The sequence below is a fragment of the Psychroserpens burtonensis DSM 12212 genome (genome assembly GCF_000425305.1).
In the GTDB taxonomy this organism is placed as follows: domain Bacteria; phylum Bacteroidota; class Bacteroidia; order Flavobacteriales; family Flavobacteriaceae; genus Psychroserpens; species Psychroserpens burtonensis.
In genome coordinates this window covers 60,919-281,850 of sequence record NZ_KE384346.1, presented here as the reverse complement: position 1 = coordinate 281,850, position 220,932 = coordinate 60,919, and the positions used below count along the sequence as shown (strand labels likewise).

Sequence of the window (220,932 nt, the reverse complement as noted above, 5' to 3'; positions counted from 1 at the left end):
ATCAAAAAATGAATGAACGGCTTACAAATTTTGACTCATCTTGGATTAAGACAATAACATTTGACAATGGAAAGGAGTTTGCTCGGCATGGTGAAATAGCAAAAGACGTGAATGTCAAAGCATACTTCACAAGACCATATACCTCTCAAGATAAGGGAACTGTCGAAAACAGAATAGGTGTAATAAGAAGATTTTTTCCAAAGAAAACAGACCTTAGAGAAGTCTCAGCTAAGAGAATAAAAGAAGTAGAAAAATTACTAAATTACAGACCAATTAGAAAGTTTAATTATAATAACCCTATTGAAGTCCTAAATAATAAGTGTGTTGCACTTATGGGTTGAACTCAGCAAATCCTAAAACAGAAATTAAACAGATTACAATAAAAATGTCTTATCTCATAGCTTCAAAGTTACCGTAAGATATTTTTGGGGCACACCCTTTTAAAAATAAAAACGATTCGTAATTTACACCTTAAAAGTACTCTGAAGATATACTCTGGATAAAATGTACACATATAATAATGTTTTGCGAAGTAAATAAATGTATTGAGACTCATCACAATTCTTTGGTTATAAAAACTGTCGTTCAATTAAAACATAATGAGGTACTAGGAGATGGATTAGAAACGATGGAGATAGCAATAAAATTATATGAAGCACATTAAAAATAGATAACAAAAAAAAAGCCTAACTATAAAAGTTAGGCTAGAAGTCGGGGTGGCAGGATTCGAACCTGCGGCCTCCACGTCCCAAACGTGGCGCGATAACCGGGCTACGCTACACCCCGAATTGGTTATACTTTAAATTACTAATAACATTTGCGGAGAGACAGGGATTCGAACCCTGGGTACCTATTTCTAAGTACGACGATTTAGCAAACCGTTCCTTTCGGCCACTCAGGCACCTCTCCGTTAAATTTATGAACTTAGCATTCTATCTCAAATGCGGTTGCAAAGGTAACTTATCATTATAAAGAACACAACAATTTTTAATTTATTTTTTGAATATTATTCAGGATATTCAATTCTTAAATGAAATATGTTTGCCAACTTCGTTTTCAGTACTTTCTTGATAGATTGTATCTCCTTAAATGTGATATTAGCGTTTAAAAATTGACCGTCTTCCATTTGTTTATCTATAATAGTTTCTACGAACTTATCTATCTTAGTACTGGTAGGCTCTTTTAAACTTTTCGATGCTGCTTCTACGCTATCACACATCATTAATATAGCTGTTTCCTTACTATATGGTTGTGGTCCTGGATATCTAAAATCATCTTGATTGGTATCCTCAATTAAATCTTTTTCCTTTCTATAGAAATAATAAACTAAACTCGTTCCATGATGGGTTCTTATAAAATCAATTACGCGATCTGGTAAATTATTTTTTTTGGCGATCTCTATGCCATCTAAAACATGATCAATGATAATCTTCGCACTTTCGCGCGGTGATAATTCATCGTGAGGATTAATCCCTGTTGCTTGGTTCTCTGTGAAATAAGTTGGATTTTTCATTTTCCCCACATCATGATACAAAGCTCCTACTCTAATCAACATGGCGTTTGCTCCAACTTCATTTGCAGACGCTTCAGCTAAATTAGCAACATTTAATGAATGATGAAATGTGCCTGGCGCCTTATTAGAAAGTTCTTTTAAAAGCTTTGTATTCGTATCAGAAAGCTCTAATAGTGACACATCAGAGACTAGACCAAATACTTTCTCATAGATATATATTAATGGTTGCACAAACAAGGTAGCAAGTCCACATAAAACAAATAACCCAAAAGTAGATGGGTCTAAATTTGATATATCGCCTTCTTGTATCACGAAAAAAGCAAAATAGGCAATGATATAAATCAGAGTGATTTGACCTACAGAAATAAACAAATTTGCTCGTTTATATAATTCCGAAACCGTTAATATGGTCACAATACCTGCTATTATTTGGAGAAACATATATTCATAGCTATTAGGCACAATAAACCCTAATAAAAGCACTGTCAAAACATGAGCAAACAAACCTAAACGCGCATCAAAAAACGCTTTCAAAACTAATGGAAGAATACATAATGGCACTACATAAACATATATTGAATTATAATTGATGACCAATGTCGTCAACAAAATCATGAGTAGAATGTTGAAAAAGATAAAAGTAACTTTAGTATTATCAAGAAATACTTCCATTCTATATTTCCGAAGAAATAATAAAAGCATTAATAATGCTAAGGACACAAGCAATGAATAAGCAAATATGATAAGGTTATAGTTAGACTCATTCCAAACTTGTGATTCATATTCTGTTTCGAGTGATTTTAAAACATCGTACTTATTACCCTCAACAATTTCTCCTTTAGAGATAATGAGTGTTCCTTTTTCAATACTACCTCTAACACTTGATATACTTTCAAGTTTTTCATCTAAAGCATTTTGTGTTAGTGACAAATTGAGTTTTAAATTCGGTTTAATGATATCAAAGAAAACAGATACAAATGCAGCTTCAAATTTCGATAATCCATTAATATTCAACTCATTCTCAATGACAATTCTAAAGCCATCTAATTTAGTAAGATTAGAGAATTGTGTTTCTCCATACTGGGTTTGATCGTCTAATAAAATAATAGTCGTACTCGCAGAATAGTCATAATCTTCGTCTAAAACTCCAAATTCATAAATGGCATTGATGGCCGATTCTCCAGCATTAAATAAATTTATGTTGTTGGCAACAATGCTATCGGCAAATGAGGATTTAAATTTCTCAGAATACAAATCAATAACATTTGATTGGACCGATTTATCGATATCGAAATACACAGCACTACTCTCTGATACCTCGATTTGTTCTTGTTCAATTTCTTCTGAAGATTTTTTTATCGCAAAATCAAAAGGTGCAAGGAGACTTTCAGATTGCCACGGCTTGCCCTTATCAAAATCATATCTAAATTTTCCGCTCTTCGGAAATAAATAAACAATCAAAAACGTCGTACTAAAGAACAAAAGCACTTTATACAAAAGTGCGTGATTACGATACCATTTATTAATTAAATCATTCATTTTAAAAAAATTTAAGCATTCGAAGTAAACAAAATGCTTTCAAGTAGAGAGCTTCCGATTTCAAAAGTAAGAAAATATAATAGAACTGATGTTATTGGTTCTAAGCTACTCATTAATTAAAAAATGTTTAATTTTACGACTTGAAATTAAACAAGATTTAAAATGAGTAGAGAGGTCGTTATCGTATCAACTGCAAGAACTCCAATTGGAAGTTTTTTAGGGTCATTATCAACAATTCCTGCACCAAGACTTGGTGCTATAGCTATTAAAGGTGCTTTAGATAAAATAAATCTAAATCCAGACTTAGTTGAAGAGGTATTAATGGGCAATGTCGTACAAGCTGGAACTGGTCAAGCTCCTGCTCGACAAGCAGCAATTTATGCTGGTATACCTAATACTGTACCTTGTACAACAATTAATAAAGTTTGTGCTTCTGGTATGAAAGCGGTTATGCAAGCTGCACAATCTATTGCCCTAGGTGATACTGATATTGTTGTCGCTGGAGGGATGGAAAATATGAGTTTGATTCCTCACTATTTACATGCAAGATCTGCTACCAAATTTGGACCAGCAACTTTAATTGACGGGATGCAAAAAGACGGATTAGTAGATGCCTACGATCAAAATGCAATGGGTGTTTGCGCAGACGCTTGTGCTACAGAATATAAATTCTCGAGAGAAGATCAAGATAATTTTGCTATTCAATCTTATAAACGTTCTGCGGCCGCTTGGGAAGCTGGAAAATATGACGATGAAGTTGTCCCTGTAGAAGTACCACAACGTCGCGGTGAACCAGTTTTTGTAACTAAAGATGAAGAATACAGCAATGTAAAATTAGATAAGATTCCAGGACTAAGGCCTGCTTTCTCAAAAGACGGTACAGTTACAGCTGCTAATGCATCTACAATAAATGATGGTGCTGGAGCGATGGTTTTAATGAGTAGAGAAAAGGCAGAAGCCTTAGGCTTAACTCCTCTAGCAACAATAAAAGGTTTCGCAGATGCTGCTCATGATCCAAAATGGTTCACAACAGCACCAGCAAAGGCATTACCTAAAGCTCTAAAAAAAGCAGGAGTATCTTTAAGTGATGTAGACTATTTTGAATTTAATGAAGCATTCTCAATAGTTGGTTTAGCTAATATGAAAATTCTTGGATTAAATGATAGCAATGTTAATGTTAATGGTGGCGCAGTTTCTTTAGGTCATCCACTAGGATGCTCTGGCGTTAGAATCATTATTACCTTGTTAAGCGTTCTTCAACAAAATAATGCAAAAATTGGAGCCGCTGCTATTTGCAATGGTGGTGGTGGAGCTTCTGCAGTTATAATTGAACGTAATTAACATAATGTAATGCTATACGGAATTTGTAATCTGAGCATTGTACCTCTTAGAATTGAACCCAGTGATTCAACAGAGCTTGTGTCACAAGTGCTTTATGGTGAAATTTTCAAAGTTTTAGAGCACCGTAAATCTTGGAGCAAAATTCGATTAGCTTATGATAAATATGAAGGCTGGATAGATAACAAACAGTTTTTAGATATTAATGAAAACGACTACAAGACTATTAAATGTCAAGATCATAAATTGTCTTTAGATTTAATTGAATTCATTCAGGATACTGACGATAAATTATATACAATTCCTATAGGTTCTTCCTTAAATGGACTTGAACTATTACAGCATACTTTTGACGGTAGCTCGATACGTTCAAAACAAAAGAAATCAAATCTTATAACTACAGCATTTACGTATTTAAATGCACCCTATCTTTGGGGAGGAAAAACGCCTTTTGGTATAGATTGTTCTGGTTTTACACAAATGGTCTATAAATTAAATGGCTACTCCATTTTAAGAGATGCCTCTCAGCAAGCTACCCAAGGCCAAGCATTAAGTTTTATTGAAGAAAGTGAGCCTGGAGATTTAGCTTTTTTTGATAACGCAGAAGGAAACATCATTCATGTTGGTATCATTATGGAAGATAATTATATCATTCATGCACATGGAAAAGTTAGGATTGACAGGTTAGATCACTCCGGGATTTATAATGCAGATAGAAAAATTCACACTCATAAATTAAGAGTGATTAAAAAAATCATATAAAAAAAAGCGATTAGAATTTCTAATCGCTTTTTTAATAAAGTTACTATTTTTAGTTAATTCCCAGCTTGTAGAGTTTCCAATTTAGCCTTCATTTCCTTGTACTTATCCGTTTGCCCACTACCTCTATAAATATTCATTAAGGTTTGAACTGCCTGAACATCATTTGGCTTCAACTTTAGAGTCGTCTCAAGATAAGGAATTGCAGACTCAAGTATCTCAGTTCTTTTCACTCTTAACTCATCATAACGCTTATTATCTTTACTTGAATTACCAAGAGAATTCATTTCTTCAACGATTGAACCTTCTTCAGATAAAATTAAAACAGCGATATTATTATAGGCATCTGTATATGATGGATCTAATGCAATTGCTTTTTCATAATAGGTCATCGCATCCTCTTTCTGTCCAGCTTCTGCAGCAATAACTCCTAAGTTATATCGTAACTCAGCATTTTCAGGATCTTTTAAAGTAGCCTCTTCCATAAGCTCCTTAAAACGATCTTTATTTCCCATTTTTAATTGGACATTCGCTTCAGAAATCAACAACCCCAAATCATCAGGATTTTGGGCTCTAGCCAACTTCATTGCTTCTATAGCTTTTTCATCATTACCCTGGCTTATATGAATTAATGCTATGTTTTTTACAATTTCAGCAGATTTAGATTCTGTTTCCTTATCCTTAGCTGTAATATGCGTTCCCGCTCTTACAGATAAGTCTCTTAACGAACCATTATCAAAAGTTTCAACGACTCCAGTCTCCTTATTAACAGCTGTAAACTCCATAACGACACCTTTATACTTTAAGTCTCTAAGCTCTTCATAGAATTTTAAAGATGCTGTATAATCTTGTCCTGTAACTGCAGTAGATGCTGCATAATACAAGTAAGTTGTATCAATAGGTGACATGCGGTAAGCTTTATCAAAACCTGCAGATGAAGACGCATAATCTTTACTTTGCAAAGCTGCATTAGCTTTCGTTAAAAAGTTATTGAGCATTTGATCTTTTAAGTCTTCAATAGTTGAACCATATTTCCCTTTGGAAGATCCTTCAACTTTTTGAACCATATTGAAACTCTCAATTGCCTGATCCATATCTGTATCAGAACCTGCACCATTAGCATATAATGCCTGGCCTTTTAAAAAATAAAATTTAGCTTTTAATTTGTCATCTGCATTAGCTATTAAAGATTCAGCAGATTGAATTGCAGATTTAGCATCTGCAAAATTACCTGATTTAATCGCTTTTCCTGCTGTTTTAAGTTCACTCTTTTGTGCAAAAGAAAGTGTACTTACCAACAGTGCAAGTGCAACTATAAATTGTTTTTTCATTATTAGTTATTTTAGGGTTTATTTATTCTTCTTCGTTAGAATCAAGAGTTGTGCCATTTTCATTCTCATCTTGAATGTCCATGTTTTCATCCTCTGTTTCTTCATCAGTTTCTTCAACCTCATCTTCCTTCATCACTTTAGCTACTGCTGCGATTGAATCATTTCCTTTTAAGTTAATGAGTTTTACGCCTTGTGTCGCTCTACCCATAACACGTAAATCTGCAACTGCCATTCTAATAGCTATTCCTGATCTATTTATAATCATTAAATCATCCTCATCGGTTACAGATTTAATAGCTACTAAATGACCCGTTTTTTCAGTCACAGAAATTGTTTTAACACCTTTACCTCCGCGATTAGTAATTCTATAGATCGCTTCTCCATCTTCTGGATCATCGATATAGCTTCGTTTTCCGTAGCCTTTTTCAGAAACAACTAAGACAGATTCTTCTTGAGGGTTTTCAATAGCAATCATACCAATAACTTCATCAGTATCACTAGCTAATCTAATCCCTCTAACACCAGAAGCATTTCGCCCCATTGGTCTTGTTTTCTGTTCTTCAAAACGAATAGCTTTACCAGATTTTAAAGCGAGCATCACCTGACTATTTCCTGTAGTTAACTTTGCTTCTAGTAACTCATCTCCTGCTTTAATGGTAATAGCGTTAATACCATTAGCACGAGGTCTAGAATACTGCTCTAACGATGTTTTCTTTACTTGTCCTTTTTTAGTCGCCATAATAACATAGTGACTATTGATATACGCTTCATCTTTTAAATCTTGAGTGCAGATAAAAGCCATTACTTTATCGTCTTGTTCAATATTGATTAAATTTTGAATTGCTCTACCTTTTGAAGTCTTGCTTCCTTCTGGAATTTCATAAACACGCATCCAGAAACATTTCCCTTTTTGAGTGAAAAACAACATGTATTGGTGATTCGTACCCACAAATAAATGTTCTAAGAAATCTTCATTACGAGTGGTTGATGCCTTTTGACCAACGCCTCCTCTATGTTGTGTTTTGTATTCTGTAAGTGAGGTTCTTTTAATATAACCAGCATGAGAAATCGTAATGACGACTTGCTCATCAGGAATCATATCTTCAATACTTAAATCACCACCAGCATATTCAATGACCGAACGACGTTCATCACCATATTTTTCTTTAATGAGATGCAGTTCTTCTTTGATGATTTCATAACGACGCTCTTTTTTATCAAGAATATCTTTTAAATCCTCAATGGTTTGCATCAACTCGTTATACTCATTACGTAATTTGTCTTGTTCTAGACCTGTAAGCTGACGTAGTCGCATTTCTACGATGGCTTTAGCTTGTATTTCTGACAATTCAAAACGCTCAATTAATTTAGCTTTTGCTTCATCGGCATTTGATGATGCTCGAATGAGCGCAATCACTTCATCAATATTATCTGAAGCTATAATTAAACCTTCTAAGATATGTGCTCTTTCTTCTGCTTTACGCAATTCGTATTTGGTTCGTCTAACAACAACTTCATGTCTATGCTCAACGAAATAATGAATCATTTCTTTTAGATTCAATAGCTGCGGGCGACCCTTAACTAATGCAATATTATTAACACTAAATGACGACTGTAATGCTGTAAATTTATACAACATGTTCAGCACTATATTTGGAATTGAGTCACGTTTTAAAACGTAAACAATACGCATACCATTTCTATCAGATTCATCTCTAATAAGAGTGATCCCTTCAATTTTTTTATCATTAACTAAGTCGGCCGTTTTTTTAATCATGTCTGCCTTATTGACTTGATAAGGAATTTCGGTCACAATAATACTTTCTTTTCCGTGTACTTCTTCTATTCTTGCTTTACCACGAATGACAATACGCCCACGTCCTGTCTTAAAAGCTTCACGAACACCATCATATCCATAGATAGTTCCACCTGTTGGAAAATCTGGCGCTTTAATATGTGTTATTAATTCATCTATCTCTATATCATTGTTCTCAATATATGCGATCGTACCATCTATAACTTCAGACAAATTATGTGGAGGCATATTTGTTGCCATACCTACTGCAATACCAGAAGCACCATTGATAAGAAGTCCAGGAACTCTTGTAGGAAGCACTGTTGGCTCTTGAAGCGTATCATCAAAATTTAATTTATGATCAACCGTCTCTTTATCAATATCTGCCAACATTTCTTCAGATATCTTCTTCATTCTAGCCTCTGTATAACGCATTGCTGCTGGACTGTCACCATCTATAGAACCAAAGTTTCCTTGCCCATCTACAAGCATGTATCGCAAACTCCATTCTTGAGCCATACGAACCATAGCGTCATAAACAGATGTATCACCATGTGGATGGTACTTACCTAAGACTTCACCGACAATTCTTGCTGATTTTTTATGAGCAGTATTTGACCTAACACCAAGTTCATGCATTCCATAAAGTACACGTCTGTGAACTGGTTTTAAACCATCTCTCACATCTGGTAATGCACGTGACACAATGACCGACATTGAATAATCAATGTACGCAGATTTCATTTCATCCTCAATGTTGATAGGGATCAATTTCTCTCCTTCTTCCATATATAATTTAAATTAGATTTTTGTAGGTTTTCAAATCAGGCTAAGATAACAATTCCCACAGTGTTTATGCGACTTATTTGATTGAAATTTAGAACTATTTATTAACAAAATTTTATATAATTTTTAATAAGTCTTTTGTTAAAAACTTTGAATTTTTAAAGATTTTTCACTCTATTAGTAGCAACGCTATATTTAAGGTATAATTTTTGCCCATTTGTATATAGATTTTATTATTTTTAAAGCAGAAAGAGATTACTATGGATGATAATTTTTCCCCAAGAGTTAAAGATGTAATTGCGTATAGCAAAGAAGAAGCATTACGATTAGGTCACGATTTTATAGGTACAGAGCATTTAATGTTAGGCCTGCTTCGTGATGGTAATGGCAAAGCTATAGATATATTAAATGCGCTGGACGCAGACCTAAATCACTTACGACGAAAGGTTGAAATTTTAAGTCCGGCAAATCCTAATATTACAGTATCTTCAAATGAAAAGAAGAACCTACATCTTACAAGACAAGCAGAGCGTGCTTTAAAAACCACGTTCTTAGAAGCGAAGTTATTTCAAAGTACGTCTATAAATACCGCACACTTGTTATTGTGTATTTTGAGAAATGAAAATGACCCAACTACTAAACTTTTAAATAAGTTAAAAATAGATTACGATAATGTAAAAGAACAATTCAAATTTATGATTACTAACGATGATGATTATTTAGAACTTCCTAAGGCTGAGTCATTCTCAGATGATGAACCTAATCAGGAAGATGACTCCAAAGAAAATCCTTTTGGACAGCCCACTGGTAAATCAGCAAAAAAATCTAAGACACCTGTTTTAGATAACTTTGGTAGAGATCTTACCGTAATGGCCGAAGAAGGAAAACTCGACCCTGTTGTTGGACGAGAAAAAGAAATACAACGTGTCTCACAAATTTTGAGTCGACGTAAAAAGAATAACCCTTTATTAATTGGAGAACCAGGTGTTGGTAAATCTGCAATTGCCGAAGGTTTAGCACTTAGAATTATAAAAAGAAAAGTATCTAGGACACTCTTTAATAAACGAGTAGTGACTTTAGATTTAGCCAGTTTAGTTGCCGGCACAAAATACAGAGGTCAATTTGAAGAGCGTATGAAAGCCGTCATGAATGAATTAGAGAAGAATGATGACATCATTCTCTTTATTGATGAAATCCATACGATCGTTGGTGCTGGTGGTGCTACTGGTAGCTTAGATGCCTCAAACATGTTTAAACCTGCACTTGCCAGAGGAGAAATACAATGTATTGGAGCGACTACTCTAGATGAATACAGACAATACATAGAAAAAGATGGCGCCTTAGAAAGACGTTTTCAAAAAGTCATTGTAGAACCAACAACTGTTGAAGAAACTATAGAGATCTTAAATAATATTAAAGGTAAATATGAAGAGCATCACAATGTTGATTATACAGATGAAGCTATTGAAGCTTGTGTAAAACTCACCAATAGATACATGACAGAGCGTTTTTTACCAGACAAAGCCATTGATGCTTTAGATGAAGCTGGCTCTCGCGTTCATATTACTAACATTGAGGTTCCTAAACAAATACTTGATCTAGAAAATAAACTAGAAGAAGTAAAGGAAACAAAAAACACAGTTGTCAAAAAACAAAAATACGAAGAAGCAGCAAAATTAAGAGATGATGAAAAACGCCTCGAAAAAGAATTGGCGATAGCTCAAGAAAAGTGGGAAGAAGATACTAAACAACATAGAGAAATTGTATCTGAAGACAATGTCGCAGACGTTGTGTCTATGATGACTGGTATTCCTGTAAATAGAATTGCGCAAACCGAAAGCAACAAACTCGTTCAATTGCCAGAACTCATTAAGGGAAAAGTTATAGGACAAGACGCGGCTGTTTCAAAGGTTGTTAAGGCCATTCAACGTAATCGTGCAGGGCTTAAAGATCCAAATAAGCCAATTGGTTCATTTATATTTTTAGGACAAACAGGCGTTGGTAAAACGCAATTAGCAAAAGTATTAGCCCGTGAGCTTTTTGATAGTGAAGACGCATTGATTAGAATCGACATGAGTGAATACATGGAGAAATTTGCTATTTCTAGATTAGTTGGTGCACCTCCAGGATATGTAGGTTATGAAGAAGGTGGTCAGTTAACAGAGAAAGTACGTCGTAAGCCTTATGCTGTAATTCTTTTAGATGAAATTGAAAAAGCCCATCCAGATGTCTTTAATATGTTATTGCAAGTTTTAGATGATGGCTATTTAACCGATAGTCTTGGTCGTAAAATTGATTTTAGAAATACAATCATTATCATGACCTCTAATATTGGAGCCAGAAAACTTAAAGACTTTGGTCAAGGCGTTGGTTTTGGTACGTCTGCAAAAACTGCTCAAGCCAGTGATAATTCAAAAAGCATTATTGAAAATGCACTTAAAAAAGCATTCGCTCCTGAGTTTTTAAACAGGATTGATGACGTCATGGTTTTTAATGCTTTAGAAAGAAAAGATATCAATAAAATTATTGATATTGAATTGGCAATTCTTATTAAGAGAATTAGAGATTTAGGCTATGAACTTAACCTTAGTGATAAGGCTAAAGATTATATCGCAGATAAGGGGTTTGACAAAGAGTACGGTGCTAGACCTTTAAAAAGAGCGATTCAAAAGTATATTGAAGATGCCCTTGCTGAAGAGATCATTAACTCGCAATTACAAGAAGGAGATACCATTCATATGGATTTAGATGCTAAAGCTGATGAATTGACTATCAAAATAGTAAAGTCTGCCAAAGAGACTAAATCTTAAAATAGTAGTCTTAGAACACAAGAGCCTCTTTAAATAAAGAGGCTCTTTTATTGTTTCATACTTTTTGAATGCTTAAATTGAGACTATGACAGAGCGCTTACGATTAGATTTTTGTGAAGTACATATTTTTGATAACTACATGATTGTTGTCATGGATGCAGGGGTTCATATAACCTTAAAAGAGAATTTAATATTAACCAACACTGCCTTTACTTATTTTAAGAATAAACCCTTTGTTTATATCACGCATAGAATTAACTCTTACTCTGTAGATCCAGCAATCTATAAAGAAACCTCTAAAATTAAAAATCTCCTTGGGTTTTGTGTCGTCTCTCAAAATTTCATGGCCAAAAGCACTGCACAAATTGAGAAATTGTTCTTAGATAAACCCTTTGAGATTTTTGACACACTTCCAGAAGCAATTGCTTGGACTAAAGAACTCCTTAAGTAAATTTTATTTTCTTCGGAAATCCAAACACTAAACAAAATTCACCTTTATTTTAAATGTCTTACTTATCTATTTTATAGATCATATGGATATGCAGAAAGCGTACTTCTTATTAAGTAAGTAAATTAATTATTGCGTTAGGCCCATTTCAGTATAAAAAATAGAAACAAGAAAAAAAAGGAAGTTCTATATGTGCGCTTTGCTATATAACCCTTGAGAAGGTCTCTAATTATTTTTATACCTACTACTATTGACCAGCATCAAAAGTCATTCGAGGAATAAGCACCTGGACTAGAAGTTCACTTTATAAAGAATATGTGATTTGAGTAATTAGATAAACTCTCCATGACTTTTAATATATAATTAGTAGTCATTACTCGTGCTCAAAAACCCTGAAACAAATTTTATGTACTTCGGAAATTTTACAACTCACCCACATTTTGTATTTGATTCATTTCTATAGCTTATTCATTTCTATGTTTTATGAGGAACTGTTAAACCTACAACACTCATCCATCTCTAGGATTAATTTGTAATACAAGGCACATTTCAGACAAAAAAAAGGGCACAAAAAAAAGGCAGCTATAACTAGCTGCCTTTAATATATACCCTTAGGGACTATCCCTAATTATTATGTATCAATTACTTTTTACCAGAAGATACAATCTTCTTAGTAACCGTACCTTGACTCGTCGTTAACTTCACATAGAACATTTGGCTTGAGTATCTAGATAAATCAAATGTTGATGAACCGTTAGATCCTGTAACATAATTCTTGTTAGTGTCACTGAAGACTTGTAAGCCTTTAGTATCAAATAACTCGATAGTTACATTAGTTTCAAATTCAAATGAGTAAGCAATGTTTACAACATTATCAAATGGTACTGGATACGCAGTAAAGTCGATTTTAACATCTTCTTCAACTACTTGAGCTTGTCTCCACGATGCAAAACCACAGTTTACATTTACATTAAATGAAAATCCTGAAACAGAATTATCACTATCGAATACAACATGTACTGATGCTCCTTGAGTCGTAACAAATGATTGAGATAAATCTCCACTTAATTCAGCAATTAGTGGTGCACTGTCATCAAGACCGTCATAAACATAGATAAAATCATAGTCATCTTCAGTTTCTCCACTAAAATCAAGAAGTAATGGATCTCCTGTACTAGACGTATAAGTCCATGTTAAAAATTCATAGTTAGAATACTCAACTACTTCTACAGTTTCACCTGGTCCATCACAATCAACTATTACAACACCATTACCACATTCTACATTCACATTAAACGAGAACCCAGAAACAACATTATCACTATCGAATACTATGAATAATGAGTCGCCAGTTGAAGTTACCATTGTTTCTGATAAGCTTCCACTAAACACACCTAATAAAGGTGCCGCATCATCAAGACCATCATAAACATAGATAAAATCATAGCCAGCTTCAGTGTCTCCACTAAAATCAAGAGCTAATGGATCTCCTGTACTAGACGTATAAGTCCATGTTAACAATTCATTGTTAGAATACTGAACTACTTCTACAGTTTCACCTGGTCCTTCACAATCAACTATTACAACACCATTACCACATTCTACATTCACATTAAACGAGAACCCAGAAACAACATTATCACTATCGAATACTATGAATAATGAGTCGCCAGTTGAAGTTACCATTGTTTCTGATAAGCTTCCACTAAACACACCTAATAAAGGTGCCGCATCGTCAAGACCATCATAAACATAGATAAAATCATAGCCAGCTTCAGTGTCTCCACTAAAATCAAGAGCTAATGGATCTCCTGTACTAGACGTATAAGTCCATGTTAACAATTCATTGTTAGAATACTGAACTACTTCTACAGTTTCACCTGGTCCTTCACAATCCACGATTGTAGCAGGCTCAACAACTTCACAAGATACACTTAACATGTACTCACCAGATGATGGTGATCCTCCAAAGAATGTATATCCTGTAACGTAAAGGTAGTAATCTACACCTACCTCAGATTGGAAAAACACTTCTGATTGTGTATTCACAAATGATGCGTCATCGTTTCCAGTAATACATCCTAGATCATTACAGACTCCTGAAAACACAGCTAATTTAGTGTCAAAATCTGATCCAAAAGTATCAGCAACAACATTAAGGATGTCACCTGTACCTTCCAATACATACCATACTCCTGGTGAACCAGAAAAATTAGATTCTGCACAATTAAATGAGCCTTCATTACTTGCATACTCAGTTGATCCCATAATAGAATCACCACATGCAATTGGTGTTGCATCAACACAATCATCATTTTCTGGAGTAAGAACTACAGTCCAATTGTACACAACATCACAAGTCGAAGTATTATCACAACCATCACTAGCTGTGAATGTGCGCACTAATGTGAAGTCTTCAGTAGTAAGAGTATCTTCATTAATCACAGAAGTTAAAACATCTGTATAATCTTGAGTTTCACCATCAGCCTGACAGTTATCAGTGTAAGTTGCCTTATCAGCAAATGCTATTGGAGCTTCAGCTACAAGACCAAAGTCTTGCCCTTCTGGACACGCAACTACTGGTGCTGTATCGTCAATGATGATAAATGTACATAAGAAAGGTTCAGATACGTTTTCACAGTTGTCTTCAACCTCAAATGTTACTGTCAATGTTGTAGAACAGTCACCTGCATCTACACCTTTATCAATAACTCTAAATGTTAATTCATCAATTCCTGCGCAGTTATCATAAAAACATGGTACTAAAGAACCGTTCATTTGTGCAACAGAAATTCCTGCTACAGTCCAAGAGTTGTCTCCAGCTGATATTTCATCTCCAATGTTTAATGATATTGAAGCCTCTTGTGGGCAAACTGCACCATCTTCAGTGCTAATTGTCATTGTCTCATTATCACACTCACCCGTTGGTACAGGAGCAGAAGTGTCACCACCCATGTAGTTCACTTTTATGATGTCTGATTTGTTTCCACAAGCATCTTCAGCGATATATTCAAATACTCTAATCCACTCACAGTCTGTACCGTAAACTTTCTCGATCTTAGTAACAGTTACATCACTACAGTTATCATAGTAAAGTAAAGCGATATCTTCTTCAGAAGGCTCTTCTAAATCAGAATCAATACATAAGTTCAATGAATTTGCATCCATTGGTATTTCACCTTCTAATACTGGAGCCATGTTATCAGCACCACTATTTACGATTACTATATTAGCTGCATAGTTTTCACAAGCATCTACTACAGTATATTCATAAGTTGCAGTCCAACTACAATCATCACCAGTAATTACTGGCTCTAAAGGAGTTATTATTACAGTCCCACAGTTATCTGTATAAGCTTCTTGAATAGCATCTAGTGACGGTGCACCAGGATTTTCACTTAAACACTGTAAACCTGTACTACCTTCTGGCAATGTTCCTGTTAATAAAGGTGCAGATTGATCTCCACCGTTGTAGAATACTTTTACTGGATTAGCAAAGTTTCCACAATCATCTTGGATTTCATATCTGTACATTACTGCCCAGCTACAATCATCTTCCTGAGGAGCAGATTGTGTTTTAGTAACATTTACGTTACCACAGTTGTCTGTAAATAAAGCAGCTATTTCAGCTTCAGTTGGTCCTTCTGGACGTGTATCAAAACACAAGTCTAAATTAGACGCTCCTTGAGGTAACTCTCCAGTTAATACTGGTGCAGTTTCATCAATAACAGTAATTGTTTGTTTAGCTGTAATTGTTCTTCCACAATCATCTGTAAACGTAAAGTCTACTTCAAAAGTTCCACAGCTTCCTTCGAAAGCTTGAGCTTCACCTTGAACAGATCCAGAAATTTCACAAGCTTCAGTTCCACCATTAGTATATGATAAGAATTCTGGCTCATAAGTTGCTAAATCCTCACATGGTATAGACGCATTCATAATATGACTAAATGTAGCCATTGGTGCTGGTAATACTGTAATCGTTTGACTAGCATTACTTGTTCTACCACAATCATCTGTATACGTCCAATTTACCGTAATTGATCCACCACACTCTGTATAATTTGGTGTAGCTTCTCCTTCAACAATACCTGCTATTAAACATGCTTCAGTTGAAGCTCCGTTTGTATAACTTAAAGCATCTGCTTCAAATGAATTTGCGTCTTCACATGAAATTGTCATGTCTTCTACCTCATCAAACTCAGCCATTGGTGCTGGTTCAACGGTAATCGTTTTCTTAGCTGTAATTGTTCTATCACAAGCATCAGTATACGTCCAGTCTACGAAAAGTGTTCCTCCACATTCTGTGTAATCTCCACTTAATTGACCTAGTACTGATCCTTCTATTAAACATACCTCATTTGAACCTCCATTCGAATCACCAAAAGGGTTTGATGTATATGCATTTGTATAATATAAATAGCCTGCTTCAAATGATCCTGCTTCGTCACATGATATTGTCATGTCCATTACGCCATTAAATACTGCAGCTGGTGCTGGATTAACTGTAACAGTCTTACGAGCTGTGATTGTTCTTTCACAAGCATCAGTAAACGTATAATCGACATAAAGTGTTCCTCCACATTCTGTGTAATCTCCACTTAATTGACCTAGTACTGATCCTGAAATTTCACATACCTCATTTGAAGCTTCGTTTGTATACCCTAATGAATCTGCTGTAAAGAATCCAGCTACGTCACATGATATTGTCATGTCGTCTACCTCATCAAATACTGCAACTGGTGCTGCTAAAACGGTAATCGTTTTCTTAGCTGTAATTGTTCTTTCACAAGCATCAGTGTATGTCCAATCTATATAAAGTGTTCCTCCACATTCTGAGTATTCTCCACTTAACTCTCCTAAAACAGTACCTTCAATTATACATGCTTCGTTTGAAGCTCCATTTGTATAATCTAATGAACCTGCTTCAAATGATCCTGCTTCGTCACATGAAATTGTCATGTCATCTACATCGTCAAATGTTGCAGCTGGTGCTGGTTCAACGGTAATCGTTTGACTAGCATTGATTGGTCTACCACACTCATCTGTATAGGTCCAATCTACGAAAAGTGTTCCTCCACATTCTGTGTAATCTCCACTTAATTCTCCTTCAACAGTACCTGCAATTAAACATAATTCATTTGAAGCTCCATTTGAATAACTCAAAGGGCTTGCTGTAAATGATCCTGCTTCTTCACATGAAATTGTCATGTCTTGTACTTCATCAAAAGATGCAACTAATGCTGGTTCAACGGTAATTGTTTTCTTAGCTGTAATTGTTCTATCACAATCATCAGTATAGGTCCAATCTACGAAAAGTGTTCCTCCACATTCTGTGTAATCTCCACTTAATTGACCTGGTACTGATCCTGAAATTTCACATGCTCCGTTTGAAGCTCCGTTTGTATAACCTAAAGAAGTTACTATATATTGATTAGCTAAGTCACAAGTTATTGAAATATCTTCAACATCATTAAAGACAGCAACTGTTGCTGGCTCTACTGTAATCGTTTGGCTAGCTTCAATTGTTCTTTCACAATCATCAGTATACGTATAGTTCACTGTAAGAGTTCCTCCACATTCTGTGTAAGATCCACTTAAGTCTCCTTCAACTTCTCCTTCAATTAAACATGCTCCATTTAAAGCTCCGTTTGTATAACCTAAAACACCTGCTTCAAATGTTCCCGCTTCTTCACATGAAATTGTCATGCCTTCTACATCGTAAAATGTTGCTACTGGTGCTGGGTTAACTTTAATTTGTTGTTTAGCTGTAATTGTTCTACCACAATCATCAGTATACGTCCAGTCTATAAATAGTAATCCTCCACACTCTGAGTATTCACCACTTAATACTCCTTCAACAGTACCTGATATTAAACATGCCTCATTTAAAGCTCCGTTTGTAAAACTTAATGAACCTGCTTCAATTAATCCTGCTTCTTCACATGAAACTGTCATGTGTTCTACATCGTTAAATGCTGCTACTGGTGCTGGCAATACTGTAATTGTTTTCTTAGCTGTAATTGTTCTTTCACAATTATCAGTGTATGTCCAGTCTACGAAAAGTGTTCCTCCACATTCTGTGTAAGTTCCACTTAATTCTCCTTCAACTGTACCTGTAATTACACAAGCTTCATTTGAAGCTCCGTTTGTATACCCTAATAAACCTGCTTCAAATGATCCCGCTTCGTCACATGAGATTGTCATGTCTTCTACGTCGTCAAATGCTGCAGCTGGTGCTGGCAATACTGTAATTGCTTTCTTAGCTGTAATTGTTCTTTCACAATTATCAGTATATGTCCAGTCTACGAAAAGTGTTCCTCCACATTCTGTATAAGTTCCACTTAATTCTCCTTCAACTGTACCTGCAATTAAACAAGCTTCATTTGAAGCTCCGTTTGTATAACTTAATGAACCTGCTGTAAATGATCCTGCTTCTTCACATGAGATTGTCATGTCTTCTACGTCGTCAAAAGATGCAGCTGGTGCTGACTCAACAGTAATAGTTTGTGTAGTCTCTATTGTTCTACCACAATCATCACTGTACGTCCAATTTACGAAAAGTGTTCCTCCACATTCTGTGTAAGTTCCACTTAATTCTCCATCAACTGTACCTGCAATTAAACATAATTCATTTGAAGCTCCGTTTGTATAACTTAATGAACCTGCTTCAAATGATCCTGCTTCTTCACATGAAATTGTCATGTCTTCTACATCGTCAAATTGTGCTGCTGGTGCTGGTAAAACTGTGATTGTTTTCTTAGCTGTAATTGTTCTTTCACAATTATCAGTGTATGTCCAGTCTACGAAAAGTGTTCCTCCACATTCTGTATAAGATCCACTTAATTCTCCTGCAACTTCTCCTTCAATTAAACATGCTTCATTTGAAGCTCCGTTTTGATAACTTAATGAATCAGCTGTATATTGATTTGCTAAGTCACAAGTAATTGTGATATCTTCTATTGGATCAAATGCTGCCATTGGTGCTGGATCAACTATAATAGTAAATGGTCCTGCACTTAATGGACGATCACAAGAATCAACACCATCATAAGACACAGTTATTGTACCACCACATTCGGTATAGTCGATGTTTACATCTGCTTCAATAGAACCAGAAACTGCACATGCTCCTTGAGCAACTCCATTACTATATGTCGCGTCAGGTGCAGAAAAACCTGCAACATCCTCACATGATATATTAGTTGGGAATACTCCTGTCGTTAAAGTAGACTCTGGAGTAGGCAGTACTGTTATAGTTTGAATTTCAGAAACTGATCTACCACAATCATCTGTAGCCGTATAAGTTCTAACAACTACACCACCTAAACATGACCCATTTAAACCACTTGTATCATCAGTAGCAAGAGGAATAACGTTCGAAGAACAATTATCTGTAGCAAAAACTTCACCTTTAGCTGGTAAAGGAATTTCATCAATACAATTAACTGTAATATCTTCAGGAACTCCTGTAATTACAGGTGCATCCATATCTCCTCCAATGTATGTTATAACAATTGACTCAGCAAAATTTAAGCAATCATCTTGAATAGTATAAGTATATGTTGCTAACCATTTACAATCAGTTCCTTTAGATTGTTCGTCTTTAGTAACATTTACAGTTCCGCAGTTATCAAAAAATAATGCAGCAATATCTTCTACTGTTGGTCCTTGAGCTTTTTCAGAAAAACATAAATTTAAACCTGTCTCTCCTGTTGGAATACTTGCTCCTTTATTAAGTTGAGGCGCTTCAGTATCTCCACCACTATAAGAAATATCTAAATCAGCTAACATGTTTCCACATGTATCTGCTATCGTATACTTATATAGCACAGACCACTCACAGTCACTACCAGATGGCGTACCAGATTTATTAACAACAACATCGCCGCAGTTATCTGAATACAAAGCTGCAATACTTGCTGCTGAAGGCCCCATTGGAATGTTATCAAAACACACATTCAGGTTTTGTGCTCCCGCAGGAACAACTGCACCTTCATTTAGCACTGGTGTAGAAATATCACCACCATTATAGCTAATTTTGATTTGCTCTTCGAATTCTCCACACTTAATATCATAAGTGTACTCAACATTCCAAGCGCAGTCATTTCCATCCATAAAAGTAGACTTAACTACTTCTGCTGGAATGTCTCCACATTGATTAAGGTAAAGATTTGCAACATCTGCCTCGGAAGGTCCAGGAGGTGCATCATTTAAACATCGGTTAAAGAAAGTACTTCTTTCCGATTCTTGGGCGAACATCGAATTTACATTAAACGCGAAAAGCATGAAAAAGGCAAGAGCCTTCATGCTTGTACTTCGTTTAGTCATAAAATCAATGCTACAACACGATAAATTCGTGATAGATTGCCAAATTTTGGCGCGTCCACCACTTTGGGTAAAATTGCTCATAAACATAACATTTGGTTTTAAATTAAATTATTTTAACATTTATATTGACAATACACGTATTGCCAGCAAAAACATAAATACGAGATTTATGCATAAGCTTAAAATTAGATTTTGACGAACTGAACAAACAGAACATCAAATAGAATGAAACCATTCTAAATCAATAAATGCTAATAATCAATTGTTGTGCTATCAAACAATTTTTGGGTAAGAATAACAGATTAATTTGCTATTATGTTAAGCTGTTATAAAGTAAAAAAAGAACATTTCTCCTCTTACTATGAATCAAAAATAAAGTATAATATACTGAAGTCCAAATAAATTTATTCTTTTTTTTAACATTAAACCGTTAAACAATTTTTTTTACCTTTAATCGAAAAGTATGTTATTATCGATGCAAAAATCGCCGATAAAATGTACTGTTTTTTCCATAAGTTTATAAAAAACTTTGTCTTCAGTGACAAATGGAACCTCAGATCTGTAACTTTCTAAAAAAGAATTTATTAAATCTGAAGACCTTAATGGTTTTCTAAAATAAAGCGCTTGTGAAGCGTTTAATAATTCAATTGCCAAAATACGTTCCACATTATTGACGATACTAAAACACTGGGTCGCGGCATTTGCTCCCATACTCACATGATCCTCTTGACCATTGCTCGATACAATACTATCAACACTCGCAGGAGTAGCCAACTGCTTATTAGCACTCACGATACTTGCTGCCGTATATTGCGGAATCATAAAACCAGAATTCAATCCTGGGTTATCAACCAAGAACAAAGGCAAGCCTCTTAACCCAGATACTAATTGATAGGTACGTCTTTCAGAAATATTACCAAGCTCTGCCATTGAAATTTTTAAATAATCTAAAGCCAACGCTAAAGGTTGACCGTGAAAATTTCCGCCTGAAATAATCTCATCATCTCCAACGAAAATATTTGGATTATCTGTGACCGAATTTATTTCAGTTTTAAATGTTTTATGCACAAAATCTAAAGTGTCTTTTGTTGCACCATGCACTTGAGGTATACATCTAAATGAATATGGATCTTGAACATGAGCCTTATGCTGATTAATCAATTCACTGCCTTCAAGGAACCCTCTAACTCTTTTTGCAGTGTTAACTTGACCTTTATGAGGCCTAACGAGATGAACTAATTCATTAAATGGCTCAATTCTGCCATCAAAAGCATCTAAAGAAATACTTCCTATTAAGTCTGCGAAATAGGAAAGCTTATGCGATTTTATAAGCAAGTAAATTCCGTAGGCACTCATAAATTGAGTTCCGTTTAACAATGCAAGACCTTCTTTTGATTGTAATTCTATAGATTCCCAATTAAATTTTGATAAGATGTCTTTTGACTCGTACACCTTATCCTTATATAGGACTTCACCTTTAGCAATCAACGGTAAAGCTAAATGTGCTAATGGTGCCAAGTCTCCAGAGGCACCTAAAGAACCTTGAGTATAAATAATTGGCAAAATATCATTGTTAAAAAAATCAATGAGGCGTTGAACTGTTTTTAATTGAACTCCACTATGACCATAACTTAATGATTGCACCTTAAGCAACAACATAAGTTTTACAACTTGTTCAGGAACGCGCTCACCAATACCACAGGCATGAGACATCACTAAGTTTTCCTGTAATTTTGTAAGCTTATCTTTAGAGATTTTCACATCGCAGAGAGAACCAAACCCTGTATTAATTCCATAAATGGGCTGATCTGCATTTTTTATTTTATTATCTAAATAGCTGCGACATGCTTCTATTTTTTTTATAGCTTCTTTGGATAACTCTATTTTCTTATTCTGAAAAAGGATATCATTAACGGTTGAAAGTTCTAAAATTTCCGAAGAAATAAAATGCGTTGTTTTCATAGTTAGGTTTTACGACTTCAAACTTGAGAATAACATCTCTACTTTGCAACATAATGTTAATAATTAATAAAAGATGACTTAAAAAAAATGATAAACTGTATTTTTGAATCACTAAAATAATAAAAAATATGAAAAGATTAATTGTTGCTTTAATAGCGCTGTCAGTTTTTACTTGTCAGCAAGAAAAAAAAATAGACTATGCTGTTATTTCTGGAAAAATAGAAAATTCTAAAGTTAAAAACGCAATTGTTAGTAATGCTGATTTTAAAGCAGAAATAGCGATTAACGACGATGGTACATTTACTGATACGCTTCGTATTCCTGAAAACGGATTTTACACAATGGCAATAGGTAGAGAATTCACAGCCATACATATAGGATTTGCAGACAATCTTAACGTAACACTTGACGCTAAGAAATTTGACGAAACTATTACGTATACTGGCGAAGGCGCTATTAAAAACAATTATTTAGCTGCAAAAACTTTAGGTAATGGAAAAGCTACAGCCAATGCAGTTGAATTTTACTCCATGGATGAAGATGATTTTAAAACTAAATTATCTGAAATTGAAACAGAAAATGAAGCGCTTTTAAATGGTTTGACTAATGCTGATGAAGCTTTCATTTCTGCAGAAAAACAGAATATCATCTATGATAAGTATCTAATGATTAATAACTATTCTCAAAGACATGGTTATTATACTAAAAAGGAAGATTTTGAAGTATCGGAAAGTTTTATTCCAACAGCATTAAAAGAGATGACATTTGATGATTCAAAAGCATACAAATCTTCTAGTTCATATAAGGATATGGCTTTTGACAAAGTATTGACAGTTCTATTTGAAGGTTTAGGTGATGATATTTCATCAGTTTCTCCAGAAGATTTACAAGGCGTTTCGAATATTAAGATTCCTGCATTAAAAAATGATGTTATCGATTATGTATCAAGTTTCTTAGTATCACCTAATAATGAAAACATGGAAGCAGTCTATAATTTCTTTATTGAGAACAGCACTAAGGAGGACACTAAAAAGAAACTTACAGACACTTTTGATAAAAATAAAAATCTAGTAAAAGGCAAACCTTCTCCTCAGTTTGTGAATTATGAAAATCATAAAGGTGGTGCATTATCTCTCAACGATTTAAAAGGAAAATATGTATATGTGGATGTTTGGGCAACTTGGTGTGGTCCATGCATTAGAGAAATACCGTCTCTAAAAGATGTTGAGAAAAAATTCCACAACGAAAATATAGAATTTGTAAGCACCTCAATTGACCAATCTAAAGACCATGATAAATGGGTAAGTATGGTTCAAGATAAAGACTTGGGTGGTCTACAATTAATGGCAGATAAGGATTGGAATTCTAAGTTTGTAAGAGACTACGCCATTCAAGGTATTCCAAGATTTATTTTAATAGATCCAAATGGAAATATTGTAAGCGCAGATGCACCAAGACCATCAGACCCTAAATTAGTAGAGTTATTGGAAAAAGAACTCAAGATACAACCTTAATAAATTTATAAATAGCAAAAACACCACTTCAGTTGAAGTGGTGTTTGTTTTTAAACATGTTATTATTGAGTGTTTTTAATCGTCAGGTTGTGCCTCTTCAACTTGTGGCTGCTCAGGTTGACTAAATAAATCGATATAGGCTTCCCCTAAAGTTTCAATAATATGACTCGCTATAAGACTCTGATAGCCTAAATTTTCAATGGCAATATCTGCAGCTTTACCATGAAGATACACTCCAAAAATAGCTGCATTTAAGGGGCTGTATCCTTGTGATAGCAAACCTGTAATGACACCTGTTAAAACATCGCCAGTTCCAGCGGTTGCCATTCCAGGATTCCCTGTTGTATTCACAAAATATTTATCGTCAAAAACAGTAATTGTATTTGCGCCCTTGATGACTAAAATTACGGTATACTTTTTAGAGAACTGTTTTGCTTTTTCAAGCTTATCAAAATCGTCTTGCCACGTCCCTATTAAACGTTCTAATTCTTTGGGATGTGGTGTTAAAACTGACTTCTCAGGAAGTAGTTTTAAGAGTGTTTTTTTCTTTGATAAGATATTAAGCCCGTCGGCATCCATAACTAATGGTGTTTTATTTGTTTTTAGAAATTTCTCTAGAGCAGAGACCGTTTCAGTTGCTGTTCCCATTCCAATTCCTAGTCCAATGACAGTAGGCTCTATGTCAAATTCTATCTCAGAAATCACAGCGTCATTTTGATTGGTAATCACCATCCCTTCAGGGAATGCGGTTTGCAAAATTTGATATCCGCTTTTTGGCACATAAGAGGTCACCAATCCAGCACCAATAGACAATGCGGCGCGGCTTGCTAAAACAACTGCACCTATTTTACCATAGCTACCTCCAATTATTAAACTGTGACCATAATCTCCTTTATGAGCAAATTTCTCCCTGGGTTTATACATAGGTACCACCTCATTTTTCCCTATTAATTCGCTCTCCGTTTCTGTGGCAAGCAAAAATGTTCTATCAATACCAATATCAATAACTTCCCATTGTGTAGAAAATTTAGCAGTTTCTGGTAAAAAAAATATCAATTTTGGCGACTGAAAACTAAGCGTATAGTTGGCCCACACAACTCCATTTTCATCTTCAATTGCTTTATCTGTGTAAACCCCAGAAGGAACATCAATAGCTAAAGTAAATGCTTCACTTTTTTTAAAGTGAACAAACAATGATTTTACCCAATCCTTTACTGGCCTGTTTAAACCAATTCCAAAGACGGCATCCACTATAATATCATCCTTGTGGATCTCAGGAAAATCAGACTCGCAAGCGAGCATATCTGGCCACTTTTTAGTCGTCTGTTTTATCAAATCATAATTAACTAAAAAATCTTTGGTTCGTTTGTCACTGCAGTTCACCACATATGTTTTTACATTGTAACCGTGGGTAATTAACTGTCTTGCGACTACCAACCCATCACCTCCATTATTTCCAATCCCACAAAAGACATGAATAGGCACTTGAGCGCCTTGCATTCTAATATGAAGCCAATTGAATATTTGAATTCCAGCATACTCCATCAATTCTGTTGACGTAATACTTTGGTTTTTTGCTGTAAGCTGATCTCCTTCGTAAATTTGTTCTTTTGAAAATATCTTCATATTTACTGTATAATAATGATTATAAATTCGTCATTTATACTAGTAAAAATGACGAATTATTGAATAGATTCCTTTTAAAGTGAAAAATGTGCAAAACATCTTTCAAAATTTTTTTATTCCTGTAAAAATAATACATTTGATATGTATAGGCTTAAAAAAATGACAAACCTAAATCCAAATATTTTTGAAATTTTCATCTCTTTGTCTAGTGGAATGACGTTTGGTATGATCACCCAAAGGGGGTTTTAGCGATATGTCTTCAATAACCTCCTAGGTTACAAAAAAGATTTAAATAAACAAAATTCACATTTAAACATCTAAAAATGAATGTTTTAAAATTTGGCGGAACTTCTGTAGGATCTGCAAAAAACATAAATAAAGTCATTTCGATTCTCGACAATTATTCGCAAAATAATCGTGTAATTTGTGTGGTTTCTGCAATTGGAGGAATTACAGATAAGTTATTAAAAGCCGCTGACATGGCTCAGAGAAAAAACCGAGATTATATCTTAGAATATGAAGCTATTGCAGAAAAACATCATTCGATTTTATTAGAATTAATTCCTTCGGGAAATGAAACAATTTCAACGCCTTTAAGTAACAAATTACAAGATCTTAGAAGTCTCTTGGACGGCATATTTTTAATCAATGAGTTATCTCCAAAAACATCTGATAAATTGGTCAGTTTTGGAGAATTGCTATCGGCTTTCATTATTGCCGAAACGATGAAAAACAGAGGTCTAGATTGCATACGAAAAAACAGTCAGGAATTGATGGTAACAAATTCTAATTTCACCAAGGCAGAAGTCCAGTATCAACAGACTAATACTAACATAAAAAGTTACTTTTCCGAAGCAAAAGAGCAAATCACTATTCTCCCAGGGTTTATTTCAAAATCAACAAATGGAGAATTAACTACTTTAGGTCGAGGAGGTTCTGATTTCACAGCAGCTATAGTCGCTGCAGCTTTAAAAGTCAATTCTCTTGAAATCTGGACAGATGTAAGTGGGATGTATACAACCAATCCAAAACTAGTAAAACAAGCATTTCCTATTGAAAATTTATCCTATCAGGAAGCGATGGAATTATCTCATTTTGGCGCCAAAGTTTTATATCCTCCAACCGTACAACCTGTTTTGAATTTAAACATTCCAATTCATATAAAAAACACATTAAAACCTAACGCTATTGGCACGAAGATTTCAAATGATTTTATCGATAATTCGGCAACTCCTGTTAAGGGAATTTCTAATATTGATAATATTGCATTGTTAACACTTCAAGGTAACGGAATGGTTGGAATTCCAGGATTTTCAAAACGCCTCTTTGAATCCTTAGCACAGGAGATGATTAATATCATTTTTATTACTCAAGCCTCATCAGAACATTCTATTTGTTTTGGAATTGACACCAAAGATTCTCAACTAGCAAAATCAGCTATTGACTGTGTGTTTGAAAATGAAATTTCATTACATAAAATTGACCCTATACTTATCGAAACTGGCTTATCAATTATTGCGCTTGTGGGTGACAAAATGAAGAGTCATCAAGGCATCAGCGGTAAAATGTTCAGGACTTTAGGAAAAAATAATATTAATATAAGAGCCATCGCACAAGGCGCTTCAGAACGAAATATATCAACAGTGATAGTAGAAAAAGATGTCAAAAAAGCTTTAAACGCGCTACATGAGCGATTTTTTGAAGACAAAAACAAACAACTCAATGTATTCATTACAGGTGTTGGAAATGTAGGAGAACGCCTTGTTGAACAAATAAAGCAACAAAGAAAGTATTTGAAAGAGCAATTAAAAATCAATTTAAAAGTAGTTGGATTATCCAATTCTAGAACCATGATTTTTAATGATGACGGACTCTCATTAAAAGATTGGAAAACAGAATTACAAACTGGAGAAAAAGCAACATTAAATGGTTTTTTGGAGCGTGCAAAAGACTTTAATTTACGCAACAGCATATTCGTAGACGTCACTGCCAATGAAGATATTTCAAAATTATACGGCGCTTATTTAAAACACAGTATTGCTGTTGTTGCTTGTAATAAAATAGCATGCTCAAGTAGCTTTGAAAAGTATAGAGAACTTAAAGAATTATCACTTAAATACAACGCACCATTTTTATTCGAAACAAACGTTGGTGCGGGATTACCTGTTATTGATACGCTTAATAATTTAATTGCTTCTGGAGACACAATCACCTCTATACAAGCTGTTTTATCTGGTAGTTTAAATTTTGTCTTCAATAATTTTGATGATACAACGAAGTTTCATGATGTCGTTAAACAAGCTCAAAAAGAAGGCTACACAGAACCCGATCCAAGAATTGATTTAAGTGGTGTTGATGTCGCTAGAAAAATTCTAATTTTAGCGCGTGAAAGCGGAACAGAAATGAACCTCGAAGACATAGAAAACGATTCGTTTTTGACTCCAGCTAATTTAGAGAGCAACTCTGTTGATGATTTTTATAAAACATTGATTGATGATGAAGCGCATTTTCAGAAGTTATACGCTTCAGCAAAAGCGAATGATTGTCAGTTAAAATATGTGGCAGCATTCAATGATGGAAAAGCAAAAGTTGGACTAAAAGAAATCCCTCAAGGACATCCTTTTTTCAACCTTGAAGGCAAAGATAATATCGTCATGTTTTACACACAACGTTACCCAGAACAGCCTATGATAATCAAAGGTGCTGGTGCTGGTGCTGATGTTACTGCTTCAGGATTATTTGCAGATATTATTAGAACAGGTAATAAGTAGGTGATTTTCAGTATTCAGTTTGCAGTTTGCAATGCTTACTCGAATGGAAACAAAGAAGTAAATAGTTTTCGGTCCCAGTATGCAGTGCTTACTCGGACGGGAATAAAAATAAATACGTTTTCTTCGGAAAAACAGAAACTAAACGAGTTCGCAATTGCGGAAAATAATATATGAACGAGATAAAAATTTTCTCTCCAGCAACAGTTGCCAATGTCTCTTGCGGATTCGATGTTCTCGGGTTTTGCCTAGACACTATTGGCGATGAAATGGTCATTAGAAAAACCGATAAAAAAGGCATTCATATCACTAGAATTGAAGGTTACGATTTACCCTTTGAAGCCGAAAACAATGTGGCTGGGGTTTCTGCATTAGCATTATTTGAAGATGCACAACCAGATTACGGATTTGAAATCGAAATCTACAAAAACATAAAACCAGGAAGTGGTATTGGCAGTAGTTCAGCTAGTGCTGTTGGTAGTGTTTTTGGGATGAACGAACTTCTAGGACAACCTTATAACAAAACACAACTCACCAACTTTGCTATGAAAGGCGAAGCTCTGGCGAGTCAATGTGAGCATGCAGATAATATTGCTCCTGCTATTTTTGGCGGTTTCACATTAGTTAAGTCTGTTGCACCTCTTGAGGTGTTGCAATTACCAACACCAAAAGATCTATTTGCAGTGATTATTCATCCTCAAATTGAAGTAAAGACGTCAGAGTCTAGAGCAATTCTTCCCAAGCAGATCCCATTACAAGATGCCATTACCCAATGGTCAAATGTTGGGAGCTTGGTGCACGCCTTGCACACCAGTGATTATAAATTATTAAGTAGATCATTGACAGATGTTGTGGTAGAACCTCATCGCAGTAAACTGATTCCACACTTTGATGTGATTAGACAAACTGCACTTGACAATGGCGCTTTAGGTTGTGGGATTTCAGGATCTGGACCCTCAATTTTTAATTTATGCTACGGACATAGGAATGCTAAAAGTGTAGCTAAAGCCATTAAAAAGGTGTACTCTAAAACTGGGATTCCGTTTGTAGTTTACGTGTCGAAGATTAATACGGAAGGGGTTAAGATTATTGGCTAAAAGGACCAAATACGGATGACCGAAAACCGAATTACTCAGATGGAAAAAGTGGACGGAAGAGAGAAAAAAATAATGACCAATAACAGGCGGTGAAGCTAGACAGAATTAGATTTTTAATGAGACAATAAAACAACTGACATTATGAATACATTCAAGTTTGAAAAATTGATTATTTGACAAAAAATAATGGATTTAGCAGAAGTCGTGACCTGTTTATTTAAAGCAAAACGATCAAGTTATATTAAAATCGAGCGTTTCGATTCATTTTATTTACAATCCCATTCACTAATGAATATGATGATTGCCTTTAGAAAAAAATTAAAATAAAAATCCGAAACTTAAAATCGAAGCACAATTTAAGCTTCGGTCTTCAGTCTTCGGTCTTACAATTATGAATTACTATAGTCTTAATAGAAAAGCACCAGATACGAATTTCGAAAACGCAGTTATCAAAGGACTTGCGCCAGATAGAGGTTTATATTTTCCGAGGGAAATAAAGCCGTTACCTGTCTCATTTTTTGAAGATATTGATAGTAAATCGTATCCTGAAATTGCCTTTGAAGCGATTAAACAATTTGTAAGTCCAGAAATTCCAGAAGACATTTTAAAAACGATTGTTGAAGAGACGTTGTCGTTTGATTTTCCAGTTGTGAAACTGGATGATAAGATCTCAACATTGGAGTTATTTCATGGACCAACGATGGCTTTTAAGGATGTTGGCGCTCGTTTTATGGCTCGATGTTTAGCTTATTTTAATAAAAATAACACCAATGAAGTGACGGTTTTAGTTGCTACTTCTGGAGATACAGGAGGTGCTGTTGCCAATGGGTTTCTAGGAGTTAAAGGTGTGAATGTTGTAATATTATATCCTTCTGGGAAAGTGAGTGATATTCAAGAAAAACAACTAACAACGCTTGGTCAAAATATTACTGCTTTAGAAGTTGATGGTGTGTTTGACGATTGTCAAGACATGGTTAAAAGAGCATTTTTAGATGCCCAATTGACTAGTAAAATGCAATTAACATCTGCTAATTCTATCAACGTGGCGCGTTGGTTACCACAACTCTTCTATTTCATGTTTGCTTATAAGCAATTGCACAATCAACATGATGCCATTGTGTTTTCTATTCCTAGTGGTAACTTCGGAAATATCTGCGCAGGAATGGTAGCGCAACAATTAGGATTACCGGTCAAACATTTTATCGCCTCTAATAATGCAAATAATGTAGTTACAGAATATTTAGAAACAGAACATTACAATCCCAAACCATCTGTACCCACCATTAGTAATGCTATGGATGTTGGAAACCCAAGTAATTTTATACGCATTCAAGAGATTTACAATAATGACTTTGAGCGCTTACAAGCCAATTTATCTTCTTTTAGTTATACAGACGATGAGACAAAAACAGCACTTCTAGAGATTTACGAACGCTATAATTACGTTTCAGATCCTCATGGCGCTATTGGTTACTTAGGCTGTAAAGATCATTTGAAGACCAACCCAAATGCACACTGTGTATTTTTAGAAACAGCGCATCCAACTAAGTTTTTAGATGTAGTTGAAGACGTAATTAAAACTACAGTTGCTTTACCACCTCAAATTGAAGCGGTAATGGGTAAAGAGAAAGTCGCTTTACAGATTTCAGATTATGAAGGATTGAAGGCCTTTTTGTTGGGTACAATTTAGAAAGACACAATTACGTTAGCCTTACTACAATAACAAATACAACCAGATGAATCCAACAATCTCAAAATGTATGCTTAGCGCTTTACTCCTATCGTCTTTGTACTCATGTGATAGATCATCTTGTGAAACAGACAATCCTGTCTTTCTAAATAACGGGGTTCTCAGCAAAGTATATCAAAGAGAAGTGGTTCATCAAATTGAAATCGTTGGAGAAGATAATCTTAGATTTTGGTTATCAGATTATGTAGAAAAAGACCAAAAGCATTATTTGGTGTTTTATGTGCAAAATGATAATTTATGCGCTCAAGCTGTGATGCACATTGATCATGAAGATAAAACTTTCTCAGAAATTGTGAACACGAAAGGCAAAGGTCGTTTTAATGCTGAATTTAAAGGCGTTTCTTTTGATGTTTCTCAAGATGATAATGACAACCTTTTGATTCGTTATACTGGATGTGAGTCTATAATTGACTAGCTTTGACTAGTTAAATTGTGGCCTATTTATGAAAAAACTTTACTTATTTACAATAGTCTTATGCTCCTCATTATTTAGTTTTTCACAAGATTTAGAGATTGGTGTTAAACTAATAGAAAACAATACAGTTAAAAAAGTCACGTCATCAAAATCAGTATTATTTGTAATTGAAGATGACACACACTACATTCATTTTTATTTGGATTTAGCCAGAAAGATAAAGCGAAAGCTAAGAAAATCTACTAGTGCCGTTGACTTTAATTATGAGATGTCATCTGAATTTAAACCTTTTGAATTTGATTTAAAAAGAATCCCAAACAAGAAATATGACAAATTAAATTATGATATTGTTTGTTTTCTTGAAACCTCAAACATGAAAAATTTTGATGCGACCAAAGAAAGGGAACGCGTTATTATATTTGATTTAGATTTAAATATATCGGAAAGCTCAACAAATAAAACAATAGAAATAGCTAAACTGCATATTGCTGCAAATAACTTTATTGCAGACCATAATAAAGAAGCTGCACATTTAATTTCAGAGATTATAATTCAATAACTCTTGTTTATGGTTGTAAAAAAAGTCAATTTAATTAAACTGATTAGACCCAAGGACATTACCCGAAATTTAAGAAATGAAATATAAAAGAAAATATTTCGGCCGTTGTTGGTGTTTTCCACCAACAAATATCGGTAAAAAACACCAATATAAGCAGTGGAGACAGAATTACTGAATGTGTTAATTTAACCAATGTTGTTTCTCTAACTCCATAGAGATCCCTGCCTTCGTAGCAATTCCTAATCCAAATCGGGCAATTCCAACCCATTCAAAACACTCTTCTTTGTCATCAACTTTTCAATTTCCGAAGAGGTGCGAGGCGCTTCCGCAGATAAATTTATGGGTCCGTTTTCTGTAATCAAAATATCATCTTCAATACGTACAGCAATACCATGCCATTTTGGGTCACAATCGCTCCCCATTGGGATGTAAATTCCTGGTTCTACCGTAATCACCATATTAGCTTGTAACTGTCCATACGTTCCTGGATCATGAACATCTAAACCAATGTGATGCGATGTACCGTGAGGGAAATATTGTCTCGCATCTGTTGCGTTTTTCGCAATCCCTAAATCAATTAAACCTTGATACACCACTGCTCGTGCTGCAGCATCTGGAGACTGCATCGTATTGCCAATAACGGTTGCTTTTATACCCGCTTCTTGGGCGTCATAGACAATATCATAAATAGCTTTTTGCGCGTCACTAAATTTCCCGTTTGCAGGAATTGTTCGCGTCACATCTGCTGTATAGCCATGATACTCTGCACCTAAATCCATAAGGACAAGATCATTTTCTACTTTCATTTTAGAATTCTCGATGTAATGCAGCACGCAACCATTATTCCCTGCACCAACAATACTTGGATAGCCTTCATATTCGCTTCCGTATTTTTTGTAGATATATTCATGAACACCTTGCACTTCGATTTCAGACATTCCTGGATGCATCGCTTTCATAATTTCACGTTGTCCCATGGCAGAAATCCGTACTGCTTTTTTAAGTAACACCAACTCATCGGTAGTTTTTATTTCTCGTAATCCTGCCATTAACCGTGACAAGGTTCTAGTATCTGTTTTTACAGTTTCTGCTTCCATATTAGCATTAGCCTCCACTTCAATAACCTCCGTTTTATTTTCAATCGTATAATTATTAATAAGTTTTATTTGCGTTTTAAACGACTGCACCAAATCATATAGGTCGGCTTCATCTCTCGTATCTCTATAATCATCTCTAAAATCTTCGTACATCACTTTGTCAAAAGAAGCGAAATCGATATTAGAATCTAAAAATTCATTGCCATTGTAGGCATTATCAAATCCTAGCTCTGCCTTTGCACCTTCAGTTCCCAATCTGCGACCTGTCCACTGTTCTGCCTGAGTATTTCGTTGTTGCACATAAAGTTTTTCATTAATGCTACTTCCTTCGGAAGTGTACTGACTTTCAGAGAAAACCACTAAAACAGCATGAGGCTCCTTATAACCAGTGAGGTAATAAAAGTTAGGATCTTGATGATAGACATATTCGACATCATTGGCACGATTACGAACTGGGTTTGCAAAAAATACAGCAACACTATTGGCTGGCATATTTGCACGTAGAGCATCACGTCGCTCTTTATGGAATTCTTTACTTAGATAATCTTCTGGTGTTCCGTTTTGGGCCCTACTTAAGAAGGAAAAAATCAGTGTAATAAGTATTGTAAATAAAAGTCTCATGAGGTTCAGTTTTTAAACATTTAAAATTAATGATTATCTCCTTATTCTTAAAAAATTATTTTAATATTAACATATTTATAATCTGTTTTTATGCCGAAGCACAGTCTAAAGAACAAATATTTTTCGATACATTTGTGGTTCAATTCTTTAATAAAACAATTAACAAAGCGTTTTCCATTTTACGGAAACCTAAACTACTTTTTTGATGAAAAATACAGCCTTAACAGCAACTCACGAAGCGCTTGGTGCCAAAATGGTGCCTTTTGCAGGATATAATATGCCAGTACAATATGATGGTATCAATGTAGAACACGAAGCGGTACGAACTGGTGTTGGCGTATTTGATGTATCGCATATGGGAGAGTTTTTAATTGAAGGTCCTCATGCGTTAGATTTAATTCAAAAAGTAGGCAGTAATGATGCGTCAAAATTAACAATTGGCAAAGCGCAATATAGCTGTTTACCTAATGATGATGGCGGCATTGTAGATGATCTCCTCATTTATAAAATTAAGGAAGAAAGCTATCTACTGGTTGTTAATGCTAGTAATATTGAAAAAGACTGGAACTGGATTTCTTCTAAAAATGATGTTGGTGCAAGGATGCGCGATTTAAGCGAAGACTATTCGTTACTAGCCATTCAAGGCCCTAAGGCGGTTGAAGCCATGCAAAGCTTATCAAGCCATAACCTTGCAGAGATTAAATTTTACAACTTTGTAGTTGGAGACTTTGCGGGTATTGAGAATGTGATTATTTCGGCGACTGGCTATACCGGAAGTGGCGGATTTGAAATCTACTGCAAGAACAATGAAGTACAGCAAATTTGGGATAAAGTAACTGAGGCTGGTGCAAAACCTATTGGATTAGCTGCTCGTGATACACTGCGTTTAGAAATGGGTTTTTGTCTCTACGGAAATGATATCAACGACACCACCTCACCTATTGAAGCGGGTTTAGGCTGGATTACAAAGTTCTCAAAAAAGTTTATAAACTCTGAAGCTTTAGAAGATCAAAAACGCCGTGGACCAGAACGTAAATTAGTGGCGTTTGAAATAGATGAACGTGGCATACCACGTCAAGGTTATGATATTGTTGATTCTAGCGGAAAAACGATTGGTAACGTAACATCGGGAACCATGTCTCCAAGTTTGGGTAAAGGTATTGGCATGGGTTATGTACCGACAATTTTAACAGCGGTTGGCACCAAATTACATATTCAAATTCGTAAAAACACAGTTCCAGCAACTGTGATTAAATTACCTTTTTATAAGGGCTAAAATATTCTAATAAAAACTCGTCGTACATTTTGATAACAATTAAACTTAATAGTCACAAAACTTTATTTTTTTCCTTTCCAGAAATTTTGGAACTAGAGAATAAAATAAGGATTTTGGAGATAATACTTTTAAAATTTAGGCACTATTGTCAAAATCTGACCAAACTACGCAATGGGTTTAAATTAGATTGAAGACAGATTTAATGAAGGAATATTCGAGCAAACATCGCATCTTAATTTTAGGTGCTAGCGGATTTATAGGTAATGCCATTTACAAAGAGCTTTTGGGTTACTTTAGGACGTTTGGCACGTACCGTATTCCGAAAAAAATATTTGAAGACAACCATCAGTTTTTTCAATATAATGTTGAAGAAGATGATGTTTATGAGGTTTTAAAAGCGACAAAGCCTACTATTATCATTTCTTGTTTACGTGGCGAATTCAGAGCACAAACCATCGCTCATCAACATATTGCCGAATATCTTGTAGAACACAATTGCAAACTCATTTTCTTATCCTCTGCAAATGTATTTGATGCGTACAGTAAATATCCTAGCTATGAATTGGATAAAACCTTGAGCGGAAGCATCTATGGTCATTTTAAAATTAAGATTGAAAACATGTTACTACGTCTTCCGAAGAAAAAAGTAGCGATCGTAAGATTACCCATGGTTTTGGGTTCTCAATCACCACGACTAAAAGAATTAAAGCAGCATTTACAAAATAAAACTGCGATTGAAATTTTCCCGAATATCATAATGAATGTGACCACAGACTCAAAATTGACGCAACAAATTCATTACATTATCAACCAAGATAAATATGGAATTTTTCATTTGGGAAGCACAGATTTAGTGCATCATGATGATTATTTTAAAGATATTGTTGAACAAATTACATCAAAAAACGAGGTGCTTTACAAACATGTGTACACCACCAATGAGGATCGTTATTTAGCAGTTTTACCAAAATTCAACAAACTCCCAAAACATTTAGAAATCACAAGTACAGAGGTGCTTGAAGACCTAACGAAATAAAACTTTACGATAAAAAACAATGTGTTTGTCTTTTTTAATAATTTGAAAGCTCAATAACTTTTATTTTACAGTAAAAATACGTTACTTTTAAGTAAAAAATAAAGTTATGGGTTTATTAACAGATGAAAATATAGAAAAACGATTACTTCGCTTCCCTGATTGGGAACATAGAAATAATACATTATACGCAGAGTTTGAATTTGATAATTTTAAAGATTGCTTTAGTGCAATGAGTAGAATTGCGTTTGAATGTGAAGCTCAAGGTCACCATCCAGACTGGACAAATGTTTACAATATGCTTAAAATCTCATTATCTACACATGACGAAAACGGTGTTACAGAAAAAGACTTTAAACTAGCAGATGCTATTGAAGCCATCGTAGAGGTTGAAGAGTAGGCACGAATCCTTAGTTATTATTTCATTCTAGAGTGCGCACTATATAAACATTTATGCTAAAAAGTTCATATTTTGTTTTACTGTTGTCTTTAGTTTCTTTTTTTGGCTACGGTCAAAACAACGGGTTGTTTTGTGACCAAATCATAGCACTGAAAAGAACTATTAAGATCAACCATTACCAACCAAAAGTTGTTGATGATAGTTTATCCACGCACGTTTTTGATTTGTTTTTAAACAGTTTGGATGAAGACAAACGCTTGTTTACAAAAAGTGATGTAGCTCAATTTGAACATGATCGGTTCACATTAGATGACTATATCAATACAGGGAGTTGTGAGTTTATCAACAACTATACAACCATCCTATCTGCACGTCTTGAAGACACTAAACGTGTAATTTCTAATATAGAAACCGAAGATTTTGACTATACAGGAAAAGATACTCTGATATTCAAACCAGAAACTACCTTTAAATATTTTAACAATGATGAAGCACTAAAAAACTACTGGAGTAAACGTTTACGCTATAATATTTTATACACACTTGTTGAAAATGATTCGGTATTAGAACATATTAAAAATGACTTCAAAGCTCTTGAAAGCGCTTTAAAACCTAAGGTAATTCAAAAAGAATTATGCAAACTCGAAGAGCTCAAAAATAGATTAGGAAGCGTTGATAATTTTGTGAAGGAAGCCTTTTTAAATGCTTATTTACACTATCAAGATCCTAATTCCTCTTTTTTTAATGCTTCGGAAAAAGAAATGTTTGTAAACGCCCTGTCCAATGATCAATTATCTTTCGGAATAATTACTTCAAAAAATGATGATGGCGATATTATTATTGTTCACATCACTCCTGGAAGTGCCGCTTTTAATAATGTAGATATTGAAGTTAATGATGTGATTAAATCACTATCAACAAACATGAAAACTTTGGAAACCTATTGTGTTTCTGACGAAGATGTGTTAGCATTTACAAGTGACCAAAACCATAATACCATAACGTTTAAAATTAAAAAGCAAAACGGGACACTTCAAAACATTGAGCTCACAAAAACCAAGACAAAAACAGAAGAAAACACAGTCTTTGGTTATATTATAGAAGACAAATCTAAAGTTGGTTATATTAGTATTCCTAGTTTTTATTCGGATTTAGAATCACCTAACGGGTTAGGTTTAGCGAATGATGTCGCTAAAGAATTATACAAGCTTCAAAAAGAAAACATTGCAGGCTTAATTCTTGATTTACGATTTAATGGCGGTGGTTCCATGAAAGAAGCTGCAGATCTTTCTGGCATGTTTATTAATAGAGGACCACTCTCTATTTTGAGATACTCAAATGGCGAGACCTACACTATTAACGATATGAATAGAGGTGCTTTATTCACAAAACCCATAGTTGTTTTGGTTAATAATTATAGTGCATCAGCATCTGAGTTTTTTGCTGCATCTATGCAAGATTATAATCGCGCTGTAATGATTGGCTCTGCAACACATGGCAAAGCCTCTGCCCAAGTAATTATCCCTATAGACACGAATGAAGCTTTAGGGTTTTCTAAAATGACTGTAGAGAAATTTTATCGCGTTACGGGCAAAAGCCACCAAGCACAAGGAGTCATTCCAGATATTATATTACCAAATCTTTATGATGGTTTTAATACTCAAGAAGAGTTTATAGCATATGCACTTAAAAATGATTCTATTGCTGGTATTCAAAATTTTCCAAAACTCAAGAAACTCCCTATTGAGCAATTAAAGAAAAAAAGCTTATCACGTATCGATAATGATGCTACTTTTAATGCTCTTAAACGTCTGAATAAATTAATTATAAAAAACTATTTTGAACTAGACACTGAGTATCCATTGACTTTAGACAATGTCTATAGCGAAATGATAAGGTATAAAAACCAATGGAACACAATCAATACACCTCTTGAAAATCATAGTGCAAGATTTACAGTTAAAAATACAGAATACACCAAGGAAATCATCAGTTATAATGACGACAAAAAAACAATTAATCAAGCCATTTTAAAGGATATTAAAACCGATATTTATATTGAAGAATCGCAACGTGTTCTTCAAAATTTATTAAATTTAATGCCGCAAAATTAAGTTTGAAACTTAGATTTATAAAATATTCTGAATATGTCGAGTCTGAAAAACAATTATTGCCAAATCCTAAAAATCCTGAATTAAGACAAAAAATGTATCAAGATTAGTTTACTTTGAACTTTATATTGTGATTCTATCGAAATTTCGATAATTTTGAATCTAATTAAAATCACATAAACACAACAGCAATGGGAAGAGCTTTTGAATTTCGTAAAGCAAGAAAAATGAAACGATGGTCTGCAATGAGCAAAGCCTTTACTCGTATTGGTAAAGACATTGTTATGGCAGTAAAAGAAGGCGGTCCAGATCCCGATGCTAACTCTCGATTGCGTGCAGTAATCCAAAATGCCAAGTCTGTTAACATGCCTAAAGTAAATGTTGAGCGTGCTATCAAAAAAGCAAGCGAAAAAGGTCAAGGCGATTACAAAGAAGTCATTTTTGAAGGTTATGCACCTCATGGTATTGCTGTTTTGGTAGAAACTGCAACCGATAATAATACCAGAACGGTTGCTAATGTTCGCAGCTATTTTAGCAAATGTGATGGCAGTTTAGGCACCTCAGGCTCTGTTGTATTTATGTTTGATCGTACTTGTAATTTTAGAATTAATGCTGAAGGTTTAGATCCTGAAGAATTAGAACTAGAATTTATAGATTTTGGTGCAGAGGAAGTCTTTGCAGATGACGACGGGATTTTAATTTACGCACCTTTTGAAAGCTTTGGCGCTATCCAAGCAGAATTAGAGTCTAGAGATATAGAAATACTCTCTAGTGGCTTTGAACGCATTCCACAAGTCACAAAAGCAGTATCCGCAGAAGAGGCTCAAGATATAGAGAAACTTCTCGAAAAATTAGAGGAAGATGATGATGTGCAAGACGTGTATCATACGATGGAAGAAAATACGGAGTAGTTAATTAATTAAAGAGACATTACTATTCATGTTCAAGCATGAATAGTAAAACTAAAAATTATGCCTTTATTAGCGCTTTTCAACAACAAACAATCTATAAAAAATTAAAATTAAAACTTTAAAAAAAACTATTGATGAAAAACACCAACAGTGGCGCAATGACAACTATGTAAGGTTAATCATTCAACCCATATCAAATTAAGCGAAGTTGAAGCACTCTGCCTTTGTTGGTGTTGTCCACCAACAAACAATCTATAAAAAATCAAAATTAAAACTTTTAAAAAAACTGTTGGTGAAAAACACCAACAGTGGCGCAATGACAACTATGTAAGGTTGATCATTCAACCCATATCAAATTAAGCGAAGTTGAAGTAACACTTTCGTCATTCCTTCGAAGTCAGAAACCTAATATTCTAATCTGTAACTCCTAGATTCCTGCCTTCGCAGGAATAACAGAACTAAGAATTCTTAGCCTCAATCCACTTGCTCATGTACTTTGTGCTTTGCAACGTATGGTGCTGTAACAACTGTCCTATAAAATTTTGTTGTCTGTGTGCTTTTATAGTATCTACCAAAGACAATAATCGATCTTCAAACTTACCCTCAAAATGAATTTTAGAAAATTGCTGTTCTAAAATCTTAAAGCCTAAAGCTTGTTGTTGGCTCCAAGTAAAAGTATCTGTATATAAAGCGACAGAATGACTAATAAACTCTTCAGGAGTATCACCAATAAAGTCTTGCTTAATATCCTTAACAATCCCTTCTAATCCAACAGAAGTTGACACAAATGGCGTCCCGTTTTGCATGGCATCAAAAAGTTTACCTTTTAATCCTGCTCCAAAGCGAATGGGTGCTAAAAGCACTTTGGATTGTTGCATGACTTCATTGACATCTTCTGTAAACCCCCTGATTAAAAAACCCTCTTTTTCGTTATGTAACTGATTCACTTTTTGTGACGCATACGATCCATAATTGTGTAATTGCGCATTTGGCAATAGCGCTCTAATCCCTTTCCAAATGGTGTCTTTTAAATAGAGTAAAGCATTATAATTGGGTTCATGACGAAAATTACCAATGGATATAAAATGTTGTCTATTTTCAAAACTCGGAAGTTCTTGTTTTTTTACTTCGGAAATTGGAGCAACAAGAAAAGGCAGATATTGCAGTAAAGAACTGTCTATTTTAAACGTATCTTGGAGTAAACCCATTTCTGCAGTAGAAATAATCAAACTCAAGTCACAACGATAGATACTTGCAATTTCTCGTTTGGTAGTAGTCTCGTTAAACAAATTATCATGAGTAACCTCAACATTGTCCTTAAGGGCCTGCTGTCTGGTGCGTCGTAAAAAATGCAAATCTTCTGTATCAAGGATTTTTATCGCATTAGGACATTGCCCAGAAACGCGCCAACCAAACTGCTCTTCACTCATAAACCGATCAAAGATCACGATATCTGGATTGTATTTTAAAATAAAATCGTCAAAACTAGAATGGTTGAGTTCTATAGTAACTTTTTCAACTCCTATTGATGATAAGTCAAATGCATTGTCGCTTTTAGCGCAAGCACTAGCAAAAGCTATTTGATACTGTTGAGATTGAAAAAACGAAATTAACTGCATCATTCTACTTCCCGCAGCAGAGCTTCTAGGCTCCGGCCATACGAACCCGATGATTAATAATTTTTTATTCATTCAACATTATAAAATTTAAATACTCAAATTTAAAATTTTAAAAACATATGAGAAAGCTCTACTTTAAGTCCGCACTATATTTTGCTCTCACTTCTTTTCCCCAGGTAACCACTGCGGTAATTTGCTCATCTGTAAGATTAGCATCACCATGAATATATGTATATGATTTTAAAGGCATTTCTTTTTCTTCAACCTCTTCGATCAACTCATCCATTTTATGATCTTTTTTCTTCAGGCTGTAACTCTCCCAAGCAGATGCATTAAAATGTTTTTTTCCGTCTTCCACGTGATCTGCTAACCAATAGTTCACAGGTGTTATTTTGTTGTACCATGGATATTTTGTCACATTACTATGACAATCAAAACAGGTGTTTTCTAAGATATTTTTAACGTCACTCGGCGGATTAGTTTCTGCAATAAATGCATCTATAGTTGTGATATCACCTTCATTCCTTTCTGGTCCAAAAAATTGCATGATAATAAACACAACAAGTAAAACGACTAGGATTTTTTTAACAGTTTTCATTTTTTTAAATTTAGGTAATTTAGAAGCGTTAAAAATAAGTAAATCAAATTGACTACAAAAGAACTTTATGAAGAATTAAAGGATGTAAATCACTCACAAGAAAAACGATTGCATTTTGCCAATATGGTGCTTACCAAAAAGGAATTGATTCCGAAGTTACAACCCTTTTATTTATGGTTGATGATAAAATTTCATGTCGGGCCCCTTACTCTTTTGAGTTTCTATGTGGTAAATATCTTGACGCTAGCGTCCCCTATTTAGATGATTTTACTAAAAATACACGTCGTGTTCATCTAGATTCCGAAGTGAGACCTGTTGCAAAAGTATGTGAGTATTTGACTATCGTTTAGTATTCAAAACAGGATTATATATTAAAGACTGTATTACTTCCCAAGCATAAATAAAAAATTATAGAAGCGTGTTTGGATTGGATGATAAACGACGAAAAAAACGCAACTTAAGTCTATTCTATGACTACGCATTTTCTTTTAGGATGTTATTATGAGTGGATTCATATAGAATTAGTCTTGATTTTAGAGCGCGACTTCCAAAAGCAAAGTCACGGTTTTAAGGCAAGGGCAAAACAAATTTTACGAAAAGTGAAATCTAAAAAATAGCAGTTCCACCCACATTAATCGAGAATCAAATGTTATCTTTAGCGCTTCAAAAAAAAAAAACACAATGTCAATATCATCACTTAATGCCATCTCTCCTATTGATGGTCGTTATAGAAGTAAAGTTAGCAATCTTGCACCTTATTTTTCTGAAGAAGCACTTATAAAGTATCGTGTTTTAGTAGAAATTGAATATTTCATTGCGCTTTGTGAAGCGGACCTACCGCAATTAGCAGATATTGACCCCTCAGTTTTTGAAGATTTAAGAGCTATTTACAGCTCTTTTTCTTCGGAAGATGCGCAAGCTATAAAAGATATTGAAGCGATTACAAACCATGATGTAAAAGCCGTTGAATATTTTATAAAAGAGAAATTTAACACCTTAGACTTATCTAAATACAAAGAGTTTATTCACTTTGGATTAACCTCTCAAGACATCAATAACACAGCCATACCAATGAGCATCAAAGATGCTGTGAATGACGTGTATGTGCCTGAATACTTCGAAGTTCTAAATAAACTTAAAGCCCTTGCAGAAGACTGGAAAGACATTCCAATGTTAGCAAGAACACATGGTCAACCTGCTTCTCCTACGCGATTAGGAAAAGAGATCCAAGTTTTTGTAGTGCGTTTGGAAGAGCAGTTTAATTTATTAAATGACGTTCCAAGTGCTGCAAAGTTTGGTGGTGCCACAGGTAATTTCAATGCACATAAAGTCGCGTATCCAAATATGGATTGGAAGGCTTTTGGAACTAAATTTGTGCAAGAGAAACTAGGCTTACAACACTCATTCCCAACAACTCAAATTGAACATTACGACCATATGGCTGCTTTGTTTGATGCTCTAAAACGTATCAATACCATCCTTATTGATTTAGATCGCGATGTTTGGACCTATGTGTCTATGGACTATTTTAAACAAAAAATTACAGAAGGAGAAGTTGGAAGTAGCGCAATGCCACATAAAGTGAATCCTATTGATTTTGAAAACTCAGAAGGTAATTTAGGCATCGCCAATGCTATTTTTGAGCACTTATCTGCAAAACTACCTGTTTCTAGATTGCAACGTGACTTGACCGATAGTACTGTGCTTAGAAATGTTGGTGTCCCTTTTGGACATACAATCATTGGATTTAAATCTACAGTAAAAGGATTAAACAAATTATTGCTTAACGAACCTAAGTTTGCTCAAGATTTAGAGAATAATTGGGCTGTAGTTGCGGAAGCAATCCAAACAATCTTAAGACGTGAAGCGTATCCTAATCCTTACGAAGCTCTAAAAGGCTTAACACGAACTAATGAAACAATTAACAAGAAATCTATATCAGAGTTTATTGATACCTTAGCTGTTTCCGAAGCTATAAAAACGGAATTAAAAGCTATTAGCCCGAGCAACTATACAGGGATATAATCTATAATACATGCCAACTAGAAACACATTGACACTTTTATTCTCTGCACTAATTTTTGCAGGTTTCTTAGTCGCTGGTATTTTGGGTGTTCTGGATTACTTGATAGTAAAAGCCCTATTGTTCTCGGCGTTAATACTATTGGCTGTTTATTTGATTAGTATTGCCTTTAAAAACACAGAGACTAAGTAAGAATTAGATCATTAATTTATTATTTCTGATTAAGACACGCATAAAAAAACCACTTCCAGTGGTCAGACGTGAAGTGGCTATTAACATTTAAATCAATGCCATGCATGGCTTTAAATTACTTGTAAAGAGGTATGATACCTTTATTTAAAGAAATTTGAAAACTTATCTAACTGCGAATTTTCAATATCTGACTCCCGCAATACAGCAGCCAATTGTGCGATTTTATTAAAATTCATATCGTCTCCTAGTACTCTTATAACTCCAAATCCTGAAGTATTAGAATTTCCGAAGAGAATAAACTCGTCGATGCGATCTCCATCTCCTGTGCATTTAATAACAAATTTTCCATCTGTAGAATTTCCGCCACGCATCAATTCTTCATACTTAGCGTCTTTTAAGATACTCTGCACTTTAGCATATTCAATGTCCATTTGTTCCTTATTGCTTTCATCTAAAACAAAAGCAATCAAGCTTAATTTTTCAATAGACTCATAGGCTTCCAATTGTTCTTCGGTAAGTGACTCCTCATCTATTTGCAACATACTAACTGGCACATCTAATGATGTAAACCCTGGTGCTAATTCATTGTCTACGTAAAACGTTTGCAATGTTTGATCTTGGTTGCAACTTTGTAAAGTCACAACCAAAATAAACAAATTGATTATAATTTTGATTGATGTATTCATGATTTTATATCTATTGTTTTCAATGGCCACATGTTGTTCGCTATTAGTCACCTTTTGATTGACAACGCTTTCAACATGCTCGTTTTGTAATTAGTTCTTTTTACCAACTTTCTCTAAATTCTTACCTCCTGGTACATTCATCGTGCTAGTGATTTTAGAGATTTCTCTTAAATCGATATCACCTGTAATGGACACTACCACAGTTTCAAATTCACGTTTTTCACCGTTAATTTCTATTTTTGAATCTTTGGTTAATTCTTTCAAACCACTAATAAGCATGAACAATTCTTTAACATGGTTCTCATCTTTTCCTTCTTTTACATAGAATTTTACAGTTTGATCACCATCCTTAAAACGCATCAATTCAGATAGATTTGCTTTATTCACGTGGCTCTCTGCATCTGATTTCATATTTGCAGAAATAGCAGAGTCACCTGTACTTAAAATCTTAACACTTTGGATTTTCTTAGCCATTTCCATAAATTTTTGCGCATCTGGATCATCTAAATCTATGTCTATACTTGCAATCATGCTAAACATTTTTGAATTGATAACTCCAGAGCTGACACCTTTCATATCTTCATACTTGTCAAACATACTTTGTCCAAAAGAGACTGAGCTTATTAAAGCTAGTGCGACTATTAATATTACTTTTTTACTCACGTTTTTCTTATTGATTACGTATTCGTTAAAATTTTTCATAATTGTAGTTTTAAATTAAGGCTTTACTTGTTTTGTTTTTTCTTTTTTGATTTAAACATTTTATTTGTTGCTTCTGAAAACTCAGAAACGTGTTCGAATTTACCTACACCTTGCGATAACTTGTTAGACATTAATCCAAAAGCTGCCATGTTACTCTCGCCTTGATCAAATTTTGAACCTACGAGACTAAAAACTTCTACTGCTTGGTCATAATCTTTTTGCTCTTGCATAGTTAATTCACTATATGTCTTTTTATTATCACCAAATTGGGTGGTGAAAATCCCTAACGAGAGTACTAATAACGCTGCGACAGAAATCCATTGATAGATATTACTCTTTTTAGTTTTTAATGGAACGTCCTTTGTATATAAATCCTCTTGTTTTGTTGTGCTAAAGTATTGAAACATTACTCTGTACGACTCTAAATGCGGTACAACGTCATCTTGAGTAAAATAGGCTTTGAGCTTCTGCTCTTCTTTAATGGTGGTCTCACCATTGTCATACTTTTCCAGTAATTTTTCTATACTATTGAATACCATAGCGATGTGTCTTTGTTAATTTTTCTCTAATCGTTTTTCTAGCTCTTGATAAAGCGACTCTAATTGCTGTAGGATTCATATCTACTACTTTTGCAATCTCATCAAAGTCATACTCTTCTATGTCTCTAAGCTGTAATATTATTTTTTGTTGTTCAGGTAATTCTTCAATTATTTTTGACACCCAATCTACACTATCTCTAGCTTCTACTTGTTTTTCTAATGAGGTATTATTCTCTTCGTAATTACTATGAACTATTTTCAAATTCTGTGCCTGTTTGGATTTTAATCTGTCTAAACAAAAATTCTTTGTCATGGTCATCGCAAAAGCTTCAATATTTCTATACTCCTTTATTTTTTGGCTATTATTCCACAATTTCATTAAAATCTCTTGTGTTGCATCTTCCGCTTCTTCACGAGAAACTAGAAGTCTTTTTGCTAAACGATAGACTTTATCCTTAAAAGGCAATACCAATTTTGTAAAATCAGTTTGTGTCATTAGTGGGTTGTTAGTTAAAAAACAAATGATTAATTCTGCTTCTTATTATTACGACGAGCATGTTTCGATTTTGTTACAGGATATTTTTTAATTTACAATAATGTAAGTAAATTTAGAGTTTACTAGATTACAGTATTATTACAAGTTAAAAAGGAAAATTAACCTAAAATTCCAGAATAAAGTAAGATTACGCTATGATCTCTTTTTTCTTCGGAAATTTTAAAACACAAAACTACACATGAAACTATTAAAAATTAGTTTACTACTCATTTTGACCTTGTCATTGACAAGTTGTTTTGATGATAGAGATGATAATGCTATTGCTGCCAGTGAGATTAATGATTTTGTTTGGAAAGGTATGAATGCATGGTATCTTTATAAAGGTGAGATTCCAGATTTGGCAAATGATCGCTTTTCATCTAATGAAGATTATGGTAATTATTTGAATGATTTTTCTGATCCATTAGATTTATTTGAAAGTGTAATTTTTCAAAGAGAAACAGTAGACCGTTTTAGTGTAATAAGAGATGATTATATTGCATTCGAGCAACTTTTAGCAGGAACTTCAAAAAGCAACGGACTAGAATTCAATCTTTATCTTGAGCCTGGAAGCGATACAGAAGTTTTTGGAATTATTAGATTAGTACTCAATAATAGTATCGCTAGCAATTTAGGATTACAGCGTGGTCAAGTTTTTGATGCCGTCAATAGTACGCCATTAAATGTCAACAATTTAAATGAGTTACTAGGTCAAGACTCCTATACTTTAAATTTTGGAACGTATAATGACAACGGTACAGATACCGTAGAAGATGATACCATTACATCAACTACAAATAGTCAAGCGCTTACCAAAGAGACCTATACAGAAAATCCAGTGCATCAAACGACTATCATTGATGTGGACGGAGAAAATGTTGGGTATCTCGTTTATAATGGATTTAATAGAAATTTTGACAATCAACTTAATGAGGCCTTTTCAGAGTTACAGGCCAGTAATGTACAGCATTTAGTATTAGATTTAAGATATAATCCCGGAGGATCGGTACTCACGGCATCCTATTTAGGAAGCATGATTACTGGACAATTTACAGGAGATGTATATTCTAAATTGGTCTATAATAGCGGGTTGCAAGAGCTTAATAGTAATTTTGACTTTGTGAGTAGCTTTAATGGCAACACCATTAATAGTCTTAACCTAAACAAAGTATATGTATTGACGACGAGTCGCTCTGCATCTGCAAGCGAATTAGTTATAAATAGTTTAAGTGCTTACATTGATGTAGTTCAAATTGGAGATTTTACAACAGGTAAAACCCAAGCATCAATTACCATCTATGATTCGCCAGATTTTTCCTCAAGTGAAATAAACCCGAATCATACTTATGCCATGCAACCGTTAGTTGCTAATTCCATAAATGTCAATGATGTAGCAGTTCCAGGAACTGGATTAGCTCCAAACATTACATTAATTGAATCTCCAAGAAACTTTGGAACCTTAGGTGATATTAACGAACCACTTCTAGCTGCAGCAATTGCAGATATTCAAGGTTTAGGACGTTTTAGTCAACAGCGCATAGATTTTAGAGTAATACAAACAGATCTTAACATTAAACCTCTTGAAGAAGGCATGTATATAGATACAGACGATGTGATTCTAAACCGATTAAATTTAAAATAATATTAATTTTAAAATAAAAAAAGCCACTCATTAGAGTGGCTTTTTTATTAAAACTCAAATAAGCTATCACTAACTCACTTGTCGCTCTAGAGCTAAATAATGAGTCGTTTCATCAGTCTTTAAAGGAAAAATCTTAACCTCACATTTGTATGGTGAACCGTCTTTTTTATAATTGGTGATTATTTCTGAGAATGACTTGTCTTCACTAAGCTTCTCTCTTATTCTTTTTTTAGAGGTAAGAGATGTTTCTGCACCTTGCAATATGCGCGGTGTTCTATGTAAGACCTCTTTTTTGAAATAACCTGTCATCTCAGTAAAGCCACCGTTCACCCAAACTATACGCTGTTCGTGATCTGTTAATAGTAATGCTTCAAATTCATTCTGTTTGAAAATAGATTGTATATCGTTATGCCAACGATATTTCTCACCTAAATGAACCACTTTTAATATATCTTGCTCACGCTGGGCGAATTGTAATTGCTTAATGAAATTATTACTGTGAAAATCCCAACTCATCAATGGCATTACATAATTAATTTTACCCTCAACCTGATCTGCAATAGCATTGTAATCATCTTGATTTAATGATGTTAGATATAAATCTAACGCCATCATATTTTTAAGGTTATATTTCATTATATTTTTTTTGATGCTGTTACTTTGTGCGAAATTATTAAAATGATATTTAATTAAAGTAAATTCCGCCAGGAATAATATTTACTGTCGCAGATGCTTCTAATATATTAGAAGACAAATTGTAAGCCGACAATGTTCCGTTACTCGTAAAATCTGCTGCATCAACGCCATATAATACTGAGTTATTAACTGTCATTCCGTAGAAATTCAATCCTGTTAACTCCGCGTTAGGTGGTAAACTAGTTGCGCTACTAGACATTTTAAAAACGCTTCCAGCTATATAGTAATATAAAGTACCATTATCTAGTGCTAAGTGATTTGGGTGTTCCGTTGAAGCAAAATCTATAGAAGTGACACTGTTATCGCTTGTATTAATTTTTGATAATTTTCCAGCAGTTTCGTCTCCCGTAAAAGCAGGTTTTCCGGCTGCTAGTACCCATAAATTTCCTGAGCTATCTAATTGCATAGAATTCGGGACATCTCCAACAAGAATTGTAGCAGTTACATTGTTAGAAGTCGCGTCTACGACAGATACGATATTGTTTTGACTAAATCCACCTTGATGAGCAACGTACAATGTATTTCCGTTGGCTATAATTTCTTCAGGACCTTCTTCAACAGGAATAGTTTGACTGTCTAACGTGTTGTTAGCTAAATTTATTATAGCTAAATAATCATCTGTAGCTACTGATCCATCTCCCCAATTAGTAACATAGCCTTTACCATTTGCGAATGCAATAAATCTAGGATTATTTAATCCGGTATTGATAGTTGCGACAGATTCAAAAGTATAACGATTTACAACTTCAATAGCATTAGAAACATTTAATACGATATATGCTAAATTACCATTAAATCCAATACTCTGAGCAGTATCACCCAAAGGATTAGAATTTACTGCACTGTAAATGTTGTTTTCTACTGTTTGTAAATCATAAGACACAAACGAAACAGACGCATTTCCTTGTCCGAAGTTACCTTCATGGGAGATTAAAATTCCATTTTCAAATGGTGCTGTTTCATTATCTATAATTGAAATAGTTGCAGAATTGGTATTTGAAATTAAATCCAAACTTCCATCAACAGTTTCTATAGTTATAATTATGGTTTCATCAGCCTCAAGTTCAGCATCATCAATAATAGCAATCGGCAAATCAACTGATGATTCACCTGCAAGCATAATTAAAGATCCAGATACGACTCCATAATCTGATCCTACTTCTGCTGTTCCTGAAACAGAGTATGTAATTACTATATCAGAGGTAAAAGTTTGGGTTGATACCATAGTAAAGATTGCATTTGCTGCTGCCTCATCATAATTATCCTGTCCTGCCTGAATACTTACTTCTGAAACAGAAATACTATTATCATCGTCATCGCTACAAGATGTAAATACTAAGCCTAATATAAAGGCTACTAAAATTATTTTGTTAAGTTTCATTTTTAAAATTTAAGTGTTAAATTGGTAGTAAAATTTCTATTTGGCATTGGTCGCAATGCTACGTTTTCGTAATAGGTGTTATATATATTATTTATTCTGAAATTGGCCTCATACTCCAATTTACCCGTGGTATTAAAATTATAGGAGACTCCTAAATTACCAATATCAAAACCCTCTAGGGTATTACCGATAATTTCGACTTCTCCGTTATATAGGTGCTGATAAAAAGCAGTAAAAGCTTTGTAATTGTAAGCTAAAGACACATTTGCTTTATGCAGTGGCACATAAAACAAACGTTGCTTTTTTTCTACATCTTCAGTCTCTGTGTAGGAGTAGGCACTTGAAAAATTTAATGTATGTTTATTGAAGGTTTTTATGACGCCAATTTCGGCTTCTAGTCCGTAATGTTTTGCATTGGCAACGTTTACTGGATTCCAGTAACCCGATGTGCTATTTGGTCGCCATTGGATTAAATCTGATGTTTTTATATAGTAGGTATTGAGTTTTAAGGTAACCTCTTTATGAGCAAACTCATGACCTACATCTACTTGATATGATTCTTCTGGATTTAAATCCAAATTGCCACCAGGATTCCAATACAAGTCATTAAATGTTGGAATTCTAAAGTTTCTAGAGGCATTAAATTTAAGAGCGTACCATTTTAAAAACTGGTAACTCGCATCACCAGAAAATACTAAAGGACTTTCAAAATCTGAAATCACATCCTGACGCACATTCAAATTGTATTGTAGCTTTTTTGTTGGTCTATGATTCAAAATTGCAGTTGCAGAAAAGGTATTTCGATTTGGGTTTGCAAAACTATTTCCATTTGCTGTGATATGGCTAGCATCTGAAATAACACTTAGCACTAAACGTTTAGAAAACTCGTGTTTATAGTGGTATTTTACTAAAAACGTATTCACTTTACCTTCAGAAAAATTAGTATCTAAACTCTTATTCTCAAAATATTTGAACTGCTCCAGTAAATGAACTGCTTTGAATATGGACGTGTACTTATTTCCAATACGCGTCCAATCTAGCATACTGCGAAACTCTTGAGTTTCGTATTTACTATTGGAAGGCGCTAATAAGGTTGCTGAAAACTCACGATCACTTCTGAAATTTTGATGGTATAATTTAAGGACGTCTTTATCAGATATAATATATCCCAGATTAAGATTCAAATCTAAATTATCAAATGCACCATTTTCGTTTCTGCGATCGGTCCCTAAAAAGGGGTAATCATTTTCAGAACTGACATAAGCTGCACCAATAGTTGCTGACCACTTCCCATTTCCGAAGGATCCATTATAATTAATATTTTGTGTATCAAAACTCCCAAAAGCAACTTGTACATGGTTGTCAAAATGAGTTTTGAAATCTAAATCATTAGATAAGTGAACCGTACCACCAATTGCTCCACTGCCATATTGCACACTTCCGCCTCCACTTCTAATACTTATATTATCGTAATTAGCAGAAGATATCGTATTGAAATCAACTTGACCATTGAGCTGAGAGTTGATGTTAATTCCATTCCAAATCACAGCAGTTTGTGATGCGTTAGTTCCTCTAAAAGAAGCCGAAGACACCATCCCATAGCCATTTTCTTTAAAGTAAATATTAGAGTTAAATCTGAGTACATCTGTAAGTGAGGTTCTGTTTTTTCTCAAAATAGAATCGCCCAATACAGTCAACTTGTAGCCTTTAGCATATTGTTTTAACTTGACATCACTCAACACCACGGCATCCAACTTTTGAATGGAATCCAAAGTTGATTGTGACCAAGACAAACTGCAAAAAAGCAGTAAAAAATAAAATAGAATTATGTGTTTCATACCTCAAAGACTTTTCTCCCGAAAGTCATTTTTGATTAAGAAATCTGGCAGGTCTCCTGACTTTTTTTTTATTGCTTCACCTTCCCAGTATAAACCAGTGGTATTGAAGAAAACAATAACTCTTTTATGAGACACCCAGTCAATCTGGGCATAAAACTTACAGTTGCGGGAACAGTTCTGGACTTGAAAATTATTTTCTCACCAGATTCCCTTTTAATTGACAACGTCCTTTTAGACTTGTTTTGTGACCTATAAAAGTTCTTAAAACAAAATTCTTGCGACTAAGTCAAACCAAAATTCAAAGCAAAAGTAAACATTTTGTTTAATGATTGACTCATAACTTTAAATAATATTACTTTTGAAATATTAAAACTTTAGAAATTGAGATATACGTTCATTTTTATTGCCATCCTCCTATTTTCTTGCAAAGAAAACAAGAGAATTAATTTAGATTTATCTGAATTCGACATCCCGGACTTGAACCGTTATGCCGACGGATTTTCAATTGAAAAAAAATCAAATTATGAGTTACTGTTTATAAAAAACCCTTGGCCTAAGAGTGAAAAAGAATTTAAGTATGTATTAATTTCTGCCGAAGAAGCTGCTAAAACATCCTTCTTGAAAGATGAGTATGATGGCATCATCATTACACCTATTCAAAAAATAGTTACAACATCTACAACTCATATTGCTGCATTAGAGCTTTTAGGTGTTGAGCAAACCTTAGTTGGGTTTCCTGGCACCGATTATGTGTCTTCAAAAAAAACAAGACTGCGAATAGACAATGGTGACGTTAGAGAATTAGGGAAAAACGAAGGTATTAATACTGAAGTTTTATTAGAATTACGTCCAGACCTTGTCGTCGCTTTTGGAGTTGATGGTACAAATAAAAGTATGGAGACTATTCAAAAAGCTAGAATACCTGTAATTTATAATGGTGATTGGGTTGAAAAATCACCTTTAGCCAAAGCAGAATGGATCAAGTTCTTTGGAGTACTGTATAACAAAGAAAAAGAAGCTGATTCTATTTTTAATCATATAGAAAGTGATTATCTAGAAGCTAAAAAAATTGCCTTAAATGCAGCCTCAAGACCAACAGTATTATGCGGAGCTATGTATAAAGATGTTTGGTATTTACCTAATGGAACAAGTGCAGAAGCTCAATTTTTAAATGATGCAAATGCCAATTATTTATGGAGCGAGACTAAAGAAACAGGCAGTATTGCCTTAAGTTTTGAAGCTGTTTTTGACAAAGCTCAAAGGACCGATTTATGGTTGAGTCCATCCTATTATCCTAGCTACGAGGCTTTAGAGAAATCTAATGTTCATTATACCCAGTTTAGTGCATTTCAAGATAAAAAGATTTTTACATTTGCTAACACTACTGGTGAAACTGGAGGTGTTACCTATTATGAATTGGGAATGGCAAGACCAGATTTAGTACTTAAGGATATGATAAAAATTTGTCATCCAGAATTGTTGCAAGATTACGAAACGACGTTTTTTAAGCCTTTGAATTAATTATTAGACTAGACCTCACAGCTTTTTGAAACCTGTGAGGTCTTTATAAAACATGACAACAAAACATACTTATTCATTTATCCTTTTGGCACTGCTATTAATGTTATGCTTTGTTGTGAATATTAGTTTAGGTTCTGTGAGTATTCCATTTACAGAGGTATTCTATAGTGTTCTTGGACATTCAGAGAATGAATCTTGGCAATATATTATTCAGGATTATAGAGTGCCTAAAGCATTTACAGCCATTTTGGTTGGTTCTGGTTTAGGGATTTCAGGATTATTGATGCAAACCTTATTTCGCAACCCGTTAGCTGGACCTTTCGTTTTAGGGATTAGCTCTGGAGCCAGTTTAGGCGTAGCCTTAGTTATTTTAGGTTCTGGATTATTTGGAGGTGTTTTTGCGAGTATATTGATATCAAAATGGAGTATTGTTATTGCAGCGAGTTTAGGAAGTTTTCTTGTTTTGTTGGCTGTGTTGCTTGTATCTTCTAAAGTAAGAGATACGATGGCTATTTTAATTATTGGATTAATGTTTGGTAGCATTACAGCGGCAATAGTAAGTGTTCTCGCCTACTTTAGTTCTGCAGAACAATTACAACAATATATATTTTGGGGCTTTGGAAGTTTGGGCAACCTCTCTTGGAATGAACTATTTATTTTCTTTTTGATTTATCTCCTTGGCCTCCTATTAGCTCTTTTTTCTATAAAAGCATTAAACACATTTTTACTTGGAGAAAACTATGCTAAAAGTTTAGGGTTAAACGTTAAAAAAAGCAGGTTCATTATCATCATCGCTACAAGTTTATTAGCGGGAACCATTACTGCTTTTGCAGGACCAATTGCTTTTATTGGATTAGCAATTCCGCATATGACCAGACAAATTTTTAATACGTCCAATCATAAAATATTATTACCGGCAGTATTTTTATTTGGTGCCATCGCAATGCTAATTTGTGATAGTATTGCACAGTTACCATCAAGTGATTATACATTACCAATTAATGCAATTACATCCTTAATTGGCGCTCCTGTAGTAGTTTGGTTATTGGTAAGACAACGTAAAATGGTGTTTTAAATGACAGAAAGCAACACACATAACATCCTAAAAACTAAGAACCTTTCTATTGGTTACCAAACCAAAAAAGCAGCAACTGTTATCACAGACAACATCAACCTTGAATTGAAAAAAGGAGAACTCATTGGTCTTGTTGGAGCAAATGGCATTGGAAAATCTACACTATTAAGAACCTTGAGTACGATTCAAAAGCCTCTAGAAGGTCTCATAGCAATAAACAATATTCCTCTTGAAAATTATACTGCTTTAGAATTAGCTAAAACAATGAGTTTGGTATTGACAGAGCAACTCATGTCTAAAAATCTTTCAGTTGAAGAACTCGTTGCTTTGGGTCGTCAGCCTTATACCAATTGGGTTGGCAATTTATCTGAGGTAGATATTTCCGCAGTGCATAAAGCCATAGACCAAACTAATCTTTCAGACTTAAAGCACCGCAAATGTTTTGAATTAAGTGATGGACAGCTTCAAAAAGCAATGATTGCAAGGGCTTTAGCTCAAGATACAGATTTGATTATTCTAGATGAACCAACAACACATCTGGATATGTATCATAAAGCCTATATTTTAAAATTATTACAGCGATTAGCAAAAGACACGAATAAAACGATTCTATTTTCATCGCATGAGATCGATTTAGCTATTCAATTATGTGACACCATCATTGTCATGACTAATGACAAAGTTGTGTCAGATTCACCATGTCATTTGATAGAACAAGGTATTTTTGAAACCTTATTCCCTAACGATTTGATTGGTTTTGATCAAAAGACGGGAAGCTTTAGAGTTAAAAAATGACAATTAACGTTCTTAATCTTACTATTTTAGACTACATTTAAAATATTAAAAATCAGATTTTAAAAAAATTTCAATCCCCACTTTTTTATAAACCGTTTTTAATCTTAACGAATTCTTCAAAATCATTAAGAGATGAAATTACTTAAAGTGACATGTATAGTCTTAGTCTTATTTGTTTTTTCATGTAAAGACAATACTCCGCAACCAAACCCAGCATTTGCATCACTCGATTTAAAAAGAGGAGAGATTTTACTTTGTGGTACTCCTCAATTTGGACATGTCAGTTTTGCCATAGATTGTAATAGTAATCGTAGAGAATTAGTGGAAGCAAAAACATATATAAAACGAGCTATATAATATTTAAACAATAGATTATGAAATCAAGAGCAAACATTATTTTATCAGGTATTATAGTAGCAGTGCTGGTTTATTTTACATTTCATAAACCTTTTAAAGAAACACCACCGCCAGCGCCTAGACTAGCAATGAATTTTATAAAATGTACATCTGCAAAATTTTTATTAGAAGATGTTGATACTACAAAACAGATTTCGCCACTTTTTGACAATCTTGGAAATCTTCATTTTTCAATTAGCACTAAAAACCAAAGAGCTCAAGCTTTTTTTGATCAAGGCTTAAAATTATCATACGCCTTTAACCATGCTGAAGCGCATCGTTCGTTTATGGAGGCGTCGCGATTAGATCCCAGTGCAGCAATGACCTATTGGGGACAAGCCTTTACTCTAGGACCAAATATAAACGACCCACTTCCCCTTGAAGAACGCAAAATTAAAATTAATGAGGCACTAGCTAAAGCACTACAATTGTCATCAAAATCAAGTTTGAAAGAACAAGCACTCATAGCTGCGTTATCTGCTAGATATAGTGAAGATTTAACAGCAGATATTGCCGAATTGAATATGAACTATATGCATGCCATGGCTAAAACCATAGAGAAATTCCCAGATGATGCTAATGTTCAAATTTTGTATGCTGCATCCGTTATGAATACTGTTCCTTGGAATTATTGGGATAGTGACGGAAATCCGTCACCAAACATTAAAGAAGCAAAAGCTGCTCTTGAGAAAGCCATGTTGCTTGAACCAGAAAATCCTGGTGGACATCACTATTATATTCACATGGTAGAACTTCCTTATCCAGACATAGGCGTTGAAAGTGCTGACAAATTAGCTTCTCTAATGCCTGGAGCTGGACATATTGTACACATGCCATCTCACATATATATTAGAGTTGGACGATATAAAGATGCCGTTATTACGAACCAGAAAGCAATTTTAGCTGACGAGGATTACATCTCTCAATGTTTTGCTCAAGGACTCTATCCGCTTGGTTACTACCCACATAACATTCACTTTTTATGGTCCTCAGCGAGCTTATTAGGCGCTAGTGACATTGCGATTGATGCTGCAAAAAAAACAGCAGAAAAAGTACCAGTTGGCGAATTTTTAGAAATGACCTTTTTACAAGATTTTGCATCTACACCAATGTTAGCATATACTAGATTTGGTAAATGGAATGAAATTTTAACCATTCCAGCTCCTAATTCAAAAATTAAGCATCTCAATCTTATGCGCCATTATGCAAGGGGAATTGCTTTTATAAGAAAAGGTAATATCAACGAAGCTCAAGAAGAATTAGATGCTATAGAGATTCTTAAAAATGATCCAGAATTAGAAACCTTAATAGCTACGGCAAATAATGATTCAATTCATGCAGCTAATATAGCCTTTGAAGTCGTTTCTGGAGAATTAGAAGCTTTGAAAGGAAATTTACCAAAAGCCATAGAACATCTCGAGAAAGCAGTAGTCTTTGAAGATGGATTAACGTACACAGAACCTGCTGCATGGCATATTCCTACTAGACAAAACCTAGGATCTATATTATTAGATACTGAGAATTACGAAGCTGCCGAAAAAATTTACCGAGAAGACTTAGATATACTTAGACAAAATGGATGGTCTCTAATGGGGTTATATAAGAGTCTTTTGGCTCAAGGAAAAAACGAAGAAGCAATTATTATTAAAAGAGAGTTTGATAACGCTTGGCAAGATGCAGATATAGATATAGACGATTCCGTACTTTAAAAACTATGGTAATCCGTTTTTTATAAACTCTTATAATTTAATTATATGTCCCTATTAAAAGATAATAGATTTACAGCTATACTCATCATAACCTTGCTGTTATTGGTGTTTTACTTTTCTTATTCGTATCTATTTCCAACTAATACATTACCAATTTACAATCCTTCAAATTTTAATCCAGAATTGGTAGACAAACACCTTCAAAACAAAACCCAAAATCATAGGGTTTCAGATTTTGAACTCATCAATCAAAACGGACAAGTCATCACTCAAGACAATTACAAGGATAAAATTTATGTTACAGATTTCTTTTTCACACGTTGTGGGAGTATTTGTCCTATAATGACGGATAATATGACGAAAATTCAAGAGGAATTTATAGACAACGATGATATCATGTTTCTATCCTTGTCTGTTACTCCTAAAATAGATAGTGTTTCGGTACTTAAGGAATATGCAACAAACAAAGGTGTTATTGATTCGAAATGGAATATCACTACAGGTGACAAAAAACATATTTATGAATTAGCCCGTCAAAGTTATTTTGCAGTTGTTGAGCAAGGTGACGGTGGCCTACAAGATTTTATTCACACGCCTAATTTTATATTGATAGATAAAGAGAAACAGATTCGTGGTATTTATGATGGTACAAAAGATCAAGACATCAAGCGTTTAATTAGTGAGATTTATGTTTTAGAAAATTAGACATATCTTTTTATTACAATCCTAAATCTTTCGACAAATCATTTATCTTTGAAAAAATTTCTATTCTCTCTATGAACGACAGCCTTATTCTCATTTTAGCGATACTTGTTTCCACAGCGATTGGTGCCTATTTAGGTATGCTTTTTATTAAACTGAAAAGTAAAAGTGAACAGAGTACTTTAGAAGAACGCAACTCTAATTTGGCTCAACAATTACAAGAGTTGAAAACTTTTCATCAAACTGAAAATGAAAAACAAGATTCTTACTTCAATACCAAGTTGGGAGAACTTTCTGAAACTATTTCAAAAACAGAACACGAACGCGAGGAGATTAGAAAAGAAAAAGACCGTTTAAATAAAGATCTAGCAAGACGTAATGCTGAATATGAAAACCTTCAAGAACACAACTTAAAACGTGATGAGGAAATTGAAATCCGTCAAGAACAATTAAGAAAAGATTTTGAGATTTTAGCTACTAAAATTTTAGATGAAAAGTCTGAAAAATTCACCCTTCAGAATAAAGAAAACATAAAAAATATATTGAATCCTTTACAGGAAAAAATTCAAATTTTCGAGAAAAAAGTAGATGATACCCAGAAGGAAAGTATTAGCATGCACTCTGCTTTAAAAGAACAGTTGCTAGGCTTAAAAGACCTCAACCAACAAATGACAAAAGAAGCTACTAATTTAACTAGAGCTTTAAAAGGGGACAGTAAAATGCAAGGTAATTGGGGAGAGCTAGTACTGGAACGTGTCCTTGAAAAATCTGGATTAGAAAAAGATAGAGAATATTTTGTGCAACAAAACTTCACCAGAGAAGACGGCACAAGAGTGTTACCAGATATTGTTTTGCACTTACCAGACAACAAAAAAATGATTATTGACAGTAAAGTATCTCTAACCGATTACGAACGCTATGTTAATGCAGAAGATGATGAACGAGAGGTTTTCCTAAAAGCACACATCAATTCTATTAGAAGGCACGTAGACCAACTGTCCGAAAAAAAATACGAAGACTTATACGATATAGAGAGTCCAGATTTTGTATTACTTTTTATCCCAATAGAACCTGCTTTTGCAGTCGCTATTAATGCAGATAACTCGATATATAATAAAGCATTTGAGAAAAATATTGTCATCGTTACACCATCTACCCTTCTAGCAACTTTAAGAACCGTTGATAGCATGTGGAATAATGAAAAGCAACAACAAAATGCGATAGAAATTGCCAGACAAGCTGGAGCATTGTATGATAAATTTGAAGGTTTAGTTAAAGATTTAACAGGTGTTGGAAAAAAGATTGATGATGCTAAAAAAGATTATTCTTCTGCGATGAATAAATTAGTTGAAGGAAAAGGAAACCTTATAACGAGTGTTGAAAAAATTAAAAAATTAGGAGCTAAAGCCAAAAAATCATTACCAGAAGCTATCATAAAAAGAGCCAATAATGATGATGATGATGATGACGACATAGAATAATATCTAAATCTCAAAAAAGAGCTCTCCGAAAAAAACGAAACATTATGAAAAAATTTTTAGGTGCACTTAGCATAGGAGTAATTGCAGCTCTTGGTATCTATTATGCTATCATTTATTTTGTACCCTATAGTGAAGGATATCGCTCTGGGGAATTAATAAAATTTAGCAGCAAAGGACTACTCGTAAAAACTTGGGAAGGAGAAATGAGTCAAGGAATATCTGGAGCTCAAATTTTCTCATTTTCAGTTTTAGACAAAAATGGCGAGGTTATAGAAAATTTAAAAAAGTTTCAAGGGCAATATGTTAAACTCACCTATATTGAGCGTTTAGGCACATTCTTTTGGCTAGGTGATACCAAATATTTCATCACTGAAGTCGAGCAAGAATCATCTCCACATTTTAGAAATTAAAGCTCATGACTTATAAAACGATAGACTCTTCAAGAATTAGCATTTCAGAATTAATGCAACCATCACACTCTAATTTTGGCGGTAAAATTCATGGTGGTTATATTTTAAACCTAATGGATCAAATTGCATTTGCTTGTGCGTCTAAACATTCAAAAACGTATTGTGTCACAGCATCTGTTGATACCGTTGATTTTTTAAATCCCATAGAAATTGGAGAGCTCGTTACCATGAAAGCTTCTATAAATTACGTTGGTCGCACCTCTATGGTTGTTGGGATTCGCGTAGAATCTGAAAACATAAGAACTGGAATAATAAAGCACTGCAACTCGTCATATTTTACAATGGTTGCTAAAGATGATGATGGCAATTCTACTGAAGTTCCTGGATTAATTGTTAATGATAAAAGCGAAGTCAAACGTTTTTTAAAAGCGATTAAACGAATCGACACCAAACGTTCCAGACAAATAGAATTTGACAGTGCCGATTTTTCACATATTGATTACCTTGATGACTTAAGTACATACCGCGTGAAAATTGAACTACCAGATCATTAAAAGTGAATTCTTAATACCGCGTTTGGTGTGATCCCTAATGAACTCTGCATCGTTTCGCTTACAGAGTTATCATTAATTCTGTAAAAATTATTAATTTGATTGTTTTTATTTAAAACGTTCCAGACCGAAATACCTAAATCTGCTTTCGTATTTTCCCAAAGTCCAATGGCATATACTGCAGAAATATCAACTCGCAAATAATCTTGTAAATTACTAGAATTAGTTGCTTCAAAATTAATAGCATTATCACTGATGTCATTACCGGAAACTGGTTGCGTTATTGGTCGTCCAGAGTGCCAATTCAATCCTGCAGAAAGTTTCAAGTCTTCAAGAGTATAATTAGCTCCCAAAGTAATCGCATGCGTCATATCAAAATTATTAGGCATCGTTTGTTCTGGTAAAGCATTAAAAGTATACTCACTTTTTAAGTAAGAATAACTCAACCAAGTTGTGAACTTTTTGATCTGTTTTCTCAAAATGAAATCTAGACCTAAAGCATCATAATTACCACTGGTTTTTATAAATTCATATTGATTTTGAAACCCTTGACTTTGAGTCGTTATCCCCTTTACATATTTATAATACGTATCTGCACTTAGCAGCCAACCGTTTTTACTAAAACTTAACCCTAAAGACACTTGCTTACTGCGAATAACTGGAATATCTTCATTATTAGATAATTGCCATCGTCGCTTTTCTATACCTAAAAAATCATTCTGAAAATTAATAACTTGAGAGGTGCTTTGATGTTTAAACTCTCCTAAGACCTCAAATGAGAAATTATTAAGAAACTGATAGGTAAAGGAAAATCTGGGTTCAAGAATGTGCTTTTTAAACTTATCTAAATAATTATAACGTAAGCCAAAAGTTAAACTTGTTTTCTTATTTAACGAGTTATAATTTAATTGTGAAAATAAACCATGAGTTCTTAAAACTTCAGAAATCAAAGATCTAAAACGAGGGTTATCCACATCATCTAAATTTGTGATTTTAGTCTCCACAAAATGATAACCATTCAAAAACTGCAGCTGCTCATTCATCTTATAATTAGCAATAAACTTTACACTTGTTTCGGATACTACATTTTCTTGTTGAAACCTTTGTTGATCAACTAAATTAGCATTAATAGCTTTTAATTCATAATCAGTCTCATAGGCTTCAAAAGTCGTTTGCAAAGTCTCATTCCACACTCTTTTATAATGTAACGCACCAGCAATACTATTTTGACTTAAACTACTTTGACGAGACCTTTCGGTTTCATCAATTAAGGAATTTTCATTGAATCGCAATTGGTTATTTGCAGTTAAAAAATTGACTTGCAATTGGTCCTTATTAGAAATATTATAAATCCAACGCAGAGACGTATCATAGAAATCAAATTCTTGATCAGAGTTCACTATATCATTGGCGTTAGTTTCAACTTCAGTATCTTGAGCTATACGTTCAAAAAAATTGGTATATGTTGGCGTTTCAGCAAAATCACTAATTGATTTTCGAACAGCGACCTGTACTGAGGATTTTTCACTCAAAGGAATATCTGCAAAACCATTCGCATCAATAAAATTCAAACCTACACTACCTTTAAACGTCTCATTAATTTTAGAACTTGTCTCCATAGCGATTGTTCCCGAAACACCATCTGTGAGCTTCGTATCTGTTCCATTTTTAAGTACACTAACACGCTGAGTGATTTGAGGATTAAACATAGAAATCAAACCAAAGAAATGGCCAGATTGATACATTTTAATGCCGTCCCATAGTATGAGGTTTTGATCATGAGTACCACCTCTAATATTAATATCTGATACTGTTTCATTGATACTTTGAATTCCTGGAAATGCTTGTACTGCTTGTAATACATCTGTTTCTATTAAACCTGGAAGAATATCAAATTGCTTAAAATCAATTTTATAAGAACCATTATTTAATTTATTAATTCCTTTAACAATATACTGAGACAATACGATTTGAGATAATTGCTGTAAATCAAAAGTATTGTCCCTTATACCCACCAAAATAAAAGTACCGTCCAAATCTTGGAATGAAAATGTGGTATTCATTTCGAGATAAGACAACACTTCATTTAGAGTTAAGTTTTTAGAAGGAGGAATAATCTTAATACCTTCAAGTGTCTCTTGAGCATAATTAAACTGAATCCTATATTGACTCTGTAAAGTAGTAAGCAACTGCGTTAATGGCAGTTCAGATTGAGTCTTCTGAGCATATATTTCAAAAGAAAAGATTAAAAAAAAGAACGATAAAAAATATAGTTTATTTTTTACTGCCATAGATCACAACGTCATTTGAAGCATTCATTTTATAAGCTAAATCCATAGGTTGCGTAATAGATATCAATGCATTTTCAATATTATCATGCATAAAACCTCCTGTAAACAAACGCTCAGTATCTACATCTTTTACAAAAATTTCAATATCATATTGACGTTCTAACTCAGATAAGACTGTTTTATAAGGAAGTGCCTTAAATGTGCTATTATTAGATACCCACTTTGGTTTTAAAATCATAATATGATCTTGAGAGAACAAACTATCTAAAATTCTAAATGTATATCCAGCCAAAAGCTTCTTTGTATGAGTACCCGAAGTGACACTAACAATACCTTCAAAGCATTGTACTTCAAAATAGCTGTCACGTTGCTTAACATTAAACGCTGTACCAACAACAGCAACGCTACCTCGAGATGTAATTACATCAAACTTTTTACCCTTAGCCACTTTAAAATAAGCCTCTCCACTAAGGTTTAAACTTCTATTGTTCTTCCAATCTCTAGTACTGAATTCTATTTTTGAATCGGCATTTAAAGTTACTTTAGATTGATCTGGAAGTTCTATGGTTGTTTTTTGGCTAGCAAGTGTTTTCACTTGTGTGACATTGTTATTGAAAAAAGTAAAATACACACCTAAAGTAATAACTAAAATACTTGCGACTCTAAGCATAGGCTTAAACCAATCTAATCTTCTCGCCGTTTCATTTTTAGTTTCATAAGCCGATTTAAAATCGTTGAAAGATTTGGGCTCAGAAAAATTTGAAGCCTTGAATTGCTGGCCTCCATCAATGACTGCTTGATAGAATAAAAAATCTTCCCCGTGCTCGAATAGTTTTTTTTCATTAGGGGTTAACTCATCATTTAACCATTTTTTGATTTGGTCTTCTTTATCCATAAATAAATGTTCTCTCTATATAACAACTCAACTTTTAAAACTCCTGATTATTTTATTTTAAACCCTTCTAATTCTTTTTTAAAAACACCAAATGCGGTATAAATGCGGTATTCGACAACTTTTTTAGTCACTCCCAAAAAATCAGCTATCTCACTATGACTCTTTCCTTCTGCCTTGTTCAATAAGAAAGCAACCCGCTGTTCTTCTTTTAAACTTTCAAGTACTTTTTTGTAACGTTCAAAAAATTGCTGGTGCTCTAAAAGAAACTCTGGTGTTTCATTAGTATGGGATTGTGGTATGACTCTTTGATAATTGAGTACCACTTTGTGGTGCTTAATATCATTGAGCACCATATTACTTGCTACAGTAAATAGAAACGATTTCGCTTTACTCAAGGTCACTTTTTTACAGTTAACCCATAGTTTAATGAATGCATCTTGTACTTTATCTTTAGGATTAAATTGTTCACCATATTTATAGTACAAGAAATTATGAACATCTTTTGAATACGTATTATATACGTGCTCGAAAACTTTGGCTTCGCATATATTTTCGTTTAGATCTTTCGGCAAGTTGACGGTTTTAGATTCTAAAGGTAGAAAAATATTTATTTTTTATTCAGGAGTTTTAAAAGTTGAGTTGTTATATATAAAATAGCATTAGAAATATACAAATGCAAAATCATGAAAACAACGACTAAAACAACTCTAATTTTACTTTTTTTATTAGTGCTGTTTTTTACTTCTTGTAGATCTGAGGAGACGGAATTTATTGAAACACCTCCCGAGGACCTTATACAAAACAACTCAGTAGTCGCGAGCCTTATACAACGCACCGCAGCTAATGATGGTTCTAATGACAACATTTTAGATTTTGCTAATTGTTTTAATATCAAACTACCTATAAATGTTAAAGCAAATTCAATTCCGGTCAATATAAATAGTACCAATGATTATTATTTAGTAGAATCCATTTTTGATGAAGACTATGATGACACTGATGTTGTAGAGATTACGTTCCCTATTACTATAGTGAATTCAGATTTTTCAGAAGTAATCATCAATGATTTGGAAGAACTAACGGCAAGAGCTAATAGTTGTAATGGTGAGAACATAAGTGACGATGATATAGAATGTATTGATTTTATATATCCATTTTCTGCTTCAAAATTCAATCTCGATAATGAATTATTGTCTTCGGAAACGTTCACTAATGACTATGAATTGTATAGTTTCATTGAAGGAATAAACACAAATGATATCACGAGTATAAATTTCCCTATATCTGTATTAATAGCAAACGGTGAATCCTTACAAATTAATTCACTTACCGAACTTGAAACAACGATAGAGAATGAACAAAACACTTGTGATGAAGATGATGATTTTGATTATAACGATGACGATTGTGACCATTGTACTCAAGAATTAGTAATAAATCTCCTTACTGGATGTCAAAACTGGTATGTCGATAAAACAAGACAAAACAGTTTTAATTATGATGCTATTTATGATGGTTATGATTTTAACTTTTATATAGACGGTACAGTAAGCGCTTTCTGGAATTCTACATCTGCAACTGGAACATGGTCTACTACTGGTACAGCAAATAATATTTTAGTACTCATAAATATACCTGCACTTCAATACTGTAATAATAACTGGAGGCTTCAAGAAATTAATACTAGTAGCTTGACAAAAATTGATTTAAGGATTGGTGACGAAGACCGATTACGATATAGAAATACTTGCGATTAAAACCATTTTAATTATTAAAATAGTTTGAAAAACAACACAGGTTGAAAAAGAAAAAAAAGGGAATTAATTAGTTCGTTGTTGTTCTTAATTGCGTTTACAATGAACTGCTTTAACACTAAAAGTTGAAGCAGTTTATTACCCAAAACAAAAAAGCCATTGCAAATGGCATAAATTTTAATCATTAAATAAACAAAACATCATGAAAACAAATTACTTTTTAAAAGCAGTCTTCACACTACTATTTACATCTTTCTTAGGGCAGCATGTAAATGCGCAACAATTTAAATTATTAGTAGTTGATCCCACTGCAGACACAGTAACCATCAAAAATTTTGGTACTACAACAGAAAATATTGGAACCTATAGACTATGTTCTTTATTTGGGTATCGCACATTGTCCACTCAGACAACCTTAGTTAGCGGTTCATTTAACCTTAATCCTAATGCAGAAGTAACCGTATCTATTCCAAATTACTTAAACGATACTGCAGCAGATTTAGGGCTGTATCTACCAACAGGTAACTTTGGTGTTGCAGCCAATATGTTAGATTTCACACAGTGGGGAAGTTCTCCAAATGGACGCGAAAGTGTAGCCGTTTCTAAAGGGATTTGGACTGCAGGAACTTTTATAAACGTTGCTGCTCCATATGAGTTTAATGGCACAGTGACAGACTTTGGAGTAAACTTCTGGGACACACTACTAAGTATTGACGAGTTAGATACATCTTCAAGTTTTAATGTATATCCAAACCCAACAAATTCGATATTACATATTGAATTAAATGATAGTCCAACTAATGTAACATATGAAATTTTTGATATTCTCGGTAAACAAATAATTTCTGAAATATTAGAATCTGGGAACTCATCTAAAATTGATGTTTCTGCCTGGAACAGTGGCTTATATCTCATTAAAATCTCTAATGGTGATCAAACTGAAACAAAACGCTTTGTGAAGCAATAATTGTAATTATAAAGTCAAATATACTAGTCGTATTTGACTTTATATTTTGGAATAAAAGGCCATGAAAAAAATAATTAAATTTTCCTCATATATCTTAATCTCACTATTTTTCATCCAATGCTCAGATGATGAAAGCAATTCTATAGGAAACCAAATACAAACAGTATCTGATATTGATGGAAACATTTACAATACAATAGTGATAGGAAACCAAACATGGATGGTTGAAAATTTAAAAACGACAACCTATAGTGACGGAACACCAATAACAGAATACACCTTTGAAGAATTTGGAAATGATTGGAATATGGATAATCAAACAGTACCGCTTTTTCAATGGGCAGATACATCAGACTTAAGTAATGCTATAGAAGAAGATTTACCTTTTGACTATTATGGCACCCTCTATAACGAGGCAGCTATTAAATCAGGTAAATTAGCACCAACGGGTTGGAAGATCCCAAGTGAACAAGATTTTATAGAATTAAAAAACTATGTATCAGCAAACGGTTTTATGAACAATGAAGACACAGCATTAAAATCTATCTCTGGCTGGAGTGATTTTTTTGGAAACGGTACAGATGACTTTGGTTTTAATACCTTACCTAATGGTTATTGCACTAATTTAGGCAGTGCTGCTGGTGCAGGAGCCATATGTAATCTCGCTTCGTCGACAACTAATAATTTTGATCAAACAAGAAAAGTTTTGAGTATCAATAAAGATACAATGGATTTCTTCGGTAATTCAATCTTATTAGGTTCTGGAATACGTTGTTTAAAAAACTAAGCTAAACGCGACTATTAGCTATCCAATTAATAAAAGTTTTCTTTTCTGACATAGGCTTGATTATACAACGTACGGAGTTCTTACTAAAGTTGTTATATTTTACATTTAAATGCTTAGAACTCTAGTCTTAAAATTTCCGAAGACATTGAAATATGCTTTGAATTTGAATTCTAACTAAAATAAAAGCCCATCAATTTATCGTTGATAGGCTTTTATATAGAATTTTGATTATTATTGTTTTACAAAACGTTTTGTAAGTGTCTTTTTGTTTGTTGAAATTCGAACAAGGTATACTCCTGAGTTCCATTTTGAAACATCAATCTGAGATGACAAACCATTTAATTTTTTAGAGAATATTTTCTTACCTAAAATATCATATACGATTATATCTGTGCGATCAAAGTTTTGAGACAAGTTAATATTTAGCTTTGATATTGCTGGATTTGGAGAAATCTCAAATTCGTTTTTTGAGGTAAACTCTTGTGTACTTAATGTTGTAGATGCAGTAATATTATCTAAATTAATAGTTGCAACTACAGTATCTGGATTAGTCCATGTAGGTGTATCACTACTTAAAATTCTCATTGTATTAACAGCAGCTAAAGCATCACTTATAGATACAGCACCAGATCCTCCTACTGCAGTAAAATTTGAAGCAGAAATAGGTATGATGATAGATTGCCAACCAGAACCTGCCACAATATTAACAGCATTAGTAGTACAAATACGTTTCCCATTGGGTCCTTGAAATGCGACTCTTAAATTTAAATCATTTGTTAACACTCTAACATCAAATTTAATAGCAACGATACCTTCACTTGTAAAGTTTGAAGACCATTGTATTGCCGCATTAAATACAATCATTTTACTACCTGCTCCACCTGTTTCTGGAGGAGTTGAAGTATATGTTAGGTAATTGTCATCTACGCCATCTGGTCCCTCTGTAGCAACATTTACAGGTGGTGAAGCCGCTCCGCTTGGATTTCCAATAATCCAATCTTGAGTTGTACCATCTTCAAAATCATCCACCTGATTAGCAGAAACCTGTGATAGTGCCGCAGCAGATATTAATAAGCATGTTAAAAAAAGTAATATTGTTTTCATAGTCTCTTATTTTCTATTGAAATCTATTATGATACTATAAAAAGTATAGCAAAAATGATTCCAAATTATCAATATTTTCAGTCTTACTAAAATTAGCATCAAAAAATTAATGGTAATATTCAGTTCTTTAGAAGTCATTTTCGCTAAACACAGACAAATAAAAAAGCCACAAACATTTGTTTGTGACTCTCTTTATAAAATATAATATCTTAATAAACTATTGCTTTACAAAACGCTTCATTAAAACTGTCTTTTCCGAAGAGATTTTGATAATATACAAACCGCTATTCCAATGAGAAATATCAAAATTAGTTGCTATTGCATTTACTTTTCTGTTCAAAACTTTTTTACCTAAAACGTCATAAATTTCAACAACTACATTGTTATTTAGTGATCCTAAATCTAGAGTAAAGCTGTTTCTAGCAGGATTAGGAGATATTGAAAAACTAGTAATATTAGAACTAGAAACACTCAGTGTTCCTTCTGGAACTACTGAAACACTCCCATACATAAGAGTCTCATGTGGAGCACATATAAAATTACTAGTTCCAACTATCGTAAAAGTATAAGCGTAAGTGTATCCAGTAGGAAAAGTATCAAACTCTCCGCCTGGTGTTCCAAAACTCTCAACCGATTCACCGTCACTCTTGACATTATGTCCTCCACTCAACCAATCCCAAACAACAGTATCACCCACTTCTATAACAATATTTGTATCAAACATTGCTCCACTAGGGAAATTTGGATCAGATGGTGGTACAGAGAAAAAATCCCATGGGATTGTTATTGTTTCAGTTTGAGAAAACCCAAATGTGAAGGTTAACAAGCATATCGATAACAGTAAAATTTTTTTCATAATAATAGACGACTTATATTGTTTTGCTAAATTAGTAAATAAAAAAGTTTATTGACGAGTCGTTTATCGAATAAATAGGTTATTTACTCAAATACATTTTACGTCTAGAGTATAAATTATAAAATTCATCATCTTTTAAATTATCAATAAATAGGATACTTTCTCCTGTACTTTTCATTTCTGGACCTAGCTGCTTGTTCACATTTGGGAATTTATTAAACGAAAATACTGGCTGCTTGATTGCATAACCCTCTAGATGTGGTTTAAAATCAAAGTCGGTTACTTTCTTTTCACCTAACATGACTTTCGTGGCATAATTCACATAAGGTTCTCCATAAGCTTTCGCAATAAAAGGCACTGTTCGTGATGCTCTAGGATTAGCTTCAATGATATAAACCATGTCATCTTTTACGGCAAACTGAATGTTAATTAACCCAACAGTATTCAATGCTAAGGCAATTTTCTTGGTGTGGTCTTTAATTTGCTGCATTACAAACTCGCCTAAATTAAAAGGAGGTAGTGTCGCATTACTATCGCCTGAATGTATTCCACAAGGTTCAATATGCTCCATAATACCAATAATATAGATATTTTCTCCATCGCAAATAGCATCTGCTTCGGCTTCAATGGCACCATCTAGATAATGATCTAAAAGCAATTGATTTCCTGGCATTCTTCTCAATAAGTCCACAACATGCTCTTCAAGTTCTTGCTTATTGATGACAATTTTCATCCCTTGACCTCCAAGAACATAAGATGGTCTTACTAAAATTGGAAAATCTAGTACATCTGCAATTGCTGCGGCTTCATCTGCTGTCGTAGCAATATCAAATTCAGGATAAGGAATATTATTTTCTTTTAAAAGATTAGAAAACAAGCCTCTATCTTCAGCTAAATTCAAGGATTGGTATGTAGTCCCTATAATTTTTATTCCGTAACGATCTAATTTTTCAGCTAATTTCAAAGCAGTTTGACCTCCTAATTGAACAATGACACCTTCTGGCTTTTCATGACGAATAATATCATAAATATGCTCCCAGAATACAGGTTCAAAATACAATTTATCTGCAATGTCAAAATCTGTAGAAACAGTTTCAGGATTACAGTTAATCATAATAGTTTCGTAGCCACACTCTGCAGCTGCTAAAACACCATGAACACAACAATAGTCAAATTCAATTCCTTGTCCTATTCGATTTGGTCCAGATCCTAAAACAATAATTTTCTTTTTATCTGAGACAACACTTTCATTTGCCGAAAACTTTTCACCTTCAGAAGTTTCTACCTCATTTTCAAACGTAGAGTAATAATATGGTGTTTGCGCTTTAAATTCCGCAGCACACGTATCAACCAATTTGTACACACGGTTGATATTTAATTCATCACGTTTATTATAGACTTGACTTTCTAGGCACTTAAGCATATGAGCAATTTGTCTATCACCATATCCCTTTTGCTTTGCTTCTAATAATAAATCGCGTCCAATGGTATCAATTGTAAATGTAGAAATCTCTTTCTCCAATTGATGTAGTTCCTCATATTGCTTTAAGAACCACATATCAATTTTAGTGATTTCATGGATTCTACTTAATGGAATTCCCATTTGAATGGCATCATAAATAGCAAATACACGATCCCAACTTGCAAATGTAAGTTTATCTATAATTTGCTGATAATCTTTATATCCTTTACCATCTGCTCCTAAACCATTACGTTTTATTTCAAGTGATTGAGTCGCTTTATGGAGTGCTTCCTGAAATGAACGTCCAATCGCCATCACCTCTCCTACAGATTTCATTTGTAATCCTAAAGTTCTATCTGAACCTTCGAATTTATCAAAATTCCAACGTGGTATTTTAACAACCACATAATCTAAAGTAGGCTCAAATAATGCAGATGTTGAACCTGTAATTTGATTATTTAATTCATCTAGAGTATAACCTATTGCTAATTTTGCAGCTATTTTTGCAATTGGATAACCCGTTGCTTTACTCGCTAATGCTGAAGAACGCGATACACGCGGATTAATCTCAATAGCTATAATGTCTTCTTTTTCATCTGGACTGACAGCAAACTGCACATTACAACCTCCTGCAAAATCACCAATACTACGCATCATATGAATAGCCATATCACGCATTTTTTGAAATGTTTTATCAGACAATGTCATTGCTGGAGCTACTGTTATCGAATCTCCTGTATGAATTCCCATCGGATCCATATTTTCTATTGTACAAATAATAACAACATTATCATTAGAATCACGTAATAACTCTAATTCATATTCTTTCCAACCAATTAAAGCCTTATCGATCATGACTTCATGTATTGGAGACACTTCCAAGCCACGTGTCAATAATTCATCAAAATCTTCTTCTTTATAAACAATCGCTGCGCCATCACCTCCCAAGGTAAAAGAGGCTCTAATGACCAATGGAAAGCCAAATTCTTGGGCGATCTCTTTTCCTTTTAGATAAGAATTAGCTGTTGCTTGAGGTGCCATTCCAATCCCAATTTTCAGCATTAACTCTCTAAACTTCTCTCTATTTTCTGTGATATTAATAGCATCAATATCTACACCTATAATCGCAACCCCAAAATCTTCCCAAATTCCTTTTTCATCTGCCTCAATACAAAGATTTAATGCCGTTTGACCACCCATTGTTGGTAACACTGCATCAATTTGAGGATGCTCTTTTAATATCTTAATGATAGATCTTGTTGTTAATGGTAACAGATAAACATGGTCTGCCATGGTTGGATCTGTCATTATAGTTGCCGGATTAGAATTGATTAGAATGGTTTCAATTCCGTCCTCACGAAGTGAGCGAAGCGCTTGCGTTCCAGAATAATCAAACTCACAAGCTTGACCAATAATGATTGGCCCTGAACCAATGATTAGGATAGATTTTAAATTGTCGTTCTTTGGCATTTTTGTGTTTTTATAAATTCAAAAATAGATAACATATGGATACAAAAAAAGGCCTTACACCTAAGTAACGCCTTTAATATATTAACAATTGTTAATCATTATCTTTTATGTCTAGTTTCAGATGATACAGACAATTTCTTTCTTCCTTTAGCTCTTCTACGTGCTAAAACTTTTCTTCCGTTTACAGAAGCCATTCTTTCCCTAAATCCGTGCTTATTTCTTCTTTTTCTTTTTGACGGTTGAAACGTTCTTTTTGGCATTGTCGTATATTTTTAAAAAACTTAAATTCTTTTTTCTAGTTTTGAACTATTCTCAAAACTGCGTGCAAATATACAAAGAGTTTTTACTTTGCCAAATCTAAATTTAGAATTATTTTCTATTATTTATATCCTCTTATTTCCTAGCTACAAATTGACAAAAAATTAGTTTCTTTGTGAATTGAAAATTTATAATACGAATGAAGGCGGTTTTTACAAAAATTTTAGTTGTTTTTTTTGTCACAATAAGTCTAATAAACGCTCAAAACAACTTAGCCTATAACCTTAAAGTTGGTGATCAATTTAAAGTAAAGCAAGTGGCTAACCAAGACATTGTTCAGGATATGAACGGACAAAAACATATAATGAAAAATTTACTAGAAGGTGATTTTTCATTTGTTGTTGAAGACGTCAACGATAGCTTATATGGATTAAAGTTTAAGTTTGATCGCTTCAAAATGTTGTCATCATCAAATCGTATAGGTGAAATTATGTCTATAAATACAAATGATACGGTTACAGACGACGATATTGAAGGAAAAATTTTCTCACAGTTAGTATCTGTAAATTTAACAATGACAATGTATAAAAATGGTAAAATCAAATCTATTGAAGGATCTGATGAACTAATTTCTAAAATGGTGAATGCTGTTGGAGCTTTAGATGAGCTTACGAAAGAAGTTATGAGAGAGTCCATGAAAGGAGAGTTCAGCAACGAAAGTCTGGCTATGAGCTTTGAGCAAATGACTTATATTTACCCAAATGAAACTATAGCAATTGGAGATACATGGAAAAATAATTTTGAAGGTGAATTATCTTCAAAAAACACATGGACTTTAAACAGCATAACACACGATGGCGTTAACATAACTGGAGAAAGTAGTGTTATCTTCAAAAACACAGATGCGGATGTCGAAATGAATCTCAATGGTGATATGTCATCCAATCTAACAACATCACCAGAAACTGGTTTTGTAAAAACGATGACTACCTCCTCAACAGTTAAGGGCAATTCAATCATGCACAACATGGATGATTTAGAAGTACCCACTACAATTATATCTAACGTTACATATAAAACAGAAAAGCATGTTCAATAAAAATATCAAACTAGTCATCGCTGGATTAATTATAGCATATGCCATTTATCAGTTTACCGAAGGTAATATTGGCAATGGTATTATGTATATCTTAATATCTTTTATTTTCATTTTCTTATACTTTAAGAATGAATTTATTCTACTCGCTTTTTTAAAGCTTAGAAAACAAGATTTTGAAGGTGCTAAAAATTGGTTAAATAAAATCAAAAACCCACCGGGAGCTCTTGTTAAAAAACAAGAAGGTTATTATAATTATCTCCATGGTGTTATGGTTTCTCAATCTAATATGAATGATGCCGAAAGATATTTCAAAAAAGCACTAGACCTTGGTCTTTCTATGGATCATGATGTTGCCATGGCGAAATTAAATCTGGCTGGTATTGCTTTTAGTAAACGAAGAGCTATTGAAGCTAAACAACTTTTAAATGAAGCTCAAAAACTAGACAAACGAGGCATTTTAACAGAGCAGATTAAAATGATGAAAGATGGGATGAAAAAATCTCAAGGACCAAAGCAGCATTACGGTAATCGTAATATGAGAGGACGTTAATACTCATTAACTAGCGTCTTTCATCGATTTATTGTTCAATAGGTATTCCGTTCTCTAGTAAATCTAGTCTTTAAACGAATATTTAAGGTCTAAAGCACTGATATCCCTAAATTTGTAGAAAATAAATTACAAATATTTAGACGTGAAGATATCCATAACCATAATTCTGCTAGTTTGTATGTTTCAAGCTTTTCCTCAAGAGCAAAAAACGTACTTTGATTCTCAAATAGTAAAATATTTGAGAGCCTACAAAGCTAAGTCTGAAATTGCGATACAAAATGGTGATAAGGAAGAAGCTAAATCTCTTTTTGATTCCCTTTTTGAGAATCATTTAAAATTTAGTTACGTTAGAGATATCTCTCTGAATAAAGTTAGAGGAGGCACCTTAAAAACGTCGTCTTTGGACAAACCTTTCCTTTTGATTACCAAATCATCATGGGAACTAATTAAACAAGAAGAAATTAATGAAATTAATAGAATGTCTAAAATGTATAAAGGGCAACTAGATATCATTATTTTATTTTGGGATTCTAAAACAAAAGCAAAAGCGCATTCTAAAGATTATAATTCTAACGTTACTGTAACTTATATAGATGAACGTGATAATAATGCCAACCATATTATCAAACCATTTAAACATTCTTTTGGAGCACCGGCTTGTTTCTTTATTTCCGAAGAAAAACAACTTTTGAAAATTGATAAAAAATTCACTATTCCAAACTCCTACAACAGATCTGAAGTAGCGTTTAGTGCTATACATGAGAAAATTAAATGGATGCTTTTTAATGATAAACCAAATAATACTGACGTCATAACTACGCTACAGTAATTATAGTAATGGAGCCCAAAGTCTACTTAATGACTCTTGAAGTTTACAATATTTAGAGCGTTCCTTCCAATATTCATATTTTAGCGTTTCGCAATCTTCCAAGTCCTCTAAGAATATAGACTTCAATTTTTTGCATTTTTCGTTGTGGTAAATTAGCGCATTAATTTCAAAATTGATATTAAAACTACGGTTATCCATATTACAGGTACCAATCGTACCAAATATATCATCAACAACCATGGTCTTAGCATGTATAAAGCCTCTTTTATATAAATACACCTTCACACCTGCCTCAAGTAAAGGCTCTAAATAGGACGCTGTAGCACGCTGTGCAACCCAAGAATCTGACTCTTTAGGAATAATAAGCCTAACGTCTAAACCGACTCTCGCAGCAATTTGTAATGCGGTTACAATTTGATCATTAGGTATAAAATAAGGTGTAGTGAGATAAATATACTCTTCGGCATTATTAATTGCTGTTAGAATAGCTTCCATTATATTCGCCCAGTCTGTATCTGGACCACTGGCTGCAATTTGAACGGGAATTTCTTGATCACATTCTATCTCTGGAAAATATATTTTCTTAATTTCTATTTCTTCTTCTGTAACAAAGTCCCAAGTAGTCAGAAAGTGAAACTGTAAAACTTTTACCGCTTCGCCATAAATTCTTAAGTGGGTATCTCTCCAATACGTTGAAGAATCTTCATAATTAACATAACTATCAGAAATATTAATCCCACCAACATAACCTATTTCTCCGTCAATAATAGCTATTTTTCTATGGTTTCTATAATTTGATTTTCCTGTAAGACTTGAAAACCAAACTGGCATAAATGCACGATGTTCTATACCACTCTCATTAATCTTACGTTTCATTTTTGAAGAGATACAACTTCCTACATCATCGTAAGTCATTTTAACTTCTAGGCCATCTTTTGCCTTAGCACAGAGTATATCTAAAAATTGTGTCCCTATTTTATCATCTTTTATGACATAGTATTCGATATGAATAAAATTTTTAGCATCCTTTAAATCTTGAAATAAACGTTCAAATTTTATTTTGCCATTAACAAGAATATCAATATCATTTCTAAGCGTTAATGGTGATTTCTCACTAGCCTTTAAAAGTTTGACTAATTTTATTTTTTCATCTAAAACAGCATTTAATTCATCAAAGTCTTGCTCCTTAATCCTGAGATTTTTTCCAACAGATTTTATAACACTTCTATTAGAAATATCCTTCCTATTAAACAGTTTAGTTTTTCTGTACTCTTGACCAAACATGTAGTAGACGAATAAGCCAAAAAAAGGAACAAAAACCAAAACCATTATATAAGATAACGTTTTTGTTGGATCTACATTTTTAAGAAGAATAGTAATAATAGCAGTTAGCGCTAGCAAATAATTGATAACAATTGCAATAACCCATGTATGATTTGTTAAATAATCAAGCATCTATGGTTTAATAGAATAATTACCTTTTTCAGGGATTTCGATTACATATTTTTTTCTTGATGAATTGTTAAGCTTTGGTTCTCTCAACCAAGGATTATGAATCTTTAATATTTTATAATTAATACCGTATCGTTGCGCAAACTTTGTAAAATCTGTCACTGCTGTATCTACCTCTACTTTATATGTTGGGATTGTTTTATATAAATCTTTAGAAGTAAAGTTGAAACCATATTTTTTTGGATGAGTTAAAATCTCTTTTAATGCTACTATTCTAAATAAATAGCGTCCTGTTTCTTCTCCTAACAATAAATCGTAATAAGCATTTACGTCTTGTTCTCTTAAGCGATTTGAAACTCCAGCATTTCCAGCATTGTATGCTGCAGCTGCCAATGTCCAAGAACCTAAATTCTCTTTTGACTTTAATAAGTATTTACAAGCTACCTCAGTTGCCATTTCTAAGTGGTAGCGTTCATCTACATTACTATTAACTTCTAATCCATTTTCACGACCCGTTGCAGGCATAATTTGCCAAACACCTCTTGCGCCAGCCGGAGAGACTGCATTTGTTAATCCACTTTCTATAACAGCTAAGTATTTAAAATCATCTGGTATGCCATTTTTCTTCAGTATTGGCTCAATTATTGGAAAATACTTTTCGGCACGCTTAAACATCAGTAGACCGTTAGATTGCCAATATGTATTCACTAAGAGCTCTCTATCCATACGCTCTAAAATATCTGGATCTTGCAAAGGCATTGCCTCTCCTGCAAAGTTCAAATTATCTGGCACAGACAAAGCATATACATTATAATCGTTAATCATTCTTGTCGTTTCAACAACATCGTTATCTGAGCCTGCTTTGTCAGACTGACCTACTTTATCAGACTGGATTGCAAAAATAAATAGCCCAGAAACACATACTAAACCTATGGCTGCTAAAATATTTTTTATAATTTTCATAATTCTATTTTTTATAAATGTATAAAAATTTGTGTTCGCCTAAGAGTTATTGTAATATTAGTTTTGGTAAATTTTCGTTAAACCATTTGTACTTGTTTATGACCATGATATGAGACCCTCCCTTGATCACAATAACATCTCCAGTGCATGAATTTGGAAATACTGCATCCTTATCTCCATGAATATAAATAGCATCTTTATTAGGCTTCTCTTGATCCCATTCTATGACATTTTCTATAGCCCAATCTAAATATTGCTTATTACTAACCGATAGATATTTTTTATATAATTCAATACGTTTAATAATTGTTTCTCCAAAAGCGTATTTTGCTAAAACATCTATATTAGACACCAATTGAGTTGGTAATATTTTATACGCTTTAGTATATTTCATCACTTTCATTCGCTTTGGTAATTCATGCATTGATTTTACACTTGAGACTACGAACAGTTTTTTTAAAACTAAATATTTACTCATTTCTTGAACTAAGATTCCACCAAAAGAAACACCTAATAACACCACATTATCATGCTCAATATTTAAAATCATTCGCTTTGCATAAGATTCAAGAGTTTCCTTTTTATCAGGAATCATCCACTCCAACCAATGGATCTTAAATTGATCTTCTGGCAATTTAATATGTTCAAATATGATAGGATTGGCAGCCAGTCCTGGCATGAGATACACATGTATAATTTCTTGTTGCATAAGCCTATAAATTAACGACAACTCATATCTATGATATTTTTCGTAAATTTGCATTACAAAACTATACAAAAGTATAGTTCTACCCTACCAACCATTGAATTAAATATAAATTATTATGATTGATGCTGCTGAATTAACAGACAATGACTTCTTACGACAGTTTGAAATTAAAGTAGACGGTGGACTTGCTAAAATTGAATACTCCCTTCAAGACCGAAAAATCTTTTTAACAAAGCTAATTATTCCAGATACTGTGACTGATGAGGCTTTTGAAGAAGAGTTTCTCACTTTAGTTTTTGAAAACATTGCAGAACGCAATATTAGTGTAGTCCCTACAAGTCCTGAAATTGCAAAATTTATAAGGAGACACAGAAAATACAAAAAAATGCTTCCTGTAGGGATTAGAATATAAGTCATAAAAAAAACCGAAACTTTTAAGTTTCGGTTTTTTTATCTATTTGAATTATCTATTGTCTAGCATAGACTAAGGTAATATCTTCTGCAGTGGACAAACCATTTTCGTCTGCAACATCGATTTCTCCTTCTAGCACAAAAGACAACGCATTACCACTTACTGTGCCTTGAAGTAGATCGCCTTTATCATTAAAAATTATAGTATTTCCGTTCTTAGTATACGTCAAAGAAAAACTATAAATATCTTCTTCACAATCCACTAAAAATGTAAACTCATCTGTTGTACCTACAACCAATCCAATTTCAAGATCAATAAAAGATGTGTTATTTGAAACTACAGTGTTATTAGATCCAAAAACTAAAGTTTCATTCTCTAAACAATCAACCTCATCTAACAAATTAACACTAGCATTACCATCGTTATTTAGATCATAAGCTGTTGACGAATTGAAAGCTGTTAACTTCCAAGTACCAGAAAGCATGTCATTAGAACCTGAATTATCATCGTCACTAGTACATGATGTTAAAAACAATAATACTATAGTAATTAAGGATGCAATTAATAATTTTCTCATTTTATTTTTTAAGAGGGTTTTTTAAAAATCATGCAAATCTAATTGAAGATTTAAACTACACAAATTTTATTTTAGTTCTTCAGAAATAAAACGTTGTAAGGCTATTTTTTGACGGTGAAATAAAATTTCCGAAGTAAATAAGATCTGTAATTATATGACTCTATAAGTCATTTAACTATAATTTAGTATAAGTTAAAACTAAATCTTTTGTTTCAATAATTTGAGAAAAATCTACGTTATAGATTTTAATATCTTCAACTAACACGATGTTAAACGAATCATTAATTACTGTAAATTCTTTATCATTAAATTGAAATGTATTACTATTGATTTGACTGAAGCTAGTAGCAAAACTAATAATACCCTCTGAGCATTCAATATTAAAAGTGTACGTGTTATCTACTTCTGATTTAGATATTTGTAGAGTAGGATTGTATGTTTCATTTGAAGATACAACTCCAGTAGTTTCAAACTTTAAAACTTCGTTATCATCACAATCAATCTCATTTAGTAAGTTCAGATTACTCCATCCATCCTTATTAATATCATGTGCAGTTCCAATACTGTAATTTATTAATTTCCATTCACCAATGACTTGTGATTGGTTCTCAACTTCTTCTTTAGCACATGAGTTTAGCAATACCAAGCAGATTGTAAGTATGAGAGACACTTTTTGAAACATAATAGAATATTGATTTGGAATTTAAAAGTAGTTGAAATTCTATTTGTATTTAAATAAATTAGATGAAATTGACATATATCTCGATAACTTAACAATTTGGTTAAACGTAAGTAACTGAAAGACTTTAAACATTTCAGAATAAAAAATAAAAGAAGTTCTTTTTAAATGTATTGATATAAAAAAATCCGAAGATATAATCTTCGGATTTTAGAATTATAAATTTTATAAACTACTGTTTGGTATAGGTAAATGTCAAATCTTCCTCCAACACCACTTCAAAATCTTCATCAACGATCTCATATCCTTCAGGAATAACAAAATTAAATGTATTTCCACTAACTGTACCTACAACAGTAAACATGTCTTCATCAACAATAGTTACTGTATTTCCGCTTACAGTATAAGTCATTGCATAAATATCTTCTTCAATAAAACAATTGATACTGTATGTGAATTCATCTGTAGTTCCAACGACAAGTTCTGCTTCAACTTCTAAAAAAGAGTTAGAAATTATACTACCAATACCACTAGCACCAAAAACGAGACTATCATCCAAGTAACAATCAGACTCTACTAAAAGGTCGTTTGAAGAATTACCATCATTGTTAATATCAAGACTAGACTGAGTGAGTAAAGAAGTTAATTTCCATGTACCCGCAACATCTGCATTTGTGTTCCCATTTCCTCCATCGTCATCACTAGAACAAGCTGTTGTTAAAACTAATCCTGTTAAAACAAATAGGCTAAGAAATAATTTTTTCATAATAAATTGAGTTTTGTTATTAAGCCACAAATATAAAATAAGAAATATACTATGCAAAAATCTATCTCACTAATTCGCTAACAAACTCAAACCGCACCAAGCCATCATCATCAATGTCGGTGAGTTCAACTGTTTGAAGGGTATTCACTAATTCTGGATTCCAAGGTGATTTCACTTTTACATAATTTTCTGTAAAACCTTGAATATAACCTTCCTTGTTTTCACCTTCAAAAAGTACTGTTCTCGAGCTTCCTATTTGACTCTCATAAAATGCACGTCTCTTTTTTACCGAAAGTCCTCTCAACATCTTACTGCGTTTAGCTCTTACCTTTTTAGACACGACACCTTCAAGAGAAGCCGCAACAGTATGATCTCGTTCTGAATATGTAAACACATGCAAATATGAGATCTCTAATTCATTAAGGAAGTTATACGTTTCTAAAAATAAGTCGTCTGTTTCTCCTGGAAAACCTACTATGACATCTACACCAATACAAGCATGAGGCATCACCTCTTTAATCCTTGAGACTCGTTCTACATACAATTCTTTCATGTAGCGACGACGCATTAGTTTTAGGATTTCATTATTTCCACTTTGCAGAGGGATATGAAAATGAGGCACAAACGCTTTACTTTTTGAAACAAACTCTATCGTTTCATTTTTAAGTAAATTAGGCTCAATTGATGAAATTCTTAAACGTTCTATACCTTCAACTTTATCTAGAGCTTTAACCAGTTCATAAAATGTGTGCCCGTGTTTTTTATTACCAAATTCGCCCTTACCATAATCACCAATATTAACGCCTGTGAGTACGATTTCCTTAATATTTTTTGCTGAAATCGCTCTCGCATTCTCAAGGACATTCTCCAAGGTATCGCTTCTAGAAACACCTCTAGCTAAAGGGATTGTGCAATATGTGCATTTATAATCACAACCGTCTTGTACTTTTAAAAAAGCACGTGTACGATCTCCAATCGAATAACTACCAACATAAAAATTAGCATCTTCTATTTCACAACTATGCACTTCTCCCATATCATTTTTTGAGAGGTCATTAAGATAGTCTGTAATTTTAAATTTTTCTGTTGCACCAAGAACTAAATCGACACCATCAACATCTGCCAGTTCTTGTGGTTTTAATTGTGCGTAGCAACCCACTGCTGCTACAAAGGCTTCTGGATTGACCTTTTGCGCTTGTTTTACAATCGATTTAAAACGTTTATCTGCATTCTCAGTGACAGAGCATGTATTGATTACATAAATATCTGCTTTCTCTTTAAAGTCTACACGTTCAAAACCTTCCGAAGAAAAATCTCGTGCAATCGTAGAGGTTTCAGAAAAGTTGAGCTTGCAACCCAACGTGTAAAATGCAACTTTTTTATCCATTAAATCAATTTAGAGTTTCTATGGCACAGAAATCTATTTATATTTACTTGTTTCTAACTTAGAGTGGGTAAACTTACGCATTACTTAAAGATTTCACAATCTATTGGCCTTCTCTGCGTTTAAAAATCAATAATTTATAGATTTATGACCCAAGCAGAAGCTAGACTAAAAGAAGTTATTTCTTTTCTAAAAAACAAAGATATCGTACTTGGATATCGCAAACTCATGGATTATGTGATTGATACTCAAGATTTGGATTTGTATCGAGAGGTTATTACTTAGTACTATTACAGTTGGAGTGCTGGCATTAATAATTTCTCTAATTTCTGCATTAATATTCTTCATTGTAGGAGGGAAAGATGATATAGCCGTGTACGCTATCACCTACTTCACACTAGCGTTAGCTACTCTCATTATATAGATACCGATTTTCTTCTATAAGCGTATCAAAAAATTGATCGTCGCTATTTGCCTAAACATTTCAATCATTGGATTTTCGTTTTATATCTTCGGAATTATAGGTACAATTACAATGCATCAAAAAGATGCTTGTCGAGAGGATTTAAAATATTATAACAACGATTACAACTGTAACACATTGATAGATCTTTTTGAATTTGGATGGAGTTGGATATTACTCTTCTTCTCGATAATTTTCATCTTCTTCTACACTAAAATCACTAAAAATTGGAAGGTTTTACCTGAAAGTAAATAAAACAAAACCTGTAAAACTGTGTATACCCTGTTATTTGTAAATCAATTATAAAACCTCTAAACTGTGATATAAAAAAAGTGTGCTTTAATACATAAAGCACACTTTTAAAAATATTTTAATGCAAGGTGTTTTAGCTCTTAGTAATACGTTTAGAAATCGTACCATCATTGGTAGAGATTCTTAAAATATAAATTCCAGCTTGTAATTGAGACACATCCAGACGGTCTTTATTACTAGATTTTAAAACTAACTTACCCGTAATATCATATAGTTCTGTAGTAAAATCAGATATTGAAGCAGGAAAGTTGATAGAAATATAATTCGTAGCTGGATTAGGCGCTACAGAAATTGCATCTAAAGTAAAAGAATCAACACTCAATGTGCTTCCAACAATATTCATTACATATTGGTTAGCTGCCTGGCCTATATCTGCTGTAGGTGTAGGTGTAGCAAAACCACAACCAACACTTACCAAGTAACTTATGCCATTTTCACCAGCAGTATTATATCCCGGGAAATAAGTTTCTCCAACATTAGTACCTCCATCAGCTGCTGAAACTTCTAAGGCTACTATTGAACCAGCAGGAATAGTTGCAGTTAAGGGTACAGAAATCAAAGTTAAATCGTCTATAGCAGCAGATACGTGCGTTGCAGTACCTATTAATGTTAATGTTGCAGTAGTTAAATCTTCTGAAGTTGCTGTATAAAGGTTCACAGTAATCAATTTACTATCATCTGCAGCACCTTGACCATACTCAACAGAGGTTACACCAAAATCTTCTGTAATACCAAACACACTCATTGTGTAGGATCTTAAAAAAGCATTATCACGGTACTCTCCTGTTCCTGTTGGTGGGGCACTCCAACAAGCAACACCACTTTCTGTTACACTAACAGGATCCACCGACTGTGAGATTACAACTTGCGCCTGAATAGACACAGTAAATAAAACAGTCAATAAAATTAAAACGTAGTTTTTTTTCATAATTTTAAATTTTTTTAGATTAATTAATAGAACTTAAAGGTATAAAAATCATTTTTAATTATCCGTATGAAATTTAAAGTCTTTTTATTTGCTCTCATTATTTCTAGTTGTTCCCAACAAAAAGAGACTTATAACGATGTTTTTAGATATAATGAGCACAAAAATATAGGCTCACTTGATCCTGCGTTTGCAAAAGACAATTCAGACATTTGGGCCATTAATCAATTATTTAATGGGTTGGTTCAAATGGATGAAAATCTAAATGTACAACCTTGTATTGCTAAGAATTGGACGATCTCAGAAGATGCTCTCACCTATTCTTTTTCATTGAGACAAGATGTTAATTTTCATAAACATAGGCTCTTCGGAAAGGACTCAACACGAACAGTGAAAGCGAGTGATTTTGAATACAGTCTCAATCGTCTGCTGGATAAAACAATAGCATCTCCAGGACGTTGGACACTTAGTAAAGTGGAGGCTTTTAAAGCTCTCAATGATAGCTTATTACAAATCAAACTAAAACAACCGTTTCCTGCATTTCTAGGGTTATTGACCATGAAATATTGCTCGGTTGTACCCAAAGAAATTGTAGATCATTATCAAAGTGATTTTAGATCTCATCCTATTGGTACTGGACCATTTAAATTTAAACGATGGGAAGAAAACTTAAAGCTTGTTTTCCGAAGAAATAACAACTATTTTGAAACGGATAACTTAGGTAGCGCATTACCCTATCTTGAAGCTGTAGCCATTACTTTTTTACCAGATAAGCAAAGTGAGTTTTTACAATTTGCCCAAGGCAATATTGATTTTGTATCTGGATTAGATGCATCATACAAAGACGAAATTCTAACTGCAACAGGACAACTTCGTGAACAGTATACTAAGGATGTTAATATGATTAGAGGTCCTTACCTTAACACAGAGTATTTGGCATTTTTTATGGATTCTAAAGTATCAGAAATGCAGTCAAAACTATTACGACAAGCCATTAATTATGGGTTTGATAAGCAAAAAATGATGACTTATTTGCGAAATGGTATTGGAATTCCAGCTTATGGAGGTTTTATCCCAAAGGGGCTTCCAGGTCACAATGAATCTATAGGTTTTACATTTCAACCTGACAAAGCAAAACAATTAGTGCAACAATTTAAAACAGAAACTGGGATTTCAAATCCTGAAATTACGATAACGACAACAAGCAACTATTTGAGTTTTTGTGAATACATTCAACGCGAACTTCAAAAAATTGGGATTACTGTAAATGTAGATGTGATTCCTGCTGCGACTCTAAAAGATGCGAAAGCTAACGGTAAATTAGATATGTTTAGAGCGAGTTGGGTAGCCGATTATCCTGATGCTGAAAATTATTTATCACTATATTCAAGTAAGAACTTCGCACCAAATGGTCCTAATTACACACATTTTAAAAGTGATCAATTTGATGCTTGGTACCAAGAAGCATTTACGATCACAGATACCAAAAAACGTGAAGCACTCTATACTAAAATGGATAGTTTAGTAATGTCATCTGCACCTGTCGTCCCCTTGTTTTACGATGAAGTTGTGCGATTCACACGAAAAAGCGTAAATGGTTTAGGTATTAATCCTATCAATTTATTGGATTTAAAACGTGTTAAGAAAGAGCAATAGCTATCAACTCACAATGCTTTTTTTTCATTTACAACACCGATTACAATAAGATACTGAGCAATTGAATATAAAAGCATCGTTAAGACATCTTGGTTATCAAACGTTTTATAAAACACACTCAATACTGCAGATGTATGAGACATTAAAAGAAATACCATACCTATAATAACCACGTAATAACTGTTCTTTGTGACTGCACTCTTTCTTAATAATGCAAATTGAATTGTTAAAAGTGTTACAAATAAAAAGATAAAAATAGGGATCAGCAAATCACCTAAATTATCTAGAGTAAGCTGTAAAATCACAAACATATAAATAAGATACAGAGCCAATATCGGTAAGAGCCTAATGAAATCAAAATCTCGATTATTAGCAAATCTTAAAATATAAAAAATATTACCTAGTATAAAAAAAACACTGACCAGAATAAGCATAATAGCCTCATTTCTAAACAACACTGCGATATTAGCGAATAAGAACCACGAAAGAGCGATAACCATAAAAGTAAACTTCCAAGGTCGAGCCGATTTATCATTATAGATATAAAAAACTATTAATAATAATGCCATAACTGGCATTGTAACTAGTCGCCAAAGCTCATTACGACCCCAAACAATTAAAAATAAATCTAATAGAAGTAAACTGAAATAAACTAAAGAAAATTTTAAAGTGCTGTTAAAAAAACGCTTCATTAACGTTGTGAATTTAAATAGTTAATTAAAAACACAAATTATTCTAATACAAAATAATAAATATCATCATCACCTTTACCTTTTGGACGTCTAGACGAGAAGTAGCCTTTAGTTCCATCCTCATTTATGATATAGCAAAAATCATCGCTTCTGCTATTAATTGGTTGTTGTAAATTTTTTGGTTCTTCAGTTTCTGGATCAGCATTAAGATCATAACTATAAATATCTAATCCGCCAACTCCTCCAACACGATCTGAAGAAAAGTAAAGGATATTATCTTTGCTCACAAAAGGAAACATATCCTTCCTAGGAGAATTAATTTTTTTACCTAAATTTTCTACCTTACCGTACTCGCCGTTTCCTAAAATTTTTACTTTAAATAAATCAGTTTGACCATGAGCTCCATCTGCATTTGAAGTAAAATACATTGTAGAACCATCAGGACTTAAAGTGGCATGACCATAGTTGTAATTAGGTTTACAAAACGGTAATGGTTCAAAATTAGTCCAACCGCGTCCTTCTATATATTCTCCTCTTTGGATATTTAAATTAATTGATTTTAATTTTCTTTTATAGGATTTACCACGCTTCATGAAATTCGTAGTAATATACATGTATTTGCCATCATTACTAAAACCTGCACTAGAGGTATTAAACACAAATTTTTCAGACTTATTAAACTGCTCTGGATTGATGATTTCTCCATCGTCTGTCATTTCAGCTTCAAACATGGTAAAAATCAATCGCTTGTCTTGATCCCGTCTTGCTTTATTTCTGTTATCGAGCATATAAGACGTATAATAAACCTTGTTTCCTTTGTAGAATATAACTCCGTATTGACTTTTATCGTCGTTAATCTCTAAATTTTTAATCGTATAGGTTTGGGAAAACCCGAAATTTAGTGTCAATACTAAAATGATACTGCAAATAAACTTCATATTTTTAATATTTAAGATTAACTTTTTCTCCATTTTTTTGTCTCTTCAAAGACGTGTTCTAAAATGCTTTTATCTACTTCAGTAAAGTCTATACTTCTACGCTTCATAACGACTTCGGCTACTTCAAACGCTTTTTTAGTCAAATATGTTGTAAAGCCTGAATGCCCTCCCCACGAAAAACTTGGAATGAAATTTCTAGGAAATCCGCTTCCGAAGATATTAGTACTAACTCCAACAACTGTGCCTGTATTAAACATCGTATTTATACCACACTTACTGTGATCTCCCATAATAAGGCCGCAAAATTGTAAGCCTGTTTTTGCAAAACCTTCGGTCTCGTAATCCCAAAGTCTTACTTCTGCATAATTATTTTTTAAATTAGAATTATTAGTATCTGCACCCAGGTTACACCATTCTCCTATAACCGAATTCCCTAAAAACCCATCATGACCTTTATTAGAATAACCAAAAATAACAGAGTTATTTACCTCACCTCCAACTTTACTATGAGGCCCAATAGTCGTTGGTCCATATATTTTAGCTCCCAATTTCACAGTCGCATGCTCGCAAAGAGCAAAAGGACCTCTAATTAAGCTCCCTTCCATCACCTCTGCATCTTTTCCAATATAAATGGGACCAGAGCTAGCATTTAAGGTTACAAATTCTAGTTTTGCGCCTTCTTCTATAAAGATATGTTCTGCTCCAAGAACATTACAAGAATTAGGGATGGGTTGAGATTGCCTGCCTTCTGTAAGCAAATCAAAATCGGCTTGTATAGCGTCTCCATTAGTCACAAAAATATCCCAAGAATGTTCTATTTTTAATATCGTCTCGTTATAAGCAATGGCTTCATAGTTTTCAAGATTGATATTGTTCTGAGGGTCTGTTGTATAAAAGGCAATCATATCTTCTCCTGAAAACACAGCTTGATTCTCTTTTAATACTTTAATACTTTCAACTAATTTCTTATTAGGCAAGACAGATGCATTAATCATTACATTTTCATCCATCGCCACCATAGGATACTTTTCAGATAAATAGTCTTCTGTAATAGTCGTAATGGTGCCACCTAAATGCATCTCCCATTTTTCTCTAATAGTAAGAATGCCTACTCTAAGATCTGCAACGGGTCTTGTAAATGTAAAGGGCAACAGATTGTTACGTGATGGACCATCAAAAAGAATGTAATTCATATCAAAGGTTGAAGTTATAATTAGAAGCTAAATACAATTATTCAACTTTTAATTTGGATTATATATCAAAAGTAAATTAATTATAGAAAACAAAAAAGCCTTCGAGAAAAATCTTGAAGGCTTTGTAATTATAATAACTCTAAGTTTATTTACTAAACTTAGCGTATTTAGTTTTGAATTTATCAATACGACCTGCAGTATCTACTAATTTAGATTTACCGGTGTAAAATGGGTGAGATGTTCTAGAAATTTCCAATTTGACTACTGGATACTCAACACCATCAACGTCAATTGTTTCACTAGTCTCAGCAGTAGATTTAGTTAAGAACACGTCTTCATTAGACATATCTTTGAAAGCTACTAATCTATAATTTTCTGGATGTATTCCTTTTCTCATCTCTTTATTCTTTAAAATTCCTTACTATTTTGGAGGTGCAAATTTAAGTAATTTTTGTAAATTACCAAGAAATTAATTCTTTTTTCTTTGGAAAAAAAATGTAACAATCTCAAACAAATATATACTAACTAAATACATTAACTAAACTATCACCTTTTATTATGGAAAAATCATTAAAATCAACCGCTATTAATTATGGTATTTATCTTGGATGTGGATTAGTAATTTACACCGTACTTGGGTATATCATTGATATTGAATTACTGGTAAATTTTTGGATAAATCTATTAATTCTTCCCCTTGTAATAATAATTATCGGAGTAATTTCTAGTGCAAAAGCAAGAAACCTATTAGGAGGCTTTATTAATTTTAAGCAAGCATTTACAGCTTATTTTATTCCTGTAGCTCTTGGTATCATAATAAGTACTCTTGTATCTGTTGTTCTATTTAATTATATTGATCCAGATTCTGCAGAGTACCTAAAAGAATTAACCATGAAGAAGTCTATTGCATTTATGGAAAACATGGGAGCTCCTCAGGCAGAGATTAATAAAGCCATAGAAACAATGGAAAGCCAAGACTCATATGCTATTGGTACTCAATTGAGATCATTGGCACAGGGTTTACTCTTTTTTACAGTCATAGGACTTTTGGTTGGTCTAATAATGAAAAAGAAAGACCCAAACTTAGCTTAAATAAAATCCCTATTTTTGAACTGTAAAATTTTGAAACTTATTAGATGGATATATCAGTAGTCATTCCACTACTTAACGAACAAGACTCATTAACAGAATTACACGATTGGATAGCAAAAGTCATGCAGTCCAATAGTTTTTCTTATGAAATCATTTTTATAGATGATGGTAGTACAGATGATTCTTGGGCAACCATAATGGCACTATCTAAAAAAGATGAGAGTGTTAAAGGTATTAGATTTATCAAAAACTTTGGTAAGTCCCAAGCGCTACATGCTGGTTTTGCCAAAGCAGAAGGTGTTGTTATTATCACTATGGATGCTGATCTACAAGATAATCCTGAAGAAATCCCAGAACTCTATAACATGATTGTTGTAGATAAATTTGATTTGGTATCTGGATGGAAAAAGAAACGTTATGACTCTGTAATTTCTAAAAACTTGCCTTCTAAATTATTCAATTGGGCAGCACGACGAACATCAGGAGTAAAACTGAATGATTTTAATTGCGGTCTCAAAGCATACAATATCAATGTCGTTAAAAACATAGATGTTAATGGGGAAATGCATCGCTATATTCCCGTGCTTGCTAAAAATGCGGGTTTCACAAAAATTGGAGAGAAAGTCGTCAAGCATCAAGCTAGAAAATATGGTGAAACGAAATTTGGAATGGATCGCTTTGTAAATGGTTTTTTAGATTTAATAACCATTTGGTTTTTATCTCGTTTTGGAAAACGACCAATGCACTTATTTGGCGCTTTAGGTGTGATCATGTTTGCTATTGGATTCGTATTTGCCGTGTATCTAGGTTTAGATAAATTATTCTTAAATACAAATGGACGACTCATTACAGAACGCCCACAATTCTATATCGCTTTAACCACAATGGTTTTAGGGTCTCAGTTTTTTATTGCCGGTTTTCTAGGTGAACTTATTCTTCGCTCCAAACGCGATAGCAGTCGCTATTTAATCAAACAGGAACTTAACTTTTAAGCTACCCCATCAATTAAAATTTATTAAACGATTCACAATTATTGAATTACGTATTTTTACATTATAAATTTAGGATATGACACATATTGAACCTCAACTCTTAGAACGCGTAAATACATGGTTAACGCCAACTTTTGACCAAGAGACTCAAAACCACATAAAAGATTTAATGGCCAATAACCCAACTGATCTCAAAGAGAGTTTTTATAAAAATCTCGAATTTGGAACCGGAGGAATGCGAGGTATTATGGGAATTGGCACTAACCGAATCAATAAATACACACTAGGAAAAAACACCCAAGGATTGAGTAATTATATGAAAACTCAATTTCCTTCAGAACCTTTAAAAGTGGCAATCGCTTACGATTGTAGACACAATAGTAAAACATTAGCAAAAGTAGTCGCAGATGTGTTTTCTGCTAACGGAATTCAGGTCTATCTATTCGAAGATTTACGTGCAACTCCAGAATTATCATTTGCTGTAAAGCATTTAAATTGTCACTGCGGAATTGTATTAACAGCTTCTCACAATCCTCCAGAATACAATGGCTACAAGGTATACTGGCAAGATGGTGGACAATTAGTACCACCAGAAGATGCAGAAATTATAACAGAAATAAATAGATTAGCTTACAATGAGATAAAATTTGAAGCTAATGATGATAAGATTGAATATATTGGTAAAGCTGTTGATGATGTTTTTATTACTGAGTCTGTTAAAAACGGAAGTTTTGACACCTCATCAGAAGCTAGAGAAAATCTAAATATTGTTTTCACCTCACTACACGGGACATCTATTACAGTCGTTCCAGAAACATTAGAACGAGCAGGTTACACCAATGTTCATCTTGTTGAAGAGCAACGGGAACCTAATGGTAATTTCCCTACCGTTGTTTCTCCAAACCCAGAAGAGCCTGAAGCTTTAAGAATGGCTATAGAATTAGCAGCTAAGGTTGATGGTGATATTGTTATCGGTACAGATCCAGATTGTGATCGTTTGGGTGTTGCCGTTCGTAATTTAGAAAATCATTTAGTGATTCTCAACGGAAATCAAACCATGCTTTTAATGACTGATTTTCTTTTAAAACAATGGAAAAATTCTAATAAAATCAATGGTAATCAGTTTTTAGGTTCAACCATAGTTTCTACGCCAATGATGTCTGTTCTGGCAGAAGCTTATAACGTAGAGTGTAAAATTGGTTTGACCGGTTTTAAATGGATTGCTAAAATGATAAAAGATTTCCCTACCATGGATTTTATTGGTGGTGGAGAAGAAAGCTTTGGATTTATGGTTGGTGACTTTGTTAGAGATAAAGATGCTGTAACCTCGACCCTATTAGCCTGCGAAATTGCTGCTCAAGCAAAAGCAAAGAATACAACCATGTATGAGACTTTAATAGATTTATATGTAGCTCATGGCTTTTACAAAGAACGCTTAGTATCTATCACTAAAAAAGGAATTGAAGGCGCCAACGACATCAAACAAATGATGATTGATGCTCGCGAGAACCCTTTAACCTCCCTTAATGGATCTAAAGTGGTTAGAGTTGAAGATTATCAATTATCTATCGTAAAAGATTTGATTAATGAGAAATCAAGCAAAATTGATATTCCAAAATCTAATGTTTTAATTTATTATACTGAAGACGGAAGCAAAATAGCATTGCGACCAAGTGGCACAGAACCAAAAATAAAGTTTTATATAAGCGTTAATACAAAATTAGATACTGTAGCTGCTTTTAAAACTACGGAACAACTATTGGAAAACAGAATTGACGACATACTAAAGGATATGAAACTTAATTAATGGACTATATAAAAAAGCTTTCTAAATTTATAGTACCCTATAAACGATACGCGATACTAAACATTATTTGCAATGTGTTTTATGCGCTGTTTAGCACATTGGCTATGCTATCGCTTATGCCAATGATAAATGTATTATTTGGAGAGAGTGAAAAGGTTTATAAAAAACCAATTTACAAAGGCTTAGAAGAACTGAAAGACTACGCAGAAAATTCTCTAAACTATTTCGTGACCACCACCACAGATGTTCATGGGCCTCAACGTGCGTTACTATATATGATAATTCTTATTATTAGTTTATTTCTTCTAAAGAATCTATTTAATTATTTAGCATTATTTTTTATCACATTTTTAAGAAATGGAGTCCTTAGAGATTTAAGAGATAACATTTATGAAAAGGTTATTACATTACCTATTTCATATTATTCTGAAAAGAAAAAAGGTGATATTATCGCTAGAATCTCTGGAGATGTTAACGAAGTAAAAAATTCAATGCTATCTGTTCTAGAGCTTATCGTAAAAGAACCTTTAACCATACTTTTTGCGGTTGTAACTATGTTTTTTTTATCAGTAAAATTGACAATTTTCGTTTTCGTATTCATTCCTGTAGCAGGATTTATTATATCCCGAATTGGTAAAAGCTTGAAAAGAAAATCTGATAAAGTTCAAAAGGAACAAGGCGTTTTCCTATCAACTTTAGAAGAAACCTTAGGAGGACTTAAAGTGATAAAAGGCTTTAATTCTGAAAAACGCTTCCTAGGTAAATTTCAAGAATCTACAAATCGCTTTTTTGACTTTTCAAATACATTAATGAATCGACAAAATTTAGCATCACCCACAAGCGAGTTTCTTGGCATTGCAACTATAGCAGCTCTTCTTTGGTATGGAGGAAATATGGTTATGGTTGAGCAAACGTTAACTGGCGGTTCATTTATAGCGTATATGGCATTATCCTATCAAATACTGACACCCGCAAAAGCTATAAGTAAAGCAAGCTACCAGGTAAAAGCAGGAAATGCTGCGGCAGAGCGTGTTCTAGAAATTTTAGATACTACGAGTAGTTTAGACGATAAACCAGACGCCATTGTGAAACCTGATTTTACTTCGGAAATAAGCATCAATAACATCTCATTTAAGTATGAAGATGATTTAGTCCTTAAAAACTTTTCTATAAAAGTCCCTAAAGGAAAAAGCGTTGCACTTGTTGGACAATCTGGAAGCGGGAAATCTACGATTGCAAATCTCGTTACTCGTTTTTATGATGTCAATGAAGGTCATATCTCTATTGATGACCAAGATATAAGAACCATAACAAAACATTCATTACGTAATTTAATGGGACTGGTTACACAAGATTCTATACTATTTAATGATACAGTAAAAAACAATATTCTTTTAGGAAAAGAAAATGCTACAGATGAAGAGGTCATAGCTGCCTTAAAAATAGCCAATGCTTGGGAGTTTGTTAAAGACCTCCCTAAAGGAATTGAAACCAATATTGGTGATGCTGGCGGGAAATTGTCTGGCGGACAAAAACAACGTCTCAGTATAGCGAGAGCTGTTTTAAAGAATCCACCCATTATGATTCTAGATGAAGCAACCTCAGCATTAGACACAGAAAGTGAACGTTTAGTGCAAGAAGCTTTAGAGAATATGATGAAAAACAGAACGTCAATTATTATTGCGCATCGTTTATCAACTATTCAAAATGCAGATGAAATTATTGTAATGCATAAAGGAGAAATTGCAGAACAAGGTACTCACAATGAGCTTATTGCTAAAAATGGTGTTTATAAAAAGTTAGTAGGTATGCAAAGTTTTGAATAACTTAAATTCCTGAACCTAGTTACCGATAAGTATTACATGATAAACAAAGAAAAGGATGCTCCGTTAGGTGGCATCCTTTTCTGTTCTATTACCATCATTTGGGGACAATAGTAATAGTTAAGTAGGTAAGGCTGAGACAAACATAAATAAAATAAATGGACAAAACAAGAAAAAAGCGTATTTCGTCGTAATTAATTTACACTTTATCGATGTTTTTATATTTAAATTATTGATTATCAACACTTTAAATAATGTATTTTTTTTCATTAAACTTTCTGTAAATTCATAGGTCTAAAGTAAAACTCCTTTTATTGGATAACGAACATCATTTTATACAACGACTTACACACCCAGCTTCAAAAGAGGCAGCCTATAAAGAGCTATTATCATTGTATAAGGAGCGTCTATACTGGCATATTAGACATATAGTTAAATATCATGACGATGCAGATGATGTGCTCCAAAACACATTTATCAAGGTTTATAAGAATATTGATAATTTTAAAGGAAATAGTAAATTGTTTTCATGGATGTACCGAATTGCTTCTAATGAATCCATAACACACCTCAACAAAAACGCTAAGCGACTACATATCAATAATGAAGAAACCCAAGAGTATTTGATTAATAATTTAAAAGCAGATGTGTATTTTGAAGGCGATGATATCCAATTAAAATTACAGCAAGCCATTGCCAAATTACCAGAAAAGCAACAACTGGTTTTTAATATGAGATACTTTCAAGACATCAAATACAAAGACCTATCAGACATTTTAGAAACAAGCGAAGGTGCGCTTAAAGCCTCGTATCATATTGCTGTAAAAAAAATTGAAGCTTATTTAACCCAAGATTAAACCAATTACAGACTTTTAAGTCTTATACACATGAAAGAGAAAGAATTATATACCATTAAAACTTCAGGGTTTAAAGTGCCTAAAGATTACTTTTCACAAGTTGAAGAGCAAATTCTTAGTGAGGTACAATTAAAGAGTACCGTTGATGTCTCTGGCTTTGATGTTCCAGATTCTTATTTTGAATCTTTGGAGAACAAAATCTTTCTAAAATTAGAAGAGGAACAGGACGTAAAAGTCATACCTTTATTTAGTTGGAAAAAAGTAATGTATGTTTCTGCAATAGCAGCGTGTTTGGTTCTAATGTTTAATGTGTTTTATAACGCTTCGGAAACTATAACTTTTGATTCTTTAGAAACCGCCTCTATTGAAAACTACTTAGAGCAAGAAGATTACACAAGCTATGAATTAGCGTCCCTTTTAACCGAAGACGAACTTAACATTAACAATTTTACAGATACTGAAATTTCAGAAGAATCTCTCGAAGATTACCTGTTTGATCAATCTAATATTGAAGATTTAATACTACAATAATTATTATGAAAAAAATCACTTTAACACTCCTATTCATTGCCATCACAGTGAGTGCTTTTTCCCAAGGAAAAGAAAAAAGGGAACGCATAAAATCCTTAAAAATAGCTTTCATTACTGAAAAATTAGCGCTAACCGAAACTGAGGCCCAAAAGTTCTGGCCAATCTATAATGCACATGAAACCAATATTAAGGCCTTACGACAAGACTCACGTCAAAATCGAAAAGATGCAGATATAGAATCTATGAGTGAAGCAGACGCGAAATCTATGATTGATAAGATGCTCATTTTAGAACAGAAAAAACTGGAATTAAGAAAACAATTTACAACCGATTTAATAACCGTTATTCCTGCGAAAAAAGTGATTCTACTCAAAATCTCTGAGGACGAATTCAATAGACGTATGTTTAATGAAATGAGAAAACGAAAAGGCAAGCGAAAAGAATAATAGAGCTACTCTCTAAACGATAACTTAGCAATGCGTTTATTTCCTGCTGCGTACGCCACACTATCATTTAAAAACCTGATGGTATAAAAACCTTCGTCACTTAAATGCGTCCAAGAGGCTCCAGCACTACTGGAGTAATCAATACCATTAAAACCCACAGCGACCAATTCTTTTGCATTTGAATTTGGCACATATTGCACACAACTTCTATAACCTGGAGATTGGTTTGGAGCAGCAAGCTGCCATGTTTTACCACCATCTCGTGTTCTTATTTTATTTGCGCTACTATCTGCTGCTTTTGTATAATCGCCTCCAATAGCAAAACCATTGTTCTCATCATAAAAATCTAGGGAATACATTCCTGTAGTTTCTAAACCCTGTACAATTGGTGTCTCATAAACTTCCCACGTTTTACCTTTATCTGGAGAATACATTATTCTACTTGCTTTTCCTCCTGTTGCGACCCAAGTCTTGTCTCCAACAATTGCAATATTAGAATCACTTGCCGCAAAAGCTGCTTCCCCTTCTTTTGCTTTTGGCAAATTATCACATGACAATTTTGTCCAAGTTCTTCCGCCATCACGTGTGATGATGACACTCATACAATCATCTGTTGGGTCACCAATGGCAATGCCTTCATCGTCATTCCAAAACTCCATAGAATCGTAAAATGCTTTTGGGTGATTTTCTTGATAGACAATTGGCCAACTTTCCTCTTCTGAAACCTTAATCACAATAGCAGGAGAACCAATCCCCATAGCAAAAGTGCTTTTTTTTGTTTTTGCTACAGATCTAAAATTTGGAATAGAATCTTTATTAAAATTAAACGTATGAAAAATTCGAGCTACTAACTCTTCCTTATGATTCAAATCTATATCTATGAATCTATCTTCATGAATATAGCCAAAATCTCCCTTTGATGAAGCAAAAACCCCAACTCCATCTTTATCAACTTCTAAAGCTCTAACATTCAAAGTAGAATCTTGAAGTATTATTTCAATCTCAACTTTTGAAAAACGTTTCCCAACTGGTTCATAAATAAATTTATTAGCTCTAAACAATCCGCAGCTTCCTAAACCTATAATTAATAATGGACCTAATATTAAAACCAAAATTCTTTTCATAACATCTAATTTGAAGTATGTCCTTAAAAATAGAAAAGCTTCATGACATAATCATGAAGCTTCTCAAAAAATCAACATTAAACTATCAATCAATCTTTCGTTGTAGAGTTTTTACATCTGCTATTAATTGCTGAACTGCGGTTTTATTTAAGCCATTATAAATTCCTCTTATATGTCTGTTTTGATCTATGAGTACAAAGTTTTCGGTATGAAGAAAATCTTCATCTGTTTTATCAAGTCCTAAATCATCTTCTGCGAAATAAGATTGTCTCCCTAAGTCATAAATTTGTTTTCTATCTCCCGTTACTAAATGCCATTTACTATTAATGATGCCTTTATTCTCTGCATATTGTTTTAGGGTTGGTACAGAATCGGTTTCTGGAGTAACAGAGTGTGACAGCAACAAAATCTCGTCATCATCTAAAAATTCATCCTGAAGCACTTTCATATTGGCTGTCATTTTTGGGCAAATGCCTGAACAGGTTGTAAAGAAAAAATCTGCAACGTAGATTTTGTTTTCAAATGTTTTTTCTGATACTGTTTCTCCTAATTGATTAGTTAAATTAAAAGATGGGATTGTATGAAAACTTTTTAAGTTCTCATCGTCTCCATCCAACCAATTTGGCGTAAATGTTGCCTCAGCATAATACGGTAACGCATCTACTCTACTTGTCTTTTCTTGTGTTTTAGTTTCTTTACATCCAACAATCGTAAAAAACAACAAGCAACTAAATATACTATTAATTTTGTACAATTTCATCTTCTAATTGAAAGCAAAGACTGGCACGTTTTAATCCAAAAATTCGTTCGTTTTTTGCTTCGTAGTTATTATATATTTTTCCGTTATCTCTCCAAGCTTTTTGCAAGCCTTCTTCTTTACCATTAACGATGGTCATTTGTTTAAACAGATTTCCAGATTTATACCATTGTAATTGGATTCCGTTAACGATGCCATTATTGTAGTTTGCTTCGGAACGTAATTTTCCATCTTTCCACCAGGATTTTGCTGTGCCTTCTTGAAGTCCGTTATTATAATTTGCTTCAAAACTTAATGTTCCGTCAGGAAACCATTTTTTGTATAGTCCATGACGTTTTCCATTTTTATGCTCAATTGTTTCAGCCTTTACAATTTCAGAATAAAACACCTCTGAAACACCAGTAAAGGGTTGATTGTTATAATACATCAACCCTAAATTTGGTTTTAACTCTAACTCACTCTTATTAATTGTAATATAATCTGTCGTACCTTCTGCAGCTTCTGCAAACGCCATAGGTTTCTGTGCTTCCTTTTGACAGGAAACAATAATCAACAGACTTAGGCATAAAGCTGTTTTACTGAATATTACTTGGAGTTCCTTGATAGTCACCTGGGAATAAAATATAATATTGGTTTAAATATAATTCGTTTTGAATGTGGTAGTGATATTCTGATGCACCATCACTATGTTGTGTTGTACTTGTGTGACCTCCAGATGCATCTAAATCACTTGGATAATCGTTTGTTGAGTTACATTTCCTTCCGTAGATAAAAAACCCATCAGCGATAATTCCGATTAATTTATCGTCATCGTTAGACCAAGCTTTCGTTTCTAAATGGTAGTGGTAACTCTGTGGTCCTGTGTGTGCTGCTGTATAATCTAATGAACCCACTGCATTGTCTAAAGGTATGTTTGGACCTTCTTCGTCATTATAAATCATTGACCCAGAAATTGCAATACCTATTGGACCAAGTCCTGTTGAAGTTGAGCTAGAGGCTAATGCAGGATTTCCAGATACAGTTAAAGAGTAAGACCCATTAAAATCGTCTATATTTCCTGGAGCCATTTGTGCATAAGATGTCACTGTTGGTTCTACAAATAAAGGATGATTCTCTGCAGCTGCTGGTGTAACTAGCGTATTTCCCATTGGATCAACAGCTGAACGCTCTGTAGTATTTGACCAATAAGGTGATGTATGATTTGGCAAACCATTACTTTCTATTACAACATTAGAACCACTTAACATGATATCTGTGTTATCTGCATCAAACTCTGCAAATGCTAAGTGCAAGGTTGCTGGTGTAGTTTCAGTATCTGTTGTAATGCTGAAAGAGGCTGTTGAAGTTCCTCCATTTCCATCTGAAGCTACAATAGATCCAGAATATGAAGTAGAATTGGTTAAACCAGAAAAGGTATAATTTTGAGTTGATAAATTAGTAGCTAATTCTGATCCATCTAAGTTTACAGTATACGTTACTATATCTCCATCATCATCTGTTGCTTGTGTCCAGTTTATTGTTGCTCCTGAGGTTGACGTTGAACTCACTGCAACTGTAAATGTCGAAGGTGCTTGATTTTCTCCATCTCCATCTCCATTTCCAGAATCATCATTACTTGAACAAGCCCAAAACACTGTGGATACTGATAGGATTACTAATAGAATTTTAAAATAGTTTTTCATTGATTACTTATTAATTAGTTATTGTTATATGTATAGATGCGGTTTTAAAATAAAACTTGTGACTTATTCATATTCTTCTTAAAAAAAGCTTCGCAATCTCTCATTAAGCTTTAAAACCAACCAATCAAATTTTATTTCTTTTTCGTTCTTTACGTTCTGGTTTTGGAGCATCTTCCAATTCCTTTTTTGTAATATAGCCATCTTCATTAGTATCAATTTCTGTAAAATTATCTTTTAAAGGCCCCTTAACTTCTGCTTTTGAAAGTTGACCATCTTCGTTTTTATCCATTTCTTTTAATAATTGCTTAAACGTTGGTGGTTCTTTTATTTCTTGTCGGTCTTGAGATTGTCCGAAGGAATAATTTGACATAAATAATGCTATCCCAAATACTAATACTACCGTTTTTAATGTGTTACTTTTCATCTTTTTAAATTTTAATGTTATCTACTTTTAGATGTCATATCATTAAAGAACTTGTGGCAACCCTTGTTAAATAAAACACAAAAAAAAGACCTTCAAAAAATGAAGGTCTTTTTAGCTTTAATAAAAAATATTTCTATTATTCGGGTTTTCGAGGCATTTCAGGTCCTCGATTATCAAATTTACGCGCGTTTTTAATAATGGCACTAAACTCTTCTTTCTGTTGTTCATTACACAACTCGTACATGCGTCGTAATCTAGAAAATAATTCTTTCTCCTTTAGTTGTTCCTTTTCAGAAATTACAGTAATTAGGCTATCAATTGTAGACTGGTTTATGGACGTTGCAGTAATTTTCTTAAACAATTCATTTTTAACCGATTTTACATCATCGCCAATATCTCTCATATTATGATGATGTGTTGTTTCCAATGCTTTAAACTGTTGTAATTGGTTGTCGTTAAAACCTAACTCTTTTGCAATAAAATCACTAGATTCTTTTGGGCTCTTGTGATCTGGTCTTCCTATATAATTAAATAAAAAAAAACCGTTCATCATGATTAGAACTATAAGTAAGAGGTATAAGGTGTTATTTTTTTTCATGGCAATTAATTAAATAATGAAGTTTCAGATTCTATAGTTAATCCATAATCTGAAGCAAAACTAGACATTGATTCGTTATAATTTGTAGTTTTTATTTCTCTTACTGCATAGACGTTGAAAAATAAAACACAAACCAAAGTTGCTAATTGAATTTTTGGTGTAAACCAGCTCCAAACGTTTGTTTTCACTTCGCGTTCAGCAAACAAACGTTGCATTGTCTTGTCTTTAAAAAACGGAGATATATGAGTTTCATTGATAGTGTCTGCACTATTTAAAACCAAATCAATTTTATCCTGTATGTTACTATTTGTTTCCATTGTATTATATTAGATGTGAAAATTTCACAAAACTTGTCCTAATTGTCATTTTTATAAAAATTTTCTAATAAACGTTGTAAATTCTTTTTAGCTCGAAACATTAACGATTCCACAGAAGAGACACTTTTTTCGATGATTTCGCTAATTTCTTGATAATTCTTACCATCTACCTTATGTAATGTGAATACTATTTTTTGGGCTTCAGGTAATTGATTAATAGCATAAAAAAGAGTTTCACTAGTTTCCTTATTCTCTAAAACTATCCCAGGATGACTCATTTCAGTAAAATACTTAGTTTTATCAATTTCAAAATTATATCCCGAAAGCGATTGTAAAAATGCAAATCTCTTTTTTGTATTTCGCTTTCTAATAAACTCTAAACATTTATTGGTAGTGATCTTATATATCCAAGTTGATAGTCTAGACTGACCTTTAAAATTACAAATAGAATTAAATACCTCCACAAAAACCTCTTGAGCTATATCTTCTGCATCTTCTCTATTAGGAACAAAGGATATACATGTAGCAAATACTTTTTGCTGAAAATCATCTAAAAGCTTATTATAGGAAGCCCTGGTTTGATTTTTTAATTGCGTTATAAATTCAGTTTCTGACAAAAACAGGTGGTTAAATATTACATAATAAGGTTTAGATGCTATCCAAAAATAAAACTTGTGTGAAATTTGAATTTATTTTCAGAAGATAACAATTTTTAGAGTCTTTTATATATCAACTTTTAATGTACCTTTGCATGCCTAATTTTTTTATAATGCGTTTACACAGAAATTTATGCTTTGCAGTCATCGACGGATTAACATTAATCCTTAACGAAGGCAAATATGCAGACAAAGTAATTCAACAACTCCTTAAGCGTGACAAGCGTTGGGGAAGTCGCGATCGCGGTTTTGTTGCAGAGACCGTTTATGATATTGTAAGATGGAAACGTTTATATACAGAAATTGCAGAAGTCAAAGCGCCTTATGACAGAGAGAATATTTGGCGAATATTTGCAGTTTGGGCAACGTTAAGAGGCATAAAATTACCAGACTGGAGTTATTTTGAAAATACGCCTTCAAGAAAAATAAAAGGCCGTTTTGATGAACTCTCTAAAACTCGAAAATTTAAAGAATCCATACCAGATTGGTTAGATGAATTAGGTGTAAAAGAATTAGGAGAATCTGTTTGGACTAAAGAAATTACAGCTTTAAACGAACAAGCAGATGTTATTTTAAGAGTAAATACCCTTAATACAACAAAAGATAAATTACAGTCGCTTTTATTTGATGATGGTATTGATACAGAAAGTATCAAAGGTTATCCAAATGCGCTTAAACTTAAAGAAAGAGCGAATGTCTTTCAAACTGAATCTTTTAAAAATGGTTTCTTTGAAGTACAAGATGCATCGTCACAATTAGTAGCAGAATTTCTAGATGTAAAGCCTGGAATGAGAGTCGTTGATACTTGTGCTGGTGCTGGTGGAAAAGCACTTCACCTGGCGTCGTTAATGGAAAACAAAGGTCAAGTTATCGCTTTAGATATTTATGCTCATAAATTAAATGAGCTTAAACGAAGAGCAAAACGCAATGGTGCCTGGAATATAGAAACACGACCAATAGAATCTACTAAAGTTATAAAAAAACTATATGATAAAGCAGATCGTGTTTTAATTGACGCCCCTTGCTCTGGCCTAGGTGTCTTACGACGAAATCCTGATGCTAAATGGAAATTACAACCAGAATTTATTGAAAACATTAAGGCTACACAACAAGAGATTTTACAACAATACTCTAGAATCGTAAGAGATGGTGGAAAAATGGTTTATGCTACATGCTCAATTCTCCCCTCAGAAAACAAAGAGCAAGTTGATAAATTTTTAACATCTGATTCAGGAAAAGATTTTACCTTTGTAAAAGATAAAAGCATTTTGTCACATAAAACGGGATACGATGGATTTTACATGGCTTTATTAGAAAAGAAAATACTTAAATAAAATAATACCCAATATATGAAACAATTTTACACATTATTATTTGCTTTTATAACCTCATTTGCTTTTGCACAATTAACACCTCCAACAGATTTACAATCTTATTATGGAAGTCAAGTAAACACTACAGGTCTTGCACTAAAAAGCGAACTCATTGATTTAACAATAGACAATCATGTTAATTTTTTAACCTATAGCCAAGTATGGGTGGCTTCTAGAATTACAGACGTAGATCCAGATAATTCAGATAACGTCATTTTACTTTATGGATATAATGATACTGATGGAAATGTAACGACAGACCGTTCTAGAGGTAAATTTGACAATGGTGGTGATGTTGGTGATTGGAACAGAGAACATGTGTACCCAAGATCTTTAGCAAACCCAAGTCTTGTTACAAATCCACCTGGCCCAGGAACTGACGCTTTGATGCTCAGACCTAGTGATGTCCAAAGAAATGGTGCAAGAGGTAATCAGAGATTTGCAGATAAAAGCTCAGGTCAATATCCTAATGGAGAGTCCGGAGATGCAAATGGTGGATGGTATCCTGGAGATGAATGGAAAGGTGATTGTGCACGTATCATAATGTATATGTATTTACACTACGGTACTCAATGTCTGCCATCTAATGTTGGTATTGGAAGTAACGCTTCTACTCCTGATGATATGATCGACTTGTTTTTAGAATGGAACGCTGAAGATCCAGTTTCAGATATAGAAATCACACGTAATGACTGGCATGGAGATGCAAGTAATGGAAGTCTTGCGCAAGGAAATAGAAATCCATTTATTGATAATCCTTATTTAGCAACTGTAATTTGGGGAGGACCAAATGCTCAAGACAGGTGGGAAAATCTTTCTGTAACAGACTTCGAACAAGTAACACTTAAGATGTATCCAAATCCAGCAAATGGAAATGAAGTAACTATCATTTCTAATCAAGAATTAGCTGCAGAAGTTTACGATATCTTAGGTAAGAGAGTAAAAGTTCAAAATATAACTGCAAATCAAAAGAAATTAAATGTCTCTGGATTAGCAAAAGGCATCTATATTGTAAGACTTAGTTCTGAAAACGGAATTATCACTAAAAAGCTTATCAAGCAATAACATATAATTACGTATTAAAAGAGCGCTTCTAATCACTGAAATTATCTCAGTTTAGAAGCGCTCTTTTTTTGGTTAATAAAACGTGAATAACTCTAAATTTTCAATACTAATAACCCGTTAGAATATAGCTAAAAAGTGTAAATTTGGAAATTCAGAAAACACAACTAAATACGATATAATGATTCATTTCTTCGGAAACCAAAACAGTAAAGTATTTGCTGTTCAAGCAACAAAAGAATTATCAGCACAAACCATAGCTAAGTTGACGTGGTTATTTGGCAACCAACCAAAACTAGAACAAGCATCTCTCGATGCTTTTTTTGTTGGCCCACGTGCAGCGATGATTACACCTTGGAGTACAAATGCTGTTGAAATTACACAAAACATGGGTGTTATAGGCATTATTCGTATTGAGGAGTTTAAAAACTGCAAGGAGAACTTTGATGGTTTTGACCCAATGATTTCTGAACCATATAACGGTTTAAATCAAGCGTCATTTACAATTGACATCCAACCAGAAAGCATACTTAATATTGAAAATATCTCAGCTTATAATCAACAAGAAGGATTAGCTTTAAATGATGAAGAAATAGAATACCTTGAAGGTGTTTCAAAAAAGATTGGCAGACCTTTAACCGATTCTGAAGTTTTTGGATTCTCCCAAGTCAATTCTGAGCACTGTCGTCATAAAATATTTAATGGCACTTTTGTTATTGATGGAGAAGAGCAAACGACTTCCTTGTTCCAAATGATAAAAGAAACATCTAAGCAATTTCCTAATGATATTGTTTCTGCATACAAAGATAATGTTGCTTTTATTAAAGGCCCAAAAGTGGAACAATTTGCTCCTAAAACAGCAGATAAGCCAGACTTTTATCAAACAGAAGATTTCAATTCGGTAATCTCTATCAAAGCCGAAACACATAACTTCCCAACTACAGTAGAACCCTTTAATGGCGCTGCAACTGGAGCTGGAGGAGAAATTAGAGATAGACTTGCTGGCGGCAAAGGCTCTTTACCATTAGCAGGAACAGCAGTGTATATGACTTCCTATTCACGTTTGGAAGAAAAGAGACCTTGGGAACAAAAGTTTGAAGCTAGAGACTGGCTATACCAAACTCCCGTTGATATTTTAATAAAAGCATCAAATGGAGCATCCGATTTTGGAAATAAATTTGGACAACCTTTAATTACAGGTTCTGTATTAACTTTTGAGCATAATGAAAACCCCTCTTCAAGCTCCTCAAAACCTAGAAAACTGGGTTATGATAAAGTGATTATGCAAGCCGGTGGAATTGGTTACGCAAAAGCAGAACAAGCTTTAAAAGACACACCTAAAAAAGGAGATAAAATCGTAATTCTTGGTGGAGAAAACTATAGAATTGGAATGGGTGGAGCTGCAGTTTCATCGGCAGACACAGGAGAATTTGCTTCAGGAATTGAATTAAATGCGGTGCAACGTTCTAACCCGGAAATGCAAAAACGTGCTGCAAATGCGATTCGTGGAATGGTAGAAAGTGAAGAAAACTTTATTGTCTCTATTCACGATCATGGTGCTGGAGGTCATTTAAATTGTTTATCAGAATTAGTAGAAGATACAGGTGGTAAAATCGATTTAGATAAATTACCTATTGGAGACCCAACGTTGTCGGCAAAAGAAATTATTGGTAATGAATCTCAAGAAAGGATGGGATTAGTAATTGCTAAAAAACATATAAATACCTTACAAAAAATTGCTGAGCGTGAGCGTTCGCCAATGTATACCGTTGGCGAGGTCACAGGAAACAATCGATTTACTTTTGAGTCAAAATCTAAAGGTGACAAACCTATGGATTTAGCTTTAGAAGATATGTTTGGATCTTCTCCTAAAACAGTTTTAAACGATAGCACAATCATAAGAAAATATAAAAACCCAAGATATAAGACTAAGAATTTACAAATCTATTTAGAGCAAGTCTTACAGTTAGAAGCTGTAGCATGTAAAGATTGGCTAACGAATAAGGTAGACAGATGTGTAGGTGGCAAAGTTGCTAAACAACAATGTGTTGGCCCTTTGCAGATTCCCTTAAATAATGTTGGTGTCATGGCCCTAGATTATAACGGAAAAGAAGGTATTGCAACAGCCATTGGTCACTCTCCTATTTCTGGTTTAATTCATCCAGAGGCAGGAAGCAGAAATTCAATTACAGAGTCTTTAACAAATATTATCTGGGCTCCTTTAAAAGATAATTTAGCATCTATTTCTTTATCTGCAAATTGGATGTGGCCTTGTAAAAACGAAGGGGAAGATGCGCGTTTATACAAAGCTGTAAAGGCCATTTCTGAGTTTGCTATTGATTTAGGAATCAATGTTCCAACTGGAAAAGATTCGTTGTCAATGAAGCAAAAATATCCTGATGGTGAAGTCATTTCTCCAGGAACCGTTATTATTTCGGCTGCAGCAAATTGCAATGACATCTCTAAAGTTATAGAACCTGTTTTAAAACTAAACGGAGGAAACATATACTATATTAATATTTCGCAAGATGATTTTAAATTAGGAGGAAGCTCTTTTAACCAAACCTTAAATACGATTGGAAATGAAGCTCCAGATGTCAAAAATGCTAACTTCTTAAAGAATACTTTTAATACAATTCAAAATCTAATTAAAGCAGATAAAATTTCTGCGGGTCATGATGTTGCCTCTGGCGGATTAATTACCACACTATTAGAAATGTGTTTTGCTGACAAAAATTTAGGAGCAGATTTTGATATTTCAAGTTTAAACGAAAAAGACTCTATAAACGTATTATTTGCAGAAAATGCAGGAATTGTTTTTCAAGCAGATAGCATGGTAGAAACAATTTTATTAGAAAACGATATTGAGTTTTTCAATATAGGATCTGTAAATAATTCAGAAACAGTAACCATCAAAAATAATGAAGATGCCTTCAGTTTTGATGTTTCTGAAATGAGAGATATTTGGTATAGAACATCTTTCTTATTAGATCAAAAACAAACTGCCAACGGTTTAGCAAAAAACAGGTTTGATAATTACAAGAAGCAACCTTTGCAATATACGTTTCCAAAACATTTCACAGGTAAACTTCCTGTCTATTCAAACACATCCCAAAAGCCAAAAGCGGCAATCATTAGGGAAAAAGGTTCAAATTCTGAACGTGAAATGGCAAATGCTATGTATTTAGCTGGTTTTGATGTAAAAGATGTTCATATGACAGATTTAATTTCTGGTCGTGAAACGTTAGAAGACATCAAGTTTGTTGGCGCTGTTGGCGGCTTTTCTAACTCAGATGTTTTGGGTTCTGCAAAAGGTTGGGCAGGCGCTTTTAAATACAATGCAAAAGCAAAAAAAGCTTTAAAAAACTTCTTTAAAAGAGAAGACACGTTATCTGTCGGAATTTGTAACGGCGCTCAATTATGGATGGAATTAGATTTAATTAATCCAAAACATAAAGTCCATGGAAAATTGATCCATAACGATTCTAAAAAACATGAATCTTCATTTACTTCTGTTAGAATTCAAGACAACAATTCAGTAATGTTATCAAGTTTAGCAGGAACGGAATTGGGTGTTTGGATTTCTCATGGAGAAGGAAAATTCAACTTACCAGAATCTGAAGAAAACTACAACATTGTTGCCAAATACAGCTATGAAGGGTATCCAAATAACCCAAATGGATCTGACTTTAACACAGCAATGCTATCTGACAAAACCGGAAGGCATTTAGTGACAATGCCACATATTGAGCGTTCAACGTTTCAATGGAACTGGGCAAATTATCCAGAAAACAGAAAAGATGAGATCTCCCCTTGGTTAGAAGCTTTTGTAAATGCTAGACTTTGGATTGAGAATAAAAACGTCTAGTTAATGGAGTTAAAGTTATGGCTGAATGCACATATTTAGCTCATTTTCTCTGCATTAATCAACAAAAAATACGGTCTTAAATAAAAGAGAAATACCACACGCAGATACGACTATTAGTGGTCAATTTTTTATATAGTCATTTGAAAATCCCCATTTATTCCTTATTTTGCATACCTACTAGCAATAACATATGAAAGAAGTAACACGCCTTTTTGATTTTCCTTATTATCAATTAAAACATAAACCAAACGATAAAGCGCTGGTTACTAAGTATGATGGCAAATGGGAAGCCATATCTACAAAAGAATATTTAGATAAATCGAATACGATAAGTAGAGCATTGTTGCGATTAGGCATTCAAAAAGATGATAAAATTGCAGTTATTTCTACAACAAATAGAACCGAATGGAATATTATGGATATTGGTATACTTCAAACGGGAGCTCAAAATATTCCAATTTATCCAACCATTTGTGCAGAAGACTATGAGTATGTTTTAAACCATAGCGAAAGTATATATTGCTTCGTTTCAGATGCAGAAGTATTAGAAAAGGTAAGGAAAGTTCAAGCAAATACAAGAATCAAAGAGGTCTATTCATTTAATCATATTGAAGGTTGCAAGCACTATTCAGAATTATTTGAATTAGGAAAAGATGAAAGTAATCAACAAGAAGTCGAAGCATGTAAAGATGCTGTAAAACCCCAAGACCTAGCCACTATAATTTATACCTCTGGAACTACTGGGAGGCCAAAAGGTGTGATGCTCTCTCACTGGAATATTACTAGTAATGCTTTGGACAGTTCACCGAGAGTACCTTTGGTAGAAGGAGAAAATCGTGTATTGAGTTTTTTACCAATATGCCATATTTTTGAACGCGTCTTAATCTACGTCTACCAATATGCAGGAACATCTATTTATTATGCTGAAGGCATTGACAAAATAGGTGATAATGCTAAAGAGATAAAACCAAATTTAATGAGTGTTGTGCCTCGATTACTAGAAAAAGTTTTCGATAAAATAATGCTTAAAGGTGAAGAACTATCAGGTATTAAAAAAGCACTTTTCTTTTGGTCTGTAAGCCTAGGAGAGCGCTGGGAACCTTATGGTGCCAATGGCGCTTGGTATGAATTTCAGCTCAAAATAGCCAACAAACTTATTTTTAGTAAATGGCGAGAAGCCTTAGGAGGAGAATTGGGAACAATGGTCTCGGGAAGTGCGGCACTTCAACCAAGATTAGCCCGCATTTTTGGAGCTGCCAATATGCAGGTTATGGAAGGCTACGGATTGACAGAAACCTCTCCTGTAGTTTCTGTAGGTTTATATAAAGACAACATGTATAAAGTAGGTTGTGTAGGCAAACCAATAGACAATGTAGAAGTTAAAATAGCAGATGATGGAGAAGTCTTAATAAAAGGACCAAATGTGATGCTCGGCTACTACAAAGATCCTGAAAAAACAGCAAGCGTTATGACTGGCGACTATTTTCATTCGGGAGACAAAGGTGAAATTGACGCTGATGGCTTTTTAAAAATCACAGGTCGTAAAAAAGAAATGTTCAAAACATCTGGAGGTAAATACGTAATTCCCCCTCTTTTAGAAAATGATATGAAACAATCCCTGTTCATAGAGCAGATTATGGTTGTAGGTGAAGGTGAAAAAATGCCAGCTGCTTTAGTACAACCAAATTTTGATTTTATACGAGATTGGATTTCCCTTAAAAAGCATGATATTGGTACATCTAATGCTGAAATAGCAAGCTCCGATATTGTTATTAACCGCATTCAAAAAGAAATAGATAAATACAATAAGAACTTTGGTAAATGGGAACAAATCAAACGTTTTGAGCTCACGCCAGACATTTGGTCTATAGATGACGGACAATTAACGCCTACAATGAAAATGAAACGCGAGATTATAAAAGGCATTTATCAAGACCTCTATGATAAAATTTATCGCGTATAGTTGAACCTTTCCTGTTTCTTCGGAAACATCCTATATTAGATTATTAGGTCTACAATATAAAAATTTAGGCAGACATAATTTTTTCTTAAATACTATGCATGCATAGTATTTTTTAGTATATTTGAATTTCAATATTCAAATTATGAAGGATAAAACTATTGACTATGTACTCAGAACTACTTGGTTAGCGGTCAATAAAATGTACAATGAAGAAGCGTCACAATTTGATACGACCATGGCAACTGGTTTTGCTTTATTGAGCATAGACCCAGAGAATGGCACACCCTCAACATCCCTAGGTCCTAAAATGGGAATGGAAGCTACTAGTCTTTCTAGAACTTTAAAAACCATGCAAGAAAAAGGTCTCATTATTAGAAAACCTAATCCAGAAGATGGTCGCGGTGTTCTCATTTTTTTAACCGATTTTGGAAGAGAAAAAAGAGAATATTCAAAAGAAAAAGTTTTAACTTTTAACGAAACGATAAAAGCAAATGTGTCTTCAGAAGCAATACAACATTTTTATAAAGTTTCCGAAGTCATCAATAATATGATTTCCAACAAACAGATATACAACCAAAAAGAACACATTTTAAAATAAGATGAGCAAACGTAGAATAAAAAAAATAGCCATTATTGGTTCGGGAATTATGGGAAGCGGCATCGCTTGCCACTTTGCTAATATAGGTGTTGATGTTTTATTATTAGACATCGTACCTAGAGAGCTTAGCGCTAAAGAAGAAGCCCAAGGCTTAACTTTAGAAGATAAAGTTGTTAGAGATAGATTAGTAAATGATGCGCTTACTGCATCCATTAAATCTAAGCCTGCACCACTCTATCATCCTTCTTTCGCAAATCGTATTACTACAGGAAACTTAGAAGACGATATTGCTAAAGTAAAAGATGTAGATTGGATCATGGAAGTTGTTGTTGAACGACTAGATATCAAACAACAAGTTTTTGAAAAGCTTGAAAAACATAGAACTCCAGGAACTTTGATTACATCAAACACCTCTGGGATTCCTATTAAATTCATGAGCGAAGGACGAAGTGAAGATTTCCAAAAGCATTTCTGCGGAACGCACTTTTTTAATCCTGCGCGTTACTTAAAATTATTTGAAATAATACCTGGACCAAAAACAGATGCAGATGTATTAGATTTCTTAAATGAATATGGAGAAAAATTCTTAGGAAAAACTTCTGTAGTGGCTAAAGATACGCCTGCATTTATTGGAAACCGTATTGGTATTTTCAGTATCCAAAGCTTATTTCATGCCGTCAAAGATTTAGATTTAACGATTGAAGACGTTGATAAGTTATCAGGCCCTGTTATTGGTCGTCCAAAGTCTGCAACTTTTAGAACTGTAGATGTTGTTGGATTGGATACTTTGGTTCATGTTGCAAACGGAATTAGAGAAAACTGTCCGAAAGACGAACGTTTAGAGTTGTTTGAATTACCAGATTTCGTCAATACCATGATGGAACATAAATGGTTAGGAAGTAAAACCGGACAAGGATTCTACAAAAAAGTTAGAAACGACGATGGTTCTTCTGAAATTTTATCACTAGACTTAAATTCTCTTAAATATAGACCCTCTAAAAAAGCAAAATTCGCAACTTTAGAATTAACAAAAACGATTGATAAAGTCGTAGACCGTTTTAAAATATTAGTAAAAGGTAGAGATAAAGCAGGTGAATTCTACAGAAAGAGCTTCGCCGCATTATTTGCTTATGTTTCAAATAGAATTCCAGAAATCACTGACGATTTATATAAGATTGATGATGCTATGAAGGCAGGATTTGGTTGGGAACATGGTCCTTTCCAAATTTGGGATGCTATTGGAGTTGAAAAAGGAATCGAAATGATGAAAGCAGAAGATTTAGAACCTAATGCTTGGGTCCATGAGATGCTAGCTTCAGGAAGCGATAACTTCTACTCCGTAAAAAATGGAGCAACGTATGCCTATGACATTCCGAAGAAAACACAAGAAAAAATTCCTGGACAAGACAGCTTTATCATATTAGATAATATTAGAAAAACAACTGAAGTCTTTAAAAACTCAGGGGTTGTTGTTGAAGACTTAGGTGATGGAATCCTTAACGTAGAATTCCAATCTAAAATGAATACCATTGGAGGCGATGTACTTGCAGGATTAAATAAAGCAATTGATATTGCTGAAAAAGATTTCGCAGGATTAGTTGTTGGTAACCAAGCTGCAAACTTCTCTGTTGGCGCAAATATAGGCATGATTTTCATGATGGCTGCCGAACAAGAATATGATGAGCTTAATATGGCAATCAAATATTTTCAAGATAGTATGATGCGTATGCGCTACTCTTCTATTCCAACCGTCGCTGCTCCTCACGGAATGGCACTTGGTGGTGGATGTGAATTATCTATGCACGCAGATAAAGTGGTTGCAGCAGCGGAAACTTATATTGGACTTGTAGAGTTTGGTGTTGGTGTGATTCCTGGTGGTGGAGGCTCTAAAGAAATGGCTTTAAGAGCATCAGATACATTTAAAAAAGGGGATGTACAATTAAACACACTTCAAGAGTATTTCTTAACTATCGGAATGGCTAAAGTAGCAACGTCTGCTTATGAAGCATTCGATTTAGGAATCCTTCAAAAAGGAAAAGATGTTGTCGTTGTAAATAAAGACCGCCAAATCGCAGTTGCAAAACAACATGCTGTGCTAATGGCCAATATGGGTTATACACAACCTGTTCACAGAAAAGATGTTCTTGTATTAGGGAAGCAAGCATTAGGCATGTTCATGGTCGGTACAGATTCTATGAAAGACTCTAAATACATTAGTGAGCACGATATGAAGATTGCTAACAAACTAGCTTACGTTATGGCTGGTGGTGATTTGTCTGAGCCAACTTTAGTAAGCGAGCAATATTTATTAGACTTAGAGCGTGAAGCTTTCCTTTCGCTTTGTACAGAACGTAAAACTTTGGAAAGAATTCAGCATATGTTAACCAAAGGTAAACCTTTAAGAAACTAAGAAAATGAAAACAGCATATATAGTAAAAGCATATAGAACAGCAGTTGGTAAAGCACCAAAAGGTGTGTTCCGTTTTAAAAGAACAGATGAATTGGCCGCCGAAACCATCAAATATATGATGAAGGAATTACCAAATTTAGACCCAAAACGTATTGATGATGTTATTGTTGGTAACGCAATGCCAGAAGGTCCACAAGGACTAAACATGGCACGTTTAATTTCTTTAATGGGATTAGAAATTGTTGATGTTCCTGGTGTAACAGTTAACCGCTTTTGCTCATCTGGAGTAGAAACTATTGGTATGGCAACTGCAAAAATTCAAGCTGGAATGGCAGATTGTATTATCGCTGGTGGTGCAGAAAGCATGAGTAGCGTTCCTATGACAGGTTTTAAACCAGAATTAAATTATGATGCCATTGTAAAAAATGGTCATGAAGATTATTATTGGGGAATGGGAAATACTGCGGAGGCAGTTGCTAACCAATTTAAAATCTCTCGTGAAGATCAGGATGAATTTGCATACCATTCACATATGAAAGCATTACGAGCTTTAAAAGAGGATCGTTTTCAAGATCAAATTGTGCCTATTACTGTTGATGAAACTTATGTGGATTCAAATGGTAAAAAAGCAACAAGATCATACATAGTAAATAAAGATGAAGGTCCTCGTGCTGGAACTAGTAAAGAAGCTTTAGCTAAATTACGAGCTGTATTTGCAGCTGGTGGAAGCGTTACTGCTGGTAACTCTTCACAAATGAGTGATGGTGCTGCATTTGTTATGGTCATGAGTGAAGCTATGGTTAAAGAGTTAAATCTTGAGCCAATAGCGCGTTTAGTCAACTACGCAGCTGCGGGAGTTGAGCCTCGCATTATGGGAATTGGACCAGTAAAAGCAATTCCGAAAGCATTACGACAAGCCGGTTTAAAACAAGATGATCTATCTCTTATCGAATTGAATGAAGCATTCGCTTCTCAGTCATTAGCTGTTATTCGTGAGTTGAACTTAAATCCAGATATTATTAATGTAAATGGTGGGGCTATTGCATTAGGTCATCCTTTAGGTTGTACTGGAGCAAAACTCTCTGTACAATTATTTGATGAAATGCGTAAGCAGAACATGCAAGGTAAATATGGTGCCGTAACCATGTGTGTTGGCACTGGACAAGGTGCTTGTGGAGTATTTGAATTTCTTTCTTAAGGATCAAGACGAAAAGAACCAAGACAAGACTAAAGAGATTAAGAAAATAGGACTATGGATAATTTCAAGAAATTAAAGATTTAGAATAAAAGTGTGGAACTGGTTTCTGAGTCATATAAAATAACGCGAAGCTTTCCGAAGTTTGAAACTCATGGATTGATGAGCCAAATGAATAGAGGTGGAGTTTCTATCCCTTCAAGTATTTAAGAAGGTACCAGTAAAAAGCACAAATAAACATTTTGCTACTTATTTGGAGCATAGTTTAAGTTCAGCTTTTGAATGGGAAACACAATTAAATGTAACATTTAATCAAGAATATCTTTCAGAAGAAAAATTTAACAAATTAGAAGACAAAATAAAACAAATACAAAAGATGATCTCAAGTTTCAAATCTGGACTTAAATAGTCTTGATTCTTGGTTCTAAAAACCTTAAAATCTATTAAAAAAATGGAAGCAACTCAAGAAAAAGAATTATTAAGAGGTGGTCAATTCCTTGTTAAGGAAACAGATTGCCAAGACGTATTTACTCCTGAAGATTTTTCAGAAGAACAAAAGATGATGAAAGAATCTGTAATGGAATTTAATGATCGTGAAATTATTCCTCATAAAGCACGTTTTGAAGCTAAAGATTATGCTTTAACCGAAGAGGTTATGCGTAAAGCTGGTGATATGGGCTTTTTAAGTGTTTCTGTTCCTGAAGCTTATGGCGGAATGGGAATGGGATTCGTATCTACGGTATTAACATGTGATTATATTTCATCAGGAACGGGTTCATTTAGTACCGCTTTCGGTGCACATACAGGTATTGGTACGTTACCAATCACTTTATACGGCACAGACGAACAAAAACAAAAATATATACCAAAATTAGCGACGGGAGAGTGGTTTGGAGCCTATTGCTTAACTGAACCTGGAGCAGGATCTGATGCTAATTCTGGTAAAACCACTGCCGAATTATCTACAGATGGAAAATCTTACAAAATCAACGGACAAAAAATGTGGATATCAAATGCAGGTTTCTGTAGTTTGATGATCGTTTTTGCGCGTATTGAAAAGGATAAAAACATTACTGGTTTCATCGTAGAATATAATAAAGAGCAACCTAATGGAATTACCTTAGGAGAAGAAGAACACAAATTAGGAATCCGAGCGAGTTCTACGCGTCAGGTTTTCTTTAACGATTGTGTTGTACCTGCTGAAAACATGTTAGCTGGTCGTGGCGAAGGTTTCAAAATTGCGATGAACGCACTTAACGTTGGTCGTATTAAATTGGCTGCTGCTTGTTTAGATTCGCAACGTCGTATTTTGACATATGCCGTTAAATATGCTAATGAGCGCAAACAGTTTAATACACCTATTGCCGATTTTGGAGCTATTAAAGTAAAACTAGCTGAAATGGCAGCAAGTGCTTATGCTGGTGAATCTGCAACCTATAGAGCTTCTAAAAATATTGAAGATAGAATTGCTTTGCGAGAAGCCCAAGGAAATACGCATCAAGAAGCAGAACTTAAAGGTGTAGAAGAATATGCCATTGAATGTTCTATCCTAAAAGTAGCTGTATCTGAAGACGTACAAAATTGTGCAGATGAAGGTATACAGATATTTGGAGGTATGGGATTTTCTGAAGAAACACCTATGGAATCTGCATGGAGAGATGCTCGTATTGCTCGTATCTATGAAGGTACTAATGAAATTAACAGAATGTTATCTGTTGGTATGTTAGTAAAGAAAGCGATGAAAGGTCACGTTGATTTATTGGGTCCTGCTTCAAAAGTACAGGAAGAATTAATGGGTATTCCTTCGTTTGAAACTCCAGATTACTCTGAGTTATTTTCCGAAGAAAAAGAAATGATTAAGAAGTTAAAAAAGACCTTCTTGATGGTTGCAGGTGGAGCTGTTCAAAAATATGGTCCTCAATTAGAAGATCACCAACAATTACTAATTGCAGCTGCAGATATCTTAATTGAAATATATATGGCAGAATCTGCAATTTTAAGAACAGAAAAAAATGTGAAGCGATTTGGTGAAGATGCACAATCTGCCCAAATAGCTATGGCCAAATTGTATTTATATCATGCTGTAGATATCGTTGAAGAAAAAGGGAAAGAAAGTATTATTTCTTTTGCTGAAGGTGATGAACAACGTATGATGTTGATGGGATTAAAGCGTTTCACTAAATATCAAAACTATCCAGATATTGTTGATTTACGTATAGAAATCGCAGAAAAAGTTAAAGCAGAAAACAAATATTGTTTTTAATCTAACTTTAGTTGAATATCAGAAAGCCAATTCATTAAGTTGAATTGGCTTTTTTTATTTAGTATATTTAAACAATTAATTAACGCTCTCAAATGAAACAGTATTTCTCACTTCTATTTATTCTCTCTTACAGTTTAAGTTTTGCCCAACCCAATACCGAAGTTTTCTTATATGATATAGAAACCAGCACTTCTAAAATTGAGCTTAAAAATGGTAAAAACCTATCAAATAATGAAGGTTATGACAATCAGCCGTCTTTTTTAGATGATCGTTATATTGTATTTGCCTCCACTAGAAATAATCAAACAGATATCGCTAAATACGATATACGATACGATTCGAAATCTTGGCTTAATTTTTCGGAAGGAGGTGAATATACCCCTTTAAAAATTCCGAAGAAAAACGAAATTTCAGCAGTACGATTAGATACAGATGGGAAACAACGTTTATACACTTACAATATGAGTAATGGCAGCTCTACTGAGCTTATACAAGATTTAGTTGTTGCGTATTACACTTGGTTTGATGAAACCACAGTTATATCTGCAGTAATTGAAGATGATAATTTAAACTTATATGTGAACAATTTACAAGACAATACAAGTCGAAAATACGTAACAAATGTAGGACGCTCATTTCATAGGATTCCAAATTCTAATCTCATAAGTTTTATTGCTAAAGAGGATGAAAAAAAATGGCAAATAAAGTCTCTAAACCCAAAAACAGGAGCCACTACAATTATTGCAAATACGATGACAGATGTTGAAGATATTTGCTGGTTGAATGATAAAACAATGCTCTGCGGAAAAGATAGCGTATTATATAAATTAACGTTAAAGAAAGATAACGATTGGAAACAAGTCGCCGATTTGTCTTCCGAAGGAATTACAAAAATCACGCGTCTAGCTACTAATACAGAGTCTAATAAATTATTAGTTACTGCTGATCTTTCTATACTATCAGATCCAACTGAAACCCAACAAGGTTCTATCGTAAATCAAACTACAGAATCTGAGGAATCTACTACCGAGAGTACAATAGAAGCTTCGCAGGTCGAGGCTATAATTCAAAGAAATCTTGATGCATACAACGCTAGAAATATAGATGCGTTTATGAAAGACTATACAGATGACGTTAAATTATACGAATATCCTAGCACTTTGCAAACCGAAGGCAAAGATGCCATGAGAAAAAATTACAAAGACTGGTTTGATCGCACCACAGATTTAAGGGCTTTCGTAAAAAAACGAATTGTTATTGGAAATAAAGTTATTGATGAAGAGCAAGTTACTGCTAACGGTAAGATTTTTAATGCTGTTGCTATCTATGAAATAGAGAACGGTAAAATAACTAAAGTGACATTTATTCAATAATGTAACAATTCAATATGTTTATAAAAGCATCAATACATACACCTCATCTACTTGCTGTCCCTACGCTTTAAAACCAACCGCTATGCGACTATATTGAAATATATACTAATTATGATTTAAAAGACCTCGAAAATCATCTGAATTACAGGATGTTCAGATGAGATAGAGAAGGAAAGCAGACGCATTAGAAGAACGCATCGCTGAACTCCAAACTTAACTTTATACAAACAAAACACGACTCTTAAATACACTTTATATGCTCTAAGAACACTCAGGATAAGATATTAATGATGATTGTGAAATAGGCTAATGCCATTTTAATAAATATGACAAACACATCCACCTAAGACCAGGTAAACGTTTCAAACCCGGAATAAAAAATTGACCAATATCACATTAAAATGTGATAGACCAACATCATGGATTGTATTAACTTTAAGCCAATTAAAATCTATGTCTTAAATGGTGTTTTTACAAAGCTCATATACTATCTAAATTTTAATTTTACTTGTAACAACCTATTGCCAAATAGTTTAAAATAGATTTATTAGGGCATTAGTTAAAACGTTTAAACGATGCAACTGACCACAATATTAAAAAAAGAAATTCTAAACAACTATGATACATGGTTGGATAGCTATTTAAATGGGGATGTTACCACTTATGATTCTTATTTTGATGACGCCTATCATTTTATAGGTTCTACAAACAATGAGGAATTTCTAAACCGAAAAGATACGACCAAATTTTTTAAAGCTACGGCTGAACAGTTTTCAGGTAAGACAGATCTTAGAAACGAGACCACTACCCTAGAGTTATTCGGTGAACTCGTTTTTATAACCCATGTATTTGATGCCTGGTTTTTAAATGGTAACGATTGGACGTATTATGCACGATTTCGGTTTTCATCCGTATTAAAGAAAAAAAAAGACGGCTGGAAATTTATATACCAACATTTTTCGATAGCAGATTCTAAAACAGACGAAGGAGAAACTATAGGTTTCGATAAAGTAAATCTAGAAAACCAAGAATTAAGAGAAGCTATAAAACGTAGAACTTTTGAGCTGGAGAAAAAAAATAGAGAACTAGAAGTCGAAGGCGCTTTAGAACGGATTAGAGCACAAGCTGTTGCTATGCAAAAATCTTCAGACTTGCTAGACATTGTGGTCACCATGCGAAACGAGTTTATCAAACTAGGACACGAAGCACACTATTTCTGGCACATGATGTGGCTACCTGAAACCTATGAAAAAGCCATGACTTCTGGTGATGGTAGTAAAATTGGTTTTGTAATGGAGTTACCAAGACATCTGCATGGTGATATTCCGCAATTGGCAAAATGGGAAAAAAGCAAGACTCCTACAGTTGTCCATGCCATGACGACTAAAAAAGCCATTGACTATGTTAATAAAATGGTCGCACTTGGTGATTTTCAAAATATAGACCCTCAAGCACCTACGGAAGACGACATCAAGCACATTGGTGGCCTTACCTTTATTATGGCAAGAACTTCTCATGGAGAAATAGGGTATAGCTTACCAGGAGTCGTAAAAAACCCACCAAAAGAAGACTTAGAACTACTAGAACGTTTTGCAGATGCCTTTGATTTGGCACATCGTCGATTTTTAGATTTACAAAAAGCTGAAAAACAGGCAAGGGAAGTTGAAATAGAACTCGCTTTAGAAAAAGTACGAAGTCGTACTATGGGTATGCAACGCAGTGAGGAACTAAAAGAGGTTATTCTTGAAGTAAACAAGAAATTACAGGATTTAGGCATTTCCATGGTGCAAAGAGCAACTGCAATATTCACATTTGAAGATGGAAATAAAGATTACAAACAATGGGTTGCATCACCAGAATACAATTCAATAATAAGTTTTCTCACCCCTTATATTGACCACCCTATTCAGAATGATATTTGGAATGCACGCCAAAACGGAATAGAGTTCTATGCCAAAAATTACTCCGCAGAAGAAAAGAATTCACTCTTCAACTATTTATTTAATCTGCCAGCCTTAAAAGACATGCCAGAGGAGGAAAAAATAAGAGCGCTACAATTTAAATATTACGATATTTCAATAGCTTTTAAAAAGAATGCGGCAATCTTAGTGGTCAGTCATTCTGGGGTTCCCTTAAGCGAAGCTGAAAATACAATTGTAAAAAGACTGGCAAAAGTTTTTGAACAAACCTATACGCGCTTTTTAGACCTGCAAAAAGCAGAAAAACAAGCAAGAGAATCAGAAATTGAATTGGCATTAGAACGTGTTCGTGCACGAACTATGGCAATGCAACATAGTGATGAATTGCAAGAAGCATCATTCCTATTAGACCAACAAGTAAGAAGCTTAGGTATAAAAACTTGGGGTTGTGCTTTTAATATTTATGGAGATAAAGAATCTACAGAATGGTTTGGAAATGAAGCAGGTGTTCTTCCCACATATACGGTTCCTAGAGCAGGCATATTTAAAGAGTATTACCAGAAAGGTCAGAAAGGTCAATCACTTATTATAAAAGAGTTTTCTGGTAAAGCGTGTGTAGATCATTACGAATATATGAGCTCACTTCCTGTTATTGGCGATGTATTAAAGAATTTAAAGAAAACAAATAAGGGGTACCCAACCTATCAATTAGACCATGTCGTTTATTTTAAATACGGGTACTTATTATTTATTACACAAGAGCATGTTCCCAAAGCACACGATATTTTTAAACGCTTTGCTAAGGTTTTTGAGCAGACCTACACGCGTTTCCTCGATCTTCAAAAAGCGGAAGCACAAGCTAGAGAATCAGAAATTGAACTCGCCTTAGAACGTGTTAGAGCCAGCACCATGGCCATGCAGCATAGTGATGAATTAAGCGATGCTGCTACAGATGTATTTAAGCAAATTCAACTTTTAGGAATACATTCTTGGAGTATTGGGTTCAACATTTTTAGTAACAACCACAAAACCATTACCCAATGGGTAAGTAGTGGAGACGGTCGTCCTATTCGTCCTTTTGAGACCCCTGCTACAGAAGATGTGTTTAGCCAATTTACAGACGCGGCTAAAAGAGGAGACTCAGTTTATGTAGTGGAAAGCGGTGGTGAAGAATTGGCCGCTACTTATAAATACATAAGTTCCTTACCTGGTGTGGATGAACTAATGCAAGAATTAAAAGAAACAGGCATAGAACTTCCTACATTCCAAGTTTTTAATCTTGCCTTTTTTAAACAAGGGTACCTTATGTTCATCACTGATGAACAGGTACCTCAGGCGCAAAGTATCTTCAAAAGATTTGCTAAAGTTTTTGAACAAACCTACACACGCTTCCTCGACCTTCAAAAGGCTGAAGCCCAAGCCAGAGAAGCACAGATTGAAGCGGCTTTAGAAAAAGTGCGTTCCAGAAGTATGGCTATGCGTACTAGTGAAGAATTACTAGATGTCATTACTGTGGTATCTGAACAATTACAACACTTAGAATTTAAATTCATACATGTAAGTTTCGCAAATAATGATCTTGGGCTAGACTATAAGTTTTGGACAGCTTCTAAGGGAAGGCCAAAGCCAATGCGATTTAATGTCCCTTATTTGAATCTTACCGTATTCAATAATTTAAGAAATGCTCAAGAAAAATCGTTACCCTTTTGTACAGATATTCTAAGTAAAAAAGAACACAACCAATGGCATAAACATTTACTCAAACATGCTGAATCTAATGTGTTTTCAAAAAAAGACAACGAATTTATAATGAGTAGAGGAATGGCGCGATCTATTGCCATCAATCCCAATATCCTATTAATTCTTGCAAATTTTGCATCAATTCCTTATTCTCAAGAAGAAAACAAAATTATTGAACGATTTGGGCAGGTTTTCGACCAAGCATATACCCGTTTTCTCGACCTCGAAAAAGCAGAAGCACAAGCCAGAGAAGCTCAAATTGAAATGGCTTTAGAAAAAGTACGTTCTAGAACCATGGCGATGCAACATAGTGATGAGTTACACCAAGCCGCTAAAGTCCTGTTTTCTGAGATACAAGCCTTAGGAATTCCTTCATGGAGTTGTGGTTATAATCTTTTAAGTGATGATAATACTACAGCGCAAAGTTGGATGAGCACTATGGGTAATATGCAAGAAGTTTTTACACTTGAGTTTAAAAAAGAATCTTCCTTTAAAGAAATGTATGCGTTTTTTGAAAGTGACGATTCCTTTCTAGTTCAAGAGTTGGGAGACAAAACTTTAGAAAGCCACTATGCTTATATGCGAACGATCCCGAGTTTAGGTCCAGCTTTTGAAGAAATTAAACGGACAGGAATTCCACTGCCTCGCTATCAAATCAACCATTTGTGCAAGTTTAATAAAGGCTATCTTCTTTTTATTACGTATGAGAAAATCCCCGAAGCTTATGATGTTTTTAAACGCTTTACCACTGTTTTTGAACAAACTTACACCCGTTTTAATGATTTAAAATTGGCAGAAGCCAACACCGAAAAAGCAAAACACGATTTACTGAAATTACAAGCTGCTAAAAAAAGTGCTGAAGATGCTCTATCAGAATTACAGACGACTCAAAACCAATTAATCCAATCTGAAAAAATGGCCAGTTTAGGAGAGTTAACAGCTGGAATAGCTCATGAAATTCAGAATCCATTGAACTTTGTCAATAACTTCTCTGAAGTCAGTAAAGAGTTATTAGACGAAATGCTGGAAGAAATAGAGAACGGCGATATGGAAGAAGTGAAGGCTATTATGACTGATGTGATTCAAAATTTGGAAAAAATAAATCATCATGGTAAACGTGCTGATGGCATTGTAAAAGGAATGCTGCAACATAGTCGTACGAGTTCTGCCGAAAAAGAACTAAGCGATATCAATACATTAGCAGACGAATATCTGAGATTAGCGTATCATGGCCTTCGTGCAAAAGACAAATCATTTAATGCGAACTTAGAAACAGATTATGATGAAAACATTGGTCTTATAAATATCATTCCCCAGGATCTTGGACGCGTTATTTTAAATTTGATAACCAACGCCTTCTACGCTGTAAACGAAAAGAAAATGGCGACTGGAAAAGACCTTTCAAATTTTGAAAACCTGAAAAGTCTAGTCAATTATGAACCAACTGTTTGGGTCTTTACAAAGCAACTAAAAGACAACGTAATAATATCAGTTCGAGATAATGGTAATGGCATTCCGAAGCCTATTTTAGAAAAAATATTTCAACCCTTTTTTACCACAAAACCCACAGGACAAGGTACGGGTCTTGGCTTAAGCATGAGCTACGATATTATTACTAAAGGTCATGGTGGGGAACTGAAAGTAGAAACTAAAGAAGGAGAGGGAACCACTTTTATAATATGCATCCCCATTTAAAACTAAAGCCAGGAAACGCGCATGTTCAAAATTATAATACTTATGGGAATGATTATTAGCGTACAGCATGCCTTTAGTGAGCGAAGTCGAGGCATGACCGTTAAATCACAATAAAAATAAACGCATGAAAACAGAGACAGACATCGTAAAACTGCAACAAGAGCTGAAGTCACTAAAGCGTTCTCAAGAGGTAGAAATTGCTTTAGAGCATGTCCGTGCTGCCTCTATGGCTATGCATAAAAGTTCAGATTTACATACCGTGGTCACAGAAGTTTTTGTTAACCTAGAACAGCTTGGCGTTGAAGCCAATTCTGCATTACTTTTAGAGCGGATTGATGATAAAAAATATATGCATTTTTGGGTTGCTGCCAACGGACAGGTTTATCCTAGAATAGTGAATTTACCATCGGTTGATAACACTTTTTTTACGAGGTTCTATAAAGCAAGAACTCAGCTTGAAGATTTTTTCACTCACATCCAATCAAAATCTGAGAAAGATGAAATGTTTCGGCATTACTTCAAAAACTCTAGCCATACCGATGTCCCCCTAAAGCGGCAAGAATTTATTCTATCCACGGCTGGTGCATCACGATCAGTGGTATTGTTTGAGCATACTGCACTCATTGTAATGCGTTATAACAGCCTTGCCTATACCTCAGAAGAAAATGAGATCATAAAACGCATGGGGTCTGTTTTTCAGCAATCTTATAAGAGGTATCTCGACCTTCAAAAAGCAGAAGCACAAACCAGAGAAGCACAGATTGAAGGGGCTTTGGAGCGTTTGCGAAGCCGATCTATGGCCATGCATAAAAGTGAGGAATTGGTCGAAGTGGTTAAGGTTTTAGACATAGAAGTTGTTGCATTAGGCATAGATACGCATGGAAGTCAGATCGTCACAGATTTAACTGGCTGGAAGTTAGATGGTGGGTGTTACTCTTGGTTTGCCAATAAGGAACTAGGATATATGGAGAAATTTTACATTCCATTTATAGACTGCCCAATTACTTCAAAGGTCATTGATGCTTTTGAAAAGGGCATTGAATTTTATACAGAACAGATTTCAAAGGCAGATAAAGACCGCTTTTTTAAACGCTTATATACCTATTCAGATTTAAAAAGGATACCCGTAGAACGGCAAGACTTTATGTTTAGCACTCCTGGATTGTCGAGAGCTTTAGCCTTAAGCAGTAATTCTGTTTTGATATTTCAAAGACTAAATAATTCAAAGTTTACAGAAGAAGAAGCAGCGATATTCAAACGCTTCGGTACTGTTTTTAATCAAACTTACACCCGCTTCCTGGATCTTCAAAAATCTGAAGCACAGGCTAGAGAAGCTCAGATTGAAACAAGCTTAGAACGTGTGCGTGCGCGCAGTATGGGTATGCACGAAAGTGAACAGCTTATTGAGGTTATTAGTTTACTCAATCATGAGCTGAAAAACCTTGGTGTCAATCATTCTAGCGCAGTTCTCATCACAGATTTTGATATTGAGAACCCTCAAGATGGAATGACCTTATGGTCTGCTGCATCAGGTGGCCCCTATTCAAAGATTCATATGCCTTCATTTAAACATATTGCAAACGACAACTATTTTAAAGCGAGAAGAGAAAATAAATCCTATTATTCAGATTATTATTCAAAAAAAGAAAAGGACAGCTATTTCCGATTTATCTTTAAGCATATCGATGATTCCAAAATCGCAAAAGAACGAAAAAAGCTAATATTTGATGCAAAAGGTTGGTCTCGTGCTTGTGTTCCTATGGAAAACTCTGGACTGTCTATTAATCGCTATAGTGATGCGCTTTTTTCTAACGAAGACCTCAAATTAATTCGACGTTTTGGCAATGTCTTTGAGCAGGCTTACACTCGCTTTCTCGACCTTCAAAAAGCAGAAGCACAAACAAGAGAAGCACAGATTGAAGGGGCTTTAGAGAAAGTCCGGTCACGTTCCTTAGCAATGCACAAACCAGATGAATTGCAGGAAGTGATTGCTGTCGTTGCTGAAAAATTGCAAGAATTAGGCGTTATACTCGATGCAGGTGGAGCCATTATTTGCACCTATTTTCCAGACAACAAAGATGTGATCCATTGGATTTCTGCACCAGACTTTTCTCATTCTGGCAGTTATTTTATTCCTTATTTTGATGATAAGACTTTCAATGAGGCTTGGGATTCTAAGAACAGTGGTGAACTTTATTTCAGTCAAGCTTATCCTCAAGAAGACAAAAATAAATTCTTTGAATACGCTTTTGAACATAGCGACTATAGGAACTTTCCAGATGAATTCAAGCAACTCATTCTTCAATCGACAGACTACACACTCTCATTTGCTTGGCAAAAAAATTCAGCCATTCTTATCCCTTCGCATTCTGGAATTGTACCCTCAGAGCGTGATGCTGAAATCATAAAACGTTTTGCAAAAGTCTTTGAACAAGCTTACATCCGTTTTATGGATTTACAAAAAGCAGAGGCGCAAGCTAGAAAAGCGCAAGTAGAGTCTGCTCTTGAGCGTGTAAGATCTCAAGCAATGGCGATGCACAGCTCAGATGATTTGTCTGATGCCATTAAGACATTTTACAATGAATTTGTAAACTTAAGTGCTGTCCCAGTATTACGATTAGGGGTGTCATTACTTAAAAAAGATTCTCACATCTGTGAGGTAACCACCATTAGCAGAACAGTTAATATGGAATTGCAAGAGGCACGAGGTACATTGGACTTTTCTAAGAACCCTTTTTTGAAACAAGGGTATAAGCATTGGCTATCTCAAAACGATTATCTTCTCACTTTAAAAGGCGCAAAATTAAAGGCCTACTTCCAACATGTTAATACACAATTATCGGTCCCCGAATTTTCAAAAAATGCGGTTCAGTATATTTATTTTCAGATGTTTACCGAAGGATCATTTTACGTAGCTACCGAAACTAAATTAGAAGAAACGGAGTTGAATGTCTATAAAAAATTCACGTCAGTACTTAGTCTTACTTATAAACGCTACAAAGATTTAATTGATGCAGAAGCTCGTGAAAAAGAAGCTCTAAAACAATCGTCATTAGATCGCGTAAGAGCAGAAATAGCGTCGATGCGAAACACTAAAGATTTAGAACGTATTACACCTTTAGTTTGGAAAGAATTAAAAACATTGGGTGTGCCATTTTTTAGGTGTGGCATTTTCATCATTCGGGAAGACGAACAAATGGTTCATGCTTATTTGTCATCTCCTTCTGGAGATTCACTAGCAGCTTTACACATCGGTTTCGATGACACTGAAGTAGCTATAATACAACCAGCTCTGACTAACTGGAGGCTTCAAAAAGATTATAAAGAAACATGGAATCAGAGTGAATTTATTAAAAACTCGAAAACATTCATGAAATATGGTGAGATTGAAAGTGTTCAAAAATATCAAGCTGGAGAAACACCTCCTGAAAAACTGGTATTACAGCTCGTACCATTTAAACAAGGCATGTTATATGTAGGCAATTCTGAACCACTCATTGAGGAACATATTGATCTCATAAAGACTCTTGCACAAGCTTTTTCCATAGCGTATTCTAGATATGAAGATTTCATCCAATTAGAGCTTGCTAAAGTGAGTGTAGAAAATGCCTTGTCAGAATTACAGACCACCCAAACCCAATTGATTCAATCTGAAAAAATGGCAAGTCTTGGTGAACTGACTGCTGGCATAGCACACGAGATTCAAAATCCATTAAACTTTGTTAATAATTTTTCAGAAGTCAGTAAAGAACTCTTAGACGAAATGCTAGAGGCAATCGAAAATGGAGATATGGAGGAAGTGCACGCTATTATGGCTGATGTCATTCAGAATTTAGAAAAAATAAACCACCATGGCAAACGTGCGGATGCTATTGTAAAAGGGATGTTGCAACACAGTCGCGCTAGTGGAGATAAAAAAGAAGCGACCGACATTAACAAATTGGCCGATGAATATTTGCGTTTGGCTTATCATGGCTTAAGAGCCAAAGACAAAGCATTTAATGCAAATATAAAAACTGACTTTGATGAGTCTGTTGGCAAGATAGATGTGATTCCGCAAGACATAGGACGCGTTATTTTAAATTTGATTACGAATGCTTTCTACGCCGTAAACGAAAAGAAAATGGCGATTGGAAAAAACGGTTTAGATCATGGAGACCTGAAAGGATTAACAACCTATGAACCTACCGTTATAGTTTCCACAAAGTTGTTGGACCCCCCTTTAGAAGCCGGGGGCGAGCGCAAAGGCAATGCTGTGCAGATTTCAATAAAAGACAATGGCAATGGTGTGCCAGATAAAATTAAGGAAAAAATATTCCAACCCTTTTTTACCACCAAACCCACAGGGCAAGGCACAGGTTTGGGATTGAGCATGAGCTATGACATCGTTACTAAAGGTCATGGTGGAGAATTGACTGTGGAAACTATAGAAAATGAGGGCCTTTCAGATAGCAATAGCGGCAGACAGGCAGGAACAACGTTTAGCATCATCTTACCAATTAACACTATTTAGTATGAAAAAAATTAGTTTTATTTTACTTTTTTGCCTTACTACTTTTTACAGTAGGGCTCAAATAAAGAATTCAGACAGTTTAAAACTGGTTATGGAAAGCTATAAAAAAAAGGATACAATTCAAGTTCAGAATATCTTTAAATACGCTTACGGTTTTATTGATAAAGAACCTGCAAAAGCCAATCAGTATTTTTCAAAAGCGATGCAACTGGCAAAAGAGATTAATTATAAAGAAGGTATTATAGATATACTTTTAGGGCAAGCCGCAATTGAAGGTCGTTTAGAAAAATATGATGCTGAAGTTGCAAATATACTGCAAGCGTTGGAAGTTGCAGAAATTAACCGTCTTACCAAAACCTATTATTATTTACATTACCAACTTTCTGAAGGATACAGAATGATGGGTGATAACGAACGTACGCGTTATCATGCAGAAAAGGCATTATCTATAGCCGAATCTGAAAGAAATGATGAAAAAATAGCGAAGACTGGCTTATTGTTAGGAAGTTCTTATATGATAAATGGACAATGGGATAAAGCCGAGCCTTTATTCGACAGCGCCAAAAAAATTGCCATCAAATTAAATGATAAAGATTTAGAAACAAGGGTGAACTCAAGAATGGCTTATCAATTTATTACAAAAAAAGATTACGTTGCTGCTATCGTGATTTATAGGGAAGATCTATTGTATTATAAAAAAATAGATTTTAAGCCTATGATTGCTTACGATTATGTTCTAATGTCGAACGCTTTTACTCAACTCAATAAAAAAGACAGTGCATATCACTATGCTAATAAAGCATTAAAAACGGCGGAAGATAACAATCTTATCAAAGAATTAAGAGACGCATACAGGGCCTTGTTTAAAAGTCGAAAAAAATTCGGCCAATATAAAGAAGCTTTGCAATATAGGATGATTTATGATTCACTCAATCAAAATGCACGTACTGCAGCCTCAGGGAAAATTGCCGAGAAGGCACGAATGGAAATAGAACAATCTCAAAAAGACTTAGCAACTAAAACTGAATTATTACAACGAGAAAAGAAGATTGCCGAAGAAAGAAATCTGATGTACAGCATCATCGTAGTAATTTCACTGATATTGATTTTCTTGTTTTGGAACAACAGGCAAAAACAAAAGGCTAAACGAAAAATTGAAGAAGCGTTTGCAAAGCTTAAAGAAACTCAAGCACAATTAATCCAATCCGAAAAAATGGCATCTTTAGGAGAATTAACTGCCGGAATTGCGCATGAGATCCAAAACCCCTTAAACTTTGTCAATAATTTCTCTGAGGTAAACAAAGAATTACTTACCGAAATGAAAGAGGAATTAGAAAAAGGAAATTTAGAAGATGTAAAAGCAATTGCCGATGATGTGATCAGTAATGAAGAAAAAATCAACCACCACGGCAAACGTGCTGATGCTATTGTAAAAGGGATGTTGCAACACAGTCGCGCCAGTTCCGCAGAAAAGGAACCTACCGATATCAATAAACTGGCAGACGAGTATTTGCGTTTGGCGTATCATGGCCTGCGTGCCAAGGACAAAGCTTTTAATGCGGAACTGGTAACCGATTTTGATGAATCTATTAGCAAGATTGATGTGATTCCGCAAGACATAGGACGCGTTATTTTAAATTTAATTACGAATGCTTTTTATGCAACGAACGAGCGTAAAAAAACTTCAGAAGACTCAGCCTTTAAACCAACAGTTTCTATAGCTACAAAAATGATGGACAACCATTTAGGGACCGGGGGCGAGCGCAAAGGCAATGCTGTACAAATTTCAGTAAAAGATAACGGCAACGGAATCCCTAAAGACATTGTAGACAAGATATTTCAACCCTTTTTCACCACCAAACCCACAGGCTCTGGTACTGGGCTAGGGTTGAGTTTGAGCTATGATATTATTAAAACACATGGCGGCGAGATAGCAGTTGAAAGTACTGCAAGTAAAGGAACTACTTTCACTATAATATTACCAATCAATCAAGAAATATGAAACATCCATAACTATATCATGATACCAAGGGAATGATTAAATGGATGTACCACCTGCCGGTAGGGAGGTGTGACCGATAAAAAACACTAGATATAAACATATGAAACAGCTTATTATAATATACTTAGTATTGAGTTCTTTCCTGTGCCTGTCACAGGAGGATAAAATTTACTTTAAGGAATATGGGGTAAAAGAAGGTTTACCCGAAGAAGTGGCCTTCAACTTTATTGAGGATGACCAAGGTTTTATTTGGGTTGCTACACAGAATGGATTAGTCAAATTCAATGGCTATGATATGCAGCTATTTGGGCTAAACCATGAGCAAGGCAAAGCGAATAGCCTTCAAAACAGAAATTTAAATGGCGGGCTTTTGAAAGATAAGAAGGGTAAGCTATGGATCGGAAGTGTTGCTTTAAATTCAGGTCTTTCATCCTATGATCCGCAGACCAAACATTTTACTAACATTTTGTACCTTCCTGACGCAACGCGCTTACCATTTCCCGATGTTAGATTGCATTTAGTGGATCAGAAAAATGACATTTGGTTCTCCAGCTTTTCTAGGGATTTGGATACCGCTGTGCTTTGCCGGTATGATCAACGCACCCATATCATCAGTCAGTATCCACAAAAAACTAATAGTTGGGTTTTTAATGAACTCATCAGTAATGGGCGTATTGTATCAAATGCCGCAGACAATTCTATTTGGATACTAGATGAAACATCCTCGAGCATTAAAAAATATGATCCTGTAACGGACTCGTTTCAGACAAAATTTGAGCCTGAAGATACCATAGATGGTACGGTTTTACCTGCTGAATTCATAAGAATAGGGATGTCCGAAAAGTTTTTGGTAGTGACAACTCAATCGGCCGCTTACTTGATTGACATTATGAGTGAAAAAATAGCGAAGATTATTGAATTTAAAACAGACTTAGAAAATAGTGAGCCTTTGTGCTTTTTGGATAAAAAAAATCTACTGTGGTGTACTTCTGGCAAGTATTTGACCATTCACAATTTGAATACTGATGAGCAGACAGAATTAATTTATGGTGAAGGTGCTTTAGAACAGATAAGTAGCACAGGCTTAAAGTACCCACTACTACAAACCAATGCCGACATCTACTTCATGGATCTTAATACAGCTAATCAATTCGTTTGGAAGTATCATTATGAAACTGCTGAGTTTACCATTTACAACGATCGCTTTAATGCCAGGGAGAATCCTAAAGTGCTAAAATATTGGCCGTCTAGGATGAAGATAGATTTTTCAGGCACTAAATGGTTGGGCACACGACCCAACTTGTACAAAGAGGACCTCAAGAAAATAAAATCCGTCACACATTTTGGAAAAGAGCAACTTAAAATTGATTCGCTCAATACACCATTTGAGGATCGTAAAAAAAGGCTCTGGATCAGCTTCTCAGGCGGAGTGATGCTAAAGGATGCAAATGCTAAAGAATTTCAGATTTTCTTATTCCAAAAGAACCAATTTCCCTTCAAGAACCCACGGGAATTCATAGAAGACCATCAAGGAAATATTTGGGTAGGCTCAAGTAATGGATTTGCCAAATATGATGAATTTTCCAAATCTTTCACCCCTTTCCAGAAGGGTGCGGAAATGAATATGATAAGGTACGATCCGCTGAGAAAGCATATTTGGGTATTGAAAGAAAATGGCATTGAAGCTGTTGGACTTGATGGGAAGACGCTTTATGAATTGGATCGCAACATAACAAAAGGATTTAACGCCGATTCATTTTTTCAAGATTCAAATGGCAATGGCTGGTTTGGAGATAGTGATGATAACGATTTTGGAATCATTAAACTTCTACCTAACGATAGTATTGTTCAATACAATAGGATTCCAAACGATGAATCCTCATTGTCTAGCAACGAGATCTTAACTATTACTGAAGATCGCGTGGGTACTATCTGGATCGCTACAGATGGAGGCTTACATACATATAGAAACGACAAAATTGAGAGGATTCGTACTGGAGAATCATTTTCAGGCAATTGGGCTATTGGCCAGGATAACACCATGTGGCTCACCACCTATAGTGGAACGGGACTCGTAAATGTTAATCCCGAATTCAATACAACAACCAATTATGGTCAGGATAAAGGCCTACTTCACAACGATATAAGCACAAGAAATTATCGAAACGATAACCAATTAACTTCTGATGCTGAAGGGAGATTGTATCTCACCACCCAGAGGGGACTATCTGTATTTGATCCGAAGACCAAAGTATTTACAAATTTCAAAGAAGAAGATGGTGTTTTGTTGGGGTCAAGATCTAATAGAACCGTAGCCCTTTTTAATGGTGAGGTTTGGATTTTAGGGGACGAAGGTATTAATAGCATCGATCCCAAAGCACTTTTTGAAGAAAAGAACAGCATTCCACCCAAAGTTTGGATTACAGATATGACCATTATGGATAGCAGCTACGCTGCGCCTGATGGAGACATCTTTACCAAGGCTATAGACTTCACTGATGAGATAGAAATAGCCTACTGGCAAAAGAATTTGACATTTGAGTTTGTCGCCTTGCACTACTTAAGACCAGAGGACAACCAATATTCCTGGATGCTCGAAGGCTATGATGAGCAATGGACTCAGCCCTCACTCAACCGCACTGCTTCATATACCAATCTTTCTCCGGGTACTTATACGTTTAGAGTGAAAGGATCTAACGCTGACGGCATTTGGAATGAGGAAGGGGCTACAATGAAAATCACCATTCACCCACCCTACTGGCAAACAGCCTATGCCTATTGCATTTACTTTTTGGCCTTTTGTGGTCTGGGATTCTTGGCTTTTCGGGTTCAAAAAGAACGCATACTTAAGAAAGAACAAGACCGCTCCCGCGACCGGGAACTTGCTCAATCAAAGGAAGTTGAGAAAGCTTATACAACATTAAAATCGACTCAGTCCCAACTCATTCAATCCGAAAAAATGGCAAGTTTAGGCGAGTTAACCGCTGGTATTGCACACGAGATCCAAAACCCGTTAAATTTTGTCAATAACTTTTCTGAAGTAAGCAATGAGCTTATAGATGAAATGAACGAGGAATTAGATAAGGGCGAGATTGAAGAGGCGAAACACATTTCAAAAGACATTAAACAAAATCTAGAAAAAATAACCCACCACGGCAAACGAGCAGATGCCATTGTAAAAGGAATGCTCCAACACAGCCGAAGCAGCAGTGGAACAAAAGAACCCACAGACATCAATAAACTTGCAGATGAGTATCTTCGTCTAGCTTATCACGGTCTGCGTGCCAAGGACAAAAATTTTAATGCAGATATGAAAACTTATTTTGATGAATCTATTAGCAAGATAGATGTGATTCCCCAAGACATAGGACGCGTTATTTTAAATTTGATTACGAATGCTTTCTACGCCGTAAACGAAAAGAAAATGGCGATTGAAAAAAACGATTTAGATCATGGAAATCTGAAAGGGTTAACAACCTATGAACCTACCGTTATAGTTTCCACAAAGTTGTTGGACACCCCTGTAGGGGCTATGGGCGAGCGCAAAGGCCATGCTGTGAAGATTTCAATAAAAGACAATGGTAATGGCATGCCAGACGGCATTAAAGATAAAATATTTCAACCGTTCTTTACCACCAAACCCACAGGACAAGGCACAGGTTTGGGATTGAGCATGAGTTATGATATTATTACTAAAGGTCATGGAGGCCAGCTAAGCGTGGAGACCGAGGAAAACGCAGGAACAACATTCATCATACAAATACCTTACAATAACTAACGATTATGATAAAACACATCTTGTTTTTACTACTATGGATGCCTTTGGGATTAATGGGGCAATCGAGTGCTATTCAATTATTAGATAAAAGCCTTAACGAAGGCTGGACAACCTTAGATGAAGGTTGGACTTATAACAAAGGAGATGATTTGTATTGGGCGCAACCCAGTTATGATGACAAGCTATGGAAACCTGTGGTTGCACAAACCAATGGTAATATCAATTGGGTGGACAATAGCGCTATTGCAGGAAAAAATGAAATAGTTTGGTTTAGAAAAAAGATAAAAATAGAGGCGTCATTTAAAGAATCTATAATTTTTACTGTGAGCGAGTTGGGCGCATCAGAAATCTATCTCGACGGAAAACTGCTCAACAATTTTGGTGAGCCGAGCAATCCAGATAGCGCTCACAAAAAGGCTTGGGATGATATCTTTGTACTTCCGCTGGTACCAGGTAAGGAGCAACTGCTCGCTATACGTTATACAACAGGCAATTGGGATTTCCCTATATATAATGGTTCTCATGAGATTGGCTTCCGGCTAACAACCTTATCTGTTTTAAATAGCCCTGACGTTTCTCTAAATAATAGACTCGCTCTAACGAAAGTAGGGCAGAAATATTTTGATATCAGCTTGGGCGCTACGTCGCTTATTTCCATTTTGTTTTTTACATTATTTTTGTTTTTTCCCAAGGAAAAAATTAATGGCTTCTTTGCGCTCTCTACATTTTTTCTTTCATTATTCTTAATTTCCCGTTCCCTGGAATCCTCTATGGTTTCAAATACGTTTTGGCTAAATGTTTTTACATTTATTGCTATGTGTATTGGACTATTATTAATGCTATTTTGTATATACCGTATTTTTAACCGCAGTTTAGGCTTTTGGTTTTGGACGCTTTGTTTGTTGTTTTTCTTAGAATTGGTATCTGACGTAGTGTATCCAATTTCATATTTCGCCTTTGTACTATTATTATACCAGTTTGCCATCATCATACTTAGTATTCGTGCCCTTAAAACAAATGGCGTAGCTGCCCGCATATTCATAAGCTGCATGGGTTTAATTTTTATCTACTTTATTTCGAACGTTATTCTTCAGGCATTTGGAGTTGATACAACAACATCCGATGTTTATTTTTCTGGTCTTTCGTTTATGCTATTACCTTTAAGTATTGCTATTTATTTAGGGTATAATTTTAGCCAACGCAGTAAATCTTTGGCCTCACAATTAGTAGAGGTAAAAAGACTATCTACTGAAAACACTAGAATACTTTCTGAACAAAAAAATACGCTTGAGAAAGAAGTAACCCTGCGCACCAAAGAATTGAATACCTCTTTAGAAAACCTAAAGGCTACTCAAAGTCAATTGATTCAATCTGAGAAAATGGCAAGTTTAGGAGAACTCACGGCTGGGATTGCACATGAGATTCAAAATCCGTTAAACTTTGTCAATAATTTTTCTGAAGTAAGTAGTGAACTCCTTGATGAAATGAACGAAGAACTCGATAAAGGTGATATTGAAGAAGCTAAGACGATTTCCATAGATATTAAACAAAATCTAGAAAAAATTACACACCACGGCAAACGTGCAGATTCTATTGTAAAAGGGATGCTGCAGCACAGCCAAAACAGCAATGGCAAAAAAGAACCCACCAACATCAATGCGCTAGCTGATGAATATTTACGATTAGCTTATCATGGCTTACGAGCAAAGGATAAATCCTTTAATGCAGACATGAAAACTGATTTTGATGACCGTATTAAAACAATCACGATCATCCCTCAAGATATCGGGCGGGTGGTTTTAAATCTGGTCACCAATGCTTTTTATGCCGTGAATGAGAAAGGTATCGCTGCAAAAGCTTCGGGAGATATAGCCTACAAACCTCTTGTTTCTATCGCTACTAAAAAGAAAAATAATACTGTAGAAATTACGGTCACCGATAACGGCAACGGCATGCCAGACGGTATTAAGAAAAAAATATTCCAACCCTTCTTCACCACCAAACCGACAGGTCAAGGCACAGGTTTAGGCTTAAGTATGAGCTACGATATTGTGACTAAAGGACATGGTGGCGAATTGACTGTAGAAACAAAAGAAGGAGAAGGCACCAAATTTAACATTGAATTACCTATTTAACACCAATTCGTATTTTAAAGAAAAACAAATGACACGAGCCTGTTTAAAATTTTATTATCAAACAAAATGATTAATTGCGAACTACATATGTCCTTATAAATCAATAGATATAAACTTATGAAATCATTCTTAAATTATTACCTATTTTTAATACTTGGATTTTTATCCACAGTACAAGCACAACAAAACCAAGTGTATTTTGAAAAACACGACGTCATTACAGGTTTGCCCGAAAGCTCGGTTATAGCTATGGTAGAAGATGATCTTGGCTACATTTGGATGGGCACACAAAACGGATTGGTGCGCTATGATGGTTACGACTATAAAATCTACCAACTAGGCACCAAAGAAACAAACTTAGACCCAATTACGAGCGTTCGCAGTATCTTTTTGGACAACAATAATACCGTATGGGTAAGTACAGGTAGCAATGGACTGTTTAAATACAATCGTGCTACTGATACCTTTACCCAATTTATATATCCTGAAAAGGAACTTTCAATTTCATATACCATATATACACAAGACAAGGCAGGGAATTTATGGGGAACCGCTACTAACGATTATCAAGAATTCTACCTATGGAAATTAGACCCTAAAGGCGATTTTGAGTTTTTTGGTAAACAATTTAAAAATGCAAACCATGTCGATGCATCACACATCTATTCGGCTTTTACCTCACAGTCAGGAACGGTATGGTTTGGGACGAGCAATGGCTTTTATAGCTATCAAGGAACGGACACACCATTAAAAGGCTATGCTACTTCAAAGGATTCCAACCAAACGTTGGATGTTGGTTTTATCTATGAAGCACCATCAGAAAAAGACATCTTATGGATGATTGATATCAAAGAAAATAAAATGCTTCGTTTTGATACAAAAACAGAACGTATTACAAAGTTTCAACCCAAACCAGAACGTTTAACAGTCCCTTCTATTGACCAAAATACTTTAATAGGTATAAACAGTTTTAATCAGAATGGAATCTATGAGGACAAAAGCAAACAGTTATGGTTTGCTGGTTATGATGGTATGGTGCGATTCAACCGGAAAACAGAAACCATGGACTATTTTAAAACTGGGTTTGATACTAACAGAGCTGCTTTCCAAAAATGGTTATACGATATAAAAGAAACCAAGGAAGGTAATTTATGGTTATCCTCTAATGATGGATTGGTTTATTTCAATTCTAAAACAACACAATTTGAAAGCTACGTTCCCGATGCCGAACGGCCAGGCTCTGTTTTTAAAAATGAGGATTTACGTGTTAAAATGGTGGACCATACCAACACCTTATGGGTCGGTTTTAGTTGGGCCGGAGCCAATAAAAGCAACGCTAAAAAAAGCAGCTTTAATATTTACAAACACGATCCAAAACAAGACAATAGTTATCCAAAAGAAGGGTGCACACCTGCCTCTGGCACAAAAGGCTACTTGTGGTTTAGTAACGAAAATACCATTTACAAATGGCAACCAAACAGTGATACATTTATAAAAACATTTACTGCTAATGAAGGCGAGAGATATAGTGGTAAAGGACACGTGACCAAAGCCGGCAATCTTTACATCGCTACGAACAAAAATTTAGTGTTTTATGAGCTTAAAACTGGGAGGAAAGAAACCTATTCTACCGAAAACAAAGTTGAAAATGGCCATCTAAATCAACCCACCGAAGATGAAAATGGCACCATTTGGTTGGAAGCATCAACCGATAAAGGCATCTTTTCGTTCGATCCAAAAACTAAAAAATTTAAACACTATCCATATCGAGACAATCAAGAAAAAAGCACCCCAGAAAATACAGGTGCTTTAGATGATGATCGCGTTTTGACAACCTATGTAGACCAACAACACAATTTTTGGGTAGGTACAAACCACGGAAGCTTAAACTTATACAATTCCCTAAATGATAATTTTATAACATATACAGACACAAATGATCCGGCTATGAGTTGTATCACCTCTATTTATGAAGACACTTCCGGTCGGCTTTGGGTGGGTACCTATCAAGGGGGACTATTCGAATTTGACCGTAAGAATGGCAAATGGACACGACAGCTTAATGAAGGTTCTGGGCTATTATTCAATACAGTAAAGAGCATCCAAGAAGATGCTTCAGGATACCTATGGATAAAAACGGATAGAGGATTTTCAAAAGTCAACCCAAAAGACCTGTCTGTTAAAAATTTTCCATTATCGACCATTTTAACGGGAAATACATTTAATGCAAGTTATAGAGAGTTTTTTAAATTAGAAGATGGCACCTTCATGACGACCCTATCAAATGGAATTGTGGTGTTTTACCCTGCAGCACTCGATGCCAATCCGTTTCCACCAAAAGTGCAGATAGAAAGTATTGGAGTCATTAATCCTGAAGCTGAAACCGATGCATTGGAACCTATGTTAACCTACGGAAAAAATGGCATCCAATTGACGTATGAACAAAATCGAGTTCGCTTCAATTATGTCGGTTTACAGTATGACAATCCTGCTGTAAATACCTATGCTTTCAAACTGGACGGTTATGACAACGAATGGGTCCAAGCCGGAACAGACCGCAATTTTACGTATACAAATTTGTCGCCAGGAGCTTATACGTTTCGAGTAAAAGCAGCAAACAGCGATGGCGTATGGAGTACAGAAAACCCAAGTATTACGATTGTTATTTCGCCACCTTGGTGGAAAACTTGGTGGGCGTATGTGTTATATAGCATTCTATTTATTATTGCCATTTCATCATTTATTGCCTACCGTTCTGCAGCCTTAAAAAGAGAAAACAAACTATTGGAAGAAAAAGTATCGCACAGAACCAACCAATTGACCAAATCGATAGAAAATCTAAAAAGCACTCAAAGTCAGTTAATTCAATCCGAAAAAATGGCAAGTTTGGGCGAATTAACCGCAGGCATTGCCCACGAGATTCAAAACCCATTAAACTTTGTAAATAACTTTTCCGAAGTAAGTAATGAACTTATTGATGAGATGAACGACGAGTTAGACCAAGGAGATATTGAAGAGGCGAAAGCTATTTCCGTAGATATTAAACAAAATCTTGAAAAAATTACACACCACGGGAAACGTGCCGATTCTATTGTAAAAGGGATGCTGCAGCACAGCCAAAACAGCAATGGTGAGAAAGAACCCACCAACATCAATGCGCTAGCTGATGAATATTTACGATTAGCTTATCATGGATTACGAGCAAAGGATAAATCATTTAATGCGGATATAAAAACTGATTTTGATGACTCTATAGGTACTATCGAAATCGTCGCTCAAGATATTGGACGCGTTATTCTTAATTTAATCACGAATGCTTTTTACGTCGTTGATGAAAAAAAGAAATCTGGAATAGAAAACTATAAACCAACAGTTACAGTAAGCACTAAAAAAGTTAATACTACCATAGAAATACGAATTACTGATAATGGTAACGGGATTCCTGAACATATATTGAACCGGATTTTTGAGCCCTTTTTCACAACAAAGCCCACAGGAAAAGGAACAGGTCTTGGTCTGAGTATGAGCTATGATATCATAACTAAAAGTAATGGTGGCGAATTAAAGGTTAACACAATACAAGGCAAAGGCACTACCTTTATAATAAAACTACCAAACCACCTCTAATACAATTAAATAAAAACACACTTTAATGACATACCGTATCCTTCTTACAAGCTTCTTATTTGGCCTAGTTATAATGTCTTGTCAAAAAACCAGTACCTCAGAAACAGAGACCACTATTGGCAATTTTAAGACACCTGAAACCATTCCTTTACAATTTACAGACCCAGAATCTTTTGAATGGGAAATCATAACCTCAGATACGCTAACAACTCCTGTCACCTATGCATTGAATCTGGATGATGTACCTAGCAAACCGTTTGAATTAAACACCTTCAAACCACTAAAGTCCCCAATGAAGGAATATGACCTGGATTGGGACAATTTCCCTACCGAAAAATTGAAATTTGATGCTGTACCATTTACGGTCACAAAAGCTAAGATAAAGAAGCCTACAATTACTAAAATGAAACCTCCATCAGTGTTGGAAAACACTACTGTTAATCTCCTGCAACTATCCCAAAATGAAGGATTGGACAGTAATAATACAACCTCCTTTTTAGAAACGGAAGATGGTGCTCTCTGGATAGGGTCATGGGAATCTCCCCTATTGAGATATGACGGTGAAAATGCCTTTAGTTATGATTACTCCGGTGTTGTAAATATGACTTTTGATAAACAAGGCAAACTATGGGTGTTGAATTCAAAAAATAGTCTGATCTGGGTATTGGATTTTAAAAATGATATCGAATATACCATTAGCACTAACCTCCAAACTGATGAAATTAGCGGAACAATCGTTATTTGCGACCACATAGGCACTATTTATATGGCTACTGAAAATCGCGGTTTGTACAAAATGGATCCAGAAATGACAAGCTTGCAAGTATTAGCGAATGAGGGTAGCGATCTAGCAATAAGTGTCTTTGAAGATAGTAATTACAACCTATGGATTAGTTTTAAGGTTCATATTGCAGTCATAAATGAACAAAGAACAGAAATAAAAAAACTTGTAGGAAACACGGATTATGAACTAAATGGGTTCAGTCTCCATACCATAGAAGATCAATCTGGTAATTTATGGATGTTTCAATATCATGAAGGAAATGATTATCCTCACCTTTTGAAGTTATCGCTCAGGGCACAAACAATACAGGAACTCGATGATGAAAATATCTTAGAGGATCGAGCATTCGTAATGGTTGAAGATCAGCAGGGAAAACTTTGGATATTTGGTGAAAAAGGGATCTCTGTCTTAAACAAGGAAGCAACTGCCTATAAAACTATTGAACTTACAAGTGAACCGTCTTGGATAAGACAACCTTTTAAAAGAAAAGATGGTTCATTGTGGTTCCCTACCAGAGATAAAGGCGTGATCATAGCGAATGATTTCACCTTAAAAACTGAATATTTTGATAAATCTAGAGGCTTAATTAATGACCAAGTTTGGGAAATAGAAGAAAGCACTAATGGAGAGATATGGTTGGGAACTGCTGGTGGTATTAATATAATTAATCCAAAGAAAAAATCTATCATAGCATTAAGTCATGATATGCTGCATGATACAGAATTCAAAAACACTATTGGAGAAATTATAGAGATTTCAAAGGATAAATACTTAATATCAGCAGGTTTAGGCTTTTCTATTATTGATCGGCAAGAAAACACACTTACCAAATATGCCAGTAATCCAGAATCCCCTATTTATTTTTCAGGCTATGCGGCAGTTAATGCCCATACTCTTTTGTTAACCTCCAGAATTGGTTTGTTTTTATATGATATAAAAAATAATATTCTAAAAAAATCATTACTAAATATAGATTATAAAAAAAATATTAGGCAGCTAACTGGCGAAGTAGTTTATGCTGATGATATCCTATGGATCCCATCCCATAATGGATTGATAAAGGTAAATATAAAAACAAATACTATTAGTTATCTGACCGAAGAACAAGGCCTTTGTGAAAACGATGGAACTGTAGCTGTACTATCAAAAGAAGGAGAATTATGGGTCGCAACCAAAAATGGTATTGCTATTTTAAATCTGGAAGACAACACACTTACGAATCTAAAAGAGGAAAATGGTTTGGTACCTCCCGTAATTTTTGGACTTACAGATAATGAAGATACTATGTATATCGCCAGTTTAAATGGGCTTATCGCTATCGATAAATCTACAGCTAAAACTAGTAGTAAGGGCTTCTATAATTTCAATAGCGGTTTAGGTTTTAAGGGTAACGATTATTTACAAGGCTCTCCAACATTTTTAAAAAACGGTCAGTTTTGGGCAGGTGTCACTAAAAATGAAAGTAAATTTAATCTCTTAATTATTGATGAAGCACCGCAACCAGAGCCCAATATAAGTAGTGCTTTGATAACAAATATGTTTGTCATGGATGAAGCGCCTGGTTTTGATACACAAACTAGTAATGATTCCCTAAATATTCAAGCATCCTCTTATGCCTCCAGGACTGAAATGAAATGGGATGCTATCACATTCCCATATGCTATGCCAGAGGGACTCGTACTATCAAATAATCAAAACATGTTAAGGTTTGGTTATGCGAGCGGAGATTTATTTAATAGAAATCAATTAAGCTATCGCTACCTTCTAGAAGGTGAAGATGATGATTGGAGTTATGACGAGGGTACAAAAAAATCAAAGAACTACTATAATTTAAAACCTGGTGCCTATACATTTAAAGTGGCTACACGAAATAGTAATAAGGAATGGTCTGTTCCGGCTGCACTTAAATTTCAGATTGCTCCACCATGGTGGCAAACTTGGTGGGCCTACATAATTTTTGGCCTTACAATAGTGCTGCTTTTAAGAGGCTACATCATTTTTAGAGCACAAAAATTAAAAAGAGAAAATAAGATTTTAGAGGAGCGTGTCATATCTAGAACCAATCAGTTAAAAAATAAAATTGACCAATTAAATGCCACGCAATCCCAATTAATTCAATCTGAAAAGATGGCTTCGCTCGGAGAATTAACAGCTGGCATCGCCCACGAAATTCAGAATCCGTTAAACTTTGTAAATAACTTTTCCGAAGTAAGTAATGAACTTATTGATGAAATGAATGAGGAGTTAGATAAAGGAGATATCGAAGAAGCAAAAGCTATTTCAGCAGATATTAAACAGAATCTTGAGAAAATAAATCATCATGGTAAACGTGCTGATGGGATTGTGAAAGGGATGTTGCAACATAGTCGTTCCAGTTCTGTAGAAAAGGAGCCAACCGATATCAATAGATTAGCAGATGAATATTTAAGACTCGCCTATCATGGATTGCGAGCAAAAGACAAATCTTTTAACGCAAATTTAGAAACAGATTTTGATGAATCTATTGGGAAAATAAATGTGATTCCGCAAGATATTGGTAGAGTAATACTTAACTTGTTCACCAATGCCTTTTATGTGGTTGATGAGAAATCTTCTGACGCTAACGCTTTGAAAAATAATTATAAACCAACAGTTTCCGTGAGTACTAAAAAATTGAAAAACAAAGTTGTTATTCAAGTAAAAGATAATGGCAATGGCATACCAAAACATATTATAGATAAAATATTCCAACCCTTTTTCACGACCAAACCAACAGGAAAAGGTACAGGTTTAGGATTATCTATGAGTTATGATATTATAAAAGCGCACGAAGGAGAATTGAAAGTGGAAACCAAAGAAGGACAAGGCACAACGTTTATTATTGAATTACCTAACGAATAAAGATTATGACGACATTAAAACGAAAACTTCTTGAAGACACCTATCAGAAATTTTTTGAAGTTGCCACAAGCGAAATCATTCCCTTAAAGACTTTAGATGCTATACTATTAGATGATATAACTGGTTTTGGTACAGCTGTAGATGAGCATGTGTTTTCAAAATCACAATTCTATACCATAATTGAAAGGCAACGAGAGCAATGCAAAGATTTAAATATGAAATGGAATATTGTACCAATCGTACATCGTGTTTCAAAAGACGGAAATTCAGCAGTATTTTCGGATGATATAATAGTTAAAATGGACGTTGATGGTGAGCGTATAAAAATGGAATTACGATTTACAGTCGTATTAGAATTTCAAGATGATACATGGTTCATAGTGCATTGGCATGGCTCAAAACCCGAACAGGTTGAAAGCGAAACGGATACTTTTGGTGTTGATCAGTGGAAACAAAAAACAATTGAATTAGAAAAGATTGTTACCGAACGGACTTCAGATTTGGTTAAAAAAAACAAAGAATTGGAAACAGCCATTCTGCAGTTAAAAGCAACGCAATCTCAACTCATTCAATCTGAAAAAATGGCAAGCTTAGGTGAACTTACTGCTGGTATTGCTCACGAAATACAAAACCCGCTAAACTTTGTCAATAATTTTTCTGAAGTAAACGTAGAATTAATTGATGAGATGCAGGACGAACTGAAAACTGGTAATTATGACGAAGTGATAGCGATTTCTAACGATATTAAGGAAAATCAGAAAAAAATAAACCACCATGGCAAACGAGCAGATTCCATCGTAAAAGGAATGTTAAAACATAGCAGAAACACAAGCGGGGAAAAGGAACCCACAAACATCAATGCGATTGCTGACGAGTATTTACGTTTGGCATATCACGGACTTCGTGCAAAAGACAAAACTTTTAATGCCACACTAAACACAGATTTTGATGAATCCCTTGGTAAAATAAATGTAGTAGCGCAAGATATTGGTAGAGTAATACTTAATTTAATTACTAATGCTTTACATGCTATATCTCCTAAAGTAAATACTCCAAATAAAGAACCTGATAAAGAACCTGATAAAACTCCAATAATCTGGTTAAGTACAAAGCAATTAGGAGATCAAGTTTTTATTACAGTAAAAGACAACGGTTCTGGTATCCCTAAAGATATATTGGATAAAATATTTCAACCCTTTTTCACAACCAAAGCTTCAGGAGAAGGAACAGGATTAGGATTATCTATGAGTTATGATATTGTTAAATCGCATGGAGGCGAACTAAAAGTAGAAAGTAAAGAAGGAGAAGGCACAACCTTTACCATCAATATTCCAAAATAAAAAATAAAAAAAAATTGATATGAAAATATTAGTAGTAGATGACGAGCAAGATGTAAAAACACTTTTTTTACAACGTTTTAGAAAAGAAATAAGAAATGGAGAACTTGATTTTGTATTTGCCTTCTCTGGTGAGGAAGCTTTAAAAACTCTTGAAAACATTGCTCATGAAGCGGTTCTTATTCTCTCAGACATAAATATGCCAGGTATGAGTGGTCTCGAATTATTAAAAACCATCAAAAAAGACTATGTGGCACCTCCACCTGTGGTCATGATGATAACCGCTTATGGGGATGACGAAAATTTTAATACTGCTAAAGCACTTGGCGCAGACGATTTTTTGACAAAACCTGTAGATTTTAAATTATTAAAAGAAAAATTAATCCAAAAAATATAATGGCAAAAATATTAGTAGTTGATGATGAAGCGGATTTAGAAGTTTTGATAAAACAAAAGTTCCGAAAGAAAATTCGAGATAAAGAATACGAGTTTCTGTTTGCAGAAAATGGTCGTCATGCCTTAGAAAAATTATTGGAAGATCCAGACGTTGATATTGTGCTGAGTGACATCAATATGCCAGAAATGGATGGCCTAACGCTTTTATCGAAGCTTCACGAAACATGTCCGTTAATTAAATCTGTTATTGTTTCTGCTTATGGAGATATGGCAAACATTAGAACAGCTATGAATCGTGGTGCCTACGATTTTATAACTAAGCCCATCAATTTTGAGGATTTAACCCTTACAATGGAAAAAACTATAAAACATGCGAAGCATATTAAAGAGACTTTACAAGCCATAAAGGAGAATAACATCTTGAAAATGTATGTGGACGAAAATGTACTTAATTTTATGAGCAATCGCGAATATGAATCTACCATAATGGCAAACGAAACCATTGAGGCTACGGTCATATTTATTGATATTTGCGGTTTTACGAAAATCAGTGAAAATGCAAAAGCAGATACGGTTGTTACACTTATAAATTCTTATTTTGATGAAATGGTTAAGGAAATAATGCAGCACAAAGGTTACATCGATAAGTTTATTGGCGATGCCATTATGGCTGTTTTTAAAGGGGAATATCATTTAGATCGCGCCATTGACGCCTCGCTTGCTGTATGTGAAAAAATAAATAATCTTCCTGCTCTAGAAGGCAATCTAGACTATAAGCCTAAAGTATCTATTGGTATCAAAAGTGGTGAGATGATTTCGGGTAATATTGGGTCTTTAAGTCTTAAACGTTTAGATTATACGGTTATTGGAGATACCGTAAATACTGCTGCTCGATTACAGGATGCAGCAAAAGAAAACCAGATTATTATTTCTGAAGAGTGCTACCAAAAAGTAAAAGAATCCTTTAAATGTGAAAAAGTAGGAAGTATCAATGTAAAGAATAAAGCAAATCCGCTTACCATTTATCAAGTCATAGAATAAGTTAAATCACCAATAATGGAAGAACAAAACATAAATAAAAACAAACACACTGACGATTTAATCGATCATTATTGGGGAACCATCAGTTATTTAACCAGCCTCATTAAAGCATCCGAACTTAAAGCAGGTTTAATCCTATCTTTTTATGGTATTTTGCTGAATTTTATTTATCAAGGCACAAAGAACTTCTCAGATACATTGAGCAGTGATATTTTTCTATTTATACTTCTTGGTTTGTGGGCTGTTTGCACTGTGGCTTCTATCTTTTTTTGTGTACGTTGTTTTATTCCAAGGATTGAAGGTAAGTTCTCCAAAAATATGTTTTTCTTTAAGGATGTGATTTCAAAGTTTGGTGATATTAAGGAATTTTCAAAAACGTTTTTAGCGATGAGTAAAGATGAAGAAGCACTATTTGGTCAACTAGGCGAACAAATCTTTATTATATCAAAAATAGCGGATTGGAAATTTAGAAATGTAAAGCGTGCTATCAGCTTTTTAGCTATTGGACTTATTATTTTGTTTATAACAGGTTTATACCACATTGTTTATATATTAACATAATAGTGTACTAACAAAAAAAATCTTAAGTCATAAATGAAACAAATACTCCTTTTTTTATTCAGTTTAACTGTATCTGCTCAAGCTGAAAAAGGCATGCAAATAAAAGATACGCTTGCTCCAAAACTAGAAAACATCAAATGGATATCGGGCAATTGGAAAGGTGAAGCATTTGGTGGTCAAACCGAAGAAAATTGGAGTGAACCTTCTGGAGGCTCTATGATGGCGACCTTCAAACTTATCAATAAGGGTGAAGTCTCGTTTTATGAAATTGAAATTATACGAGAAATTGAAAATTCACTAGTCCTTCAGCTAAAACATTTTGATAATGATTTAAAAGGTTGGGAAACTAAAAATGAAACTGTAGATTTTCCTTTAATTAAGATAACACCAACTCAAGTTATTTTTGAAGGTATGAGTTTTGAAAAAGTAAGCGATAACGAAATGAATGTGTACGTAGATATCAAAAATGATAATGGTGAAGTAGAAATAGTAAAATTCAATTATAAAAAGTCGTCTTAAATAAAATTCTAACCTATTTAGGCATTTTCATTAATAGAATTTCTAATGGTCAATGCATGTCCTATTTTACTTTTTCCTCTTTGGTTATTTTTGACAAGTTTATTGCCGTTTCAATAAGCGCTAGGTGCGAATATGCTTGAGGAAAATTACCTAATAACCGTTTGGTCTTAAAATCAATATCTTCACTAAACAATCCTAAGTGATTGCTATATGATAATAATTGATCAAATAATTTTTTAGCCTTCTGCTCTTCACCAATTTTGTATAAACTATTAATAAACCAAAACGTACAAATAGTAAAAGATGAGGACGGCAGTCCAAAATCATCCTTGTTTTTATATCTATACAGGAGTCCATCATTACTTAACTCATGCTCTATTGCTTTTACAGTACTTATATACTTTGGGTCTTTTGCTAAGATAAAGCCATAAGGTTCCATAAGTAATACTGAGGTATCTAAATCTGTTGAGCCATAACTCTGCGTGAAGGCCTTTGCATCATCATTCCATGCATTGCTCATGATATCTTCCTTAATTTGTTTCTCTAGAGGCAACCATTTTTTAAGTTTATGATCTTTACCTAAAATTTTGGCAACCTTAATCGCTTTATCAATGGCTACCCAACATAGTACTTTTGAAAACGTAAAGTGCCTATCTTCTGTTCTAAACTCCCAAATTCCTTTATCTGGTTCTTGCCAATGTTTATTAACAACCCAAACAATACCTTTTGTTATAGACCAAAGTTCCTCTCCATTCTCTATATCTGTATTAAATTTAACTAATTGCTGATGGATGACATCCATTAAAATACCGTAGATATCATTTTGACGTTGTGAAAAAGCAGCATTACCTATGCGTACCGGTTTAGAGTTCATATACCCTTTAAGATGGTCTAGTTGTAACTCTGTCAATTGCTTTTCACCATTAATACCGTACATAATTTGGAGATTCTCATCCTTATCAGGAATCAAATTAATTATAAAACTCAAATAGCGTTTAGCCATACGTTTATGCCCTAAATAAGACACTACTTTTATCACCATAGAGGCATCTCTAATCCAACAAAAACGATAATCCCAATTACGGACCTCTCCAATAGTTTCTGGTAAAGAGGTCGTAACTGCAGCTAAAACAGCGCCTGTTTTCTCATAACTAAGCAGTTTTAAGGTCATCGCACTTCTAGAAATCTCAGCATTATAAGATTTATAAGTAGGTGTGCGTTCCATCCAATCAAGCCAATACGCTTTGGTACGATCTAACTCTATGCACACTTTTGTAGCTGTAGACGTAAGTAGTTTTTCGTTGTAACCAACCTGAAAATAGCCATCGGTTTTCAAAGTAATTTCTTTACCGTGAACGACAGCATTCTTATCAAAATTAGTATACAAAAAAAGCGAATCAAATTTCTCCTTTTCCGTAAGACTTACGATGAAATCATCCTTAATATAAGTATTGGTTTTACCCAAAGCATATTCAAGTTTTGGGTTGTATTTAACTTTAAATTTAGGCTGACCCTTAATATGCTTAATATATCTAATCACTTCTGGAGGCGCGTAATAATCGCCATTTTCCTTTTTATAGCGTGGCATAAAATCATGGACTTCAAAAGTGTTTTCTTCGGAATAAAATTGCGTTACTAAGATGCAGGTGTTATCCACATAGGCTTGGGAGACGGCATACTCTGTTGAGACTAAAAATTCAAAACTTCCACCAATATTATCATCTAATAATTTTGCAAAAACTGATGAGGAATCAAACTCAGGTAAACAGCACCAATCGAGCGATCCTGTTTTTGAAATTAATGCTGCGCTTCTACAATTGCCTATTATTCCGTAGTCTAAGTTATTATTCAAATCTTTTTTTTTATATTAAGTGTTTACAATACAGTTTAAATAAAAATAATAAAAAAGCTATCGATAATCAAAATATTTAGGATGAATAAAACAATAATTGTTTCAAACAGATTGCCACTACAAATAAAAATCGATAACAATCAACTGCAAGTTAAACCCAGTGTTGGTGGATTAGCCACCGGATTAAAAACTATACATCAAGAAGGAAACAGCCTTTGGATTGGCTGGTCTGGCCTAACAGAAGAAGAGCTAAATAGTGACTTATCAAAACAAGTAAAAGCGCTTATTAAAAAGGAAAAATGTGACACCGTATCACTCACACAAAACGATCTTGAAAATTTCTATTATGGATTTAGCAATCGAACGCTATGGCCTTTATTTCATTATTTCATGGAATATACTGAGTTTGAAAATACGTATTGGGACTCTTATAAAGCGGTTAATCAAAAGTTTGCTGATGCAGTTTTAGAGCATGTAGAAGATGGAGATACGGTTTGGGTTCATGATTATCAATTATTATTAGTCCCAAAACTTATTAAAGACAAAAAACCCAATACGACCGTTGGTTTCTTTTTACACATCCCATACCCTTCCTATGAAATATTTAGAACATTTCCTTGGCGCGAAGAATTACTTCATGGCATGTTGGGCGCTGATTTAATCGGTTTTCACACATACGACTATCAACGTCACTTTTTAAGCTCAGTAAAACGAATTTTGAGATTGGATGTTAACTTTAATGAAATTACTTATGATGATCGAGTTGTGAAAGTAGACTCGTTTCCTATGGGAATTGATTATAATAAATTTCATCAATCTGCTCTAAAACAAAAAAAAGAAGAAAAATCTGAACTTCAAAAACGATTAGATGACCATATTCAGTCGAGCAAAGATGCACGAATGATTTTATCTATTGATCGTATGGATTACACAAAAGGCATCCCAAACCGGATTCGTGCTTTTGAATATTTTCTTAATAAATATCCTGAGTATAAAGAAAAAGTTCGCCTAATTATGTTAGCAGTTCCATCAAGATCAAATGTGCCTCAATATCAATTACTTAAACGTGAAACCGATGAACTTGTAGGTCGTGTAAACGGTCAATTTTCAACTGTAAGCTGGACTCCAATTTGGTATTTTTATCGCTCAATGCCTTTCGAAAACCTTATAGATCTTTATACCTCATCACATATTGCAATGATAACACCGGTAAGAGATGGTATGAATCTTGTCGCAAAAGAATATGTGGCCACAAGAACCGAACAAGATGGTGTATTAATTTTAAGTGAAATGGCAGGTGCTTCAAAAGAAATGAATGAAGCCATGCTTATAAATCCTAATAATTTTGAGCAAATAGCAGATACGCTAAAACAAGCTTTGGAGATGCCATTAAAAGAACAGCGTTCAAGAATGGAAATTCTTCAAAAACGTTTAAAACGTTATACTGTTGAAAAGTGGGCCGAAGAGTTTATGAAATCACTTTTCGCCACTAAAAACCTAGGTGCAGTTATTATTGCGAAACGCATGAACTTCGAAATTCAAGAAAAAATGATTTCAAAATTCGATACAGCTAAGCGTCGTTTGTTTTTATTGGATTATGATGGCACATTGGTGAACTTTAAGGACAATCCTAAAGAGGCAAGTCCAGATAAACACTTATATGCATTGTTAGACACCCTTCAATCTGACGATAAAAACGATGTCGTTCTAATTAGCGGTCGAGATAGAGAAACATTCACATCATGGTTTGCCCATAAAGAGTATAAGCTTATCACCGATCATGGTGTTTGGCTAAAAATACCTAACGAAGATTGGGAAGCTTTAGAACGTGTTAAAAATGGTTGGATGGAACACATTAAACCTATTTTAGAGACGTTTGTTGACAGAACTCCTGGAACTTTTATTGAAGAAAAGAGGTACTCTTTGGCGTGGCATTACAGAAAAGCAGACCCAGAACTTGCTCAAATTAGAACCATAGAAATTGATACTGTATTAACAAGTTTAATTTCTAATCATGATCTATCTGTTTTAAAAGGGAATAAAGTCATTGAAATTAAATCTAGCAGTGTGAATAAAGGCCGAGCGTCTTCCAGACTACTTAATACTACAAATTATGATTTTATGTTTTGTATAGGCGATGATTGGACTGATGAATATATGTTTCAAGAATTACCAAAGTCTGCCTATACTATTAAAGTTGGCTTTAAAAAAACTAGCGCTAAGTTTTATATCAAAAACACAGATGAAGTAAGACATTTATTATCTCAATTCGTGAAATAATTTTTTTAATTAGAGCACCATTTCTATTTCTCATAGCAGTGACTACTCTTTCTATTCGAAACAGGCGATGAAGATTGACTTAAAAGAGTCAATGCAAATCACTAAAGTGCTCAATAAAGAAGAACCCATGAAACATATACTTAGACCACTCAAGAAATACTATGAGGCGTAAAATTCAAAATCCTACTATAAAGTCGTAATTACAAAGCAGGTTTAAGACTCTATAAGTGAACTATCTAGTATTGATTGAATAACATTTTTTAATCAGTATTTTGGTGATATTCAGATTTCTGCTTTTAAAGCTAAAATAGAAAATGATAAACAGAAATAACATTACAACTTTATTGTAGAAGGATTTAATATGTCAGCTAAAACTGATAGCAACTTTTAGACGATGCTATAAAACCATCATGATAAAAATTTATAAATTTTATTTTGAGACAAAACTCTCATTACGTTTCTATTATAACCTCTAAACAAACTAAAAAAGACAAAATGGTCTTATATAAGACTAAACTTTTGTCTCAATCTATAGCTAAAAAGCAATTAATCTTAATAAACCTGTATTATTTAAGTTGACCCCTATTTTAGATGTTTTTATAATATATTGATTATTAGATATTTAACACGCTTAAGCAAATATACTTTAAAATAAATAATTACAGAATGGCTATAAATACATTAATTATTGTAACTTAAAAAATATGCTGAAAAATCTTACGTCATCTCTAATCCTTACTTTTTAACAAAAACAACAGCACTATCAGTACAATGAGTATCCCTAGTCTTATTAATTCTTTAATTGAATATCCATGAAAGTGCTCATTGTTGAAGATAACAAAATAGCTGTTATCGGTTTAAAAAAAATAATTTCTAAACATTCAGATTTGGAAATTGAGGTCGCTGTAAATGGCAAAATAGGTCTAGACCTATTAACCAATACCAAGTCAAATTTACCTAATTTTATTTTACTCGATTTAAATATGCCAATAATGAATGGCATAGAACTTCTGTCTATCATCAAAAATGATGATAAACTAAAATGCATTCCTGTTATTATTCTTACGACGTCTAATAATATTGACGACTATGAAAAATGTGAACGTTTAGGGGTATCTGGTTATTTTATAAAAGAAGTTGACTTTGAAAAATACAATAATAATATCCTATTAATTTTAGATTATTGGAAAGCATCATTTGGAAGACATCACTTTAATGATTAAATAAAATTTTATGAAGGGATTTATATTTACGAATTTTTTAGATTTTGTCGAAAAATCTCATGGACTAGAAATGGTAGATGACATGATATCGAACACCAATTTAGCATCAGGTGGAGTTTATAGTGCATTTAATAGCTATGACTATAATGAATTAGTTGTGCTTTTAACATATTTTTCAAAGCAAACGGAGATAAAAGACGTTGTGATTTTAGAGCAATTTGGAAGATTTGTCTTCCCATATCTGATAGGTAAACATTCATATATTACTAAAAATTATTCTAAGCCCCTAGATTTTCTTGCAGGCATTGAAAATCATATTCATATTGAGGTTAAAAAAATATATAATGATGCCGATCTACCCACATTTAAAGTTAAAAATAGAACTGATAATAAGCTAACCCTCATTTACAAATCTTCAAGAGGTCTAACTTATTTTGCAATTGGTTTGATAAAAGAGTCATTGAATCACTTTGACGTTGAAGGCTCTGTCCTTATAGATGACTCCTATGACAAGAACGAAGGCGTAAAATTGGACATTCAATTATTAACATAGTTTCTGAAATTTAATTTTTAAGCATTAAACTAATTATTCTAAATAAAGAAATCTGTGATTCCTAATACTGCTAACATAAACATCTTAACAAGAGCACTCAAAAGAGAACGCAAAGCCAAAGAGGTTGCCGAAGGTTTCATTGAAAAGCAACTTAGAGACTTCTATAACAAAAATATTTCTCTATCGAAAAGCCTGTTAAGCGAAGAAGAGTTTCAACAAAATCTTTTAGATAATTTAGTCGAAGCCTTAATTGTTGTTGATTTTAAAGGTAATATTTTAAAAATAAATAAAGAAGCACTTAAGCTCATTGGATTTTCGGAAAAAGAAACACCAAAAGATTTAAGCTACCTCATTACGAGAAACAAAAAAAAGCTTTATAAACTCTTTAAAAAAGAGAATTATAATGAAAAAAAATTACTTCTATTTGACTTTATAAATAAGAAAAAAGAAAAAAAATATGTAACCATAAAAGCGAGACTTTTAATTAATTCAAAAAACAAACCCTACGCTTATCAAGCCATCGTTAGAGACATCACCAAACAAACGATAAGAAACAAAAAATTTGAAGAACAACAAAAAATATTGCATTTTGAAACTTTGATTCTAAAAGATTTATTAGCTAGTGACGATATTAAAATTAATGCCACAAATCTCGTTAAGCATATTGCAAAATTCCTAGGCACTGACGACTGTGTTTTTTATGCATTCATAAATGAAGAACTTGTTCAAATGGCTGCTACTGATATAAAATTAGATAGTAACAAGAAAATAAAGAATAGGCTAAAATTTAAAGCCAACCAAGGTATTGTGGGCAGTGTAGCCGCAAGTAAAAAAGGCAGTATTATAAGAGACACCAGTAAACATGAAAATTATATTGCTGATGGCGAAGTACGTTTTTCTGAAATTACAGTTCCCATTTTACTAGGTGATGAATTAGTTGGAATAATTGATGCCGAGCATCCTAAAAAAGACTTTTTTCGCGAACAACAATTAGATGTTTTATCACGAATTTCTACATTAATCAGTCTTTATTTAAAAAATGCTATTCATGAACTTGATAAATCAAATAAACAAATTGAATTAGAAGAAGCTAAACACAGATTAGAAATTGTTTTCAAAAGCGATTCTATCCCTAGAGTCATTGAATCTGCAGAGGGCCTCATAGAAACCGTGAGCCATAGCTTTTTAAAAATGTTTAACATCCCTATTGAGGACGAACAAAAACTAATAGGTTTGACATGCGATTCAGCTAGAGAGATGTTGAAACCATTTTTTACTGAGGAAGACTTGTTTACTACTAGGATTCATGACATTCTTAAAAAGGAACAGGTCGTTTTAAATGAAATTTTAGAATTAAAAGATGGCCGGTATATATCGAGAGATTTCACACCTATTTTTCACAACAAACGTTTACAGGCTTATATTTGGGGATATAAAGATGTGACTTCTCAAACAAACTATGATAAAAGTTTAGAGCGTCAAAATAGAAAATATAAAAGTATTATTGACAATATTAATTTAGGCTTAATGGAAGTTGATAATAATGATGTCACCATAAGTGTAAATAGTGCTTTTACGCGAATGTGCGGTTATACTTCTGGAGAACTAGTAGGAAAAATAGCTAAAAATATTTTATTAAATAAAAATAATAGAAAAATTATTGATGATAAAAATCGAATCCGACATAACAGTGTGAGTGATATATACGAAATTGAAGTTATTACTAAAAGTGGAGAAATAAAATATTGGCTTATTAGTGGAGCTCCTAATACCAATCTTAAAAATAAAGTTATTGGTTCTATCGGTGTTCATTTAGACATTACACCACTAAAAAAACTAATTGTTAGTAATGAAAATTTAATTTCAGATTTAACGGGCAGAAATGACGAGCTTTCTAATTATGCGCACATGGTATCGCACGATCTTAAAACACCACTTATGACGGTATCTTCATGCATTAACTGGCTAAATGAAGATAATAAGGATCATTTAAACGAAGAAAGTTTAGAATATATCTCTACCATTAAAAGTGCTCTGATTGATATGGATAAGCTTATTTCTAGCACATTGTTATATTCTGGGAATAGAACATCCAAAACAAAAAACAGCCCAACAGAAGTGCAACCAATTGTTGAGTCTATAATAAATATTTTATATCGTGGCGTCATTGATGATATAGATATAAAAATATTAAAACCACTTCCTTCTGTTCATTTAAACGAGGTAAAAACAAGGCAAATATTCCAAAATATAATAGAAAATGCTTGTAAATATAGAGATATAGATAAAAAGAGCTTCATTAAAATTGACTGGGAAGAACATAGTGATTATGTTCAGTTCACTGTAAAAGATAACGGAATTGGTATTGCTGAAGAGCATTTTGAAATTGTCTTTGACAGCTTTAAAAAACTAAATAGCAGAACAGACTCTAGTGGTATTGGATTATCCATTGTTAAAAAAATGATTGAATCGAATGGCGGTAAAGTATGGTTTGACTCAAAAATTGGAGTAGGTAGTACGTTTTACTTTACTATCACGAAGTAATAAACTTAGAAATTCATTGTATTATTTTTTGAGGTTTTAGAACTAATAAACTACAAATCCATAAGCAGTATTTAAATTTTGTTTGAGGCCATTATGAACAGCCCGCTCTGTTATTCGTTATTTCATACAAAACTCAGAACAACACAATAAAAAAGAATAGCAAAGATTATTACAGACCCTTTTGTTTGGCTAAAAACAACCATCAAAAATTACCCCTGCAGCAAGGACATTAGCTTCTAATCATGATCTCTCTACTTTCTTAGCTAATGCTTGAACTAATAAATAATTGGTTTCAAATATTGTAAAATCTGTATAGACTGGTAAACTAAGCTTAAAAAAAATGGCGGCTAAGTTTTATATCAAAAATACCGATGAAGTAAGAAACTTATTTTTTAAATTTATACAATAAATAATTTTTATGAAAGCACTATTTCTATGTCTCATAGCAGTAACAACTATTTCTGCTCAAACCCATCAAAAAATATATGATATTATTGATACTGTTTCCGAAGAAAGATTAAGAGAGGATGTAAAAACGCTCACAGAGTTTGGCACAAGAAACACCTTTAGCGACACCATAAGCACCACGAGAGGAATTGGAGCCGCCAGACGTTGGATAAAAAATGAATTTGAGACTATTTCTAAAGATTGTGAAAACTGCCTCAATGTCTTTTACCAAAAAGATTTTGTAACCAAAGAAGGTAATCGTCGTGTACCCCATGATGCTTGGGTAGTCAATGTCATTGCGATACAAAAAGGCACAACATATCCAAACCGTTATATCATAATGAGTGGTGATATAGATTCTAGAGCTAGTGATACCATGGACTTCACAACAGATGCTCCCGGAGCGAACGACAACGCTTCTGGTATGGCTGGAGCCATTGAAGCTGCGCGAGTATTATCACAATATAAATTTGAAAGCAGTATCCTTTATGTTGGTTTATCTGGCGAAGAGCAAGGCCTATTTGGTGGTGCAGGGTTAGCAAAATATGCGCAAGATAAAGGTTGGGACATTATTGGAATTTTAAACAATGACATGATTGGAAATATTGAAGGTATAGATGGGGTTATTGATAATCGCACGTTTAGAATATTCTCTGAACCTGTACCTCCAAACGAAACTCAACAACAAAGAACTGCTAGACGGTTTTATGGTGGAGAAGTTGATGGAATTTCTAGACAGTTAGCTAGATACGTCCACAACACCGTTAAAACATATATGCCAGAAATGAACCCGATGATGGTCTATCGTTTAGATCGTTTTGGACGCGGTGGTCATCATAGACCGTTTAATGATTTAGGGTTTCCAGGAATTAGAATTATGGAAGCACATGAAAATTACACACAACAGCATCAAGACATACGTACTGAAAATGGTATTAACTATGGAGATACATTTGAGCATGTAAACTTTGGTTATGCTAAAAAATTGACAGCAGTAAATGCGATTAATATGGCAAGCTTAGCCTCTGCTCCTCCTGCGCCAACTACAGTTGCAATTGGTGGAATTGTAGAAGCGTCTGTCAAACTAAAATGGAATACTGTTGATGGAGCCAAAGGCTACAAGATATACTGGAGAGATACAACATCTCCCACTTGGGACTACAGTAGATATGTTGGTAATGTTAATGAATTTAGTTTGGAAGGTATTGTGATTGATAATTTTTACTTCGGAATTGCATCTGTCGATAAAGACGGTTTTGAAAGTGTTATTGTGTTTCCAAATGAAATCATGAGATAGATAAATAATTTATTTTAAGGAAAAAAGGGTCTTGTTTTTAGATTACTACCCCAAACGACATCGTATTGAAATAAAAAAGACCGCTCGAAAGCGGTCTTTAAACTAACATGAAAAACTAACTAATTAACTAAAATTTTCTTTGAATTAACACCATATTCAGTACTTACAATAACAATGTAGGTACCTGTGCTCATGGCATTAGTATTGATATTTATTTTATTATTTGAATTTGATGTATTCGACGTATATACAGATTGTCCTAAAAGAGAATATACATTTACACTTTCTATATTAATATTAGCATTGTTGACTATTTCAATCTTATTTGTTGCATAATAAAAACGTATATCTAATTGATTCTCTCTAGTTTCAATTTGAGAGACACCCAATGTTTCTGGTTGAGAAAACACAATTTCAAATCTATTTAAATACACCCCAGCATCTAAATACACTTCATAAGCTCCGTCTTTAATACTATGATATTCACCTAAAGTTTTATCATGCATAAATATTTTCATTGTACTAGGAATATTTTCAAGTTTATGAATTGAAATCGTATTGAGACCATTAGCATAGGTATGCATTCCTATTTTAATAATAGTTTCTTCATTAATTTCATTGATACCTTGCTCGATATATTTTCCTGAATTAATTAACCAGTACATATCCTCATCTTGCATTGTATCAATTGCTGTATCAAAACCTGAATCATATCCAGGTGTTGCATTTTCATCTGCCATTACAAATAATTCTCTTTCGTATGTACCTGCAGAATTAAGCATTAGACTAATCTTCATTCTTTGATCTGAATCATCAGAAACATTTGAAGGATTAGTAGCGAATAAACTCGTAGTACTCAATATTAGAATAAAAGTACCTACGAATGATTTTTTTAAAGTTTTGAGTAAAATTGTTGCCATAATTTTCATAATTACATGTTAATAATAATAATAATGATGTAAAACATCATCGCTTAGTTAAATTCTCTTTATTTAATACTTGTGTGTTTTTAAGGTTTATATGTAAACCTTTGCACTTGAGGGAGAATACTTCGCTTATGAAAAGTATTAGGATTAATCTTGCATTGAAAAAATATTTTGAAATTAAAATGAATAATTAATTTCATAGGCTTGGGGCCAAATATTTAATTGTAAATACTACAATTCCAATACAAGACCAAAGGTAGAATCAAAGTACAGCACATCGATTACAAACCCGATAATTTGCATTACATTCTCGTTCAAATGAGTAAAAAGGTTAATATAATCGATTATGTGATAGTCCTTTTAAACACATAACACTAACCACATAGATTACTACTTATCAATAAATTACAAAATAAAGCCGATTATACTTTTAGTTTTCTTCAAAAGATAAGATCATCTTAAAACAAAAAGGCCACCTCTAGGAGGCAGCCTTTTTATTGACTTAATTTAAAAAACTAACTAATTCACCATAACCTTCTTTGATACATGTTCTCTTTCGGTTTTTACTTTTACAACATAAGCCCCAATACTTAATGATTTTGTATCTAGCTTTATTTCATTCGCTGTCGTTAATGCATTTGAGACTAATACACTTTGACCTAGTATTGTAATGAGCTCATAGCCTTCAATACTCAAATTTTGAGGATTTAAAATTGTGATATCTTTATTATCTTTATCATATAAGATGTCTAATATGTTTGATTCTATTTCTGCCGTTTCTAAACTTAAGGTGTCTTCATTGTTAAATACAATTTCAAAACGATCTAAGTGAATACCTGCTTGAGATGTAAAACTATAATCTGCTTCCTTAAGATTAAAATATAATCCTAATTCTATATCATGAATAAAGATATCCATAGCGTCTGGTATGTTCTCTAATTTATCAATAGAGATACTATTTGAACCATCTTCTGATGTATGGATACCTATTGGAAGAACTGTTTCGGTTGTAAGGTTATTAATACCTTGAATTACAAATTTACCGTCATCTATCAACCAATACATATCTTCTGCTTGGTTCTCGTATAACTCTGCATCATAACCCCAATCATAGCCCATTGTTGCATTTTCATCTGCTGTAACTAATATTTTTCGAGTATATGTATTGATAGAATTAAATTTTAGTCCTATTTTCATTCGTGTGTCACCATTACCTTCTGAGCCTTGATTACTTGATGATGCCGAATCGGTTCTCATAAACGTAGATGCACTAGTCGCTTCAGTTTTAAATATACGCTGACTATTATTAAATCTAATAGTTCCTGTGTTTTCTCCTACGACAAAGAAGCCTTGTCCAACTGGAATATATCTACCTGGAAGTTTAGTTCCTATCAATGAGTTTTGGTCTACATCAGGATCTGCTGTACCATAAGCAACAGCTGGAACTGCGCCTGCTAAATTATAAGTTGCGTAACCGCCTTGATATTCTGCTAAATTATGAGAACCACCACCCCAATGTTCCCAAAAATATAATGTCCCTGTTGTATTACCACTACCTTCAATAGTAGGCGCATTTTCCATGATAAAAGCGTGCGCATCTATTGCAGAAGCATAAGGGTTCCCTACTAAATAATCATTCCCTGCTGTTAAAGGTAAAGTGATATCCCCATTATTAGGTTTTCCCTTTAGCACATAATTTTGTTCTAAGGATACGTTCCCAGAAGTATTGGTAACACCCTTCATGGTAAACCCTTCACCCGGACTTAAATTACCAGTACTTCTTACCTGTTGCCAAGCTGAATACATATCATCTGGCTGATTGGCGAACTTCCAAATCCAGTAATCTGCTATACTAATTGGCGAACCAGCATTACCATCATATCCACTGGTTATAAAATTTATATTTATTGGTGAAACCGTATTTGTACCATCTTTAAAGATGGAGTTCACTGTATAATTTGTATTATTAGATAACGTACTTGTGCTTCCAACAGGAGAAGACCAATAATTATAAGTAAATAAATCTCTAGTTCCTTGCTGATCCTTTTCTAAACTTCCAGAGCTTGAAATATCTAAATCACTTTTTATAGTTTGTATTAATTGCGATTCACCTTGTAAGTCGATATCACCATTTAATTTCAAATAGTGTGTTACAGTCAAACCAAACCCAGTTTTTGTAGCGTTGTTTCCCGAAATAGTTATTTTATTTGAATTCACAAATAATCCTAGTAGCGATCTGTTTCCAGAAGTAATAGAAGTATTATCTAAAGTCAAATTGTGTGAGGTTTGAACAATATTCCAATCTATATACGTTGATGAATTCACAATCGACTTCGTTCCTGGAATCGTCTGAAGTGCACCATTAACCCATGTAGAACTAGTTTCCCAATTACCATTAGTATTCGATGCATATGGTAATGGAGCTGTTTGCCTATCTACGGTATTTAAATTCCTAAGAGCACCTTGATGCCCATTTCCAGAAGCATCTTCAGTATTTGTATAGGTATACACAGACATTGGATAATAGCCTGCTAGCTTAGACCAAGGAATAGATCCTACATCATTTTTAGAAATTGTTATTGGCATTATTTTACCAGCAACAAAATTAGAGTTGTCTTCTATTTCTTGATTCATAATAAATCTCAATTGAGCAGGAGTAAGATCTATATCCCAAACACGAACTTCATCAATATTCCCTCCAAAATGTTGTGTCGGACTATTTTTACCAGCAGCTGCAATGTAGAAAGATTCGTTTGTATCAATTGGATTAGTTCTGTTGGCAGAAATATCTAAAACACCATCTATATATATAGAAGCTTGAGTACCATCATAAATCACAGCAACATGATGCCATTCATTCTTTGGAATAGCAGTATTAGATACTAAAATCTGGTCAGATCCATTTTTCCAATACATTTGAATTTTATTCGTATTTAAAATTCTTAAATCATAACCTTTAGTAAAAGGGTTATCTCTTTTAGAAATAATTGATTTTACATAAAAATCTGATGGATCTCTTTTTATCCATGCCGAAATAGTGAACTCAGAGTTATTTAGGTTTAAGGCATCTTCCATATCCACATAGTCAACATTTCCATCAAACAATACTGAACGTACAACTTCAACTCTTGGAGCATATCCAAAAGTGATGTATTTTGTCCCATCAAAATCATAATCTGTTTCAAGATTACCATTACCATCTGATGTCATTATTCTATAATCTGCAGTTGGGTCAAAAACACCAGTACTAGATATAAACATATAAAAGCTGCCTGGAGGTATGATATTTCTAATCGCATCTTGTGGTATTCTAACTTTTACCGAAGGGATATCTCCGCCAGTTTCCATGACTTTCCAAACACGTTTCATTGCTGTAAAAGAGACATTTGTAGTTAAAGATGGAGAGATACCTGAACTCATATTTACAGATATTGTGGATGCCGCTAAATTTAAATCTTCACCATTATTTCCCCATACCAAGTATTCCCTATTATCAAACTTTACGGGATTAGATGTTATATTCGTTGTATTAGTATCATATATATTATCTAAACCCATAGTTATAATTCCTTCAGTTCTTCCTCCTACATCTGCAGCATCATTGACACTTCTAGATTGTTTTTGGTATAATTCTGAAACATCATCCCTACCAATACCTGCAACATCATAATTATAACCAAGGTTAAGAGATTGATCCCAAATGAGATTTCCATTGCTATTCACATAGTCCTGCGAAGTACCATTTACTCCTAAGGTAATACCGTATTTAATAGCAAGGTAAGACTGAATTCTGTTACGTTCTTGTGTTAAATCACCATCAGACTTTCTAGAATTATAAGTAATAACCTCAGCAATACGACCATCAAAACTTCCATTCCAATACTGACTTCTTCCCAACCAATATCTACCATTATTAATCATTTTATATTTAGAAATATCATTAGTTGCTGTTCCAACTTGATTAGCATTGAAGAACAACTCCATATCTAAGAGTGCAGCATTTTGTCTAACATTTACTATTTGTATTTGATTGTAATCAGTTCCCGTCCCAGTATCGGCTCTACCATAACCATTTTCATAATTAGGATCACTAGAGGACGTTTCATTCGTCGTCGCTATACAATACGCGAGTCTTTCATTATGAAATCTAGCGGTATATCCTCCATATCCAAATCCAGTAATATCCTCAGTATAAGTCTCGCCGTCTGGATCAGTACTTGTAAACGTATCTAATGGAATCATTGACGCTGTTATTGTAGGGTCTGGCATTAATACAACAAACATATCATTTGTGTTAAAGCCACCTGTTCCTTTCAATTCATCTCTGCTTCCATTACTAATAATATAGGTCATGTCACGATTTGCAGTAGTATGATTATTCTCAAAATCAATAACAGGGTTAAAATTAAAGTTACGTGCAATACTGTTTCTGTAAACCGGTTCTTGACCAGGCACCACAACCTCTGCATTATTTCCTTTACCCATATCAACCCATTGGCTAACAGGAGAACCATCTGATGCATGAGTGATTCCATTTAACTTATCTGCCTTTAGCCATAAATCTAAATTTGATGTTATTCCTCCTGGTGCTTTTGTTGGTGTACAAAATGAAACTCCAGATATTTTAACGTCGTCAAGATATATCATGTCGTTATCTTCACTTGCGTCACAACGCACTCTAAATCTCGCATTATTTCCGGCTGGAAATGAATGATCTGTTTTAAATATAGTTACTGTTTTACTATAACTTATAGCTGAAGTAGTCGCCTCAAAATCTGCTGTTTTACTTGCAACAGAACCACTAACAAAAGTTCCAACAATAGTCCAATTGGAACCTGCATCACTACTATACTCAATAAAAAAATCTTCTCCATTCTCCATTCCATTAGGTTTGAAAAAGAATTTAAAATCTACTTTGTCAAGTGTCGAAATATTAAATAACGGAGATAAAATTGAAGAAGCATTACCAGTAGCATCATCATCCCTCAATCTTATACTATAGTTTCCATTATACGACCATGACGTATTATTTATTCTTTGTGCATCGCCACCACCAATCGTCCATCCATTTAATCCACTTTCAAAAGTCGAGAAGTTTATAACGGTGGTTTCACACATAGTCAAAGACGACTCTGAAGACATATCTTGGATATCAAATGGATTTGAGACTGTATTACTGGTGGAATTAGTTACGTTATTAGCTTCAGATTGCTGAGCAAACGCTAAAACGGTATTAAGAACGAACAAGAAAATTAAAATAAATACCCTTGTGATTGTAGGCCTTCTAAAGTGGTTAACAGCTTTCATAATAATAGTTTTTAATGATGTATGGCACCATTGTTTAAGTAAATCCCTTACTTTATTATATTAATAATAATTTTTTATTGGATGTGTCGACACTAATACAATGTATAGTAGTGGACACAACGAGGGACATACTTTCGTTATTACGAAATGTATTTTGGATTAATTAGATATTGAAAAAATAATATGAAGCGCATTACCGATTTGTTAACTACGTGCATGACATAAGATAATCCTAAGTTATCTGTAAAACAGACTTCAGAAAAATAAGACACGACGTAACAGCTAGTGCTGTATTAAATAGGTATTAAAGTTTCATAGGCTTGGGGCCAAATATTTCATTGTAAAAATTATATACAATTCCAATATCCTGTGTAAATTTATAATTTCAAAAACTAAATATAATAATTATTCAGATAAAGTGTAATATAAACTCGATAAAGTGCATAAAAAATTAATAAAATCGATGAAATACGTTATTGAACTGAATAAAAAGGCAGCAGAAAAACAATCTATTCAACGTATTAAGTCTCAAATTTGAGTCAAAGCAGCTTAAAACAAATCCAATCTAGAGACCTTATCTTATCAATAATTATCATAATAAAATAGTGTTTATTTGACCTTCTATAACGTCAAAAACGTAAACACTATGTCTACAAAAGAATACATAAAAGTGTCTGGTGTACATGAAATAAAAACTACTAATTAAAGAAAACCTAATACATAAAGGACATACAAGTCAATACAAATCGTAAAACAAAACAGCAACTAGACAGCATTAGATAACATTGAAAAAAGTGTTATACAGAAACTCTAAAAGACGCAATTCACGAAAACCCAAAAGCGCTTGCTAACGATACTAAAATTGCTCCTTTCTATTTAAACATCTATTTACCTCACTAAATCATGAAACAACACAGAAAACAAGACAAAAAAAATCGCAGAGACTTTTAATCTCTGCGATACTAGTATTAAAAGTATAGATACTTAGTTATTATATCCCACTAATATAACTTCCATAAGGGTCCTTAAATTGAATCCCTTTAGTAAAACGGTATTTACTTAACTGCTTAAACTCTACTAAAGCCCAAAGCACAAACTCCTTTACAAAATAACTTTCCTCTTTTTTAAGATTAGGTTGATGTTCTGCCAATAAATCTCCTAATGGAGAAACAGCATCTAATAAAGCCATATATTCTTTATCTCTCAAATCATCTAAGATTTCAAACCCATCTTGTTCGTTGAAAAACCAAGAAACAATAGCGTCATAAGGCGTATCTTCATCTTCTTTCTTTAACTTTTCTATCTTCGGAAAGAACTCTGGAAACAAACTCTTTACTGCCTCACCTATTAAATTATAAGCGACCATTGCAGCACCTTCTTGCTCGCCTTCATAAACCAACTCTACTTTACCTGTGATTGATGGTATAATCCCAACAAAGTCACTCAATCGTAACATCGTTTTATCGTCTCCTACTCGCAAAGCACGACGTTCTGCTGTACTCAACAAATTCTCTAAAGCGGTTATACTTAAACGCGCACTCACACCACTTTTTGCATCTATGAATTCACTTTCTCTTGCTTCAAATACAATTTGCTCCAAAAGATCACGCGCCAAATCTGGAACAATAACTGAATCTTTTTGAGCTTCTACAACTTTAGCTTCCTGCTCCGTGATTAAACGCGCCGTTTCAATATCTGTAGGATAATGTGTTAAAATCTGACTCCCAATTCTATCTTTTAAAGGCGTTACTATGCTTCCTCTATTAGTATAATCTTCAGGGTTTGCAGTAAAAATAAATTGCACATCTAAAGGCAGTCTTAATTTAAATCCACGAATTTGAATATCACCTTCCTGTAAAATATTAAATAAGGCGACTTGTATTCTCGCTTGTAAATCTGGTAACTCATTGATCACAAAAATGCAACGGTTAGCTCTTGGTATCATTCCGTAATGAATCACGCGATCATCTGCATAACTTAATTTTAAGTTCGCAGCTTTAATTGGATCTACGTCACCAATTAAATCTGCTACAGTGACATCTGGAGTTGCCAGTTTTTCAGCAAAACGCTCGCTTCTATGCATCCATGTAATTGGTGTATCATCACCTTTTTCAATAATTAATTCCTTAGCAAAACGGGATATTGGATGTAATGGATCATCATTAATCTCAGAGCCTTCCACCACAGGAATATACGCATCTAATAAATTCAACATCAAACGTGCTAATCTTGTTTTTGCTTGTCCGCGAAGCCCTAATAAATTAATGTTATGTCTTGATAATATGGCGCGCTCTAATTCTGGAATCACAGTATTTTCGTAACCGTGTACACCTTCAAAAGCAGTCTCTTTATTTTTAATTTTTTCAATCAGGTTATTACGCAATTCATCTTTTATAGATTTTGATTGATAACCTGCTTTTTTTAATTCTCCTAGTGTTTTTGTAGTTTCAATTTTCATATTCCTGTCCCTAACCCTTTCCAAAGGAAAGGGAACTGTTTTGGGCTTTTTAAATTTAATAATTATAATTTTTTTGTTATTTGATATTCTCATATAAAATATCTGCGATTTGCTACTTCCCTCTGGGAAGTTTGGGATGGGATCTTACCCCTTTATACGTTTCTTCCTATTCGTCTCATAATCTTCAAAAATCATTTCACCTAAGCCTTTAAGACCTGTATAAAAAGCTTTGCCTTGATTAGCTTTTGTAAATTCTTGAACAAATTGCATCAAGTATTGGTCCTGAGCAATCATAAATGTGGTTATAGGTATGTGCAGTTTTCTGGCTTGACCTGCCATAGCGTAACATTTATTTGTAATGTATGGATTGAGCCCATTGCTATCTTTATAATATTGACCATCAGGTAACTTTAAACAACTCGGTTTCCCGTCGGTTATCATAAAAATCTGCTTATTAGTATTACGTTTTCTTCGCAGTAGATCCATGGCCAATTGCAGTCCTGCAACTGTATTTGTGTGATAAGGACCTACTTTTAAATAAGGTAAATCTTTAATTTCTATTTGCCAAGAATCATTTCCGAAGACAATAATATCTAACGTATCTTTTGGGTAACGCGTCGTTATGAGTTCTGCTAAAGCCATTGCAACGCGCTTTGCTGGAGTGATGCGATCCTCGCCATACAAAATCATACTATGGCTAATATCAATCATCAAAACGGTACTCATCTGTGATTTGTGCATGGTCTCTTCAACCACCAAATCATCTTCAGTAATATTGAAATTGTCAATACCGTGATTAATTTGAGCGTTACGAAGACTTTCGGTCATTGAGACTTTATCTAAAGCATCACCAAATTGATAATTCCTAAAATCACCAGTATGCTCGTCTCCAATTCCCGGACTTTTACTTTTATGATTACCTTGGCCACTTCGCTTTATTTTTCCGAAGATATGCTCCAAAGCTTGTTGTCTAATAGCACGTTCTGTTTTTGCCGTAATTGCCATACCTCCATTTCCATCTGGATCAATTTCTTCTTTTATGTACCCTTTCTTTTTAAGGTCTCCAATAAAATCATCAATAGAATATTCAGCAGTCGTTAATTCATATTCCTTATCTAATTCTCGAAGCCAAGAAATAGCTTCATCAAAATCTCCAGACGTATGTGTAATTAATTCTTTAAAAATTTCAAAAAGCTTATCAAAAGGGGACTGGTGAGGTGATTCATAAGGTTTAAAAACGAAACCTTTTTTTAATTTATTTTGTTCTTTCATAGCTGTATAAAAATACAACTATTTCAGTTCAATTATCGTAAAGTTTTTATAAAACTATTCGATACGTTGTAGTTTTTCGAGATTCTCGATTTTTATCCGTTTTCCTTGCGTAGAAATCAAATTATCCTTCTTAAACTGGGAGATAATTCGTATTGCAGACTCAGTAGCAGTCCCAACAAAATTGGAATAGTCCTCTCTTGATAAAATCAAATTTAAATGGCCGCTATCGTCCACATCAAAGGTTTTATCAACATACATAATTGCTTGTGCGAGGCGCTGTTTTACCGTCTTATGCGCCATGTCAATTAAATCGTTTTCAGCATGTCGCAAATCTTTAGCCAAATGCTGTAATACATCAAAAGAAAATACTTGATTGTTTTGCAAAGGGTCAACTGTTTGGTCTTTTGGCACATAACACAATTCAATATCATTAAGCGCAACAGCACTCAAATTGCTGCGCTCATTACTTATTACAGACCGCTGACCAAGAAGTTCACCTTTACCCAATAATTTAACAGTTTGATCTTTACCATTTGGACTCAACTTGGTCAATTTAGCAATACCGTCACGAACGCAAAACACACCGTTTAAAGCGTCTCCTTCATCAAAGATAATAGCTCCTTTTTTATAGTATTTGGTGGTCTTACAATGTGACACACGTTTTAACTCCACCTTAGTCAATGTTCGTATTGAGTTTAATTGTCTTGCTATGCAATGTTCACATCTACTCATACCCAGTATTTCTATTTCAAAAATAATGAAAACATGATAAAAATCATATTTTACATTCACTTCATTTTCAACCTTTGCAGTAGGTATAAATGAGCAAATATTATGGACAAGATTTCTTGTTACCACTGTGGTGATGATTGTAATAACACAATCATAGCCTTTGATGATAAAAACTTCTGTTGTAATGGATGTAAGACGGTTTATGAGATTTTCTCAGAGAATGACTTGACTTGCTACTATGATTTACAAGCAGCTCCTGGTGCTGTTCCAAAAGAAATTCAAGGTAAATACGATTTCCTTTCTCAAGAAAATATCATTGAAAAACTCACCGAATTTAACGACGGAAACACACAAATTACGACTTTATACATTCCACATATTCACTGTAGTTCTTGTATTTGGATTTTAGAAAACCTCAATAAATTAAATCCAAATATATCGTCTTCTCAAGTAAACTTTGGAAAGAAAACTGTCCGCGTCACCTATAATTCTGAAATTACATCGCTTAAAGAGGTTGTTTTATTATTAGCTACAATTGGCTATGAGCCTTACATTTCACTTGACGATTTTAAAACCGGTCAACAAAACGTCAATAGAAGTCTCATTTATAAGTTAGGTGTTGCTGGCTTTGCCTTTGGTAATGTAATGTTCTTATCATTTCCAGAATATTTTCAAGTAGATGGTTTTTGGATAGAACAATACAAACCCGTATTTCGATGGTTAATGTTCGCCTTTTCTTTACCCGTTGTTTTTTATGCAGGACGTGATTATTTTGTCTCAGCATATAAAGGATTACGATCTAAATTATTAAACATTGATGTCCCAATTGCATTAGGTATTGCAGTTCTATTTATAAGAAGTACCGTAGACATCATCTTTGATTTCGGCTCGGGGTTTTTTGATAGTCTAACAGGACTCGTATTCTTTTTGTTACTCGGTAAATTCTTTCAGCAAAAAACATATACATTTTTATCTTTTGAACGCGATTACAAATCGTATTTCCCAATTGCGGTAACTAAAATATCTTCGAAAATGGGCGAACACCCAATCCAAGTCTATGACATTAAAAAAGGTGATCGTTTACTTATTAGAAATGAAGAACTGATTCCTGTTGACGGCATCTTAATCAACGGAAAAGCACGAATTGACTACAGTTTCGTTACTGGAGAATCTGAGACAGTGAGTAAAAAATCGGGTGACAAACTCTTTGCAGGAGGGAAACAAACCTCTGGAGTTATCGAGATGGAAGCACTAAAATCTGTAGAACAAAGTTACCTCACACAGCTGTGGAGTAACGATGTATTTAGCAAAAACAAGGAAGACGGCTTCACAACCTTAACTAATAAAATTAGTAAAAAATTCACGATAGCAGTACTCAGTATTGCTTTTGTTTCAACCACGTTTTGGCTTTTTGTGGATGCTTCAAAAGCAATGAATGTTTTCACTGCAGTTCTCATTATTGCCTGCCCTTGCGCCATTGCACTCTCTGCTCCTTTTACCTTTGGAAATTTACTGCGTATCTTCGGAAAGTTAAAATTCTACGTCAAAAACGCTTCTGTTATTGAACAGCTGGCTGAGATTGACACCATCATTTTTGATAAAACTGGCACCATCACGTCCAACAAAAAAAGCAGAGCGCAATATGATGGAATGGCTTTAAACCCTTCAGAAGAAACATTATTAAAAAACACACTTCGTGGTTCTAATCATCCATTAAGCAGAACGCTTTATGATATTTTGGATGAACATCATATTATTTCACTCAATCATTTTGAAGAACATTTAGGAAAAGGGATTGAAGGAACTTACAACGAAAATCATATAAAAATTGGATCAGCAAGTTTTGTCGGTACTCAAGAATCTACAATTCTAAACACGCAAGTGCACATTAGTGCAAACAATAAATATAAAGGAAAATACACCTTTTATAATAGCTATAGAAAAGGACTATCAAAATTATTCAACAAACTGAAGAAGAACTACGATTTAGTCATTCTGTCTGGAGATAATGAAGGTGAATTTGACAATCTCAAAAAGTTATTGCCTTCAAAAACGAAACTAATTTTCAATCAAAAACCAGATGATAAGCTAGACTACATTAAATATCATCAAACTGAAGGTGCAAAAATATTAATGATTGGTGACGGTCTAAATGATGCTGGAGCACTTGCGCAAAGTAACGTTGGCATTGCATTGTCAGAAAACGTGAATGTGTTTTCCCCTGCTTGTGATGCCATTTTAGATGCTTCAAAATTCAATCAGCTTAACAAATTTATTAGTGCTTCAAAAAGTGCTATCAAGATTATAAAATGGAGTTTTCTGTTGTCATTTATTTACAACATCATAGGGCTTTACTTTGCAGTCACAGGACAATTAGCTCCCGTTATCGCAGCTATTCTGATGCCTTTAAGCTCTATTAGTATCGTAGTATTTACCACTATTACGACTAACCTTTTGGGTAAAAAGCTAAAATAAAAAGAAGAAATATGGTGTTTGCATATTTCCGAATAAAATAATTTAAATAGAGCAACATTAAATTCCAAACATGATAAAAATCATGTTTTAAGAACGCGTTCGAACGTAATTTTGAACCATAACTTCTAATAGGTATGAGTGTTATATATATTTTATTAAGTATCAGCATTATTATTGCTGTTGTGTTTTTTATTGCATTTATAACTGCAGTGAGAAAAGGACAGTTTGATGATAGTTATACACCTTCTGTTAGAATGCTTTTTGATGACGAACTCGTTAAAAAGCAACCAAAACCATCTATTAAAATCAAAAAAGACTAATTAAATTACTATGGAAGTTCAACAGTTTCATTACGATAACAAAATCGTCAAAAATTTCCTCTACGCCACCATGATTTGGGGAGTTGTAGGGATGTCAGTAGGTTTGCTACTCGCATTCATGTTTCTATTTCCAAATATGACCAGCGGAATCTCCTGGTTAAGTTTTGGTCGTTTAAGACCGTTACACACCAATGCGGTGATTTTTGCGTTTGTTGGAAATGCCATTTTTGCTGGTGTCTATTACTCGACACAACGGTTATTAAAAGCAAGAATGTTTAATGATACCTTAAGTAAAATCAACTTTTGGGGTTGGCAAGCTATAATAGTTGGTGCAGCGATTACACTACCTCTAGGGTATACAACGTCTAAAGAATACGCTGAATTAGAATGGCCTTTTGATATAGCGATTGCTGTTATTTGGGTTGTTTTTGGTTGGAACTTAATAGGCACCATATTAAAAAGAAGGCAACGTCATTTATATGTAGCCATCTGGTTTTATATCGCAACATTTGTAACCGTCGCTGTGCTTCATATCTTTAATAGTTTAGCTTTACCAGTGAGTGGTTTAAAAAGTTACTCAGTATATGCAGGGGTTCAAGATGCCTTAGTGCAATGGTGGTATGGACATAATGCTGTTGCCTTTTTCTTAACCACACCTTTTTTAGGATTGATGTATTATTTTGTGCCAAAAGCAGCGAATAGACCGATTTACTCTTACAGACTTTCAATCGTTCACTTTTGGTCATTAATATTCATTTACATTTGGGCTGGTCCTCACCATTTATTATACACGGCGTTACCAGAATGGGCTCAAAACCTTGGGGTGGCCTTTTCAGTTATGTTATTAATGCCTTCTTGGGGAGGAATGATTAATGGTCTCCTGACGCTTCGTGGTGCCTGGGATAAAGTTCGTACAGATCCTGTTTTAAAATTTATGGTCGTCGCCATTACCGGTTATGGTATGGCAACTTTTGAAGGCCCTATGCTATCGCTTAAAAGTGTAAATGCTATGGCGCATTTCACAGATTGGATTATCGCTCACGTACACGTTGGAGCACTCGCTTGGAATGGGTTTTTAACCTTTGGAATGATCTACTACCTAGTACCAAAATTATTTAAAACAAAATTATATTCTATAGGTCTTGCTAACCTTCACTTTTGGATTGGCACATTAGGAATTATCTTTTACACCTTACCAATGTACGTAGCTGGTTTTCAGCAATGGGCAATGTGGAAACAGTTTAATCCAGATGGAACTTTAGTGTATGGTAATTTCTTAGAAACAGTAACTGCAATAATGCCACTATACTGGATGCGTGCCATTGGTGGAACACTGTTTATTACGGGTACCTTAATCATGGTATTCAATGTTATTATCACTATTGTACAAGGTAGTAAAGTCACCGACGAACTTGCAGAAGCTCCTGCACTTCAGCGTGTCTCTAAAAGACGTGTTGCTGGAGAAGGATGGCACACTTGGCTAGAACGTAAGCCTGTTAAATTAACAATTTTGGCTACCGTCGCTATACTTATTGGTGGTATCGTACAAATTGTACCAACATTATTAGTAAAATCAAATATCCCAACTATTGCTAGTGTAAAACCTTATACACCTTTAGAACTAGAAGGGCGAGATATATATATAAGAGAAGGCTGTGTTGGCTGCCATTCACAAATGGTACGTCCATTTAGAAATGAGGTTGAACGCTATGGTGAATATTCAAAAGCTGGAGAATTTGTTTATGATCATCCATTCCTTTGGGGAAGTAAACGTACAGGTCCAGATTTACATCGAATTGGAGGAAAGTACTCAGACAATTGGCACTTAAACCATATGTATGACCCACAAAGCACCTCTTCTGGTTCTATTATGCCTTCTTATCAATGGCTCGTAAGAGATGCGCTTGACAAATCACAAACCGAGGCTAAAATGAAAGTTATGGTTACGCTTGGAGTGCCTTATACAGACGAAGAAATTGCTAATGCACAACAATTGATGGATGAGCAAGGTACTCAAATTGAAAAAAATCTATATACAGATCCAGATTTTGCGTCATCATATGAAGCAGATAAACAAGCTGGTGGAGAAGCTTTCATTGAAATGCGAAATAGAGAAATTGTAGCAGTCATTGCTTATTTACAACGACTTGGTACAGATATTAAAGTTAAGGACGTTTCAACAACTCAAAACTAATTAATCATGTTAAAATTTGTAAAAAACCATATGGAAAGCATCGCAGGAATTGAAATATATCCCTTGATTTCCCTAATTATATTTTTCAGTTTTTTTGTCATCTTATTTTGGTGGGTCATTACTGCAAAAAAAGACTACATCACTACCGTGAGTAATATCCCTTTAGATAACCAAAATCCATCAGAACTATGAGAACTATACCATCATGGTTAAGAGTACCTGTAATATTCTTTATCATTTTCGCAATTACAGAACTTGTTATAGATTCTGGAGGTGAACCAGCATTTATAGCGCAACCTTTAGTGTCGTTATTCTTGTTACTTATACTTCTTATTTTAATTGCCATAGAGGCAATTACTAGTGCATTAGACAATGTATTGTATCAAAGTCTTGATGCCGAAGCAAAAGCTAGATACGATACAAAACGAAATGCACCTTCAAAACTAATACAGTGGCTTCAAAAATTATATTCTAAATCTCTAGGTCAAAAACCTATTGAACAAGAACATGTGATCATTTTAGATCATAACTATGACGGAATTAAAGAATTAGATAATGATTTACCGCCTTGGTGGAAATATGGATTCTACGCTTCTATTGTTTTTGCAGCAGTTTATATGGTAAAATATCATGTATTCAATGGTGCCACCCAAATTGATGAACTTCAAGCAGAAATCGCTCAGGCCAAAATTGATATTCAAGAGTATAAAAAAACGGCAAAAGACTTAGTAGACTTTAATACGGTAACACTATTAGCCGATGCTTCAGACCTTAGTAATGGTAAGACAATCTTTGAAACTAACTGTGTGGCTTGTCACAAAGCAGATGGCGGTGGAGGAATTGGCCCTAACCTGACCGATAAAAACTGGATTTTAGGTGGAGGAATTAAAAATGTATTTAAAACAATTTCTGAAGGTGGTCGTGACGGAAAAGGTATGATATCATGGAAACAAAGTTTAAAACCGTCAGAAATGGCACAAGTTGCTAGCTACCTTCTTACATTTCAAGGAACCACACCTGCTGAACCTAAAGCTCCTGAAGGTGATATTTGGGTTAGTAAAGAGGCACCTGCAGAAGACATACCTACCGAAGCAATAGAAGTCAAAACAGATGCTATCATTACGATCGAAAATAAATAACACATGGAAACACCCAAAAACGAATCGTTCAGAGATACTATTGGCACCCTTACTGATGATGGAAAACGCGCTTGGGTATATCCAAAAAAGCCAAGTGGTCGCTATTACGAAAAACGAAAAATAGTAAGCTATGGTCTAATCGTATTTCTATGTATTGCACCATTTATCAAAGTGGGTGGCAATCAATTTTTAATGTTCAATGTATTGGAGCGTCGTTTTAATATTTTTGGATTTCCGTTTTGGCCACAAGATTTCTACCTGTTTGTGATTTCGATGTTGATTGGCGTCGTTTTTATCGCTCTTTTCACAGTAGCATTTGGTCGTATTTTCTGTGGATGGATTTGTCCGCAAACCATATTCATGGAAATGGTTTTTAGACGAATAGAATATTGGATTGATGGTGACAGAAATAAACAACGTAAGCTTGATCGACAAAAATGGGATGCAGAAAAAATTAGAAAACGTCTATTAAAATGGTTCGTATTTCTGGTGATTTCATTTCTAATCGCTAACGTATTTTTAGCTTATTTAATTGGAAGTGACACCCTTATTAAATATATAACCGAAGGGCCTTTTGCTCATACTGGCACACTTATTCCGCTAGTCATATTTACAGCTGTTTTTTATTTTGTATTTGCCTGGTTTAGAGAGCAAGTATGCATTATCGCTTGCCCCTATGGTAGATTACAAGGCGTTTTATTAGATAATAAGTCAATTATTGTGGCTTACGATCATAAACGTGGTGAAAGTGAGAATGGACGTAAAAGTTTTAGAAAAAATGAAGACCGTGAAGCTCTTGGTCATGGTGATTGTATAGATTGTATGCAATGTGTAAATGTTTGCCCTACAGGAATTGATATTAGAAATGGTACCCAGTTAGAATGTGTAAACTGCACAGCTTGTATAGATGAATGTGATCATATTATGGAGAGTATCAATCTGCCACAAGGATTGATTCGTTATGCCAGTGAAGATGACATAGAAAAGAAAAATAAATTTGAATTTACACCACGATTAAAAGGCTATACCGCAGTATTGATTATTTTGACTGGTCTGCTCACGGGATTGCTTTTATTAAGAACAGATCTTGAAGCTAGAATTTTGAGGCTTCCCGGTCAATTATATGAGCATAAACAGGGTAATATCATTAGTAATGTATTTACCTATAAATTGATTAACAAAACAACAGATACTATAAGCGATGTGAGCTTTAAATTACGAAAGTATAAAGGCGAAATTAAATTGGTATCAACGTCAGATAATTTTCAAGTACCAGCTCAAGGCGCTGCAGAAGGTACAGTATTTATAGAAATTGATAAGAGTGAACTCTCGGGTGATAAAGACAAACTAATGATTGAGGTGTACAGTGGAGATGAATTGATAGAAACCACGACTGTTAATTTCTTAGGTCCAAGAAGTTATAATTAAAAACAAAGAATTATGAAATTTAATTGGGGAACAGGAATCATATTAGCTTTTATAGCTTTTATAAGCTTTATAATGTACTTCGTCATTCATATGAATATGAATGATAAATATGATACATCATTAGTGACAGAAAATTATTATAAGGCAGAATTAGAATTCCAAGACGAAATAAACAAAGAAAATAATGCTAAAGCTTTAACAACAAATATTTCCTGGATCCGAACTGACAAAGGTTTAGAAATTTCATTTCCCAAATCTTTAGACACAAATAAAATCACTGGAAAAGTGTTCCTATATAGACCGTCTAATAAACAAGTGGACTTTGAAACTACAATTTCATTGTCAAATCACAATTTGCTCATACCTGACAATCGTTTGTTAGATGGTCGTTGGAACATTAAAGTTGATTGGCAATATAAAGGTAAATCATATCTCTACAAAAAAGAGATTATATATTAAAGTAAAAAAAATGCTCTGGTCTGCACTCATATTTGGTCTTTTAGGAAGTTTTCACTGCGTTGGCATGTGTGGACCTATCGCCTTTATGTTGCCTGTAGATAGAAGTAATTCTACTAGAAAAGTATTTCAGATTTTCACGTATCACTTCGGAAGGTTGCTGGCCTACTCCGTTATAGGTCTCGTTTTTGGATTAGTAGGCAAGAGTTTATATCTCTTCGGAATTCAACAACAACTATCAATTCTTATCGGAATTTTAATGATCGTAGTCGTGCTCATTCCAGTTCGAATTTTCAATAAATACAACTTCTCAAAACCTTTATACAGGCTCATTTCCGCAGTAAAAACAAAACTAGGGAAAGCACTTAAAAAGAAAACAGCCGATACGTTTTTAACCATAGGTTTTCTTAACGGTTTTCTCCCTTGCGGATTAGTATATATGGCAGTTTTTGCGTCTCTAGCGATGCAAAATGCAGTATATGGTAGTTTATATATGATACTTTTTGGTTTGGGCACAATCCCTTTAATGACGACTGCAATTTATCTAGGGAAATTTTTAAATTCTTCTGTAAAGCAGCGCATTCAAAAAGCGATTCCTGTATTTATCGTGATTATTGGATTGTTATTTATAGTTCGTGGTATGGGATTGGGAATTCCTTACCTCTCTCCTGCTCCAATTGTTGATGTAGCTTCTAGTACAATAGACTGCCATTAAAGTATGACATCCCATCATACACTAACTATTTTTTTAACTCAACGTATGTCATTAACTAAAACTAATATAAGTAAATTACAAGTATCAAAAGAAGACATGAAAAGCTATGGCTACCAAGTGATTGACGCCATTGTTGAGCATTTTGACACAGAACATTTAAAAAAACCAGTGGCTTATGCTTCTAGAGACGAAATGGATTTACTTTTTAATGCTGAAATCCCTGAAAAAGAAAGCGATTTTCAAGAAGTTTTTGATTTTGTGATTAAAAAAGTATTACCAAATAGTAATATTGTTTCGCATCCAAAATCGTTTTCTTTTGTTCCAGGCCCAAGTAATTATGTAAGTGTTATGGCAGACACGCTAGCAACTGGATTTAATGTTTTTTCTGGTGGATGGGCTGCATCTCCCGCAGCCGCAGAAGTTGAAATAGTGACTATGAACTGGTTATTAAAACTATTTAAATTTCCCGCAAAAACAGGAGGAGGCATCTTTACTAGTGGTGGCTCAATGGCTAATCTAACGGCTCTTACTACTGCAAGACAACAACGTTGCGGTGATGATTTTTCTAAAGCCATTATTTATATGTCAGACCAAACTCACTCTTCAAATATAAAAGCCATAAGAATACTTGGTTTTAAAAAAGAACAGGTTAGAATTATCCCTACAGACCTAGAATTCAAAATGGCGATGAATAAGCTAAAAAATGCAATTGCAAAAGATCGCTTAGAAGGGCTTCAACCTTTTTGTATTATTGCCACAGCAGGAACGACCAATACAGGAAGTGTAGATCCTCTTAATGAAATTGCGAAAATATGTAAAATAGAAAATTTATGGTTTCATGTTGATGGTGCTTATGGAGGAGCTGCTATTTTATCTAAAAAAGGCAAGCAATTATTAAAAGGTATAGAAAAGGCTGACTCCTTAACTATAGATCCTCATAAATGGTTATTTCAACCTTATGAAATGGGATGTTTATTGGTACGTAATCATAAATGGTTAAGTAAGACATTTAGTGAAAAACCTGAATATCTCAGGGATATTGAAGGTAATACCTCCGAAATTAACTTTTATGATCACGGTGTTCAATTAACTCGTCGCTTTAGAGCTTTAAAATTTTATATGTCTATGAAGACATTTGGATTAGATGCCTTTAAAAGCGCGATTACCTACTCTATTGATCTAGCAGATAACGTAGAAGATTACTTGCGAAAAAGCATGAACTGGGAAGTTATTTCACCAGCAACATTAGCGGTAATAAACTTTAGATATAATCCAATCGGTAAGACATTTTCAGAAAAAGAATTAGATGCTCTAAATCAAAAAATTTCTCAAAACGTAGTAGACTCTAGAGAAGCGCTATTAGTAACTACGGTTCTACAAAACCAAGTGGTACTTAGAATGTGTTTGATAAACCCAAGAACAACTCTTAATGATGTAAAGGAGACCTTAGAATTATGTGAATCTTTTACTGAAACACGCCTCTAAAATTAGATTTAAATTTAAGAGTTTACTGACATTTATCATAGTTTTTCAGGCTATCTAATTGTAATTTTAGTATAGAATTTAAAACCTAAAAACATGAAAAAAAGAACACCTATTTCAGCAATAATGACAACAAACGTTATCACTTTAAACCTTACTGATAATCTAGAAACCGCAGAATCCCTTTTTAAGAAAAACAAAATTAGGCATATTCCAGTTGTAAGTGGAGACCACATTATAGGCATGTTGAGTTATACCGATTTACTAAGAATTAGCTTTGCAGATAGTGTAAATGAAGACGAACAAGATGTTGATACTGTAGTTTACAATATGTTTACCATTGAGCAGGTCATGGCTAAAAACCTAGTTAGTGTGACTTCTAATTCGACAATAAAAGAAGTTGCAGAGATCCTTTCTAAAAAAGAATTTCATGCATTACCGATAGTAGATGATAATAAATTGGTTGGTATTGTAACGACTACAGATTTAATTAATTTTTTAATTGAACAGTTTTAATATACCATCATTAACATGATAAATCCTAAAAGATGATTTGTAATTTTTTAGGATTTATTTAAATTTATTTTTTCACTTAAACTAAAGAAAAATGTTTTCTAAAGCTTGCGAATACGGTATAAGAGCATCCATTTTTATTGCCAAAAACTCCTTTGAAGGCAAACGTGTTAATCCTCGGGAAATTTCCGAAGAAATAAATTCTCCTTATGCGTTCACAGCAAAAATATTACAAACTTTAGTGAAATACAATATCATTCAATCAGTAAGAGGAGCGCACGGTGGTTTTGAGATAATTAAAGAAGATCTTCCAAATATTAAGCTTTCTCAAATTGTGGAGGCTATAGATGGAGATATTATTTATGAAGGCTGTGGATTAGGCTTAGACAAATGTGAAGAACAGCACCCTTGTCCTGTGCATGATAAATTTAAAATTATACGAGACAGTCTTAAAGAGATGCTTAAGAACACGAGTATTGAAGAACTTGCCATAGATTTGCAGAGAGGTGCTTCTTTTCTAAAAATTTAAAAAATATATTATAAATTAATATCAGATGAGTATACACATAGAAGCAAAAAAGGGAGATATAGCAGCAACAGTTTTATTACCTGGTGACCCAATGAGAGCAAAATGGATTGCAGAAACCTTTTTTGAGAACTCTAAGCAATATAATGATGTTAGAGGTATGCTTGGTTATACTGGCACATATAAAGGCAAACGTATTTCTACTCAAGGTACAGGAATGGGAATACCGTCTACATTAATTTATTGCCACGAACTCATTAACAACTATGGCGTAAAAAATTTAATTCGTGTTGGCTCCGCTGGATCTTATCAAAAACATGTAAATATCAGAGATATTGTAATCGCTATGTCTGCATCTTCAACCTCTGGAATTAATAATTCTAGATTTATAAATGCAGATTATGCGCCTACTGCAAATTTTGAGCTTTTCATGAAAGCTGCTGCCTATTCAAAAGCGAATAACATACCTATCAAAGCAGGAAATGTACTATCATCTGATGAATTTTATGAAGATGAATTTGATAGTTACAAAAAGTGGGCCGATTTTGGGGTATTATGTGTTGAAATGGAAACTGCGGGACTGTACACCATTGCTGCTAAGCACAATGTGAAAGCACTTTCTCTGTTAACGATTTCAGATTCTCTGGTAACCAAAGAAGCTACATCTGCAGATGAACGCGAATCTACATTTAATACTATGATTGAAATCGCTCTGTCGACTTTAGATTAACCTTTGTAAAGTTGTATCACATTTTAAAATTTGGCTTTAAAGTGTCTAAAAACGAAAGACGCTCCACAGCCTAATTAGATTTCGATATCATGTGTTTTTATAGATTGCTACAATTAGTAATACTATTGAACATATAAATAGTCTCTTCATAATACTATAGAATCGAATTATATACTATCTAAAAATCTTTTCTTTTCGATTTAAATAGAATGCGCAACACTGGTAAAACTACCCAAACCGTCAACATGACGAAGGATACAATAAGCCCGAAACTTGTTCCGAAAAATTGCTTAAAGACAGCTCCTGTATATCCCAATAAAGCTGAAATATCAAGTTTTAGAAGAATGAGTGTTCTTGACAAATCAATTGGATTCAACATAGTACCAACTAGCGACAATTTATCTAAAGGGTATTCTTCAAAAAATATTAAAGTCATTAAAAACAAACCATCATAGATAATTGCTAAAAATAACCAGAGTAAAATAGCATAGCCAAAGCCTTTAATTTTATTCTCATTTGATAATGCAATATTAAATGCCAGGGCTGTAAAAATTAAAGTCAAAAATGTTCCCGTGACAAGCAGTAATGAAAAATCCCAAATTGCACTACTCTCAAACAATCCGTAAAACACAAACGGAGTTCCCAATCCAAGAATTAAACTCATTGAAAGCGATAACGCTACACCTAAATATTGTCCTAAAAATATGGATGAACGCTTTAAGGGTTGCGCTAATAAGAGCTCGGTAAATTCTTTAGAATTGTAATAATACATTACACCAAAAATAGTCCCAATTAAAGGCACCAAAACAATAATCACATTCATTAGTGTAATAACTGCTTTAGACAAATCATTATTTAAAAATAAGAGCACAGTCCCTAGTAATAAATAAAACGCGAAATAGACGTAACTCCAACGACTACGCATTAAATCAAAAAAACTATATTTTAATATTTTAAGCATGGTTGTCGATTAATATAGACGCAATAGCATGTTCGAAATCTGGCTGATTGGTCTTGGTTTTTAATTCTGAAATTGAACCTTTAAAATAAATTTTACCTTCTAGTAAAAAAACGATTTCGTCTGAAACTTCTTCAACAAAGCTCATAATATGAGACGTTATAAGTATGGTTTTACCTTTTGCTTTTTCAGCTTGAATTAAATCTTTTAAACGAATTAAAGAAATAGGGTCTAAACCAGTTGTAGGTTCATCCAAAATAATTAACGGGCTATCAAACATGAAGGTTAAGACAAGATTTACTTTTTGCTTGGTTCCACCAGAAAGAGTCCCCAGTTTTTTATCTAAAAACGGATTTAATTTAAATAGTTCTACTAGGTGCTGATCTTCGCTGGTATTTTGACGTAAGTCTTTAATCATCCTAATCAACTCCTTTACCTTTAGATTACTAGGGAAATTAGCAATCTGAGGTAGATAATCTATTTTATGTCTATAGTTTGAATTATTCTTTACATTCTCTCCGAAGACCTTAATTTCGCCCTCATTAGGGATTACCATCCCAAGAATAGATTTAATCAACGTCGTTTTCCCAGAGCCATTTGGCCCAAGGACGGCGAAAATCCCACCTTCGTTAATTGTTAAATCTAAACCGCTTAACACTGGATTTTTTCCAAATTTTTTATGTAAACCTATAATACTTACCATGTTACTTTTTTTATTAATGGGTTATTGTCCAATAGGTTATCTGGTGTGAATACTGGAGATACTTTTTCAGAAAAATCAATAATATCTATAAACATACTTCGCAATAAAATAATAGTCTCAGGTGTACGGTTTACAATGTATGAAAACAGTTTCACAGGTCTATAGGGCACATCTCCCACTCCATCCTTATCCAAGTCATAACCTGTATAATTACTCCAGTAATTTCCATCAAACACGTTGTCATTAATTTTACTGTTGTAAGCGAGGTCAAAAGAGTTATACAAAAAATTATTTTCTGTAAATTGATTAGCATAGCAGGCACCACGAACTTTGATTGCCCACCCGTTGTGTTTAAAATTGTTGTGTTTATAAATAATTCTATTCGAACCTTCTACATTGATGCCAATGGTGTTTTCTTCAAATGTATTACCTATAATCTCTGCGTCATTAATCTCTTTTAGAAGCATGCCGTAAGACGCGGTTCCCCAATTTTCTTTGAAAGTATTGTTAAGCATTTTTATATTTTTTGAAAACATAACGGCTACTCCGGCACCATTATTTTCGAAAGTATTATCTTGATAAATATCATCATTTGAAAACATGAAGTGCAGCCCATATCTTAAGTTCAGAGCACTTACATTATTCCTAATTAGGCAATCATCAGAAAATTCTAAATAAATACCGTCGCGAACATGTTCAACATAATTATTCTCGATTTCAATATGATGACTATACCACAATTGAATCCCATTACCAGAATTATATTCTTCAATAGCATCTCCAATAACTTTATTATGAAAGACTTTACCGTGATGAGACTTTTCTATGTAAATTCCGAAAAACAATTTTTCAAGCACTAAATTTTTAATTACAAAATTTTTACTTTTTCTTACACGTATGGCTGCATAATCTTCTGTATAGCTAGTTCCAACATTGATAATAAATAAACCATCAACAGTAACATCATCTGAGATAATTGTAATAATCTCACCTTTTAACTCTCCATCAATAACAGGATAGTCCTTACCAATTATCGTTAATGGTTTATTAATAAGAATATTATACTCTTTGTACGTGCCTTTTTGTACTATAATGGTATCAAAAGCCTTTGCCTGATTGACTGCATCCTTCAACGAAGACACGGAACAAGACTCGCAAACTTGAATAGTCTGTGCCTGATTTTGCATGGTACTACACACAATAGATAAGAAGAAAAACAGTCGTTTCGAGAGCATTATCTAATTATTAGAAATTTAGAATTTTCAATTGCAATGACCTTATGTACTTCGTCCTTAGGGAAATTGAAAATGTTGTGTTTTGTTAATGAATACTCATTATCATTTATAATAAACGTAATCGATCCTTCTAAGACCAATATATTGGCATCTCGTGGTGATCTATGCTCTGGAAATAAGGCACCCTTTTCTAAACTTATAAGTAAAATTTCTTGAGCATCAAGATCTAATAATTTTCCTGTTTGTAAATCTTTATAGGTTGTTTGGCTTATTTCATTATTGATTATATACATCGCTCTTGTCTTTAAAATAAATTAATAATTCTTCCCAAGTAAATAAAGCACCTGTTTTCTCGGCTTTAGTATTTTCAGCGTCTGCTCTATTTTTAAAAGCAGATAAAAAAGCTCCCATGGGACTTGAAATATTTTCGCTTATTAAAAACGTTGCTTTAGTAGCATCGATTAGCTCTTCAGGTTCTGAATAGTTATTTGATAAATACAAGCCTATTTCAGTAGTATCAAATTCATCTTTAAAATTAATCATACATTCTGTAGCATCAAACTTATAGACTTTTCCTTTTTTGGTTACAATTTCTGCTGCATGAACTTTATCTACAATGGTCATTTTACAGAAATAGCAACCATCGCTGCCATAATCTATGGGTTTTGGTGATACATTACAGCAAAAGAAAAGAAATAGCAATGCAATGATTGAATAGTGTTTTAGTGTTTGCATTATTTTAGTATTTTAGTGTTTTAGTGTTTTGATATTATTTACATAACCAACGTTTTTTTATCCTTCTTTTTTCCAACAACATAGGCTAAAAGTCCAGCAGCTATACCTAAACCTAAAAAGAGTGCACCTAATTGCGGATAAGAATGTGCTCTGAAATTTAAGATATCTCTAGACCCATAAAGAGGTGGTTGAAATCCCATAACAGTACCATCTTTATTGGTGAATTTCATAATAGCTTTAGGGTCTAAATTATGCCCATAATCATGTTCCCATAAATAAAAGTCATACATACCTGCTATACTCATGACAATCATTAAAATAAACCAACCTAAAAACCATTTATAATTACCTTTCCAAGCGATTAATAAACCTAAAAAACTTACTATCAATATACCTGCTGGAAATATTTTAAACTCAGGAATCGCTTCTGGAATGTATTGCATACCCACATAATGATTCATCAAATTAATATTTTTAATGTCATGTGGATGAACATCAGAAAAATCATTTATATGAATATTCATTGCTAATGGTATAGGGTACTGAGGTGCTTCTAATGTAATTCTCCAAAGCGGAAATAAAAACAGTCCTAAGGGCAGAATAGCTGCGAGCAACATTATAATGTTTGACTTTTTCATCTTTTGGTGTTTTGTGATTGTTATGAGATTTCTGCTTTCGCAAGAACTTGGTGTTTTAAAAGAAAGGCGAGAGCGAAAAATCAACTCTCACCTTTTATATAGGAAAATAAACACTAAAACAAAATTCCCCTATTTTGCTTATTCAATATCTTCTCCAAGTGACCACTTTAATGGCGTATCAGAATCTACGGCCGATACTCTAACATAGCCTTGCATCTCTTGGTGAAGTGCAGAACAAAAATCTGTACAATAGAAGGGCCAAACACCCACTTGTTTTGGTTCCCAAACAGAAGTTTTAGTTTGCCCAGGCATGACTAGTAATTCTGATGAATTTTGACCTATCATCGCAAAACCATGAGGCACATCAAAATCTTGCTCTAAGTTTGTGATATGAAAATATACTTTATCTCCAACCTTAACACCCTCAATATTATCTGGGGAGAAGTGACTTCTAATTGTGGTCATATAAATATGTACTTCGTTCCCTTTTCTCACTACTTTAGTATCCGCATCAGTTTTAGCAGCATAAGGATGCTTATTATCTTCTAAGTTGTAGATTTTTTGAGAACGCTCTTTAATTAAGTCCGCTCGCATTGCAGCTGCATAGTGAGGTTCACCGTGTGTTGGGAAATCTAAAAGTAATTCCATTTTATCACCAGAAATATCATACAATTGAGCGCTATGCTCTAATTCTGGTCCTGTTGGTAAATACCGATCTTTAGTAATTTTATTCATCGCAAACATATACTTACCTTGAGGCTTACTAGAGTTCCCTCCTGGAATGGTTAAGTGACCAACAGAGTAAAATGTAGGTTGTCTATCTAAAACTTCCCATGTGCCTAATTTCCATTTTACAACTTCCGAAGAAATAAAAAACGTTGTATATGCATTTCCTTTACCATCAAACTCTGTATGCAAAGGACCTAAACCTGGTTGCTCTACAGATCCTGCTAATACATCTTCAAAGTTTAAGATTGGAATACCATAGGCTTCACCAGCAAATTTTTTATTTTCGATAGCATCTAACATTTTTGTAAAAGAGTGAACTGTTAAGTTTGCCGATAATTTCCCATTACCCACAATATATTCACCAGATGGATCAACATCACAACCGTGAGGTGATTTTGGTGTTGGCAAGAAATACACAGCTCCAGGAACCTCAGACGGGTTAACAACGCGTACTTCTTTCTTCATCGTAGACGTTGCAGTATGTGTCTCCTCATCATATACATTATGCGCATAATTAGCTGGCATCATAGTACCACCACCATTATTTACGTATGCTTCAATTTTTTTCCAGTTAATCGCTGCAATAAAATCTTTATCATTTTGTGACGCGTTAACCTCTAACAAAGTACTAGCTTCTTCTGTGTTATAAGTTGTAAAGAAAAACCAACCATGAGATTTCCCACGTCCAGGATGTGATAAATCGTAGTTAAAGCCTGGCATTAGTATTTGAAATTTTATATCCATATTTCCTGTTTCTGGCGCTACGCTGATAAAAGATAGTGCGCCTTGAAAATTACCTTTGTAATCTTTGATTGGCATATCGCGTTGAGGAATAGGAATTGAAAAACGGGTTCCTGCAACCACATATTCTGTGTTTTCAGTTACAAATGATGAACTGTGGTTACCAGCACTGTTAGGCACTTCAATAATTTCAGTGGTTTCAAAAGTTCTAAGATCGATCTTCGCAATTCTCGGTGTATTGTTTTCATTTATAAAAATAAAACGACCGTCAATTTCTCCATTAGTTTGTGAAATATCTGGATGATGAGAATCTCCCCAAGGAATGAATCCGTGAGAGGTATTCAACATCGGTTTTGTTTCTTCTGAATACCCATATCCAGAAGTTGGAAATTGTGAAAATACAGGAATCTCTTTGAACATCCTTCCTGACGGTAAACCATAAACGGTTAAGTTACCACTGTAACCACCAGAGAGAAAAGCGTAAAACTCGTCATGTTCTCCAGGTGCAACATAAACTTTTTCGGCTACATTACTTGCCAACGCACCAGATTTTCCATTTGATGACTTTGCATTATTACAACTCGTAAAAGCTGCAATAACAAATATAAAGGCAATGTTTATTTTTAGTAAATTCTTCATGTGTTCTTACAAATTAAATTAGTGTTTTATTCTTCTGTTGGTGGCAGCAATACTTTATCAATAACATGCACAATACCATTTCCCGCTTTTATGCTCGCTAGTATTTTTGCTCCTCCAATCATTGGTTCTCCATCAACAATTTCTACTTTAACATATTGGTTATTGGCCTGACCTAATTTTTTAAATTTCTTTAAAAAGTCTTTAGAATAGTTTCCTGGTGTAACGTGGTACTTTAATAGGTTAGCTAACGCCTCTTTGCTCTCTGGTTTTAGTAAGTTTTCAACTGTTCCCTCAGGCAAAGCCGCAAAGGCCTCGTTAGTTGGAGCAAAAACCATTAAAGGTCCTGCATTAACTAAAACATTTTCTAATTGAGCAGCTTGTACAGCAGCAACTAGGGTTGTATGATCTTTAGAGCCAATAGCTATACTTAAAACCGTAGTGCTCTCATCATCTGTAATAAAAGCTTGTCCAGTTTTTGTATTAGTTATGGTTTCAGTTTCATCAATTGTTGAGTCATTTGAGGTATCTTTGTTTTTATTCTTGCATGAGCAAACCAATGCTACAAATGCAAAAACAAAAAAGAATTGTTTTATCGCATTCATAATTAATTATTTAAGAGTTCTAAAATATTCTAATACTGCTCTAGCATCTTCTTCTGATAGGTTTTGATTTGCCATAGGAGAACCGTTAAATTCCATTAATAACGCTTTGGCTAAAGGATCCTTTTTCACCATCTCATCTGGATTCAAAATCATATTCATAACCCATTCTGGTGTTCTACGTTCTAAAATCCCTGTAGGTGCTGGACCAATAAACTTTTTATCTGCTCTATGGCATGCAGTACACATTTTTTTATATACATCAGCTCCGTGAGTTGCCATTTTTTGATCTATAACTGCATCTAATGTTATAGACGTAATTGGTCCAATGCCTTTGTTAGTTAAATCTACTCTTTTTGATGCAGGCACTTGAGTTTCCTTGGGTACCTCAACCTTTACTGGAGCTTCTTTTTTCCCAAAAGAAATAGCCTCTTTTTTCTTTTCTTCTTTGCCTCCACAACTTAAAAGTAGGGTTACAAATAATACAGTCATTAGTTTTAGTGTTCTTTTCATTATATATTGATTTATGGAGTAAATTTAGTGAGTTGACATCGCAATACATATGACATTTATCATATATCGGATATATCTATCTTTATTAAATCTTCAACTATATGAGATTGTTGATCCTGTTAAATTTCACCTTTAAACTAAAGTCATGATTTATGGATTCAAACTTTTGCTTATCTTTAAAGCAATCAAACCAAAATAAATGAAAAAATCACTTTCCTTGTTGCTATTATTAGCATCAATCACTCTTCTAGCACAAGACATTTCACTAGACGTATTAAAAAACATGAAACCTCGTAACATTGGTCCTGGCGGAATGTCTGGACGTGTCACAGCCATTGATGTTGTTCACACTAACACCAATATTATATATGTAGGAACTGCTTCTGGTGGTCTTTGGAAAAGTGACTCTGGAGGCATTACTTGGTCTCCAATTTTTGATAATGAAGTAACCGCATCCATTGGAGCAGTTGCTATACAACAATCAAATCCTAGTGTGATTTGGGTGGGAACAGGTGAAGGTAATCCTAGAAATAGTTTAAATGGTGGTTATGGTGTTTTTAAATCCTTAGATGGCGGAAAAACTTGGACTGGCATGGGCTTAAAAAACACACGACATATTCATCGTGTAATTATTGATCCTACAAATCCAGATGTGGTTTATGTTGGAGCTATAGGCTCACCATGGGGAGCACACCCAGAACGTGGTGTTTTTAAAACTACAGATGGCGGAGAATCATGGAACAAAATCCTATTTGCAAACAACAAAACAGGGGTTGCCGATTTAGTCATGGACCCCACAAATCCAAACAAATTAATTGCAGCACTATGGGAACATAAACGTGACCCATGGTTTTTTAATTCTGGAGGTAAAGGCTCTGGTTTACACATCACTCATGATGGCGGAAAAACTTGGAAAAAAATCACAGAAAAAGAAGGCTTTCCAAAAGGTAACTTAGGTCGCATTGGTGTCGCTATAGCGCCAAACAAACCCAATATAATTTATGCACTGGTTGAAGCAGAGAAAAACGCATTATATAAAAGTGAAGATGGTGGTTTTTCATGGACAATGACGAACAAAAAAAGTGATATTGGAAACAGACCCTTTTACTATTCTGAAATATACGTAGACCCACAAAATGAAAATCGTGTCTACTCTGTTTTCACCTATATTAACGTTTCTGAAGATGGCGGAAAAAACTTCAAACAATTGATGCCTGCTTATGGCGCAGATAACGGTGTACATCCAGATCATCACGCTTGGTGGATTCATCCTACAGATGGTAATTTTATGATTGATGGGAATGATGGCGGACTAAATATTACCAAAGATGGTGGGAAGTCATGGCGCTTTATTGGCAACTTACCTGTTGCCCAATTTTATCACATCAATGTCGATAATGAAATCCCGTACAATGTATATGGTGGCATGCAAGATAACGGCTCATGGAGAGGTCCTGCATACGTATGGAGAACACAAGGAATTCGTAATAGTTACTGGCAAGAAATTAGCTTTGGTGATGGTTTTGATGTCGTACCAGATAGAGATGATTCGCGTTACGGTTGGTCAATGAGCCAACAAGGTTATGTGAGTAGATATGACTGGCAAACAGGGAATAATTATTCGGTAAAACCAACACATCCAGATCCAAAAATGGAATTACGTTTCAATTGGAACTCTGCTATAAATATTGATCCGTTTGATAATAGCACACTGTATTTCGGAAGTCAGTTCGTGCATAAATCCACAAATAAAGGAGAAACATGGACTGTTATTTCTCCAGACCTCACCACCAACAATCCTGAAAAACAGAAACAATCTGAAAGTGGCGGTCTTACAATGGATGCTACAGGAGCAGAAAATCACACAACGATCTTGGTCATAGAACCTTCTCCATTAGAAGAAAAGATGCTTTGGGTAGGCACAGATGACGGGAAAGTACACTATACGATGAATGGTGGTGCATCATGGAATGATATCACAAAAAACATCAAAGACTTACCTGCGGGAAGCTGGGTGACTCAAATAAAAGCCTCTAATAAAAATAAAGGTGAAGCATTATTAGTAGCGAATGACTACAGACGTTTTAATTACACACCTTACGCTTACCGAACTACAAACTACGGAAAAACGTGGACTCGCATTGTAGATGCTGAAGATGTAGAAAGCTACGCTTTATCTATAATAGAAGATCCAATAGAAAAAAATCTCTTATTTTTAGGAACAGATGACGGATTATATATTTCTTTCGATGCTGGAAACAAATGGACTAAATGGACTAATGGATTTCCAACAGTATCAGTAAAAGATTTGATTATACATCCCAGAGAACACGATTTAATTATTGGTACGTTTGGTCGTGCTGCTTGGGTATTAGATGATATTCGTCCGTTACGTGCTATGGCAAAAACCAAAGAGCTTATCAATCAAAAACTAGAACTTTTTGAACCACCAACTGCATATCAAGCTGCCTACCAACAACCAACAGGTAGTCGTTTTGGAGCAGACGCTATGTATCATGGTGAAAATAGAGGTTATGGAGCAAGACTCTCTTATTTTGTAAAAATAGATGAGAAGAAAAAAGATTCAGAAAATGAAATAGATAAAAAAGAGGATAATGAGGAAGAAAATTCCGAAGAAAAAGATAATGATACTTCGACTGCGCTAAGTGACCAAGAAACAGATGACACTTCAACAACTGAAAAAGAAGAAACTAAAGTAAAATGGGATTCTATTCACCTTAAAATTTATGATGGAGATCGTTTAATACGAACACTTAAACAAAAGGCTCCTGACTCCACTGGTTTATATAAATGGACTTGGTATTTGGAAGAGGCTGGTGTAGATTACCCTTCAAAACGCATTAAAAAACGCACAAACGAACCAGGAGGTGTGACTGTAAAACCAGGGAATTATAAATTGGTGATGAATTTTGGTGATCAAACTTCTGAAGAGATGATCACTGTGAAATCAGACCCAAGAGTTAATGCGTTAATGACAAATATCAATCAAGTTTATGATGCCTCTAAACAGTTAGAAGGTATGCAACAAACTGCAGCAGATGCTGTAAAACAACTCATTGAGAGCAAGACTATTGCTAAAGACTACCAATCACGTCTTAGTAAATTGGATAAGAAAAAGTACAAAGACGATATAAAAGCATCAAAAGCTATTATTAAAAATATTGACAGTCTCGTTGACCAATTTTTAGGAAAAGAAGATAAGCGCCAAGGCATTACAAGAAATCCAGAAGTTACCATTATGCAACGTTTAGGTCAAGCCAGACAATATGTTGGCTCAAGACAAAATGGGATTACGGCAACAGAAACGACTTTGATAAAAAATGCTAAAGATGCTTTAGAAACTGTATTAACTGAGATCAATATATTTTTTAATGACAACTGGAAACCCTATCAATCTAAAATGGAACAAGTACAGCCTAATCCATTTAAAGAACTAAAGACTTTTAAATTAGATTAACAACACACTAAAACAATCATTATGAAAACAAAACTATTAGGATTATGCTTAGCAATTCTTATGTTTTCCTGTAAAGAGGAAAATAAAGAAGAGGCAATGGCAACACGGGAAATTCAACAGTACACTATTGAACAATTCATGGACAATGAAGCCGTTGGAGGCGGAAGTTTTTCTGCTGATAATAGTAATTTACTCGTATCAAGCAATCGCTCTGGCATTTACAATGTATACACCATACCTACTAAAGGCGGTGAAATGACTGCGATTACAACATCAGATAGCACTTCGGTTTTTGCAGAGTCTTACTTTCCTAATGACAATAGAATGTTATTAAGTGCCGATGGAAACGGTGATGAAATTGACCACCTTTTTGTACGAGATCTAGAGGGTACAATTAAAGACATCACTCCAACGAAAGGTGCTAAAGCACTTTTTTATGGCTGGTCTGAAGATAACCAATATTTATATTATGGTTCTAATAAACGAGATCCTAGATATTTTGATGTGTACAAAATGTCAATCGATGATTATACTTCGGAAATGATATATCAGGATGATACTGGGCTTACTTTTTCAGGGATGTCTAATGATGAGAATTATTTTGCATTAAGCAAATCGTTAAACACCAATGATAGTGACCTGTCTATTTACAATGTCACTACAAAAGAGACAACTAAGGTTAATGCCAACCAGAGTGGCAATTCTTCAGAAGATTTCTCTAAAGACAACTCCACATTCTATTATACGACTGACGATGGCTCAGAATTCGCCTATCTAATGTCTTACAATTTAGACACTAAAGAGGCGACAAAAGTGTTAGAGAAATCATGGGATATTTCGGGAGCTGGTTTTACTTCTGAGGGAAAATACATGGTGGTTTATGTCAATGACGATGGCAAAAACGCCATAGAAGTTTTAGATTCTAAAACCATGAAAGCTATTGATTTACCAGATTTTGGAGATAAAAGTATTACTAGCGTTGGCTTTAGCGATGACGAAAATTGGATGCGTATGTATGTTGGTGGTTCTAACTCACCATCAGATTTATACACCTATAATTTTGAAACCAAAGAACAACACAAACTTACAAATGTCTTAAATGAGGAAATCAATGCAGACGACTTAGTAACTGCAAAAGTTGTTCGTTATGAGTCGTTTGATGGTACTGTTATTCCAGCGATATATTATCTGCCTAAGCAAGCTTCCGTAGAAAATAAAGTACCAGCAATGGTTTGGGTTCATGGTGGTCCTGGAGGTCAAACGCGTCAAGGGTTTAATTCTCTAGTTCAATATATGGTCAATCATGGTTATGCCGTTTTAGCAGTAAATAATCGTGGCAGTAGTGGCTACGGAAAGACCTTTTACCAAATGGATGATCTCAACCACGGAGAGAAAGATTTGCAAGATTGTGTAGAAGGTAAAAACTGGTTAGCGTCGCAAACTGAAATTGATGGTGATAAAATTGGAATTATAGGTGGCTCATATGGTGGGTATATGACAATGGCTGCTCTCACTTACACTCCAGAAGAATTTGATGTTGGTGTCAATTTATTTGGTGTTACCAATTGGATGCGAACACTAAAAAGTATTCCGCCATATTGGGAATCAATGAGAAAGTCGCTCTACTTAGAGTTAGGTGATCCGTTTTCGGCAGATTCTGTGAGATTGAAACGTATTTCTCCATTGTTTCACACGGATAAGGTGACAAAACCTTTAATTGTTTTACAAGGTGCCCAAGACCCTAGAGTTTTACAAGTAGAAAGTGACGAGATTGTCGCTGGCGTGAGAAAAAATGGTGTTCCTGTAGAATATGTTTTATTCGAAGATGAAGGTCATGGCTTCGTGAAAAAAGAAAACCAAATAGAATCGTATAGCAGAATTTTAAAGTTTTTAGATAAACATCTTAAAAAGGAAAACGCTGCTTTAGATGGAGACATTGAAAGCACAGAAATTGAAGTTGAAAAAACGAATTAGTATTGTATTATAATAATTAAAAAAGCTTGAGCAAATTGCTCAAGCTTTTTTAATTTTAGTAAACATCTAAAAGCAAACTAAAACTATATTTTAAATGTAATAACTGGTAATGTTGCGTGATTAGCAACATCTTCAGACACGCTTCCTGAAAAGAAATGTGCTAAACCTTTTCTTCCATGTGTTGGTACAGCAATTAAATCTGCTCCCAAAAGATTGGAAGCATTTAGTATTCCTTTTTCTACAGTATAGTCTGAGGCATAATGTACATCGTTTAACCTATCTAGATTGCCATCTGCTGTTTGAAGGAAACTAGCTACTGTTTTTTCTATTTCCGAAGAACTTTTAAAACCTTCTCCAGGAACATTAACATGTATTAACTTTAAATTGCTAAATAGATGACGAGCCTTAATATAGGGTTCTATCATTTCTTTAGAAAAATCAGAAGCAAATGCAACAATATCAAAATCTAATTTATCAGGTTTTTGTTTAACGACTAGTACAGGAATCTCTGAGTACCTCACTACTTTTTCTGTATTAGATCCTACAAAAATCTCTGACAAACCACTTGCCCCATGAGATCCCATAACAATCATATCTGCATTATGCTCTTCAGCTACCTTTGCAACTTCACTAAATACTTTGAAGTGTTTAACGATTGGTGTTACACTAACACCTTTAAGAAAATCCTTATTTAAGTACTCGTCAAATTTTTGTTCAGCTAGTTTCAAATAGAATACCATTTGTTGGTTTTGGTCCTCACCAGAACTAATCAAGCTTCCTTGATCTAGCTCTAACATGTGTAATACTAAAAGATCCGCATTGTTTCGTTTTGCTAAAATAGCAGCTGTTTCTAATGCATATTCAGAATATTGAGAGAAATCTATTGGTACTATTATCTTATCCATATTATTATTTTTGATTGTATATGAGTTAATATAAAGGTTTTAATAACTTATCAAAACATTTAAAACTTATTTAACATTGATTTAAACAGTCATAGAAAACAATCTTGTTTTAGGCTGTTTTCTTTGGAGTAAAACATCAAAAGCCATACAAACATTTCTGATATACGGTTGTCCTTTTTGTGTAATTTTAATGCTTTCTTTTTCAAATATAACTAAACCATCAGCTTCCATTTCTTTTAGTTTAAAAACAATGTCATTTAATTCATCGATAATAAGCGATTGATTTGTCCAACTCGTTTCAAAATGACACATCAAATTTAAAATATGCTGTCTAACTATAAGATCTTCTTTAGTTAGCATATGTCCTCTATAAACTGGAATAATATTTTGTTCAATTAAATGATAATATTCTTCAATTCCTTTTACGTTTTGAGAAAACCCATACCAACTATCACTAATGGATGAGACACCTAAGCCAATCATTGCTTGTGTTTTTGAAGCTGTATAACCCATAAAATTACGATGTAATTTATTAGTTATCATCGCCTTATATAAGCTATCTGATTCTAAAGCAAAATGATCCATTCCAACTTCATGATAACCCGCTTTACTTAACAAGGCTTTACCAACTTCATATTGTGCTCGTTTTGAAGCTCCAGAAGGCAAATTGGTTTCATTATAACCTCGTTGACCATTTCCTTTAATCCATGGGACGTGAGCATAACTATAAAAAGCAATTCTATCTGGCATCAATTCTTTAGTGAGCTCTATCGTTTTAGAGACATGAACTTCCGTTTGGAATGGCAATCCAAAAATGATATCGTGACCAATTGAAGTATAACCAATTTCTCTAGCAGCCAATGTAGCTTGCTTTACATTTTCAAAAGGTTGGATGCGATGGATTGCTTTTTGAACCGTCTTATTATAATCTTGAACACCAAAACTTACTCGAGTAAATCCTAGATTATAAAGTGTTCGCAAGTGTTTCTTTGTAGTATTATTTGGATGACCTTCAAAACTGAATTCGTAATCATCTGCTAGATTAGCGGTTCTTAAAATGCCTTTTATAAGTAATTCTAAATTTTCCGAAGAAAAAAATGTAGGTGTTCCTCCTCCAATATGGAGTTCTTTAATTTTTGGTCGTCCTGTTAATAATTCGCGATATAAACTCCACTCTTTTAAAACCGCTTTAATATACGGCTCTTCAACGTTATGTCGTTTAGTAATACGCTTATTACAACCGCAAAATGTGCACATACTTTCACAAAACGGTAAATGAATGTAAAGACTAATACCTTCAGAAATATTACTTTCGTTAAAGGATACTGAGAGTGATTCTTTCCACTTTTTGAGTGAAAACGATGCATCGTCCCAATACGGAACAGTTGGATAACTTGTATAACGAGGTCCAGCCACATTATACTTTTGAACTAATGACTTGCACATACCAAAACAATTTATGTCAAAGTTACAGCCATAAGTGTTGAAAAAACATGACATATATCATCTATATAAAATAAGTTGAAAAATTTTTAATCGCTTTAAATATTGAGTATCTTTCAACATAAATTTTACTAAAAATCATACCGATGAAAAAATCAATTTTATACATTTCAATTTTAACTTTAGGCTTAAGTGTATCCTGTAAGTCTGACAAGAAGGAGGTCCCAACACAGGAGACTACAGACGTAGAAATAAAAACTGAGGAAAACGTTCAAAATAGAGCCACAGCTAAAGAAGAACCTGCCTATTACGCAGATGATAAAAAAGTAGTATTAACTCTTGAATCTAAGAGTGAGAGTACTGCTACTGGAAATATTGTATTTACACAAGATCAAGGAATTGTGACTATGATTGCCGTACTTGACGGATTGACAGAAGGTGAACACGCTATCCATATTCACGAAAAGGCTGATTGCTCATCTAGTGATGGAAAGTCGGCTGGAGGGCACTGGAATCCAACTGCAGAACCGCATGGTAAATGGGGAGATGCTGCTGGTTATCACAAAGGTGATATTGGTAACTTTAAAGCCAATGCAAAAGGACATGGAACTATTACCAAAATTACAGACGCGTGGTGTATTGGTTGTGGCGATGAAACAAAAGATATTCTAGGTAAAGCTATAATTGTGCATCAAGGTACAGATGATTTCACATCTCAACCCTCTGGAGCTGCAGGAACTCGTGTAAGCTGTGGTGGTATTATTCAATAAGATTACTATTTTAAACAATTGAGTTATTTACAAGTTTTAAAACATCTTATTTTTAAACCTCATAGTGCAACACATATTTTATGGATTTAGATCAATTGGTACGAGATTTTCAAAAGCAAGACGAAAGAGCTTTTGAAAAATTATACCATATGTATAGTAATAGCATGCATGGTGTTATTTACAATATTGTGAGAGATCACGAGATTGCTGAAGAGGTTATGCAAGACGTGTTCATAAAAGCATGGCATAAAGCAGATTCTTATAACTCAAGTAAAGGACGTTTTTTTACTTGGATTTTAAATATCGCAAGAAATGCTGCCATAGACAAAACAAGATCAAAAGCTTATAAAAATTCTGGGAAAAACCTTAATGCTGAATTTTTCGTAGATATTTTAGAAACCGCAGATAGCTTAAACGACAAAGTTGACGCTATAGGCATTGAAAAATACGTGAAAGCGCTAGGTGAAAAATGCAAAAAAATTATTGAATACTTATACTTTAAGGGGTATACTCAGAAAGAGACGTCAGAAGAATTAGACATTCCAATAGGAACAATAAAAACTAGAAATAGAAATTGCATCAAAGATTTGAGAACAATAGTATTAAAATAAGATGGATATAAAAGCATACATAGAATCAGGAATACTCGAGCTTTTTGTTGCTGGCCAATTAAGTAGTCAAGACAATAAAGATGTCCAAGACCTTATGCTTAAACATCCTGAAATATTACAAGAGGTTCTAGAAATTGAATCTGCCATAATAAAACTATCCTCTGCCATGTCTCCTGGTGACAACAAACATTTGTTACAGCTCATAAAGGACAAGTTACAAATAGGTGGAAAAGAGGTAAAAGTAATTTCAATTGAAAAAGCGAAATATAACTGGTTAACCTATTCAGGATGGGCTGCAGCGCTTATCGTTGGTGCAGGATTATTATGGACGGTTAACCAAAACCAGCAATTGGAAATGCAGGTCTCTGATGCAGACATTGAAAAAGCATATTTAGAAGTTCAGATTGAAGCAGCAAAAACTGATTTAGCAGTCAAAGAAAACTTACTAAATGTGCTTCGAGATAGAGATATTATTTCTGTACCATTAGGAGGTCAAGGTGACTTTGCAAATACTTATGCAAAAGTATATTGGAACAAATCAAATAATAGCATTTACCTAGATGCCCAAGGTTTACCAAACGCGCCAGAGGGTAAGGTATGGCAAGTATGGTCATTAACCCTAAATCCTTTGACTCCAACAAGTCTTGGTATTATTGACAACTTCAATGATGACGACAACAAAATCTTTAACATAGCGAATACTAATGAAAGTCAAGCATTTGCTATCACCCTAGAACCTGCTGGAGGTAGTGAATCTCCAACTATGGAGCAACTTCATACTTTAGGAGTGGTATCGCAACCTTAAAAATACAGTTGATTATATTGAAAAGCGCCAGACTCAAGTTTGGCGCTTTTTTTATAGCAATAAATCCTAAACTTAATATTCATAACCGCTTAAAAAGCCTATTATTTGGACTTCTTTTAAGCTCTAATCGTTATATATTTAACGTTCTCTGTTCAAAGGTATTGAACTCATTTTAATCCCATAAATCTTTAAAGCTCTACTAAGACAACATATTAGTTCGAAAAATTAAAGTCGCTTAAAACGAAATTATGCATTTTAAATCACTGTTACAGAGCGACAGCCAATAGCTTATAGCCACCTACTCAAAAGAATAAACCAGTCTCTAAAACATTAAAAAAAAACGATAACTAAAATCTAAATAAGCAACTCATTCTGATAGGTCGATTTTAAGAGTGTACGTCTAGTAACCGCAAAAGAAAACACCCGCTAACAAACTAGAAGCAGGTGTTTTCAACTAACAAAAAACTCTAAAATACCACATCTCCACATGGTAAATTTTTAAAAACTAATCCATCAATTTTATGTCAGTTTTAACACCAAGTAATTCCCTCAAACCATCGGTATTAATTTTAAAAACTTAAAATCTATAACTGATACTACCCTTAATAAAAAAGGGAGTTCCAGGTGTAAAATGAATTTCTTCAACAGACTGCGCTTCGTTTTGTAAACGAGATTCTGTCGCAAATTGCGTTTCATTCCATTCTACATCAAACATATTCTCTATAACAAGACCCAGAGTGATATTATTAAAGGTGTAATTCGCATTGAAATCGGTTACAAAATAACCTTTGGCAATTAGACTATTATCGTCATTAGCTGGCCTGTCATCTATGTATCTATATCTAATTCCTCCAGAAAAACCATTAAGATTATTTACAGATAAACCTCCTGCCATCGTAAAATCTGGAGCTAATGGGATGAAATCTTCACCAGCTACTGCTTCTAAACTCCTCGCTTTAGTGTACGTCGCATCTGTATCTAAAAACAACCAATCATTAAATTGATAACGAATACCTAAATCTATTCCAAAACGCTCTGTTTTACCACTAGGTTCTACAATCCCTGCATCTCCAACATAAACGAATTCTTGCTCTAAAAACAAATACCATAAAGCTGTGTTTACTACCAATTTCTTGGTTGGTTTCCAAACATCTCCAACATCTAATCCATAAGCTCTAGGTAAAATATCTTCGCCTAAGTTAGCCACTACAACTCTTGTGTCGTTAGAGTGAAAACCAATTCCTGATTTCACATATAATTGTAAATTGTCTTTAACGTCGTAAAAAAAGTTCAATTTCGGACTTACAATAGTTTTAGTTTCTGCCTGTAACGTATATGCTGTTTGTAATTTGTCGTTGTATAACATTTTAAAGTAATCTAAACGTAAGGCTGGAGCAATAGTAAGCTTGCCAAACTCGAACTCTGCTTTAACAAATGCATCCATATTAGTTTGGTTGATATCACCTAATGAAATATTTTCTAATGTCGTTCTTCTATTTAATGTTCTTGACAATTCTACATCATCCACGATATCATGTCTAAAACCTAGACCTGATGTCAATGTCATTTCTGTTTTCCCTAAGAAGGTATTGTAGGTTATTGCAGTGTTCACTCCAAAAATCTGACGGTCTTCCTTTTGCCTAATTTGATCTCCATTGATAGGGTCTTCTAAAAAGAATGTAAAATTAGAATACAGCTCAAAGGCGTAACGAGAGTAAAATGCATTAGACTTCAATGTCGTTTTATCAGAAATACGCTTACTAAACTCTACATTAAGATTTGTACGCTCAGTTTCTCCTCCTTCTGTATCGTCAATAGCTCCAAATCTGGTGATGTTTCCATTATCAACTTCTCTTTGCGGTATTTGTCCTGACGCATCCCATCGACTTGTAAAATGTGACGCACTTAAAGACAACTTATCGTTTTCAGGTGTGTATATCACATACTTTCCGAAGATATTAAAACGACTAAAATTTTGTGGTGACTCAAACGGACCATCGGTAGAAATAAATTCTGTAGCGATGTAAGCGTTTTGATTCTTTGTGTGTTCTAGAAGATTGAATAGTCCTAAAGTTCTTAAAGAATTAAAATCTCCTACTGACATTGAAATCTGACTATCTTTTATATAATCCCTCGTAGAAAAACCCACGTAACCAGCAGTATTAAAATCGCCTTCTTGCGCATAATAAGGCCCTTTTCCGAAGTCAATCTTATTTACCGTTTCTGGAATTAAAAAGTGTAAATCGCTGTACCCTTGTCCATGAGCATGAGACACCATGTTTACAGGTATACCGTCAACAGATATGGCAACATCTGTTCCATGATCAACATCAAATCCTCGCAAAAATAATTGCTCTGCCTTACCACCTCCCGCATGTTGACCAATAATTAAACCGGGAACTTTACGCAAAACTTCTTGGGTAGAATTTACTGGACTGGTATTTAAATCCAATCTTGAAATCGTACTCAAGGCATTTAGTTCTTCAATAATCACCATCTCTTCTAATTGAAAGGCTTTTTCTTCTAATACAAGTAGTATATTGATTTCAAAATTTCGAGGTTGTAATACCAAAATTTTATTTTGGTAGCCCAATAAGCCTACTTTTATTGTATCTCCTATTTTACTGTTTTTCAAAATAAACATGCCATTTTCTTCGGAATGTGAGTGACTTTGAGAATTAATATTATAAATATATACAGCTTCTAACGGCTGTTCAATCTCATTTGTAATTTGACCTTTAATATCTTGACTATAGGCAGTACTTGCCAAGACTGCTAATATTAGCAGTATAATTATTTTTCTATAATTCATGATATTAGGAGTTTTACAGTTGATTGATTTTATCTTCCATACTTGGTCCTAACTCATATAAACTAGCCAATAACTCCTTTTTTAAAGGCTTAAGGTCTTCAGTCTTTCCTGTCGCTTTATAAATCTCTGCCACATGATACAATGTTGCTGGTTCATACGTTTTATTTATAATATGTTTCTCTACAATTTGTAATGCGTCTTCTAGATTTCCATTTTTAAAATATGACCATGCTAATAAATCATAAGACTGTGGTGTTGGTCTATTTTCTATTTCGGTTTTTGCAATCGCTATGGCGTCTTCAAGTCTACTATTTTCGTCTATATATAAAAGTACGTTATACTTATTATACATGTCTCCATAGGCTTTATTTTGCATAGCAGTATGATAGCGTTCTAATTGAGATGTACTCATTTCTATATCGCCTTTATAATGTGCAATTTCAGACTTAAGCAAATAATAATCTGGTGCTTTATAGGTTTCGGTTACTGTATTTAAAATACGAAGTGCTTCGTCAGGATTTTTCTCATGTGAATACACAATCCAAGCAATTCCTTTTTTTGCATAAGCGTCATTAGGATCAATCTCTAATGCCTTTAGAAAATGATTATATGATTTTTCAATGTCACCAGAATGACCATAAAAATCTGCTATATTAGTGTATGACCATAGCTTTAAGCTTTTCAAATTTGAAGACTCAGCGATTGCCATGGCTTTTTCCATATATTTTATAGCTGCATTAAGATTTCCTTTATGATCACTCCATTTAGATAAACGAATGAGGTAATCAAAATCACTGAAATTCTCAATAGTTTCAAGATAGGATTGTGCAGCAGAGTAGTTTCCTAACTCTAAGTGCACATCAAATAACATTTTACGCGTTTCTTGCAAATTTCCTTGTAAAGCCTCTGCTTTTTCTAATAATTCTAAAGCTGCTTTGAATTTATGTTGTGAGATATAATTGTAGGCTAAACTTTTTAAATATGAAGGGTTATTATATTGTGTAATGTCGTTAACCTTTAATAATTCTTTTTCAGATTTTTTAAGATATTCAACCTCTCCAGTTGCCGAAAAATACTGAGTATATGTGGATGCCAATTTGCTGTGATAGCCATATTGGTTTGGTGTTTTTTCTAATTTATTAGACCAAAATATTTCGTTTTCTTTTACTCTCTCTAGCGTTTCATTTGTAGAAATATCGAGATAAGCATTATAGTCTTTTGTAGCTGTAAGTTGTTTCTTTGAAGTTGAGTTGCAGTTAGTCAATAGAACTACTGCCAGTACTGCAATTAAATAAGTGTATTTCGAGCTCATATTAGTGTGCTTTTTGAGTGATTATTTAGAGTTATAAAAAAATTCTGAAATGAGCTTGTTAGAAGCCCATTTCAGAATAAGAAACTTATTAATGAGGTGTTGCTAAGTAAGGAAACGAAGCTAAAAATGATTTATCATTACCATCTACATTATCATCTGTCAATCCTGGGTTATCAGTACCCATTGGCCCACCAAATATCAACAATAACTCTGTTGAAATAACATCATCTGCTAGCGTACGACCTGTTAGTACATTTGTACCATCAAAAAATGTTGTGGTCCCTACTAATGATACTGTCAACACATCTGTTGCTAATGCCCCTGTAAACTGTTCGGCATTAAAACCTAAGGCATTTGTATACATAGGATCTGCGTGTGCAGGATTTAAAGCTTCTAATTTAGTTTGAAACTTAGTTTGAAATGCAACACCTTGGTTAGAAGGTACCGTGACGTTGAACGTGTCTTTATCTCCCATACTTACAAATACGGTATTAATAGCTGGTCGTCCCATTTGGTCTTCCTGAGCATACACACCTGTAAAGTTCGGTTCGGTTGTTCCGTTTGTTCCTGTTGGCCCTGTCGGTCTGTTATCGTCATCATTACTGCAGTTTACTGCTGAAAATGATACTAGCAATGCAATTGCTGCTAATTTTATATTATTTAATTTCATGTTCTTTGTTTTTTTAAATATTTAATAGTTTGTTGTTCTTCGGAAATAAGAAGAATGACCTTACTGTTTTCTTTTAGATTCTACCCAGATATTAACTGAATCTCCAGATCCAACAATAGCTTTTGGCAATTCTACTACTATAGACATTACATTTGTACCAGCGAAACTATCTGTTCCTGGGCTGCTAAACATTGTTTCGTTACCAGCGATGATATCTCCAAAACGGAAAAAGTCAAAGTAGAAAGGATCATCTCTTGGTCCTGCAAAAAAGCTCATACCATTATTCGTTTCAATAATTGCACTCGCCCCATAAGCCGTAATATCAACTTCATTTTGAACAGCTATATCTGCTAAAATAACACTGTTTAAGCCAGGTTGAGAAGGCGCAATAGGTCCAAAGAAATACATTTTACCATCTCTAGGCGTTGCCTGGATAACGAGATCTGCAATTGCATCTCCATTGTTATCAATGTTGAACTCTACCAATACATTTTCATCAAATGCGGCACCATCAGTATCTGTAGGACTAATTAGTCCTTGTACGTTAGCAACAAACACGATGTTGTCGTTGTTTTGACCTTGAAAGCCATAAATGTCTGTGATATCACTTGTACCACCAGCAACTGCAGGAGCATCAATATGATCTGCTGCGATTGCGAAAAAGCCGGCCATTGTTATGACTGCAGCTCCAATTAAAATTTTAGATTTTTTCATAATACTTTTGAGATTTTTGTTAATTTATTATTTGTCTCTATTCTACCTACGCAAAAAACATAAATGCGGTTTTATTTTTATTTCAATAATTATCAAAAACTTATAATTGTTAAAAGAATAAAGTAACTTTACAACGGCATTAAAAATGAAGAAATGAACCCATCTACTAGTGGTTGGATAGAGAAATTTTGTTCTCAATTATTAAAAAACGGAATTCCTTTTGAGCACTATAACTCACTGTATACCAACCTTAAAAGTTATGGTTTTATTTATGGAGTTAATGTTAACGTTACAGATAATATTGAACAGATTCATAAATATTCTGAAGACGAATTAGCTAAAGTGAACCTCATCACTGGCTTATTTCATGTGTATTATTTTAAAAATAAAAAAGTCACTACACAAGCGTTTTTAAAAGCACTATTGGCATTTTATAAAGGTTTAGAAGTCTCAGATTTATCGCTTTGGGATAAATTGGTTATTGGTAAAAGCGAAACTTCTATGTTAGAGCGATTAATTCATGACCGCATCCAAATAGATGATAATTTACTGACTAGAAACTTCAATAAATCAATAACCAACTCGTTACTTTTTGTTGATGTTTTAGCTTTTGAAGCCTACTTGACAAAGGATTTAGACCCCAAAACTTACGCCGCTCATCTAGAAAGTATTATTGTTGGTACCTTATATAAGTCTTTAAACTCTAAAAGTAAGATTACAGATTATGATAAAGAAATTGTTAATATCATAGAATCGTCGGCATCTAACATGGATGCTGATGATATAGACACAGAAGATCTTATCTATGATATAGATTATGATATGGATTTGAATGAGAAAAAATACCTTTTAGATTTAATATGCTTATCTGTTTGGGACGATGAAATACTAGAACGTTCCGAGTATCAATTCTTAAAACAGTTGACAAAACGCTTGGATATGGAAATTTCTGAAATACAGGATTCTATTTTATCTGTATCACACTTTCATAGAGAACATAAAAAGGAAGTTTTATTATTTGAACAAAGTAATCCCCTTGCAAACTTTTACGAGAATTCGTCTCAGCTTGTCAATAAATTAATTAGACGAAACAGTAAACGATTAATCAAAGAAGTGCGTCAAAGTAAAGACTTGATGTTGCTAATCACAAAGTCTACACATTCTGAGCTCAGTAAAGAGGAACAAAAGCAAATGCAAGCTCAATTGCTTGATACCTTAAAAACAATACCAAGCTTAGCCATATTCATGCTGCCTGGTGGGGCTATTTTATTACCAATATTCGTCAAACTAATTCCAAACCTATTGCCATCTGCTTTTGACGATAATAGAATTGAAGACTAATTTATGACTTCACAAATCTTATGTTAGCATTTTAAGGATAGATTATCCAATCTTAACAAAAACCGACCTACTCGTAACACATTAAATAACGTCAAGGTTACATTTAAGTTTAGCAGCTATCCTTTAGTTTTTAAAAACTAAAACTTATATTAGGCTTGGGTACCTATTTAAGTAGATCAGTCGTTTTAGAGTTTTAGTGTAAAAAAACGTAACATTTTAACTTAAAACTCGTCCAATAGACAACTGTATAAAAGCGAGATAGGCATGACTAAAACTTCTACATTTCAAAAAAATACAATAGCTTTTATAATCCCATTAGCGCTTTTAATACTATTAGTATTTCTAACCAATACCAGTTTATTTTCTGTCCATCAAAGTTTCCTATCCCCCTTTGTGACTATTGATTTTATGATTACAATTCCAATCCTATATTTCTTACTCATTAGAAAACGAAGTATCTCAAATGTTACAGTAGCGCCTTTTCTAATTCTATGTATTGTGATTGCGTCCTATACCATTCCTTCAGAAAACCAAGACCTACTCAGTCTATCTAAAACTTGGTTAATCCCTATCATAGAATTAAGTGTATTAGCTGTTATTATAATTAAGGTTAGAAAAGCGAGAACCCTTTATAAAACATCGGTAAATTATCATCAGGATTTTTATAGTGCTTTAGTAACGTATTGCGCATCGTTATTCCCCAAGAACGTGGCCAAATTAGTAGCCAATGAAGTAGCACTCATCTATTACGGTTTTTTTAATTTCAAAAAAACCATATTAAAAGACAATGAGTTTTCTAATTATAAAGGGTCTGGTATTTTATCAACCCTTAGTGCATTGATTCTCGTTGTTGGTATTGAAATGATTACCGTTCATATTATTTCAGCAAAATGGAGTCCCACTCTAGCTTGGGTTCTTACTGGTTTGAGTATATATTCTGCACTTCAATTAATTGGCATTATTAGATCGGTACCTAAAAGACCTATCACTATTAACGAACACCATCTACAATTACGCTTTGGCATCTTAAGTGAAACTACTATTCCTTATGACGCTATTGATCGCATTGAAATAATAAATTCATCAGATTTTGACAAGGAGAAAGGCACGAAAACGTTATCTCTTTTAGGAGAGTTAGAACAGAGCAATATTGTGATTTATTTAAAATCACCTCAACAATTAGACTTTATCTACGGAAAGCCAAAGACATTCACTAAATTATTACTTTTTGTGGATGATAATCAAAACTTCAAATCTAAAGTAGAAGCTTACTTTTCAGAATAATAAAATCATGGAATTAACAAATTACTATGATGTATTAAAGATTGAAAAAATAGCAGATTTAAATACAATTAAGAAAGCATTTAGATATCATTCAGATAATAATACATCTGAAGGAGCTAGAGCACATTTTGACTTGCTAGTTGAAGGTTTTGATATGTTATCAAACCTAAAAAAACGTGACGCTTATGATAAAATGCTTTTTTCTACTGAAAACAATAAATCCGTAATTATTCATGAGCCTAGACTGGAAGAACAGTACCGAGATTGGAAAAAAGAATCTGAAACAAAATCTGAATGCTATTAGAATAGCGCTCTCAGTGAATTACTAGTACTTGATCTGTTCTTAGACGTTGGGTTTAGTGGTCTACTTTCCGGCACAGAAGACTTACTTGACGGTTTAGGAGATTCTTTAGGTGATATCTTTGATGTTTTTTAAGACAACCACTCTTTAAAATCTTTTACGCGTTCTCTAGCAACAATCACGTCGTGCTCTTTATAAGTCTTCAATTTAATTTGAAGTCTGGAGTTCGTATAACTCACCATATCTTTAATAGCATTTACATTGACGTAAAACTTTCTACTAATTCTAAAAAATTTGTGAGGCTCTAACTCGTCTTCAAGTTGCTCTAATGTCGTGTCTAGCAAGTAATTTCTACCTTCCGAAGTAAACGCATAAGTGCCTTTGTTTTCACTGTAAAAACATTCTATATCATCGATATTAATCAACTTTAAATGCTGACCAACTTTTACCGAAAACCGTTTTTTATACTCGCGCTCTATAGGATTAACCAATAACTTCTTAATATCATCAAAATCTAAAGTAACCGACTGTTGTTGTGCTACACGCCCATTATATTTTGAAACTGCTATCGCCAAATCATCTTCGTCAATTGGTTTTAGTAGGTAGTCAATACTATTCAATTTAAAAGCTTGAAGCGCATATTCATCATAGGCTGTTGTAAAAATCACTGCAGATTTAATGTCAATAGTTTCGAAAATCTCAAACGATAAACCATCACTAAGTTGAATGTCTAAAAATATCAAATCTGGATGTTCATTATTTTGAAACCACGCGATAGATTCTTCTACAGAATGCAACATGGTCTCTGCTTCCATATCTAATAAGGTCAACATTCGTTGCAAACGTCTTGCTGATGGTTTTTCGTCTTCTATGATGATGATACTCATTTATATAGATTTTTCTGATGGGTTATTAATTTAATTTTGATACGTTGTGATGCTATATTATAATTATTCGTAACGGTCAATCTCATTAGAATCTTTATCCATAAACTCTTTGATTTTCTTGCTTTCCCAATTTTTACCAAAAATCAAACTTGGTAAAAATACAGAACCAGCATGTGATAATAAACCTATTCCCCAAAAAGAGAATGTGATAAAATTTCGCCATTGAAAATAGCTTTCACCATCCTCTAAATTTTCAATATTGATATAAACAAAAACTAGATTCACTACTATATAAATCAATGCATGTGTGTAAAAGCCTTTAATTCGTTTTACGCGTTTAGCTGCAATTTGGTAGCGTTCTTTATGATAAATTCTATTGTTTTCCATTATTCCCAATTGTTTGTATCCTTGTCCATCAACTCTTTAATCTTACGCTCTTCCCAATGCTTTCCAAAGAAAAAACTTGGACCAAAAACACCCATAAAGTGAAATGCTAGTCCGATTCCCCAAAAAAATGCTGTAGAGAATGTTCCGAAGCTAAAAAGCCGTCCACCACTAGTAGTTATCAAAATGATTAGGAATAAATTCACAATCACATAAGATGCTAGGTGCCAATAAAAACCCATGATAGCTTTTACTTTTTTCTGAGCTCTTAAATAGGCTTCTTCTTTTTCCCAAGCTCTTTGAGCCTTATTATTTCCGAAGGGTTCTATATTGTTTTCCATGATATTTTATTCTTTCTGATTTAAAATACGTTCTTCCTCTTCCATACATTCTTGAAGCTTTCTTCTTTCCCAGTTTTTGCCTAAGAAGTAATCAAACCCAAAAACTGAAAATGCGTGAAATGCTATTCCTATTCCCCAGATTAGCCAAATAGCTACTGTTCCAAAGTCAAATAAAGCTTCCTGCAATGTTTTTCCTTCATCTAAATCATCAATGATCTTGATAGTAGTTATGGTTGTATTAAAAACAAGATAACCCGTGAAATGTAGATAAAACGCTCTAAGATTATCTACTTTATCTTTTACTTTTTTATAGTTGTGTGCTTTTGTAAATTCTTCCATGATATTCAGTTTTTTTAATTCCAACGTTGCTCATCTTCTTCACGCATAAGTTTTTCAATTTTACGTTTTTCCCAACCGTTACCTAACACGCCGTCATTGACGTACACTTTGTAGGCATGAAATGCTAATCCTATTCCCCAACCAAACATTGGAAACCAAAACCATTGGATCGTATTTGGTGTGTAACGAAGCCAAATAAAGAATAAAAAGGGGATGACGATACAATAAGAAATTAAACTATAATAAAATTCTTTCATCTCTTCAACACGCTTACGTGCTCTTACATATCTGTCGTCGTATTGTGTTTGTGGCTCTATTGATCTCATGATGGTTACTTGTTTGGTAAGCATTGGTATTGCGACTGCAAAACGGGTTGCTTGTTGATTGATTGATACGGTTTTGTTTGATAATAATTGATACCGTTGCTTGATGTTTTCTAATCCAACGCCACTACTCTTTTTTACAATTTGTTTTGGCTGAAGGTTATTCTCAACAATGAGCATCCCTTCTTTTTCATAAATTTTAATGTGCAAGGGCTTACTGCTTGTTACCATATTATGCTTTACCGCGTTCTCTAATAATAACTGAAGAGATAATGGTACTACTTTACTCTCTGGATTGGTAGCATGATCTGGAATTTCAAAAATAATACTATCCTCAAAACGCATTTTTAAAAGCGACATATACGTCCTAGCAAAGTTCAATTCCTCATCTACAGGTATTAAGTCTTTATTCTTTTGTTCTAAAACGTATCGATATACTTTTGATAAAGACGTTGTGAACTTTTGAGCATTTTTTGGATTCTCTTCTATTAAACTTGTTAGTACATTTAAACTATTGAATAAAAAATGTGGATCTAACTGATTTTTTAAGGCATCAAACGTCGCATTTGCGGCACCTGCAATGACTTTTTGTTCTTTGATTTTATTCTTTTGATAACGATTATAAAAGTATATGACGTGAAATACTGAAATTATCGTTAGCGTGATCCATAAACCGAAAGAATAACCTTGCCAAGAATCATACGCTAAAAACTCTTCAAAAGTATATCCTCTATACAACATTGCTTGCCCAACTCTGATAAGAAATAATCCAATTAGCGTGATAATGATAGCGCCAATGACTCCAACCATGAGACGTTTAATGGTATCACCTTTTTTCCAACTGCGACGCTCCATATAATCAAAGAATGTCATATTAGAATAACCTAGAATAAAAGAATACAGTTGATAAAACCCAAAATCAATTAAAAAATCATTGATTGTTTTAAAATTAAACCCTCCTGATAGAGCCTTTCCTACAACAAATACGATGCATCCAATGATGACAGTAATAATGATTTTTCTTAATGTTTTTGTCATAATTGATTTATTCTTTACATGATTTAGCACCTTGCTCAGCACGATCTTTTCCCCAAGTTGGGTATAAGCTGCTTTCTGGTTTAAAGTTAGTAAAAAGTTTAATAGATTTTTCTATCGCATCACAATATGGTGTTGTATCCTGTCCAAAATATTTAGCGCTATTCATTGCCCATTCTGCTTTACAATACATAACTCTTGGATTATTTGGTGATAGCTTTTCTGCTTTGCTATATAGTTCGGTTATTTTTCCTGAGTATTTCATTCCGTAGGTCATCCCATCAAACGCAACCCAATTAGTTAAAACTTGTGCTTGCATAACTAGAATTTCAGGATTCTCTTTACTTAATGAAATAGCGCTATTTAAATGTTCTTGAGCTTTTCCTAACTGTGCTTTCAATATATTATCATCTTTAATATTCCAGCTTTTTATACTATTTATTTGTGCTATATAATAATGAGGAAGCCACTCTTTAGATTCAGCATTAGAAATACGCTCAAACATATTCTCTGCTTCATCTATTTTTTGATCTTGCCAAAGTGCAAAAGCCTTTTCCATTCCTTTTTCGTAATTGGTTTGTGCAGATGTAAAACCTGATACTAAAATAATTGTGATGAGTATTAATTTTTGCATGATATTACAGTGTTATAGTTTGTGTTATTGATTTATCATTTACTTCAAATTTTGCGTCTTCCCATTTTGGCGGACCCATAAATCCTTTTGCATTATTTGAACAACCATAGTCTTCAATTGGAATACCAAGAAAATTAGTATCCATTTTATTGTTGTCATTCTTATCATGAAACATCGAGATCGCATAAATACCTTTTGGGATATTTTTAAATGTAACGTCACAGCTCTTCTCTGTTATTTTAACCACAGTTGATTTTAATCCTTTATTTAAAAAGGCCTCCTGAGAGTCGTAGATTTCAACATATACTTTTCCTTGGTTACTCTCAAGATTATTAATTTTTACTATAATATCGTATCCAGATACTGTTTGCGCATTTAGTAATTGACTAAATAAAAACAGAATAAAAAACTTAACTAAGGTTCCCATAATTTTTTGTTTTAGGCTGAAACTGTTACAGCTTGATTGATGAGACAAATATCTAATAGACATCGTCATTTAAAAAAAAGGAATGACCGAACTGTGATTTTTTTAAGATGAGTTGTAAAATAAATGAAGAATTGAGTAACTTAACAAGCTCCAAAGCTACCAATACAGTATCTATTCTAACGTAAATAATCAATACAATGAAAAAATTAATTTTACTCACATTGGGTTTCTTTGTCATTTTCTCAATTAATGCACAAGACAAACGACTTAAAAATATAGAAAAAGATTTGAACAAAATTCTTGAAGCAACCAATACAGCAGGTTTTGCTGTTGCAGTTGTTGAAGGCGATAAAGTCATTTATGCCCAAGGTTTTGGCTATAGAGACTTTGAAAATAAAGTCCCTGTAGATGCCAATACCTTATTTGCTATTGGCTCCTGTACAAAAGCATTCACAGCTGCTGTACTAGGTAAATTAAGAGCTGATGATAAATTATCCTTTAATGACAACCCAAGAATGTATATTCCAGAATTAGAGTTTTACAATAATGATATGAATAATAATATTATTATTAAGGATCTTATGAGACATAGCACAGGACTTCCGAGACACGATGGTTCTTGGTATGTGTTTCCGTCACACGACAAAGACAGTTTAATTAGTCGCATCAAATATCAAGAGCCGTTTACAGGAATTAGACAGAAATGGTATTATAATAACTTTATGTTCTTGGTGCAAGGCGTAATTGCAGAGCGCATATCTGGTAAAAGTTGGGAAGATAACATTCGAGAGCATTTCTTAAAACCATTAGAGATGTCAAGAACCAATGTGAGTATTGGAGAAATGAAATCAGCAAGTAATGCCTCTCTAGGTTATGAAGTAAAAAATGATAGCATTGTAAAAACAGATTATTATGATATCGCAGCAATGTCGCCTGCAGGAAGTATTAACAGTAGTGTTAATGATATGAGTAAATGGCTCATTACATGGGTTAACAATGGAAAATATAACGATAAAGAAATAATCCCAGAGCGTTATTTAAGCGAAGCTTTAAGCTCTCAAATGGTCATTGATGCTGCTCTACCAGACGAGGATTTACCAGACATGCATTTTGCTAATTATGGTTATGGTTGGGCGTTGTCCTCATATCGAGGAAACTACAGAGTAGAACATGGTGGCGCTATTAACGGTTTTAGAGCGAGTACTGCATTTTACCCAGCTAAAAAAATAGGTATTGTCGTTCTTGTTAATACAGATGGATCTGCAGCTACAGGACTTGTAAGAAATACAATTGCAGATCGCTTAATTGGAGGAGAAACTACCAATTGGTTACAGCGTTATACAGATGCTCAAGAAAAGGCAAAGGAAGCTGAAAAATCTACAGAAGACACCAAAGAAACATCAACTGTAAAAAACACTAAACCCTCTCACATCTCTTTAGATTATTCGGGTAGTTATTCAAATAAAGGATATGGTACATTTAAAATTGAATTAGTAAATGACTCCCTGTTCACCGAACTCAATAAAGAAAAAGCGTACTTAAATCACGTACATTATGACACCTTTGAATTAATATCTGTAGTCGAGAATAAAGTAGATACTACAGAATATGGAGAAGGTCTTAAAGTACATTTTGTGACTAATGTCGCCGGTGATATTTCAGATGTCGATATTCAACTTGAACCAATGTTAAGCGCTATTAAATTTGACCGCACTCCAAATACTATTGACGTAGAAACAAAAACACTAGAGATGTATACTGGAGAATACGACATTGCCGGGACAGAAATCAAAGTTTATATTAAAAAAGAGGTGCTCTATATATTTGTCAACGGCCAGCCAGAATATGAACAAATCCCTACCGCTAAACATAAATTCTCATTTAAAACTTTAGAAGGTTATAAAATCGAATTTTTAGAATCTGAAGATGGTACAATAGGTGAAATAAAAATGATTCAACCCAATGGTACGTTTGTAGCAAAACGAAAATAACATGACATACTCAAAAAAGCACTCTAATAATTGAGTGCTTTTTTTTTAGTCTTTAACTTCAAATACTCGTTTAGTACTGCATAAAAATTCATATTATAAATTAGGAGTATCAAGTGTTTTTAAACAAAACCTACAGGATTAAAAAAGTAATGATAGGCATAAGCGTCATTATTGCGTGTATTTCAGCACTTTATGACAGCTTACATCTCTTCGAAAAATCACATACAACGCGCAATCTTGCCGAGTATTTAATATCGATAATATCGAGTTGAGAACTGGCGTAAATAGTCCAGAAGTTATGTCCATAGATTGTCCATGTAAAGACAACAAAAAAGTATCAAAATTTATAATTGACAGACAGCTAGTGGATCTAAATGATTATATCTCTAGAAACGACTTTACGCTTATCGATGATTTATATATTACAGAAAATAACAATAGAAACTCAAGGTACAAGGTTGTTTCGATACAAAAACTGCTGAGTTAACTGTGAATCTGACCTATAACTAGGATTAAATTTAACATTAAAGTATAAAAAAAGCACCAATTGTATTGGTGCTTTTTTTATTTATAATCAGAATTTGAACGATGTTCAAACGCTATAATATGATTCCTTTTTAAGGATGCTCTGACCGGTTCGGTATAAGCAATTCACTCAAGTTTTGCGATGAGCAATACTTGGCTCTTTAAAATTCCCAAGCAAGTTCGGGATAAGCGATGGTCTCACAATTAACGTCGTGAACTCGATAGCTGTAAAATGGTTCGCTGAGATCCCGAAATAAATTCGGGATTAGCGATTCACTCAAATTCTTCGAAAAAGAAGAATTTGGTTCACTGCTTACTTTACGTCCATCAATTCCACATCAAATACTAAAGTAGCATCTGGTGGAATTACACCTCCTGCTCCTGCTGAACCATAACCTAAATCACTAGGAATTACCAAACGAGCTTTATCTCCAACATTTAATAAACAAATGCCTTCATCCCAACCTGCGATGACTTGCCCTACTCCTACTTGAAAGTCTAATGGTGCATTTCTTTTGTATGATGAATCAAACACAGTACCATCTGCTAATTGACCTTTATAGTGTACGGATACCGTTTTACCTTTTTCGGCAGCTTTACCAGTTCCCTTTTGGATGATTTGATAACGTAATCCACTTTTAGTCTCTTCAAAACCAGCTGATAATTTATCTAATTCTGCACTGGCAGCATCGCGCTCTGCTACAACTCTTTTCTCTCTTGAACCTTCAAAAGTTCTAAAAGCCTCTACAGCATTAAAGTTTTCTGCATTAGATCCTACTCTAATAATTTCTAAAGAATCAATAGCATCTCCTTGAGCGATAGCGTCTACAACATCTTGTCCTGTGATCACTTTTCCGAAGACTGTATGGTTATTATCTAACCAAGGTGTTTCGATGTGAGTGATAAAAAACTGACTTCCATTTGTTCCTGGACCAGCATTTGCCATAGACAATATACCTGGTGCATCATGTTTTAAATCAGGATGAAATTCATCATCAAACTTATAACCTGGATTTCCCGTACCTGTACTTTGTGGGCAACCACCTTGTACCATAAAATCTGGAATTACTCTGTGAAACTTGAGTCCATCGTAATAAGGAGTCCCTTGAGGCTTCACTTCATTTTCTAAATTCCCTTCAGCTAAAGCCACGAAATTACCTACTGTTCCTGGTGTTTTCTGAAATTCTAAAGCGACTAAAATCTCGCCTTTTGTCGTATTAAATTTTGCGTATAAACCGTCTTGCATGGTATTAATTTTTGTTTAAGTTGCAAAGATATGAAACTAAGTGAGAAGCACAATTTGGAATTGCTTACAATTACTTTAGCTTTGTAAAAAATATGGACTATATGAGTTTTATTACAAAATTAAAATCTGCCTTCGGAAATTCTAATGCTAGCAAAACAGTAGCGACCCAAGATACTACTGATGCTATTATGAAAGATGTTGATAATAAGCCTTTTGCTATTTCTGACCAGAACGTATTATATGCTGGCTTAAACGAACTTGGAGGCTATTTCTGTTTTCAAACCGTTATTGTTGGTACACTTGAAGTGAAAACTAAAAAAGGTGCCCAGCTTACCATTGTTGGAAAAGATTTAAATCTCGTATTAAAATCAGAATCTGTTGAATTTGAAACGGAAGCAACAGCCTTAAAAGGTAGAATGGTTACAAAAATAGACTTTCAAATTGATGAAAAGAATGCTGGTAAAATTGACCCCCTTAAAATTGATGAATTAACGTTGAATTGCAAGAAGCATGAGATTGTATTTACAGCGATAGCACATGATCAAAAGCAATAAGATGATTTGTTCTTATTGAATTGTTGCACAAAGTTTCGGTGGGAACCACTACGACAAATAGAACATTATGTCTAAAATTAAATTTATGTTAGCTCTTCCAAATACTGAAAACTCCTATATTAATTCGCCACCTCACTAATAAACTTTATACGATACAAGCGTAATTCTTCATCGTCATAATCACCATCAAACTCTTCAATTGCGTCGTCTATTTTATCAGTTTCAGATTCCATAAAGTAGTCATGAATCTCTTCTTGCTGATCTTCATCTAAAATATCATCTATCCAGTAATTGATATTAAGTTTGGTTCCTGAAAACACAATAGCTTCCATTTCTTTTATAAAATCTGACATTGTCATACCTTTACTAGATGAAATATCTGTAAGTGGTAACTTTCTATCTACATTTTGAATGATGTATAATTTTATTGCAGAATTTGAGCCCGTACTTTTAACTACAAAGTCGTCTGGTCTTTCAATCTGATTATCTTCAACATACTGAGAAATTAATAAGACAAAATCTTCGCCATATTTTTTAGCTTTCCCGTCTCCTACGCCATGAACATGGCTTAACTCCTCTAAAGTCATAGGGTATTTTAGAGCCATATCTTCTAATGATGGATCTTGAAAAATTACAAATGGTGGCACACCTAAAGATTTTGCATTTCGCTTACGTAACTCTTTAAGCATTTTCATTAAATTTTCATCAGCAACTCCTCCCGCACCTTTGGCAGCCGTAACAATACCGTCGTCTAAGCCTTCGTCAAAGACGTGATCTTCAGTCATCATAAAGGATTGAGGTGATTTTATATAATCATGACCCTCAATAGAAATTCTTAAAACACCATACGTTTCTATATCCTTTTTAAGAAAACCAGCAACGAGTACTTGACGAATTAATGCCATCCAGTAACGTTTATTATGATGTTTTCCTATTCCGAAGAAAGGTTGAGCATCTGTTTTATGCGACGAAATAAGTGCATTTGTTTCACCAATTAAAACCTGTACCAAATCTTTAGATTTATACTTTTCATTAGTTATTTTAACAGTTTCTAATACGATAACAGCGTCACTTTTAGCTTCATTTTGTTTTTTAGGATAACGTATATTATCATCCATATCTCCTCCGTCTCCAGTTTCATTATCAAATTCTTCACCAAAGTAGTGAAGAATAAACTTACGTCTAGACACAGATGTTTCTGCAAATGCAACAACTTCTTGAAGCAAAGCATGACCAATTTCTTGTTCTGCTACAGGTTTTCCAGACATGAATTTCTCTAATTTCTCAATGTCTTTATAGGCGTAATAGGCTAAACAATGACCTTCACCTCCATCACGACCTGCACGACCCGTTTCTTGATAATAACTTTCTATACTTTTTGGAATATCGTGATGAATTACAAAACGAACATCTGGCTTATCAATCCCCATTCCAAAGGCAATGGTGGCAACAACCACATCACAATCTTCCATCAAAAACATGTCTTGATGTTTAACTCTAGTTTTAGGGTCTAATCCAGCATGATATGGGACTGCTTTTACGCCATTAACCTGTAAAACTTGTGCTAATTCTTCAACACGCTTTCTACTTAAACAATAAACAATACCAGATTTCCCATCATTCTTTTTAACAAAACGAATAATATCTGCATCTACAGTTTTAGTTTTTGGTCGGATTTCGTAATATAAATTGGGTCTATTAAAAGAGGCCTTAAAAGTAGTCGCATTTTGTATATCGAGACTCTTTAAAATATCTTCTTGAACTTTTGGTGTTGCGGTAGCAGTTAATCCTATAATTGGAATATTATCACCAATTCGTTTGATAATATGTCGAAGGTTTCTGTATTCTGGTCTAAAGTCGTGTCCCCATTCACTTATACAATGGGCTTCATCTACTGCCATAAATGAAATTGTGACAGAACGTAAAAACTCAACATGCTCTTCCTTTGTCAATGACTCTGGCGCCACATATAATAATTTAGTGACTCCGTTTACAATATCTTCTTTTACCTGCTTAACCTCAGTTTTATTGAGCGAAGAATTAAGAACATGCGCAACCCCATCATGATCTGAGATGCCTCGAATAGCATCCACCTGATTTTTCATTAATGCAATAAGTGGTGACACTATAATTGCTGTACCTTCCGTTATTAGTGCTGGAAGCTGGTAACACAACGATTTTCCGCCTCCTGTTGGCATAATAACAAATACATCCTCACGTGCAACAACACTTCTAATCACGCTTTCTTGAAGCCCTTTAAACTTAGAAAAACCAAAGTGTTGCTTGAGTGCAGAATGTATATCAATTTCTTTTGTACTCATTAATCCCTATTAGTATTTTTGATACATTTGCATAACCTAAAGATAACAATTTCTTTATACCCATCGAACTCAAAAAAAAATAATTTTGAACACTATACAATCTATCCTTAAAACCGCAAGAAAGACTATAGATTTAGAGCGTGATGCCATAGCAAATTTAAGTCATTTATTAACAAATGACTTCGCTAATGCTGTGTCTTTAATTTATAACTCTAAAGGGCGTGTTATTATTACCGGAATTGGGAAAAGTGCCATTATAGCTAATAAAATTGTAGCTACTTTAAATTCTACAGGGACACCTTCTGTATTTATGCACGCTGCAGACGCCATTCATGGTGACTTAGGATTAATATTAGATGATGATGTTGTGATTTGTATTTCTAAAAGCGGAAATACGCCAGAAATTAAAGTGTTGGTCCCTTTTATTAAAAATGCTAAAAACAAGTTGATCGCTATAACTGGCAACGAAAAGTCCTTCTTAGCACAACAAGCAGATTTTATTTTGAATGCCTATGTCGAGCAAGAAGCCTGCCCTAATAATTTAGCGCCAACCACAAGTACAACTGCTCAATTAGTGCTTGGTGATGCTTTGGCAGTTTGCTTATTAGAATTACGCGGATTTTCTAGTAAAGATTTTGCAAAATACCATCCAGGAGGTGCTTTAGGCAAACGTTTGTATTTACGTGTTAGTGATTTATCATCTGTAAATGAAAAACCACGAGTAGAACTCAATACATCTGCAAAAAATGTAATTATAGAAATTTCAGAAAAAATGCTAGGCGTTACTGCTGTTGTAGATAACAATAAAATTGCTGGAATTGTTACTGATGGAGATTTAAGACGCATGCTTACAAAAAGCGATGCGTTTATTCATCTAACTGCGAAAGATATTATGAGTAGTAATCCAAAGCGAATTGATGAAAATGCTATGGCAGTTGATGCTAAGGAACTCATGGAAAAATACGGCATTTCGCAGTTACTCGTTGAAAAAGACGGTGAATATGCAGGAGTTATTCATATTCATGATTTAATAAAAGAAGGTCTTATATAATGGCACACACAAACACCAAAGAGATGTCATTTTTAGATCATCTCGAAGACTTAAGATGGCATTTAATTAGGATTACCTTTTCTGTACTTATTTGCGCAACAGTCGCTTTTATTTTTAGTGGCTTCATATTTGAGCATATCATATTTGCTCCAAAACGGATGGATTTCCCAACCTACAAATGGCTATGTCAAGCCTCACAATTCATAGGCATTAATGACACAACGTTTTGCGCTACAGAGTTTCCTTTTAAAATTCAAAGCCGACAAATGGCTGGGCAATTTTCCGCAGATATATGGACCTCTATTTTTGCTGGTTTCATATTAGCGTTCCCTTATGTAATTTATCAATTTTGGAGTTTTATAAGTCCAGGAATGCACAATAAAGAACGTAAACATTCACGAGGGTTTATTTTAATAACCTCGTTTCTATTTTTCCTTGGCATTTTATTTGGCTATTACATTGTCACACCACTCTCTATAAATTTCTTAGCTAATTATAGTATTAGTCCAGAAGTGTCTAATGAATTTGATATTAGCTCCTACATTTCAACGGTTCGCTCCTCGTGTCTTGCAGCTGGATTTGTATTTGAGTTACCCATTATCATATATTTCCTAACTAAAATAGGATTGGTAACGCCTCAAATAATGAGGAAGTACCGAAAATTCGCATTGGTAATTGTATTAATTATCTCTGCAATAATTACACCTCCAGATTTAGCGAGTCAAGTAATTGTAGCCATTCCAATATTAATTTTATACCAAGTAAGTATTTACATATCAAAAGTTGTTGTTAAAAACCAAAATAAAAAAGAAAGAAAAACCCATGTCTGATATCGTTAATGATTTTAATGCCTACCGTTCTAAAATGAACGACGCCATTCTTCAAGATAATAACAAAATTATCAAGCGTATCTTTAATCTAGATACCAATGCCTTTACTGAAGGTGCTTTAGATAAAAAAACAAAAGAACTCCTTGGATTAGTTGCTTCAACGGTTTTGCGTTGTGATGACTGTGTGAAATATCATCTAGAGTCTAGCCATAAAGCAGGCTTAAATAAAGAAGAGGTTGTTGAAGCTTTAAGTATCGCCACTTTGGTTGGTGGTACTATTGTGATTCCGCATTTGCGTAAAGCTTATGAATATTGGGATGCACTTGAAATAAATTCCAAAATAAAATCCTAAATCCCAAATTCTAAAAATTAAAAAAGAATTCGTGTTGATACGATGATTCCTTGACATAATGAGCGTTAAACTTATAACAAAGTAAATAACCCTCAATTTGAATTTGCTATTTTAGCTATTATTACCTCATTTATGAAAACACTAAGAGCCGAGAATTTAATGAAGTCCTATAACGGACGAAAAGTAGTGAAAGATGTTTCTCTTGAAGTTAAACAGGGAGAAATCGTCGGATTACTGGGTCCTAATGGCGCTGGTAAAACGACGTCTTTTTATATGATTGTTGGGCTCATAAAACCAAATGGTGGAAACATATTTTTAGAAGGTAATAATATTACCAATTTCCCAATGTATAAGCGTGCTCAAAACGGCATTGGATATTTAGCCCAAGAAGCTTCTGTATTTAGAAAACTGAGTATTGAAGATAATATTTTGAGTGTCCTTCAAATGACTAAACTTAGTAAGAAAGAACAACAAGCTAAAATGGAATCGTTGATTGATGAGTTTAGTTTAGAACATATTCGTAAAAGCAGAGGTGATTTATTATCTGGAGGCGAACGTCGTCGTACTGAAATTGCTCGTGCACTCGCTACAGATCCAGATTTCATCTTATTAGATGAACCTTTTGCTGGTGTTGACCCCGTTGCTGTCGAGGATATCCAGCGTATTATCGCACAACTTACCAAAAAAAATATTGGTATTCTTATCACAGATCACAACGTACAAGAAACTTTAGCAATTACAGATAGAACCTATTTAATGTTTGAAGGTAGCATTCTAAAAGCGGGGAAGCCAGAAGACTTAGCCAGTGATGAAATGGTACGTAAAGTCTATTTAGGACAGAATTTTGAATTGCGTAAAAAGAAGTTGAATTTTGAAACGGCTCAAGAGGGTCAAAAACCAGAAGATGCGATCTAAAGGTTTAATAAAATAGCTACTATTGTTGCGTGCTTCCATAAATGGTCTTTTCATTTCGCCATTGTTGGTGTCTTATAATATAGCGTTGGTAAAAAACAGTAAACCTACCTACGCCATTTCGCCATTGTTGGTGTTTTCCACTTCGCCATTGTTGGTGTTTTCCACCAACAATCTGTATAAATCCATAAGCCTTAGCCATTGTTGGTGTTTTCCACCAACAATTCATCTAAAACAATAAACACTCGCCATTGTTGGTGTTTTCCACCAACAATACTCCTAAAACCAAAAAACCTCTCTATTATTAAATCTACTATTTCAAATCATAGTTAAAGCACAATTCAAAATGGTTGCCATTTTATTATATAGCGTTGGCGAAAAACACCAACACTGGTGGACTATTTGTTGGTGGAAAACACCAACAAAGGCCGGCTATTTGTTGGTGGAAAACACCAACAAAGGCAGACTAAGAGATCATTCGAAGTGCAGCCATTATACCATTGTTCTTATTTCTAATCAACAATTCATCTAATATATAAATAAACACTCGCCATTGTTGGTGTTTTTCACCAACAATCTGTATAAATCCATAAGCCTTAGCCATTGTTGGTGTTTTCCACTTCGCCATTGTTGGTGTTTTCCACCAACAATACTCCTAAAACCAAAAAACCTCTCTATTATTAAATCTACTATTTCAAATCATAGTTAAAGCACAATTCAAAATGGTTGCCATTTTATTATATAGCGTTGGCGAAAGTAAAACACCTACACTGACGAACTATTTGTTGGTGAAAAACACCAACAAAGGCAGACTAACAGATCATTCGAAGTGCAGCCATTATACCATTGTTCTTATTTCCAATCAACAATTCATCTAATATATAAATAAACACTCGCCATTGTTGGTGTTTTCCGCCAACAATTCATCTAAAACAATAAACCTGCGCCATTGTTGGTGTTTTTCACCAACAATCTATCTAAAACAATAAACCTGCGCCATTGTTGGTGTTTTCCACCAACAATACTCCTAAAACCAAAAACCTATGCCATTGTTGGTGTTTTCCACCAACAATACTCCTAAAACCAAAAAACCCGTCTATTATTAAATCTACTATTTCAAATCATAGTTAAACCATAACTCAAAATGGTGGCCATTTTATTATATAGCGTTGGTGAAAAACACCAACACTGGTGGACTATTTGTTGGTGAAAAACACCAACAAAGGCCGGCTATTTGTTGGTGAAAAACACCAACAAAGGCAGACTAACAGATCATTCGAAGTGCAGCCATTATGCCATTGTTCTTATTTCCAATCAACAATTTATCTAATATATAAATAAACACTCGCCATTGTTGGTGTTTTCCACCAACAATCTGTATAAATCCATAAGCCTTAGCCATTGTTGGTGTTTTCCACCAACAATACTCCTAAAACCAAAAACCTATGCCATTGTTGGTGTTTTCCACCAACAATTCATCTAAAACAGTAAACCAACCTGTGCCATCTTCGCCATTGTTCTTATTTTCAATCAACAATTCAT

Annotated in this window: 174 protein-coding genes, 2 tRNA genes and 1 riboswitch; of the genes, 98 read left to right on the top strand and 78 right to left on the bottom strand. The window is 34.0% G+C overall.

Annotated elements, in window-relative coordinates; translation table 11 throughout:
- Positions 1–341 (top strand): IS30 family transposase (locus H593_RS0116625; protein WP_157588803.1); only part of this gene is annotated, 341 nt, incomplete at its 5' end.
- Positions 342–711: 370 nt separating this feature from the next.
- Here H593_RS0116625 and H593_RS0116620 read toward each other — a convergent pair.
- The 3 genes from H593_RS0116620 to H593_RS0116610 all read right to left on the bottom strand — a co-directional run bounded on the left by H593_RS0116620 (position 712) and on the right by H593_RS0116610 (position 3,052).
- A tRNA-Pro gene (locus H593_RS0116620) sits at positions 712–786 on the bottom strand.
- 34 nt (positions 787–820) lie between these two features.
- Positions 821–909 (bottom strand) — tRNA-Ser (locus H593_RS0116615).
- Between the two features lie 97 nt (positions 910–1,006).
- On the bottom strand, positions 1,007–3,052 hold the full coding sequence (locus tag H593_RS0116610) for an HD family phosphohydrolase (RefSeq protein WP_028873448.1): 2,046 nt from the start codon (positions 3,050–3,052) through the stop codon (positions 1,007–1,009).
- A 162-nt stretch (positions 3,053–3,214) separates the two neighbouring features.
- On the opposite strand from H593_RS0116610, the gene H593_RS0116605 reads away from it, so the two are divergent.
- Positions 3,215–4,393, top strand: coding sequence for an acetyl-CoA C-acyltransferase (locus H593_RS0116605; protein ID WP_028873447.1), 1,179 nt, complete (start codon positions 3,215–3,217; stop codon positions 4,391–4,393).
- Between the two features lie 9 nt (positions 4,394–4,402).
- A complete protein-coding gene (locus H593_RS0116600) occupies positions 4,403–5,152 on the top strand; it encodes a C40 family peptidase (RefSeq protein ID WP_028873446.1) in 750 nt (249 codons plus the stop codon).
- Between the two features lie 53 nt (positions 5,153–5,205).
- Here the strand turns inward: H593_RS0116600 and H593_RS0116595 are convergent, their stop codons facing one another.
- Entirely contained in the window at positions 5,206–6,480 is a 1,275-nt protein-coding gene (locus H593_RS0116595; protein ID WP_028873445.1) for a tetratricopeptide repeat protein, read from the bottom strand.
- Positions 6,481–6,502: 22 nt separating this feature from the next.
- Positions 6,503–9,064: a DNA gyrase subunit A gene (gyrA, locus tag H593_RS0116590; protein WP_028873444.1), complete on the bottom strand. Its 2,562-nt coding sequence runs from the start codon at positions 9,062–9,064 to the stop codon at positions 6,503–6,505.
- 257 nt (positions 9,065–9,321) lie between these two features.
- Here gyrA and H593_RS0116585 point away from each other — a divergent pair, with 257 nt between their 5' ends.
- Positions 9,322–11,871 carry an ATP-dependent Clp protease ATP-binding subunit gene (locus H593_RS0116585; protein WP_028873443.1) on the top strand — a complete coding sequence of 850 codons (2,550 nt, stop codon included), beginning with the start codon at positions 9,322–9,324 and terminating at the stop codon, positions 11,869–11,871.
- Between the two features lie 85 nt (positions 11,872–11,956).
- Positions 11,957–12,322 carry a hypothetical protein gene (locus tag H593_RS0116580; protein WP_028873442.1) on the top strand — a complete coding sequence of 122 codons (366 nt, stop codon included), beginning with the start codon at positions 11,957–11,959 and terminating at the stop codon, positions 12,320–12,322.
- Between the two features lie 639 nt (positions 12,323–12,961).
- On the opposite strand, the gene H593_RS0116575 is transcribed toward H593_RS0116580, so the two are convergent.
- Complete coding sequence (locus H593_RS0116575; RefSeq protein ID WP_169338382.1) at positions 12,962–20,728, bottom strand: HYR-like domain-containing protein; 7,767 nt, start codon at positions 20,726–20,728, stop codon at positions 12,962–12,964.
- Between the two features lie 369 nt (positions 20,729–21,097).
- Positions 21,098–22,609: a histidine ammonia-lyase gene (gene hutH, locus H593_RS0116565; protein ID WP_028873439.1), complete on the bottom strand. Its 1,512-nt coding sequence runs from the start codon at positions 22,607–22,609 to the stop codon at positions 21,098–21,100.
- 128 nt (positions 22,610–22,737) lie between these two features.
- On the opposite strand from hutH, the gene H593_RS0116560 reads away from it, so the two are divergent.
- Entirely contained in the window at positions 22,738–24,123 is a 1,386-nt protein-coding gene (locus H593_RS0116560; RefSeq protein ID WP_028873438.1) for a TlpA family protein disulfide reductase, read from the top strand.
- A gap of 75 nt (positions 24,124–24,198) precedes the next feature.
- Here H593_RS0116560 and H593_RS0116555 read toward each other — a convergent pair whose 3' ends face one another.
- A complete protein-coding gene (locus tag H593_RS0116555; RefSeq protein WP_028873437.1) occupies positions 24,199–25,749 on the bottom strand; it encodes an NAD(P)H-hydrate dehydratase in 1,551 nt (516 codons plus the stop codon).
- A 323-nt stretch (positions 25,750–26,072) separates the two neighbouring features.
- On the opposite strand from H593_RS0116555, the gene thrA reads away from it, so the two are divergent.
- From thrA to H593_RS0116520, 5 genes are all read left to right on the top strand, one after another.
- Positions 26,073–28,520 (top strand): bifunctional aspartate kinase/homoserine dehydrogenase I, encoded by a 2,448-nt coding sequence (thrA, locus tag H593_RS0116550; RefSeq protein ID WP_028873436.1) that lies wholly within the window; start codon positions 26,073–26,075, stop codon positions 28,518–28,520.
- Positions 28,521–28,690: 170 nt separating this feature from the next.
- Complete coding sequence (locus H593_RS0116540) at positions 28,691–29,614, top strand: homoserine kinase (protein WP_028873435.1); 924 nt, start codon at positions 28,691–28,693, stop codon at positions 29,612–29,614.
- Between the two features lie 391 nt (positions 29,615–30,005).
- A complete protein-coding gene (gene thrC / locus H593_RS0116530) occupies positions 30,006–31,304 on the top strand; it encodes a threonine synthase (protein ID WP_028873434.1) in 1,299 nt (432 codons plus the stop codon).
- Positions 31,305–31,350: 46 nt separating this feature from the next.
- A complete protein-coding gene (locus H593_RS0116525; protein ID WP_028873433.1) occupies positions 31,351–31,779 on the top strand; it encodes a hypothetical protein in 429 nt (142 codons plus the stop codon).
- A 28-nt stretch (positions 31,780–31,807) separates the two neighbouring features.
- A complete protein-coding gene (locus H593_RS0116520; protein WP_028873432.1) occupies positions 31,808–32,338 on the top strand; it encodes a hypothetical protein in 531 nt (176 codons plus the stop codon).
- A 239-nt stretch (positions 32,339–32,577) separates the two neighbouring features.
- On the opposite strand, the gene H593_RS0116515 is transcribed toward H593_RS0116520, so the two are convergent.
- Positions 32,578–34,056 (bottom strand): aminopeptidase P N-terminal domain-containing protein, encoded by a 1,479-nt coding sequence (locus tag H593_RS0116515; RefSeq protein ID WP_028873431.1) that lies wholly within the window; start codon positions 34,054–34,056, stop codon positions 32,578–32,580.
- 205 nt (positions 34,057–34,261) lie between these two features.
- On the opposite strand from H593_RS0116515, the gene gcvT reads away from it, so the two are divergent.
- From gcvT to H593_RS0116490, 5 genes are all read left to right on the top strand, one after another.
- On the top strand, positions 34,262–35,332 hold the full coding sequence (gene gcvT / locus H593_RS0116510) for a glycine cleavage system aminomethyltransferase GcvT (protein ID WP_028873430.1): 1,071 nt from the start codon (positions 34,262–34,264) through the stop codon (positions 35,330–35,332).
- A 202-nt stretch (positions 35,333–35,534) separates the two neighbouring features.
- Positions 35,535–36,368: a sugar nucleotide-binding protein gene (locus H593_RS0116505; protein WP_028873429.1), complete on the top strand. Its 834-nt coding sequence runs from the start codon at positions 35,535–35,537 to the stop codon at positions 36,366–36,368.
- Positions 36,369–36,474: 106 nt separating this feature from the next.
- Entirely contained in the window at positions 36,475–36,765 is a 291-nt protein-coding gene (locus H593_RS0116500; protein ID WP_028873428.1) for a 4a-hydroxytetrahydrobiopterin dehydratase, read from the top strand.
- A 53-nt stretch (positions 36,766–36,818) separates the two neighbouring features.
- Positions 36,819–38,879, top strand: coding sequence for a S41 family peptidase (locus tag H593_RS0116495; protein WP_028873427.1), 2,061 nt, complete (start codon positions 36,819–36,821; stop codon positions 38,877–38,879).
- Positions 38,880–39,067: 188 nt separating this feature from the next.
- Positions 39,068–39,787: a YebC/PmpR family DNA-binding transcriptional regulator gene (locus H593_RS0116490; RefSeq protein ID WP_028873426.1), complete on the top strand. Its 720-nt coding sequence runs from the start codon at positions 39,068–39,070 to the stop codon at positions 39,785–39,787.
- A gap of 458 nt (positions 39,788–40,245) precedes the next feature.
- On the opposite strand, the gene H593_RS0116485 is transcribed toward H593_RS0116490, so the two are convergent.
- Entirely contained in the window at positions 40,246–41,478 is a 1,233-nt protein-coding gene (locus H593_RS0116485) for a glycosyltransferase (RefSeq protein WP_028873425.1), read from the bottom strand.
- 58 nt (positions 41,479–41,536) lie between these two features.
- Entirely contained in the window at positions 41,537–42,004 is a 468-nt protein-coding gene (locus H593_RS0116480; protein ID WP_028873424.1) for a heme-binding domain-containing protein, read from the bottom strand.
- Positions 42,005–42,685: 681 nt separating this feature from the next.
- On the opposite strand from H593_RS0116480, the gene purB reads away from it, so the two are divergent.
- Together purB and H593_RS20905 are read left to right on the top strand one after the other, a co-directional pair.
- Entirely contained in the window at positions 42,686–44,029 is a 1,344-nt protein-coding gene (gene purB / locus H593_RS0116475; protein WP_028873423.1) for an adenylosuccinate lyase, read from the top strand.
- 10 nt (positions 44,030–44,039) lie between these two features.
- Positions 44,040–44,219 (top strand): hypothetical protein, encoded by a 180-nt coding sequence (locus H593_RS20905; RefSeq protein ID WP_147230910.1) that lies wholly within the window; start codon positions 44,040–44,042, stop codon positions 44,217–44,219.
- 140 nt (positions 44,220–44,359) lie between these two features.
- Here the strand turns inward: H593_RS20905 and H593_RS0116470 are convergent, their stop codons facing one another.
- The 4 genes from H593_RS0116470 to H593_RS0116455 form a co-directional block, all read right to left on the bottom strand.
- Positions 44,360–44,905 carry a DUF4252 domain-containing protein gene (locus H593_RS0116470; RefSeq protein ID WP_028873422.1) on the bottom strand — a complete coding sequence of 182 codons (546 nt, stop codon included), beginning with the start codon at positions 44,903–44,905 and terminating at the stop codon, positions 44,360–44,362.
- A gap of 90 nt (positions 44,906–44,995) precedes the next feature.
- The gene (locus H593_RS0116465) at positions 44,996–45,607 is read right to left on the bottom strand and encodes a DUF4252 domain-containing protein (protein WP_051229796.1); all 612 of its coding nucleotides are present in this window, start codon (positions 45,605–45,607) and stop codon (positions 44,996–44,998) included.
- A 23-nt stretch (positions 45,608–45,630) separates the two neighbouring features.
- The gene (locus tag H593_RS0116460; RefSeq protein ID WP_028873420.1) at positions 45,631–46,146 is read right to left on the bottom strand and encodes a hypothetical protein; all 516 of its coding nucleotides are present in this window, start codon (positions 46,144–46,146) and stop codon (positions 45,631–45,633) included.
- Positions 46,133–46,642, bottom strand: coding sequence for an RNA polymerase sigma factor (locus tag H593_RS0116455; RefSeq protein ID WP_028873419.1), 510 nt, complete (start codon positions 46,640–46,642; stop codon positions 46,133–46,135). The genes H593_RS0116460 and H593_RS0116455 overlap by 14 nt, the downstream gene beginning before the upstream one ends.
- 238 nt (positions 46,643–46,880) lie before the next feature.
- Here H593_RS0116455 and H593_RS0116450 point away from each other — a divergent pair, with 238 nt between their 5' ends.
- Positions 46,881–48,323 (top strand): S41 family peptidase, encoded by a 1,443-nt coding sequence (locus H593_RS0116450; RefSeq protein WP_028873418.1) that lies wholly within the window; start codon positions 46,881–46,883, stop codon positions 48,321–48,323.
- A 69-nt stretch (positions 48,324–48,392) separates the two neighbouring features.
- Here the strand turns inward: H593_RS0116450 and H593_RS0116445 are convergent, their stop codons facing one another.
- From H593_RS0116445 to H593_RS0116435, 3 genes are read right to left on the bottom strand one after another with little or no spacing between them, the layout of a single operon-like run.
- Entirely contained in the window at positions 48,393–48,959 is a 567-nt protein-coding gene (locus H593_RS0116445; RefSeq protein ID WP_028873417.1) for a PAS domain-containing protein, read from the bottom strand.
- Between the two features lie 49 nt (positions 48,960–49,008).
- Positions 49,009–50,400, bottom strand: coding sequence for a DUF5074 domain-containing protein (locus H593_RS0116440; protein ID WP_084142358.1), 1,392 nt, complete (start codon positions 50,398–50,400; stop codon positions 49,009–49,011).
- Positions 50,401–50,402: 2 nt separating this feature from the next.
- Positions 50,403–52,238 carry a TonB-dependent receptor plug domain-containing protein gene (locus H593_RS0116435; protein WP_028873415.1) on the bottom strand — a complete coding sequence of 612 codons (1,836 nt, stop codon included), beginning with the start codon at positions 52,236–52,238 and terminating at the stop codon, positions 50,403–50,405.
- A 29-nt stretch (positions 52,239–52,267) separates the two neighbouring features.
- Positions 52,268–52,494, bottom strand: a riboswitch (cobalamin riboswitch).
- Positions 52,495–52,619: 125 nt separating this feature from the next.
- Between H593_RS0116435 and H593_RS0116430 the strand changes: the two genes are divergently transcribed.
- From H593_RS0116430 to H593_RS0116390, 9 genes are all read left to right on the top strand, one after another.
- Positions 52,620–53,759, top strand: a complete 1,140-nt coding sequence (locus H593_RS0116430; RefSeq protein WP_028873414.1) for an ABC transporter substrate-binding protein — start codon at positions 52,620–52,622, stop codon at positions 53,757–53,759.
- 52 nt (positions 53,760–53,811) lie between these two features.
- Positions 53,812–54,834 (top strand): FecCD family ABC transporter permease, encoded by a 1,023-nt coding sequence (locus tag H593_RS0116425; protein ID WP_028873413.1) that lies wholly within the window; start codon positions 53,812–53,814, stop codon positions 54,832–54,834.
- On the top strand, positions 54,835–55,629 hold the full coding sequence (locus H593_RS0116420) for an ABC transporter ATP-binding protein (protein WP_028873412.1): 795 nt from the start codon (positions 54,835–54,837) through the stop codon (positions 55,627–55,629).
- Between the two features lie 132 nt (positions 55,630–55,761).
- Positions 55,762–55,986, top strand: coding sequence for a hypothetical protein (locus H593_RS0116415; RefSeq protein ID WP_028873411.1), 225 nt, complete (start codon positions 55,762–55,764; stop codon positions 55,984–55,986).
- Positions 55,987–56,003: 17 nt separating this feature from the next.
- Positions 56,004–57,734, top strand: coding sequence for a tetratricopeptide repeat protein (locus tag H593_RS0116410; RefSeq protein ID WP_028873410.1), 1,731 nt, complete (start codon positions 56,004–56,006; stop codon positions 57,732–57,734).
- Between the two features lie 45 nt (positions 57,735–57,779).
- A complete protein-coding gene (locus tag H593_RS0116405; protein WP_028873409.1) occupies positions 57,780–58,439 on the top strand; it encodes an SCO family protein in 660 nt (219 codons plus the stop codon).
- A 71-nt stretch (positions 58,440–58,510) separates the two neighbouring features.
- Complete coding sequence (locus H593_RS0116400) at positions 58,511–59,917, top strand: DNA recombination protein RmuC (RefSeq protein WP_028873408.1); 1,407 nt, start codon at positions 58,511–58,513, stop codon at positions 59,915–59,917.
- A 44-nt stretch (positions 59,918–59,961) separates the two neighbouring features.
- A complete protein-coding gene (locus H593_RS0116395) occupies positions 59,962–60,327 on the top strand; it encodes a hypothetical protein (RefSeq protein ID WP_028873407.1) in 366 nt (121 codons plus the stop codon).
- 5 nt (positions 60,328–60,332) lie between these two features.
- Positions 60,333–60,881: an acyl-CoA thioesterase gene (locus H593_RS0116390; protein WP_028873406.1), complete on the top strand. Its 549-nt coding sequence runs from the start codon at positions 60,333–60,335 to the stop codon at positions 60,879–60,881.
- Here H593_RS0116390 and H593_RS0116385 read toward each other — a convergent pair.
- The 3 genes from H593_RS0116385 to H593_RS0116375 are packed head-to-tail and all read right to left on the bottom strand — an operon-like array spanning position 60,878 to position 64,636.
- A complete protein-coding gene (locus tag H593_RS0116385) occupies positions 60,878–63,169 on the bottom strand; it encodes a TonB-dependent receptor plug domain-containing protein (protein WP_028873405.1) in 2,292 nt (763 codons plus the stop codon). The two genes, H593_RS0116390 and H593_RS0116385, sit on opposite strands and share 4 nt — an antisense overlap.
- Positions 63,153–64,064, bottom strand: coding sequence for a FecR family protein (locus tag H593_RS0116380; RefSeq protein WP_028873404.1), 912 nt, complete (start codon positions 64,062–64,064; stop codon positions 63,153–63,155). The genes H593_RS0116385 and H593_RS0116380 overlap by 17 nt, the downstream gene beginning before the upstream one ends.
- A gap of 47 nt (positions 64,065–64,111) precedes the next feature.
- Complete coding sequence (locus H593_RS0116375; RefSeq protein ID WP_028873403.1) at positions 64,112–64,636, bottom strand: RNA polymerase sigma factor; 525 nt, start codon at positions 64,634–64,636, stop codon at positions 64,112–64,114.
- Between the two features lie 111 nt (positions 64,637–64,747).
- On the opposite strand from H593_RS0116375, the gene H593_RS0116370 reads away from it, so the two are divergent.
- From H593_RS0116370 to H593_RS0116360, 3 genes are all read left to right on the top strand, one after another.
- Positions 64,748–65,821, top strand: coding sequence for a hypothetical protein (locus H593_RS0116370; RefSeq protein ID WP_028873402.1), 1,074 nt, complete (start codon positions 64,748–64,750; stop codon positions 65,819–65,821).
- 199 nt (positions 65,822–66,020) lie between these two features.
- Positions 66,021–66,785: a T9SS type A sorting domain-containing protein gene (locus H593_RS0116365; protein WP_028873401.1), complete on the top strand. Its 765-nt coding sequence runs from the start codon at positions 66,021–66,023 to the stop codon at positions 66,783–66,785.
- Between the two features lie 61 nt (positions 66,786–66,846).
- Complete coding sequence (locus tag H593_RS0116360) at positions 66,847–67,572, top strand: fibrobacter succinogenes major paralogous domain-containing protein (RefSeq protein WP_028873400.1); 726 nt, start codon at positions 66,847–66,849, stop codon at positions 67,570–67,572.
- Between the two features lie 231 nt (positions 67,573–67,803).
- On the opposite strand, the gene H593_RS0116355 is transcribed toward H593_RS0116360, so the two are convergent.
- The 4 genes from H593_RS0116355 to rpmH all read right to left on the bottom strand — a co-directional run bounded on the left by H593_RS0116355 (position 67,804) and on the right by rpmH (position 72,724).
- A complete protein-coding gene (locus H593_RS0116355) occupies positions 67,804–68,676 on the bottom strand; it encodes a T9SS type A sorting domain-containing protein (protein ID WP_028873399.1) in 873 nt (290 codons plus the stop codon).
- A 217-nt stretch (positions 68,677–68,893) separates the two neighbouring features.
- Positions 68,894–69,532 carry a T9SS type A sorting domain-containing protein gene (locus H593_RS20270; RefSeq protein WP_051229795.1) on the bottom strand — a complete coding sequence of 213 codons (639 nt, stop codon included), beginning with the start codon at positions 69,530–69,532 and terminating at the stop codon, positions 68,894–68,896.
- A gap of 79 nt (positions 69,533–69,611) precedes the next feature.
- Positions 69,612–72,464 carry a carbamoyl-phosphate synthase large subunit gene (gene carB, locus H593_RS0116345; protein WP_028873398.1) on the bottom strand — a complete coding sequence of 951 codons (2,853 nt, stop codon included), beginning with the start codon at positions 72,462–72,464 and terminating at the stop codon, positions 69,612–69,614.
- Positions 72,465–72,562: 98 nt separating this feature from the next.
- Positions 72,563–72,724 carry a 50S ribosomal protein L34 gene (rpmH, locus tag H593_RS0116340; protein ID WP_028873397.1) on the bottom strand — a complete coding sequence of 54 codons (162 nt, stop codon included), beginning with the start codon at positions 72,722–72,724 and terminating at the stop codon, positions 72,563–72,565.
- A 197-nt stretch (positions 72,725–72,921) separates the two neighbouring features.
- On the opposite strand from rpmH, the gene H593_RS0116335 reads away from it, so the two are divergent.
- The 3 genes from H593_RS0116335 to H593_RS0116325 all read left to right on the top strand — a co-directional run bounded on the left by H593_RS0116335 (position 72,922) and on the right by H593_RS0116325 (position 75,200).
- Positions 72,922–73,821, top strand: coding sequence for a DUF6263 family protein (locus tag H593_RS0116335; protein ID WP_028873396.1), 900 nt, complete (start codon positions 72,922–72,924; stop codon positions 73,819–73,821).
- Positions 73,811–74,371 (top strand): tetratricopeptide repeat protein, encoded by a 561-nt coding sequence (locus H593_RS0116330; protein WP_028873395.1) that lies wholly within the window; start codon positions 73,811–73,813, stop codon positions 74,369–74,371. The genes H593_RS0116335 and H593_RS0116330 overlap by 11 nt, the downstream gene beginning before the upstream one ends.
- 178 nt (positions 74,372–74,549) lie before the next feature.
- Entirely contained in the window at positions 74,550–75,200 is a 651-nt protein-coding gene (locus H593_RS0116325) for a hypothetical protein (protein WP_028873394.1), read from the top strand.
- On the opposite strand, the gene cls is transcribed toward H593_RS0116325, so the two are convergent.
- Genes cls through H593_RS0116310 form a run of 3 tightly spaced genes read right to left on the bottom strand, consistent with a single transcriptional unit; the run spans position 75,201 to position 78,324 of the window.
- Entirely contained in the window at positions 75,201–76,655 is a 1,455-nt protein-coding gene (gene cls / locus H593_RS0116320; protein ID WP_028873393.1) for a cardiolipin synthase, read from the bottom strand.
- On the bottom strand, positions 76,656–77,615 hold the full coding sequence (locus tag H593_RS0116315) for a lytic transglycosylase domain-containing protein (RefSeq protein WP_028873392.1): 960 nt from the start codon (positions 77,613–77,615) through the stop codon (positions 76,656–76,658).
- 46 nt (positions 77,616–77,661) lie between these two features.
- Entirely contained in the window at positions 77,662–78,324 is a 663-nt protein-coding gene (locus H593_RS0116310; protein ID WP_028873391.1) for an alpha/beta hydrolase, read from the bottom strand.
- A 115-nt stretch (positions 78,325–78,439) separates the two neighbouring features.
- Here H593_RS0116310 and H593_RS0116305 point away from each other — a divergent pair, with 115 nt between their 5' ends.
- Entirely contained in the window at positions 78,440–78,736 is a 297-nt protein-coding gene (locus H593_RS0116305) for a GNAT family N-acetyltransferase (protein ID WP_028873390.1), read from the top strand.
- A 55-nt stretch (positions 78,737–78,791) separates the two neighbouring features.
- Here H593_RS0116305 and H593_RS0116300 read toward each other — a convergent pair whose 3' ends face one another.
- From H593_RS0116300 to mtaB, 4 genes are all read right to left on the bottom strand, one after another.
- The gene (locus tag H593_RS0116300; protein WP_028873389.1) at positions 78,792–79,313 is read right to left on the bottom strand and encodes a hypothetical protein; all 522 of its coding nucleotides are present in this window, start codon (positions 79,311–79,313) and stop codon (positions 78,792–78,794) included.
- Between the two features lie 175 nt (positions 79,314–79,488).
- Positions 79,489–79,995, bottom strand: coding sequence for a hypothetical protein (locus H593_RS0116295; protein WP_028873388.1), 507 nt, complete (start codon positions 79,993–79,995; stop codon positions 79,489–79,491).
- Positions 79,996–80,224: 229 nt separating this feature from the next.
- Complete coding sequence (locus H593_RS0116290; RefSeq protein ID WP_028873387.1) at positions 80,225–80,758, bottom strand: hypothetical protein; 534 nt, start codon at positions 80,756–80,758, stop codon at positions 80,225–80,227.
- 61 nt (positions 80,759–80,819) lie between these two features.
- Positions 80,820–82,145, bottom strand: coding sequence for a tRNA (N(6)-L-threonylcarbamoyladenosine(37)-C(2))-methylthiotransferase MtaB (gene mtaB / locus H593_RS0116285; protein WP_028873386.1), 1,326 nt, complete (start codon positions 82,143–82,145; stop codon positions 80,820–80,822).
- A gap of 144 nt (positions 82,146–82,289) precedes the next feature.
- Here mtaB and H593_RS20900 point away from each other — a divergent pair, with 144 nt between their 5' ends.
- On the top strand, positions 82,290–82,427 hold the full coding sequence (locus tag H593_RS20900; RefSeq protein WP_157588919.1) for a hypothetical protein: 138 nt from the start codon (positions 82,290–82,292) through the stop codon (positions 82,425–82,427).
- A gap of 563 nt (positions 82,428–82,990) precedes the next feature.
- Here the strand turns inward: H593_RS20900 and H593_RS0116275 are convergent.
- Positions 82,991–83,845, bottom strand: a complete 855-nt coding sequence (locus tag H593_RS0116275; protein WP_028873385.1) for a T9SS type A sorting domain-containing protein — start codon at positions 83,843–83,845, stop codon at positions 82,991–82,993.
- A 66-nt stretch (positions 83,846–83,911) separates the two neighbouring features.
- On the opposite strand from H593_RS0116275, the gene H593_RS0116270 reads away from it, so the two are divergent.
- Positions 83,912–85,498, top strand: coding sequence for an ABC transporter substrate-binding protein (locus tag H593_RS0116270; RefSeq protein ID WP_028873384.1), 1,587 nt, complete (start codon positions 83,912–83,914; stop codon positions 85,496–85,498).
- An 8-nt stretch (positions 85,499–85,506) separates the two neighbouring features.
- On the opposite strand, the gene H593_RS20265 is transcribed toward H593_RS0116270, so the two are convergent.
- From H593_RS20265 to H593_RS0116250, 4 genes are all read right to left on the bottom strand, one after another.
- Positions 85,507–86,190, bottom strand: a complete 684-nt coding sequence (locus tag H593_RS20265) for a lysoplasmalogenase family protein (protein ID WP_028873383.1) — start codon at positions 86,188–86,190, stop codon at positions 85,507–85,509.
- 38 nt (positions 86,191–86,228) lie between these two features.
- The gene (locus tag H593_RS19605; RefSeq protein WP_169338380.1) at positions 86,229–87,128 is read right to left on the bottom strand and encodes a TolB family protein; all 900 of its coding nucleotides are present in this window, start codon (positions 87,126–87,128) and stop codon (positions 86,229–86,231) included.
- A 17-nt stretch (positions 87,129–87,145) separates the two neighbouring features.
- On the bottom strand, positions 87,146–88,321 hold the full coding sequence (locus H593_RS0116255) for a GlmU family protein (protein WP_028873382.1): 1,176 nt from the start codon (positions 88,319–88,321) through the stop codon (positions 87,146–87,148).
- Positions 88,322–88,466: 145 nt separating this feature from the next.
- On the bottom strand, positions 88,467–88,718 hold the full coding sequence (locus tag H593_RS0116250; protein ID WP_028873381.1) for a type B 50S ribosomal protein L31: 252 nt from the start codon (positions 88,716–88,718) through the stop codon (positions 88,467–88,469).
- A 161-nt stretch (positions 88,719–88,879) separates the two neighbouring features.
- Between H593_RS0116250 and H593_RS0116245 the strand changes: the two genes are divergently transcribed.
- From H593_RS0116245 to H593_RS0116215, 7 genes are all read left to right on the top strand, one after another.
- Positions 88,880–89,413, top strand: a complete 534-nt coding sequence (locus H593_RS0116245) for a DUF4199 domain-containing protein (protein ID WP_028873380.1) — start codon at positions 88,880–88,882, stop codon at positions 89,411–89,413.
- Positions 89,414–89,457: 44 nt separating this feature from the next.
- On the top strand, positions 89,458–90,405 hold the full coding sequence (locus H593_RS0116240) for a glycosyltransferase family 2 protein (RefSeq protein ID WP_028873379.1): 948 nt from the start codon (positions 89,458–89,460) through the stop codon (positions 90,403–90,405).
- Between the two features lie 76 nt (positions 90,406–90,481).
- On the top strand, positions 90,482–92,212 hold the full coding sequence (locus H593_RS0116235; protein WP_028873378.1) for a phospho-sugar mutase: 1,731 nt from the start codon (positions 90,482–90,484) through the stop codon (positions 92,210–92,212).
- Positions 92,212–94,038, top strand: a complete 1,827-nt coding sequence (locus tag H593_RS0116230; RefSeq protein ID WP_028873377.1) for an ABC transporter ATP-binding protein — start codon at positions 92,212–92,214, stop codon at positions 94,036–94,038. Before H593_RS0116235 ends, H593_RS0116230 begins: the two co-directional genes overlap by 1 nt.
- A gap of 311 nt (positions 94,039–94,349) precedes the next feature.
- Positions 94,350–94,892: an RNA polymerase sigma factor gene (locus H593_RS0116225; RefSeq protein WP_028873376.1), complete on the top strand. Its 543-nt coding sequence runs from the start codon at positions 94,350–94,352 to the stop codon at positions 94,890–94,892.
- A 30-nt stretch (positions 94,893–94,922) separates the two neighbouring features.
- Positions 94,923–95,423, top strand: coding sequence for a hypothetical protein (locus H593_RS0116220; RefSeq protein WP_028873375.1), 501 nt, complete (start codon positions 94,923–94,925; stop codon positions 95,421–95,423).
- 5 nt (positions 95,424–95,428) lie between these two features.
- Positions 95,429–95,869 carry a hypothetical protein gene (locus tag H593_RS0116215; protein ID WP_028873374.1) on the top strand — a complete coding sequence of 147 codons (441 nt, stop codon included), beginning with the start codon at positions 95,429–95,431 and terminating at the stop codon, positions 95,867–95,869.
- Between the two features lie 5 nt (positions 95,870–95,874).
- Here H593_RS0116215 and H593_RS0116210 read toward each other — a convergent pair whose 3' ends face one another.
- The 8 genes from H593_RS0116210 to H593_RS0116175 all read right to left on the bottom strand — a co-directional run bounded on the left by H593_RS0116210 (position 95,875) and on the right by H593_RS0116175 (position 101,388).
- Positions 95,875–96,993, bottom strand: coding sequence for a WD40/YVTN/BNR-like repeat-containing protein (locus H593_RS0116210; RefSeq protein WP_028873373.1), 1,119 nt, complete (start codon positions 96,991–96,993; stop codon positions 95,875–95,877).
- 85 nt (positions 96,994–97,078) lie between these two features.
- The gene (locus H593_RS0116205) at positions 97,079–97,753 is read right to left on the bottom strand and encodes an SCO family protein (protein ID WP_028873372.1); all 675 of its coding nucleotides are present in this window, start codon (positions 97,751–97,753) and stop codon (positions 97,079–97,081) included.
- On the bottom strand, positions 97,734–98,264 hold the full coding sequence (locus tag H593_RS19600) for a toxin-antitoxin system YwqK family antitoxin (RefSeq protein WP_245585073.1): 531 nt from the start codon (positions 98,262–98,264) through the stop codon (positions 97,734–97,736). The genes H593_RS0116205 and H593_RS19600 overlap by 20 nt, the downstream gene beginning before the upstream one ends.
- Positions 98,265–98,325: 61 nt before the next feature.
- Positions 98,326–99,432 (bottom strand): fibronectin type III domain-containing protein, encoded by a 1,107-nt coding sequence (locus H593_RS21365; RefSeq protein WP_084142357.1) that lies wholly within the window; start codon positions 99,430–99,432, stop codon positions 98,326–98,328.
- 124 nt (positions 99,433–99,556) lie between these two features.
- The gene (locus tag H593_RS0116190) at positions 99,557–99,856 is read right to left on the bottom strand and encodes a CREC-EF hand family protein (RefSeq protein WP_028873369.1); all 300 of its coding nucleotides are present in this window, start codon (positions 99,854–99,856) and stop codon (positions 99,557–99,559) included.
- Between the two features lie 136 nt (positions 99,857–99,992).
- The gene (locus tag H593_RS0116185; protein ID WP_147230940.1) at positions 99,993–100,454 is read right to left on the bottom strand and encodes a Spy/CpxP family protein refolding chaperone; all 462 of its coding nucleotides are present in this window, start codon (positions 100,452–100,454) and stop codon (positions 99,993–99,995) included.
- 5 nt (positions 100,455–100,459) lie between these two features.
- Complete coding sequence (locus tag H593_RS0116180) at positions 100,460–100,771, bottom strand: hypothetical protein (protein WP_028873367.1); 312 nt, start codon at positions 100,769–100,771, stop codon at positions 100,460–100,462.
- Between the two features lie 38 nt (positions 100,772–100,809).
- Positions 100,810–101,388 carry an RNA polymerase sigma factor gene (locus H593_RS0116175; protein ID WP_028873366.1) on the bottom strand — a complete coding sequence of 193 codons (579 nt, stop codon included), beginning with the start codon at positions 101,386–101,388 and terminating at the stop codon, positions 100,810–100,812.
- A 152-nt stretch (positions 101,389–101,540) separates the two neighbouring features.
- Here H593_RS0116175 and H593_RS0116170 point away from each other — a divergent pair, with 152 nt between their 5' ends.
- The 23 genes from H593_RS0116170 to H593_RS0116065 all read left to right on the top strand — a co-directional run bounded on the left by H593_RS0116170 (position 101,541) and on the right by H593_RS0116065 (position 146,459).
- Complete coding sequence (locus H593_RS0116170) at positions 101,541–102,761, top strand: RsmB/NOP family class I SAM-dependent RNA methyltransferase (protein WP_028873365.1); 1,221 nt, start codon at positions 101,541–101,543, stop codon at positions 102,759–102,761.
- A 15-nt stretch (positions 102,762–102,776) separates the two neighbouring features.
- A complete protein-coding gene (locus H593_RS19595; RefSeq protein ID WP_051229793.1) occupies positions 102,777–103,865 on the top strand; it encodes an endonuclease in 1,089 nt (362 codons plus the stop codon).
- 178 nt (positions 103,866–104,043) lie between these two features.
- Entirely contained in the window at positions 104,044–107,730 is a 3,687-nt protein-coding gene (purL, locus tag H593_RS0116160) for a phosphoribosylformylglycinamidine synthase (protein WP_028873364.1), read from the top strand.
- Positions 107,731–107,920: 190 nt separating this feature from the next.
- Positions 107,921–109,693, top strand: coding sequence for an AMP-dependent synthetase/ligase (locus H593_RS0116155; protein WP_028873363.1), 1,773 nt, complete (start codon positions 107,921–107,923; stop codon positions 109,691–109,693).
- 142 nt (positions 109,694–109,835) lie between these two features.
- The gene (locus tag H593_RS0116150; RefSeq protein WP_028873362.1) at positions 109,836–110,291 is read left to right on the top strand and encodes a MarR family winged helix-turn-helix transcriptional regulator; all 456 of its coding nucleotides are present in this window, start codon (positions 109,836–109,838) and stop codon (positions 110,289–110,291) included.
- Position 110,292: 1 nt separating this feature from the next.
- Complete coding sequence (locus H593_RS0116145) at positions 110,293–112,701, top strand: 3-hydroxyacyl-CoA dehydrogenase/enoyl-CoA hydratase family protein (protein WP_028873361.1); 2,409 nt, start codon at positions 110,293–110,295, stop codon at positions 112,699–112,701.
- A 4-nt stretch (positions 112,702–112,705) separates the two neighbouring features.
- On the top strand, positions 112,706–113,899 hold the full coding sequence (locus tag H593_RS0116140; protein WP_028873360.1) for an acetyl-CoA C-acyltransferase: 1,194 nt from the start codon (positions 112,706–112,708) through the stop codon (positions 113,897–113,899).
- Positions 113,900–113,992: 93 nt separating this feature from the next.
- Entirely contained in the window at positions 113,993–114,106 is a 114-nt protein-coding gene (locus tag H593_RS21625; RefSeq protein WP_261793629.1) for a four helix bundle protein, read from the top strand.
- On the top strand, positions 114,078–114,305 hold the full coding sequence (locus H593_RS19590; protein ID WP_261793630.1) for a four helix bundle protein: 228 nt from the start codon (positions 114,078–114,080) through the stop codon (positions 114,303–114,305). The genes H593_RS21625 and H593_RS19590 overlap by 29 nt, the downstream gene beginning before the upstream one ends.
- A gap of 42 nt (positions 114,306–114,347) precedes the next feature.
- The gene (locus H593_RS0116130) at positions 114,348–116,159 is read left to right on the top strand and encodes an acyl-CoA dehydrogenase family protein (protein ID WP_028873359.1); all 1,812 of its coding nucleotides are present in this window, start codon (positions 114,348–114,350) and stop codon (positions 116,157–116,159) included.
- Positions 116,160–116,251: 92 nt separating this feature from the next.
- Positions 116,252–117,532 carry a nuclear transport factor 2 family protein gene (locus tag H593_RS20260; RefSeq protein WP_051229792.1) on the top strand — a complete coding sequence of 427 codons (1,281 nt, stop codon included), beginning with the start codon at positions 116,252–116,254 and terminating at the stop codon, positions 117,530–117,532.
- A gap of 575 nt (positions 117,533–118,107) precedes the next feature.
- Positions 118,108–122,886 (top strand): ATP-binding protein, encoded by a 4,779-nt coding sequence (locus H593_RS20625; RefSeq protein WP_084142356.1) that lies wholly within the window; start codon positions 118,108–118,110, stop codon positions 122,884–122,886.
- Between the two features lie 124 nt (positions 122,887–123,010).
- Positions 123,011–127,399 carry a sensor histidine kinase gene (locus tag H593_RS21360; RefSeq protein WP_051229791.1) on the top strand — a complete coding sequence of 1,463 codons (4,389 nt, stop codon included), beginning with the start codon at positions 123,011–123,013 and terminating at the stop codon, positions 127,397–127,399.
- Between the two features lies 1 nt (position 127,400).
- On the top strand, positions 127,401–129,401 hold the full coding sequence (locus tag H593_RS21355) for a tetratricopeptide repeat-containing sensor histidine kinase (RefSeq protein WP_245585072.1): 2,001 nt from the start codon (positions 127,401–127,403) through the stop codon (positions 129,399–129,401).
- A 100-nt stretch (positions 129,402–129,501) separates the two neighbouring features.
- Entirely contained in the window at positions 129,502–133,179 is a 3,678-nt protein-coding gene (locus H593_RS20890) for a sensor histidine kinase (protein WP_157588917.1), read from the top strand.
- Between the two features lie 5 nt (positions 133,180–133,184).
- Positions 133,185–135,314: an ATP-binding protein gene (locus tag H593_RS21350; protein ID WP_245585071.1), complete on the top strand. Its 2,130-nt coding sequence runs from the start codon at positions 133,185–133,187 to the stop codon at positions 135,312–135,314.
- A 117-nt stretch (positions 135,315–135,431) separates the two neighbouring features.
- The gene (locus tag H593_RS20605; RefSeq protein ID WP_084142355.1) at positions 135,432–138,941 is read left to right on the top strand and encodes a sensor histidine kinase; all 3,510 of its coding nucleotides are present in this window, start codon (positions 135,432–135,434) and stop codon (positions 138,939–138,941) included.
- Between the two features lie 25 nt (positions 138,942–138,966).
- The gene (locus tag H593_RS20885) at positions 138,967–142,605 is read left to right on the top strand and encodes a sensor histidine kinase (protein ID WP_157588915.1); all 3,639 of its coding nucleotides are present in this window, start codon (positions 138,967–138,969) and stop codon (positions 142,603–142,605) included.
- A 5-nt stretch (positions 142,606–142,610) separates the two neighbouring features.
- On the top strand, positions 142,611–143,945 hold the full coding sequence (locus H593_RS19545) for an ATP-binding protein (RefSeq protein ID WP_051229787.1): 1,335 nt from the start codon (positions 142,611–142,613) through the stop codon (positions 143,943–143,945).
- Between the two features lie 19 nt (positions 143,946–143,964).
- The gene (locus tag H593_RS0116080; protein ID WP_028873358.1) at positions 143,965–144,339 is read left to right on the top strand and encodes a response regulator; all 375 of its coding nucleotides are present in this window, start codon (positions 143,965–143,967) and stop codon (positions 144,337–144,339) included.
- On the top strand, positions 144,339–145,379 hold the full coding sequence (locus H593_RS0116075) for an adenylate/guanylate cyclase domain-containing protein (protein ID WP_028873357.1): 1,041 nt from the start codon (positions 144,339–144,341) through the stop codon (positions 145,377–145,379). Before H593_RS0116080 ends, H593_RS0116075 begins: the two co-directional genes overlap by 1 nt.
- A 15-nt stretch (positions 145,380–145,394) precedes the next feature.
- Positions 145,395–145,940 (top strand): Pycsar system effector family protein, encoded by a 546-nt coding sequence (locus H593_RS0116070; RefSeq protein WP_028873356.1) that lies wholly within the window; start codon positions 145,395–145,397, stop codon positions 145,938–145,940.
- A 33-nt stretch (positions 145,941–145,973) separates the two neighbouring features.
- Positions 145,974–146,459 carry a DUF6265 family protein gene (locus H593_RS0116065; RefSeq protein ID WP_028873355.1) on the top strand — a complete coding sequence of 162 codons (486 nt, stop codon included), beginning with the start codon at positions 145,974–145,976 and terminating at the stop codon, positions 146,457–146,459.
- A 61-nt stretch (positions 146,460–146,520) separates the two neighbouring features.
- Here H593_RS0116065 and H593_RS0116060 read toward each other — a convergent pair whose 3' ends face one another.
- Entirely contained in the window at positions 146,521–148,311 is a 1,791-nt protein-coding gene (locus H593_RS0116060; protein WP_028873354.1) for a glycoside hydrolase family 15 protein, read from the bottom strand.
- Positions 148,312–148,392: 81 nt separating this feature from the next.
- On the opposite strand from H593_RS0116060, the gene H593_RS0116055 reads away from it, so the two are divergent.
- The 5 genes from H593_RS0116055 to H593_RS0116035 all read left to right on the top strand — a co-directional run bounded on the left by H593_RS0116055 (position 148,393) and on the right by H593_RS0116035 (position 156,655).
- Positions 148,393–150,591, top strand: a complete 2,199-nt coding sequence (locus H593_RS0116055) for a bifunctional alpha,alpha-trehalose-phosphate synthase (UDP-forming)/trehalose-phosphatase (RefSeq protein ID WP_028873353.1) — start codon at positions 148,393–148,395, stop codon at positions 150,589–150,591.
- An 812-nt stretch (positions 150,592–151,403) separates the two neighbouring features.
- Positions 151,404–151,814, top strand: a complete 411-nt coding sequence (locus H593_RS0116050; protein ID WP_028873352.1) for a response regulator — start codon at positions 151,404–151,406, stop codon at positions 151,812–151,814.
- A 10-nt stretch (positions 151,815–151,824) separates the two neighbouring features.
- Positions 151,825–152,367 (top strand): heme NO-binding domain-containing protein, encoded by a 543-nt coding sequence (locus tag H593_RS0116045; RefSeq protein ID WP_028873351.1) that lies wholly within the window; start codon positions 151,825–151,827, stop codon positions 152,365–152,367.
- A 54-nt stretch (positions 152,368–152,421) separates the two neighbouring features.
- Positions 152,422–154,911, top strand: coding sequence for a PAS domain S-box protein (locus tag H593_RS20235; protein ID WP_028873350.1), 2,490 nt, complete (start codon positions 152,422–152,424; stop codon positions 154,909–154,911).
- Positions 154,912–155,329: 418 nt separating this feature from the next.
- Entirely contained in the window at positions 155,330–156,655 is a 1,326-nt protein-coding gene (locus H593_RS0116035; RefSeq protein ID WP_028873349.1) for a M28 family peptidase, read from the top strand.
- Between the two features lie 119 nt (positions 156,656–156,774).
- Here H593_RS0116035 and H593_RS0116030 read toward each other — a convergent pair whose 3' ends face one another.
- The 5 genes from H593_RS0116030 to H593_RS0116010 form a co-directional block, all read right to left on the bottom strand.
- On the bottom strand, positions 156,775–157,575 hold the full coding sequence (locus H593_RS0116030) for a T9SS type A sorting domain-containing protein (RefSeq protein WP_169338379.1): 801 nt from the start codon (positions 157,573–157,575) through the stop codon (positions 156,775–156,777).
- A 525-nt stretch (positions 157,576–158,100) separates the two neighbouring features.
- Positions 158,101–162,888: a DUF8202 domain-containing protein gene (locus tag H593_RS19535; protein ID WP_245585070.1), complete on the bottom strand. Its 4,788-nt coding sequence runs from the start codon at positions 162,886–162,888 to the stop codon at positions 158,101–158,103.
- A 991-nt stretch (positions 162,889–163,879) separates the two neighbouring features.
- Positions 163,880–165,346 carry a sigma 54-interacting transcriptional regulator gene (locus H593_RS0116020; protein ID WP_028873347.1) on the bottom strand — a complete coding sequence of 489 codons (1,467 nt, stop codon included), beginning with the start codon at positions 165,344–165,346 and terminating at the stop codon, positions 163,880–163,882.
- Positions 165,347–165,490: 144 nt separating this feature from the next.
- Entirely contained in the window at positions 165,491–166,618 is a 1,128-nt protein-coding gene (locus tag H593_RS0116015; RefSeq protein WP_028873346.1) for a vWA domain-containing protein, read from the bottom strand.
- Positions 166,619–166,672: 54 nt separating this feature from the next.
- Positions 166,673–167,476 carry a Crp/Fnr family transcriptional regulator gene (locus H593_RS0116010; protein WP_342663094.1) on the bottom strand — a complete coding sequence of 268 codons (804 nt, stop codon included), beginning with the start codon at positions 167,474–167,476 and terminating at the stop codon, positions 166,673–166,675.
- On the opposite strand from H593_RS0116010, the gene H593_RS0116005 reads away from it, so the two are divergent.
- The 12 genes from H593_RS0116005 to deoD all read left to right on the top strand — a co-directional run bounded on the left by H593_RS0116005 (position 167,453) and on the right by deoD (position 179,328).
- Entirely contained in the window at positions 167,453–169,825 is a 2,373-nt protein-coding gene (locus H593_RS0116005; RefSeq protein WP_028873344.1) for a heavy metal translocating P-type ATPase, read from the top strand. The genes H593_RS0116010 and H593_RS0116005 overlap by 24 nt on opposite strands.
- A 134-nt stretch (positions 169,826–169,959) precedes the next feature.
- Positions 169,960–170,145, top strand: coding sequence for a cbb3-type cytochrome oxidase assembly protein CcoS (gene ccoS / locus H593_RS0116000; RefSeq protein WP_028873343.1), 186 nt, complete (start codon positions 169,960–169,962; stop codon positions 170,143–170,145).
- A 10-nt stretch (positions 170,146–170,155) separates the two neighbouring features.
- A complete protein-coding gene (ccoN, locus tag H593_RS0115995) occupies positions 170,156–172,339 on the top strand; it encodes a cytochrome-c oxidase, cbb3-type subunit I (protein WP_028873342.1) in 2,184 nt (727 codons plus the stop codon).
- 6 nt (positions 172,340–172,345) lie between these two features.
- The gene (locus H593_RS0115990; RefSeq protein ID WP_028873341.1) at positions 172,346–172,531 is read left to right on the top strand and encodes a hypothetical protein; all 186 of its coding nucleotides are present in this window, start codon (positions 172,346–172,348) and stop codon (positions 172,529–172,531) included.
- A complete protein-coding gene (locus H593_RS19530) occupies positions 172,528–173,478 on the top strand; it encodes a cbb3-type cytochrome c oxidase N-terminal domain-containing protein (RefSeq protein WP_037052725.1) in 951 nt (316 codons plus the stop codon). The genes H593_RS0115990 and H593_RS19530 overlap by 4 nt, the downstream gene beginning before the upstream one ends.
- A 3-nt stretch (positions 173,479–173,481) precedes the next feature.
- Positions 173,482–174,906 carry a cytochrome c oxidase accessory protein CcoG gene (gene ccoG, locus H593_RS0115980; protein ID WP_028873340.1) on the top strand — a complete coding sequence of 475 codons (1,425 nt, stop codon included), beginning with the start codon at positions 173,482–173,484 and terminating at the stop codon, positions 174,904–174,906.
- 12 nt (positions 174,907–174,918) lie between these two features.
- Positions 174,919–175,365, top strand: coding sequence for a FixH family protein (locus tag H593_RS0115975; protein ID WP_028873339.1), 447 nt, complete (start codon positions 174,919–174,921; stop codon positions 175,363–175,365).
- A 10-nt stretch (positions 175,366–175,375) separates the two neighbouring features.
- Positions 175,376–176,077: a sulfite exporter TauE/SafE family protein gene (locus H593_RS0115970; protein WP_028873338.1), complete on the top strand. Its 702-nt coding sequence runs from the start codon at positions 175,376–175,378 to the stop codon at positions 176,075–176,077.
- Positions 176,078–176,122: 45 nt separating this feature from the next.
- Positions 176,123–177,562, top strand: a complete 1,440-nt coding sequence (locus tag H593_RS0115965; protein ID WP_028873337.1) for a pyridoxal phosphate-dependent decarboxylase family protein — start codon at positions 176,123–176,125, stop codon at positions 177,560–177,562.
- A gap of 93 nt (positions 177,563–177,655) precedes the next feature.
- Complete coding sequence (locus H593_RS0115960) at positions 177,656–178,075, top strand: CBS domain-containing protein (protein ID WP_028873336.1); 420 nt, start codon at positions 177,656–177,658, stop codon at positions 178,073–178,075.
- 91 nt (positions 178,076–178,166) lie between these two features.
- Positions 178,167–178,601 carry an RrF2 family transcriptional regulator gene (locus H593_RS0115955; protein ID WP_028873335.1) on the top strand — a complete coding sequence of 145 codons (435 nt, stop codon included), beginning with the start codon at positions 178,167–178,169 and terminating at the stop codon, positions 178,599–178,601.
- A 25-nt stretch (positions 178,602–178,626) separates the two neighbouring features.
- A complete protein-coding gene (gene deoD / locus H593_RS0115950) occupies positions 178,627–179,328 on the top strand; it encodes a purine-nucleoside phosphorylase (RefSeq protein ID WP_028873334.1) in 702 nt (233 codons plus the stop codon).
- A 178-nt stretch (positions 179,329–179,506) separates the two neighbouring features.
- Here the strand turns inward: deoD and H593_RS0115945 are convergent, their stop codons facing one another.
- The 9 genes from H593_RS0115945 to H593_RS0115905 form a co-directional block, all read right to left on the bottom strand.
- Entirely contained in the window at positions 179,507–180,289 is a 783-nt protein-coding gene (locus H593_RS0115945) for an ABC transporter permease (RefSeq protein WP_028873333.1), read from the bottom strand.
- A complete protein-coding gene (locus H593_RS0115940) occupies positions 180,282–180,989 on the bottom strand; it encodes an ABC transporter ATP-binding protein (RefSeq protein ID WP_028873332.1) in 708 nt (235 codons plus the stop codon). The genes H593_RS0115945 and H593_RS0115940 overlap by 8 nt, the downstream gene beginning before the upstream one ends.
- Positions 180,983–182,176: a nitrous oxide reductase family maturation protein NosD gene (locus tag H593_RS0115935; RefSeq protein ID WP_037052722.1), complete on the bottom strand. Its 1,194-nt coding sequence runs from the start codon at positions 182,174–182,176 to the stop codon at positions 180,983–180,985. Before H593_RS0115935 ends, H593_RS0115940 begins: the two co-directional genes overlap by 7 nt.
- Positions 182,177–182,223: 47 nt before the next feature.
- The gene (locus H593_RS0115930) at positions 182,224–182,517 is read right to left on the bottom strand and encodes a cupin domain-containing protein (RefSeq protein WP_028873330.1); all 294 of its coding nucleotides are present in this window, start codon (positions 182,515–182,517) and stop codon (positions 182,224–182,226) included.
- Positions 182,501–182,959 carry a nitrous oxide reductase accessory protein NosL gene (locus tag H593_RS0115925; protein WP_028873329.1) on the bottom strand — a complete coding sequence of 153 codons (459 nt, stop codon included), beginning with the start codon at positions 182,957–182,959 and terminating at the stop codon, positions 182,501–182,503. The genes H593_RS0115930 and H593_RS0115925 overlap by 17 nt, the downstream gene beginning before the upstream one ends.
- Positions 182,960–182,997: 38 nt before the next feature.
- Positions 182,998–183,597, bottom strand: a complete 600-nt coding sequence (locus H593_RS0115920) for a hypothetical protein (RefSeq protein WP_037052761.1) — start codon at positions 183,595–183,597, stop codon at positions 182,998–183,000.
- Between the two features lie 138 nt (positions 183,598–183,735).
- Entirely contained in the window at positions 183,736–185,706 is a 1,971-nt protein-coding gene (gene nosZ / locus H593_RS0115915; protein ID WP_028873327.1) for a Sec-dependent nitrous-oxide reductase, read from the bottom strand.
- Between the two features lie 26 nt (positions 185,707–185,732).
- Positions 185,733–186,308 carry a fasciclin domain-containing protein gene (locus H593_RS0115910; RefSeq protein ID WP_028873326.1) on the bottom strand — a complete coding sequence of 192 codons (576 nt, stop codon included), beginning with the start codon at positions 186,306–186,308 and terminating at the stop codon, positions 185,733–185,735.
- 6 nt (positions 186,309–186,314) lie between these two features.
- Positions 186,315–186,818 carry a c-type cytochrome gene (locus H593_RS0115905; protein WP_028873325.1) on the bottom strand — a complete coding sequence of 168 codons (504 nt, stop codon included), beginning with the start codon at positions 186,816–186,818 and terminating at the stop codon, positions 186,315–186,317.
- A 199-nt stretch (positions 186,819–187,017) separates the two neighbouring features.
- On the opposite strand from H593_RS0115905, the gene H593_RS0115900 reads away from it, so the two are divergent.
- Together H593_RS0115900 and H593_RS0115895 are read left to right on the top strand one after the other, a co-directional pair.
- Positions 187,018–190,296, top strand: coding sequence for a WD40/YVTN/BNR-like repeat-containing protein (locus H593_RS0115900; RefSeq protein ID WP_028873324.1), 3,279 nt, complete (start codon positions 187,018–187,020; stop codon positions 190,294–190,296).
- A 21-nt stretch (positions 190,297–190,317) separates the two neighbouring features.
- Entirely contained in the window at positions 190,318–192,270 is a 1,953-nt protein-coding gene (locus H593_RS0115895) for a S9 family peptidase (RefSeq protein ID WP_028873323.1), read from the top strand.
- Between the two features lie 83 nt (positions 192,271–192,353).
- On the opposite strand, the gene H593_RS0115890 is transcribed toward H593_RS0115895, so the two are convergent.
- Together H593_RS0115890 and hemN are read right to left on the bottom strand one after the other, a co-directional pair.
- Positions 192,354–193,175 (bottom strand): universal stress protein, encoded by an 822-nt coding sequence (locus tag H593_RS0115890; RefSeq protein WP_028873322.1) that lies wholly within the window; start codon positions 193,173–193,175, stop codon positions 192,354–192,356.
- Between the two features lie 81 nt (positions 193,176–193,256).
- Positions 193,257–194,621, bottom strand: a complete 1,365-nt coding sequence (gene hemN, locus H593_RS0115885) for an oxygen-independent coproporphyrinogen III oxidase (RefSeq protein WP_028873321.1) — start codon at positions 194,619–194,621, stop codon at positions 193,257–193,259.
- Between the two features lie 143 nt (positions 194,622–194,764).
- Between hemN and H593_RS0115880 the strand changes: the two genes are divergently transcribed.
- The 3 genes from H593_RS0115880 to H593_RS0115870 all read left to right on the top strand — a co-directional run bounded on the left by H593_RS0115880 (position 194,765) and on the right by H593_RS0115870 (position 196,804).
- Complete coding sequence (locus H593_RS0115880) at positions 194,765–195,388, top strand: superoxide dismutase family protein (protein WP_028873320.1); 624 nt, start codon at positions 194,765–194,767, stop codon at positions 195,386–195,388.
- A gap of 80 nt (positions 195,389–195,468) precedes the next feature.
- On the top strand, positions 195,469–195,999 hold the full coding sequence (locus H593_RS0115875) for an RNA polymerase sigma factor (protein ID WP_028873319.1): 531 nt from the start codon (positions 195,469–195,471) through the stop codon (positions 195,997–195,999).
- A gap of 1 nt (position 196,000) precedes the next feature.
- On the top strand, positions 196,001–196,804 hold the full coding sequence (locus tag H593_RS0115870) for an anti-sigma factor (RefSeq protein ID WP_028873318.1): 804 nt from the start codon (positions 196,001–196,003) through the stop codon (positions 196,802–196,804).
- Positions 196,805–197,381: 577 nt separating this feature from the next.
- Here H593_RS0115870 and H593_RS0115865 read toward each other — a convergent pair.
- The 4 genes from H593_RS0115865 to H593_RS0115850 all read right to left on the bottom strand — a co-directional run bounded on the left by H593_RS0115865 (position 197,382) and on the right by H593_RS0115850 (position 202,312).
- Positions 197,382–199,616, bottom strand: coding sequence for a TonB-dependent receptor (locus H593_RS0115865; protein WP_028873317.1), 2,235 nt, complete (start codon positions 199,614–199,616; stop codon positions 197,382–197,384).
- 13 nt (positions 199,617–199,629) lie between these two features.
- Positions 199,630–200,928, bottom strand: a complete 1,299-nt coding sequence (locus H593_RS0115860; RefSeq protein ID WP_051229785.1) for a tetratricopeptide repeat protein — start codon at positions 200,926–200,928, stop codon at positions 199,630–199,632.
- 88 nt (positions 200,929–201,016) lie between these two features.
- Positions 201,017–201,598, bottom strand: a complete 582-nt coding sequence (locus H593_RS0115855) for a DUF4331 family protein (protein ID WP_028873315.1) — start codon at positions 201,596–201,598, stop codon at positions 201,017–201,019.
- Between the two features lie 60 nt (positions 201,599–201,658).
- On the bottom strand, positions 201,659–202,312 hold the full coding sequence (locus H593_RS0115850) for a DUF4331 family protein (RefSeq protein ID WP_028873314.1): 654 nt from the start codon (positions 202,310–202,312) through the stop codon (positions 201,659–201,661).
- Positions 202,313–202,465: 153 nt separating this feature from the next.
- Between H593_RS0115850 and H593_RS0115845 the strand changes: the two genes are divergently transcribed.
- From H593_RS0115845 to H593_RS0115835, 3 genes are all read left to right on the top strand, one after another.
- Entirely contained in the window at positions 202,466–203,653 is a 1,188-nt protein-coding gene (locus H593_RS0115845) for an LETM1-related biofilm-associated protein (protein WP_028873313.1), read from the top strand.
- Positions 203,654–203,917: 264 nt separating this feature from the next.
- On the top strand, positions 203,918–204,937 hold the full coding sequence (locus H593_RS0115840) for a hypothetical protein (protein WP_028873312.1): 1,020 nt from the start codon (positions 203,918–203,920) through the stop codon (positions 204,935–204,937).
- A gap of 7 nt (positions 204,938–204,944) precedes the next feature.
- Positions 204,945–205,241: a DnaJ domain-containing protein gene (locus H593_RS0115835; protein WP_028873311.1), complete on the top strand. Its 297-nt coding sequence runs from the start codon at positions 204,945–204,947 to the stop codon at positions 205,239–205,241.
- Between the two features lie 128 nt (positions 205,242–205,369).
- On the opposite strand, the gene H593_RS0115830 is transcribed toward H593_RS0115835, so the two are convergent.
- From H593_RS0115830 to H593_RS0115800, 7 genes are all read right to left on the bottom strand, one after another.
- Positions 205,370–206,125 (bottom strand): LytR/AlgR family response regulator transcription factor, encoded by a 756-nt coding sequence (locus H593_RS0115830; RefSeq protein ID WP_028873310.1) that lies wholly within the window; start codon positions 206,123–206,125, stop codon positions 205,370–205,372.
- 63 nt (positions 206,126–206,188) lie between these two features.
- The gene (locus H593_RS0115825) at positions 206,189–206,512 is read right to left on the bottom strand and encodes a 2TM domain-containing protein (protein WP_028873309.1); all 324 of its coding nucleotides are present in this window, start codon (positions 206,510–206,512) and stop codon (positions 206,189–206,191) included.
- Positions 206,512–206,850: a 2TM domain-containing protein gene (locus H593_RS0115820; protein WP_028873308.1), complete on the bottom strand. Its 339-nt coding sequence runs from the start codon at positions 206,848–206,850 to the stop codon at positions 206,512–206,514. Before H593_RS0115820 ends, H593_RS0115825 begins: the two co-directional genes overlap by 1 nt.
- A gap of 6 nt (positions 206,851–206,856) precedes the next feature.
- A complete protein-coding gene (locus H593_RS0115815; RefSeq protein WP_028873307.1) occupies positions 206,857–207,189 on the bottom strand; it encodes a 2TM domain-containing protein in 333 nt (110 codons plus the stop codon).
- 14 nt (positions 207,190–207,203) lie between these two features.
- Positions 207,204–208,550 carry a histidine kinase gene (locus tag H593_RS0115810; RefSeq protein WP_028873306.1) on the bottom strand — a complete coding sequence of 449 codons (1,347 nt, stop codon included), beginning with the start codon at positions 208,548–208,550 and terminating at the stop codon, positions 207,204–207,206.
- A 7-nt stretch (positions 208,551–208,557) separates the two neighbouring features.
- Positions 208,558–209,181: a tetratricopeptide repeat protein gene (locus H593_RS0115805; protein ID WP_028873305.1), complete on the bottom strand. Its 624-nt coding sequence runs from the start codon at positions 209,179–209,181 to the stop codon at positions 208,558–208,560.
- Between the two features lie 4 nt (positions 209,182–209,185).
- Entirely contained in the window at positions 209,186–209,608 is a 423-nt protein-coding gene (locus tag H593_RS0115800; protein ID WP_028873304.1) for a DUF2141 domain-containing protein, read from the bottom strand.
- A 197-nt stretch (positions 209,609–209,805) separates the two neighbouring features.
- Here H593_RS0115800 and H593_RS0115795 point away from each other — a divergent pair, with 197 nt between their 5' ends.
- Positions 209,806–211,599, top strand: coding sequence for a serine hydrolase (locus H593_RS0115795; RefSeq protein ID WP_028873303.1), 1,794 nt, complete (start codon positions 209,806–209,808; stop codon positions 211,597–211,599).
- 838 nt (positions 211,600–212,437) lie between these two features.
- Here H593_RS0115795 and H593_RS0115790 read toward each other — a convergent pair.
- Positions 212,438–213,370, bottom strand: a complete 933-nt coding sequence (locus tag H593_RS0115790) for a peptidylprolyl isomerase (protein ID WP_028873302.1) — start codon at positions 213,368–213,370, stop codon at positions 212,438–212,440.
- 101 nt (positions 213,371–213,471) lie between these two features.
- Between H593_RS0115790 and H593_RS0115785 the strand changes: the two genes are divergently transcribed.
- On the top strand, positions 213,472–213,924 hold the full coding sequence (locus H593_RS0115785; protein ID WP_147231710.1) for a hypothetical protein: 453 nt from the start codon (positions 213,472–213,474) through the stop codon (positions 213,922–213,924).
- 119 nt (positions 213,925–214,043) lie between these two features.
- Here H593_RS0115785 and H593_RS0115780 read toward each other — a convergent pair whose 3' ends face one another.
- The gene (locus H593_RS0115780; RefSeq protein ID WP_028873300.1) at positions 214,044–216,245 is read right to left on the bottom strand and encodes an ATP-dependent DNA helicase RecQ; all 2,202 of its coding nucleotides are present in this window, start codon (positions 216,243–216,245) and stop codon (positions 214,044–214,046) included.
- An 85-nt stretch (positions 216,246–216,330) separates the two neighbouring features.
- Here H593_RS0115780 and H593_RS0115775 point away from each other — a divergent pair, with 85 nt between their 5' ends.
- From H593_RS0115775 to lptB, 4 genes are all read left to right on the top strand, one after another.
- Positions 216,331–217,296, top strand: coding sequence for a KpsF/GutQ family sugar-phosphate isomerase (locus H593_RS0115775; protein ID WP_028873299.1), 966 nt, complete (start codon positions 216,331–216,333; stop codon positions 217,294–217,296).
- Complete coding sequence (gene tatC, locus H593_RS0115770) at positions 217,296–218,126, top strand: twin-arginine translocase subunit TatC (RefSeq protein WP_028873298.1); 831 nt, start codon at positions 217,296–217,298, stop codon at positions 218,124–218,126. The genes H593_RS0115775 and tatC overlap by 1 nt, the downstream gene beginning before the upstream one ends.
- The gene (locus tag H593_RS0115765; protein WP_028873297.1) at positions 218,119–218,478 is read left to right on the top strand and encodes a carboxymuconolactone decarboxylase family protein; all 360 of its coding nucleotides are present in this window, start codon (positions 218,119–218,121) and stop codon (positions 218,476–218,478) included. The genes tatC and H593_RS0115765 overlap by 8 nt, the downstream gene beginning before the upstream one ends.
- Positions 218,479–218,610: 132 nt before the next feature.
- Positions 218,611–219,393 carry an LPS export ABC transporter ATP-binding protein gene (lptB, locus tag H593_RS19525; RefSeq protein WP_051229782.1) on the top strand — a complete coding sequence of 261 codons (783 nt, stop codon included), beginning with the start codon at positions 218,611–218,613 and terminating at the stop codon, positions 219,391–219,393.
- A gap of 19 nt (positions 219,394–219,412) precedes the next feature.
- Here lptB and H593_RS0115755 read toward each other — a convergent pair whose 3' ends face one another.
- From H593_RS0115755 to H593_RS20875, 3 genes are all read right to left on the bottom strand, one after another.
- Complete coding sequence (locus tag H593_RS0115755) at positions 219,413–219,592, bottom strand: hypothetical protein (protein ID WP_157588913.1); 180 nt, start codon at positions 219,590–219,592, stop codon at positions 219,413–219,415.
- 264 nt (positions 219,593–219,856) lie between these two features.
- A complete protein-coding gene (locus H593_RS20880; protein ID WP_157588911.1) occupies positions 219,857–220,018 on the bottom strand; it encodes a hypothetical protein in 162 nt (53 codons plus the stop codon).
- Positions 220,019–220,654: 636 nt separating this feature from the next.
- Positions 220,655–220,792: a hypothetical protein gene (locus H593_RS20875; RefSeq protein ID WP_157588909.1), complete on the bottom strand. Its 138-nt coding sequence runs from the start codon at positions 220,790–220,792 to the stop codon at positions 220,655–220,657.
- Between the last annotated feature and the right edge of the window lie 140 nt (positions 220,793–220,932).

Coding starts and splice junctions, on each gene's coding strand:
- H593_RS0115800 (WP_028873304.1), bottom strand. CDS start 209,608: ATGGGAACCTTAGTTAAGTTTTTTATTCTGTTTTTATTTAGTCAATTA.
- H593_RS0116360 (WP_028873400.1), top strand. CDS start 66,847: ATGAAAAAAATAATTAAATTTTCCTCATATATCTTAATCTCACTATTT.
- gyrA (WP_028873444.1), bottom strand. CDS start 9,064: ATGGAAGAAGGAGAGAAATTGATCCCTATCAACATTGAGGATGAAATG.
- H593_RS0115940 (WP_028873332.1), bottom strand. CDS start 180,989: ATGGTAAGTATTATAGGTTTACATAAAAAATTTGGAAAAAATCCAGTG.
- H593_RS0116005 (WP_028873344.1), top strand. CDS start 167,453: ATGGACAAGATTTCTTGTTACCACTGTGGTGATGATTGTAATAACACA.
- H593_RS0116585 (WP_028873443.1), top strand. CDS start 9,322: ATGGATGATAATTTTTCCCCAAGAGTTAAAGATGTAATTGCGTATAGC.
- H593_RS0116515 (WP_028873431.1), bottom strand. CDS start 34,056: ATGAGACTTTTATTTACAATACTTATTACACTGATTTTTTCCTTCTTA.
- H593_RS0116255 (WP_028873382.1), bottom strand. CDS start 88,321: ATGAATTACATTCTTTTTGATGGTCCATCACGTAACAATCTGTTGCCC.
- H593_RS0115815 (WP_028873307.1), bottom strand. CDS start 207,189: ATGGAAGAATTTACAAAAGCACACAACTATAAAAAAGTAAAAGATAAA.
- rpmH (WP_028873397.1), bottom strand. CDS start 72,724: ATGCCAAAAAGAACGTTTCAACCGTCAAAAAGAAAAAGAAGAAATAAG.
- H593_RS0116390 (WP_028873406.1), top strand. CDS start 60,333: ATGACTTATAAAACGATAGACTCTTCAAGAATTAGCATTTCAGAATTA.
- H593_RS0116315 (WP_028873392.1), bottom strand. CDS start 77,615: ATGAAAATTATAAAAAATATTTTAGCAGCCATAGGTTTAGTATGTGTT.
- H593_RS0116580 (WP_028873442.1), top strand. CDS start 11,957: ATGACAGAGCGCTTACGATTAGATTTTTGTGAAGTACATATTTTTGAT.
- H593_RS0116560 (WP_028873438.1), top strand. CDS start 22,738: ATGAAAAGATTAATTGTTGCTTTAATAGCGCTGTCAGTTTTTACTTGT.
- H593_RS0116595 (WP_028873445.1), bottom strand. CDS start 6,480: ATGAAAAAACAATTTATAGTTGCACTTGCACTGTTGGTAAGTACACTT.
- H593_RS0116290 (WP_028873387.1), bottom strand. CDS start 80,758: ATGAAAAAATTATTTCTTAGCCTATTTGTTTTAACAGGATTAGTTTTA.
- H593_RS0115865 (WP_028873317.1), bottom strand. CDS start 199,616: ATGAATTATAGAAAAATAATTATACTGCTAATATTAGCAGTCTTGGCA.
- H593_RS0115975 (WP_028873339.1), top strand. CDS start 174,919: ATGAAATTTAATTGGGGAACAGGAATCATATTAGCTTTTATAGCTTTT.
- H593_RS0116240 (WP_028873379.1), top strand. CDS start 89,458: ATGGATATATCAGTAGTCATTCCACTACTTAACGAACAAGACTCATTA.
- H593_RS0116020 (WP_028873347.1), bottom strand. CDS start 165,346: ATGAAAATTGAAACTACAAAAACACTAGGAGAATTAAAAAAAGCAGGT.
- thrC (WP_028873434.1), top strand. CDS start 30,006: ATGAATTACTATAGTCTTAATAGAAAAGCACCAGATACGAATTTCGAA.
- H593_RS0116450 (WP_028873418.1), top strand. CDS start 46,881: ATGAAACTATTAAAAATTAGTTTACTACTCATTTTGACCTTGTCATTG.
- H593_RS19530 (WP_037052725.1), top strand. CDS start 172,528: ATGAGAACTATACCATCATGGTTAAGAGTACCTGTAATATTCTTTATC.
- H593_RS0116140 (WP_028873360.1), top strand. CDS start 112,706: ATGAAAACAGCATATATAGTAAAAGCATATAGAACAGCAGTTGGTAAA.
- H593_RS0115930 (WP_028873330.1), bottom strand. CDS start 182,517: ATGTATATAATCAATAATGAAATAAGCCAAACAACCTATAAAGATTTA.
- H593_RS0115875 (WP_028873319.1), top strand. CDS start 195,469: ATGGATTTAGATCAATTGGTACGAGATTTTCAAAAGCAAGACGAAAGA.
- H593_RS0116610 (WP_028873448.1), bottom strand. CDS start 3,052: ATGAATGATTTAATTAATAAATGGTATCGTAATCACGCACTTTTGTAT.
- H593_RS0116385 (WP_028873405.1), bottom strand. CDS start 63,169: ATGGCAGTAAAAAATAAACTATATTTTTTATCGTTCTTTTTTTTAATC.
- H593_RS0115910 (WP_028873326.1), bottom strand. CDS start 186,308: ATGAATGCGATAAAACAATTCTTTTTTGTTTTTGCATTTGTAGCATTG.
- H593_RS0116270 (WP_028873384.1), top strand. CDS start 83,912: ATGAAATTTAAAGTCTTTTTATTTGCTCTCATTATTTCTAGTTGTTCC.
- H593_RS0115945 (WP_028873333.1), bottom strand. CDS start 180,289: ATGCTTAAAATATTAAAATATAGTTTTTTTGATTTAATGCGTAGTCGT.
- tatC (WP_028873298.1), top strand. CDS start 217,296: ATGGCACACACAAACACCAAAGAGATGTCATTTTTAGATCATCTCGAA.
- H593_RS0115835 (WP_028873311.1), top strand. CDS start 204,945: ATGGAATTAACAAATTACTATGATGTATTAAAGATTGAAAAAATAGCA.
- H593_RS0115755 (WP_157588913.1), bottom strand. CDS start 219,592: ATGGCTAAGGCTTATGGATTTATACAGATTGTTGGTGGAAAACACCAA.
- H593_RS0115890 (WP_028873322.1), bottom strand. CDS start 193,175: ATGGATAAGATAATAGTACCAATAGATTTCTCTCAATATTCTGAATAT.
- H593_RS0116440 (WP_084142358.1), bottom strand. CDS start 50,400: ATGAAACTTAACAAAATAATTTTAGTAGCCTTTATATTAGGCTTAGTA.
- H593_RS0116370 (WP_028873402.1), top strand. CDS start 64,748: ATGAAAACAACGACTAAAACAACTCTAATTTTACTTTTTTTATTAGTG.
- deoD (WP_028873334.1), top strand. CDS start 178,627: ATGAGTATACACATAGAAGCAAAAAAGGGAGATATAGCAGCAACAGTT.
- H593_RS0116130 (WP_028873359.1), top strand. CDS start 114,348: ATGGAAGCAACTCAAGAAAAAGAATTATTAAGAGGTGGTCAATTCCTT.
- H593_RS0115765 (WP_028873297.1), top strand. CDS start 218,119: ATGTCTGATATCGTTAATGATTTTAATGCCTACCGTTCTAAAATGAAC.
- H593_RS0116015 (WP_028873346.1), bottom strand. CDS start 166,618: ATGAAAGAACAAAATAAATTAAAAAAAGGTTTCGTTTTTAAACCTTAT.
- hemN (WP_028873321.1), bottom strand. CDS start 194,621: ATGTGCAAGTCATTAGTTCAAAAGTATAATGTGGCTGGACCTCGTTAT.
- H593_RS0116405 (WP_028873409.1), top strand. CDS start 57,780: ATGTCCCTATTAAAAGATAATAGATTTACAGCTATACTCATCATAACC.
- H593_RS0116505 (WP_028873429.1), top strand. CDS start 35,535: ATGAAGGAATATTCGAGCAAACATCGCATCTTAATTTTAGGTGCTAGC.
- H593_RS0116230 (WP_028873377.1), top strand. CDS start 92,212: ATGGACTATATAAAAAAGCTTTCTAAATTTATAGTACCCTATAAACGA.
- H593_RS20885 (WP_157588915.1), top strand. CDS start 138,967: ATGACATACCGTATCCTTCTTACAAGCTTCTTATTTGGCCTAGTTATA.
- H593_RS0116410 (WP_028873410.1), top strand. CDS start 56,004: ATGAAATCAAGAGCAAACATTATTTTATCAGGTATTATAGTAGCAGTG.
- hutH (WP_028873439.1), bottom strand. CDS start 22,609: ATGAAAACAACGCATTTTATTTCTTCGGAAATTTTAGAACTTTCAACC.
- H593_RS20605 (WP_084142355.1), top strand. CDS start 135,432: ATGAAATCATTCTTAAATTATTACCTATTTTTAATACTTGGATTTTTA.
- H593_RS0115900 (WP_028873324.1), top strand. CDS start 187,018: ATGAAAAAATCACTTTCCTTGTTGCTATTATTAGCATCAATCACTCTT.
- H593_RS20905 (WP_147230910.1), top strand. CDS start 44,040: ATGCCAACTAGAAACACATTGACACTTTTATTCTCTGCACTAATTTTT.
- H593_RS21355 (WP_245585072.1), top strand. CDS start 127,401: ATGAAAAAAATTAGTTTTATTTTACTTTTTTGCCTTACTACTTTTTAC.
- H593_RS0116075 (WP_028873357.1), top strand. CDS start 144,339: ATGGCAAAAATATTAGTAGTTGATGATGAAGCGGATTTAGAAGTTTTG.
- H593_RS0115920 (WP_037052761.1), bottom strand. CDS start 183,597: ATGAAAAAGTCAAACATTATAATGTTGCTCGCAGCTATTCTGCCCTTA.
- H593_RS0116460 (WP_028873420.1), bottom strand. CDS start 46,146: ATGGTATTCAATAGTATAGAAAAATTACTGGAAAAGTATGACAATGGT.
- H593_RS0116250 (WP_028873381.1), bottom strand. CDS start 88,718: ATGAGAAAAGGAATACATCCAGAAAATTATAGATTAGTAGCTTTCAAA.
- H593_RS0116380 (WP_028873404.1), bottom strand. CDS start 64,064: ATGGATAAAGAAGACCAAATCAAAAAATGGTTAAATGATGAGTTAACC.
- H593_RS0115870 (WP_028873318.1), top strand. CDS start 196,001: ATGGATATAAAAGCATACATAGAATCAGGAATACTCGAGCTTTTTGTT.
- H593_RS0116235 (WP_028873378.1), top strand. CDS start 90,482: ATGACACATATTGAACCTCAACTCTTAGAACGCGTAAATACATGGTTA.
- H593_RS19595 (WP_051229793.1), top strand. CDS start 102,777: ATGAAACAATTTTACACATTATTATTTGCTTTTATAACCTCATTTGCT.
- H593_RS0116210 (WP_028873373.1), bottom strand. CDS start 96,993: ATGAAAAGAATTTTGGTTTTAATATTAGGTCCATTATTAATTATAGGT.
- H593_RS0116555 (WP_028873437.1), bottom strand. CDS start 25,749: ATGAAGATATTTTCAAAAGAACAAATTTACGAAGGAGATCAGCTTACA.
- H593_RS0115830 (WP_028873310.1), bottom strand. CDS start 206,125: ATGAGTATCATCATCATAGAAGACGAAAAACCATCAGCAAGACGTTTG.
- H593_RS20875 (WP_157588909.1), bottom strand. CDS start 220,792: ATGGCTAAGGCTTATGGATTTATACAGATTGTTGGTGGAAAACACCAA.
- H593_RS0116070 (WP_028873356.1), top strand. CDS start 145,395: ATGGAAGAACAAAACATAAATAAAAACAAACACACTGACGATTTAATC.
- H593_RS0116445 (WP_028873417.1), bottom strand. CDS start 48,959: ATGAAATATAACCTTAAAAATATGATGGCGTTAGATTTATATCTAACA.
- ccoG (WP_028873340.1), top strand. CDS start 173,482: ATGGAAACACCCAAAAACGAATCGTTCAGAGATACTATTGGCACCCTT.
- H593_RS0116145 (WP_028873361.1), top strand. CDS start 110,293: ATGAGCAAACGTAGAATAAAAAAAATAGCCATTATTGGTTCGGGAATT.
- H593_RS0116205 (WP_028873372.1), bottom strand. CDS start 97,753: ATGAAATTGTACAAAATTAATAGTATATTTAGTTGCTTGTTGTTTTTT.
- purL (WP_028873364.1), top strand. CDS start 104,044: ATGATTCATTTCTTCGGAAACCAAAACAGTAAAGTATTTGCTGTTCAA.
- H593_RS0116500 (WP_028873428.1), top strand. CDS start 36,475: ATGGGTTTATTAACAGATGAAAATATAGAAAAACGATTACTTCGCTTC.
- H593_RS0116330 (WP_028873395.1), top strand. CDS start 73,811: ATGTTCAATAAAAATATCAAACTAGTCATCGCTGGATTAATTATAGCA.
- H593_RS0116525 (WP_028873433.1), top strand. CDS start 31,351: ATGAATCCAACAATCTCAAAATGTATGCTTAGCGCTTTACTCCTATCG.
- H593_RS0115805 (WP_028873305.1), bottom strand. CDS start 209,181: ATGCAAAAATTAATACTCATCACAATTATTTTAGTATCAGGTTTTACA.
- H593_RS0116600 (WP_028873446.1), top strand. CDS start 4,403: ATGCTATACGGAATTTGTAATCTGAGCATTGTACCTCTTAGAATTGAA.
- mtaB (WP_028873386.1), bottom strand. CDS start 82,145: ATGGATAAAAAAGTTGCATTTTACACGTTGGGTTGCAAGCTCAACTTT.
- H593_RS0116035 (WP_028873349.1), top strand. CDS start 155,330: ATGAAAGCACTATTTCTATGTCTCATAGCAGTAACAACTATTTCTGCT.
- H593_RS0116155 (WP_028873363.1), top strand. CDS start 107,921: ATGAAAGAAGTAACACGCCTTTTTGATTTTCCTTATTATCAATTAAAA.
- H593_RS0116030 (WP_169338379.1), bottom strand. CDS start 157,575: ATGGCAACAATTTTACTCAAAACTTTAAAAAAATCATTCGTAGGTACT.
- H593_RS0116045 (WP_028873351.1), top strand. CDS start 151,825: ATGAAGGGATTTATATTTACGAATTTTTTAGATTTTGTCGAAAAATCT.
- H593_RS19535 (WP_245585070.1), bottom strand. CDS start 162,888: ATGAAAGCTGTTAACCACTTTAGAAGGCCTACAATCACAAGGGTATTT.
- H593_RS0116180 (WP_028873367.1), bottom strand. CDS start 100,771: ATGGAAACAAATAGTAACATACAGGATAAAATTGATTTGGTTTTAAAT.
- H593_RS0116245 (WP_028873380.1), top strand. CDS start 88,880: ATGGAAAAATCATTAAAATCAACCGCTATTAATTATGGTATTTATCTT.
- H593_RS0116220 (WP_028873375.1), top strand. CDS start 94,923: ATGAAAGAGAAAGAATTATATACCATTAAAACTTCAGGGTTTAAAGTG.
- H593_RS19600 (WP_245585073.1), bottom strand. CDS start 98,264: ATGGCGTTTGCAGAAGCTGCAGAAGGTACGACAGATTATATTACAATT.
- H593_RS0116170 (WP_028873365.1), top strand. CDS start 101,541: ATGCGTTTACACAGAAATTTATGCTTTGCAGTCATCGACGGATTAACA.
- H593_RS0116295 (WP_028873388.1), bottom strand. CDS start 79,995: ATGTTTCAAAAAGTGTCTCTCATACTTACAATCTGCTTGGTATTGCTA.
- H593_RS0116455 (WP_028873419.1), bottom strand. CDS start 46,642: ATGACACAAACTGATTTTACAAAATTGGTATTGCCTTTTAAGGATAAA.
- H593_RS0115860 (WP_051229785.1), bottom strand. CDS start 200,928: ATGAGCTCGAAATACACTTATTTAATTGCAGTACTGGCAGTAGTTCTA.
- H593_RS0116470 (WP_028873422.1), bottom strand. CDS start 44,905: ATGAATACATCAATCAAAATTATAATCAATTTGTTTATTTTGGTTGTG.
- carB (WP_028873398.1), bottom strand. CDS start 72,464: ATGCCAAAGAACGACAATTTAAAATCTATCCTAATCATTGGTTCAGGG.
- H593_RS0116190 (WP_028873369.1), bottom strand. CDS start 99,856: ATGAAAAGTAACACATTAAAAACGGTAGTATTAGTATTTGGGATAGCA.
- H593_RS0116065 (WP_028873355.1), top strand. CDS start 145,974: ATGAAACAAATACTCCTTTTTTTATTCAGTTTAACTGTATCTGCTCAA.
- H593_RS0116150 (WP_028873362.1), top strand. CDS start 109,836: ATGAAGGATAAAACTATTGACTATGTACTCAGAACTACTTGGTTAGCG.
- H593_RS0115785 (WP_147231710.1), top strand. CDS start 213,472: ATGAGTTTTATTACAAAATTAAAATCTGCCTTCGGAAATTCTAATGCT.
- H593_RS0115790 (WP_028873302.1), bottom strand. CDS start 213,370: ATGCAAGACGGTTTATACGCAAAATTTAATACGACAAAAGGCGAGATT.
- H593_RS0115895 (WP_028873323.1), top strand. CDS start 190,318: ATGAAAACAAAACTATTAGGATTATGCTTAGCAATTCTTATGTTTTCC.
- H593_RS0115810 (WP_028873306.1), bottom strand. CDS start 208,550: ATGACAAAAACATTAAGAAAAATCATTATTACTGTCATCATTGGATGC.
- H593_RS19545 (WP_051229787.1), top strand. CDS start 142,611: ATGACGACATTAAAACGAAAACTTCTTGAAGACACCTATCAGAAATTT.
- H593_RS0116300 (WP_028873389.1), bottom strand. CDS start 79,313: ATGAGAAAATTATTAATTGCATCCTTAATTACTATAGTATTATTGTTT.
- H593_RS0115965 (WP_028873337.1), top strand. CDS start 176,123: ATGTCATTAACTAAAACTAATATAAGTAAATTACAAGTATCAAAAGAA.
- H593_RS0116575 (WP_169338382.1), bottom strand. CDS start 20,728: ATGAGCAATTTTACCCAAAGTGGTGGACGCGCCAAAATTTGGCAATCT.
- H593_RS20625 (WP_084142356.1), top strand. CDS start 118,108: ATGCAACTGACCACAATATTAAAAAAAGAAATTCTAAACAACTATGAT.
- H593_RS0116305 (WP_028873390.1), top strand. CDS start 78,440: ATGATTGATGCTGCTGAATTAACAGACAATGACTTCTTACGACAGTTT.
- H593_RS0115780 (WP_028873300.1), bottom strand. CDS start 216,245: ATGAGTACAAAAGAAATTGATATACATTCTGCACTCAAGCAACACTTT.
- H593_RS0116335 (WP_028873396.1), top strand. CDS start 72,922: ATGAAGGCGGTTTTTACAAAAATTTTAGTTGTTTTTTTTGTCACAATA.
- H593_RS0116520 (WP_028873432.1), top strand. CDS start 31,808: ATGAAAAAACTTTACTTATTTACAATAGTCTTATGCTCCTCATTATTT.
- H593_RS0116480 (WP_028873424.1), bottom strand. CDS start 42,004: ATGAAAACTGTTAAAAAAATCCTAGTCGTTTTACTTGTTGTGTTTATT.
- H593_RS0115970 (WP_028873338.1), top strand. CDS start 175,376: ATGCTCTGGTCTGCACTCATATTTGGTCTTTTAGGAAGTTTTCACTGC.
- H593_RS0115925 (WP_028873329.1), bottom strand. CDS start 182,959: ATGCAAACACTAAAACACTATTCAATCATTGCATTGCTATTTCTTTTC.
- thrA (WP_028873436.1), top strand. CDS start 26,073: ATGAATGTTTTAAAATTTGGCGGAACTTCTGTAGGATCTGCAAAAAAC.
- ccoN (WP_028873342.1), top strand. CDS start 170,156: ATGGAAGTTCAACAGTTTCATTACGATAACAAAATCGTCAAAAATTTC.
- H593_RS0116400 (WP_028873408.1), top strand. CDS start 58,511: ATGAACGACAGCCTTATTCTCATTTTAGCGATACTTGTTTCCACAGCG.
- H593_RS20265 (WP_028873383.1), bottom strand. CDS start 86,190: ATGAAGCGTTTTTTTAACAGCACTTTAAAATTTTCTTTAGTTTATTTC.
- H593_RS0115990 (WP_028873341.1), top strand. CDS start 172,346: ATGTTAAAATTTGTAAAAAACCATATGGAAAGCATCGCAGGAATTGAA.
- gcvT (WP_028873430.1), top strand. CDS start 34,262: ATGAAAAATACAGCCTTAACAGCAACTCACGAAGCGCTTGGTGCCAAA.
- H593_RS0115845 (WP_028873313.1), top strand. CDS start 202,466: ATGAACCCATCTACTAGTGGTTGGATAGAGAAATTTTGTTCTCAATTA.
- lptB (WP_051229782.1), top strand. CDS start 218,611: ATGAAAACACTAAGAGCCGAGAATTTAATGAAGTCCTATAACGGACGA.
- cls (WP_028873393.1), bottom strand. CDS start 76,655: ATGCTTGATTATTTAACAAATCATACATGGGTTATTGCAATTGTTATC.
- H593_RS0116215 (WP_028873374.1), top strand. CDS start 95,429: ATGAAAAAAATCACTTTAACACTCCTATTCATTGCCATCACAGTGAGT.
- H593_RS0116325 (WP_028873394.1), top strand. CDS start 74,550: ATGTTTCAAGCTTTTCCTCAAGAGCAAAAAACGTACTTTGATTCTCAA.
- H593_RS0116540 (WP_028873435.1), top strand. CDS start 28,691: ATGAACGAGATAAAAATTTTCTCTCCAGCAACAGTTGCCAATGTCTCT.
- H593_RS0115880 (WP_028873320.1), top strand. CDS start 194,765: ATGAAAAAATCAATTTTATACATTTCAATTTTAACTTTAGGCTTAAGT.
- H593_RS0116050 (WP_028873352.1), top strand. CDS start 151,404: ATGAAAGTGCTCATTGTTGAAGATAACAAAATAGCTGTTATCGGTTTA.
- H593_RS0116365 (WP_028873401.1), top strand. CDS start 66,021: ATGAAAACAAATTACTTTTTAAAAGCAGTCTTCACACTACTATTTACA.
- H593_RS0115825 (WP_028873309.1), bottom strand. CDS start 206,512: ATGGAAAACAATAGAATTTATCATAAAGAACGCTACCAAATTGCAGCT.
- H593_RS0116485 (WP_028873425.1), bottom strand. CDS start 41,478: ATGAATAAAAAATTATTAATCATCGGGTTCGTATGGCCGGAGCCTAGA.
- H593_RS21360 (WP_051229791.1), top strand. CDS start 123,011: ATGAAAACAGAGACAGACATCGTAAAACTGCAACAAGAGCTGAAGTCA.
- H593_RS0116185 (WP_147230940.1), bottom strand. CDS start 100,454: ATGAAAAAAAATAACACCTTATACCTCTTACTTATAGTTCTAATCATG.
- H593_RS0115905 (WP_028873325.1), bottom strand. CDS start 186,818: ATGAAAAGAACACTAAAACTAATGACTGTATTATTTGTAACCCTACTT.
- H593_RS19605 (WP_169338380.1), bottom strand. CDS start 87,128: ATGAAGTTTATTTGCAGTATCATTTTAGTATTGACACTAAATTTCGGG.
- H593_RS0116395 (WP_028873407.1), top strand. CDS start 59,962: ATGAAAAAATTTTTAGGTGCACTTAGCATAGGAGTAATTGCAGCTCTT.
- H593_RS0115960 (WP_028873336.1), top strand. CDS start 177,656: ATGAAAAAAAGAACACCTATTTCAGCAATAATGACAACAAACGTTATC.
- H593_RS0116605 (WP_028873447.1), top strand. CDS start 3,215: ATGAGTAGAGAGGTCGTTATCGTATCAACTGCAAGAACTCCAATTGGA.
- H593_RS0115820 (WP_028873308.1), bottom strand. CDS start 206,850: ATGGAAAACAATATAGAACCCTTCGGAAATAATAAGGCTCAAAGAGCT.
- H593_RS20270 (WP_051229795.1), bottom strand. CDS start 69,532: ATGAAAAAAATTTTACTGTTATCGATATGCTTGTTAACCTTCACATTT.
- H593_RS0116420 (WP_028873412.1), top strand. CDS start 54,835: ATGACAGAAAGCAACACACATAACATCCTAAAAACTAAGAACCTTTCT.
- H593_RS0115955 (WP_028873335.1), top strand. CDS start 178,167: ATGTTTTCTAAAGCTTGCGAATACGGTATAAGAGCATCCATTTTTATT.
- H593_RS0116275 (WP_028873385.1), bottom strand. CDS start 83,845: ATGAAAAAAAACTACGTTTTAATTTTATTGACTGTTTTATTTACTGTG.
- H593_RS0115840 (WP_028873312.1), top strand. CDS start 203,918: ATGACTAAAACTTCTACATTTCAAAAAAATACAATAGCTTTTATAATC.
- H593_RS20900 (WP_157588919.1), top strand. CDS start 82,290: ATGACCCAAGCAGAAGCTAGACTAAAAGAAGTTATTTCTTTTCTAAAA.
- H593_RS0116435 (WP_028873415.1), bottom strand. CDS start 52,238: ATGAAACACATAATTCTATTTTATTTTTTACTGCTTTTTTGCAGTTTG.
- H593_RS0115850 (WP_028873314.1), bottom strand. CDS start 202,312: ATGAAAAAATCTAAAATTTTAATTGGAGCTGCAGTCATAACAATGGCC.
- H593_RS20260 (WP_051229792.1), top strand. CDS start 116,252: ATGAAACAGTATTTCTCACTTCTATTTATTCTCTCTTACAGTTTAAGT.
- H593_RS0116415 (WP_028873411.1), top strand. CDS start 55,762: ATGAAATTACTTAAAGTGACATGTATAGTCTTAGTCTTATTTGTTTTT.
- H593_RS0116055 (WP_028873353.1), top strand. CDS start 148,393: ATGAATAAAACAATAATTGTTTCAAACAGATTGCCACTACAAATAAAA.
- H593_RS0116080 (WP_028873358.1), top strand. CDS start 143,965: ATGAAAATATTAGTAGTAGATGACGAGCAAGATGTAAAAACACTTTTT.
- purB (WP_028873423.1), top strand. CDS start 42,686: ATGTCAATATCATCACTTAATGCCATCTCTCCTATTGATGGTCGTTAT.
- H593_RS0116425 (WP_028873413.1), top strand. CDS start 53,812: ATGACAACAAAACATACTTATTCATTTATCCTTTTGGCACTGCTATTA.
- H593_RS0116490 (WP_028873426.1), top strand. CDS start 39,068: ATGGGAAGAGCTTTTGAATTTCGTAAAGCAAGAAAAATGAAACGATGG.
- nosZ (WP_028873327.1), bottom strand. CDS start 185,706: ATGAAGAATTTACTAAAAATAAACATTGCCTTTATATTTGTTATTGCA.
- H593_RS0115855 (WP_028873315.1), bottom strand. CDS start 201,598: ATGAAATTAAATAATATAAAATTAGCAGCAATTGCATTGCTAGTATCA.
- H593_RS21350 (WP_245585071.1), top strand. CDS start 133,185: ATGATAAAACACATCTTGTTTTTACTACTATGGATGCCTTTGGGATTA.
- H593_RS0115795 (WP_028873303.1), top strand. CDS start 209,806: ATGAAAAAATTAATTTTACTCACATTGGGTTTCTTTGTCATTTTCTCA.
- H593_RS0115935 (WP_037052722.1), bottom strand. CDS start 182,176: ATGCAAAATCAGGCACAGACTATTCAAGTTTGCGAGTCTTGTTCCGTG.
- H593_RS0116465 (WP_051229796.1), bottom strand. CDS start 45,607: ATGAAAAATTTTAACGAATACGTAATCAATAAGAAAAACGTGAGTAAA.
- H593_RS0116310 (WP_028873391.1), bottom strand. CDS start 78,324: ATGCAACAAGAAATTATACATGTGTATCTCATGCCAGGACTGGCTGCC.
- ccoS (WP_028873343.1), top strand. CDS start 169,960: ATGAGTGTTATATATATTTTATTAAGTATCAGCATTATTATTGCTGTT.
- H593_RS20890 (WP_157588917.1), top strand. CDS start 129,502: ATGAAACAGCTTATTATAATATACTTAGTATTGAGTTCTTTCCTGTGC.
- H593_RS0116495 (WP_028873427.1), top strand. CDS start 36,819: ATGCTAAAAAGTTCATATTTTGTTTTACTGTTGTCTTTAGTTTCTTTT.
- H593_RS21365 (WP_084142357.1), bottom strand. CDS start 99,432: ATGAAAAACTATTTTAAAATTCTATTAGTAATCCTATCAGTATCCACA.
- H593_RS0116355 (WP_028873399.1), bottom strand. CDS start 68,676: ATGAAAACAATATTACTTTTTTTAACATGCTTATTAATATCTGCTGCG.
- H593_RS20880 (WP_157588911.1), bottom strand. CDS start 220,018: ATGGCGAAGTGGAAAACACCAACAATGGCTAAGGCTTATGGATTTATA.